This is a genomic window from Streptomyces sulfonofaciens (assembly GCF_014656295.1).
In the GTDB taxonomy this organism is placed as follows: Bacteria; Actinomycetota; Actinomycetes; order Streptomycetales; family Streptomycetaceae; genus Streptomyces; species Streptomyces sulfonofaciens.
The window spans coordinates 1-230,686 of the sequence record NZ_BNCD01000005.1 but is presented as its reverse complement, the minus strand read 5'-3'; the positions used below and the strand labels follow the sequence as shown (position 1 = coordinate 230,686).

Genomic DNA, 230,686 nt, shown 5'->3' with positions numbered 1-230,686 from the left:
GTGCCGCACCGTACCGGCGTCCTGCCACCTCGCGCGGAGGTCCCGCCGTACCGCGCGCGGGCCCTCACGTCCCCCTTCGGGCTCGGGCGAGGCCGCACCGGCCCCGCGAGGGGCGAGGCCGTCCTCGCGGCGTGCCGCACCGGGTCCGGACGGCACCACGACGCCGGCACGCCGCGCCGCGCCCGGGTCGTACCACTCCGTGCCGGATGCGGGCGCCGCCGCACCGCGTGCGCGCCGGGTGCCGGATCCGTGCCGCCCCGCACCGGGTTCGCGCCGCACCCTGCCGGGGGCACGCTGCGCGGTGCCCAGGGCGCACCGCGCGTCATCGCGTTCGGCCGGTGCCGTGTCGGGGGCACGGCGGCCGGTGGCCGCGGGCGGCTCGGTGACGGGGCGCGCGGAAAGCTGGGGCGCGGGCGGTCGGGGTGGGTTGTGCGTGCCGGCACGCGGGTGGGCAGAGGGCATCGGGAGGCCACCTCCAGGGTCCTGACGTGCGCGGGCCGCGCACCCTGACCACCCTGCGCGCCCCGGGTGTCAGTGCCGTCGGCACCGCCCGTCCGCCGCCGCTCGGTTGTTCGTCGGTTCCGTATCAGCCCGGGGTCCTGACGGCCGGGGCGCACGGCGCGGGTGGGGCGAGTGGGGGCGGGGGCGGGGCCGTGGCACGGGCCGCGCCCCCGCGCCGCCTCGATCCGGGCCGATCCGGACCCATCCGGGCCGGTCCCGGCCGATCCGCGCCGATCCGCGCCGATCCGGTTCACGAAGCCGGAGGACGGGAGGACGGGGACGGGAGGACGGGGACGGGAGGACGGGGACGGGAGGACGGGGACGGGAGGGCGGGGACGGGAGGGCGGCACGGCCACCGCGTCAGTGCCGGCCGCCACCGCCGCCGGTGCGAGCGCCGCGGCCGGTGCGAGCGCCGCCGCCCGTGCGAGCGCCGCGGCCGGTGCGGCCGTCGCCGGGGGCGCCGTGATCCTGGCCCGGGCCCGGCTGCGCCCGCCCCGGCCCGTCCGCCGCACGCCCGGCCCCCGCGGGCGGCAGGTGCAGGACCGCGCGTGCGCCGCCGTCCGGGGCGTTGGCGAAGGTGAGTGTGGCGCCGATGACTTGGGCCTGGCCCAGTGCGATGGTCAGGCCGAGGCCATGGCCGCCGCCGCGTTCGCTCGCACCGGTGAAGAAGCGCTGCGGTCCGCGGGCGAGGAGCTGTGCCGGGAAGCCGGGGCCGTGGTCGCGGACCTCGATCCGCGTGGCGCCGACGGTGACGTCGACCGGGGCACCGCCGTGCCGGTGGGCGTTGCCGACCAGGTTGGCCACGATCCGGTCGAGGCGGCGCGGGTCGGTCTCGGCGACCGGGGCGCCGGTGACCGAGAGCCGGGCGGTGAGCCCGGCCCTGTCCAGCGACTCCGCCACCGCTTCGGCGAGCGCCACGGGCCGCGGCTCGGAGTGTTCCGCGCCGGCGTCGAGGCGGGAGATCTCCAGCAGGTCCTCCACCAGCGCCCGCAGCACCCGGACCCGGTCCCTGACCAGTTCGGTGGGCTCGCTCTCCGGCAGCAGTTCCGCCGCGGTGACCAGGCCCATCAGCGGGGTGCGCAGTTCGTGGGCGACGTCGGCGGTGAAGCGCTGCTCGCTGCGGAGCCGGTCCCGCAGGCTGTCCGCCATCGAGTCGACGGTGGCGGCGATCTCGGTGATCTCGTCGCCGCCCGGCCCGCCGGCCCGGGTCCTGGCCTCCAGATCGCCGGCGGCGATCCGCCGTGCGGTGCCCGCGACCCGCCGCAGCCGCCGGTTGGGCAGCTCGGCGGCGAGCGCCGCCAGCGGGACGACGACGGCGAGCGCGGCCAGGGACGCCAGCCGCATGTGCCGGTCCAGGGCCTGCCGGCTGCGCAGGTCGGTGCCCGCGTCGACGCGCACCGCGAGCACCTGGCCGTCGACGCGGGTGGCCGCCCACTCCCACGGAACGGTCGGATCGCTGTCGTCGTAGAGGGTGCCCCGGCCCGTGGCGGTGACCTGCCGGGCGAGCGCGTCGGGCAGTTCGGCGAGGGGCGTGACGGACGCCTGCGTGCCGGTGCGCCGGTGGTCGGCGACGGCGGCGGTGAGCGCGGTGAGGGCGCGTTCCCGGTCCTCGTGCAGGGAGCGTTCCAGGGTGCTGTGGTGCACCAGCAGACCGATGGCGAGCGCCACCGCGCAGGACGCCACCGCCACCAGCGCGGCGATCTTCCAGCGCAGCGACCGCCAGTTCAGCAGCGGGCGCAGGGCGTGCGGGACGGTGCGGAGGTGGTGGGCGGCGCGGACGTGGGGAGTGCGGACGTGGGGGGTGCGGGGCATCTCAGCGCCTCAGCTTGTAGCCGAACCCGCGCACCGTCTCGATGCGTTCCGCGCCGATCTTGCGGCGCAGCCGCTGCACGCACAGGTCGACGACGCGGCTGTCGCCGTCCCAGCCGTAGTCCCAGACGTTGCGCAGCAGCGTCTGGCGGTCGAGCACCACACCGGGGTGGGCCGCGAACTCCAGCAGCAGCCGCAGTTCGGTGGGTGTCAGCGCGACCCGGGTGCCGGCCCTGAAGACGTCCAGGCCCGCGGTGTCCACGGTCAGGTCGCCGAAGACGAGCCGGTCGGAGTCCGGGGGCGGTGCGTACGGGCCCAACGTGCCCTGCCCCGCGCCGTTCCCGGCGGCGCGCCCGGTGTCCGCCCGGCCGCGCTCCGCCTGCGGTGCGAAGGTGGCGCGCCGCAGCAGCGAGCGGATCCTGGCCACCAGGACGGAGGTGTCGACCGGCTTGACGACGTAGTCGTCGGCACCGGCCTCCAGGCCCGACACCACGTCCAGCGCGTCGCCGCGCGCGGACATCATCAGGATCGGCTCCAGAGCGGACTCGCGGATCCTGCGGCAGAGCCCGATGCCGTCGAGGTGGGGCAGCATCACGTCGAGCAGCAGCAGGTCGGGCTTCAGCTCACGGAAGAGTTCGAGCCCGGTGAGCCCGTCAGCCGCCACGCTGACGCGGTACCCGTAGCGCTCCAGGGCCATGGCGACCGTTCTGCGGATCACCTCGTCGTCCTCGACGAGCAGCAGGCTGACGGGGGCGGGCGGGTTCTCGCCGGGCATCGGCGGCGCCTCGCCGGGGGGCGGCACGGGCATTGCTTCCCATCTGTGTCGGAGGCCGGGGGCCGGGTCGGAGGCCGGGGCGGGGGGATCGGCCTCCAGCCTGCGACGGGGAGGTCTCGATGCCGCCCCGGCCAGGCATCCATCAGGGCTCGTCTGTGTATCGGCCGGGTATCGGCCACCGCGGGTGCCCGGGCAGCGGCGGACCGGCCGCGGCACCGGCGGGCTGCGCCCGGCCGACGGGGGCCGAGCCGCACACGCCCGCCAGTCCCGTGGACGCGCCTGGCAAACACTCGGCCGGCGAGGACGCCGACGGCCGGAGGCGCCCCTTGCCCGACATCACGGCACCGTCCGCACCCGGACGGCACTCCGGCACAGCGAGCCGTGCGCGGCGCCGTCAGGAGAGCCGGCCGAGCAGTTCACGGCGGTGCGCGGCGGCCCATGGGCCGAGGTGGACGGGCTCCCGGCCGAGCAGGTCCCGGACCGTGCCGGTGGTGACCGCCAAGTGGTCGAAGCGGCCCTCGTAGACCTCTCGCGCCCAGATCAGTGTGCTGGCCGCGTACGCGGCGTCCATGTCGGCGGGCACGGTGTCCAGCCCGGCGTCGATCATGCGTTGCAGATCGTCCGGGGTCAGGACCAGCGCGGGGATCTCCCGTCCGAGGGCGGTGGTGAGGGCCTCGGCAACCTCGGCGCCGTTGAGGAGATCGGTGGACAGGTAGTAGTCCTTGCCCGCATGCGTCCCGGGGCCTTCGGCCAGGACCTTGGCCACGACCGCTGCGATGTCGTCGGCGGCGACCCAGCCGACCCGCTTGTCGCCCATCGGCCACACCATCCGGCCGTCGCGCAGCCGGTTGATGCCCAGCAGGTTCTCCATGAACACGTGCGGGTGCACATGCGCCCAGGCCAGCCTGGAGCCGGCGATGTAGCGCTCCACCAGTTCGTGCCAGGCGAAGTGCGGGTCGGTGGAGCGTCCGTCGCTGAACACCCCCAGGTGCACCAGGAAGCTGACTCCGGCGTCCTCGGCGGCGTCCACCAGGGTCTTGGCCTGGTGGTTCATCGCCGAGGTGTAGCCGGTCACCAGGAATACCCGGTCGATGCCCTTGAGTGCGCCGGGGAAGGTGCCGGGGTCGTCGAGATCGATACGGACGGCGTCCTTCCCCTCCTTGATCCACTGCTCGACGGTCGTCCCGCGGCGCGAGGCCCGCACCGGGACCGCTCGACCGGGTGTCGCCTCCAGCGCCTTCACGACCGCTGATCCGGTGCGGCCGGTGGCCCCGAGGACCAGTACTCGCGAGGTGTCCGTGTCCGGCATGTGTCGCTCCTTGCCCATGACGAAAGCAATCACTTTCGTATGACGCGATAGTCAGCGCTGTCGTATGCTCTGTCAAGTCGACGTGGGACCGGAGGAAGAACCGTGCGGACGTGGGCCGACAACGACCCCAAGGCGCGCCTGATGGCGCGCAAGCGCGAGGCGATCGTCAATGCCGCCCTCGCGGCCTTCCTCGAAGAGGGGTACGGCGGGAGCTCGGTCAACCGCATCGCCGCGAGCGCGGGCGTGTCCATCACCACCCTGTACCGGCACTTCGACGGCAAGGACGACCTCTTCGTCGCCGTCATCCAGGCGGCCTGCGACACCTCCGCGCAGACCGCGGACCCGCAATGGCTGGACCTGCCGCCCCTGGAGGGCCTGACGGAGGCGGGCTGCGAGCTCCTCCGGCACATCCTGTCCGAGCAGCAGTTGGCACTGTTCAGGGTGGTGGCCCGGGACGCGCAGCGCTTCCCCGAGCTCGGCCGCCGCTACCAGCAGGAGATCCTCGGAGACCGCACGGCCCTGTTCACGCGGCACCTGTCCCGGTGGCCGGCGAAGCTGCGCGCCAAGGTCAGCGATCCCGTCCGGGCCGCCCACGTCTTCTCCGCCCTCCTTCAGGCGGAGATCGTGGACACCGCTCTGCTCGGCGGACCGGTCCCCGGCCCGGCCGCCATCCGCATCCGCTCCCACGAGGCCGCGAACGACCTGCTGGCCCTCGCCGGGGCCGGACGGCTCTGAGAGGTCATGCCGGGACGGGCTGCTCGCAGGCCGCTCTCGTCCGCGGCGCCCGTACCCGTGCGGTCCGGGCCGCCGATCACCAGGCGGCTCGGCTGAGACCGACCACCTCACACCGGTCCGAGGCCCCGCCGTGCGAACCGTCCGCTCCCGCGGGTGGCGCGAACGGGACGACGCGCCGCCCCCGGGCTACCGGTTCCGGGCCGGAACTCTCGATTTTTCGAATGCCGCCTCGAAGGCGGCGCGGTCCTCCGGAATGACGAGGAAGATTGTCAGGCCAGGCACACCGTCGACCGAGATGGATGCGTTGCGGAACCGCAGGGGGCCGGCCACCGGGTGCAGCAGGTCTTTCTCACTGATGCTCCAGGTGGACACCTGGTACGCTCGCCAGATTCGGCGGAACAGCGAACTCTTCTCTTCGAGCTCCGTCATGATCTCGTCCGCCCGGCGCGTTTTCCGGTATCGCCCGGAATCGATCCGCAGCATGCCCACCATCTCTCTGGCGGATTCCTCCCACTGATCGCCGTAGAGGTCCCGGGCGGCGGGTGCGAGCAGCATCCAACGCAGCGCGTTTCGCTCAACGGACGGCAGCGCGTCGAAGTCGGTGAAGAGAAATCCGGCTGCCTCGTTCGCGGCGAGTACGTCGAGATACGGGCCGCACACGATCGCCGGTGTGCTCCCCAGGGCGTCCAGGACGTGTCGGACCCTGTCGTCGACGGTGTCCTCCCCCGGGCCGGTCCCCGGGTGGCCCTGGGCGGCCCGTGCCACGCCCGCCAGCGTGTACAGATGGGTCCGTTCGCCGTCGGACAGCCGAAGGGCCCGGGCGACGGCGTCGAGCACCGACGGCGATGCGGTGACCTGGCGGCCCTGTTCGAGACGCGCGTAGTAGTCGAGGCTCACACCCGCGATGTCGGCGACTTCTTCTCTCCGAAGGCCCGGCACACGCCGTTGTCCTCCGGGCCGGGGTCCGTTGTCGCCGGGCTTCAGACGGGCACGACACGTCTTGAGAAAGGTCCCCAGTTCCGCATTGCGCCTTGTGCTCATGGTCATGGTTCCGTGCGAGACGTGATCATCCGATGAGCCTAGCAGTCAGGTTCCTAGGAACCGCTTGCCGATCCCTGAAGCGCGGGATGAGCAGGCCGTGTGTGCTCAACTGAAGGCAGCAGTTGGGGAAGAACGGAGCGGTTCGGCGCGAGGCGCGGCCACCTTTCCCGGCAGCACGTGGGCGGCGTTTCACAGAGGGCGCACGCCATTGTTCGACCAATGCGAATGCGGAGAGATCCAAGATTATGGAAATGCGTTCAGTAGGGAGCCAGGGGCTGGTGTCCTCCGCGGAGGGCCTGGGGTGCATGGGGCTTACCGGTTCCTATGGAGCGGCGGACGAAGATGAATCCGTCAGGACCGTCCAGCGGGCGATAGAACTCGGCGTGACGATGTTCGACACGGCTGATCATTACGGCGCTTTCTCCGGCGAGAGGCTCCTCGGCCGTGCGTTGTCCGGGCGGCGCGACGCGGTCGTCGTCGCCACCAAATTCGGCGGAGCCGAGATGGACGACGAGGGAAGGACGATCGGCGGGGCCAACGGCCGTCCCGAGTATGTGCGGGCGAGTGTCGAGCGCTCCCTGCGCAACCTGGACACCGATCGCATCGACCTCTACTACCAGCACCGGGTCGACCCCCGCGTGCCCGTGGAGGAGACCTTCGGCGCGCTCGGAGAGCTGGTGGCCGCGGGGAAGGTGCGCTACCTCGGGATCAGCGAGGTGAGGCCCGACACCATCGTGCGGGCGCACGCCACGGCGCCGCTGTCAGCCGTGGAGAGCGAGTACTCGCTGTTCGCCCGCGACATGGAGTCGAACGGAGTGCTGGAGACCGTCCGGCGGCTGGGGATCGGGTTCGTCGCCTACGCGCCGCTCGGCCGGGGGTTCCTCACCGGCGGCGTGCGTTCCGCCGACTCGCTCGCGGAGCAGGACCTGCGCCGCATCTACCCCCGCTTCCAGAAGGAGAACCTCGACTCCAACCTCGCGTTGGTCGAACGTATCGGGCAGATCGCAGCCGGCCTCGGGGTCAGCAGCGCCCAGCTCGCACTGGCCTGGGTGCTGGCGCAGGGCGATGACATCTTCGCCATCCCCGGGACCCGTACACGTCGCCACCTGGAGGAGAACGTCGCAGCAGCCTCCGTGGCGCTGGACGTGCCGACGCTCCGGGCTCTGGGCAGCCTCGTCGAGGACGTCCAACTCTTTGGCGACCGGGTCTCCGCGATGGACACCGGAATCCAGGGGTAGCACGGGTTCGGCCCTGCGCTCGTGGCGGCGGCGCAGGCGGCAGCCGGCCGGCCAGGACGTCGTTCGTCCGCTCGGCCGGCCGTGCCTGCCCGGACGAGTCGAGCGGAGGACGCCTCTGTCAGTACATATCGGCTGGAAAAGTTATGTACCGCATGTGACACATATGGCCGCAGGAATGAGAGGATCCTTCACGCCCGTAATCGCACAGATCCCTTGGCCGGGACCAGCGGATGCGCGCCGGCTGATGTGGATCTGCCGACCGTGAAGGGTTCCACCTCGTGGCCAACGTGTTGCGCAAGCTCCTCGTACCCGCCCTTCTCGCACTGACGTCGTTCGCGCTGACGTCCTTCGCACTGCCCTCGACCGCCGAGGCGTCCGGCACCATGTGCCTGTCCACGGACTTCGGGACCACCCGGATCGTCTCCGTGCAGGAGTGCGACTCCAGACCCGGCCAGCACTGGACCGTCAACGGCGAGTCGATCTACCAGTCGCTGAACCCCGGCATGTGCCTGAGCACCGACTTCGGGACCACCCGGATCGTCTCCGTGCAGGAGTGCGACTCCAGACCCGGCCAGCACTGGACCGTCAACGGCGAGTCGATCTACCAGTCGCTGAACCCCGGCATGTGCCTGGCCACCGACTACGGCAGGACCCGGATGGTCTTCGTGGAGGGGTGCAACTCCTCCGGGCCCCGCCAGCACTGGACCGTGCAGGGTGAGCAGATCAGTCTGACCTTCTGATCCACCGAACGCGGACGTGCCTTCCGAACCGGGACGGCGGGGCCTTGTCGAAGGCTTCCGCCGTGCCGGCAGGAAGGCACTTTCCGCGCGGTTCCCACTCGCCCTGCGCCGACCACGGACCCGCTGTTACGGGTTGGTCATCCTGCGGGCCAGTGACCATCGCCTGACTGCACCAGCCTGGGCGGCCATGAGCACCCCCGAGCCCGAGCCGTACCGCCCGCGGCGCACCCGGGACCGCCGGCCCCGAACCGGACCGGACCGGAGCGGGACCGAACCGGACCGGACCGGAGCGGACCGGACGCCCGTCCCGGCGCACCGGGACGGCCCGCGGCACACCGCCCGCCCGCGGCACACCGCCCGCCGGCGGCGCTTCCCCGCACGCGGCGCGCCCCCGCCCATGAGGCAGCCCGCCCGCGGCGCGTCCGTGCCCATGACGCATCCTTGGCCATGACGCGCTCGTCCTGTGCCGCGTCCCCGGTCCGCTCGTGGCCCGGCCCGGCCCGAGCAGAGCCGGACGCCCCACGCCCTCGGTCACCCGTGCCGCCGGCACGGCACTGCCGCAGCGGCACGGGCCCGTACCGCCATCCGCTGAGCGATGTTCGAACCGGCGAGGACCTCTGCTCGTTGTCAAAGTCGATAAGGGAGTTTTTCCGTGATGCAGCAGCACAGGTTCGGATCAGGTGGCCGGGGCGGTGGTACCCGGCGCGCGGGCCGCCACAGATCGCGCAGGTCGCGCACGCTCCTGCTGGGCCTCCTCTCGCTGGCGGTGCTGGTCGCGGGCAGCGTGAGCGTCCACCACTGGTTCGGCACGGGCCTCGGCACGTCGTACGCGGCGGCCCCCGCCCCGCGCTCCGGCCACGCCGCGGCACCGGCTCCGGCCGCGTCCCGGCATCCCGCGGCGAGGCGCGCTCCGCATCCGTCGGCCTCCCCCACCCCGCCCACCCCCGCCACGACCAGGATTCCGGAGACCGGGCCCGGCACCTTCGTCACCGCCCAAGCCGACGGCGCGACGGTCGGTCACGGCCGGACCCTGCTCCGGTACATGGTGGAGATCGAGAAGGGCATCGGCATAGCGCCGGAACAGGCGGCGAACGAGATCGCGGGCATACTCGCGGCGCCGCGGGGCTGGACCCGCAACGGCGTCTCCTCGTTCCGGTTGGTGAGTTCGGGACCCCACGACCTCAAGGTGATGATCGCCACACCGGGGACCGCGGACGCCCTGTGCTGGCAGGGCATCCACCAGGACACCGGCGGCGAGTACGACTGCGAGGTGCCCGGCGGGGTCGTGGTGAACCTCAAGCGCTGGATCGAGGGCTCGCCCACGTTCGACGGTCCGATCCACGACTACCGCGCGCTGATCATCAACCATGAGATGGGGCACTTCCTGGGCCACCAGCACGAGGGCTGCCCGGGCCCCGGAAGGCCGGCCCCCGTGATGATGCAGCAGATCAAGGGCCTGCACGGATGTGTCGCCAACGCCTGGCCCTACGACGACGAGGGGCACTACCTCTCCGGGCCGCCCCAGCCGTGAGCGCGCGGCGAGCACCCCACCGCCGCCCACCGCACACCGAGCCCCGACCGCGCCGCGCCCCCTCTGCCCAGTGCACTCGTCCGACCGCGGCGGACCCGTCGGCGCGGCGAACGTCACACGCTCCCGGGCCGGCACCGGGAAGCGGCTGCCGACGGCACGGCCCGCACCGCGGGACGGGGCGCCGGTCCGGGCCCCACGGCCCCACCGCGCCCCGCGCGGGGTTCCGCCACCGCCGGTCAGCCCTTCACGTCCAGCTCCGCGACGACCGTCTTGCCCGGCGACCGTTCGCGGACGGTCCACCGTGAGGCCAGCGCCTCCACCAGGAACAGTCCGCGCCCGCCGCCGGACAGCGGCCCGGGTGCGGCGACCCCGTGCGGTCCCGGCGGACGGCACTCGCCGCGGGTGTCGGAGACCTCGATCGTCAGCGCCGCACCGGCCCCGGCGTCCGCACCGCCGGCGAGCGTGAGCCGCACCTCGAAGTCCCGGCCGCCCACCCGGCCGTGCGTGACCGCGTTGGCGGCGAGTTCGGCGACGAGCTGCGCGGCCGTGTCGGAGGTGTCCGTGCCGTGGGCGATGCCCCAGGTGTGGAGCTGGTGCACGGCCAGGTGCCGGGCGAGCCGCGCCCCGAGGGGCGTGGAGCTGAACCGCTGTGTGAACACACGTGGCTTCATGGCCTCAATGTGGCCCCGGCCGTGGCCGCGTGCCAGGTCCGCCCCGCGTACGCGGGACCGACGTACGACGTCACGCTCTGGACCGTACGCGACACGGTACGTAACCATGCTCTCGCGGTGGCTGTTTCCTGCACCGGAACGTCGTACGCGGACGAGGGAGGGGCCGACGATGGCCGAGGACGGTGGCGTTGCGGGCGGCACGGAGCCCGAACCTTCGGACAGTCTGCGCACTTTCGGCGCGGTGGTCCAGGGTCTGCGGGAACACGCCGGCCTGAGCCGCGAGGAGTTCGGCTCGCTGGTCCGCTTCTCCAAGCACACGGTCGCCTCGGTCGAGCAGGGCCGGCGCATGCCCGACGTGGACTTCGTGGAGGCGGCGGAGGAGGCGCTGGGGAACACGGGGGCGTTGCGCAGGGCCGCGCCCTTTCTGTCGCGATAGCGGGGGCTTGCCAGTTGGTTTCGCCTCTGGGCCCGGTTGGAGGCCGAGGCCGTCTGCCTCTACACGTACGAGTGCCGGCTGGTCCCCGGGCTGCTCCAGACGAAGGCATACGCCAGGGCGTCGTTCCTGAACCAGGTCCCGGCGTTGGAGGACGAGCAGATCGAGGCTCAACTGGCCGCACGACTGGAACGACAGCGGCTCCTTCGGGAGCGCCCGAACACGTCGTACAGCTTTATCCTGGAAGAGCACGTGTTGTTGCGACGCATCGGCGGGGACACCGTCGCCTCGGAACTCGTCGGCCACCTCCTGGACGTCTCCCGGCTCAGGAACGTCGAGATCCAGATCATGCCGGTGGTCCGGGAGGATCACGCAGGGCTGCACGGCCCCCTGCAACTGCTGGAGACCCAGGAGCACAGGTGGTTCGCCTACGTCGAAGGGCAGGAGAGCGGCCAGTTCATCACGGACCCCAACGTCGTCAGCACTCTCCAGAGGCGGTACGCCAGGATGCGGTCGCAGGCCCTCAGCCTCCAGGACTCCCTGGATCTGTTGCAGCGAATGCGAGGATGAGAATGACCACGGCAGAACCGGCCTGGTTCAAGAGCAGCTACAGCAGCAGCCCTTCCGGTGACTGCGTCGAAGTCGCCCTGTCCTGTCACAGGTCGGGCCACGGCAGCGGCGCCCCGGGCGGCAGCCCGGGAACAGCCACCCCCACCACCGTCCACGTCCGGGACTCGAAGGACAAGGACGGCCCCCGCCTCACCTTCTCCCCCACGGCGTGGCTCACCTTCCTTCCGTACGCGTAACAGCAGGGGTCCCACAACCCCTGTCTCACCCCTCGGTCAAACCTGACACTTCAACAAACTTCTTTAACCTTCCAATACTTCGCACACCACGTCCCTCATGTCATGATCTCGACAGCCCCGCCGTCGGCGGGGCTGTCGAGACGTGTTCCAGGAAGGACGAACCCCCACATGCGTGCTCCCTTGATATCCAAGCTCGCCATCGCAGTGACCGTCGTGACGGCGGCATCCGCCTCGATCGTCGGGACTGCGGTAGCGAGCCCGGCCCCCAGCTCCCTCAGCACCAAGGCACAGCCCTCGCAGGCGGCGGTCGTCGACGCCGCCCGCTCCGCCGCGTTCGCCCACGCCGCGCAGACCGGCCTCGGCAGACAGAGCGGCCTGGTCGCCACCGACGTCATGGTGGACCAGGACGGCAAGCAGCACGTCCGCTTCTCCCAGACGTACCGCAAGCTCCCCGTCGTCGGTGCCGACATCGTTGTCCACCTGGCCGCGGACTCGCGGTACCTCGGGGTGACGCGCGCCGCCGACAAGCCCGTCTCGGTGCCCACGGTCGCCGCGAAGGTGACGGCGGGACAGGCCCGCGACAAGGCGGTCGCGGCCGTGGCGAAGGGCACCGCGAGCACCCCCCGGCTGATCGTGCACACCCAGCAGGGCAAGAGCGTCCTCGCCTACCAGGTGCGGGTCAGCGCCGGCAGTGACGCCGTTGGGGCCCGCTCCCTGCTGCTCGACGCCGGCACGGGCAGCGTGCTCAGCAACGTCAGCACCCTGGACGACTTCATCTCCCCCAAGCTGGAGAAGAAGCTCAAGGACCTGGGTGAGACGGCCACGCCGACCGTGGCCGGGCAGAGCGCCGCACCGAAGTCCAAGAAGGTCGCTGCGGCCTTCCCCGCGCCCGCGGTGGGCAGCGGCGCCTCCATGTACGACGGCACCGTGACGCTCAACACCACCCAGACCGCGAGCACCACGTTCACCCTGGTCGACACCACGCGCGGCAAGGCCGAGGTCAGGAACGCCAAGAACCAGGCGCTCCCGGAGTCCACGCTCTTCAGCCGCGCGAGCGTCATGAGCGACTCGGACAACAAGTGGGGCAACGGCACCACGTCCGACACCAACACGGCCGGTGTGGACGCCCAGTACGGCCTCACCTCGACCTTCGACTTCTACAAGAACACGTTCAACCGCAACGGCATCCTCAACGACGGTGTCGGCCCGCACGGTGTCGTGCACTACGCGCGTAACTACGGCAACGCCGGCTGGGACGACGGCTGCTGGTGCATGGTCTACGGTGACGGCGACGGGCAGACCTTCACCAAGCCGCTGACCCAGCTCGACGTCACGGGACACGAGCTGACCCACGGCGTGGTGTCGGCGACGGCCGCCCTGGAGACCGACTTCGACGTGTTCGGCAACCAGATCGGCGAGCCCGGCTCCCTCAACGAGTCGCTGGCCGACATCTTCGGCACCGACGTGGAGTTCACCACCAACAACCCCACGCACGCCCCCAACTACCTGATGGGCGAGCAGCTCGGCCTGTCGCAGGGCTTCCTGCGGCGGCTCGACCACCCGTCGCTGGACAAGCTTGAGGGCGCCGTCGACTACTGGAGCACCAACGCTCCGCAGACCGAGGTCCACGCGGGCTCCGGCGTCTCCTCGCACGCCTTCTACCTGCTGGCGGAGGGCAGCGGGAGCAAGACCATCAACGGCGTCGCCTACAACTCCGCCACCTTCGACGGCTCCACGGTCACGGGCATCGGCCGGGACAAGGCGGCGAAGATCTTCTACCAGGCCCTGACCCGGTACATGGTCTCCAGCACGGACTTCCACGACGCCCGCACGGCGACCCTCCAGGCCGCCGCGGACCTCTACGGATCCGGCAGCACCGAGTACAACACCGTCAACAAGGCGTGGGCCGCGGTCAACGTCACCGCCTCCAACGGCTGACCGGCCGTCCGCCGGGGGCCCGCCGTCACGACGGCGGGCCCTCGGCCCTTCTCGCTCCACGGCGCCCCTGCCGCCCGGTACCCGCCCCGGGCAGCAGGGGCGCCGGTCCGCCGGCGGCGACCCGGCGTCAGACGGCGATCCGCCCGCCGTCCACCGGCAGCACCGCGCCGTGCACATAGCTCGACCGGTCCGAGGCGAGGAACACGATCGCGTCGGCGATCTCCTCGGCGGAACCGGTGCGGCCGGCGGGCGTGGTGGCCCCGAGCTGGGTGAGGTTGTCGCCCAGCGCCGCGGTGCCCTCGGTGCGGGTCGGGCCGGGGCTGACCGCGTTCACACGCACGCCCCGCGGGCCGTACTCGGCCGCCCAGGACTTGGTCAGCAGTACCAGGGCCGCCTTGCTCGCCCCGTACAGGCCCATTCCGGCGGCGCCGTACTCGGCGACCATCGTGCTGATGTTGACGATCGCGCCGCGGCCGCGCCGCGCCATGTCCGGTGCCAGCTCGGCCACCAGGAAGTACGGCACCTTCACATTGAGGGAGAACACCGCGTCGAAGTCCTGCTCGGTGGTCTCCTCGGTCGGGCCGAAGGGATAGATGCCGGCGTTGTTGACCAGCACGTCGACCGCGCCGACCAGGTCCCTGGCCCGCCTGGCCAGGGACCGGGCGGAGTCCTCGTCCCGCAGGTCGGCGACGAGGAAGTCGCCCTGCCCGCCGGCCGACCTGATCTCCTCGACCACGTTCTTGCCGCGCTGCTCGTCACGGCCCGACACCACCACCCGCGCACCGCGCGCGGCCAGCGCGAGCGCGGCCGCGCGGCCGATGCCGCTGGTGGCACCGGTCACCAGGGCCGAGGTTCCGGAAAGTTCGGTTGTCATGGTCCACTCACATCCTGATCAGTGAATCGGTCGGCGCGACCGGGCCAGCGCACGGTCGCATGGGTGTCAGCCATCTGCCGGCCCCAAGGTTTCCCGCGGGGATGGACAGGCGCCTTATGGCGGCCATAAGGCGGGGCCGTCTCCCCTTCCGGCGGTCCGCGGGGAGGCCCGCCGGGGGGTGATCCGCAGGAGTACCCGCCCGGAGGCGCGGGGGACGCTGCGCCCGGGGCGCGGGAGGCGGTGCGCCCGGGGTGCGCGGCCGCCCCCTCCCGACCCTCCGGCGGCGTCTGCCGTCAGCCCCCGCCATCCTCGCGCGCACTCCTCCTGGGCCCCTGCTCGTCCAGGGCGAGGACGAAGCGTGCCAGGTCGCGGCGGTGCGAGCCGGCGGGCCACACGGCCCAGGTGCGGCGCACCAGCGGGTGGCCGGCCAGCGGTGACCAGACGACGGTGTCGGGGAGGTTCTGGGACCAGTCGGCCGGTGCCAGCGCGAAGCCGCCACCGCCCGTCACGGCCGCGAACTTCACCTCGGCGATCAGCTCCTGGCCCTCCGGCGCCGTGGGGCCGAGGTCCAGCCCGTGGCTGCGCAGGATCGCGGTCAGCTCGTCGTACCAGGCGGGGCTTCCCGAGCGCGGGAAGCCGACCCAGTTGTATCCGGCGAGCGCGTCCAGCGCGATCCCGTCCGGACCGGTGATCCGCGCGGCCTGGTCGGCGGCCAGCAGCACCCCGAGGTGCTCCTCGACGACGAGGACGGCGTCCAGGTCGTGGCCCACCGGCCGTTCCCGCACGAGGCCGACTTCGATGCCCCCGCCGCGCAGCGCCTCGAACTGCGCCGCCGTCGACAGATGGCTGACCTGGACCCGGGTGGCCGGGTAGGCCCCGGCCAGCTCCGCGAGCGGGGCGGACAGCAGGTCGCCGGGCAGCTCCAGCGGTATCCCGAGCCGCAGCACACCGCCGCCCGCCGCGGTGTGCCGGGCCACGGCGGACAGCGCACGGTCGTACCGGGCGAGCACCGCCCGGGCCTCGGACAGCAGCGTCATGCCCGCCTCGGTGGCCCGCACCCCGGTGCTGCTGCGCACCAGGAGCCGCACGCCCAGCTCCCGTTCCAGCGCGTTCATGGTCTGGGACAGGGCGGGCTGGCTGATGTGCAGCCGCCGCGCGGCCGCGGAGAGTCCGCCCTCCTCGACGACCGTGACGAACGCCCGCATCTCACGTAGCTCCACCCGCCCATCACACCACGCGGCCGGACCGGGCCCGCGCCGCACGGGATCCGGGCCCGACCGGGCCCGCGCCGCACGCGACCGGGCGGCACCCGGCGCGGGCGGCCGCAGTCCGACCGCCGCCTGCCCGCCTGCCGCCCGCCGCCGTCAGCTCCCGAAGAAGACGGTGAACTCCTCGTAGAGTTCCGCGGGCACCTGCTTGGCGGTCCGGAGCGCGTCGGCGAGCGGGACGCGGATGATGTCCGTGCCGCGCAGGGCGGTCATCGTGCCGAAGTCGCGGTCCTTCAGCGCCGCCACGGCAGCCAGCCCGAAGCGCGTGGCCAGCCACCGGTCGTACGCGGTCGGGGTGCCGCCGCGCTGGAGGTACCCGAGCACCGTGGTGCGGGCCTGCCTGCCGGTGCGCCGCTCTATCTCGCCGGCCAGCCAGTCGCCGATGCCGGACAGCCGCACATGGCCGAACTCGTCCCTGGCCTCGTTCCTGACCACGAGCTGCCCGGCCTGCGGCACCGCGCCCTCCGCGACCACCACGACCGGTGCGTAGCGCAGCCGGAACCGGCGCTCCACCCAGGCGCAGACCTCCTCGACGTCGAACGCCCGCTCGGGGACGAGGATGCCGCTGGCGCCGCCCGCGACCCCGGCGTGCAGGGCGATCCATCCGGCGTGCCGTCCCATGACCTCCACGACCAGCGCCCTGCGGTGCGACTCGGCCGTGGTGTGCAGGCGGTCGATGGCCTCGGCGGCGATGCTGACGGCGGTGTCGAAACCGAAGGTGTAGTCCGTGCCGCCCACGTCGTTGTCGATGGTCTTGGGCACCCCCACCAGATCGATCCCCTGCTCGGCGAGCGTCTGCGCCACGCCGAGGGTGTCCTCGCCGCCGATCACGACCAGTGCGTCGATGCCGTGGTTGCCGAGGGTGCGCCTGACGCGCTCCACCCCGTCCTCGGCGCGCAGCGGATTGGTGCGGGAGGCGCCGAGGATGGTTCCGCCGTGCGTGAGGATGCCGCGCACCCTCGGTACGTCCAGCACGGTGGTCACGTCCTCCACCGCGCCCCGCCAGCCGTCCACGATGCCCACGAACTGCCAGTCGTGGTCCTGTACGCCCTTGCGCACGACACTGCGGATCACCGCGTTGAGCCCGGGGCAGTCACCGCCCCCGGTCAGCACTCCGACTCGCATGGTGCGCCTCCCCGCGACGTGCCTGGTGCGCCTGGCCGGGCCGTCCCCCGGGCGGTGCGCCGAGGACGGGCCCACTGTCCAGACTGGCCCCATACGCCCTCGCCCGCACGGCGGCGGGACGGGGCGGCGGATGCCGCTCCCGGCGCGGCCCGTGCTCCGACGGGTAAAATGCGCCATCTTAATGTCTCATTCACGATGGTGGGGGGACGGACACAATGGACATCGTGGTGGACGACCTGTCCGGGCAGGACGTCGCGGAGTTCCTGGCGGCACACGTCGGACAGATGCGCGCCACCAGCCCGCCGGAGAGCAAGCACGCCCTGGACCTGGACGGCCTGCGGAAGCCGGAGGTCACGTTCTGGACGGTCAGGGACGGCGGCATCCTGGTGGGCTGCGGCGCCGTCAAGGAGCTCGATCCCGAGCACGCCGAGGTCAAGTCGATGCGTACCGCTCCGGACCGCAGGCGCGGCGGCGTCGCGTCCCGCCTGCTGGCCCACATCGTCGCGGAGGCCGGCCGGATGGGCTACCGCAGGCTCAGCCTGGAGACCGGGTCGGCGGAGTTCTTCGCACCGGCCCGCGCCCTGTACGGGAAGTTCGGCTTCACGTACTGCGCGCCCTTCGCGGACTACACGGAGGATCCGTACAGCGTGTTCATGACCCGGACGCTCTGAGCGGCGCGTCCGGCGCTCCCGCGCAAGCCGCTCCCGCCGGGACGCCCCGCCGCGGCCCGCACGTCCCCATGCCGCCCGCACCCCGCCGCCCGCGGCCGGTGGCCTGTGACCGGTTGCCGGTTGCCGGTTGCCGGTGGTCCGGTGACCGGTGGTCCGGTTGCCTGTGGCCACCGGCCGCCCCGTCAGATCCGTTCGACCAGGTCGGCGATGGAGTCGACGACCTTCGACGGACGGAACGGGTAGTCGTCGACCTCTTCCGGGAGGGTGAGGCCGGTGAGCACCAGGAAGGTCTGCATGCCGGCCTCCAGACCGGCCAGCACGTCGGTGTCCATCCGGTCCCCGATCATCGCGCTGGTCTCGGAGTGGGCGCCGATGGCGTTGAGTCCCGTCCGCATCATGAGCGGGTTGGGCTTGCCCGCGAAGTAGGGCTCCTTGCCGGTGGCCTTGGTGATCAGCGCGGCCACCGAGCCCGCGGCGGGCAGCGGGCCCTCGGCGGAGGGGCCGGTCTCGTCGGGGTTGGTGCAGATGAAGCGGGCCCCGCCCTTGATCAGGCGGACCGCCTTCGTCATGGCCTCGAACGAGTAGGTGCGCGTCTCGCCCAGCACCACGTAGTCCGGATCGTGGTCGGTGAGCACGTACCCGATGTCGTGCAGCGCGGTCGTCAGGCCCGCCTCGCCGATGACGTAGGCCGTACCGGAGGGCCGCTGGTCGCCCAGGAACTTGGCGGTGGCGAGGGCGGAGGTCCAGATGTTCTGCACGGGTACGTCCAGGCCCATCCGGGAGAGGCGGGCGTGCAGGTCGCGGGCGGTGTAGATGGAGTTGTTGGTGAGCACGAGGAACGGCCGGCCCGACTCGCGCAGCTTCTTGATGAAGGCGTCGGCCCCGGGGATCGGCACACCTTCGTGGATCAGCACCCCGTCCATGTCCGTGAGCCACGATTCGATGGGCATGCGCTCTGCCATGTGACGGTCTCCTGCCGTACGCAAGGTGGGGATACCACGGGTGCGGGGCGCCGGCACGGCGGTGTCGGCGCCCACAGCCTAATCAGGCCACCCCACGGGTGCCGAGGGCACCGCCACCGCGGAGGCGCGGCCGAAGAGCGGGGCGAGCAGGAGTTGCGCGGCCCCCTCGGCGACGGCGCGCGGCCCGCCCGGGGCGGCGGCGACCGGCACCGCCCTGCCCCACCCCGCACGCCGGGCGCGCCCGGTGAGCACGGCGTCCACCCCGCGGACGAAGCGGGCCTCGGTGTCCGGGTCGCGCAGGAGCGTCCTGCCGCCCAGCAGCACACGGTCGACGTCGAGCAGGGCGATCAGGTTCGCGGCTCCCTCGCCCAGCACCCGCGCCGCCCCGTCGATGTCACCGTGCGCCACGGCGTCCAGGCACAGGGCCTCGATGCAGCCGCGGTTGCCGCAGGAGCAGCGGGGCCCGTCCAGCCGGATCACCTGGTGCCCGAACTCCCCGGCCCCCGTCCTGGCGCCCCGGTGCACGGTCCCGCCGAACACGAGCCCGGCACCGAGTCCGGTGCCCAGGTGCAGATAGGCGAAGGAGCCGTAGGGGAACGCGGTGGCGGCGGGAGCGGTGCCGCCACCGGGGGCCGGCGCACCGGCGGACGACGGAACCGCGGCAGGCGCAGGAGCACCGGCGGACGACGGAACCGCGGCGGGCAGCGCGGCACCGGTGGGCGCGAGGCCGGCTCTGAGGGCCAGGCCGAGGGCGGCCGCGTTGGTGTCCTTGTCGACGGCGACGGGCAGGCCGAGCCGGCCGGTGAGCGCCTCGCGGAGCGGGAAGCCGTCCCACTCGGGAAACCCGGTGACCCGGTGCAGCACCCCGAGCCGGTGGTCCAACGGCCCCGGCACCGCCACCCCGGCCCCGAGCACTCCCGCGGACCGCGGACCGTCCGGCCCCGGGACCGCCCGACCGGCCGGGGGCCACGCGTCCGCGGTGGCGGGTCCGCCCGCGCCGACGGCCCCCGTCAGCGCCCGGACCTCGCGGACGACCAGATCCAGGACCTCGTCGGCGCCCGCTCCCAGGTCGAGCGGGCCCCGGCGTTCCGCGACGACCGCCCCCGCCAGGTCGACCAGGACCGCCGTGCACGCGTCGCGGTCGAGGTGCAGGCCGACGGCGTGCCGGGCGCCCGGCACCAGCCGCAGGGCCGTGGGCGGCTTGCCGCCCGTGGAGGCGCGCCGGCCCGCGGGCGCGGCCAGGCCCGCGGTCCGCAACCGCGCGGTGATCTTGCTGACGGCCTGCGGGGTGAGCCCGGTGCGCTCCGCCAGCTCGCGGCGGCTGATGCCGTCCCCGCCCGCGACCCGCAGGAGGTCGAGCACCAGGGCGGTGTTGTGCCCGCGCAGCGCCGGGAGGTTCGCTCCGGACGGCCATCCGGGCCCGCTGCCCCGCGCCGCACCGTCCGACGGCCCGCCCACCGTGTCCCGGCGCTGCCGCGACCGGCCCGGAGCCTGGCCGGGTCCGGCGACCGGGCCCGCTGCGGCGGCCGGGCCCGCTCCGGGATGCGGCCCGGCGCCCGGGGCCCGGCCCGATCCCGCACCCGCACCCGCACCCGCACCCGCACCGACAGGCGCAGCCCCAGGCGCAGCCGCATGGTCGTCCGTGCCGTCCGCACCCGTCACCGCCGGTCCCCGCCGCCCCTCACGTCCTGCGTCCACGCGTCCGACCGTCCATGCGTCCATGCGTCCATGCGTCCATGCGTCCACCCGTTCCCGCGTCCCGTTCCCGCTTCCGCCTGTCCCTGCGTCCACCCGTCCTCGCCCGGGGGCCCTCGGCAGGGTTGCACGGCCCGCGTCGCACGGCGCCGAGGCCGCTCGCCCCTGGCCGTGCGACCGGCCGCCGAGGGCATTGTCCCCAGCAGGGTTGCACTTCGGCAACAGCGTTGCCAAAGTGGTGCGCATGACTGCCACCAGCTCCCCCCTGCGCGTCGCCCTCGTCGGCTACGGCCTGGCGGGCTCCGTCTTCCACGCCCCGCTGATCGCCGCCACGGACGGCCTCGTCCTCGACACGCTCGTCACCGGCAGCCAGGAGCGGCGGGAGCAGGCACGCGCGGAGTTCCCCGAGGTCCGGTTCGCCGCCACCGCCGACGAGGTGTGGTCCCGCGCCGACGCCTTCGACCTGGCCGTGATCGCGTCCCCGAACAAGACGCACGTCCCGTACGCGACCGCCGCGCTCAAGGCCGGTCTGCACGTCGTCGTGGACAAGCCGCTCGCGGCCACCGCCGCTCAGGCCCGTGAACTGGCCGCCCTCGCGGAGCAGCGCGGCCGGGTGCTCTCCGTCTTCCAGAACCGCCGCTGGGACAACGACTTCCTGACGCTCCGTCATCTCCTCGCGGAGGGCGGGCTCGGCGACGTATGGCGCTTCGAGTCCCGCTACGAGCGGTGGCGGCCGCGGCCGAAGGGCGGCTGGCGCGAGTCGGGCGATCCCGCAGAGATCGGAGGTCTGCTGTACGACCTGGGCAGCCATGTCGTCGACCAGGCCCTGGTCCTCTTCGGCCCGGTGGTGCGGGTGTACGCGGAGTCGCAGACGCGCCGTCCGGGCGCGGGGGCCGACGACGACACGTTCCTCGCCCTCACCCACGCCGGCGGTGTCCGCTCCCATCTGTACGTCTCGTCCACCGCCGCCCAGCTCGGCCCGCGGTTCCGGGTGCTCGGCTCGCGCGCGGGCTACGTCAAGTACGGACTCGACCCGCAGGAGGCGGTGCTGCGCGCCGGCGGCCGGCCCACCGGGGACCCGGAGTGGGGCGCGGAGCCGGCGTCCGAGTGGGGCCGGATCGCCACCGGCCACTCCGCCGCGACCGGCGACGGCGAACCGTACCCGACCCTCCCGGGCGCCTACCCCGCGTACTACGCGCTCCTCGTGGACGCCCTGCGCACCGGCGGTGCGAACCCGGTCCCGGCCACGGAGGCGGCGGCGGCCCTGGAGGTCCTGGAGGCCGCCCGCCGCTCGGCCGCGACGGGTACGACCGTGACCCTGTGACCTGTGCCGCTGTACCTCCGGGACGCTGCGGCCCTGTGCCCCTGGGACGCTTCGGCCCTGGGACGCTGCGGCCCATGTGACCTGTGGCGCCATCGGTCGCGGCCCGCCGCCATGCCGCCGCCGCACGGCGCCCGGACGGAGGAAGCGGCCCGCGACCGCCGGGCCGCTTCCGCCGCCGGGGCTCCTTCCGTCCGGACCCGGCGCGTGCGCGGGGCGGCTACGCCGCGCCGAACTCCTGCCGCTGCCTGCCCAGGCCGGTGATCTCCAGCTCCACCACGTCGCCGGGCCGCAGGTACGGCTTGGGATCCGGCCGGCCCATGGCCACGCCCGCGGGCGTCCCCGTGTTGATGACGTCGCCGGGGCGCAGCGTCATGAACTGGCTGACGTAGCGCACCACCTCGGCCACCGGGAAGATCTGGTCGGCGGTGCTGCCGTCCTGCTTGAGCTCGCCGTTCACCCAGGTCCTGAGCGAGAGCGCCTGCGGGTCGGGCACCTCGTCCGCGGTCACCAGCCAGGGGCCGAGCGGGTTGAACGTCTCGCAGTTCTTGCCCTTGTCCCAGGTGCCGCCGCGCTCAAGCTGGAACTCCCGCTCGGACACGTCGTTCGCCAGCGCGTAGCCGGCGACGTGCGCCAGCGCCTCCTCGTGCGAGGACAGGTAGCGGGCCGTACGGCCGATGACGACCGCGAGCTCCACCTCCCAGTCCGTCTTGGTGGAGTTGCGCGGCACCAGCACGGTGTCGTTCGGGCCGACCACCGTGTCCGCCGCCTTGAAGAAGACGACCGGCTCCGCGGGCGGCTGCGCGCCCGTCTCCGCGGCGTGGTCGTGGTAGTTGAGACCGATGCAGACGACCTTGCCTATCCCGGTCAGGGGCGGCCCGATCCGGGAGCCCGCGTCGAGCACCGGAAGCCCGCCCGCCGCGCCCGCGGCCCGGACCCGCGCCAGTGCCCCGGCGTCGGCGAGCAGGGCCCCGTCGATGTCCGCGACGAGCCCGGACAGGTCGCGCAGGCTCCCGTCGGCGGCGAGCAGCGCGGGACGCTCCTCACCCGCCGCACCGACACGCAGCAGCTTCATGGTCGATCTCCCTAGGTCTTGCGGGGTTGTTGCCCGGCCTTGCCCGGCCATCGGATGTTTGGCCGATCCTCCAAGGTGAGCGGCGGCTCCGCAATACCCCGCCCACGGGCTGGACCCGGTGCGCCGGTCACACGGGCGAGGTCTCGGAGCTCTTCCGCGCCCTCGCCGGACGCGCCGCGCCCTTGGCTGCCGCCTGCGCCGTCCCGGCCGCGTGGGGCACCGCGTGGGGCATGTCCCGGTACAGCACGGCGCGCTCCACGGCGCTCCACGCGGTGCTGGTCACCACGTACAGTGCCGCGGCGAGCGGTGCGACGGCTACGGTGACCAGGGTCAGGAAGGACATCAGCGGCGCGGCCTTCGTCACCGCCGCCAGGCCGGGCAGGCTCTCACCGGAACCGGAACCGGAACCGGACCGTTTGCCGGCCGCGGTGGCGCCCGCCGCCGCCTTCTGCTGAGCGGCGCCCGCGGCCGCCGTCTGCCGGCTCTTGCGGTAGTTGAACGTGGCGATCACCGCGACGACGGCGAACAGCACCAGGTACACCAGGCCCCGGGCCCCGAAGGCACCGCCGTGGCCGAGGGCGCCGAGCCAGCGTCCGCCGAGCGGTGCGCCGAAGAGCGTGTGACCCATCAGGGCGCTCGCGTGGCCGCCCATGCGGGTCGCGGAGAAGGTCCGGTACAGCAGGAAGAACGCCGGGAGCTGGAGCAGGCTCGGCAGGCAGCCCGCGAGCGGCGAGACCTTCTCCTCCTTGTACAGCTCCATCGTCGCCTTCTGGAGCTTGTCGGGGTTCTTGCGGTGGGTGTGGCGCAGCTCGGCGATCCGCGGAGCGAGCCGCGCCTGGGCGCGCTGGCCGCGCGCGGCGGCCCGGGACAGGGGGTGGACGAGAAGCCGTACGAGCGCCGTGAACAGCACGATCGCGACGGCGGTCGCGGAGGTGTGGAACAGCGGTTGCAGAAGCTGGGCCAAGTGTTCGACCAGGCCGGCGAAGAGCGCGAAGACGGACATGGGAAAGCCCCTCCTGGGGTGTCGTCGTGCCTGAAGAGCGTGCTGGACGCGTCGGCGTGACGGCCCGCGGAGGGGCGGGGAGCCGGGGTGCCGCAGGGGGCGCCGGGCTCGGGCTCGGGGATGCGGGAGCGGTGTGCGGGCCGGGTCGCGGCCGGACCGTACGGCCCGGCGCGCCCGTGGCCCACGGGACGGCGGTGCGCCGCCCGCGTACCCCTACGCGGCCGTCGGGGAGGGGCGGCCCGGCGCTCGGGGCCTGCTGCGGCCCGGTGCGTCGGGGTCGCGTTGCGGAAGGAAGGCGGTGCGCTGGGCTCGCTCGCGCAGGGCCGTACGGACCCGGGTGGGCGGGACGGCGGGGGCGCTGCGTGCGATGAGCACCGAGCAGAGGACGAGGGAGGCACCCACCGCTGCGGTGGCGGCGAACGCGACGGCAACCGGGACGCCGCCGGCACCGGCCAGTGCGACCAGGACGGCCTCGGCGAGCAGGAAGACCAGCAGGAGGGCCGGGCGAAGCGCCCGCCGGACCGCTGTCGGGACACTCGGGACCACGGTCACACCACCCTCCTCTCGCCGTCCTGGGCACGCGCTGTGCCGCGCACGTGCTGTGCCGCACACCCTCGGCGCCGACGATCGCACCGTATGAGCGTGCTCCACCGCCCGACCGTACGCGGGCGACTCGACCGCCGCTTCACCTCTGCGGTGTGGCGTCCGTCACCCGGCGGGGGCGGGCAGCGCACCGGTTCCGGCGTCCACCGGCTCAAGGAGCCTGTGCGGCCCCAGCAGCGCCCTGCTGACCGGATCCGCCGGGTCCTGGTCGAGTCCCGGTCCCGGCCGCATCTCCACGTCCTCCACCGGAACGAACGCCCCGCAGCCCGGGCACTCTCCGTGGGCGCCGAGTTCCGCGCCGCAGGCGGCGTGGTGGAAGGTGCGCAGCGGCAGGGTGTCGTCGAAGGTGTCGTTGCCCCAGGCGCCCAGGGCCCGCACCACGGGCCACAGCGAGCGGCCCCGGGCCGTGACGAGGTACTCGTCGCGCGGCGGCGAGTCCTGGTAGCGGCGCTTCTCCAGGACGCCTGCGGAGATCAGCGTCTGGAGCCGGGCGGCGAGCACGGCACGCGGGATGCCGAGGCGGACGAGGAAGTCGTTGTAGCGGCGCACCCCGTAGAGCGCGTCACGGACCACCAGCAGGGTCCAGCGCTCACCGACGACCTCCAGCGCGCGGGCGATGGAGCACTCCTGCGCCGCGTAGTCCTTGCCCAGTGCCATGGCACCACTGTAGCGATCATCCCGCCGTAAGTTCAATGGACGAACCAACGATGGTAGGGTGCGCGAGGACGGTCAGTTCGTTGGCCGAACCCACTGCCTCCGAACCCACTGCCTCCGCGCCCAACTGCCTCCGCGCCCACTTCCCGTCACGCAGCACACAGCACGCGGCTCGCACCGCACAGCACGCACGGCCGCAACCCCCGCTCCCCGCGTCCCGCATCGCGGTCAGGACCCGCACCCCCGTCCCACGTCCCGCATCCGCGGCCCGCAACCCGCGCCCGCAGCCCGCACCGAACCGCCGCCCCGAGCGTGGAGGATCCCGACCATGGCCCGTCCCGTCCGCACCACCCGCCGCCCGGCCCCCGGCCCCGTGCAAAAGGCCACCGGGGACACCGCGTCCGCGGTGCCGCCCCCGGTCCCGCGGCCCGGCGCCACCCTCGCGCTCACCAGCGCCGCGACGGCCGTGGCGCTGATGACGTACACGGCCCCGATGGTGACGCTCTCGGACACGGCGGCCTCGCTGGGCAGCCCCCTGTCCGCGCAGGCCTGGCTGCTGAACGGCGCACCGCTCGGCCTGTCGGCGCTGCTCCTCGTCGCCGGCAGCCTCGCCGACGACTACGGCCGCCGGCGGATCTTCCTCTTCGGCACCCTCGCGCTGGGCGTCACCACGGCGCTCGGGGCGCTGGCGTCAGACACCTGGCTGTTCGTGCTGGCCCGGGTCGCACAGGGCGCGGCGAGCGCCGCGGTGCTGGCCAGCAGCCTCGGCCTGCTGGTGCACGCCTTCCCCGGTGCGCACAGCAGGATCAGGGCGACGGGCGTGTGGGGCGCCTTCGTCAGCGGCGGCATCGCCACGGGACCGCTGCTCGCCGGCGGCCTGGCCACCGTGGACTGGCGTTGGGCCTACGTCGTGCTGGGCCTTGCCGCACTGCTGGTCGCGGTGCTCGGGCGGGGCGCGCTCACGGAGTCGCGGGCGCCGCGCCCGAGCCGTCCCGACCTGGCGGGCTCGATCGCCCTCGGCCTGGCCCTGGTGGCGCTGCTGGCCGCGCTCACCCTCGGCAGGGACGGCTGGGCGCGGCCCTCCGTGGTGCTGCTGCTGCTCGCGTCCGTCCTGCTCGCCGCGGCCTTCGCGGTGGTGGAGCGGCGCAGCAGTGCGCCGATGCTCGACCTCGGGCTGCTGCGCCGGCCGCTGTTCCTGGCCGCCTCCTCGGGCGCGCTGTTCACCGGCCTCGCGGTGATCGGCCCGTACAGCTTCCTGCCCACGCTGCTCCAGGGCACGCTGGGCCTGACGCCGCTGGACACCGCATGGCTGTTCCTGATCTGGGCGGGCACCTCCTTCGTCGTCGCCCTCCAGTCGCGGCGGCTGCTCCAGTCCCCGCGCCTGGCCGGCCGGATCTCGGCACGCCACCAGCTCGCCCTCGGCTTCGTCCTGCACGCCGCCGGGATGCTGGCGATGCTCGGCGCGGCCGGGGCGGGCTCCTGGACGAGGCTGCTGCCGGGCCTGTTCGTCACCGGTGCGGGCAGCGGCCTGCTCAACGCCGGCCTGCCGCTGCTCGCCGTCGAGTCGGTCCCGGCCGACCGCGCCGCGATGGGCTCGGGCGCCAACAACACCGCCCGCTACATCGGCTCCTCCGCCGGAGTCGCGCTGACGATCGCGGTCGCCACCGCCATGGGCACCGGCTCCCGCGGCGGCACGGCGGCGCTGGCCCACGGCACGGACGTCGCCCTGGTGGTGTCCGCCGGGCTCTCCGCACTGGCCGCGGCGGGCATGCTGCTGCTGCGGGAGCGGGGCCGAGCCGCCGGACCCGTGGGCTGAGCCGCCGCCTGGACTGAGCCCGCCGGGCACGCAGGCTGAGCCCGCCGGGCGCGCAGGCTGAGCCCGCCGGGCGCGCGGGCCGAAGCGCCGGGCGCGCGGACCGAGCCACCGGGCGGCGGGCGGCGGGCCGGGAGCCCTCGTCCCGCGCCGGCTCGCAGCACGCGCCCGCGCGCCCCGCACCCGCCCCCGGTCCTCCACCCGTGCACGCCCGCGGCAGTACGGTTTCCCCATGCGTCCCGACACGCCCGCCGCCGACAACTCCCCCTACGCCCCGGCCGCAGCCGGCGCCCCGCGCGCCGAACGCACCGCCGAGCCCGACCGCACCGCGGACACCGACCACATCGCAGAAGCCGAACGCCTGGAGCGCATCGCCGGCCTCTACCCCGAGGACGCCGAGCACCTCCTGCTCCAGGCCGGGGCCCACCTGGAGTTGGCCGGCGCCCGCGAACGCGCCACCGCGCTCTACGACCGGCTGCTCGCCGACTCGGCCCCCGCCGCGCTGGAGAACCCCCAGTTGGTCAAGGCGCTCAAGGCCGCCAACCTCTGGGAGTACGGCCACGAGGCGGAGGCCCGCGCCATCATCGAGGGCATCCGCACCTCCGCGCCCGCCGACCCCTCCCCCTGGGTGATCGTCGCCGAGGCGCTGGAGGCGCACGACGAACTCGACGCCGCCCACGAGACGTTCTCGCAGGCGCTGGCGGTGCTGCTGCCCGAGGGCGCCGCGGAGGCCGGTGCCGCGCAGGCCCAGGGCGCCGCGGAGGCAGGCGCCGCGCCCGCGGCCGACGTCCACCCCCTGCTCTTCGGCCGCCACCGGGTACGCCGCATGCTCGGCGCCGGGCACGACGACTTCGACCGCCTCGCCGACGGCCTGCACACCGCTCCCGTCCCCCTCGACGAGCTGCACGACCCCAAACGCGTCTGGTCCCTCGGCTCGGACAACCCCGCCGAGCTGCGCGCGGAGATCTCCCGGCTGCGCGCCGAACTCGGCGCCCACCGCGCGGCCCTCTCCCGGCCCTTCCCCGTCGCCGTCCTGCACTGGCCGGCCGCCGAACTCGACGAGCTGACCGCCGCGTACCCGTCGCTGAGCACCGAGTACCCCTCCCACCAGGAGCACTTGGCCACGATAGAGGGAGCCCTGCGGGAACTCGCCGCGTCCGGCACGGACAACCTCGGCGTCGTCTCCGCCACCGTCCCCTCCTACGAGGCGTTCGCCGCCTCCGAGGCCTCGTCGCCCGACGACACCGCCCTGCTCCCCCAGTACGCCACCACCCTCGCCGCCCGCGGCCGCGCGCTGCCCTGGCCACCGCCCCCGGCGGAGCCCTGCTGGTGCACGTCGCAGCGTCCGTACGCCACCTGCCACGGAGGTGGGGGCCCCGCATGACGCACGGCCGGGCCCGTCACCCGGGGCGCCGCCCGCGAGCCGGGTGGCCGGCGCGGGGCGCGGCCCCACCCCCCGGCGGCCGCGGCCGCCGCGCCGGATAGCCTCGGGAGCCGTACGGACCGTCGCGCCCGGGGGCGCAGCCGCATCGGAGGTCATCATGGCTCGCAGCACCGGCCCCGCCCGTTTCCCCAGCGCGCCGGTCGCCGCCGCCGGGCTGGTCGGCGGGTACGCCGTGGCGCGGTGGACGGGGCGGCGCCAACTGGGCGGGGCCGTGCTCGCGGTGGCGGGCGGTGCGGCCGGATGGCAGTGGTGGCGGCAGGCCGGGGCGCGGACGGCGGGCGCGCTGGGCGTCGCCTACGCGGGCGCCTTCGCCGGCTCGCACCCGCTGGCGAAGAAGGTCGGCGCCTGGCCCGCCGTCTTCTCGGCGGCCGGCGCGGTCGCCCTCGCTTCCTGGGCGCTCGCCGACCGGCGATCCGCCTGAGGGCCCCCGTGCTGGTGTGGATCAACGGGCCGTTCGGCGGCGGCAAGACGCAGACCGCCCACGAGCTGCAACGCCGTCTGCCCGGCAGTGTCATCTGCGACCCCGAGCACGTCGGCTTCGGGCTGCACCGGATGATGCCCCCGCAGCTCCGCGGGGACTTCCAGGACCTCGGGGCCTGGCGCAGCGGTGTCCGCGAGGTCCTCGACACCGTGCTCACCGGGCACGACGGCCCGGTGCTGGTCCCGATGACCGTGGTGGAGCCGGCCTACTTCGAGGAGATCGTCGCAGGGCTGCGCGAGCGCGGCCACGACGTACGGCACTTCGCGCTGCTCGCCGACCGCGCGACCGTGCTGCGGCGGCTGCGGGAACGCGGGCTCGGGCACCTGCTCCGGTGGTCCGTGGGCAACGGCGGGCCACCGCGCCGGGAGAGCTTCGCGGTGAGCAGGCTCGACCTCTGCCTCAAGCGGCTGCGGGCACCCGAGTTCGCGGAACAGGTGTGGACCGACCGGCTGACCGTGCCGCAGGTCGCCGACCACCTCGCCGCAGCCTGCGGGCTGACCCTCGCCCCGAACACCGACGGCCCCCTGCGCGGCCGGCTGCGCCGGGCCGTGATCGGCGCCCGGCACATCCGCTTCGACTGAGTACCGCCCCTCGGGCAACGGGCGTAAACTCCCGGTATGGGCGATTACAGGCGTAGGTGAAGCGGACGTCCGCGGTGTGCCCCGGCAGGCCCGGGCAGGCACCAGCGGGCCCCGATCACCGGCACGGCCGGTCGGCGCCCGACGGCGGGCGCGCCGTTCGACGGCGGCGGCCCACCCGGCCGCGCGACGCCCGGCACGGCATCGCGCCCGGCGCCCGGCACCGCGGCGCGGTCGGCGTGGAGCGTCCGGTCGGCTCCGCCGCGCGAGCGGTGCGGCGGGCCCGGGCCCTGCGGGCGGCCGGTTCCCGCGCTGGGCGGACGCGGCCGGTGCGCCGCCGCACAGCCGGGAAGCCGCACAGCCGGGAGGCCCGCAGAACCGGGAGGCCGCAGAACCGGAGAGAGGTGAAGCGTGCAGGGTCCGGTCGCCACCACAGGATCCGGCCTCGAGCAGCTCGAACTGGTGCTGAGCGAGGTGGTGCGGGAGACCGACGCCTCCGTGGGGCTGCTGTACCTGCTGCCGCCGGGCGAGGAGGTGCTCCGGCTGGCGCTGCTGACGGGGGTCCCGCAGCAGATCATGGCCCCCTGGGCGCGCGTGCGACTCGGGTCCGCGGTGCCGGTCGCCGACGCCGTGCGCGAGGGCCGCCTGGTGTGGGTGGGCAGCCAGGAGGAGCTGGCCCGCCGCTACCCGGGCACCTCCCTCGTGCTGCCGCATCCCTTCGCCCTGGCCGCGGCGCCGATCTCGGACGGCCCCACCGACTGGGGCTGCCTGGCGCTCGGCTGGCCCGGCTCGCGCCTGCCGCAGCCCACCCCGCACGAACGCGACGCCATGCAGGACTGCTGCCGGCGCCTCGGCCTGCTGCTGCACAGCGCCGCCGGCATGGGCCGCCCGGTACTGCCCGGCGCCCAGCCCCGGATGCTGCCCCCGCCCCGCTCGCGCGCCCCCGAGCCGGCCGTGGCGGCGGCGGCGGCCGACTTCGCCGAGCGGCTGCCCGGCGGCTGCTGCGCGCTGGACGAACAGGGCCGGTTCAACTTCGTCTCCGCCGCCGGGGCCGAACTGATGGGCACCGGCGTGCGCACCCTGCTCGGCGCCCTGCCCCGGCAGGTGCTGCCGTGGCTGGACGACCCCGTCTTCGAGGACCGCTACCGCGCCGCGGTGATCAGCCGCGAGTCCACCTCGTGCAGCGTGCTCAAACCGCCGGACCGGTGGCTCTCGTTCCATATGTACCCCGACGCCCACGGCGTCAGCATCCGGATCATCCCGGCCGACACGGACGAGGCCCCGGACAGCTCCGCGCTGCTGCGCCCCACCCAGCCCGCTTCCCCGGGACGGGCCACGGCGCTCTACTACCTGGTGCACCTGGCCGCCACGCTCACCGAGGCGCTGGGCGTGCGGGACGTGGTCGAGCAGGTCACCGACCAGATCATGCCGGCCTTCCGGGCCCAGGCCCTGGCCCTGATGGTCACGGAGGAGGGCAGACTGAAGATCATCGGCCACCGCGGCTACACCCCCGAGCTGATGGCCCTCTTCGACGCGGCCCCGCTGACCTCCAACGCTCCGGCCGCGCACGTCCTGACCACCGGCATCCCCCGGTTCTTCGCCGGCTTCGCGGAGCTGAAGCGCGCCTACCCGAACGCCGTCGTGCGGGACGGCAAGTCGTCCTGGGCGTTCCTGCCGCTGATCGCGTCCGGCCGCGGCGTCGGCTCGCTGGTGCTCGCCTACGACCGGCCGCACACCTTCGCGGAGGACGAGCGCTCCATCCTGACCGCACTCGCCGGTCTGATCGCGCAGGCCCTGGACCGCGCCCGGCTCTACGACTCCACCCAGGACCTCGCGCACAGCCTCCAGGCCAGTCTGCTGCCGCAGGCGCTGCCGCACGTCCCGGGGCTCAAGGTGGTCGCCCGCTACCTCCCGGCCACCCGGGGCATGGACATCGGCGGCGACTTCTACGACGTCATGCGCACCGGCCCGGCGACGACCGCCGTGACCATCGGCGACGTCCAGGGCCACAGCGTCAACGCCGCCGCGCTGATGGGACAGGTCCGCACCGCCGTGCACGCCACCACGGGCGCGCCGCCCGGCGAGGTGCTGTCCCGCACCAACCGGCTGCTCACCGATCTCGACCCGGGCCTGTTCACCAGTTGCCTGCACGTGTGCCTCGACCTCGCCCGCCACAAGGCCTGCCTCGCCACCGCAGGCCACCCGCCTCCGCTGCTGCGGCACGCGGACGGTCGCACCGAGGTCATCGACCTGCCGGCCGGGCTGCTGCTGGGCATCGACCCGGGCGCCGAGTACGTGACCAAGGAGACCCCGCTGCCGCCCGGCTCCGTCCTGGTGCTGTACACGGACGGCCTGGTGGAGGCCCCGGGCACGGACCCGGACGAGGCCATCACCGGGCTCGTCGACGAGCTGGTGCGCAGCGGGCACCAGCCCATCGACGCGCTCGCCGACACGCTGGTCCACCACGCCACCCTGTCCACGCCGCGCAGCGACGACCTCGCCCTGCTGCTCGTCCAGACCTCGCACGGCGGCCAGCCGTCGGTGCGGCGGTGAGCGCCGGGGCCCCGCCGGCCCGGGGCGCCGTCACGCCCACCGGCCCGGCGGGTGCGGCGGCGGGGTCAGGTCCGCCACGACGCCGTAGTGGTCGCTGATCCGGACGCCCCCCACCGGATCCACCCCGACCCGCTCGCACGCCGCCACGCGCAGGGTGGACCCGTGCATGTCGCAGCGCACCATCACGTAGTCGATGCGCCGGCCCGCCTCCTCCGGCATGTCGCCGCGGCGGACCAGCGGGTTGCGCCGGCTGAAGGTGTGGCCGGCGGACGCGGTGGCGTCGGGCCGGTGCCTGAGCCAGGCATCCTGGTAGCAGACGCTCAGGCCGTCCAGCGACTGGAGCCCCCGCCAGAAGCGGATGCTGGCCGCGTCCGGCGGTGCGTCGAGGTCGCCCGCCAGCACCACGTGCCGTGCCCCCCGCGCCACCACGGCGTCCTCGACGAGACGCGCCGCGGCCACCGCCTGCGCCTCGCGCTCCCGCTCGAAGCCGTAGGGCCAGCTCGGCTTGTGGTGCACCACGAGGACGTCGCCGAGGGGCTCCGGCAGCGGCAGTCGCGCGACGACCACGCCGCACCACGGGGTCGCCTCGGTGCGCCCGGTCACCCTCAGCGGGTCCCGGCCGACGACGTCGAACGGCTCCCGCGCCACCAGGGCCGCCCCCACCCCCTCGGGCCCCTCGGCCGAGAAGTGCGGATGCGGGGCCACGTGCCAGCCGCCCGTGCCGAGCGCCGCCGCCTCCTGCCGGGTGATCTCCTGCAGCGCCAGCACGTCCGGGTCGAGTTCCGCGAGGAGCGCCTCCAGCGCGGCCCGCCGCCGGTCGCCGTCGGCGTACCGCGGCTCCAGCACGTTCATGGTCAGCACCCGCAGCCGTCCGGCGCCGGCCGCGGGCGGCCCGGGCCCGCCGCCCGTCCCGGGCAGCTCGCCCATCCGGGGCGGGATGCCCCCGGGAGTCGTGGTCACAGGGACCGCCTCCTCCGTTTCGCCGGTGCCGGGCACGGCCCCGGCCCGGTCAGCGCCGGTCGGGTGCCGAGGCGTCCGGGTGCCCCGGAACGTCGTCCGGTACGCACCCGGGGACGCGCCCAGCAGCGGCCGGCCGGCGTCAGGCGCCGGGGTGGGCAGCCCGCCGCCGGCCCCGCACCGTCACCGCACCGTCACCGCGCGGTCGCCGACTTCGCCGGTGGCGCCGCGGCCGTCAGCGGAGTGGCGATGGACTCCAGCGAGCGGCGCTCCGCACGGACCGCGCAGACCGCCGCCACCAGCCCCGCCGCGCACATCAGGGACGCGCCGATCTGGAAGGCCAGCACCGTGTCGCCCACCACGCCGCTCGCGGTCAGGTCCGCGAAGACGAGGGGCCCCGTGATGCCGCCCGCGGCGGTGCCGATGGCGTAGAAGAAGGCGATGGCCAGGGCGCGGGTCTCCATCGGGAAGATCTCGGAGACCGTGAGGTAGGCGCTGCTGGCACCGGCCGACGCGAAGAACAGCACCACGCACCAGCACGCCGTCAGCGTGACCGCGTTCAGCGAGCCGTTGTCGAACAGCGCCGCCGTGCCGAAGAGCAGCACCCCGGAGAGCAGATAGGTGGAGGAGATCATGATGCGCCGGCCGACGGTGTCGAAGAGGTGGCCGAGCAGCAGCGGGCCGAGGAGGTTGCCCGCGGCGATCACCGCGAAGTAGTAGCCGGTGTTGCCGCTGGGGACGTCGAAGAACGTGGTCAGGATCGCGCCGAAGCCGAAGGTGATGGCGTTGTAGAGGAAGGCCTGGCCGACGAAGAGGGCGAAACCGAGCAGGCTGCGCCTGCGGTAGGACGAGAAGAGCGTCCGGGCGATCTCCAGGAAGCCGATGGCGGTGCGCTGGTGGATGGTGATCTCCCCCTCCGGCGCCGGCAGCTCGCCGCCCTTCTCGGCCCTCACCCGCTCCTCCACGGCGTCCACCAGCCGTTCGGCCTCCTGCTCACGGCCGTGGATGATCAGCCAGCGGGGGCTTTCCGGGACGTTTCGCCGCACCAGGAGCACCACGAGGCCGAGCACCACGCCCAGCGCGAAGGTGAGCCGCCAGCCGACGTCCTTCGCGAAGAAGTCCGTGTCCAGCATGACGATGGACAGCAGCGAGCCGCCGATGGCGCCCAGCCAGAAGCTGCCGTTGATGATCAGGTCGACCCGGCCGCGGAACTCGGAGGGGATCAGCTCGTCGATGGCCGAGTTGATGGCCGCGTACTCGCCGCCGATACCCAGGCCGGTGACGAAGCGGAACAGGAAGAACCACCAGGACTGGAAGGACAGCCCGGTGAGCGCGGTGGCCGACAGGTAGACGACCAGCGTCACCATGAAGAGCCGTTTGCGCCCGAAGCGGTCGGTGAGGTGCCCGAAGAACAGCGCGCCGACGCATGCGCCCGCCACGTACAGGGCGGCGGCGATACCGGTGATCTGGCCGGAGGTGATGTGCAGGCCGCTGCCGGGCTCGGCGAGGCGGCCGGCGATGTTGCCCACGACGGTGACTTCCAGACCGTCGAGGATCCACACGGTGCCCAGACCGATGACGATCATCCAGTGCCAGCGGGACCAGGGCAGGCGGTCCAGGCGGCTGGGGACCGCGGTGGTCACCACGCCGGTCTCTCTAGAAGCTGTCTCGGACACGGACCCCTCCTTCGAACGGTGCCCCGTGGAACCGGGGGCGGGATTGCGTGTGCCCGCTCGCCGGAATTTCTCACCTGTCCGCTGGAGTGCGCCGGCGTCCCGCAAGGGCGCGCGCGCCGCGCGGGCCACGGCGGCCGCACCGCACGCCCGCGCCTATCCGCCCACCGCCCGAGACACCGTGTAGATGGCAAGGCCCGCCAGGGAGCCCACCACCGTGCCGTTGATCCTGATGAACTGCAGGTCGCGCCCGATGTGCGCCTCGATCTTCCGGGTGGTCTGCTCGGCGTCCCAGCCGGCCACCGTGTCCGTGATGAGAGCGGTGATCTCGTCCTGGTAGGTGGTCACCACGTACACCGCCGCACCCTCCACCCAGCCGTCCACCTTGGCCCGCAGCCGGGCGTCCGCGGTCATCCTGGCGCCCAGGGACAGCAGCGAGGCGCGCACCCGCAGCCTGAGCTCGCTCTGCTCGTCCTCCGCGGCCGCGACGATCATGGCGCGCACCGCGCCCCAGGCGGAGGCGATCAGGTCCTGCACCTCGGGCCGGCCGAGCACCTCGCCCTTGAGGCGCTCCACCCGGGCCCGGGTGTCCGTGTCGGACTGGAGCTCGCGGGCGAAGTCGCGCAGGAAGCGGTCCAGGGCGCCGCGGGCCGGGTGCTCGGGCATGTCACGCATCTCGGTGACGAACCGCAGCAGCTCGCGGTGGACCCGGTCGCCGACGCGCCGGTCGACGAACCGCGGGGTCCAGCCGGGCGCGCCGCCCTGCACGGCGTCCACCACCGAGTCGCCGTGCAGCACCAGCCAGTCGTGGGCGCGGGAGACGACCAGGTCGACGACGCGGGTGTGGCCGCGGTCCTCGACGATCCTGGCCAGCAGCTTGCCGATGCCGGGAGCGATCTCCTGGGCCTCGGCCCGCCGGGTGACCGCCTCGCCCACCACCGCCTGCACGTCGGAGTCCCGCAGCACGGTGAGGGCGCCGCGCAGCGCGGTGGCCAGCTCGGCGGTGACCCGGTCGGCGTGGCCCGGCTCGGCCAGCCAGGCACCGAGCCTGGCACCGATGCCGACCGCGTGCAGCCGGGCCCGCACCACCTCGGAGGAGAGGAAGTTCTCTCCCACGAACTCGCCCAGCGAGACGCCGAGCTGGTCCTTCTTGGTGGGGATGATGGCGGTGTGCGGGATGGGCAGGCCGAGCGGGCGGCGGAAGAGGGCGGTGACCGCGAACCAGTCGGCGAGCGCGCCGACCATGCCGGCCTCGCAGGCCGCAGAGACGTACCCGGCCCAGGCTCCCGCGCCGGTGTCCTGCGCCCACTTCGCCAGCACGTAGCCGACGGCGACCAGGAGCAGGAGGCCGCCGGCCGTCGCCTTCATCCGCCGCACACCGCGGCGCCGTTCGCGGTCCGCCTCGCCGTACGCGGACACCGCCGCCGTCGCCGCCGCCGGGGCGTGCACCGCCGGCTGCCGCTCCGTCCCCCGCCCTGCCCCTTGCCGATTCATACGTGTCCCGTCCGGTGAGCGGTGCGTTCGCCGCAGGTTCCCAGAGGCCTTCGTCACATTGTCGCTTTTCGGCCCACTCCTTCACGGACTCCTGGAACGCGCCGCAAGTTCCCGTCGTCTTCCACGGCGGGGGTCCGTCCGGTGCCCCTCCTCCCCATGGACCATCATGGGGGCGCATGACATCGGAGCCTCGGGCTCCCCTTGTCCGAGGAGACACAGACCGCATGACCAAGCGTCACGACGGCGGCCAGGGGCTGTTGTCCCCCGCCCGGCACGGCGCGCTGCTCGCCGCGTTCGTCGCCGTGATCGTGGCCGTCTCGACGGCCATCTACGTCGGCGTGTCCGGTACCGACGGAGACGGTCGGGACACCCTGGCGAGCCCGCGCACCACGGGCAACGCCGCGGCCCCCGCCTCCGCAGGCACCTGGATCAGCACCTGGTCGACGGCGCCCAGCGGCGCCGAGCCCGGCACGGAGATGACCGGCCTCGCGGGCCGCTCGGTGCGCAACGTCGTGCACTCCAGCGTCGGCGGCACCAGCGCCCGCATCACCCTGTCGAACCTGTACGGGCAGGAGCCGCTGACCATCACGCACGCCTCGCTCGCGGTGGCCGCCGCGCCCAACACCCCCGAGGCCGCGTTCGGCACGCTGCGCAGGCTGACCTTCGGCGGCGCCGCCTCCGTGGTCATCCCGGCGGGCGCGCAGACGCTCAGCGACGCGGTGCGGCTGCGCGTGCCGGCCGGCGCCGACCTGCTGGTCAGCACCTACTCCCCGACACCGTCGGGCCCGGTGACGTACCACGCCCACGCCCGCCAGATCTCGTACGTGGCCAGCGGCGACCGCACCGAGGACGCCAGTGGGGCCGCGTACACCCAGCAGAGCCCGTACTGGCGCTACCTGACCGCCCTCGACGTGCTCAGCAACGACGCGGACGGCACCGTGGTCGTGATCGGCGACTCGCTGACGGACGGCATCACCTCCACCACCGGCGCCAACCACCGCTGGACCGACGTCCTGGCCGACCGGCTCCGCACCGAGACGGGCGCGCCGCGCTACGGCGTCGCGAACGAGGGCATCAGCGGCAACCGCATACTCGCCGACGGCACCGGGCGGCCGCCCGGCAACGCGAGCGGCATCGCGCGCTTCCAGCGCGACGCGCTCAGCAGGACCGGCGTCAAGGCCGTCGTGATCGCGCTCGGCGTCAACGACATCCTGCACGACCAGCGGTACGCGAACGCCGGGGACATCCTCGAAGGGCTGCGCGAGCTGACCCGCCAGGCGCACGCCCGCGGCTTGCGCGTGGTCGGCGCCACCCTGATGCCGTTCGGCGGGCACCTCGGGTACCAGCCGCGGCTGGAGACCGTGCGGCAGTCGGTCAACCGGCAGATCCGCTCCGGCCGGGTCTTCGACGCGGTGGTCGACTTCGACCGCGCCCTGCGCGACCCGTACGACCCGCGCAGGCTGCGGCCCGACTACGACTCCGGCGACCATCTGCACCCCAGTGACGCCGGGTACCGGAAGATGGCGTACGCGTTCAACATCAGCGATCTGAAGGGGGCCGCGGCGGCGGCGCTGTGATGCCCCGGGAGCGGAGGGCCCATGACGGACCAGGAAGACGTGCGCGCCAGGATCGAGGCCAGGTTCACCAAGGGCTTCGCCGCGGTGCTCGCGGTGCCGGACCGCTGGCTGCCGCACCTCGGGGAACTCGACCGTGCGCTGGCACAGATCCACCCCGGCTACCAGGTGACCCAGGTCAAGGAGAAGTACGGCGAGCTGCGGTTCTACCTCCCGGCCCAACTGCACGAGGCGCCGTGCTGCGAGGAGTGGGAGGCGCGGCACCCCTACCCGCCCTCCCCCGGCCCGGCGCGCGATGACTTCCACGAGGCGCTGACCGCCCATCAGGACACGTCGGACCACCGGCGCCAGGTGACGCAGTCGCGGGAGCGCCGCAGGAAGATGCAGCACCTGATCTCCCTGGCCGAGGAGCAGTCCGCCCACTGGTGAGCGCGGTCCGCCCACCGGTGAGCCGGGCATCCCCGGCAGCACCACCACTCACCGACGGCGGCCGGGCCCCGCGCGCCTCGGCAGGGGCCCCGGGCGCCGGGCCCGCCCACCGGTGGCCGCACGGTCCCCGGGCACGCGGCGGCCTGCGCCCGGCGTCGGTCAGCGGTCGTACCGCCCGCGCCGCTCCCCGCGGCGCCCGGAACGGGCCTCGCGCACGTCGCGACGGTGCTCGCGGTGCCGCTCGCGCCTGCCCTCCAGTTCGTGGCGGTGCTGCCGCCGGAGCTCCCCGGCCTCGTCACGACGGCCCTCGCGGTGCTCCTGCCGCTCGCGGTGGCGCTCCTCCTGAAGGCGCCGCCGTTCCTCCTTGAGCCGCTGCTTCTCGGCTCGGGTCGCCTTGCGCTCGACCCCGACGCCGCCCATCAGCGCGAATCCGGTGACCTTCACCCGGGGGGCGGCGGGGTCGCCGTCCGCCTCGGCGCCGTGGTCTCCGAAGCCGCCCATGACGCCGACGCCGGAGACCTGCACATTGAGGTCGGGCGGCACCGTCACCTGCATCCCGCCCATGATCGTGAAGCACCGGATGACCGTCTCGCGGTCCTCGAAGGATGCCTCGCGCAGGTCGATCTCGCCGCCGCCCCACATCGCGAACGCCGTGAAGGTACGGGCGATGGTCCACCGGCCCCGGCGCGCGAAGCCTCCCCAGAAGGCGAACGCCCCGGACGAGGTGGGCGCGCCGCCGACACGGGCGGGCCAGTGGGAACCCGCGGGCGCCGCACCGCCCTTGCCCATGGACACGGCCGCGGGCCCCGTCGCGGACCCGGGCGCGGCAAGGGCCCCGCCGCCGCCCGCGGCGGGCAGGTCGCGGGTGATCGGGGCCAGTTCGCCGTAGGTCCTCGCGCGGTAGGTGGCCTCCAGGCGCTCCTGGAACTCCTCCATGTCGAGCCGGCCCTCGGCCACGGCGTCCCTGAGATGCTCGGCGACCCGCTCGCGGTCGGCGTCCGAGGCCCGCAGCTCCAGGTGGCCCGGCCCGCCCGCGGCCGGGGGCGTCTCGTCCCCGGGCGCTCCCCCGGGCGGCACGGCATCCGTCATACGAGAAGCCTACGAGGCGGGGCGCGCGGTCGGCCGCCCCGCGTACATCTCCGCGATGACGGCCTCGATGTCCGGCTCCCGCACGGAGAGGTCGACCAGCGGGTAGTCCGCGGCGATCCGGGCCACCAGCGGGGCGGCCGAGCGGCCGGCGGGGAACGCCAGCCACTGGCGGGGCCCCTCGGTGCGCACCACCCGCGCGGCGCCGCCGGTGTCGATGGGCGGCATCTCGCGCTCCAGGTCCACGACGAGGGTGCGTTCGCTCGCGCCGCTCTCGTGCAGCCCGGCGAGCGGCCCGTCGTACATCAGGCGCCCGTGGTCGATGACCATCACGCGGTGGCACAACTGCTCGATGTCGGTGAGGTCGTGGGTGGTGAGCAGCACGGTGGTGCCGCGCCGGGTGTTGAGGTCGCGCAGGAACCGGCGCACCCGGGCCTTGGAGACCACGTCGAGGCCGATGGTGGGCTCGTCGAGGTAGAGCACATCGGGGTCGTGCAGCAGTGCGGCCGCGATGTCGCCGCGCATCCGCTGGCCCAGCGAGAGCTGCCGCACGGGCACGTCGAGCAGGTCGGCGAGCTCCAGCAGCTCGACGCAGCGGTCGAGGTTGGCGCGGTACGTGTCGTCGGGGATGCGGTACATACGGCGTATCAGGCGGTAGGAGTCGACGAGCGGGAGGTCCCACCACAGGGTGGTGCGCTGGCCGAAGACCACGCCGATCCGGCGGGCCAGCCGGGCACGCTCGCGCGCCGGGTCGATACCGGCGACCCTGAGCCGGCCGCCGCTGGGCGTGAGGATGCCGGTCAGCATCTTGATGGTGGTGGACTTGCCGGCGCCGTTGGGGCCGATGTATCCGACGACCTCGCCGCGGCGCACCGTGAAGGAGAGCGTGTCGACGGCGCGCACCTGGTGCTTCTCACGGCGCAGCAGACCGGTCCTGCGGCGCACGTCGAAGACCTTCTCCACCCCTTCCAGGCAGATGAAGGCGTCGTCGGCGGCGGACGCACCGGAAACGGCGGGCGCACCGGAAACGGCGGGGGCCCGGGGCGCGGGGGCGCCCGGGGCCGGTGCCCTGTCACCGGCGTGGTCGGCAGGGCGTGCGGGATCGGTGGGGCGTGTGTGGTCTGAGAGGTAGGCGTGATCTGAGGGGCGGGTGTGGTCTGCCACGGTTCAGCTCCCGGTGCTGCGGTACGAGCGGAGGCCCACCCGCCATGCCGCGCCGGCCAGCGCGCAGCAGGCCAGGGCGACCAGCGGCGGCGCGCAGGCCAGCCACGTCGGCAGGTGGAGCGGGTAGGGGCGGCCCAGGATGTAGAGCGCGGGCAGCCAGTTGACGAAGGCCAGCGGCACGATGAAGGTGACGCCGCGCACCAGGTCCCTGGCGAACACGGTCGGCGGGTACTGGAGCAGCGTGGCACCGCCGTAGGTGAAGGAGTTCTGCACCTCGGCGGCGTCCTGCGCGACGAACTGGAAGGCGGCGCCGGCCACCAGCACCGCCGAGAACACGGCCGCGCCGCTGATCAGCATCAACGGGACCAGCAGCACCTTCAGCGGGCTCCAGGCGATCGGGGCGGCGGCAAGACCGTAGCCGAGGACCAGGGCGCCCTGCGTGATGCGGCCGAGGCGGCGCAGCGCGAAGCGGTCGGCGGCGACCTGGGCGAGCACCGGTACGGGGCGCACCAGGAGGGTGTCGAGCGTGCCGTCCCGCACCCGCCTGCCCAGCCGGTCCATGGAGCCCATCGCCAGGTCGGCGAGCCCGAAGGCGGTGCCCGCGCTGCCGTAGAGCAGGGCGACCTCGGGCAGTGTGTAGCCGCCGAGCGCGTCGACCTGCGAGAACATCAGCAGGATCGCGGCGAAGTCGAGTGCGGTGGCGGCGAAGTTGCCGAGCGCCGTCATGGCGAAGGAGGCGCGGTAGGCGAGCGTGGAGCGGATCCACATGGCGGCGATCAGCCCGTAGGCACGCAGGCCGTGCGCGAGGCGGTCGCCCAACCGGTCCCGGCCGGTGAGCGGGTGGCCGGTGAGCGGCGCGGACGCGGCGCGGCCGGTCGGGTCAGCCACCCTGCACCACCACCCGGCGGGTCGCCACCGACTGCACCAGGCGGCCGGCGGCGAGCAGGGCCGCCGCCCAGGCGGCCTGGAAGGCGTAGGTGGCCAGCAGGTCGCGGCCGGTGTGCCTGCCGAGCAGGACGTCGGCGGGCACCTGGAGCAGTGCCGACCAGGGCAGTGCCCGCGCCACCTCGCCCAGCGCGCCGGGGAAGACGTTCAGCGGCAGCAGCATCCCGGAGAAGAAGAGGCCGGTGAACCAGGCCACCTGTGCCACGCCGGCGCCGTCCAGCAGCCAGAAGGCGGAGAGCGCGACCAGGTAGCGGATGGCGAAGCTGACGGCGACGCCGAGCGCCACGGCAGTCAGGAAGGCGAGCCAGCGCAGCGGGTCGGCGGGCAGCGCGAGGTCGAACAGCAGCGCGCCCACGGCCATCGGCACCACCGCGCGGCCCAGCAGGTGGAAGGCGGCACGGCCCGCGTCGGCCGCCAGCCACCAGCCCTGGAGGTCGGCGGGGCGGTAGAGGTCGATGGCGATGTCGCCGGTGCGGATCCGCTCGATCAGCTCGTCCTCGAAGCCGCCGCCCATCGCCGCCACGACCATGTGCATGCCCTGGCCGAGCCAGACGAAGGTGAGCGCCTGCGCCTGGTCGTAGCCGCCGAGGTGCGGTCTCTCGTGCCAGAGGGCGAGGTAGGTGTAGGTGAGGATGACGCCGAAGACGGAGTTGGTGAAGACCCCCGCGGCGGTGGCGATGCGGTAGGTCGCATGGCGTCTGAATCCGTTCACCGCGACCAGCGCGTACAGCCGTCCGGTGTGCACGTGCGCGTCCTCTCCCCCTGCTCCGAATTTCCGGCTGCCCGGCTGCCCCTGCTGTCCCGGCTGTCCCGGCTGCGCCGCATGGTCCGCGTGGGCCGCGTGGGCCGGCTGCCCCGCGTGGTCCGGGTGCGCCCGCCGCCCCGGCCGTCTCGGTTCGCTCCCGTGCGTCCGCCGGGCCCCACGGGCGCCGGCACAGCCAAACGCAGGAGCTTAGGGGTCCTGCCGTGGCGCTGCCACAGATTTTCGGGACCCGAGGCGTGCCACGCCGCGGGGCATCGATCCCCAAGTGCGAAAGTGTGCAAGTAGGTACATAGGACGCGTAAGGCGCATTGAGCCCATAGCGGAGGCCGGGCGCGAATCGGGAGTCCACGAGACATGATCGACGAGCCGCAGCAGCACGACGAGTCGGGCCGGGCCGCCGTGCCCCGTCCCCCCTGGCCGCTCCGCCCCGCCTGGGCCCCGCACCAGCCGTTCCCGCCGGGCGCACCGGGCGACGGCGCAGGAGGCGGGCGCAGGGGCCGCGGCGGCCGGGTCGTCGGCACCGGCCACGGCCGCGGCGGCGGCGCCTCGTGGCGCGGCGGCCGCCGCGGTTCGACGGGACCACGCGGGCGCGGCCGACGCCCCCACCGCCCCGGCGGCCCGCACCACCCCGGCGACCCCGCCCGCACCGGCGCCGCCCCGTCCCGCGCGGGCCGCGCCCGACAGCGCGGGAAGCGGCCCGGACGCAAGGGGCTGCGCCGCCTGGTGCCCACCTGGCGGATGCTGCTGGGCGCCACGGGGGGCCTGGTCCTGTTGCTGGCCGGCGGCTTCACCGCCGGCTACCTGCTCGTCGCCATCCCCGCCGCGAACGCCGCCGCGACCGCGCAGAGCAATGTCTTCCTCTACGCGGACGGCACCCAGTTCGCCCGGGACGGCGACGTCAACCGCGAGAACGTCTCCCTCGACCGGGTCCCCAAGCACGTCAGACGTGCCGTGCTGGCCGCCGAGGACCGCGACTTCTACTACGAGTCCGCCGTCGACCCGCAGGCCATGATCCGCGCCGCCTGGAACACGGTCACCGGCAAGGGCAGGCAGTCCGGCTCGACCATCACGCAGCAGTACGTGAAGAACTACTACCTGGACCAGGACCAGACGGTCACCCGCAAGGTGAAGGAGTTCTTCATCGCGATCAAGCTGGACCGCGAGCAGAGCAAGCGGCACATCCTCCAGGGCTATCTGAACACCAGCTACTTCGGCCGCAACGCCTACGGCATCCAGGCCGCCGCGCAGGCGTACTACGGCGTCGACGCGTCCGACCTGGACGTCGCGCAGGGCGCGTACCTCGCCACGCTGCTGAACGCCCCGAGCGCCTACGACGTCGTGGCGCACCCGGAGAACCGGCCGAAGGTCCTCTCCCGCTGGCGGTACGTACTCGACGGGATGGCCAAGGAGCACTGGCTGAGCCCCGGGCAGCGGGCCCGTGCGGCCTTCCCCGCGCCCCGCTCGCCGCACGCGGGGTCCTGGTCCGGTCTGGGCGGGCAGCGCGGCTATCTGGTGCAGGCCGTGAAGGACTACCTCGTCGGCCACCACGTCATCGGCCGGAACGCGCACGGCTACCGCATCACCACCACGCTCCACCGCCACCAGCAGGACGCCTTCGCCGCGGCCGTCGACGACCAGTTGCTGTCCCGGCTCGACAAGCGGGCACGCCGGGTGGACCGCACCGTCCGCGCGGGCGGCGTCGCCGTCGACCCGGGCACCGGCAAGGTCATCGCGATGTACGGCGGCATCGACTACACGAAGCAGTACGTCAACAACGCCACCCGCCGGGACTACCAGGTCGGCTCGGCCTTCAAGCCGTTCGTGCTGGCCGCGGCCGTCCAGCACGGCGCCGTCGACCAGCACGGCCACGAGATCAACCCGAGCACCACCTACGACGGCACCGACCAGCGCCCCGTGCGGGGCTGGCGGGGCCGCCCGTACGCGCCGCAGAACGAGGACCACGTCGACTACGGGCCCATCAGCGTCCGCGAGGCCACGGACAAGTCCGTGAACGCGGTCTACGCGCAGATGGCCGTCGACGTGGGCCCCGACAAGGTCAGGTCCACCGCGATCGGCCTGGGCCTGCCCGCGGACACCCGCGACATGCCCAAGGGGCCCGCCATCGCCCTGGGCACCGCCACCGCGAGCGCGCTCGACCTGGCGCAGGCCTACGCCACCCTCGCCAACCACGGCAGGCACGCGCCGTACACGCTGGTGGAGCGGGTCACCAAGGACGGCAGGAACGTGGCGCTGCCGCCGCGGCCCGTCACCCAGGCGGTGAACAGGGAGGCCGCGGACACCACCACCGCGGTGCTGCGGGGCGTGGTGGACGGCGGCACGGGCACCGCCGCGCGGGCCGTGGGACGCCCCGCGGCGGGCAAGACAGGCACCGCGGAGGACGACAAGGCCGCGTGGTTCGCCGGCTACACGCCCGATCTGGCCACGGTGGTCACCGTCATGGGCCAGGACCCCGACACCGGCGCGCACACCTCGCTGTACGGGGCGCTGGGCGAGCCGCGGATCAACGGCGGCGACCTCCCGGCCCGGATCTGGGCGCGGTTCACCGACGCGGCGCTGGACGGGAAACTGGTGCACGACTTCGACCTGTGGCTCCAGCCGGGAGCCGAGGAGTCCGCGTCGCCGTCCCCCGGCGAGGAGCAGCCCCCCGGGGAGCAGGGCGGGGACGTCGGCGGCCAGGACGCCGGCGGCACCGGCGACGATCCCGGCCGGGACACCGGCGGCACCGACCCCCAGGGGCCGCCGCACGAGCCGCTGCCGGACCAGGACCGGACGCAGCCGGGGCAGGGCGGTCCTGGGCAGGGACTCGGCGGGGTACCGCCGGGTGCGGGCGACGGGCGGCTGTCGCAAGCGGCGGACGCCGGCGCACCGGGCCCGCCGGGCAGGCCGCTCGCCGCCGGCGTCCCGGGCGGCGCCCGGGACGACCGCCCGGGGCGGCCGGGCGGGCCGCCGCCTACAGGTACAGGCCCGTAGAGTCCTGCGAGCCCTCGAAACGGTCGGCGGCCACCGCGTGCAGGTCGCGCTCGCGCATCAGGACGTAGGCGACCCCGCGCACCTCGACCTCGGCACGGTCCTCGGGGTCGTACAGGACGCGGTCGCCGGCCTCCACGGTGCGTACGTTCTGGCCCACGGCGACGACCTGGGCCCAGGCCAGCCGCCGGCCTACCGCTGCGGTCGCGGGGATCAGGATCCCGCCGCCGGAACGCCGCTCGCCCTCGCTGGTGTCCTGCCGCACCAGGACCCGGTCGTGCAGCATCCGGATGGGCAGCTTGTCGTCGTGGGTACGGTCCATCGTGCCGTCCGCGTGCCTCTCGCTGTTCGCGCTCACACCACGAACCTACCGGGCCCCGGGCCGCTCGTGCGCCGGTGGGTGGGCGCTTGCGCCCGCGGCGGGTGCGGCGGGCTCAGCGCCCGCGCCGCCGGGAGCCGGCCGCCAGCAGTCCCACCACGCCGACCACCACGAGCGCCACGGGCACGATCCGCTCCAGCCGGGGCCTGCCGTCGTGGGAGACGAACTGGGCGCGCACGCCGGACAGCAGACGGTCGGTGCCGTCGTACATCCGGCCGAGGGAGCGGTCCACGCCCGCGACGACCTTGGCCTTGGCGTCCCCGGCGATCGTCCTCGGGTGCACCCGCACCCCGATCTCGTCGAGCGCCTCGGCCAGCCTCTCCCGGCGGCGCCTGATGTCCGCCTCGATCTGCGCAGGGGTCCTGGTATCCGCCGTTTCCGACACCGCGCTGCCTCCGTGGTCCTCCGGCGCCCGGCGCCGGCCTGTGCTGGGTCAGGGCGACAGTCTGTCAGCTCACCGCGCCCGGCACCCCACGGCACCCCCCTGGGGCCTCGTTACGCTCGTGTCCGTCAGCCGTTGTCCGCATCCCGCGTACCACGCACCACAGGCCACCGCACTCCGGCGGCCGGGCGGCGCCCGTCCGCCGAAGGACCCAGGAGGAAGACCATGAGCGAGCGACTCCAGCCGGGCGACACCGCCCCCGCCTTCACCCTCCCCGACGCCGACGGCACCAAGGTGTCCCTCGCCGACCACCTCGGCCGCAAGGTCATCGTGTACTTCTACCCGGCCGCCCTCACGCCCGGCTGCACCAAGCAGGCCTGCGACTTCACCGACAACCTCGACCTGCTGGCGGGCGCGGGCTACGACGTGATCGGCATCTCCCCCGACCAGCCCGCGAAGCTGGCCAGGTTCCGCGAGAAGGAGCAGCTCAGGGTGACCCTGCTGGCCGACCCGGACAAGTCCGTCCTGACGCGGTACGGCGCCTTCGGCGAGAAGAAGCTCTACGGCAAGACGGTCACCGGGGTGATCCGCTCCACCGTCTTCGTCGACGCGGACGGCACGGTGGAGCGTGCCCTGTACAACGTCAGGGCCACCGGGCACGTCGCCAAGATCATCAAGGAGCTGGGACTGTGACACATCACTCCATGGTGTGATGAGAATCCCCCGCAATGGGGGATTTCGTTTGCGGCCGCCATATCGGAGCAACCGATCCCATGGACGTGCGCCCCGAGTGAAGGAGGAACCGCTCCATGGCGGTCAGCGGGCATGACCACGAGGCCGATCCCGAGGCGGTGAAGCGCCACCCGGCCCTCTTCCGCGCCGTCAGACGCCGCAGGAACCCACCGCTGCGCCGCACCGACATCACCGTCACGGACGAGGCGGCGGTGCGCAGGGCGGTGAAGGCGGCCGCGCTCGGCAACGCCATGGAGTGGTTCGACTTCGGCATCTACAGCTACCTGGCCGTGACCATCGGCCATGTCTTCTTCCCCGCCGGGAACGACACGGTGCAGTTGCTGTCGTCCTTCGCCACCTTCGCGGTCTCCTTCCTGGTGCGCCCGATCGGCGGCATGGTCTTCGGCCCGATGGGCGACAGGATCGGCCGCAAGAAGGTGCTCGCCCTCACCATGATCATGATGGCGATCGGCACGTTCTCGATCGGCCTGATCCCCTCCTACGCCACGATCGGCTTCTGGTCGCCGGCCCTGCTGATCCTCTTCAGGCTGGTGCAGGGCTTCTCCACGGGCGGCGAGTACGGCGGGGCGTCCACCTTCATCGCCGAGTACGCGCCGGACAAGCGGCGCGGCTGGTTCGGCAGCTTCCTGGAGTTCGGCACGCTGGCCGGATACGTCGGCGCGTCCGGACTCGTGGTGGCGCTGACCCTGCTGCTCTCCGCGGACCAGATGGACGCCTGGGCGTGGCGGCTGCCGTTCCTGGTCGCGGGCCCGCTCGGCCTCGTCGGCCTGTACCTGCGGCTGCGTCTTGACGAGACGCCCGCGTTCCAGCACCTGGAGGACCGGTCCGCGCACGCCGCCTCCGAGGCGGCCAGCAGCGTCGAGACCACCGCGAAGGGCGACCTGACGGCCATCTTCCGCAACCACTGGCGGACGCTGATCCTGTGCATCTGCCTGGTGGGCGCGTACAACATCACCGACTACATGCTGCTGTCGTACATGCCGACGTACCTGACCGACCAGCTCGGCTACGACGACACGCACGGGCTGCTGATCCTGCTGTGCACCATGGTGCTGCTGATGCTGATCATCAACCAGGTCGGGAGGCTCTCGGACCGGTTCGGCCGCAAACCGCTGCTGATGGCCGGCATGCTGGGCTTCCTGGTGCTCTCCGTACCGTCGTTCCTGCTGGTCAGGCTGGGCGGCCTGGTGGCGGTCCCGGCGGGCATGCTGATGCTCGGACTCTCCCTGGTCTGCCTGCTGGGCACCATGTCGGCGGCCCTGCCCGCCCTCTTCCCGACCCAGGTGCGCTACGGCTCGCTGTCGGTCGGCTACAACCTCTCGGCGTCCCTCTTCGGCGGCACCACACCACTGGTGATCACGGCGCTGATCAGCGCGGCGGGCACGGACATGATGCCGGCGTACTACGCGATGGCGGCGGCGCTGGTCGGGGTGGTCGCGGTGGCCTGCATGAAGGAGACGGCGCAACGGCCGCTGGAGGGGTCGCCGCCGTCGGTGGAGACGCCGGAGGAAGCGGCCCGGCTGGTGGAGTCGCAGTCTCCCGACCCCAGGTTCTGACGCCCCGCTGCCAGGGGGTGGGGCGACCACGGCCCGCGGGCCACTACGATGTCGACGGTACGCGGCCGTGGTGGAACTGGCAGACACGCTGGGTTTAGGTCCCAGTGGGCTAACACCCCGTGAGGGTTCAAGTCCCTCCGGCCGCACGAAGGCCCTGGTTCCCCGGGAACCAGGGCCCCGCGCCCACCGGTCGGGGCAGGCCAGGTCAGGCCAGGAGTTCGCGGACGGCCGGAACGAGCGCGCGGAAGGCCTTGCCGCGGTGGCTGATCGCGTTCTTCTCCGGCGGACTCAGCTCCGCACAGGTCCGTCCCACCCCGTCCGGCTCCAGGATCGGGTCGTACCCGAAGCCCCCGTCCCCCGCGGCCTCGAACCGCAGTACCCCCGTCAGCCGCCCCTCCACCACGCGCTCCCGCCCGTCCGGCAGGGCGAGCGCCGCCGCGCACGCGAAGTGCGCACCGCGGTGCGCACCGTCGATGTCGGCGAGCTGCGCCAGCAGCAGCTCCAGGTTGGCCCGGTCGTCGCCGTGCCGCCCCGCCCAGCGCGCGGAGAAGATCCCGGGCGCCCCGCCGAGCACGTCCACGCAGAGCCCCGAGTCGTCGGCCACCGCGGGCAAGCCGGTCGCACGCGCCGTCGCATGGGCCTTCAGCAGCGCGTTCTCGGCGAAGGTGACACCGGTCTCCTTGACGTCCGAGAGCTCGGGGAAGGCGTCGACACCGAGGAGTTCGTGGCTGAGCCCCGCATCGGCGAGGATCGCCCGGAGCTCGGTGACCTTCGCGGCGTTACGGGTGGCGAGAATCAGGCGGGTCATACGCCCAGTATCGCGAGTACCGCCCGGCCCCCCGGCGGCAGGGCGCCCCGGGCGGACGGCTCCCGGCGGACGCGACCCACAGACGCCTCGCTCCGGGCGGATGCGACCTGAGACGGCCCCGCTCCGGGCGGACGCGATCTGAGACGGCCTCGCTCCGGGCCTAGGTGCTCCGGACGGCCGTGCTCCGAGCGGGCATGCTCCGGACGGCCGCGCTCCCGACGGGCATGGGCGTGCTCCGGACTACCGCGCTCCGAGGCGCCGCGCACCGAGGCGCCGCGTCAGCCCCCGTGGCCGGGACGGCCAAGCCGTCGGGCGACCGGGGCCGTCGGGCACCCCGACACCCGGGCACCCCAGCACCCGGCACCCGGCACCCGGGCGCCGGTCAGGTGTCAGGGCGTGCAGACCTTGGTCAGCTCGCCCGCCGCGTCCGTGACGGGGCTCAGGTCGGGCGCCCCGTCGCCGTCGCGGATCGCGGTGCGCACGTTCCCCACGGCCTTGCGCAGGTCGTCGACGGCCTTGTCGACGTCGCCGTCGCCGGTCCTGTCGCCGATCTTGGCGAGGTTCTTCTCTATGGCGTCCAGCGCGTCATCGGCCTGGGTGGGGTCGTCGGAGGCGTTCTCCACGGCCTGCTGGAGGTCGGTGACGCTGTCCGCGATGGAGTCGGCGGTGTGGAGGCAGTCCATGGCCTTGCCGACGGCATCACACCCCACCAGGGCGGGCACGGTGAAGGCCATGCCCGCGACGGCGGCGACAACAGCGGTGGTGATACGGCGACGGCGCGCAGCCATGTCGGCGGTCCTCCCAGGAGACGGCTGGGCGCCGGCCGGTCAGTCCGCGCGCCCGTACCCGTTAGAACGCAAGCGGGACGGTCCTTGGTTGCCTCTTTACCCTCCCGGCCGCACCGACCGGCCACCGCACCCGGCCACCGCCACCCCCTGGGCCCGCCACCGGCCCGGGCCCGCGTGCCCTACGCCAGCGCGGCCCGCTGGGCGTCCGCGAGCGCGGTGCACCCGGCGACTGCCAGGTCCAGCAGCGCGTTCAGCTCGGCCCGCGCGAACGGCTCGGCCTCCGCGGTGCCCTGGACCTCGACGAAGCGCCCGTCGCCGGTGCAGACCACGTTCATGTCGGTCTCGGCGCGGACGTCCTCCTCGTAGCAGAGGTCCAGGAGCGGCACGCCGCCGACGATCCCGACGGAGACGGCCGCGACGGAGCCGGTGAGCGGGGTGCGGCCGGGCTTGACCAGCTTCTTGCGCTGCGCCCAGGCGATCGCGTCGGCGAGCGCCACATAGGCGCCGGTGATGGCGGCGGTGCGGGTGCCGCCGTCGGCCTGGAGGACGTCGCAGTCCAGGACGACGGTGTTCTCGCCGAGGGCCTTGTAGTCGACGACGGCACGCAGGGAGCGGCCGATGAGCCGGGAGATCTCGTGGGTGCGGCCCCCGATCCGGCCCCGCACGGACTCCCGGTCGCCCCTGGTGTTGGTGGCGCGGGGCAGCATCGCGTACTCGGCGGTGACCCAGCCCTCGCCGGAGCCCTTGCGCCAGCGCGGCACGCCCTCCGTGACGGAGGCCGTGCACAGGACCTTGGTGTCGCCGAAGGCGACGAGTACGGAGCCTTCGGCGTGTTTGCTCCAGCCCCTGTCGATGGTGACGTTGCGGAGGGCGTCGGGGGTGCGGCCGTCGATGCGTGACATGGGGGCGAGCCTATCCGTGCCCGTGCCCGGGCGGCCGCGCGCCCGGGCGCGGGCAGCCAGGCGCCCGAGGGGCCCCTCCCGCCGGACCCGGGGCCGGACCCGGCGGCGGGCCCGGCCTCACATCAGGTCCTCGATCTCCGCCGCGATCGGGTCGGCGTCCGTGCCCACGACCACCTGGATCGCGCTGCCCATGGTGACGACGCCGTGCGCGCCGGCCGCCTTGAGCGCGGCCTCGTCGACCTTGCCGGGATCGACGACCTCGGTCCGCAGGCGGGTGATGCAGCCCTCGATCTCCTCGATGTTCTCGATGCCGCCGAGCGCGGCGACGATCTTCTCGGCCTTGGTGGGCATGTCCGGTCTCCCTCATTCATCACACGTGTCGTCACGGCGCAACTGGTCCACACCAGTATCCGCAGATCCCCGGGCGCCTCCCCAACGCCCTTGCGGGCACAGGCCGACGGCCCGGTGGGCTATGGCCGAGGACACAGGAGGCGCGGGTTCCGGAGCGCCGCGACCCCATGCTAGAACAGGTCTACACCAGTGTGGTGTAGACCACTATCAGCGCCGCCCCGCACGCACCGTGCCGCGGGCGGCGCACGTACATGGAGGACGTTGATGAGCACCGCCACCGCCGCGGCGGCGCCCGCGAAGAAGCGGGGATCAGGGCTGTTCCAGGGTTTGCAGAAGATCGGCCGCAGCCTTCAGTTGCCGATCGCCGTGCTCCCGGCGGCGGGGATCATGGTCCGCCTCGGGCAGGACGACATCTTCGGCAAGGACGGCCTCGGCTGGGACAAGGTCGCCGCCGTCTTCGGCAACGCGGGCAGCGCCCTCACCGGCGCCCTTCCCATCCTGTTCTGCATCGGCGTGGCCATCGGCTTCGCCAAGAAGTCGGACGGCTCGACCGCCCTGGCCGCGGTCGTCGGCTTCCTCGTCTACAAGCAGGTGCTCCAGGCGTTCCCGGTGACGGAGGCCGTGGTCAAGAACGGCACCGACGTGCCCGCCACCTACAACGACCCGGGTGTGCTCGGCGGCATCATCATGGGGCTGCTCGCCGCGGTGCTGTGGCAGCGCTACCACCGCACCAGGCTGGTGGACTGGCTGGGCTTCTTCAACGGCCGCCGGCTGGTACCGATCATCATGGCGTTCGTCGGCATCGTGATGGGCGTCTTCTTCGGCCTCGTCTGGGAGCCCATCGGAGACGCCATATCCAGCTTCGGCGAGTGGGTGACCGGCCTGGGTGCCGGGGGCGCCGCGCTGTTCGGCGGGGTGAACCGCGCGCTGATCCCGATCGGCATGCACCAGTTCGTCAACACGGTCGCCTGGTTCCAGCTCGGTGACTTCACCAACTCCGCGGGCCAGGTGGTGCACGGTGACATCACCCGCTTCCTGGCCGGCGACCCCTCCGCCGGAATGTTCCAGTCGGGCTTCTTCCCGATCATGATGTTCGGGCTCCCGGCCGCGGCCCTCGCCATCGCCCACTGCGCCCGCCCCGAGCGCCGCAAGGCCGTCACCGGCATGATGGTCTCGCTGGCACTGACCTCGTTCGTGACCGGTGTCACCGAGCCGATCGAGTTCTCCTTCATGTTCATCGCGCCGCTGCTCTACGTCCTGCACGCCCTGCTGACCGCCTTCTCGATGGCGCTGACCTGGGGCCTGGGCGTGCATGCGGGCTTCAACTTCTCGGCCGGCTTCATCGACTACGTGCTGAACTGGCACCTGGCCACCAAGCCCTGGCTGATCATCCCGATCGGCCTGGTCATGGGGGTGGTGTACTACGCGGTCTTCCGGTTCGCGATCACCAGGTTCAACCTGCCCACCCCGGGCCGTGAGCCCGAGGAGGAGGTCGAGGACCTGACGAAGGCGTAGCCGCATCCCGCCGCGGTGGTGTCAGATCCGGTACCGCGCCCCGGGCACCGCCAGTTCGGTGGGGCCGCCGTAGGCCGCGCGGGCGTCGGTGAGGTTGGCCTCGGGGTCCGTCCACGGCGGGATGTGGGTGAGGACGAGCCGCCGGGCGCGGGCGCGCCTGGCGGCCTCGCCCGCCTGGCGGCCGTTGAGGTGCAGGTCGGGGATGTCCTCCTTGCCGGCCGTGAAGGCCGCCTCGCAGAGGAACAGATCGGTGTCCGCCGCGAGTTCGGCGAGCTCCTGGGCGGGCCCGGTGTCCCCCGAGTAGGTCAGTGACCGCCCGCCGTGCTCCAGCCGGATGCCGTACGCCTCCACCGGATGGCGCACCTTCTCGGTGCGGACGGTGAAGGGGCCGATGTCGAAGGCGCCGGGCTTGACCGTGTGGAAGTCGAAGACCTCGCTCATCGAGGACGCGGACGGCGTGTCCGCGTAGGCCGTGGTCAGCCGCTGCTCGGTGCCCTCGGGGCCGTACACCGGGATCGGATCGCAGCGGCCGCCGTCGTGCCGGTAGTAGCGGGCGACGAAGTAGGCGCACATGTCGATGCAGTGGTCCGCGTGCAGATGGCTGAGGAACACCGCGTTCAGGTCGTAGAGACCGCAGTAGCGCTGCAACTCGCCGAGGGCGCCGTTGCCCATGTCGAGGAGCAGCCGGAAGCCGTCGGCTTCGACGAGGTAGCTCGAACATGCCGATTCCGCGGACGGGAACGACCCCGAGCAGCCGACGACGGTGAGCTTCATTGCTGCTGGAACCTCCGCGCGGGCTTACGTTGACGGGGACGGCCGGGGACGGCCGGGGACGGCCGGGGACGGCCGGGGACGGCCGGGGCGGCGACGGGACGGACGGCGGTCGTGCGGTCCGTCGAGCGTAAGGCGCAAAAGCGCCGGTCGCTCCTCCGTCGTGGGCCGTTGTGGGGGAACTCACCTGCGGTGTCACCGGTTCGGCCGCCTCGACGGCCCCGTGCGGCGCAGGTACCGTCACGCCATGAACGCGTCCTGGTGGCTCGCCCTGGCCGGCGTCGTGGTGCTCGCCCTCGTCGCCGCGGTGGTGGACGGCTGGGGCCGCGGCGGGCGGCGCCCGCCCCGTGGGACGGACGCCGAGCGGCACGGCACACCGGACCGGCAGGACCGGGACGACCCGCCGCCCTGACCCGCGCCCCGGGCGGGGCGGGGCCCTATGCCCAGAGCTGGCCGTGCAGCGTTTCGATGGCCTCTTCCGTGGTGGCCGCGGTGTAGACGCCGGTGGACAGGTATTTCCAGCCACCATCGGCGACGATGAAGACGATGTCGGCGGACTCCCCCGCCTTGACCGCCTTGCGCCCGACGCCTATCGCCGCGTGCAGCGCCGCGCCGGTGGACACCCCCGCGAAGATTCCTTCCTGCTGGAGGAGTTCACGGGTGCGGGTCACCGCGTCGGCGCTGCCCACCGAGAACCGGGTGGTGAGCACCGAAGCGTCGTACAGCTCCGGCACGAAGCCCTCGTCCAGGTTGCGCAGACCGTAGACCAGGTCGTCGTAGCGCGGCTCGGCGGCGACGATCCGGATGTCGGGCTTGTGCTCGCGCAGGTACCGGCCGGCGCCCATCAGGGTGCCGGTGGTGCCGAGGCCGGCCACGAAGTGCGTGACCGAGGGCAGGTCGGCCAGGATCTCGGGGCCGGTGGTGGCGTAGTGCGCGCCGGCGTTGTCCGGGTTGCCGTACTGGTAGAGCATGATCCAGTCCGGATGCTCGGCGGCCAGCTCCTTGGCGACGCGCACCGCGGTGTTGGAGCCGCCCGCCGCCGGGCTGGAGATGATCTCCGCACCCCACATGGCGAGCAGGTCGCGGCGCTCCTGGGAGGTGTTCTCCGGCATCACGCACACGATCCGGTAGCCCTTGAGCCGGGCCGCCATGGCGAGCGAGATGCCGGTGTTGCCCGAGGTCGGCTCAAGGATGGTGCAGCCCGGGGTGAGGCGGCCGTCCTTCTCGGCCTGCTCGACCATGTGGAGCGCCGGGCGGTCCTTGACGGAGCCGGTCGGGTTGCGGTCCTCCAGCTTCGCCCAGATCCGCACGTCCTCGGAGGGCGACAGCCGCGGCAGGCGGACCAGCGGGGTGTTGCCGACCGCGTCGAGGGGCGAGTCGTAGCGCATCGGCTATCAGGCCCGGCCGCCGGCCACCGCCGGCAGGATCGTGACGCTGTCGCCGTCGGCCACCTTGGTGTCGATGCCGTTCAGGAAGCGGACGTCCTCGTCGTTCAGGTACACGTTCACGAAGCGGCGGAGCTGGTCGCCGTTGGCCTCGTCCACGAGGCGGGCCTGGATGCCGGTGTGCCGGGACTCCAGGTCGGCGAAGAGCTCGGCGAGGGTCGTCCCACTGCCCTCTACGGCCTTCGCGCCGTCGGTGTACTGCCGGAGGATGGTCGGGATGCGGACCTCGATGGCCATGGCTTCAGGGCTCCTGTCGGGTGTGTGTCGGTTCGGTGGGCGCGCGGCACCACGGTACGGCCGCGGAATTACGGGCGGTGCGGGGTGGTACGGGGTGCGCTCCGGGGCGCCGCGGCTCTGGCCGCACGGCGGCAGGACTCAGCACGGACAGATCGCGCTGGCCAGCCTGCACAGGTCGACGTGCAGCCGCGCCACCAGCATCCCCCCGTGCCCCGTGGGCCTGAGAGGTGCCTCCACCGGCGTCTTGTCGCTCACGTCATGAGGAACCATGCCGTCATCGTATCGATTCCCGGGCGGGCTCCAGATATGTGATCTCACATCATGGATGGATTTACTTCAGTATGCGAGATAACCGTTCTGATCTGATCTACCCGATTTTCTTCCCCTATCACTCCCCTTACTGGCATTCATCGGATTCATCAAGTTTTACGCCTGACAGGCAGGTGACTCGCCCGATGAGAAGCGACGAGACGAGGGAGCAGACCGTGATCACACGAGAGCAGATTCCGAGCGTGCTGGACCACGCCGTGTACGACACGCAGGGGAACAAGATCGGCGACGCCAAGCACATCTTCCTCGACGACGTCAGCGGCCGCCCCGAATGGGCCAGTGTGAAGACCGGCATGTTCGGCGCCCGTGAGTCCTTCGTCCCGATCCGGGACGCCGCACTGGTCGAGGACCACCTGGAGGTCCCGTACGACAAGGCGAAGGTCAAGGACGCCCCCACCGTCGCCGTCGACTCCGGCGGTCACCTCTCCGCCGAGGAGGAGCACCGGCTGTACGAGTACTACGGGGTGCAGTGGGACACCGCCTGGCAGAGCAGCGACCAGCCGGCCGAGGGCCGCACGGCGCCCGGCGGACCGGGCATGACGGGCGGCGGCGAGCCGGAGCGCTTCGCCCCCACCGGCGAGGCCCCCGGCGGGCGGGCCGAGACGTCCGAGGCACCGGGCGGGACCTCCGCGATGCCCGGCACCTCGCGCGAGCGCGGCGCGGCGGGAGCCGCGATGCCGGCCGCCCAGCCGGCGGCCGAGCGCACCGCGGGCGGTTTCGAGAACGCCATGACCCGCTCCGAGGAGCATCTGCACATCTCCAAGGAGCGCCGCGAGATCGGCCGGGCCAGGCTGCGCAAGTACGTGGTCACCGAGCAGGAGGAGCAGCGGATTCCGCTCTCCCACGAGGAGGTCCGGGTGGAGCGCGAGCCCATCACCGAGCAGAACCGGGACGCCGCCCTGGCAGGACCGGAGATCTCCGAGGCGCAGCACGAGGTGACGCTGCACGCCGAGCGTGCGGTGATCGAGACCGAGACCGTGCCGGTGGAGCGGGTGCGGCTCGACGTCGAGGAGAAGACGGAGCAGGAGACCGTGCGCGGCGAGGTCCGCAAGGAGCGGATCGACGTCGAGCTGCCCGAGGAGGGCACAGGTCCCGGGATGGCCGGCGACACCGGCCGGTGACGGCCGGGCCCCGCCGGCCGGCAGCGGCCGGCGGGGCCGTGCAGGCCGGCGGCGTGCGACCGAGCGCGGTCGGCGGGGCCGTGCAGGCGAGCGTGCGTGCGACCGGCCGTGGTGTGCGGGCCCCGCCGCTCCCGCCGTGCCCGCCGCGCCCGGCAGGCCGTGCGGGCCGGAAAACCGGCCGGAACCGCCGTGCGGGCCGCGACCACCGTGCGGGCCGGAACCGCCGTGCGGGCCGCGACCGGCGGCCTATTCGGTGGCGGCCGCGTCCTGGTCGTAGGAGGGCACCACGCGCACCTCCTCCTCCGTCACCTCGCCGGCCACGATGCGGTACGAGCGGAACTGGAACTCGCCGAGGCCGTCGGTGTCGGCGGTGGAGACCAGGACGTAGTGGGCGCCCGGCTCGTTCGCGTAGGTGATGTCGGTGCGGGAGGGGTAGGCCTCGGTGGCGGTGTGGGAGTGGTAGAAGACCACCGGCTCCTCGTCGCGCTCCGCCATCCCCTTGTACAGCTTGAGCAGGTCGCCCGAGTCGAACTCGTAGAAGGTGGGCGAGCGGGCGGCGTTCAGCATCGGGATGAAGCGCTCGGGGCGGTCCGAGCCCTCCGGTCCCGCGATCGCGCCGCAGGCCTCGTCCGGGTGGTCCTTGCGCGCGTGCGCGACGATCTGGTCGTGGAGGGCCTGGGTGATGGTCAGCATGTCCGTCAGGATAAGCATGGGCCAGGGCCGTACCGAGTGCGATACGGCCCCGACCGTGGCCCGGGACGCCGCGCGCCGGCGGCCACCGGGCGCCGCCGCGGCTAGGCGCCGCCCGACGGGCCCTTGCCGGGTCCGGCCCCGCGGGACGGGGCGCGCAGCGAGGCGCGCTCGGCGGCGCCCGGCGCACGCGCGAAGGCCGCCGGATTGCGCGCCCTGAGCCCGAGGAAGCCGACCGCCATGATCGCCGCCCACAGCGGTGCGCAGTACAGCGAGATGCGGGTGTCCCGGTCGATGCCCATCATCACGATCACCACGCCGATGAAGGCGAGCGCGAACCAGCTTGTGTACGGGGCACCGGGGGCCCGGAAGGTGGAACCGGGCAGCTCGCCGCGGTCCGCCCTGGCCCGGTAGCGGATCTGGCAGACGAGGATCATGATCCACGCCCACATGCCGGAGATGGTGGCGAAGGACACCACGTAGGTGAACGCGTCGCCCGGCCACTGGTAGTTGATCCAGACGCCGACGAGCATCAGGGCGGCCGAGAAGGTGGTGCCGACCAGCGGGGTGCCGCTCCTGGTGAGCCGGGTGAAGAGGGCCGGGCCCTGCCCGTTGCGTGCGAGGTCGCGCAGCATCCGGCCGGTGGAGTACATGCCGGAGTTGCAGGACGACAGCGCGGCCGTGAGCACCACGAAGTTGACGATCCCGGCACCGGCCGCGAGGCCGATCCTCTCGAAGGCCGCGACGAACGGGGAGACACCGGGCCGGAAGCTGGTCCACGGCACCACGGACAGGATCATGATCAGCGCGCCGACGTAGAAGACGGCGATCCGCCAGGGCACGGTGTTGATCGCCTTCGGCAGGGTCTTCTTCGGGTCCCTGGACTCGCCCGCGGTGACGCCGACCAGCTCCACGGCGAGGAAGGCGAACATCACGATCTGGAGCGTCATCAGGGTGCCGCCGATGCCCTTGGGGAAGAAGCCGCCGTCGTGCCAGAGGTGGGTCACCGAGGCGCTGCCCCCGGCGTCGGAGAAACCGAGGGTGAGGACGCCGAGGCAGATCAGGATCATGCCGACGATCGCGGTGACCTTGACCATCGAGAACCAGAACTCCAGCTCGCCGAAGACCTTCACCGATATCAGGTTGACGCCGTAGAGGACGACCGTGAAGACCAGGGCGGAGGCCCACTGCGGGATGTCCCACCAGTAGGTCATGTAGGTGGCCGCCGCGGTGACCTCGGTGATCCCGGTGACCACCCAGAAGAGCCAGTACGTCCAGCCGGTGACGAACCCCGAGAACGGGCCGATGAACTCGCGGGCGTACTCCGAGAACGAGCCCGAGACCGGGCGGTACATCAGCAGCTCACCCAGCGCCCGCATGATGAAGAAGATCACCAGGCCGGCGACCGCGTAGGCCAGGATGAGGCTGGGACCGGCCTTGGATATGGCCTTGCCCGCACCGAGGAACAGTCCGGTGCCGATGGCTCCGCCGATGGCGATCATCTGGATCTGGCGGGCGCCGAGCGCGCGCTGGTATCCCTCACCGCTGCGGCCGCCGACGGCCGTGGAGCCGCCCGGCCCCAAGCTGCCTTCGCCGTCGTGGTGATCCACCTGGGCCGAGGTCATGGTGGTGTGCCTTTCTCCGTGCCGATCCGCCTGAATGGCCGCGGATCGGGCCGCGATCCCCCGGATGTGCTGGAGTTGTGCCTACCGGCGCTCGGCCGGGGCGCCCCCGGAGGGCCTGGGCGGGCCCTCCGGAGGTCGTGAACATCTATCACGGCCTATGAGGTGATCAACTGTCCATATGTGATCTACATCACTGGAAAAACCGCACGAATGCCACTCGGGTCGGCCATGTGGGTGACGCGTGGTGGCGTGATCGTTACGCGGACGTCAAACGCCGCCGCACGAACAAACGCCCGCACGTTCACGGGCGCGGGTCCGGGCGACCTCCGAGGGAGCGGCCGTCGCCCGGGAGGGCGGCCGTCGCCCGGGAGGAGCGGGGCACGACCCGCGGGGCGCCGCACGGCCGCGATGCCCCGCACGGCCGCCGGGCGCCACACGGCCGCGGAGTGCCGCACGGCCGCGGGCCGCCCCGTGGAGCCGGGCGGCAGGGGCCGGGGCGGCAGGGGGGCGGGCGCCGCGGCAGCAGGGGACAGGCGCCGGGGCGTCACACTGTCAGGCGCCGGGGCGCCGGGCGTCAGGCGGTCAGGCGCCAGGGCGCGGCGGTCAGGGCGCCGGGGCGTCAGGCGGTCAGGGTGCCGACCAGGGTCTCCTGGAGGCTGCCCAGCCACAGGTACGCCATGACCATCGGCTTGCGCGGATCCGAGTCCGGCAGCCGGTACAACTCGTCGGCCTCGTCCTCGTCCCGCACCTCCAGGCGCGCCCCGATGGCGAGCCGGAGGTCGTTGAGGGCGCCGAGCCACCGCCGGGACTCCTCCTCCCCCAGCCGCAGCACCGCACCGCGGTCGCCGGCGGGCGTGAGCGCGTCCAGGGAGCGGACCACGGCGAGTGCGTCCTCACGCTTGCGGGCCCGCAGGTCGTTCTCGGTGAAGCGGCGGAACTCCGACGAGGCGGAACGCTGCTCCTCGGCCTCCTGGGCAGTGCTCGGCGGCCCCTCCGGGTCCCCGTACGCGTCGGGGAACAGCCGCCTGAGCACCGGGTCGGCGGGCGGCTCCGTGGGGCCCTCGGCGAAGAGCTCGGCCAGCGGGTCCCGGGAGTCCTCGTCGGCCGGCCCCGGGCCGACCAGCTCCAGGAGCTGGACGGCCAGCGAGCGGATGATGGAGATCTCGACCTCGTCGAGCGCGACGGCCGCGCCGCCCCCCGGGATCGGTTCGAATTGTCCTGACATAGCAGAGTGCCGCTACTTCCGATCCTGCTGGAGGGTGGCCCACAGACCGTATCCGTGCATCGCCTGCACGTCGCGCTCCATCTCCTCGCGGGTGCCGCTGGAGACCACCGCCCGGCCCTTGTTGTGCACGTCCATCATCAGCTTGGTGGCCTTGTCCTTCGGGTAGCCGAAGTACGTCTGGAAGACATAGGTGACATAACTCATCAGATTGACCGGGTCGTTGTGCACGATGGTGACCCAGGGCAGGTCGGGCTCGGGTACGGCGGATGCCTCCTCGGCCGACTCGGTCTTTTCGATCTCTAGCGGAGCGGGAGCCGTCACAGGGCCCATGCTGCCACCACAGGCCGCGCAGCGCACAAACCGACTCCGCCCGGCCGGGACGGGACCCTGAAATCGTCAGAGTGACGAGATGAGGGGTACGATTCCGGCATGAACACTGCGGACTTGGGGCTGCCCGACCCGGAAGAGCGCGAAGCGCCGTCCAGGAAGGGCGGCGGCGAGCCGGGGGCGCCCCCCGGCGGCAACTGGGGGCGGGTGGACGTCCCGTCGACGGCGCTGTTCACCGACCACTACGAGCTGACCATGCTCCAGGCGGCCCTGGCCGCGGGCACCGCCCGGCGCCGCTCGGTCTTCGAGGTCTTCACCCGCAGGCTGCCGGAGGGCCGGCGCTACGGCGTGCTGGCGGGCACCGGCCGGGTCCTGGACGCCGTGGAGAACTTCCGCTTCGACGAGCCCATGCTGCGCTTCCTGCGCGACCGCCGCATCGTCGACGCCACCACGCTCGACTGGCTGGCCGGCTACCGCTTCGGCGGCGACATCTGGGGCTACCCCGAGGGCCAGGTGTACTTCCCCGGCTCCCCGCTGCTGCGCGTGGAGGGCAGCTTCGCGGAGTGCGTCCTGCTGGAGACGGTGATCCTCTCCATACTCAACCACGACTCGGCGATAGCCGCGGCGGCCTCCCGGATGTCCTCGGCCGCGGGCGACCGGCCCCTGATCGAGATGGGCGCCCGCCGCACCCACGAGCTGGGTGCCGTCGCCGCCTCCCGCGCCGCCTACGTCGGCGGTTTCACCAGCACCTCCGACCTCGCGGCCGGCTTCCGCTACGACATCCCCACCGTCGGCACCGCCGCCCATGCCTTCACGCTGCTGCACGACACCGAGACAGACGCGTTCCGTGCGCAGGTGGACTCGCTCGGCCGCGGCACCACCCTGCTCATCGACACCTACGACGTCGCGGAGGCGGTCCGCCACGCGGTGCAGGTGGCCGGCGACGGGCTGGGCGCCGTCCGCATCGACTCCGGCGACCTGCTGCTCGTCGCCCACCGGGTGCGCCAGCAGTTGGACGACCTGGGCGCCACCGACACCAGGATCGTGGTCACCTCCGACCTCGACGAGTACGCGATCGCCTCGCTGGCCGCGGCGCCGGTGGACGCGTACGGGGTGGGCACGCAGTTGGTGACCGGGTCCGGGCACCCGACGTGCTCCATGGTGTACAAACTCGTCGCGCGCGCCGAGTCCGCCGACCCGGCCGCCCCGCTGGTGCCGGTCGCGAAGAAGGCGCTCGGCGGCAAGACGTCCCTCGGCGGCCGCAAGTGGGCGGCACGCCGCCTGGACGCGGACGGCGTGGCCGAGGCCGAGGTGGTCGGCACCGGGGCGGTGCCGCCGGGGCTCGCCGACCGGCAACTGCTCGTCGAGCTGGTCAAGGGCGGCCGGGTCGTCGCCAGGGAGCCGCTGGACGCGGTCCGCGACCGCCATGCCGCCGCCCGCGCCAATCTGCCCCTGTCGGCGACCCAGCTCTCCCGCGGAGAGCCGGTCATCCCGACGGAGTACGTCTGAGCCGCACCGGGCGCCCCGGCACGGGCGTGTCCGCTGCGACGGGCGGGAAGGAACACAGCGAGAGGGGCACGGCGGCGGCCGCGCCCGGCGCCCTCGCGCAAAGCCCCGGCAGTCTCTAGGCTCGTAGGACTACGGCCGGGCCCGTCCCCACACCCCGAATCGCACGGCAGCGGACCGGTCGCGGACCCCCGCGGTCCGCGCCTGCGCACCCCACACCCAGCCAAAGGACACCGACCATGCGCCGCGCCCTGATCGTCGTGGACGTGCAGAACGACTTCTGCGAAGGAGGCAGCCTCGCCGTCGCGGGTGGTGCGGACGTGGCCGCCGCGATCACCGAACTGATCGGCCAGGCGCCCGCCGGGTACCGCCACGTGGTGGCCACCCGTGACTGCCACATCGCACCCGGTGGCCACTTCTCGGACCGCCCGGACTTCCAGCGCACCTGGCCCGCGCACTGCGTGGCGGGCACCGAGGGCATCGGCTTCCACCCGAACTTCGCCCCCGCGGTGGCCTCCGGCGCCATCGACGCGGTCTTCGACAAGGGCGCCTACGCGGGCGCGTACAGCGGGTTCGAAGGGGTCGACGAGAACGGCCTCCCCCTCGGCGACTGGCTGCACAGCCACGGGATCACCGAGGTGGACGTCGTCGGCATCGCCACGGACCACTGTGTACGCGCCACGGCCCTGGACGCGGTCCGCGAGGGCTTCCGCACCCATGTGCTGCTCGACCTGACGGCCGGGGTCTCGGCGGCGACCACCGAGCGGGCACAGGAGGAACTGCGCGGGGCGGGCGTCGAGCTCACCGGCAAGCCCGTCGTCTGACCCGCACCACGAGCCCGTCGTCCGACCCGCACCACGAGCCCGTCGTCCGACCTCCGCCAAGCGCCTGCACCCCGCACCCGCGCTGCGCACCCGCGCTGCGCGCCCGCACCGGCGCCGCGCGCCCGCATCCGCGCCCCGCAACCCGCGCTCCGCGCTCCCACGGGCCCGGTGGCGGCGGCCCCGGCCCCTGCGCTCCGTGCGTGGCCGTCGGCCGCGCTCCCCGCGGCGACTACGGAGCCCCGGCCGTCCATGCCTCGGGGACCGTCAGCGGGGACTCGGGGGCATAGCCCGGCAGAGCGGCCAGGACGGAGCCGGGGGCGGGGCCGCGTGCCGGGGCGGACGCGAGGTTGCCGCCGGCGGGGACGTCCGGCCCTGGGCGGGCGAAGAGCGCCTTGATCGGATGCCACAGCTCGTTCGGCCGCAGCGGGGCCGTGCGCCATATCAGCCCGTCGGGATGGTGCAGCACCGCGGTGACCTCGTCGGGAGTGGGCGGGTGGGAGTTCCCGCGGAGGTAGACGGAGCGCAGGCCGAGATTGCGCAGCCTGGTCAGGGCGCGGGAGCGGTTGGCCGCGTGCACCAGCACACGGACGGTGCCGCGCTCACCACCGGGCGTGCTCCCGCCCGGGGGTGTCGCGCCTGTCGCGGCGCTCCCGGGCGCCCCGTCGTGGTACGCCGCGGCGCCCGGCGCCTTCGCTGCCTCCGCCGTGGGTCTCGGCAGGGTCAGGGCGACCACGACCGAGCCGCTCGGCAGCTTGCAGAAGCCTCCATGGGCCATTCCGGTCACACCCCCGTGAGACGTCGTGTCAATAAGAAACCCACAGGACGCACCTAAACACGACCGGCCGTCGCCCCGCTAGTGGGCAACGGCCGATCATGCTTTGACCTGCGTAAATGATGTTCTACTGAGGAGCTGCCGCCACCTTGACGGTCATCGTGGCACCGTTCTTCGGCTCCTTGGTGATCTTGATCTGGGTGCCGGTGTCAGGAACCTTCACGCTTCCGGTCGGGTTCTGGTCGGACCAGTAGACGCGGTTGTGGTCGTCGAAGACGGACACGCCGGGGCGGGACGGGATCTTCAGCGCGGCATCGGCGTTGTGCAGCGTGATCGCGTCCGTGCGGCGGGTGCTGAAGGACGCGTCGAACGGCTGGATCTTGTTGCGCAGCACCGTGCCGTTCGTCCACCTCAGCGGGGCGGCGTGGGCGTCGACCGGAAGGATCAGGCCCTCGCCCGGGTGGACGCTCGTGTTGTTGTCGCCCTGCGAGGTGTCCCAGAGCCAGACCATCAGGCCGTTCTGGTAGGGGTAGTGCTCGACCCAGTCCGGCCGCGCGGCGGAGCCGAAGTTGTACGGGCCCACCGCCAGGGTGGCGTCGTACGAGACGTACTGACGGTTCTCCGCGATGTAGTACTCGTCGTAGTCCTTGGTGAAGGACGCGCCGATGCGGGAGAAGCCGTCCGCCGTCCAGCCGCCCGCGTCACCCTCGGCGTCGTCCGTGAAGACCGGCCGGCCGTCCGCGGTGAGGCTGAGGTCGTCGGCCGCGAAGCCCTTCTGGGCCACGCCGCCGTCGGTCGCGTAGCGGAAGCGCAGGTCGACCTTCTTGCCCGCGTAGGCGTCCAGCGGGAAGTCGAGCTTCTCGTAGGCGCCCGAGGTACCGGTCAGCGCCGGGCGGTCGGCGCCGTCGCGCGGGATCGCCCTGCCGTCCGCGGTGCCCTCCAGCGGCGTCCAGTTGGCGCCGCCGTCCGTGGATACCTCGGCGTAGAGGTAGTCGTAGTTCTCCTCGATGTCCCACCAGCCGTCCAGGGACAGGTCGGCGGAGGAGGCACCGGTGAGGTCGACGGACCGGGTGAGGGTGTTCTTCAGGTCGTCGCCCATCCCGCTCCACCACTGCTTGCCGCCCTGTGCGGGCGTCACGACGGTGGTGGTGACGGCCTTCTTCGGCAGGTCGACCACGAGGGCCTGCGGATTGGCGGTGTTGTACTCCGAGACGCCCAGTTTGTGGGTGGAGGCGGTGGCCGCCTCGGCCTCGTCGTAGTCGAGCCAGCCGAGCTGGAGCTTGTCCCAGGCGGTCATGTCGCCCGGCAGGTTGCCGATCTCGTCCTCGCCGGTGCCCAGCCAGGAGCCCGCCGACATCAGCGACCAGAAGCCCACCGAGTTGTCGCCGGCACCGGTGGTGTCGTAGAGGTCGGGCAGGCCGAGGTCGTGCGCGTACTCGTGGGCGAAGACGCCGAGGCCGCCGTTCTCGGGCTGCATGGTGTAGTCGCCGACCCAGATGCCGGTGTCACCGATCTCGGTGCCGCCCGCCTTGTTCTCCGCGGGACCCGACAGGCCCGCCTTGTCGCCGTACGCGTACCAGCGGTGCGCCCACAGGGCGTCCTCACCCTGGACGCCGCCGCCCGCGGACTCGTCCTCGCCGGCGTGCACGATCTGGAAGTGGTCGATGTAGCCGTCGGGCTCGTTGAAGTTCCCGTCGCCGTCGTAGTCGTAGCGGTCCCAGGTGTCGTACTGCGCCAGGTCCGCCTTGATCTCGTCGTCGGTCCTGCCCTGCGCCTGCTGGTCGGCCGCCCAGGCGTTGACGCCGTCGCGGACCAGGTCCCAGACGTTGGCGCAGTTGGTGTCACCGCAGTAGTCGGAGCCGTACCGCGCCTCGTTGTAGGGGACCTTCACCCAGTCGGAGACCTCGCCGTCCACCGAGTAGCGGCCCGAGGAGGTCTTCTCGTAGTAGGTCTTCAGGGACTGCTTCGCGGCGCCGCTCGCGTCCTTGCCGGTGCCGAAGTAGATGTCCTTGAAGTGCTGCTGGTCGTAGTCCTGCTGCCAGGCCGTGCTGTTGTCCCGGGCCCGGTCGGGCTCGGCTATCTCGTTGTGGCCCGGGCCGGGTTCGCCGCCGTACTTCACGACCGGCGACTCGGGTCCGTCCGGCCCGTCCGGGTCGTACGTCGAGGTGTCGTCGACCTTGTCGCCGAACTCGGCCAGGATGGTGAAGATCTTGTCGGTCTTCTCGCGGCCGAGCTCGACGTACTTCTTGTCGTCGAGCTTGACGACCTCGGAACCGCCCTGCTTCCTGACCTGCTTCCGGCCCGCCAGCACCTGCTTGAGCGCCGACTCGCGCAGCCGCTCCTGCTGCTTGCTGAAGGGACCTTCGAGGTTGTCGCCGTGGTCCTTCACCGCGGTCGGGTCGTGGCGGTCGGCCGCCGCGGCGGGCGGCCGCGTCGTGCCCTGCGCCGTGCCGGCGCCCGCCGAGAACGCCGCGGTGGCCGCGGCAAAGGCCACGACCACCGCGCTCGCTCTGAACGTCCGTCGTCTGCTGTGCATGTCGGGATACTCCTCCCCCGTGCCCGCGTGCGCGGCCAGGGATTCTCGGTCCGGAGGTCGCGTGTACGCGCGTAGACGCATACAAGTGGACGACATTCGACCGGAGTTACGGAAAAAAAGACAGACCTTGACGTGAACAAGGCGACTGCATTAGGGCCGGCCGGACGGTGCCGTCGCTGTCCGGGATACCCGCAGGCCGGTCGGACTTCACCCGACGGGCGCTCCGGAACGTCCACTTGCCGGCCTCGATGACTCCGTGCGCCCCCTGTGCACCGGCACCGTGGGTGAGTCGGTGCTTACCTGCCGTGCCGCTCGGGCATCAGCGCAGTAGGAGTCGGTGGCCGGTACACCGGTGCGTGCCCTCTGGCGCTCGCACCGTGCCTTCCGCGTGCCGGAGCGGGCTCGACATCTGCATATCCGCGTGCCCGGGCACCCGAACCGCCCCTGGCCGAGCCGCCCGGCCCGCCGTTACGCATCACCCGACCCGCGCTCCCCGAGGACGGATCCACACCATGCCTCGTCCGACCGCCCCCCAGTTCGCCTACGGACTCAGCACCGTCGTCCTGTCCACCCTCGCCATGCTGCTGCTCTCGCAGACGACCTCCGGCGTGGGGGTGGCGGTCATCGCCGTGGCCGCACTCGGGCTCGGCCTGCTGGTGGCGGTGACGGTCCCGCTGCCGCGCGGCACCCGGCAGCCGTCCGGGAGCGCGCCGGACACCGGGTCCGCGGCGGCGCCGCGGGACGCGGGAGCGGATACGGGCGCGGGCGCGGACAGGGAAGCAGGCGCGGCGGGCGCCCCGAGGCCGCCGCGGATACGCCGGGGCCGCTCGGTGGCCGTCAGACGATACTGACGACCACCGTCCTGGCGGCCTTGTCGTGCAGGCCCTGTTTGTAGGGCCGGTCGAAGAACGACCATCCTCCGCTGACCGCCGTCCAGACGAAGGCGCAGCAGAAGGCGAACGGCACCCACAGCACGGCGGCCCGCGCCAGGGAGACCTGGAACGTGGGCGTCGAGCCGTCGCTCAGGTTCGCCACCCGCAGCTTCAGCAGCCGCTTGCCGAGGGTCTGCCCGGTCCGGGAGATCAGGATCGCGTCGTAGGCGATGTAGAACACGGCGGTGATCAACGACTCGCCGAAGGACCTGCCGAACTGCATCCGGTCGTTGATCTCGTATGCGGCGACGCCCAGCGCCAGCGACACCAGCCACACCACGACACCCACGACGACGATGTCGATGACCCGTGCGAGGACCCGCCTGCCGCTGGGGGCGAGGGGCGGCATGCCGGCGAGTGGGTCGGGCGAGCCGTAGACCCCACCGCCCCCGAAGGGGCCGCCGAACTGCTCGCCGCCGGGCGGTGGCGGCCCGTCACCCGGCCGTCCGGAGAACGGGCCGCCGCCCATCCAGCCGCCGCTGCCCGGACCGCCGTGCCGCCCGCCGCCCGCGGCACCGGCGCCCGCGTCACCCGTGTCGCCCGTGTCGCCCCGATCCCCGGCACCGCCGTCCCACGGCCCACCGCCGCCGGACGGAGAACGCCCCGTGCCACCGTCGCCGGAGGGGGGCTGCCCGGGGCCCGCGCGCGCCGCGGAGGCCGGACCCGGGCTGCCGTTCACCGTGGAGAGGGGCCCCGGACCGCCCCTGGACCGGGCGGGCCCCCCGGGTGCGGCTCCTGCCTGCCCGGCGCCCGCGTCCCACGGCGGCACCCCACCGCCCGGCGGCGAGGTGCCTCCCTGCGGCGGGCGCCGACGCGTGACGGGGTCCTCTTCGGGTGGCTCGTCGGGGCCCGGCGGCGGTTCGTTGCTCATGGCCCGAGTCGACCGCGAACGCCACGGCTCCGCACTCGGCGGGCCGCCGTCCGGATGACCGTGCACCGCGCCGGCGCACTGCGGCCGGGCCGGGAGCGCCCCGGGCCGGGACCGTGGGGGCCGGGACCGTGCGGGGCCGGGACCGTGCGGGGCCGGCACTCGGGATCCACGAGACGGGCGCGCCCGCAGGTGCCTGGGCACCCTGAGCCGCCGCGGCCCCGCGCCCTGGGGGTGCCGCGGGGCCGGGTCAGGCCGACACGAACGTACGGGCCGCCTTGTCGTGCCAGCACTGCCGCCAGGGCCGGTCGAACACGCACCACAGCACACCGACGACGCCGACCACCAGCAGCCCGGACACGCTGTAGAGCAGCCAGCGGCGCAGGGCCGCACCGAACGACGGCGGCTCGTGCCCCTCGATGTGCCGCACCGTGAGGCCGCAGAGCTTCTTGCCGAGGGTGCGGCCCCAGCGGGCGGTCGGCACGGCTTCGTAGAGCGCGCCGAAGACCAGCAGGACGGCGAGCACGATGCCCAGGGAGGTGGCCGTGGTGCCGTCGAGCAGCCAGACGGTGACGGTCTCGCCGGACAGCTTGGCCGCGTCGATCTTGTCGTGGATGTGATCGGCCGCCCGGGACCCGAGCGGCACGGCGGCCACGGCGGTGACGGCGCCGAGCACGACCGTGTCGATCAGGCGTGCGGCGAAGCGTTTCCCGAGCGCGGCGGGCCGGATCGCGGCCTGGGCCTGCGCGGCGGCCAGGAACGGATCGCTGGTCGGCGGCTTCCACGGCACCACGGGTTGGTCGCCGCCCGCCGGGGCCGGTCCGGCCTGCTGCGGGGCCGGGTGCCCGGCCCCCGGGGCCTGGGGCCACGGCTCGGCGGGGCCCGCACCCGGCTGCTGCGGCAGATAGGGCACGGTCCCGGGGGCGGCCGGCACCCCGGCGACCGTGGGGCCGCTGGTGCCGGCGGTCTGCGGGCCCTGCGGGGCGCCGAACCGCCCCGGTGCCCGGCCGCCGGGGCCGGGCGGCGTCTGCTGCCCCGGGGCGCCGGCCGGGTCGGCCGTGTCGGGGCCGGCACCCGGGCGCACGGCGCGGATGGCGACCGTACCGGTCTCCACGGGACCGCCCTGCGGCGTGCCCTGCTCCGGTGCCGAGGGGCCGCGGCCGGCGTCGGGGCGGCGGAAGACAACGGTGCCTTCGGGGTTGCCGCCGCCCTGGGCCTGCTCGCCGCCCGCCGGGCCCACGGCGGCGGCGTCCTGCCGCGCGGCCCGGATCTGCATGGTGCCGTCCCGCCGCCCGCCGCCCTGCTCGCCCTGCGCGGGCCCCGGGGTGTGCGGCGCCCGGGGGTCGACGCGGGGGTCGGCGCCCGCGGGGGCGCCCCAGGACACCCGGCGGTCCTTGTCGCCGCCGAAGCCGGACTGCCGGGAGGCGTCCGCCTGCCATGCGGACGCCGGCTCCGGCCTGCTGCCGTGCTCCACCTGCCGGCCGGACGTGCCCTGCTCGCCCGGGCCGTCGGCCGGCTCGCCGCTCCCTGCGGCCGGGCCCGCACCGGGCGCCGCGCCGCGGGCCGCGGCGCCCTCCTCCCGGTCCTGCACGTCCGGGCCGGTCTGCTCGGGGATGCCGGGGTGCTGCGCGGCGGCGGTCCCGCCCTGGTCCACGGCGCCCGGCTGCTGCGCCAGGCCGGCCCCGGCGGCGGACTCCGGGTGGTCCGCGGCACCCTGCTGCTCCGGGATGGCCGGGTGTTCGGGAGCGCCCTGGGTCTGCTGCGGGATGCCGGAGGGCGGCTCCTCGTCGAAGAAGACGGGACCCGTCTCCTCCACGGACGCCGACGCCGGTGCGGCCCCCGGCGGGAGCGGCAGGGTCTCGCCGGCGGCGGGGGCCGGGCGGCTCGTGCCCGGCACCCAGGCGGCACCGTTCCAGTACCGGACGTACCCGGGAATGGACGGGTCCGGGTAGTAGCCCTCGCGGGGCCTGTCGTCGCCGGGGGCCGGGGTTGGGGCGCTCATGTCCGTCGTCCCGTATCTGCTCGGGGATTCTGTGGGGGTCCACATCTATCAGACCTGCGCACGCGGCCGGGCCCGTGTGGCCGCACGGACCACTTTCCGGGTACCCGCGGCCCCTCGTACCGCCCTGACGGGCCCTCACGGGCGGCGGCGCGGGGCCGTGCAGGGGGTGCGGAGCGCCTGCGGTGCGCCGGGTGGCGCGCACTTGTGCCTGCACTGAGCAGAATTCTTCTCCGAACCCGCGTAATGCTCGCGCCCTTACGCGCTCTGTGAGTGTGCGGACCCGTTCCCGGGTGCCCCCGCACCAGGCGTGGCCGGTCGCCGCCGGCCCGGACCCACAGGAGAGGAAGGCCACGACATGCACACCGTGGTGGAGCGCGAACTGAAGCTGAGTCTGGTCCTGTCGCCCGAACGCAGCATTCCGGTACCGGCGCTGTTCACCTACCGCACCGACGACCCGTACGCCGTCCACGTCACCTTCCACACCGACACGGAACACCCGGTGCGCTGGACGTTCGCGCGCGAACTGCTGGTCGAAGGGGTGTTCAGGCCGTGCGGGTACGGGGACGTGCGGGTCTGGCCGACGAAGGTGAACGGGCGGCGGGTCGTCCTGCTCGCGCTCAGCTCGCCGAACGGCGACGCCCTGCTGGAGGCCCCCGCGGACGTGGTGTCCGTCTGGCTGGAGGGCACCCTGCGGGAGGTCGCGCCGGGCGCCGAGGGCGAGCGGCTCGGCATCGACAGCGGCCTCGCCGAACTGCTCGCACCCGCCGCGGCCGACGACGTGCGGGTGGCCGAGCCCTGGCCCTCGGACGACACCGGGGACGGTGAGTGAGCGACCGGGCGGGGGACACCGCGCGCCCGGTGCGCCACGTACGCCGGGGGGCCGCGGGATCGGGTCAGAACAGCTTGCCGGGGTTGAGGATGCCGTACGGGTCGAAGGTCTTCTTGATCGCGCGCTGCATTTCGAGGCCGACCGGACCGATCTCGCGGGCCAGCCACTCCTTCTTCAGCACGCCGACGCCGTGTTCGCCGGTGATGGTGCCGCCGAGTTCCAGGCCGAGGCCCATGATCTCGTCGAAGGACGCGCGGGCCCGGCGGGACTCGTCGGGGTCCGAGGCGTCGAAGCAGACGGTGGGGTGGGTGTTGCCGTCTCCGGCGTGCGCGATGACACCGATGGTGAGCCGGTGCCTGTCGGCGATGCGTTCGATGCCCTCGATCAGCGCGCCGAGCCGTGAGCGGGGCACGCACACGTCGTCGATCATCGTGGTGCCCTTGACCGCCTCCAGTGCCGTGAGCGAGAGGCGCCGCGCCTGGAGGAGGAGTTCGGACTCCGCGAGGTCGTCGGCCGGTACGACCTGGCCGGCGCCCGCGGCCTCGCAGAGCGCGCCGAGCGCCGCGAGGTCGGCGGTGGGCTCGGGGGTGTCGAAGGCGGCCAGCAGCAGGGCCTCCGTGCTCTCCGGAAGGCCCATGCCCGCCATGGCGTTGACGGCCCGCAGGGTCGTGCGGTCCATCAGTTCGAGCAGCGAGGGGACGTGGCCCCGGGCCATGATCCGGCAGACCGCGTCGCACGCCTCGGCCGCCGAGCCGAACTCCGCGGCCAGCACGAGCTGGGCGGGCGGCTGCGGCTTGAGGGCGAGCACGGCACGCACCACGACACCGAGGCTGCCCTCGGAGCCGACGATCAGACGGGTCAGGTCGTAGCCGGCGACGCCCTTGGCGGTGCGGCGTCCCGTGCTCATCAACCGCCCGTCGGCGAGCACCACGTCGAGCCCGAGCACGTACTCGGCCGTGACCCCGTACTTGACGCAGCACAGCCCGCCGGACGCGGTGCCGATGTTTCCGCCGATGGTGCACATCTCCCAGCTCGAGGGGTCCGGCGGGTAGTACAGGCCCTGTTCGCCGACGGCCTTCGACAGGGTGGCGTTGACGACACCGGGCTCGACGACGGCGATCCGGTCGACGGGGTCGATCTCCAGGATGCGGTCCATCTTGACGAGGGACAGCACGATGCAGCCGTCGCTGGCGTTGGCCGCGCCGGACAGACCGGTGCGCGCGCCCTGCGGCACCACGGGCACGCGCAGCTCGTGCGCGGTGCGCAGGGTGTGCTGGACGTGTTCCACGGTACGCGGCAGGACCACGGCGGCCGGCCGGCCCGCCTCGCAGAAACTGGCCATGTCATGGGAGTAGGAGGCCGTCACGTCGGGGTCGGTGAGGACGGCTTCCTCGGGGAGACCTGAGCGGAGTCGTTCGACGAGAGTGGGGCTCATGATCCGAGCGTCGCACCCGGGGCCATCGGTGTGAACCCCGTCTGCGCCGCCGTACGCGTGCCGGGCGGGATCGGCACGGGGCCGCACAGTGTCGGCCATGGAGAACGAACCGGAGCGGTCCCGCCCCGCGGAACCGGGGCACGCGGTGCGCCCGCCCGGCGGGAGGCAGGCGCCGGCGGGGCGTGCGGGTGCCCGGTGGGCGGCGCCGGTGGTGCGGGTGCTGCGGGCGCGGTGGCGGCGGACCGGCGGACCGTGGGCGGCGGACGCGCTGGGCTGGGCGCTGCACCGGGCGGGACGGGACGCCCAGGCCGAGGACCTGACCCGCGCGGCTACCGGCGGCGGGCCGCGCAGCGCCCTGTTCCTCTACCACCGCGCGGAGATCGAACGGGCCCTGGGCGAGGCGGCGCCGGCCCGCCGCCGGGTGCGTGCGGCGCTGCGCGTCAACCCGTACTTCTCGCCCCTGGGCGCGCCTCGCGCCCGGCGGTTGCTGGCCGCGCTCGGCGAGCCCCCGGACCAGGGACCGCCGCGCTGAGCCCCGGACCGGGCCGCCGGCCCGCGGGCGCCCCACCGTCCGACGGGTGGTGGCCGCCGGGCTCGGAGTTCGCCGGGCGCGAAGTGGTGGCTACAGGTTGCCGCGCAGGTCCTGCTCCCGCTCGATCGCCTCGAAGAGGGCCTTGAAGTTGCCCTTGCCGAAGCCCATCGAGCCGTGCCGTTCGATGATCTCGAAGAACACCGTCGGCCGGTCCTGGACGGGCTTGGTGAAGATCTGGAGCAGGTACCCGTCCTCGTCGCGGTCGGCGAGGATCTTCAGCTCGCGCAGCGTCTCGATCGGCACCCGGGTGTCGCCGACCCACTCCCCGAGGGTGTCGTAGTAGGAGTCGGGGGTGTCCAGGAAGCCGACGCCCGCGGCGCGCATCGTCCGGACCGTCTGGACGATGTCGTTGGTGGCGAGCGCGATGTGCTGGACGCCTGCCCCGCCGTAGAACTCCAGGTACTCGTCGATCTGCGACTTCTTCCTGGCGACCGCGGGTTCGTTGATGGGGAACTTCACCTTGAGGGTGCCGTCCGCGACCACCTTCGACATCAGCGCGCTGTACTCGGTCGCGATGTCGTCGCCGACGAACTCCTTCATGTTGGTGAAGCCCATGACGTCGTTGTAGAACGCGACCCACTCGTTCATGCGGCCCAGTTCCACATTGCCGACGCAGTGGTCGATGGCCTGGAAGGTGCGGCGCGCCGGCGGCTCGGTGAGCGGGGCGGCCGCGGTGTAGCCGGGCAGGTAGGGGCCCTCGTAGCGGGTGCGCTCGACCAGGGTGTGGCGGGTGCTGCCGTAGGTGGCGATCGCGGCGAGCACCACGGTGCCGTGCTCGTCCGTCACCTCGTACGGCTCGGCGAGGCCGCGGGCGCCGTGCGCGGTGGCGTAGGCGTAGGCGGCGCGGGCGTCGGGCACCTCGATGGCGAGGTCGACGACCCCGTCGCCGTGCTCGGCCACGTGGGAGGCGAGGAACCGGCCCCACTCGGTGGCGGGCTTGATGACGGAGAGGAGGACGAACCGCGCGGAGCCGTTCTCCAGGACGTAGCCGGCCGTCTCGCGGCTGCCGGTCTCGGGTCCTGCGTAGGCGACGAGGCGCATACCGAAGGCGGACGAGTAGTAGTGCGCGGCCTGCTTGGCGTTGCCCACGGCGAAGACGACGGCGTCCATGCCCTTCACCGGGAAGGGGTCGGCCTGCCGGGCGGTGTCGGGGGTGCGGGTGTGCGCTGGGGTGTGCGCTGATGTCGCTGCCATGGGGTCAGGTTCTCGCCGTTCCACAAGGTGCGCAACAGATCGCGAATTGACTGTGCAATATGCAGAGTGATACGCCAAGATGGCCGGACGATCTGTACAGGATGACCACACCGATCACCGTCCCGGAGGACACCTTGGCCATCGATCGTCTGGACGGCAGGCTGCTGGTGCTGCTGGCACGCGAGCCCCGGATCGGCGTGCTGGAGGCGTCCCGGCGGCTCGGCGTCGCGCGCGGCACGGTACAGGCCCGCCTCGACCGCCTCCGGGAGCACGGCGTGATCCGCGGCTTCGGCCCCGAGGTGGACCCGGCCGCGCTGGGCTACCCGGTCACGGCCTTCGCGACGCTGCAGATCCGGCAGGGCCAGGGCGCGGACGTCCGCGCGCACCTGGCCACCGTTCCCGAGGTGCTCGAACTGCACACCACCACCGGCAGCGGCGACATGCTCTGCCGCCTGGTGGCCCGGTCCAACGCCGATCTGCAACGGGTGATCGACCGGGTGGTGGGCTTCGACGGGATCGTGCGGGCGTCCACCGCCATCGTCATGGAGAACCCGGTACCGCTGCGGATCATCCCGCTGGTGGAGCAGGCGGCCCAGGAACCCTGAGGACACCCGCGCGGGGCGTGCGGGACGCGGAGGACGTGCGGGACGCGGAGGACGTGCAGGGCGAGCCGGGGTGTCCGGTGCCGCGGCCCGCGCCGGACCGGTCCCCGTGGGCCGGTGCCTGTGGGCCCCTGCGTGCCGGTCCCTGTGGGCCCCTGCGTGCCGGCCCCGGGGTGGCCCGGGCGGCCCGGACGCGCGGTCCTCAGCAACTCGGCACGGAGCCCCCGGACTTCAGCGCCCGCAGCGCCTGGACCGCGCCCTTCAAGGTGGACACCGGCACCAGTCGCAGGCCCTTGGGCAGTTCGGCGCGCGCGTCCGAGCACTCCGCCTCCGGCACCAGGAAGACGGTGGCGCCGTCCCGCCGGGCCGCCTGCGTCTTCAGCGCCACCCCGCCGACGGCCCCGACCGAGCCGCGCGAGGTGATCGTCCCGGTGCCGGCGACGACCCGGCCGCCGGTCAGGTCGCCCCCCTTGCCGTCGCCGGCCAGCTTGTCCACGATGCCCAGCGAGAACAGCAGCCCGGCGCTGGGTCCTCCCACGTTGGCGAGCCGCAGCCGCACATGCACCTCGGAGGGGCTCCTGCCGAGGTAGGCGAGCGCCGCGGCGGTCGCGGTGTTCTGCGACTTCCGCATCTCCTCGGTGTTGCGCCGCTCGATCTCCCTGGTGTTCCCGCCGCCCGGGTAGACCGAGTCGCGCGGCATCACAGCCTGGTCGGTGCGGAACCAGCCGTCGACCACATCACCGAGGTACACGTCCTGGGCGGGGCCCGTCGCCGCGATCGTGGTCATCCGCAGTTGCCCGCTGGTGCGGCGCGTGGGCACCCCGGTGACCGTCACGACCTGGGCGCCCTTGTAGGTGCCCAGCACGTTCGCGGTGAGCCCGGGCACCGCCACGGAGAACGGCAGCGGCGCGAGGACGGCGGCGGCGATCAGCCCGACCAGCGGTACACCACAGACAACGAGGGCCTTGCCCCGACGCAGACGAAACACGCCACCCAATCTAGCCTCTCGCCGGGGAGCGGTATCACCGCGTGGTGCGCGGGAGCGGCCGGCGGGCGGTACGGGCGCGGGCGGCGCAGGCGCGGGCGCGGGGTCCGGCGGGGCGCGCACCGCCGACCGGGCCCCGGCGGCACGGGTCGAACGGTCAGCGCAGCGCCTCCGCCACCTCGCGGGCCGCGTGCACCACGCGGGCGCCGATCTCCTCCGGTACGCATTCCGAGAGCATCACCACTCCCACGCTGCCCTCCACGCCGCTCACCCCGAGCAGCGGCGCCGCGGCGCCGCTGGCACCGGTCTCCAACTCGCCGTACGTCAGCGTGTACCCGGGGTCCGCGGCCATCCCCTGCCGCGCGGCCAGGATCGCCCGGCCCGCGGCCCCGCGGTCCAGCGGGTGCCTGAAACCGGTCCGGTACGCCACGTGGTAGTCGGTCCAGGTCGGCTCCACGACGGCCACCGCCAGCGCCTCGGTGCCGTCGACCAGGGTCAGGTGCGCGGTGGCGCCTATGTCCTCGGCGAGGGACCGCAGGGCGGGCAGCGCGGCCTCGCGCACCAGCGGGTGCACCTGGCGTCCGAGCCGCAGCACCCCGAGTCCCACCCGGGCCCGGCCGCCCAGGTCGCGGCGGACGAGGGCGTGCTGTTCGAGGGTGGCGAGCAGCCGGTAGACGACGGTGCGGTTCACGCCGAGCCTGGTGGACAGCTCGGTGACGGTCAGGCCGTGGTCGGTGTCGGCGAGCAGCTTGAGGACCCTGAGGCCCCGGTCGAGCGTCTGGGAGGTCTCCGCGGTCACGACGCCCACTCCTTCGGTGGTGAGGGTCGACGGCCCCGTGCGTGGAGGGTGCGCCGCCGGTCCCGTCGGCGACGCGCTACAGAGGCCGCCGGTCGGTCAGCGACCCGGGGGCTGTGCCGAGCTCCCGTACCGAGTCGCGCAGGCACCGGCTGCGCTCCGCGGCGGCGCTGCCACGGGGCGTGTGCGTAGCCGGACAGTAGCGACCCGGTTCGCTCAGCGGAAGACTCCGTCCAGAATCCGGGCAATGACCTGAACGGAGCGCCCGTAATTGCCCTGATACGTTCGGCGACCAGCTTCCGGCGGGCGCGCTCGGGCCCCTTCCGACGGCCGGTGGCCCTTCCGTCGACTCCCCGGGACAGGTGCGGGGAAGCGGACGGCGAACCACCACGAAACCACCGGGACGCCACCGGCCCGAGGGGCGGGTGCGGTCCGGCCCGAGGGGGCGGGCGCGGTCCGGCCCGAGGGCGGGCGCGCTCGCGCCGCGACCGAACGGACGGACTCGCCCCACGGCCCGGAGGGGCGGGTGCGCTCGCGCCGCCGGCCGAGCAGGGGCACGGGCGGTCGGATCCGGCGCCACCGGACGCCGCCCCCGCTGCCCCGCGGCCCGGGGCGCCGAGACCCCGGGGCACCACGGCCCCGCGGCCCGGTGCACCGGGAGACCCGGGACGCCGGGGCACCGGGGGGCCTCCGGACGCCGGGGCACCGGGAGACCCCGGTACCGCTCACCGCATCCGCGTGGCCCACTCCTGGATCTTGGCTATCCGCTGCCGGATCTGCCCCGCGGTGGCCTCCGCGCTCGGCGGCCCCCCGCACACCCGGCGCAACTCGGTGTGGACCACGCCGTGCGGCTTCCCGCTCTGGTGGACGTAGGCGCCGACCAGCGTGTTGAGCTGCTTGCGCAGCTCCATCAGCTCCTTGTGGCTGACCACGGGCCGCCGCTCGGCGGGGAGTTCGAGGAGGTCGGCCTCGTCGTCGGGACGCTTCCTGCTGTGCGCGATCTGCCGTGCCTGCCGCTTCTGGAGCAGCATCTGCACCTGGTCGGGCTCCAGCAGGCCGGGGATGCCGAGGTAGTCCTGCTCCTCCTCGCTGCCGGGGTGCGCCTGCATGCCGAACTCGGCGCCGTCGTAGAGCACCCGGTCGAAGACCGCGTCGGACTCCAGGGCCTCGAAGGGCAGCGCCTCCTGCTCACCGGTGTCCTCGTCCTGTTCGCGGTTGGCCTCGGCCATCTCCTTCTCGGACTCCGCGTACGGGTCCTCGTCCCCGCCGTCCTTCTTCGGCTTGTCGAGGACGTGGTCGCGTTCGACCTCCATCTCGTTGGCGAAGCCGAGCAGGTCCGGAATGGTGGGCAGGAACACGGAGGCCGTCTCGCCGCGCCGCCTGGAGCGCACGAAACGGCCCACCGCCTGCGCGAAGAAGAGCGGCGTGGAGATGGTGGTGGCGTAGACGCCGACCGCGAGCCGCGGTACGTCGACGCCCTCCGACACCATCCGCACGGCCACCATCCAGCGGTCGTCGCCGGCGCTGAAGTCGTCGATGCGGCCCGAGGCCCCGGTGTCGTCGGAGAGCACGAGCGTGGCCCTCTCGCCGGTGACCTCGCGGAGCAGCTTCGCGTACGCCCGCGCCGAGTCCTGGTCGGAGGCGATGACGAGGCCGCCGGCGTCCGGGATGGCCTTGCGCACCTCGGTGAGCCGCCGGTCCGCGGCGCTGAGCACGTTCGGCATCCAGTCGCCGCGCGGGTCGAGCGCGGTGCGCCAGGCCTGGGAGACGGCGTCCTTGGTCATCGGCTCGCCGAGCCGCGCCGCGATCTCGTCGCCCGCCTTGGTGCGCCAGCGCATGTTGCCGCTGTAGCTGAGGAAGATCACCGGGCGCACCACGCCGTCGCTGAGGGCGCTGCCGTATCCGTACGTGTAGTCGGCCGCGGACCGCCGTATCCCGTCGTTGCCCTCCTCGTACACGACGAAGGGGATCGGGTTGGTGTCGGAGCGGAACGGGGTGCCGGTGAGGGCGAGCCGGCGGGTGGCGGGCTCGAAGGCCTCCAGGCACGCCTCGCCCCAGGACTTGGAGTCGCCGGCGTGGTGGATCTCGTCCAGGATGACCAGGGTCTTGCGCTGTTCCACGCGGTTGCGGTGCAGCATGGGCCGCACGCCCACGCCCGCGTAGGTGACCGCGACGCCGTGGTAGTCGCGGCTGAGCGGGCCCGCGCTGTACTCGGGGTCGAGCCTGATCCCGATCCGGGCGGCGGCCTCGGCCCACTGCTTCTTCAGGTGCTCGGTCGGCGCGACCACCGTCACCTGCTGCACGACGTGGTGGTGCAGCAGCCAGGAGGCGAGCGTCAGCGCGAACGTCGTCTTGCCGGCCCCCGGTGTCGCCACCGCCAGGAAGTCCCGCGGCTGCTCGTTGATGTACCGCTCCATCGCCCCCTGCTGCCAGGCACGCAGCCGCCCGGCCGTACCCCAGGGTGCGCGGCCGGGAAAGGCGGGGGACAGATGGTGGGAGGAAGAGGAGGAGGTGCTGGTAGTCACGGTCTCCGGTTCGGATCACTCGATCGGCCAGGTACGACAACCGGGCCACCTTATCGGGCGGCCCCCGCCGGGCCCGGCCCGAGGAGGCGGGCGGGGGCGGGGTGGGACGGAGGTCACAGTACGGCCGGCGGGCGTGCACGGGGCCGGTGGAGCGGGCGTCAGGACGGCCGCGGGCCGCGCTCCAGCAGGCGGGTGGTGACCCACATCCCGACCAGCGCGACGGCCGCCATCGGCAGGAACACCGCCGTGAAGGCGGCGGGATGGGAGGTGGTCGCGGTGGCGGCCGGGCCCGCGGCGGAGGAGGCCGTGGAGGCGACCGAGCCGCCACCGAGCGCGGCGAACGCGGCACCGCCCGCGGCGAGCAGCAGGGCGTTCGACAGCCCGTCGGAGATCTGCAGCGCCGCGGAGTTCGCGCCCGCCTCGTGCGGTGCGGACAGCTTGAGCAGCAGCACGCTGGTGGAGGAGATCACGAGTCCCATGCCGAGGCCGCCGACGCCCCAGGCGAGCGCGACGATCCAGACCGGCACGGCCTGGACGAGCACGCTGGGCACCATCACGATGGCGACGGCCTCCAGCAGCATCCCGCCCGTCATCAGCCGCTCCCGGTGCGGCTGGGCACGGGGCCTCGACTGGATCCAGCTACCCAGCGACCAGGTGGCTCCGCCCAGCGCCAGCGAGAGGCCGGCGAGGGTCGGCGACAGGCCGCGCTGGGTGACCAGCATCAGCGGGACGAAGGACTCCGCGGCGATGAAGGACCCGGCCGCAAGACCGCGCAGCAGTACGACGGAGGGCAGGCCCCGGGTCGCGCGGTAGGTGCCGCGCGGCAGCAGCCCGAGCACCGAAGGCACCAGCAGCGCGGCGCCCGCAACCAGCGGCAGCAGGGAGTGCCAGGCCGGGTCCTGGGCGGCGTACTGCACGAGCCCGGCCCCGAGCGAGACGCCCAGCGCGAGGCGGATCCGGCGGCGGTCCGGCGCAAAGCCCCCCTTGGCGGACCGGGCTGCGGGTGCGGCGGGGGCTGCGGGGCGTGCCGGGTCGGGGGACTCCGCCGCGCCCGGGGGCGGCACGAGGTCGGTGGACTCCGCCGCGCCGGTGGGCGGCGCGAGGTCGACGGACGCCGCTGCGCTGGTGGACGGCGCGAGGTCGACGGACGGCGCGGGGGCGGCGGGCGTGCGCGGGGAGCGGGTCGCGTCCGGTGGTCCGCCGGCGCGGCGCCGTATCTGCGGCAGGGCCAGCGCGAGCGGGAAGACCACCAGGAGCGGGATGCCGAGGAACACCCAGCGCCAGCCGAGCTGTTCGGTGACCGCGCCCGAGACGAGGGGCCCCACCAGCGCGGGCACCACCCAGCAGGCCGCGAAGGCCGCCATGATCGACGGTCGCAACCGCTCCGGGTAGGCCCGCCCCACGACCACGTACAGCGCCACGATCACCAGGCCGCCGCCCAGCCCCTGCACCGCCCTGCCCAGGATGAACAGCCACATCGAGCTCGCCGTGCCGGCCACCACGAGCCCGGCGGCGAAGGCCCCGATCCCGGTGCCGAGCGGCGCGAGCGGCCCCTGCCTGTCGGCCCACTGGCCGGCCAGGACCATCCCGAACAGGCTGGTCGTGAAGAACGCGGAGAAGGCGAAGGCGTAGAGCGTGACACCGTGCAGCTCGCGCGCCGCCACCGGCATCGCGGTACCGACGGCGGTCGCCTCGAAGGCGATCACCAGGACGACGGAGACGACGCCGAGGCTGAGCGCGAGGTACGGGCCGCTCAGCACACCGGGCGCCGGGTCCGCCCCGGCACGGGCACGGGGCGCGGCCCCGTGCCCGGCCGCTTCCCCGGCCCCGGCTCGGGCGCGGCCCCGGGTGCGAGCCTCGGACTGGGCCTCGGCTCCGGTGCCGCGGCCGGTCTCCGCGACGCCGGCCCCGGCATCGCGCGGTTCAAGGGCGCTCATGCGGTCAGCGTAAGGGGCGCCACGGACAACGGCCCCTGTCAGGAGCAGGAGTCCGCCTGGTCCTTTGGTCGTACGACAAGGGCACCGCGGCGGGGCGTACGACAGGACGCCGGGACCGGGACCGGGGCGGCACCGACGGCGGCACGGACGGCGCACAGCGGGTCGCCCCCAGCTCGCGCGCAGGCGACCCGCGCGCCGTCAGAGGCCGAACGCGCCGCCTGCGCAGCAGGGTTCGCGGCGCAGCACCCCGCTGACCCGGAGCCAGTCGACGCGGTCGCCGGCACGGCGCTCCGCGGCGGGGGCGAACGCCGCCAGCAGTTCCTCCTGGCGGTGCACCACACCGTCGCGCATCACCCAGGGCGTGCGCACCAGGTCGTCGAAGCGCCGGAACGGGTCGCCGTCGACCACCGTCAGATCGGCGAGCTTGCCCGGCTCCAGGGTGCCGAGGTCGTCGCCTGCGCCGAAGAGCCGCGCGGGTACCGCCGTCGCCAGGCGGAGCACCTGCGCGACGGACAGCCCGCCGTAGCGGTGCAGCACGCGCAGCGCCAGGTGCAGATGGAGGCCGAAGGGCGTCAGCGGGGCGTCGGTGCCCAGGGCGAGCGTGCCTCCGCCGTCGAGGATGCGCCGGTAGAGGGCGACCTCCGACTCCATCGACCGCACCACGGCGGCGGACGGCGGTTGCGCCGCGTTCTCCTCGACGAGGGCGACGTCCCAGGGCGGCATGAGCCTGGTGACCCGGGGATCGCGTGCGAGGGCCGGGTCGTGACCGAGCAGCGCCAGCGCGCTGAACGGTGTGATGACCATCTTGAAGTCGCCGCCCCCGTACGTCTCGCGGACGTCCTGGTAGGCGTGGCCCGTCGGGGTGTGGCCGCGGCCGTACTCCGAGCGCTGGCTGGCCCGCCAGTGGGTGGTCAGGTCCTGGCCCAGGCCGACGCCCGGTGACAGCAGATGGCTCCCGGTCGGGACACCGAGCAGGTCGTGGGCGGCCCTGGTCGCCTCGGCCATGATCCAGGCGGGGGCGCGCACATAGGTCTTGACGAAGTCGTAGTCGAGGGCGACCGCACGTTGCAGGGTGCGCCGGACACCGTCGCGGGTGCGGTGGGCCCGGCCCATGCTGTACGAGACCCTGCTGCCGTCGATCAGCTCGCCCGTGCTGAACAGCCGGGGCCCGGCGAGCCGGCCCGCGGCCACGGACTCCCGGATCCGGACGCCCTCGTGCGCGAAGCCGCCGAGCGAGACGTTGCTGGTGACGCCGTAGGCCAGCATCAGCGTCGTCTGCCTGCCGCCGTAGGTGTACTGCCAGGGGTGGGTGTGGGCGTCCCACAGGCCCGGGACGACCGTGGCCGCGGACGCGTCGACCAGCTTCTCGCCCGTTCGGCCGGCCCCGGCCCTGTGGGGCTCCACGGCGACGATGCGGCGGCCCGCGACGACCACGTCGACGTCCGTGCGGACCTCCTCCCCGGTGCCGTCCCACAGCCGTCCCGCGTGCACCCGCGTGATGTCCCGGCGCGGGGACGCGGCACGGGCGTACCGGATCGGCACGTCGACGGTGCGCGCCCCGGAACCGTCCCGGGCCACCAGCCGCAGCCGGCCGGACGACTCGTAGAGCAGGTGCCGCGAGTCCCCGGACCAGGAGGGGTGGTCCGCCGCCTCGTCCGTGATCCGCACCGGCGCCCCGGCGGGTGCGCCCCGCGGCGACACGGGCATCACCCACAGGGCGGACTCCATCACGAACGCCATGGCCGACCCGTCCGGGGACCAGACCGGGCCCGAGTTGCCCCGGTCGGACAGCGAAGCGTGCGGCATCGGCTGGTGGACCGACGCCTCCCCGGTGGCGGTGTCCACCACCCGGATGACGTTGTACCCCTCCCGGAACCGCTGGTTGAGGCGGTTGCGGTCACTGAACGCGATACGCCGCCCGTCGGGCGACCAGCTCGGCCGCCCGGGCAGGCCGTTTCCGCCCAGCGGCGCCAGCAGCGTCCGCTCCTCGCCGGTGGCCAGGTCCCTGATGACGAGGTCGCCCGTGGTGTCGTGGCAGGCCAGTCGGGTGCCGTCCGGCGAGAGGACCGGGTTGTAGCGGCCGCCGCCCGCCAGCACCTCGTCCGTGCCGTCGTGCAGCCAGTGGCGGCGGACGCTCGTCAGACCGTCCCCGCCCGGGCCGCCGTCGTACGCGTACAGCAGGCTGCGGCCGTCCGGGGCCCAGGACGGCGTCTGGACCTACGTGGTGGCGGTCGCCCGCACCAGCGCACGGGGGCGGCCGCCGATCGGCAGCACCCACAGGGCGTCGAGGGCGGCGAACGCGACGGAGCGGCCGTCGGGCGAGAGCACGGGCAGGTGCACGCCGCGCACCGGGCGCGGTGCCGTGGAGTCGAAGTCGTACCGCTTTGCGCGGTAGTGCGGCCGGGGCACCTCCAGCGACGCGGTGAACGGGATCGTCTCGGGCTTCGACGCGCCGGCCGCCCCGCCGGGGCGGCGCGCCCGCAGCCGGCCGTCGGCGACGTAGAGGAGCGTGCCGTCGGCCGTCCAGCACGGCGGCAGGGGCGAGACGTCCTCGCCGTCGGTGACCGGCACGCCGTCGACCACCAGCGTGGCGGTGGCCGGGTTCACCGGGTAGACGCCGTCGTCGACGTGGACGTAGGCGATCCGGCCGTCCGCGTGCACGGCGGGACCCGAGAGGGTGCCGCTGTCCACGGTCCTCTCCACCGTCACCGGGCCCCCGCCGGCCGGCACCGACGCAAGCTCCCGGCCGCCCCGGGCACCGGCCCGGACGAACAGCACCTTGCCGCCGCCGGGGTGCCAGGCGGGGTCGTAGTCCTCCACGCCGTCGTCGTCGGTGAGCCGCACCAGCTCCCCGCTGCGCACGTCCACCGTCCAGATGCGGTACCGCGAGCCGGTCGCGGGGTCTCCGCCGCGCTCCGAGGCGAACGCGAGGCGCCGTCCGTCCGGGGACCACGAGACACCGCGGTCGTCCCACGGGCCGGAGGTCAGCCGGCGCAGCCCGGAGCCGTCCGGTGCCATCGTCCAGAGGTGGAAGCCGCCGTCCCGGTAGGCGCAGACGGCGACCAGGGAGCCGTCGGGCGACCAGGCGAGCCGGGCCGGGTCGAGGTCCGGGCCGGTCAGCGCGGTGGCCGTGCCGCCGGTGCGCGGCAGCGACCACAGCACGCCCTGCACCTCGGCGATCAGGCGGTCGCCGGTCGGCGAGACGGCCAGGGAGGCGTTGGTGCCCTGCCGGAAGGTGAGGGTGCGGGTGGCGCCGGCCGTCCGGGGCGGTGGGGCCGGTGCGGCCGGCGCGCTCGGCGCCCCGCCGGACCCGCTGCCCGCTCCATCCGCCGGCCGCCGGTCCACGGGCAGCGGCAGAGCGGCCGCACCCGCACCGGCCAGTCCCGCCTTGAGCAGTCCTCTGCGCGGTAAGCCACGTAAGCCACTTGGGTCACTTGGGTCGCTTGGATCGCTTGGGTCACTTGGATCGCTTAAGCCTTTGATGAACGGGTTCATGGCGGAACGATACGGAGGTACCGGTCTCCTGGGGCGTGGACAAACCCGTACCTGACCGACTGAGTGAGGACGGTGGCGGCGGTGGCGGTGATGGTGCGCGCCGCGCGCACGGAGAGGCGGGCGCACCTTCGCCCTCCCCGCCCTTTCCGTCCCCGCCCCCACGGTCCCACTCCCCCGTGCCCCGCTCGTCCCGCCCCCGCTCGCGTGTGAACGCCGTATGGCAGTCGCATTGCAGGCCGCGCCGGGGACTTGAGGGGCCGACGGGGCGGCCGTAGCGTCTGACACGCCGAAGGACACGGCCGTGTGCCCGAGTGGCTCAGGGACTCGTCTGCAAAGCGAGTTACGCGGGTTCGATTCCCGCCACGGCCTCTGGCGCCCGGCACGGGCCGTCACGGGGACGGCACCGCATGGACGGCGCCGTTGCGCCTGTCGGCCGGTAGGCGCACAAGAACCGGCCGGGCGGGCGCGCGAGGCGCACACCCGCCACCGGGTCGGCGACCGGGTACCGGGCATCAGGACGGACCCCGTGGGCCGCCGGCTTCCGGACGGCGAGGACACCGTTCTTCCGCCGCCGCAGCGATGGCGGCCCCGGGGTCGCGGGGCCCGGCCGCTTCAAGGGCCCGCTTCGAGAGCCCGCTTCGAGGATGTGACGCCCTTGCGGGCGGTGCGGTGCCGACAGACGGCTGCGGCGTCGCCGAGGAGCCGGCGCGACCGGGCGCAGCCGTCGGCGCCGGCGTCCTCGGCCGCGGCCGGCTCACTGCGTGGTGGGTGGTGCGGCGGCCTCAGGAGGGCAGGGTCCACCTCTGGTTGTCCGCCCCGGTGCACGACCACAGTTGCAGCCGGGTGCCGTTGGCGGAACTGGGCCCGGTGGCGTCGAGGCACTTGCCCGACTGCGGGTTGACCAGGGAGCCGTTCGCGCCCGGCTGCCAGACCTGCGAGCCGGTCCCGTTGCAGTCGTAGAGCTGCACCAGTGTGCCGTTGGCGGTGCCCGCCGCGCTCACGTCCATGCACTTGCCGAGCGCGCTGAGCGTACCGGCGCCGCCCACGGTCCAGTTCTGCGCATTGCTGCCGTTGCAGTCGTAGAGCTGCACCGCCGTGCCGTTGGCGGCGTTGGCGCCGGCGACGTCCACGCACTTGCCGCCGTATCCGTGGATGGGACCGGTGGCCGTCCCGGACGGGGGCACCGAGCCGGGCTGCCCGGCCGCCCACTTCATCTCCTGGAGGAGGAGCTGGTTCTGCTGGGCGCTCGCGAACGTCGACGACAGCGTGGTGTTGGTCGCGTAGTCCATGGCATTGTGGCCGAAGTTGTTGTAGACCATCTTGTAGTTGCGGTTGGACCATATGATCGGGTAGTAGCCGCTGTACCACGTCTGGTTGGGATCGGTGCCGATCGGGAAGGTGGACGGGTCCATCGACGCCAGGATGTCGATGTCCGGGTTCTGCCGCAGGTCGTTCTGCCAGCTATACCACTCGCTGACCGAGGACCCGAAGGTGGCCGGCAGGCCCGCGGTCGCCGGGTGGCCGGTGTCCTCGACCCTCAGCGTCTCCGAGGTCGGCCCCCAGGTGTTGCTGCGGAACGTGCCGGTGCCCAGGAACGTGTTGTGGTACCAGGGCCAGTCACTCGTGTCGTCGTTGTACGCCGAGACGTGGAAGCCGACGAAGCCGCCGCCGTTCGCCATGTACGTCTGGAAGGCGGACTGCTGCGACGCGGTGTGCGGGTAGTTGTCCAGGAACATCACCACCTGGTAGTTGGCCAGGTTCGCGGTGTTGAGCTTGCTCCAGTCCGTGGTCGAGGTGTACGTGAACCCGTTCTGCGCGCCGGCCTGCGGGAACCACGCGTTGGCCTCGTGGTCGAAGCTGATGTGCGCGGCGTCGTAGGTGCCGTCGTAGAAGGCGAGCACCTTGAAGGAGGTGGCGGCCTGGGCGCTGTGCGCGGGTCCGGCCTGGACGCCGAGCACCACGGCGACCAGTGCCAGGAGTCTCAGCAGTGTCCAGCGCAAGGGGACTTCGGTGCGCGATCTGATCATGCGGGGGGCCTTCCGTGTGCGCGACCGTTGGGGGACGTACGCCTGCACGCGGCATTCAAAGGTCTAGATGATGTACATGTCAATGTGTTGGTCTAAACCAAGTAGGCCCTCCAGCGGGGCAGATGACGCCGACCGTTCCGCCCGGCGGCGACCGCTTCCCCAGCCGGCCGGACCCGCGGAGTCCGCCGCGCTCCCCGCCGATCAGTCGTGGCCGCTGTTCCGGCGCGGGCGGCACGGGCCCCGCGGCCGCGTCGTTTCCGGGCGTTGGACCGGGCTCAGGCGCCGGCGCGCGGGTACACGCCGTACGTCCGGCCGATCCCGATGTAGACGGCAGTGCGCCGCTCGGTGGCCATGACCGCGTCGAACTCGTCCCAGTCGGGGTGCTCGCCCCCGCCGGCGGCGCGGTAGATCTCGCGGAGCAGGCCGGGAACGTCCTCGGCGGGCACACCGGGGTGGGGGTCGTCGGGACCGACGAGCGACGCGTCGCCCTCGACGGACAGCCACCGGGGCCCGTCGCGGAAGACCACGACGGCGCGCGGATCCCGCCGAAGGTGCCGCACCTTGACCGCACCGCCAACGGCCACCAGCCCGATCGCGGGCTCCCCGGTGACGGGGTGCACGGTCGGCCCGGCGTTCACCACGGTGGAATGGGGCACGCCCGAGGCCCGGATCGTGCTCACGACGGCAAGTCCCCCGCAGGCCGCCACCAGCCTCCGGACCACCGCCGCCACACCGTCGTCCACTCGCCGCTCCATCCGAGCCCTCCTCACACGTGTCCCACCGGCCATCGTGCCGCGTCCGGGGGACGATGTCGCCGCCCCACGCGGGAACACCTCGGATCCGCGGGCACCAGGGGCCGGCCCGGGCGTGTCCGGCCCGACCGAGCGGCACGCGACGGACGGACGGGACGGGACACCGTTCAGCCCCTTTGAGACAACGTGGAGCACACGAGGTCCCGCCGCCTGCCCGCCATGGCCCGGCGGGGACGGGCGGAGGCCGTCAGCCGTGGCCGGCGCCACGAGTGACAATCGGCCTCGCCGCCCACCGGGTGAGTGGCGTGCGGCGGAACCGGTGGGAAAGAATCGCCGCGGACGAGCCAAGAGGACTCCCCGGCAGTGGAGTCGGGAGCCGAACGCCGCGGCGCGCTGACCGGTTGGCACCGTGCACGCTTCCCTCCCGGGGACGGTCCTCGTCGGGCGCCCGGGGAACACGGGGAGGGGTGCGCAGCATGGCGTGGGAAGAATGGGAACAGCTCAGGTCGCAGGCCGCCGAGCGCCGGTCGACGCACACGCAGCTCGACCACGTGGACACCGGCGGCGGCCACTCCGCGGGCCCCGGCCGGTACGGCGACCTCAAGGTGGGCCAGGACGATCTCGCCAAGATCGGCGAGCACGCCTTCACGCTGTACGACGACCTGTGGAAGAAGGGCCGCACAGCGGTCCCCAGCAGTGAGAAGGCCGCGGGGAACCTCGCCGGGGAGGGCTTCGCCCTGGGCAGCGGACTCAAGCACGTGGCGACCCGCTGGGACGAGCAGCTCGGCTCCCTCAGGGACGCGTGCGGGCACATCTCCCAGCACATGACCGTCACCAAGAAGATCCACGCGACCGACGACCACCTCGTCGGACGGCGGATGAGCAGCATCGACGCGCTGGACGCGGGCTTCGACGAGCGTGCCGGCGCACACGGCGGGCGAAACCCCGTGTACGGAGAACCGGGCAGGAAGGACGGCAGGGACGGCTGATGGACCTCGATGCGCTCCGCTTCGCCGACTTCACCCTCCTCGACGCTGCCGTCGAGGACTGGACGACGATGGTCCACGACCTCGACGGCCTGAGGAAGTCCGCGGACAGGGGCCTCAAAGGCGCGGCGGAAAAGGCCGACTGGGGCGGGTACAACGCCACCGTCTCGAAGGAGTTCATCCTCAAGACGGCCGGCGAGTTCTCGGACGCGCACACGCAGGCGACGTCGATCCGCAACGTGCTGCGGGACACCTGCGCGGAGTTGCGGGCCCACCAGAAGCAACTGACGGAGGCGATCGAGCGGGGCCGCAGGAAGAACCTGGCGGTCGTCCCCGCGGGCGACGGCGGATTCACCGTCACCATGAACGTGCACCCCGACCGGGCCCCGGCCGGGACGACGGTTCCCGATCACGACGAGGCCGACGTCACCTCCCTGCGTGACGAGGTCCAGAGGATCCTCGGTGCCGCGACGCACAGCGACGAGTCGGCCAAGGAGGTGCTTCAGGCCCTGGTCGACCAGAGCCACCTCGGCTTCTCGGACACCGCCTACCGCGACCGCGACGCGGGGGCAAGGGCACTCAAGGAGGCCGACGAGCTGGCCCGGCTCGCGAGGAGGGATCCCGGTGATCTCACGGTCGAGGAGTTCGACCGGCTGAGCGCCGGGCTCGGCAGGTACGGGCACGACGGAGTGTTCGCCGAGCGGTTCGCCACGGACCTCGGACCGCGCGGGACCCTCGCATTCTGGACGGGCATCACCGATCCGGGCCGGTGCCACCACCTGTCGCGAGAACGCCTCGACCGGTTCGACGAACTCCAGCGCAATCTGAGCCTCACTCTCGCCAGCGCCTCACAGAGCGATTCGGCGGCGATGGCCGGATGGAAACACGACATGATCGGCCTCGGCGAGACCCGCATCGGCAACCACGGCAGCGGGCCCACGGGTTTCCAGGTGATGAGCAACCTCATGCGTGTCGGCGATTACGACGACCGGTTCATGAAGGACTACGGCACACGGCTCATGGCCACCGAGCGCAAGCTCACGGACAACGGTGCACACCCCAACCTCACCTGGCAGTTCGGCGCCGCCGGCGGCCCCCATCAGTTCCTCAACCACATCGGCGGGGACAGCGGGGCTGATCCGTTGACGGGTTATCTGAAGGGTCTTTCCAACAGCCCGGATGCGGCCACGGACTTCTTCAACCAGCAGTACGTCTCGAAGGACGACCAGGCCAATCCCTTCGAGCGTGACACGGATGGCAACGGCAGGAAGGGGAAGGTATCACTCTCCAACTTCCAGTACCTCTTCGAGGAACGTGACTGGCCCCAGGAGGTGAACTCCCACGGCGAGGCCCTGCACACCGGGCAGAACAACATGGCATTGGCCCTGGAAGCCGCTACCACCGGGCACCCGGCAGGTGAGCTGCCCACGATGGACACCCCGGCCCACGACGAGGGTCGGACCAAGCTCTTCGAGAGCATCGTGTCCTCCGTCTCCGACGACGGCGAGCGCCTGACGAAGAACGGCTTCATGTCGGACAGCATGGGGCAGATCGCCTCCGAGTACCTTCCCGACATCAATCGCGCCCTTGCGGACGTGGACGAGCCCTCGGCCCACAGCAGCGTGGACGAGCAGGAGGCGTGGGACCGAACCCGGAAGCAGTACCCCATCGCGGGTTCCTTCGCTCAGATGAACCACCGCGACGTTGCGCGTTTCCTCTTCGCCATCGGCCAGAACCCAGAGGGGTACGCGGCCGTCGAGGTGGGCCAGCAGAGCTACATGAGCAAGTTGATGTACCACCACTTGGACCCCGGCCTGCCGGAGAACCAGCGCCCCAACCACGATCTGGAACTCACCGTCCGGTCGATCGCTCGGCACTCGGGCGAGGTCTCCGGAACCCTGGCCATGGGACGCAACCAAGCCATCGCGGGCCCTGCCGCGGAAAAGGACGACCACTACGACCACGCGGTGTCCCAATGGAAGAACGCTCTCTCGGGAGGCATTGGCACCGGTATCGGTGTGGGTACGTCGTTCATTGCCACCCCGGCAGTCGGGGCGGGCGTCGGCGGTGCCGCGGGAACGGTTACCAGCATGGTCCTTGAGGAGCTGTTCCAGGATGCAGAAGGCAGCGCCAAGGACGACGCCGGCGCCACCATGGGTGCGAACTGGGAGGCGGGCCAAGAAGCCAACATGAAGTACACGCGAAGGGCCGCATCGGAAGCAGCCAGAGCTCACCGGCTCCCGCACTCGGGAGACATCGCCACCTGGGCAGAGGATGAGTCCTACAGCTCATACCTGGATGCCGGAGATTACATGGAGCGAGTAGGGCCGGAGCTCTTGACGGATATCTGACGGTGACAGGACGGAGTCCGGAGCCACCCACCGGCATTGCAAAGACCAGTTGCCCGGACCAGAAGAGAGGCGCTTCTCCTTGATCTCCCGCCGATTCGCGACAGTCTGCGTGCTCGCGACGTTGGGCACACTCCTGGGATGCTCAGGACCTGCGGAGCGGAAAGAATACAAAGTACCGAAGGCCCTGTGCGGCGTCCCGGTGGATCCGGCGCTGGTCTCGGCGTTCCTTCCGCCGGGGAAGAAGATCGAGACTTACGAGGCGACTCCCGTCCCGAGCATTGTGCACTGCCATGTCGCGGTCGACGGAAAGCTTGCGCTGGTGACAAGTCAGGAGTGGAGGGAGGAACGGGACGACGTCGTGTCAGTGGCCCGAGCCTTTCCGCAGGTGAAAAAGGCCGAACTGAAAGACGGCAGCAACCTCCTCTACACAGGAACCGGCGCCGTGCAGCAGACTGGTTCCTGCGTCAACACCGCTCGTCCTCGACACGAGTTGTACGCCGCAGTGCAGGTGTACGCATCCGTCCAGGAGGACGCCCCCGCCATGAAGAAGCTGATCTCCGCCTACACCAGGGCGGTCGAGCGCTCCGCCGAGTGCCGGGCGGGCAGCGACTAGGTGTACTGATCACGAGCGTGCGCTTACCTGCGGGGACGTGGCGTCCGCTAGACCATCCCGGACAAGTCCGACCAGGCGCGCAACCGCAAGAAACTCGGCTCTCGCTGCGGACGACCGCCGAAGTTCGACGCGGAGGACCAGAAGGCTCGGCATTCAGTTGAGTGCGGAATCAATCGCCTCAAGAGGAACTGCGCCGCACCCACGAGATACGACAAGCTCGCCGTCCGATACGAGGCGACCGTCCTCGTCGCGTCGGTCAATGAGTGGCTGCGACTCGTGAGCCTGCGGTCACTCGGCGGTGAGCTTCGCAACGTCGGGGGCGAAGACGGTCATCCAGTGCGGGTGCAGCCGGTAGAAGACCACGTCGACGGTCCCGGGAGCCCCCGCCCGCAGGACCGGCCCCAAGAGCGGCCTCACCCCGTGACCACCGCCGCCTGGGGCCGGATCGGCAGGCGGTTGACGGGGCGGCCCGTCGCCGCGCGTACCGCCGAGGCGACCGCCGCCGGGGACGTCACCACCGGTACCGCACTGGCCGCCTTCGCCCCGAACGGTGCCACCACATCGCGTTCCTCGACGAGTTTGACGATCCGGATCGCCGGCGCGTCGAGCGCGGTGGGCAGGGCGTAGCCGGTCAGGTCGGGGTGGCGGACCAGGCCGCGCGGGGTGCGGAGGTTCTCGGTGAGGGCCGCGCCCACCCCCTGGGTGACGCCCGCCTCGATACGGGCCGCGAGTCGCCCGGGGTTGAGGACGCGGCCGACGTCCTGGGCGACGGCCAGCTCCACGACCCGTACGGAGCCGATCTCCACGTCCACGTCGACGACCGCGCGGATCGCGCAGAACGCGAGGCCCACGAAGGCGTCGCCCTGGCCGGCCTCGTCCAGCGGCTCGGTCGGGTGCGGACGGCACTGTGCGGTGGCCCACAGCTCCTTGCCGTCCATGGCCTCCTCGACGGTCGTCGAGAGCACACCGTCGTAGGACGTGATCTTGCCGTCGGCGATCTGCAACAGCTCGGTGGACATCCCGAACTTGTGCGCCAGCGGCTGGAGGAGCTGGGTGCGGACCATCTTCGCCGCGCGTTCCACCGCACCGCCCGACACCCAGGTGTGCCGGCCGCGGCAGCCGGGCCCCGCCGGCGGCTGGTCGGTGTCGACGGGGGCGACGTGCACCTCTTCGAGCCCCAGGGTCTCCTGCACGATCTGCCGGGCGAGGGTGGCGAAGCCCTGGCCCGTCTCGACGGCGGCGCAGATGACCGTCGCGACGCCGTCCTGCACCTTCACGGTGGCCGTCGAGACCTCGTCGGCACCCTCCGCGCCCAGCATGTGCACCATGCCGAGGCCGTAGCCCACCCCGCGGCGCACCGCACCGGGCTCACCCGCGCCCTCCGGGCCGCCGGGCAGCAGCCACTCGTCCTCGGGCGAGTCCTTGGGCAGCGGCGGCAGCGGGGCCTCGCGCACGGCGGTGAGCAGCTCCGCGACCGGCGCGGGGCAGGTCACCGTCTGGCCGGTGGGCAACAGGTCGCCGGTGGCCATCACATTGCGCATGCGCAGCTCGGCCGGGTCGACCCCCAGCTTCCTGGCCAGCTTGTCCATCTGCGCCTCGTACGCGGCGCACACCTGCATGGCGCCCTCGCCGCGTACGTGTCCAGAGGGCGGGTTGTTGGTGCGGACGGCCCAGCCCTCGATGAACGCGTTGGGCACGACGTAGGGGCCGCAGGCGAAGGAGACGGCGGCGGCGAGCGCGTCCGAGGAGGTGTCCGCGTAGGCGCCGGCATCCAGCAGGATCTGCGCCTCCACCTTCACGAGACGGCCCTCCGCGTCGGCGTGGTGGCGGTAGCGCAGCAGCGTCGGGTGGCGGTGGGCGTGGCCCAGGAAGGACTCCTCGCGGGTCGCGGTGAGCTTCACCGGGCAGCCGGTCTTCAGTGCGAGCAGGCCGAGCGGCAGTTGGAACCCGGGGTCCTCGCGGTCCGCGGTGGCGCCGGGCACACCGGTGACGACGACCTTGACGTGTTCGGCCCCCAGGGCGTAGCAGGCGGCGGCGCGGTCCCGGTCGGCGTGCGGGTCGGTGGAGGCCACGTACAGTTCCACGCCGCCGTCGGGGCGCGGCACGGCGAGGCCGGCCTCGGCGCCGATCGGGGCGGGATCCTGGCGGCCGATGCGGTACAGGCCCTCCACCACGGTCTCGCCGACGGCGTCCGCGTCGCCGTGGCGCAGCGGGATGTGCCGGATCAGGTTGCCGTCGGGGTGCAGCGGTTCGGCCTCGAACGCCTGCTCGGGGTCGGTGATCGGGTCGAGCACCTCGTAGTCGACGATGACGGCGGCGGCGGCCATGCGCGCGGTGTCCGGGTGGTCGGCGGCGACGGCGGCGATCGGCTCGCCGTGGTGGCGCACCACCTCGGCGGCGAACACGGGGCGGTCCGCGGTGCCCCTGCCGTAGGTGGTGGTGCCGGGCACGTCCTCGTGGGTGATGACGGCCCGCACCCCGGGCATCGCGCGCGCCTGGGCGGTGTCGATGGACACGATCCGGGCGTGCGGGTGCGGCGAGCGCAGCACGGCCGCCCAGAGCAGTCCCTCGGCCCACAGGTCCGCCGCGTACGGGAAGGTGCCCTCGGTCTTGGCGCGGGCGTCCTCGGACCGCAGCGAGGCGCCGAGGCCGTGCGGCCCGGACAGGCGCCCTGCGGAGTCCGGCGGGGACTCGGACCGTCCGGGCGGCGGGGTGGTCGTCGCGGTGGTCGCGGTGGCGGCGCCTTCGTTGCTCACGCCGGGCCTCCGTCGTCTTCGTGTCCGTCGTCTTCGTAGGGGCCGTGCTCGTAGCCGCGGGCGTCGTCGTACGGGGCCTCGTGGCCGGGGGTGCGACCGGTGTGCGGGGCGGGGTGGACGCCGCCCGCCCCGGGGCCGGCCTGGTGCGGGATGAGGGGTCCCGGCGCGTTCTCGTCCGGGGGGCCTTCGGGCTGCTCGTCCTCGGGGGTGGCCCTGCGCTCGCCGACGACCTGGCGGACGGCGTCCAGGACACCGCGGTAACCGGAGCAGCGGCACAGGTTGCCGCTGAGTGCCTGGCGGGCCTCCAGTTCGCTCGGGTCGGGGTTGCCCTCCAGCAGGTCGTGCACGGTCATCGCCATGCCGGGCACGCAGAAGCCGCACTGCACGGCGCCGCACTCGGCGAGCGCCCGCTGCACGTCGGAGGGGCGCCCGCCTTCGGCGAGGCCCTCGACGGTGCGCACCTCGCTGCTCGCGGTGGTGACCGCGGGCACCAGGCAGGAGGCCACGAGACGGCCGTCCACCTGGACGTTGCAGGCACCGCACTCGCCCTGCGAGCAGCCGTCCTTGGCGCCCGCGAGACCGAGCCGCTCGCGCAGTACGTACAGCAGCGACTCGCCGATCCAGGCGCCGGTGACCGGCCGGTCGGTGCCGTTGACCCGCAGTACGTAGGAGCTGAGCGGGTGCTCGTCGTGCACGGGCCCGAGGTCCTGGCCGGGGTCCTGAACGAGGTCCTGGCCGGGCTCCTGGCCAAGGGCCTGGGCGGGCCGTCCGGGGTCCGCGAGGGACTCCGGGGCGGGGGCCTCGCCGGGTGCCCCGGAGGCGGACGGGCCACCGGCGGACGGGGTGTCGTCCGGGGCGGGGGCGTCCGCGGTGCCGGTGCCGGACCCGTCGTCCTGGGGGGCCGCCGCGGGCTGCGCCTCTTCTCCGGCGGGTTCGGAACCGTCCTCGCGGGAGGCGGCTTCCGGGACGGCGGAGCCGGGTGCGGCGGCTTCCGAGGGGCCGGCGGGCTCCTGCTCCTGGGGGGGCAGTTCCTGAGCGGGTTCCTGGGAGGGCTGTTCCCGGGCGGGTTCCTGGGAGGGCTGTTCCTGAGCGGGTTCCTGGGGGGGCGCTTGCCGCGCGTGCTCCCCCGCGGCCCCTTCCGGCAGGGGCTCCTGGAAGCGGCTGTCCCCGAGCGGCCTCCTGGGGCGGGGGGCACGGGACGGCTGCGGCGGTCGGGGACCGCTCTCGAAGCCGCCGGGGACGGGTTCCCCGGGATGGACGGGTGCGGTCTCGGGATGTGCGGATCCCTCGGGGTGCGCGGGTGCGCCGGGGAGCGCGGGCGCGTCGGGATGCGCGGGCGCGTCGGGGAGCGGGGGCGCCTGCGGCTCGGGTCCGACGAAGATGGCGTCCTCGTCGGCGTCCTGGACGTCCTGGACGTCCTGGACGTCCTGGACGTCCTGGACGTGCCCGGCGGCCTCCTGCTGCCCGGGCACCGCCCGGCCTCCCGGATAGGGGTCCTGGGGCGTGCCCGGTACCGAGCCCGCTCCCGTGCCCTCCGGTGCCGCCGTGTCAGCCGCCGCGCCTGGCCCGCCCGGTGCGTGCGGGACCCCGGCCGCCGGGTCGAGGAGGCCGTCCGCGGCGCCCGTGGTGTCCATCGGTCCGCCGGGCCGGACACCTGCGCCGCCCTCGGCCGCGGGGCGGGCGTAGTCCTCGGCAGGGCGGGCCAAGTCCTCGGCGGGGCGGGCGTAGTCCTCGGGGCTCCCGCCGGGGCCCGACGGGCCGTCTGACGGGCCCTTGGGGAGCGGCGTGAAACCGGTGCCGTGCGGATGCGACGCGGGCCCGTCCTGGAGCGCGCGGTCCATGCCCTGCGGCTGGCCGACGGGGCCCATCGGGTCCATCGGCGCCATGGGTGCCGCCAGGCCCTGGGGCGCCATGGGTGCCGTCAGGTCCTGGTCCTGGGCGGCCGTGGGACCGGCGGGCGCGGCCGGGTCCGGGGCGTCCACCAGGCCCGCGGCCGCGTCGGCGGCCGGCGGCCGCTCCGGCTCGCCGCTCCCGTAGCCCAGTTGCCCGCCGGGGTCGTAGCCCGGCTGCCCGCCGGTTCCGAAGCCCGGCTGCCCGCCCTGCTCGTAGGCGGGCTGCGTGCCGTACGGGGCGTGCGGCTGCGCGGTGAACGGGTCGTGTGCCGGGGCCGTGCCCTGCGGCCGCTCCTCGGGCCGCGGCTCCTTGAGGGGCCGCCGGTTCTGGTGCTGCTGCTCGTGGATGTGCTGTTCGTCGAGGTGCTGCTCGTGGAGCTGCTGCTGGTGCTGCTGCTCGTGGAGGTGCTGTTCGTCGAGGTGCTGCTGCTGGAGCTGCCACAGGCCCTGGGGGTGCTGCGGCCCGTGCTCCTCCTGCGGTGCCGGGGCGCCGGGCCCGGGCGGGACGGAGCCGAAGGGGGCGTCCGGTTCGAGCGGCGGCCCCGGCGGGCTGTACGCCCCCGGCTCGGGCACCTGCTGCCCGTGCGCCTGCTCCTGGCGGGCCTCCTGCTCGTGGGCCAGCCGCCGGCGGGCCTGCTCCTGCAACTCCGGCTGGTACTCCTGGGCGTCGGGTTCCGCCTGCGGGGACCGGGCGGCGGCCTGCTGGGCGCGGACGCCCTGGCGCATCCGCTCGGCCGCCGACGGAGCAGGCCACGGCCGGCCGGCCTCCGCGTCGGTAGCCCACGGCGCGGTCGCGCCGCCGGGCAGGGTCGCAGGGGGCATGCCGCCCCACTGCGCCGCCAGGGACGAGGTGGTGAACTCCCCGGACTCGTCCGGCAGATCGCCCTGCGCAAGGGGGATGGACCACTGCCCCGTCACGTCCGAGGGGTTCTCCCCTGTGCCGCCTTGCGGGGCGCCCTCGGCGGCCGGCTCGCCGGTGCCCTCCGGTGCGCCGGTGAAGTGCCAGGGCCCGCCGGTGCCGACCGGTGCCGGCCCGTCCGCGCCGTGCCCCGGTGCCCCCGCGTCGTAGCCGTAGGGGTCCTGGAACACCTGCTCCTGGCCGTGTTCCTCGGGGTACCTGGGGGTGTGGTAGGCGGCCAGCGCGTTGGGATCCGGCCAGTGCACCGGCGCCTGCTGCCCCGCCGCGCCCGGCACGCCGCCCTGCCCGGCCTCGGGGGGCACCGCGCCCTGCGCACCTGCGACGCCCCACACGCCGGTGCCCGCCGGGTCGGCCTCGGCGGCGCCGGGGGCGACCGTTATCTGCGGCGGCACGTAGCCGTGGCCCGGCGCGGCGAGCGGGGTGCCCGAGGCGGCGTCGTAGTCCGCCATGCCGTCCGGGAGCTGGACGAAGGCCGTGGCGTCGGAGTCGTACTCGCCCTGCGGGATCGGCTGCCAGCCGTGCGTGCCCGAAGTATCGCCGTTGTGCTGTTCGTCGGTCACGACAGCGCCCTCCCCAGTGCTCGTCGGGCCAGCGCGGCGACGGTGCGCCGCAGGTGCAGGACGCCGGGCGGCAGTTGCTGGGGCGAGCCGTCCTCGGCGGGGGCCGGATCCGGGATGCAGGCCGCGGCGACGTACTCGCCGAACGCGGCCAGCGCCTCGGGCACGACGGTGCGGCCGCCGTCCCAGTCGATGAGCGAGGCGATCCACTGCTCGGCCTCCAGCGGCCGCAGCGGCATCGGTGCGACGGCGCCCACCGCGCAGCGCACACCGCGGCGTGCCGGGTCCAGCACCAGCGCCACGGAGACGAGGGCCCGTCCCGGCCCGGTGCGCCCGGTCGCCTTGAGGAAGACCTGCGGGGCGTGCAGCAGCGGGACCCGCACGTAGCCGATGAGTTCGCCGCCGCGCAGCATGTCCATGCCGGCGAGCAGATGCGAGACGGGCATCTCGCGGCGGGCGCCGTCGGGTCCCGCGATGATCAGGGTGGCTTCGAGCGCGGCGAGCACCGGCAGGGTGTCACCGGTCGGGGCGGAGGTGGCGATGTTGCCGCCGAGGGTGCCCGCGTTGCGGATCTGGGGCGGCCCCGCGGCCCGCGCGGCGGCGGCCAGCGCGGGGATGAGGGCCGCGAAGTCGGGGCGGCCGATGCGGGCGTGGGTGAGGCCGGCGCCGAGCAGCGCGTGCCCGTCCAGGTACTGCCAGCCGCGGATCTCGCTGATGCGGCCGAGGCCGACGAGCGCGGCCGGCCGCAGCAGCCCGGCGTTCACGGCGGCCATCAGGTCCGTGCCGCCCGCCACGGGCACGGCGGCGGGCATGGCGGCTAGCGCTGCCACGGCCTCGTCCAGTGTGACAGGCAGACTCACCGTCGGTGCTGTCTGCGCCACCTGCGGTGCGTGCGTGGTCAAACCGGCTGCCCCTTCCCGCTGTCCCGCCTGATCCACCTGTGCGCCGTACGGTACGTGCTGACAGGCCGGACGTGGCAACTCTGGCACATCTTCCCGGGCCCCCGACGCATGGGTCCGCTAGGAGGTGTTCCTCCCGTAAGCAGGGAGATGGACCGTTTGCTCACATCCTCGATCATCAGGGCGCATTGCCGCTCTTGGGCAGCCGTGGTGTGACTCCTCCCCCGGGTTCCACCCGGGTTCCACTCGGTTCCACTCGGGTTCCACCGGGCCACGGTCCCAGGGCGGCGCGGTGGCGGCCGGTGTCCCGGGCGGCACTCACACGTTTGGGGGCGACCCCTCGATCGGGCGTCCGAGGCCGCCCGTCATCCCTTCGGGGGCGGGTCGGCGCTGCCAGGGCAGGGGTCCCGCGGGCGGGCGGTAGTCGACGCCGAGCGCGTCAAGGCGCCGGTAGTGCGCCCCCATGCGCCGTTCGAAGTCGGCCATGTCGCGTTCCTCGGGGGCCGGCAGCCGGCTCCAGGCCACCTCGGCGAAGGCGGCGAGCCGCGGGAAGGTCTGGTAGTCGACCCGGGCCTGGTTCTCCATGACCTCGGTCCAGACGTTCGCCTGGGCGCCCAGGACGTGCCGCGCCTCCTCCTCGGTGAGCTGCGGCGGCACCGGTTCGAAGCGGTAGACGTCCTGGAGCGTGCGGACGTACCCGATGGGCATGGGCTCGTCGGGGCCGCCGTCCTGCCGGTGGTCCAGGTAGACCTGCTGCTCCGGGCACATGACGACGTCGTGGCCGGCCCGCGCGGCCGTGATGCCGCCGGCGTAGCCGCGCCAGGAGGAGACCGCCGCGCCCGGCGCCAGGCCCCCTTCGAGGATCTCGTCCCAGCCGATGAGGCGGCGTCCGCGGTCGGCCAGCCAGCGGTCGAAGTGCCGGATGAACCAGGACTGGAGCTCGTCCTCGTCGGCGAGTCCCAGCTCCCGCAGCCGGGCCCGGGCGGCAGGCGAGCGCCGCCACTGGTCCTTGACGCACTCGTCGCCGCCGATGTGCACGAACCCGGAGAACGGCGTGCGGGATGCGCGGGGCGCGTTGGACGGCGCGCCGGGCGCCCCGTTCGCGGCCTGCGCCGGGTCGGCCGGGAAGAGGTCGAGCACCTCCTCGAAGACGCCCTCGTAGAAGCGCAGCACGTCCTCGGTGGGGGCCAGCACGTTCGGGTTGACGCCCCAGGTGTCCCAGACGGTGAGCGCGGCGGTGTCGACGACGTCGGTGTTGCCGAGGAAGGGGTAGGCGGCGATGGCGGCCTGCGAGTGGCCCGGGATGTCTATCTCGGGGACGACGCTGATGTGCAGCCGGGCGGCGTAGGCGACGATCTCGCGGATGTCGTCCTGGGTGTAGTGGCCGCCGTGCGGGCGCTCGTCCCACAACGGCGAGGCGCGGTGGCCGAATTTCGTCCGGGCACGCCAGGAGCCGGTTTCGGTCAGTTTCGGATAGCGCTTGATCTCGATGCGCCAGCCCTGGTCGTCGGTGAGGTGGAGGTGCAGCACGTTGAGCTTGTGCGCGGCAAGCAGGTCCAGGTAGCGCAGGACGCCGTCCTTGGGCATGAAGTGCCGTGCCACGTCCAGCATCAGGCCGCGCCAGGCGAACCGCGGCGCGTCCTCGATGGCGACCATGGGCACCGACCAGGCCCGTCCGGGCTCGACGGGCGCGCGCCGGAAGGCGGCGGGGCCGAGCAGTTGGCGGAAGGTCTGCGCGCCCCAGAAGACCCCGGCGGGGCCGCCGCCGTCGATGCGGACCCCGTGGCGCTCGACGGTGACCCGGTACGCCTCGGGATCCAGGTGCGTGTCGAGGCGCAGCACGATGCCGTCCTCGCCGGTGCCCTCGGGCAGCGGCAGCCCGGTGGCGGCGCCGACCGTGCCGCGCAGCCAGTGCGCGGTGGACTCGGTGCCGGGCAGCGCCCGCAGGGCGGTCCGGTCGTCGAGCGGGAAGCCGCCCCGGTCCGGGGGGACCCGCCGGACCTGCCGGGGAGCCGGGATCAGATCGTCGTCGAACGCCATGGCGTGCTCCTGGTGGTCGGGGCGGACGGGGGCCGCGGCGGGGGCGGGGCCGGTGGCGTGTTTCAGTCCTTCACCGCGCCGCCGAGCCCGGAGACCAACCGCCGCTGGACGAGGACGAAGAAGACCAGGACCGGGAGGGTCATCACGGTCGACGCGGCCATGATGCCGCCCCAGTCGTTCTCGTCGGGCTTGAAGAACACCAGCAGCGCCATGGGGAGGGTGGACTGCGAGGTGTCGCTGATGATGAAGGACTTGGCGAACAGGAAGTCGTTCCAGGCGGAGATGAAGGAGAACACGCTGGTGGCCACGAGGCCGGGCAGCACCAGCGGGAAGAGGATCCGCCACAGAAAGCGGGCCCGGCTCGCCCCGTCGATGTACGCGGCTTCCTCCAGCGCGTCGGGGACCGCCTTCACGAAACCCCGCAGCATCCAGATGGCGAAGGGCAGCGAGAAGGCGAGGTGCGGCAGGATCAGCGAACCCAGGGTGTTGAGCTGGCCGAAGTCCCGCATCAGGAAGAAGAGCGGAATCGTCAGGGCCTCCACCGGCACCATCTGGGCGATGAGGAACATCACCAGCAACGTGGTGCGGAAGCGGAACCGGAAGCGGGTCACCGCGGTCGCCGCCAGAAAGGCGATCAGCGCGGAGAGCACGACCACGCTGCCCGCGACGACACAGCTATTGAGGAAGTACCGGCCGAAGTCGTGCTGCTCGAAGACACGCCGGAAGGAGTCGAGCGACGGTGCCGACGTCCAGGGCCGCGGTCGTGTGGACTCGATCTCACCGGCGGGTTTGAGGGCGGAGAGCACCATCCAGTAGAGCGGGAAGGCCACCACCGCGGCGGCGAGCAGGGCCGTGGCATCGGCGGCCAGTCGCCACGGCTGCCGGAGGATCCTCCGTACGCCGTGCATCGCGTTCACAGCGCTCACCTTTCCTCCCCCCGCCTGATGTCCTGTCGGCTCTTCTGCCTGATGCCCTGCCGGGTTTCCTGCCGGATTTCCTGCCGGCTCCCCTGCCGGGTTTCCTGCCGGGTTTCCTCCCGGCCTTCCTGCCGGCGCAGCAGCCGCAGGTAGATCAGCGTGACCGCGAGCAGGATCAGCAGCATCACGACGCCGATGGCGGAACCCAGCCCGTACTGGGACGAGGCGAAGGCCTTCTGGTAGGCGTAGACGTTGAGTACCAGGTTCTGTCCGGCTATTCCGCCGCCGCCGGTCATCACGTAGATCTGGGTGAACACCTTGAAGTCCCAGATGACCGACTGGATGGTGACGACCACCAGAATGGGCCGCAGCACGGGTGCCAGCACCGAGCGCCACGTCCGCCACTGCGACGCGCCGTCCAGCGCGGCGGCCTCCAGGATCTCGCCGGGCACCGCCCTGATGCCCGCGTAGACGGTCACCATCACGAACGGGAAGGAGCACCAGACGACTTCGAGCAGGACGAGGGTGAAAGCGCTGTAGCGGCCGTAGGTCCAGGAGTGGTCGCCGAGTCCGAGCACCTTGTCGACCGGGCCGAAGTCGGGGTCGAAGAGGAACATCCAGACCGTGGAGCCCGTGACGGCGGGCGTGGCCCAGGCCCCGAGCGCGGCCAGCATCAGCGCCAGCCGCGGCACCGCCCGCACCCGGGTGAGCAGCACCGCGAAGGCACAGCCCACCAGCAGGGTGCAGACCACACAGGCGGCGGCGAACAGCACGGTGGCGACCAGCACCTGCCAGAACTGGCCGTCGCCGAACAGGTCGGCGTAGTTGCCAAGGCCCCGGAAGGACGTCGGCCGGCCGCCGCTGACCTGGGCCTGCGTATAGTCCAGGAACGAGATCAGGCCGAGTTCGTAGACGGGGTAGACCAGCAGCCCGGCGAGCACGACCAGTGCCGGGGCGAGGTAGAGCCAGGGCGTCCACGCACCGGGCCGGGTGCCGGGGCCCCGACGGGCGGAAGGACCGCGCCCGGCGGCCGGGGCCCGGCGCCCGGGCCGCCGGGCGCCGTCCGGGCGCCCTGGCGCCGCACCGGGCGCGACCGCGGGCGGTGGGGTGAGGGCGTCGGCTGGCTGCGTCATGGCGTCACCGTGCCGTTCCGCGCGGCCGGTCAGCCGGCCGACGCGAAGGCGTCGTCCATCTTCCGCGCGGCCTCGCCCGCCGCGGCCGCCACGTCCTTGCGGCCGCTGACGATCTGCTGGAACATCGTCGGCAGCACCAGCGAGGCGTCGATCTGGCCCCAGGCGGCCGAGGCGGGCACGAACCTGGCCCCGGCGCCGAGGGTGGTGATGAACGGCGCCACGAACGGCTCCTTCTTCGCGGCCCGGGCCCGCACGTCGGTGAACGTCGGCAGGAAGCCCATACCGTCGAAGAGCGCGGCCTGGGTCTTCTTCGAGGCCAGCGCCTCCATCAGGCCGACGGCCAGGGTGCGGTGCGACGTGCTCTTGAGCACCCCGAGATTGTTCCCGCCCGCGAACGCCGGAGCGATGTCACCCTTCTTGATGCCGGGCAGCGGTACGACCGCGTACTTGCCCTTGACCTTGCCTTCCTCGATGGCCTGGTGGTTGAAGTCACCACCGATGACCATCGCCGCCTTCCCGGAGGCGAACGCTGTCACCGTGTCGTTGCCACCCCACCCCGCACACTTGTCGGCCGGGCAGTTGGTGTCGCCGAAGAGCGAGGTGTAGGCGCGGATGCCCTTCTGCGCGGCGGCGCTGTCGATGGCGGAGGTGTACGAGCCCCCCTTCTTCTCGGCGAGTTCGCCGCCCGCGGCCCAGATGAACGGCATCGCCCCGTAGGTGTACGCGCCGCCGACGGCGAGCCCGTACAGGTCGGGGCGGCTCCTGTGCACGGCTCTGGCGTCGTCGACCAGCTCCCGCTGGGTCGCCGGGGGCCGCAGGCCCAGCTCCCGGAAGACGTCGGTGCGGTAGTACAGCGCACGCACGCCGACGAAGAGCGGCGCCCCGTAGACCCTGCCGCCGACCGTGACGGACTCCCTGGCGGTCGGGTCGGTGTCCTTGGCCTCGTCCCAGGCCGCGAACTCCTCGGTGACGTCGGCGAGTCCACCGTCGTGGACGTATCCGGCGGTGTCCGTGTTGCCGTACTCGATGACGTCCGGGGCGCTCGCGGGGTCGTTGAAGGCCGCCTTGATCTTCTCGGCGCGGGTCTCCACGGGGATGTACTCGACGTGCACATCCGTGCCCTTGTGCGCCTTCTCGAAGGCCGCCACGGCGTGCTGGACGACCCGCTCCTTCGGCGCGCCCGCAACCTCCTGGAAGAGCCAGACGCGCAGGGTGCCGCTCTTGTCGTCGGCGCCGGCGCCGCCGCCCGAGGTGCCGGGCGCGCAGGCGGTGGCGGTGAGCGACGCGAGGACGAGAGCCGCGACGACGGCTGGCATGCGGGCGGGGAGCTTCATCGAGCGGACCTCCGGGTCGACGGTGCTTCGCTTCGCGTTGCAAGGTGCGCAACGACTGTTTCGTGCTGCACAACACCTGGAGGCTAGAAGGACATGCACATGTCGACAAGGTCCGCTCAGAGGTCTCTACCACTCTGTGACCGGTCCCGGGACAGCACAAAGGCCCCGGGGCACGCCGAAGCGCACCGGGGCCTTTCACCGGGCAGCAGCAGACCGCGCCGCAGGCGGACTACTTCTTGCCCTTGTCCTTGTCCTTGTCGCCGCCCGCACCCATGGACTCGTAGATCTCCTTGCACATGGGGCAGACCGGGTACTTCTTGGGATCACGGCCCGGCACCCACACCTTGCCGCAGAGCGCGACGACGGGGGTGCCGTCGAGTGCGCTCGCCATGATCTTGTCCTTCTGGACGTAGTGGGCGAAGCGCTCGTGGTCGCCGTCACCGTGCGACGTCTGAGGCGTCGGCTCTACGAGGGTCCCCGTACCTGCCCCACGCTCGGGCTCAAGAGTGCTCATAGGGCCAAGGGTACTGAAGGGTTCGCACATCAGTTGAGAGACGGGTCGTCCGGATAGGTCGCCACCATGGCGAGCTCACTGCGCTGGCGGCGCAGCACCTCCCGCCAGAGCCGCTCCGGCGCCGGTGAGGACACGTCGCCGGGCTCCGACTCGACCACGTACCACGCCCCCTCCGCCAGCTCGTCCTCCAGTTGGCCGGGCCCCCATCCGGCGTAACCCGCGAAGATCCGCAGCGAGCCGAGCGCCGAGGCGAGCAGTTCGGGCGGGGCCTCCAGGTCGACGAGGCCGATGGCGCCGTGCACGCGCCGCCAGCCGAGTGGCACGGCCTCACCGGCGGCGCCACCGGGGATCACCGCGACGCCGAGGGCGGAGTCGAGCGAGACGGGACCCCCCTGGAAGACGACGCCGGGTTCGCCCGCGAGGTCGCCCCAGCCCTCCAGGATGTCGCCGACGTCCACCGGGGTGGGACGGTTGAGGACCACGCCGAGTGAGCCCTCCTCGTCGTGGTCGAGGAGCAGCACCACCGCGCGGTCGAAGTTCGGGTCCGCCAGGGCGGGGGTGGCCACGAGCAGCCGCCCTGTGAGCGAGGACACCTCGGTCATGCCAGCCATGATCCCGCATCTTTCCCCGTTCCGGGCACCCCACGCAGGTACGCGTCCGAATGCGGCTCACGCCCCGGCCGGCCGGGGCCCCGCGCCGGGCGGGCCGGCGGTGACCTGCCGTGGCCGGCCGGGCGCGGTTCGTGGCCGGGGCCCGCCCCCGTGGCGACGGGGCTCGCCTGCGGGCTTACGGAACCGGGGTGCCCGGCGTCTAGTCTGTGCCTTCGGCCCTTTCCTCTCTTCGGAACGCGAGATTCATGACCGTCACCGATGATGTCCTGCTCGTCCACGGCGGCACCCCGCTGGAGGGCGAGATCCGTGTCCGCGGCGCGAAGAACCTCGTGCCCAAGGCCATGGTCGCCGCGCTGCTCGGCAGCGCCCCGAGCCGGCTGCGCAACGTCCCCGACATCCGTGACGTACGGGTGGTGCGCGGTCTGCTCCAGCTCCACGGGGTGACGGTGCGCCCGGGTGACGAACCGGGCGAGCTGCTGCTCGACCCGACACACGTGGAGAGCGCCAACGTCGCGGACATCGACGCGCACGCCGGCTCGTCCCGCATCCCGATCCTTTTCTGCGGCCCGCTGCTGCACCGCCTCGGCCACGCCTTCATCCCGGGCCTCGGCGGCTGCGACATCGGCGGCCGGCCGATCGACTTCCACTTCGACGTGCTGCGGCAGTTCGGCGCGCGGATCGACAAGCGCGCGGACGGGCAGTACCTGGAGGCACCGCAGCGGCTGCGCGGCACCAAGATCCGGCTGCCGTACCCGTCGGTCGGCGCGACCGAGCAGGTGCTGCTGACCGGGGTGCTCGCCGAGGGTGTGACGGAACTCTCCAACGCGGCGGTCGAGCCGGAGATCGAGGACCTGATCTGCGTCCTGCAGAAAATGGGCGCGATCATTGCGATGGACACCGACCGCACCATCCGGATCACCGGCGTGGACAAGCTCGACGGCTACGCCCACCGCGCCCTGCCGGACCGCCTTGAGGCCGCATCCTGGGCCTCCGCGGCACTGGCGACCGAGGGTGACATCTATGTGCACGGCGCGCAGCAGCGGTCGATGATGACGTTCCTGAACACCTACCGGAAGGTGGGCGGCGCCTTCGAGATCGACGACAGCGGGATCCGGTTCTGGCACCCGGGCGGCACCCTGAAGTCGATCGCGCTGGAGACCGATGTGCACCCCGGCTTCCAGACCGACTGGCAGCAGCCGCTGGTCGTCGCGCTGACGCAGGCCACCGGCCTGTCGATCATCCACGAGACGGTCTACGAGTCCCGGCTGGGCTTCACGTCCGCGCTCAACCAGATGGGCGCGCACATCCAGCTCTACCGCGAGTGCCTGGGCGGCTCGGACTGCCGGTTCGGCCAGCGCAACTTCCTGCACTCCGCGGTGGTTTCCGGTCCCACCAGGCTGCAGGGTGCCGACCTCGTCATCCCCGATCTGCGCGGCGGCTTCTCCTATCTGATCGCCGCGCTGGCCGCCCAGGGCACCTCGCGCGTCCACGGCATCGACCTCATCAACCGCGGCTACGAGAACTTCATGGGCAAGCTGCGTGAACTGGGTGCGAAGGCGGAGCTGCCGGCGCAGGGGAAGCCCGCCGGCGTCTGAGGCCGTCCCTGGAAGGCCCCGGGCTCTTCCACGGCAAACGGGGCCTGCCCCGCCCGGCGGGCGCGACCGGCCCGGCGCGCCCCCGGGAACCAGAACGGGGCGGTCACCTCCCCCGGAGAGTGACCGCCCCATCGGCGTAACGAGGGGCTTACTTGCCCTTGGCCGCTTCCTTGAGCTTGGACCCGGCCGAAACCTTGACGCTGAAGCCGGCCGGGATCTCGATCGGCTCACCCGTCTGCGGGTTGCGGGCGGTGCGAGCGGCACGGTGGGTGCGCTCGAAGGTCAGAAAGCCGGGGATGGTGACCTTCTCGTCCCCCTTGGAGACGATCTCGCCGACGGTCTCGGCGAACGCGGCCAGCACGGCGTCGGCGTCCTTGCGGGTCACCTCGGCGCGGTCGGCCAGCGCGGCCACCAGCTCACTGCGGTTCATGTTTGTACTCCCGTGTTCAGCTTGCGTTGAGGCGTGAGATCGAAGCCGATGCTGCCAGGGTCCTCGGTCGGTCCCCGGACCCGGGTCCGTAGCCAGACCCTCGCGCCCAGAAAGGCATCCTGCCCCCACCTGCGGCGGGAACGCCAATCCGGCACCCCTGGAAGTCACACGAAAAGCGCCACTGCCTTGAAATGGTGACGCTCTGTCCACTTCCCCTGGGTGCCTCCAGGCCCTTCCCGAGCGCCTTGAGGGGCCTGGGAGGTACCCCCAGGGCCGGGAGGGGGACCTCAGGCGTGGGCGATTGCTGCCCCGCCACCCTAAGGGGCTGCTCCGGTCAGGTGTTCCACGACGCGCCGTGGGTGAAATCAGTCACTGTGCCGGGCCGGCGGCCGGCGAGGAGGCCGGCGACGGTGCCGTGGCGGTCATACCGGCCGCCTTGGCCGCGCTGCTCACGGCCCCCGCGACGGCGCCCGCGACCTTGTCGTTGAACACGCTGGGGATGATGTAGTTCGGGTTCAGCTCGTCCTCGCGGACCACGTCGGCGAGCGCGGTGGCCGCAGCGAGCATCATCTCCGTGTTGACGGTCCGCGACTGGGCGTCGAGCAGGCCCCGGAACACACCGGGGAAGACCAGGACGTTGTTGATCTGGTTGGGGAAGTCGGAGCGGCCGGTGGCCACAACTGCCGCGGTCTGCCGCGCGATTGCCGGGTCGACCTCCGGGTCGGGGTTGGCGAGCGCGAAGACGATCGCGCCGTCCGCCATCGCCGCGACGTCCTCCCCGCTGAGCACGTTCGGTGCCGAGACGCCGATGAACACGTCCGCGCCGTGCACCGCCTCCTTGAGGGTGCCCGTGACGCCCTCCGGGTTGGTGTTGTCGGCGATCCAGCGAAGCTGGGAGGCCTGCTCGTAGTCGGCGGCGCCGCCGTTGAGGTCGTCGCGGCCCGCGTGCACCACACCGTGGATGTCGGCGACCACGGCGTGCTTGACGCCCGCCGCCATCAGCAGCTTCAGGATCGCGGTGCCCGCGGCGCCGGCGCCGGACATCACCACCCGGACGTCGCCCATGGCCTTGCCGACCACGCGCAGGGCGTTGGTGAGCGCGGCGAGCACCACGATGGCCGTGCCGTGCTGGTCGTCGTGGAAGACCGGGATGTCGACGGCCTCGCGCAGCCGTGCCTCGATCTCGAAGCAGCGGGGCGCCGAGATGTCCTCCAGGTTGATGCCGGCGAAGCCCGGGGCGATGGCCCTGACGATGGACACGATCTCGTCGGTGTCCTGGGTGTCCAGGCAGATCGGCCAGGCGTCGATGCCCGCGAAGCGCTTGAAGAGGGCCGCCTTGCCCTCCATCACCGGCAGCGCGGCCTTGGGGCCGATGTTGCCGAGGCCGAGCACCGCGGAGCCGTCCGTGACGACGGCGACCGAGTTGCGCTTGATGGTGAGCCTGCGGGCGTCCTCGGGGTTCTCGGCGATGGCCATGCAGACCCGTGCCACACCGGGGGTGTACACCATGGACAGGTCGTCGCGGTTGCGGATGGGGTGCTTGGACGCCATCTCGATCTTGCCGCCGAGGTGCATCAGGAACGTACGGTCGGACACCTTGCCCAGGACGACGCCCTCGATGGTGCGCAGCTTGCCGACGATCTCGTCGGCGTGTGCGGTGGAGCTGGCGGCGATGGTGACGTCGATGCGCAGCTTCTCGTGCCCCGAGGCCGTCACGTCGAGGCCGGTGACCGAGCCGCCGGAGGACTCCACCGCCGTGGTGAGCTGGGAGACCGCGGTTCCACTCGCGGGCACCTCCAGCCTGACCGTCATCGAGTAGGAGACGCTGGGCGCCGTTGCCATGGCCGACTTCCTCTGCTTTCCCTTGTGTCGCGTGCGCGCGGCCCGTGATGTGGGTGTCCCGTGATGTGCGGACGTCACGAGGAGCGCCATCCGATAGTCGCACCTACCGCCGGGTATGTGGTACCCGGCCCTGGATGGCACACATGGTGTTCCCGTACTGTTTGCCGGACTTCGGAACACGGATTCCACCATACGAGAACGAAGACTCCGTGGCGAAATCCAGTGTGCAGCGCAAGGTATCCGGTGTGCCGCGCAGGGGGAACAGGAAGGCCCGCCAGGAGGCGAACGGAACACGAAGAGGCCCGCGCCACCGGGTGGCGCGGGCCTCTCCTTGTGCAGTGTGGTGGCACCGACCCGCCATGCTCGCCTCGCGGCAAGTGGTCGCTCGAAGCGACGAAGGTTGGGCCCGGGGGCTTGGATCGAGCCGGTGCCATATCCAAGGTAACAAACGATCCCCGTACGGCAATTCCGCCTCGGCGAATCGGCGTACGAAAGTGTGTCACCGGCCGGGTGCCGCCCCCGGGGCGCCCGCCGGGACGCAGCCGGGACGCACCCGGAACGCCACCGCCGGGCACCTCCCCGCACCGTCTGCCGTCAGTCCCTGAGCAGGTCGGGAACACCGTCCTCGTCCGGCTCGTCACGCTCGGTGGCCACCACGGTGAGCTGCTGGGTGGCACGGGTCAGTGCCACGTACAGCACCCGCAGCCCCGCGGGGCCCTCGTCGGCGATCTCGGCGGGTGAGACGACCACCGTGGCGTCGTACTCCAGCCCCTTGGCCTCCAGGCTGCCCAGGGCCACCACACGGTCGCCGAGGCCCGCCAGCCAGCGCGCCACATCCTGCCTGCGGTGCATCGCGGCCACCACGCCGACGGTGCCGTCCACCTCGCCCAGCAGCCGGGCGGCCTCCTCGCGCACGGTGGCGGCGAGGCCCCGCCCGCCGGCGGCGGCCACCGCGAAGCGGGGCCGCACACCGGTGGCACGCACCGCGGACGGCGCCGGGGTGCCCGGCATGGCGAGCGCGAGCACCTTCGCCGCCAGCTCGGCGATCTCCGCGGGGTTGCGGTAGTTGACGGTGAGCGTGAAGCGGCGCCGCGGGCGGCTGCCGAGGGCCTCGTCGCGGGCCTCGGCGGCCTCGTCCGGGTCGGACCAGGACGACTGCGCCGGATCGCCCACGATCGTCCACGTGGCGTGCCGGCCGCGCCGGCCGATCATGCGCCACTGCATCGGCGTGACGTCCTGCGCCTCGTCGACGATGACGTGGGCGTACTCGGTGCGCTCCCGGGCGAGGCGCTCGGCGCGCTCGCGCCTGCTCTCACCGTTCGACCAGCCGGTCGGCATCAGCTCCTCAAGACCGCTGAGCTGGTCGAGCGGGTCGAGGTCGCGGGAGCGCGCGGGGCGTGCCGGGGTGCCGAGGATGGCCTGGAGCTCGTCGAGCAGGGCCACGTCGTGGACGGAGTGGCCGTCGCGGGCCAGGGAGCGGGCCGTCCTGCGCACCTCCCCCTGGTTCAGGACCCGGCGCGAGAAGCGGCTCAGGCGCTTCTCGTCGGCCATCGCGGCCAGCACGCCGCGCGGGGTGAGCTCGGGCCACCACGCGTCCAGGAAGGCGAGGAAGGAGTCCTCCGCGCTGACGTCCTCGTCGAAGGAGGACCGCAGTTCGGCGGCGAGTTCGGGGTCGTCGTGCCGGCCGGCGGAGCCGGACTTCGCCCACAGGGCGTCCAGGAGCAGGCGGCGGGCGCGCGGACGCAGGAGGTTCACGGGCGCCGTGCCGCCGAGGGCGGTGCGGCGGATCCCGGCGAGCTCGGCGGCCTCCAGCTCCAGACGGCGCCCGAAGGCGACCACCCGCAACCGGGTGGGGGTGCCGTCCGGATGCAGGTCCAGCGCGCCCCGCGCCGCCTTGCGCAGCACCTTCAGCATGCGGCTGGAGCCCTTGACGCGGGCCACCGCGGGGGTGTCGTAGAGGGTCGCCTCGACACCGGCGCCGTCGTGCAGCGAGCCGACCGCCCGGATCGCCACCTGCCCCTCCTCGCCGAGCGAGGGGAGCACGCCCTCCGTGTAGGCGACGAGCAGCGGCGTCGGCGAGACGACGAGGATGCCGCCCGCGTAGCGGCGCCGGTCCTGGTAGAGCAGGTAGGCGGCCCGGTGCAGCGCCACCGCCGTCTTCCCCGTGCCGGGGCCGCCCTCCACCTGCGTGACCGAGGCGGCGGGGGCGCGGATCACCTGGTCCTGCTCCGCCTGGATGGAGGCCACGATGTCGTGCATGGTGTGGCCCCTGGCCCGGCCCAGTGCGGCCATCAGGGCGCCGTCGCCGACCACCGGCAGCTCGCGCCCCGTCGGGTCGTAGGCGGTCAGCTCGGGCCGCATCAGGTCGTCCTCCACACCGAGCACCCGGCGGCCCTTGGAGCGGATCACCCGGCGGCGCACCACCCGGCCGGGGTCGACCGGCGTGGCGCGGTAGAAGGGGGCGGCCGCCGGGGCGCGCCAGTCGATGACGAGCGGCGTGTAGTCGGCGTCGAGCACGCCCATCCGGCCGATGTGCAGGGTCTCGGCGATGTCCGCGTACGAGCGGGCGCCCGAGGGCCCCTCCTCGGTGCGCACCGCGCCGTCCGCGGGCTCCAGGGCCGTGTAGGCGCCGTCCGGGCCCTTCTTGCCGTCCTTGCCGGGCAGCAGGTCGACCCTGCCGAACAGGAAGTCCTCGAACTCGCTGTTCAGCCGGTTCAGGTGGACGCCGGCGCGGAACACCTGCGCGTCCCGCTCGGCCAGTGCGCCCGGAGTCCCCACCTGGCCGCGCGCGGCGGCGTCCCGCATCAGGAACTCCGCCTCGTCGATCTTCTCGCCGAGGCGTCGGTAGACGCGGTCCAGGTGCCGCTGCTCGACGGCGATCTCGGCCTCGCGCACCGAGTCGGGCGCGCCGGCCCGCGGCTCGGCGGCACCGGGCGGGCCGCCATGGGAGCGGGCGGGCGCGGCGTCCGGCTCCGCGGGTGATGCGACGGATGGATCGACGGCTTCCTGCGCGGCCACCGAAACCCCCTTCTGACGTGCTGGGCAGCCGTCCACCGTACGCGAAAGGGAGCCGGAGTGCGCACCCGCCCGCCCGGGACCGGCCGCGGCCCCGCCCGGGCGGGGCCGCGGCCGTCAGGTGGCGTCCGGCGCGTCCACGGTCACCAGGTGCCTGCCGTCCAGGGTCGCCACCTCGAAGTGGTCGATGTCGTCGAGGTCGAGGGCGGCACTGCCCCGCACGTACAGCGGGTGCTTGGCGGCCGGGTAGCTGCTGCCCGGCAGGCCGTAGCCGAAGGACGGCACGGACCAGGACGTCACTGTCTGCCGGGTGCCGTCGGTTCCGACCGCGGTCAGCGAGCAGGTCAGCGGGCCCTTGAGGTTGCGCAGCTCCAGCACGGTGTCGGTGCCCCACGGCGTGTCCGCGAGGCCGAGGGTGGCACTGACGTTCGTGGCGGCGTCGGTGGCGTGCACCCGCTCGGGCATCTGCCGCAGGTCGGCGTCTGACGCGCCGGCCGCGCCGGCGGAGGGCGGCTGCTGCGCGCTGCCGCCGCCACCGCCCAGGCCGGCCACGGCAACCGGACCGGCGACGATCAGCGCCGCCGCCGCGGCCACCAGGAACCCGGCGCGCCTGCGCCGCCGCGCACGGTGCGCCGCCACGTCCGCGAACAGCCGGTCGGCGAGCTGCGGGCCCGGGGTGACGGGGAGCAGGGGGACGGCGCCGGAGGCGGGCACCGGGGGTGCGCCGGGAGGTGCCTGCCGGGTGGTGGGGCGGGCCGGGGCGGCGGGGGCCGGAGCAGGGGCACCGGACTCGTCGGCGGGGCCGGGCAGTCCGGCGAGGGCCGCGAGCACCGGGCCCATGCCGATCAGTTCGTCGAGCTGCTCGGCGCACCGCTCGCAGCCCGCCAGGTGCTCCTCGAACGCGGTGGCCTCCGCGGGCTCGAGCAGCCCGAGGGCGTAGGCCCCGACCGTCTCGTGCACGTCGTCGTCCATGAACGGGGAGACGCGCGGGTCACCAGGTCCGTGTGCGGTCATGACGTCACCCCCCGCTCCTCCAGCGCAAGCTTCAGCGAACGCAGCGCGTAGAACACCCGCGAGCGGACGGTACCGCCGGGGATGCCGAGCGCCTCGGCCGCCTCGTTGACGGTACGCCCCTTGAAATACGTCTCGACGAGAACCTCCCGGTGCGCGGCGGTGAGGTCGCCGAGCGCGTCCGAGAGTGTCATCAGCCACAGGGCCCTGTCGATCTCGTCGGCCGCCGGCATCGCGTCGAGCGGCGACGGGTCGACCTCCTGGGGGCGCGCCTGGCGGCTGCGGTGCCCGTCGATGACGATGCGCCGGGCGACGGTCACCAGCCAGGGACGCACCGAGCCGGTGGCCCGGTGCAGGTGGCCGGCGTGCTTCCAGGCCCTGATCAGGGTCTCCTGGACGACGTCCTCGGCGCGCTGGCGGTCACCCGCGACCAGTCTGAGCACGTACCCGAGCAGCGGGCCCGCGTGCTCCTCGTACAGGGCGCGCATCAGCTCCTCGTCCGGGCCCTCGGCCGGCCGCGGGACACCGCCCGGCCACCCGCCCGGGTCCGGCGGGCGGGCGGGGCCGGGCACACGGGCCGCGTCCCGGCCTGCGGCGGGACCGGGCGGCCCCGGCGGGCCCGCCGGCCCGGGCAGGCCGGAGGGACCGGCCGCGGGTGGCGGGGTCGGTGGGGTCGGTGGGGTCTGCGGGCGTTCATCGGCCACGACCAGATTTTTGCGCACGCCAACCTCCGGTGTCCTCCCGCCCTGGGATCTCACCGCTCCATACGCATCGGAGCAGGCACCTGTTCACCACCATTCGGCACCGGTCGGCCACGATCGGCCTCATTCGGTGATACATGGTGGTTCGTACGGGTTGATGAGGGATTCACGGCCGGAATTGCCCTCGTGTCAGGAGCTTCAGGGCCGAAGTCCATGGTGGAGGTCCACGGCGGAGTCCCATGGTGGAGATCCATGGTGGAGGTCCACGGTGGTGGCCCATGGTGGAGGTCCACGGTGGAGGCCCACGGTGGTGGCCCACGATGGAGGTCCACGGCGGAGGCCCGCGGCGAAGGTCCACGATGGAGGCCCACCGGATTCGCCGCCGCCCGCACGTCCTGCGGGTCGCGTCCGGTCCCGGGGTCCGTCCTCGCGGCTGCCCCCGGCCGCGGCCCCCGGGCGCAGCTCCGCCCCGGGGCCTAGGCGCGGGGCACGGCGGCACGGCGGCGGTGCCGGGCGACGCGTTCGCGGTTGCCGCACACCTCGCTGGAGCACCAGCGGCGTCGGCGGCCGCGGGAGGTGTCGAGGTAGATCAGCGGGCAGTTGTCGCCCTCGCACCGGCGCAGGCGGTCCCGGGCTGCGGGATCGGTCAGCAGGTCCACGGTGTCCCGTGCGAGCAGGGCGAGCAGTGCCGCGCAACCCGGGTCCGCGTGCAGCGCCCGGACCAGCCGGCCGTCCCCGCCGCGTACCGCGCGGGGCGCGGGCGGCGCCTCGCGGGCCAGCATGTTGACGTATTCCAGGGCGCCGGGCGCGGGCCGTCCGTCCAGCTCGCCACGGACCAGGTCGCCGATGTGGGTGCGCAGTTCCCGGAAGGCGGCCAGCCAGAGCGGGTCGGCGGCGGGCAGCACGGTGGCGCAGGGCTCCGCGGCGGGCCTGGCCGGCGCCCGCGCGCCGGGGGACGGCGCCCGCGGGTCGGGAGCCGCCGTCTGCGGGTCGGGGGCCGGTGCCCGCGGGTCCGGAGCGGGGGCACACGGCAGCCGGGCGGCCGGCACCGGGGCCGGGACGCCGGTGCCGGGGGCCGTGGCAGCAGGATCCGCTGGTACCAGGCCCTCGACGGCGCACCAGATCCGCAGCCGGGCCACGGAGTCGAGGCGTTCGTCGGGATGTGCGGTCGCCAGCAGATCGAGGCTGATCCGCCCGGAGTCGAACCGGAGCCCGGAGGTCGCCGAGGCCGTGCCGAGGGCGCCCGCTGCCATGAGCCTGTCACCGCCTTGGGGGGTCCGGGTGTGTGGCCTCCTCCTACAGTGCCCGCCCGAACGCCCGGCCGGAACCCCGGCGGCCCGCGGGTACCGCCGTGTCGACACCCGCGGGCGTCCCCCGGGCCGCCTCGGCACGGCCCGCCCCCGCCCCGGGCCGCACGCCGCCGGGCACGCGGAGAGCAGCGCCGACGGCCACACGGCACGCCTGCGCGAGGCCCCGGCCCCACGGCCGCGTCGCGCCGGCCTTGACCCGACCCGACGGCCAAGACGCACCTGCGGCAAACCCCGACCCCGCGGCCGCGTCGCGCCCCGACCGCACCCACCCGGCGTCACGGCGCGCCCGTGACATGCCCCGACCCCGCAGCCACGTTCCGCCCGACCGCACCCACCCGGCGGCCACGACACGCCTGCGGCAGACCCCGGCCCCGCGGTCGCGTTCCGCCCCCGGCGGCACCCGCCGACGGCGGCACCCGCCGACGGTGGCACCCGCCGACGGTGGCACCCGCCACCGCGGGCCCGTCCCGCACCGGCACGGGGAACCGGGCGAGCGGCCACTGCCCACCCGCGGCTGGCCGCAGCGCCCGCGGAGCCCTCCCGGCGGATCGTGACCGGCCGCCGGGAGCCGGTGGAGCGCCGACCGGCGGCGGGCGGCCGGCCGAACAGCGGTGGGAGGGCCCGCGGAATCAGCGGCGGTGGGCCCGCGGAACCAGCGGGCGCGGGTGGCTCAGCCGTCCGCGTACTTCGCGTCGGTGGCCGGGTCGAGCGCCAGCCGGTAGCCGCGCTTGACCACCGTCTGGATGAGTCTCGGTGTGCCGAGGGCGGTGCGCAGTCGGGCCATGGCGGTCTCCACCGCGTGTTCGTCGCGGCCCGTGCCGGGCAGCGCACGCAGCAGGTCGGCGCGGGAGACCACCCAGCCGGGACGGCGGGCGAGCGCGCGCAGCAGGGACATCCCGGCGGGCGGCACGGGCCGCAGGACACCGTCGACGACGACCGCGTGGCCCCGGAGCTGCACGCGGTGCCCGGCCACCGGCAGGCTCCTCGCGCGGCCGGGAAGCTCCTGGCAGAGCAACTGGACGAGCGGGCCGAGCCGGAAGCGGTCCGGCTGCACGGTGTCCACACCGTGGGCCTGGAGCGGTGTCGCGGTGACCGGTCCGACGCAGGCGACCAGCACGTCGTGGCCCAGCGCGGCCAGCAGGGCCGGCAGCATGCCGCGCTCCTCCGCCCTGCGCAGCAGCGACGCGGCGGCGGGCGCGCTGGTGAAGGTCAGCGCGTCGACACCGCGGGCCACCGCCGCGTCCAGCAGCCGGTCGACGGGTCCGAGGTCGGCGGGCGGCATCCACCGGTACACCGGCACGCCGATGACCTCCGCTCCCCCGGCCCGCAGCGACTCGACGAAGCCGGGCAGCGGCTCACCGTGCAGTTGGACGGCGATCCGCCGGCCCTCGACGCCCTGGTCGAGGAGCCGGTCGAGCACCTCGGCCATCGACTCGGACGACGGCGACCACTCCTCGGTCAGGCCCGCGGCCCGGACCGCACCCTTGACCTTGGGCCCGCGGGCCAGCAGTTCCATCCCACGCAGCCGGGCGAGCAGCGCCTCGCCGAGGCCCCAGCCGTCCGCCGCCTCCACCCAGCCGCGGAAGCCGATCGCGGTGGTGGCGACGACCACGTCCGCGCCGCGGTCGATGAGCTCCTCGGTGGCGGCGAGCAGTTCGCTGTCGTCGGCGAGCGGCACGATCCGCAGGGCGGGGGCGTGCAGCACGGCGGCGCCGCGGCGGTGCAGCAGCGCCCCCAGCTCCTCCGCCCGGCGGGCCGCGGTCACCCCGACGGTGAACCCGGCGAGCGGCGCACCGGCCCCCGCGGGCCCGTCGGCCGGCGCGCCGCCGGCCCCGTCCCGCGGGCCTGGCCCGGTGGACCCGTCGGCCGCGTTCGCCCGGCCGGGCCCGGCAGCCTCCCCGGCCGGGGCCCCGGCCCGGTCCGCCGTCCGTCCGCTCGGCTCCGCACCCTGTTCTCGCTCTTCCATGGCTCTCGTCCCGCGTCCCGTGGTCTCGTCGGCTGCGGCCCGTCCCGTGGCCACCGTGCCGCTGTGCCGAACGAGCCTGCCAAGGGGCCGTGACAGCCCCGGATCACCATGATGTCCTGCGTGTTACGCCGCCTCGCGGCGCCCGCCACCCGCGGCGCCCGCTCACACCTCGGCGCGGTCCAGCCGCCGGTCCCGCCCGGCCCCGGCCCCGGGCGCGGCGGCGGGGGCGGCCGGCCGGCGCACGTATACGGCCCGGGTGATGGCGTAACACACCGCGTAGCAGCCGAGGAAGGCCAGGAACGCGGGTGTGCCCGTGCCGCCGGCCTTGAACGACTGCCGCAGGGCGAGGTTGATGCCGAGCCCGCCGAGCGCCCCGGCCGCGCCGATCAGCCCCATGGCCGCCCCGGACAGCCGCCGCCCGTACGCCGCCGCGGCCTCACCCGTCAGCCCGGCGGCCGCCGCCTCGGCCCGGAAGACGGCGGGGATCATCTTGTAGGTGGAGCCGTTGCCGAGCCCGGACAGCGCGAAGAGCGCGATGAACGCGGCGGTGAACAGCGGGAGCGACGCCCGTACCGAGGCGAGCGCGACCAGTGCGGTGGCGGCGGCCATGGCGACGAAGTTCCACAGCGTGATCCGGGCACCGCCGTACCGGTCGGCCAGCCGCCCGCCCACGGGCCGCACCAGCGAGCCGAGCAGCGGCCCCACGAAGGTGAGGGACGCGGCCTGCAGCGGGGTGCGCCCGAACTGCGTCTGCAGAACGAGGCCGAAGGCGAAGCTGTAGCCGATGAACGACCCGAAGGTGCCCACGTACAGCAGCGCCATGATCCAGGTGTGCCGGTCGCGGGCGGCCTCGCGCGCCGCCCCCGTGTCGTCCCGCACCGTCGCGAGGTTGTCCATGAACCGCACGGCGCAGCACACGGCGAGGAGGATGCAGGGCAGGTAGATCCCGATCAGTACCCGCGGCCCGCCCGCGGCGCCGAGCACGGCGAGGCCCACGAGCTGCACCGCGGGGACGCCCAGGTTGCCGCCGCCCGCGTTCACGCCGAGCGCCCAGCCCTTCCTGTGCAGTGGGAAGTAGGCGTTGATGTTGGTCATGGAGGAGGCGAAGTTCCCGCCGCCCACCCCGCTGAGCACCGCGCACAGCAGGAACGTCCCGTAGGAGGTGCCGGGGTGCATCACCGCGAAGGCGGCGGCGGTGGGCACCAGCAGCAGGGACGCGGAGACGATCGTCCAGTTGCGGCCGCCGAACCGCGCCACGGCGAAGGTGTACGGCACCCGGACGACGGCACCGACCAGGGTGGCCATCGACGCCAGGAAGAACTTCCCGGCCGGGTCGATGCCGTACTCGGGCCCCATGAACAGCACCAGCACGGACCAGAGCGTCCACACGGAGAAGCCGATGTGCTCGCAGAGCACGGAGAACCACAGGTTCCGCCGCGCGATCCGCTCTCCCCCCTCCCTCCAGAACCGCTCGTCCTCCGGATCCCACTCCTCGATCCAGCGGCCTCCGGTACGGCTACGAGCCGGTGTCTTCCGCATGCCCCGCCTCCACGGTCTCGGCGCCCTCGGATGGACAGGGCCGACGGTAGGGACGGCGGATTTCGGGGCTGTGCCAGGGCGTGACCACCGCGGAACGTTGCTCTCACGGTGGGCGGCCGCGCCGGGTGAGGGGCACGCCCGGTGAGGGCACGCCCGGTGCGGGGAGGGGCGCACCCGGCCGCCCCCGCGCCCGCGCGCCCCGGCACGGGCCGGGCGGACGGTCGGGGCCGGGGCGCGCGGGCCGTGCGGCCGCACCCCTGCCGCATCTCACGCGCCCGCATCTCACGCGCCCGCGGTCATCACCCGCCGGTCCTCGTCCGGGAGCCAGGCCCCGGGCGGCGGCCGGAGCCAGCCTTCCTCGGCGGCCAGCGCGGCGGCGGCGGCGCGCAGTGCGTCGATGCCGGGGTGCCGCGCGCCCCTGCGCCAGACGAGGGAGAGGGGCGAGAGGGGCACGGGGTCGACGAGCGGGCGCAGGACGGTGCCAGGCATGGCCGGGAAGTCCAGTACGGCCAGGACGGGCGTGCGGCTCTTCGCCATCACCCGCCGGAACTCGTCGACGCCCACGGCGAGCGGTGCGGGCGGTGCGAGGACGATGCCGCGCCCCTCGAAGAGCCGCTGCGCCAGCTCGGTCCACTCACGGGTGCCCGGGTTGCCGGCCCCCGCGTACACCCGCTCCCCCGCGAGGGCGCCGAGCGGCACCTCGGGCAGGTGCGCCAGCGGATGGTCGCCGGGCAGCACCACCGCCATCCGCTCGTAACGCACCGGCTGCTGGGCGAGCCGTGCGCGGACCGCCGCCGGCAGGCCCGCGAACCGCCCGAAGGAGGCGTCGAGGCTCCCTGCGAGCAGCCCGGCCGCGGCGCCGGTGAGGCCGCTCTCGTAACGGGCCATCAGCTCGCACTCCGGAGCGAGCTCGCGGGCCCTGGCGAGGATCCGGGCGCCCAGCAGCCCGGGGCTGTTGAGGTCGACGAGCGCCGGGCGACCCGCGCCCGGCACGCAGGCGGCCAGCAGCTCGTCCTGGGCGTCGAGCACCCGCCGGGCGTACGGCACCAGGCGCTCGCCGTCCGCCGTCAGGCTGACCTGCCGGGTGGTCCGCGCGAACAGCTCGACGCCCAACTCGCGCTCCAGCCGCCGGATGTCGCGGCTGAGCGCCTGCTGGGCGACGTACAGCCGGGCCGCGGCCCTGGTGAAGTGCAGGTCCTCGGCCACGGTGACGAAGGCGCGCAGGAGACGGGTGTCGGGGTGGCGCCGGGCCGCGAACCGGCCCTCGCCCACGGCCGGGCCGCGCTGCGCGACCCGTCGCGGCGGGAGGGCGGGCACGCCCCCACGATACGCGGGCGGGCGGCGGGGCGAGGAGGTGTTTCAGGTCGCTCGCCGCGGGCGGGGCTTCGCCCTTCGGCCCACGGACCCACGGGCTCACGAACCGTGCCCCCGCACCCCCGCACCTCCGCACCCCAGCGGGCCCGTGCCTCCGCGCCCCCGCGGGCCCGGTGGCCGGCGGCCACCGGGCCGGTGCCCGGGCGCTATCTGCGGCGCCACTCCTGCGCGAGGAGCGCGTAGGAGCGGACCCGGTCGGGGTGGTCGTGGGTGATGGTGGTGATGAGGAGTTCGTCGGCGGCGGTGGCCTCCTGGAGCTGGGCGAGCTGGTCGGCGACGCGGGCCGGGGAGCCGACGAACTGGGTCTGGACACGGTCGGCGACCAGCGCGCGGTCCTGGTCGGTCCAGGTGTGGGCGCGGACCTCCTGCGGGGTGGGGAAGGCGATGGCGCCCTCGCCGCTGCGGATGCTGCGCACCCAGGGGGCGTACCCGGCGGCCAGTTCCCGTGCGGTGGCGTCGTCCTCGGCGACGACGACGTCCGCGGAGACGCTGACGTACGGCTCGTCGAGCACCGCCGAGGGCTTGAACGCGGCCCGGTAGCCCTCCACCGCCTCCAGCACGGTGGCCGGGCTGACGTGGTAGTTCGCGGCGAACCGCAGCCCGTTGCGGCCCGCGGCGTTGGCGCTCTGGCCGGCGCTGCTGCCCAGGATCCACACCTGGAGGTCCGCGCCCTCGCCGGGCACGACGTGTGCCTCGGTGCCGTCGGGCGCGCGGTAGGTGCCGGCCAGCAGTGCGAGGACGTCGTCGATCAGCTCGTCGTAGTCCTGCGCCTCGGCCTTCGGCTGCTGGAGCAGGGTGCGCTGGAGGGCGAACCGGGGCGAGCCGAGCAACTGCCGGGTGTCGAACCGGTCCGGGATGCGCAGGCCGCCCGGGGCGCGGCCGCCGGCGGCCGGGGTGGCGGTGGGCGGCGGATCGGCGCGGTCCGCCGGCGGGCGGCCGCCGGAGCGGCCGAGGCCCAGGTCGAGCCGTCCGGGGTGCAGCGCGTCGATCAGGCCGAACTCCTCGACGGTGGAGAGCGCGGTGCGGTGCCCCATCAGGACGGCGCCCGAGCCGAGCCGGATCGTCGAGGTCGCGGCCGCGGTCAGGGCGAGCACGACGGCGGGCGAGGTGCCGGCCACGCCCGGGTTGAGGTGGTGCTCGGCGAACCAGTAGCGGGCGTACCCGAGCCGTTCGGCCTGCCGGGCGAGGTCGATGGAGTTGCGCAGGGCCTGGGCGGCGGTGGAACCGGACGTGATCGGTACGAGGTCGAGGACCCCGAGGGGGGTGTCGGGCATCGGCGGCGCTCCTCAGAGGTCGGCGGTCGCGGGGGCGGGTGCGGTGGTCGCGGGGGCGGGTGCGGCGGTTGCGGGGGCGGCGGTGCCGGGCGGGAGGGGCTCCGGCGGGGCCGGGCGCCTCACGAGGCCGCCCGGCGGCTGCCGGCGCCCGGGGCGGGCGGCTCGGACAGGCCCAGGTGGTCGCGCAGCGTGGTGCCCTCGTAGTCGGTACGGAACACCCCGCGTTCCTGGAGCAGCGGCACAACGGTGTCCGCGAAGGCGTCAAGACCGCCCGGCGTCAGGTGCGGGACGAGGATGAAGCCGTCCGAGGCGTCCGCCTGGACGAAGTCGTCGATGGTCGCGGCCACGGTGGCCGGGGAGCCCACGAACGCCTGGCGGTTGCCGGTCTCGATGACGAGGTCGCGGATGGACCACTTGTTCGCGGCCGCCAGCTCGCGCCACTCCCGGGCGATCGCCAGCGGGTCCCGGTACATCCGCACCTGGGCCCGGCCGCGGGCGATGGTGTGCTCGCCGGGGTCCGGGTCGATGTCCGGCAGCGGCCCGTCCGGGTCGTACGCGGACAGGTCGCGGTTCCACACGAACTCCAGGTGTTTGATCGCGGTGGCGCCGCTGACCTGCCGGCGGCGCACCTCGCGGGCGAGCTCCCCGGCCTCCTCGTCGGTGTCGCCGAGGACGAAGGTCGCCGCGGGCAGGATCAGCAGTTGGTCGTGGCTGCGGCCGTACCTGGCCAGCCTGCCCTTGACGTCCCGGTAGAACGCCTGGCCCTCCTTGAGGGTGCTGTACCTGCTGAAGATCGCGTCGGCGCTCGACGCGGCGAACTCGCGCCCCTCGTCGGAGTCGCCGGCCTGGAAGACGACGGGGCGGCCCTGCGGGCTGCGCGGCACGTTGAACCGCCCCTCGATGTCGAAGTGCTGCCCGCTGTGCACGAACGCGCCGGCCCCGGCGTCCCGCAGGAAGGTGCCGCCCGCCTGGTCGGCGACGATCTCGTCGCCGCGCCAGGAGTCGAAGAGCTCGGTGGCGGTCGCGAGGAACTCCTTGGCACGCGAGTAGCGCTCCTGCTGCGGCAGGAAGCCGCCGCGGCGGAAGTTCTCACCGGTGAACGCGTCCCAGGAGGTGACGACGTTCCAGGCGGCACGGCCGCCGGAGAGGTGGTCGAGGCTGGCGAACTGGCGGGCCACCTCGTAGGGCTCGTTGAAGGTGGAGTTGATGGTGCCGGTCAGACCGAGCCGGTCGGTGACGGCGGCGAGGGCGGTCAGGACGGTGAAGGTGTCGGGCCGGCCGACGACGTCCAGGTCGTAGATCCTGCCGCCCTGCTCGCGCAGCCTGAGGCCCTCGGCGAGGAACAGGAAGTCGAACTTGGCGCGTTCCGCGGTGCGCGCGAAGTGTGCGAAGGAGCTGAACTCGATGTGGCTGCCGGCCGCCGGGTCGCTCCAGACGGTGGTGTTGTTGACGCCGGGGAAGTGCGCCGCGAGGTGGAGCTGCTTGACCGGCTTGCCCGTGCGCTCGCTGTGCTCGGTGTGCTGGCTCATGGTCGGTGGGTCCCTCCGGCTCAGACGGCGGCGGCGTCGGTGGAGTAGCGGTTGGCGGGGCGGTCGAGGCCGAGCAGGCCGCGCAGGGTGCCGGCCCCGTAGGCCGTCCGGAAGGCGCCCCTGCGCTGGAGCTCGGGGACCAGGCCCCTGGTGATGGCCGGCAGGTCGTGACCGACGACGGCAGGCCGCAGCCGGAAGCCGCTGAGGCCGGCCCCGGCAAGCTCCTGGAGGAGGTCGGCGAGCCCCGCGGGGGTGCCGGTGAACACCCGGGCGTCGCTCGTGCACGGGGCACCGGCGAGCTCGTCGAGCCTTGCCCGGCGGGCCTCGGCGGCGGCCGGGGCGTCGTCCAGGAACACCACCAGGTCGCCGAAGAGGTGCAGCGGCTCACCGGCCCGGCCCGCCGCGGCCTGCTCGTGGCGCACCTCCTCGACGATGGCGCGGGCGTGGCCGGCGTCGCGTGGGGTGAGAAACCCGAGGTCCGTCGAGCGCCCGAGCAGCCGGTACGGCACGCTCCCGTGCGCGAGTGCGGTGACGAGCGGCTGGCCCTGCGGCGGCCGCGGGGTGATGGAGGGGCCCTTGACGCTGAAGAAGCGGCCTTCGAAGTCGATGTAGTGCAACTTGTCGCGGTCGACGAAGCGGCCGGTGGCGACGTCCCTGATCTCCGCGTCGTCCTCCCAACTGTCCCAGAGCCTGCGGACCACCTCGATGTGGTCGGCGGCCCCGTCGAACAGCTCGGCGGTCAGCTCCCTGCCCGCCGGGGTGTCGCGGTCCTCCCGGCGGGCGTGCGCGAAGGTGCGGCGCCCGAAGTGGGCGGCCTCGTGGGGCGCGCGCGTCACCTGTACGCGCAGACCCGCGCGGCCGGCGCTGACGTAGTCGAGGGTGGCGATCGCCTTGGATATGTGGAACGGCTCCGTGTGGGTGGCCACCACGCTCGGCACGAGTCCAATGTGCGAGGTCAGCGGTGCCACGCGGGCGGCGACGAGGACCGCGTCCAGACGGCCGCGCACCTGGTCGGTGCGGTCGTCCGGTTCGTCCTGGCGGGAGGACTGGAGGCCGAGGCCGTCCTCGAAGGTCACGAAGTCGAGCAGGCCGCGCTCGGCCTCGGCGACGAGTTCGACCCAGTACCCGGCGGTGAACAGGTCCCGGGGCCGGGACACCGGTTCGCGCCAGGCGGCCGGATGCCAGCCCGCGCCGTCGAGCGCGACGGCCAGGTGCAGGGCACCTGAGGGGGCGGCGGAGGACTCGGCGGCCGAAGCGGCGGACGCGGCGGCCGAAGCGGCGGACGGGGCGGAGGAAGCGGCGGAGGAGGAAGCGGAGGACGGGGCGGCGGACGGGGACGGCGGAACGGATGAGGACGCGGACACGAGAGGGTGCCTTCCTGATCGACCGTACGAGAACACCGGGCCGCGCGGTGCGGGCCCGGGGGCGGGGAACAGGTCAGGAGCAACAGAGCGCGCCGGCCACGCGCTGGAGATCGATGTGCGGCCGGGTGTACAGGTGCACGGGGTGGCGGGAGGAGAGCACGGGGACGGGCAGGCGGAACGCCGACCGCATGTCCAACACCTCCGCCCCTTCCGCCAGGATGTGCACGTCGTGCACGGGGACCGCGCCGGCCTCGTCCAGCCGCGCGGGGCCGCGGGCCCACATCGTCGCGACGCATAACTGCCGGGCCGCGCATCCTATTCCGGATGGCCGCGGCGCGCACGGCCGGGGCGGCCGCCCGGGTGCGCCCGGAGGGCGCCGGCACCCGAACGACGCAGGAGCGCGGCACTGGCCCGCACTCCGTGGGTATTTTATGGAGGTATCCCATGACATGAGGTAGCCATGCGCCTACTGCTCGTTCATCCCAGCGCCCTGATGTACTCGGAGATCTTCCTGCGGCTGGAGCCCCTCGGCCTCGAACGGGTGGCCGGCGCCGCCCGCGCCGCCGGGCACGAGGTGCGCGTGCTCGACCTCCAGGTGCACGACCACCGCGACCTGGACCGGGAGATCACCTCCTTCCGCCCGGAAGCGCTCGGCATCTCGCTGAACTACCTGGCCAACATCCCCGAGGCCATCGACATCGCCCGGCGGGCCGGGCGGATGCTGCCGGGCTGCTTCGTGTTCTTCGGCGGGCACAGCGTCTCCTTCGTCGCCGCGGACGTGCTCGGACAGGCGGAGGGCGCGGTGGACGCGGTGGTGCGCGGCGAGGGCGAGACGGCCGTCGGCCCGCTGCTGGCCGCGGTGCGGGACGGCGGGGTGCAGGAGGTGCCCGGGGTGGTCACCCCGTCCGGCCCCGGACCCGCGCCCAGGATGCTGCACAGCATTGACGACCCGCGCCCGGCCCGCGATCTGATGCGCCGGCGCAACCGCTACTTCATCGGTGAGCTCGATCCCTGCGCGTCCATCGAGTTCACCCGGGGCTGCCCCTGGGACTGCTCGTTCTGCTCGGCCTGGACGTTCTACGGCCGCAGCTACCGCAAGGCGTCGGCGCAGGCCGCGGGCGCGGAGCTGGCGAGCATCCGCGAACCCAACGTCTTCATCGTGGACGACGTGGCCTTCATCCGGCCCGAGCACGGCAACGCCATCGCGGCCGAGATCGAGCGCCGCGGGATCCGCAAGCGGTACTACCTGGAGACCCGCAGCGACGTGCTGCTGCGCAACGTCGAGGTCTTCCAGCGCTGGACCCGCCTCGGCCTGCGCTACATGTTCCTGGGCATGGAGGCGATCGACGCCGAGGGGCTCGACCTGTACCGCAAGCGGGTCAGCCCCGACCAGAACTTCCAGGCCCTGGAGACGGCCCGCCGGCTGGGCATCAACGTCGCCATCAACCTCATCGTGGATCCGGCCTGGGACGAGGAGCGCTTCCGCGTCGTGCGCGAGTTCGCCCTGTCGGTGCCCGAGATCGTCCATCTGACGGTGATGACGCCCTATCCCGGCACCGAGATCTGGCACACCGAGTCCAGGCGCCTGACCACCCGGGACTACCGGCTCTTCGACATCCAGCACGCGGTGGTCCCCACCACCTTGCCGTTGGACGTGTTCTACCGCGAACTGGTGCGCACCCAGGCCGTCATCAACCGCAAGCACCTGGGCCTGTCCACGGCGTTCGGGGCGATGCGGGTGCTGGCCGGCAACCTGGCCCGGGGCCAGACCAACTTCGCCCGGATGCTGTGGCGCTTCAACCGGGTCTACAACCCGAAGGCGCAGCTCTCGGACCACAGCCGTCCGGTCCGCTACGAGCTGCCGCTGCCGGACCGGCTGGACGTCGGCGACCGTCGCCTTCTCTACGTGCACAGCCGGGCGCCCTCGCACGCCGGTGCGGGCGAGGGCGCCGCGCCGTCCCGGGACGGCGGGGACGGCGGGGACGGCGGGCACGGCGGGGGCGGCACCGCGGCGGTGACCCGGGACGGCGGGGGCGAGGGCACCCCGGCGCCGTCCGCCGACGCGACCTGACGGGTTCGGCGTCCGTGTCCGTGTGGGCGTCGGCGCCCCTGACGGGGTTCGGCGTCGGTGCCGGGGGGCGGCGCGGGGTCGGCGCCCGTACCGGGGCCGCCCCGCACCGGTGCCGGTCCGTGCGGTGACGGGGCCCCGCCTCGATACGGCCGACCGACAGCGCCGACCGACATCACCGACCGACATCACCGACGTTGTGAATGGCGCCCGGAAAGGTGTTGGACCCCCCGTGCGGGCCCGTAAGACCGTTGGGGCATGCCGAACCAGCCGCACGCCGTCCCGAGCGGTGGCCACGCCCAGCCCCCCGACGCTCCCGCGCCACGTACCGGCCGGCGCCCGCACCCCGACACGCCCGCACCGCCCCACGCCAGGCCCGCGCCGCCGCCCGCTCCGCCCGCCGCCGGGGAGCGGTCCGCCGGGAGCCCGCCCCCCTCGCGGCCGCCCGGGCACCCGGCCGCCGCCCCGCCACCGCACCGGGCGCCACACCGTGCGCCGCAGGGAAAGTCCCGCACCGCACGGGCACGGCCCCCCGGGCCCCGCACCGCCCGGGCGCCGCGCCCCGCCGCCTTCGCCGCCTACCGCCGCATCTTCGCCGTCCCCGGCACCCGGGCCTTCACCCTCGGGAACCTGATCGCCCGGCTGCCCGCGGGCATGTTCAGCGTCAGCGCCATCACCATGATCGCCGGGGCGCGCGGCTCGTACGCCCTGGCCGGTGCCGTCACCGCCACCGGCCTCGCCGCCACCGCGGTCGTCGGGCCCTTCACGGCGCGGCTGGTCGACCGGTACGGGCAGGCGCGGATCGCGGTGCCCGCCACCGTGTGCGCCGCGCTCGGCTCGCTCGCGCTGCTGCTGTGCGTGCACACCGGCGCCCCCGACTGGACGCTGTTCGCCTGCTACGCCGCCACCGCCACCACGCCCAACACGGGCGGCATGTCCCGGGCCCGCTGGGCGCACCTGCTCAAGGACGACGCGGACGCGCTGCACACGGCGAACTCCTTCGAGCAGGCCGCGGACGAGCTGTGCTTCATGCTGGGCCCGCCGCTCGCGACGTTCCTGTGCTCGGCCGCCTTCCCGGAGGCGGGCACGCTCACCGGCGCGCTCCTCCTGCTGACCGGTGTGCTGGTCTTCGCCGCCCAGCGCCTGACCGAGCCACCGGCCGGCGCCCGCAGCACCGCCTCGGCACCGCTGCGTGCCGAGGGCGTCCCCGCCCTGCTCGCCGCCTTCCTCGCCACCGGCGCGGTCTTCGGCTCGCTCGAAGTGGTGACGATCGCCTTCGCCGACGCCCGCGGGCAGGGGCCCGTGGCGGGCCCGGTGCTCGCCCTTCAGGCCGCGGGGTCGTGCGCGGCGGGGCTGGTGTACGGCACGCGCCGGCTCCCGGGGCCGCCCGAGCGGAGGCTGCCGCTGTGCGTGGCCGCGATGACGGCGCTGATGACGCTGCCGCTGCTGGCCGCCGCGCTCACCGGCTCGCTGCCGGTGCTCGCGGGGACACTGCTGGTCGCCGGGATGGCCACCGCGCCCACCATGGTCACGGGCATGACGCTGATGCAGCGCCGTATCCCGGACGACCGGCTCAACGAGGGCATGACGCTCGCCGTGACCGCGCTGCTCGGCGGTATCGCGGCCGGTTCCGCGACCGGCGGCTGGCTGGTGGAGCGGGCGGGTGCGCCGACCGCCTACACCGTCCCGCTCGCAGCGGCCGCGACGGCCCTCCTGCTGACCCTCGCGGCCACGCCCCGGCCCCGCGGCACCCGCCCGGGCCCACTCCCCCGCCCCTGACACCGGGGCCGGGGCCGGGACTCCTCCCCGGTGGGGCCGCGGAGGGGTGCCGCGGCTCCCGGCGGGCTCCGGATGCACCCCCACCCCACTCGTGCCACGCTTTTGTCAGCGCCCGGCCCGCACCCGCCAGCCGAAGCGGAGAGATTTCCGGACGGAGGGTAGTCATGGGCGAGATCCTGGTGAACACCACGACCGCCGGTCTGCAGTACCAGCCGGCCGTGGACTCCACGAGCAGCACCGACTACATGGCCGTGTGGACGGACCGCAGCACCGCCGACATCAAGGGGCGGGTCCTGACGGCCGACGGCGGCAGCGGCGGCGAGGAGTTCACGGTCAACACACCGACGCCGGGCGAGGGCAACACCAACCGGCAGTGGCCGACGGTGGCGGACACCGGGTTCAGCGTGGTCACCGCGTGGATAGAGGAGCCGTTCGGTGTGCCGCCGCCGCGCCCGCAGGTCAAGATGCAGCGGTTCAGGCACAGCACGAGGACCGGTCCCGAGATCCAGGTCAACACCACGGACATCGACCCGAGCAACCGCCCCACGGTGACCCGCATGGTCGACGGCGGCACGGTGGTCGTCTGGACGGACTCCCGCCCCGACCGGCGCATCCGGGCCCAGCGCTTCGACGCCGAGGGCAACAAGGCGGAGGCGGAGTTCACGGTCAACGCCACCGAGGGCTTCCACAGCAGCCCGGCCGTCTCGATCCTGGCGGACGGAAGCTATCTCGTCGCCTGGACCACCGATCCCTCGGCGATCGGCGGCGGCCGCCTCACCTTCCGCTTCTTCGCCTTCGACGGCACCCCCCGCAGCGGCGAGATCCAGCCCAACGTCTCCGGGTTCCAGGGCGCGAACTCGGTGACGCTGCTCGACAACGGGCGCTTCGTCGTCGCCCACGTCGACCGCATCGCGGACAGCGACCTCGGGGTCCCGCAGAGCACCGTGGAGGCGAGCATCTTCGAGGCGGACGGCACGGAGGCGACCAGTCTGACGGCGGGCTCGCCGCAGGGCTTCAACCGCTCCTGGCCGGCCCTCGCGCCGCTGCCGGGCGGGCGGTTCCTGTTCGCGTGGGTGGAGAAGAGCGCGACCACCTTCGCCACCGTGCCCACCCTGATGGCCAAGGTGTGCTCCGACACCCAGGGCTCGCTCGCCGACAAGGTCCAGGTCAACACGGCGTCCACCGGCGACCGCTTCCAGGTGTCGGCGGCGACGGCCTTCGGCGACGGCATCGAGACCGCCTTCATCTGCTGGGCGGACGACAACCGCGCCGCCGGCGACCCGTCCGAGTTCGCCGTCCGCGGCCGCGCCTTCAGGATCGTCCCGCCCGGCAACCTCGTCTAGCACTCCGGTCCCCTCCGGCCCCCGGTGGGACCGCTGCCGCTGCCGAAGGCGGGCGACCGGGCGCGCGCCGGGGCAGTGGCCGCCCGGCGGCGGGGCCGGAGCGGTGATGGGAGGCGCTCCAGGCATCGTCTCCACGCTCCGGCACCGCGGCTGCACGTTCGTCACCGTCGCCCAGCTCCTCGCACCGGGCACCCCGCAGCCGGGCAAGGTCCACAAGTGACCCGGCGGGCACTCCCGCCGGCACCGCGGACCGGACCGCGCCCCGCCGTTCGGCCCGCCGCACATCGCCCCCGATTGCCGCGCCCCCCATTGACGCCCCCTGCTCCCGCCCCTACCTTCCCGCGTCGAAGCGTTTCGACTCAGAGCGTCGAAACGATTCGACGGCACGGTGACGGCGACGGCGACCCACCCGGCGGAGGCACTGGATGTTGACGGCACGAAGGCGTGCGGCTGCGGCGGTCGCGGCGGCTGTTGCGGGAAGCCTGCTCCTGGCCTCCTGCGGCGGCTCGGGCGGCGGCTCCTCGGACCCGGACACCCTGCGGCTCTGGCACTACGAGAGCCCGGAGAGCGCGATGGGCGTGGCCTGGAACGAGGCCATCGAGGAGTTCGAGAAGAGCCACCCGGGCGTCACGGTGAAGTTCGAGGAGAAGGGCTTCGAGCAGATCCGCAAGACCGCCCCGATGGTGCTCAACTCCGACGACGCACCGGACCTGATGGAGTACAACAAGGGCAACGCGACGGCCGGACTCCTCTCCAGGCAGGGCCTGCTCACCGACCTGACCGACCAGGCGCACCGAAGGGGCTGGGACAGGAAGGTCACCGGCGGCGTGCGCACCACGAGTCGCTACGACGCGAGCGGCGTCATGGGCTCGGGGAAGTGGTACGGCATACCGGACTACGCCGAGTTCTCGATGGTCTACTACAACCAGGACCTCTTCGCGAAGTACCACGTCGAGGTCCCGAAGACCCTGGACGAGCTGACCGCGGCGATGGACGCCTTCGTCGCCGCGGGCGTCACCCCGCTGGCGAACGCGGGCGCCGAGTACATGGCCCAGCAGTACCTGTACCAGCTCGCGCTCTCCAGGGCGGACCGCTCCTGGGTGAACGCCTACCAGCTCTACCAGGGCAGGACGGACTTCCACGACGCGGCCTGGACGTACGCCGCCACCACCTTCGCGGACTGGGTGAAGAAGGGGTACGTCGCCAGGAGTTCGAGCGGTGCGAAGGCGGAGGACGCGGGCACCGCGTTCATCTCCGGGAAGTACCCGATCCTGTCCTCGGGAAGCTGGTGGTTCGGCCGCTTCACGGCGCAGATCCCGTTCCACTGGGGCACGTTCAGGTGGCCGGGCTCCGACCTCGTGCCCGGTTCGGGCGGAAACCTCTGGGTGGTGCCGCGGGGCTCGCAGAACAAGGAACTCGCCTACGACTTCATCGACATCACCCTGAGGAAGGGCGTCCAGAACCTGCTCGGCGAGCACGGCGGCGTGCCGATCGCGGCCGATCCCTCGGCGATCAGGGATCCGCGCTCCAAGCGGCTCATCGAGGACTTCGACGCCATCTCCTCGCACGACGGACTCGCGTACTACCCGGACTGGCCCGTGCCCGGCTTCTACGACGTCCTGGTCTCCGAGGTCCAGAAGCTGATCACCGGCAGCGGGGGCCCGTCCGACGCGCTGAGCGCACTCCAGAAGGCCTACGACGACGGCGCCCCGACGTCATGAGCCGGACCGCCGCCGTGTCCCGCACGGCCCCGGGCGCGGGCGGGGCACGGCGCCCGGGCCGCTCCCCGGCGCCCCGGGGGCCGCATCCCACCCGGGTGGCACGGGGCCCCTACGTCCTGTTCCTGTTGCCGGGCCTCCTCGCGTTCCTGGCCGTCATCGTCGTTCCGTTCCTGATGAACACCGGTGTCAGCCTCACCGACTGGCAGGGCGTGGGCTCGCCGAAGTGGGCCGGGCTCGCCAACTACCGCCGGCTCGCCTCCGACGCCGCGTTCTGGGAGTCGTTCAGGCACTCGCTCGCCATGGTGGTGGCGATGGCGGCGGTCCCGACCGCCATCGGCCTCGTCCTCGCAGCCGGGCTCTTCGACTTCGTCGCGAAGCACTTCGGCACCCGGGTCGCGGCCGTGCTGCGGGCCTGCTTCTACCTGCCGCAGGTGCTGCCGATCGCGGTCGCCGGCATCGTCTGGAGCTGGATCCTCGCCCCGCAGGACGGCTCGCTCAACGCGCTGCTGGGGGCCGTCGGACTCGGCGCGCTCCAACAGGACTGGCTGGGCGACCCCGACCTGGCCCTGTACAGCGTCATGGCCGTGATGGTCTGGGTGCAGATCGGCTTCCCGCTGGTGGTCTTCATGGCCGGTCTGCAACGCGCCGACCCGCGGCTGCACGAGGCGGCGGAACTGGACGGCGCCGGCTGGTGGCGCAGGTTCTGGCACGTGACGCTGCCGCAGCTACGGCCCGAGATCGCGGTGGTGCTGCTGTGGTGCACCATCGCCGCACTGAAGGTCTTCGGCGCGGTCTACGTGCTCACCAAGGGCGGTCCCGGCGGCGCCACCGACGTCCCGTCGTACTTCTCGTTCCAGAACTTCTTCGAGAAGACGCAGGTCGGTTACGGCTCCGCGGTCTCCACCGTGCTGACCGTGATCATCATGGTGCCGGCCCTGGGGGCCCTGCGCCTGCAGACCCGTGCGGAGGACGACGCGCAGGAGGGGTCCAGGTGAGCGCGCTGCGCCGTTCCCCGGTACTCGCCGCCCTGGTCATCGCGGCCGTCCTCATGGTGCTGCCGTTCGTGATCGTGGCCCTGAACGCGGTCAAGTCGCCGGCCGAGTACAACGCGCACGGCCCCCTGAGCCTGCCCGACGGGCTCTACCTGGACGGTCTCAAGGGCTTCTGGCAGCGCGTCGACTTCGGCCGGAAGCTGGCCAACTCGGTGCTGATCAGCGGCTCCGTGGCGGTGGGCGCCGCCGTGCTGAGCATCCTCAACGCCTACGCGATCGGCATCGGCCGGATCAGGGGCCGCACCTGGGTGCTGGCGTTCTTCGTCCTGGCGAACATGCTGCCTCAGGAGGCCCTGGTCTACCCCGTCTACTACCTCTCCAAGCAGCTCGGGCTCTACGACACCCGGCTGAGCGTGGTCATCGTCTTCACGGTGGTCCAAGCCGCCTTCGGCACCTATCTGCTCTCCTCCGTGCTGGGTTCCTTCCCGCGCGAGGTGATCGAGGCGGCCCGGATCGACGGGGCCGGCCCCTGGCAGGTGCTGTGGCGGATCGTCGTCCCGGTCTCCCGCCCGACCATCGCGGTGCTGCTGGTCTTCTTCTTCGTCTGGACGTGGAACGAGTTCCTGCTGCCGCTGGTGATGCTGATCTCCAACGACAACCAGACGGTGTCCGTGGCGCTCGGCGTGCTCCAGGGCCAGCGGCTGATGGACGCCACCATGACCAACGCCGCGGCACTGCTGGGTGTGCTGCCCGCCGTCGTCTTCTTCCTCGTGTTCCAGCGCACTCTCACCCGGGGCATCGCCGCGGGTGCCGTCAAGTGACCGTGGCTGTCACCAGCTCAGGAGGGCCCGAATGAAGTTCACCGACGGCTACTGGATGCTGCGCGAGGGCGTCAGCGCCGCCTACCCGGTGCAGGTCCTGGACGTCGCACCGGGACCCGGCGGCCTGGAGATCCACGCACCGACCCAGCCCGTCCGCCACCGGGGCGACCTGCTGAGGGGGCCGGTCGTGACCGTCCGCGCCCATGCGCCGATGCCCGACGTCATCGGGATCACGCTCACCCACTTCGACGGCGAGCGGGAGCACGGCCCGCACTTCACCGTCCAGGAGCAGCCCGAGTTCGCCCCGCAGGTGTCGTACGACGACGACCACGCGCTGCTCACCTCCGGCGCGCTCTCGGTCCGGGTGGCCCGCGGCGGCCCCTGGCGGCTCGACTTCCTGGCCGGCGGACGGCCGCTGACCGGCAGCGGCACCAAGGGCATGGGCATCATGCGGGACGCCCGCGGCACCCACTACCTGCGCGAGCAGCTCGGCCTCGGTGTCGGCACCACCGTCTACGGACTCGGCGAACGCTTCGGGCCGCTGGCCAGGAACGGCCAGGTGGTGGACATGTGGAACGCGGACGGCGGCACCTGCACCGAGCAGGCGTACAAGAACGTGCCGTTCTACCTGACCGACGCGGGCTACGGCGTCTTCGTCGACCACCCGGGGCGGGTCTCCTTCGAGGTCGGCTCCGAGGCGGTCTCGCGGGTGCAGTTCAGCGTGGCGGACCAACGGCTGACGTACTACGTCATCCACGGTCCGACGCCGAAGGAGATCCTGCGCAAGTACACGGCGCTCACCGGCCGGCCCGCGCTGCCGCCCGCGTGGTCGTTCGGCCTGTGGCTCTCCACGTCCTTCACCACCTCCTACGACGAGCGGACCGTGTCGTCGTTCGTCGACGGGATGCGCGAGCGCGATCTGCCGCTGTCCGTGTTCCACTTCGACTGCTTCTGGATGCGCGAGCTCAACTGGTGCGACTTCGAGTGGGACCCGCGGGTCTTCCCCGATCCGGAGGGCATGCTGACCCGTCTCAAGGAGCGCGGCCTGCGCATCTGCGTCTGGATCAACCCGTACATCGCACAGCGCTCCCCGCTGTTCGCCGAGGGCCGGGCGCTCGGGCACCTGCTGCAAAAGCCGGACGGCGGCGTGTGGCAGTGGGACCTGTGGCAGCCGGGCATGGCGCTGGTCGACTTCACCAGCCCCGCCGCCCGCGCGTGGTACGCGGCCAAGCTGGAGGCGCTGCTGGACATGGGCGTCGACTGCTTCAAGACCGACTTCGGCGAGCGCGTCCCCCTGGACGTCGCCTACGCGGACGGCGCCGACCCGGAGCGGATGCACAACTACTACACGCACCTGTACAACCGCACCGTCTTCGAGGTGCTGGACAAGCACCGCGGCGAGGGCGAGGCGGTGCTCTTCGCGCGCTCGGCGACCGCGGGCGGCCAGCAGTTCCCGGTGCACTGGGGCGGCGACTGCGAGTCCACCTACGAGGCGATGGCGGAGTCGCTGCGCGGCGGGCTGAGCCTCGGCCTGTCCGGCTTCGGCTACTGGAGCCACGACATCGGCGGCTTCGAGGGCACCCCCGACCCGGCGCTGTTCAAACGCTGGATCGCCTTCGGCCTGCTGTCCTCGCACAGCAGGCTGCACGGCTCCTCCTCGTACCGGGTGCCGTGGCTCTTCGACGAGGAGGCGGTGGACGTGCTGCGGCTGTTCACCAGGCTGAAGCTGAGCCTGATGCCGTACCTGTCCGCCGCGGCCCGCACCGCGCACACCGAGGGCGTGCCGATGATGCGCGCGATGGTGCTGGAGTTCCCGGACGACCCGGCCTGCGCGCACCTTGAACGGCAGTACATGCTCGGCCCGGACCTGCTGGTGGCGCCGGTCTTCTCCGACGAGGGCGAGGTCTCGTACTACGTGCCGGAGGGCACCTGGACGCACTTCCTCACCGGCGAGCGGGTCACGGGGCCGCGCTGGGTGCGCGAGCGGCACGGATTCACGAGCGTTCCGCTGCTGGTGCGGCCCGGCGGGGTGATCCCGGTGGGCGCGGTGGACGACAGGCCCGACTACGCCTACGCGGACGGCGTCACCCTGCGGGTGCACGAGCCGGCGCCCGGGATGCAGGTCACGGTGCCGGTCGGCGAGGTGGCGTTCACCGTCGTCCGCGAGGGACCGACGCTGCGCGCCACGGCGAGCGACCCGGGCGCGCCGTGGGCCCTGGAGTGCGCGGGGCGCACGGTGCGCGCCGAGGCGGGCACCGGAGTCCTCTCGCTGGAACTGGACTAGGGCCCCGCGGGACCGGGCGGAGGCGGACCCTTGGTGAAGATCACAGACGTGGCGCGGCACGCCGGGGTGTCCCCGAGCACCGTCAGCTACGCACTCAGCGGCAAGCGGTCCATCTCGGCGGACACCCGGCGCCGCATCGAGGCCAGCATCCGCGAGCTGGGCTACCGGCCGCACGCCGGGGCGCGGGCCCTGGCCAGCAGCCGCTCCAACGTGCTGGCCCTGGTGGTGCCGCTGCGCACCGGCATGCACGTGCCGGTGGTCATGCAGTTCGCGGTGTCGGTGGTCACCACCGCCCGGCGCCACGACCACGACGTGCTGCTGCTCACCCAGGAGGAGGGCGAGGAGGGCCTGCGGCGGGTCGCGGACACCGCGCTGGTGGACGCGCTGATCGTGATGGACGTCCAGATGCACGACGAGCGCCTGCCGCTGCTGCGGGCGCTGGACCGGCCCTCGGTGCTCATCGGCTTCCCCGCCGAGCCCGCCGGTCTGACCTGCATCGACCTGGACTTCCGGGCGGCGGGCGCGGCGTGCGTGCAGCAGTTGGCGCTGCTCGGCCACCGCTGCGTGGCGCTGATCGGCTCGCCACCGGAGGTCTACCTGCGGCAGACGGGCTTCGCCCAGCGGGTCGCGGAGGGCTTCACGGCCACCGCGACCCGGCACGGCCTGACGTCGTCGGTGCACCCCTGCGAGGCGTCCCCGGCGGCGGCCCGTGCGGTCGCCGAGCGGCTGCTGCGCGAGCACCCGGCGCTCACCGGCGTCGTCGTCCACAACGAACCGGTGCTCGAACCGCTGGTCGACGCCTTCGAGCAGTTCGGGCTGAGGGTGCCGGGCGATCTGTCGATCACCGCGATCTGCCCGGACGAGCCGGCCGCGCGGACCCGGGTGCCGGTGACGTCGGTGGCGATCCCCACGGCGGAGGTGGGGGCCCGGGCGGTGGAACTGCTGATGCGCAAGCTCGACGGGGCGCCGGTGCCCGAGGCGACCCTGCTGGCGCCGCGGCTCACCCTCCGGGGCAGTGCGGCGCCACGGGCCTGACCGACGGGCCACGGGCGGAGCACGGCGCGCACCGGGTGCGTACGGGACCGGCACGACGCACCGCCACCGAATCGCTTCGACCCAATCCCGACCGAACGAGGGGCACCGCATATGACGACGAGAAGAGGCTTACGGCACCGGGGCGGCGGGCGCCGCCGGTCGTGGTGGGCGCAACGGGCCGCACAGGGGCTGGCGCTGGCGCTGGTGGCCGCGCTCGGTACCGCGGTGGACACGTCCGCGGCCGCCGCGTATCCGTTCCGCGACCCCGCCCTGCCGCTCGCGGAGCGCGTGGACGACCTGCTGGGCCGGCTCACGCTCGACGAGCGCATCTCCCTGCTGCACCAGTACGAGCCGGCCGTTCCGCGCCTCGGCGTCGGCGCCTTCCGCACCGGGACCGAAGCACTGCACGGCGTGGCCTGGCTCGGTGAGGCCACCGTCTTCCCCCAGGCCCTGGGACTCGCCTCGACCTGGGACCCGGACCTGGTCCGGCGGGTCGGCTCCGCGGTCGGCGACGAGGACCGCGGCTTCCAGCAGGAGCGGCCCCCGGGCTGGGGCCTCAACGTGTGGGCGCCGGTCGTCAACCTGCTGCGCGATCCGCGCTGGGGCCGCAACGAGGAGGGCTACTCCGAGGACCCGTACCTCACCGGCGCCATGGCCACCGCCTACGGCACCGGGCTGACCGGCGGCGACCCCGACCACCTCAAGACCGCGCCCACCCTCAAGCACTTCCTCGGCAACAACAACGAGGTGCACCGCGACACCACCTCGTCCGACCTGCGCCCGCGGGTCCTCAAGGAGTACGAGGAGCGGGCCTTCGAGCCGCCCCTCTCGGCGGGCGCGGCGACCGGTGTGATGTCCTCCTACAACCTGGTCAACGGCCGCCCCGCGACCGTCAGCCCGCTGCTGGACGAGGCCCGCGACTGGAGCGGGCGGGACCTGCTGAACCTCACCGACGCGGGCGCTCCCGACAACCTGCTCACCACCGGCAGCCAGAAGTACTACGGCACCCTCGCCGAGGGCGACGCGGCGGCGCTGAGGGCGGGTGTGGACAGCTTCACCTCGGACGACGCCGACCCGGGGCCGACCACGACCGCCATCAGGACGGCGCTGGACGAGGGGCTGCTGACCGGGGCGGACATCGACGACGCCGCCCGGCACATCCTCGGCGTGCGCTTCCGGCTCGGCGAGTTCGACCCGGGCGGCGGCCGCTACGGGTCGATCGACGCATCCGTCATCAACAGCCCCGGGCACCGGGCGCTGGCCCGCAGGGCGGCGGCCGAGTCGATGGTCCTGCTCAAGAACACCTCGCGGGCGCTTCCGCTGACCGCCGCCACCAGGAGCGTGGCCGTCGTCGGACCGCTGTCCGACACGCTCTACTCCGACTGGTACTCCGGCACCCCGCCGTACCGGGTCACCCCGCGGGAGGGCATCGCGGCCCGGCTGGGCGCCGCCGGATCCGTGACCGGCGGCGAGGCCGTGGACCGGATCGCGCTGAAGGACACCGCGACCGGCAAGTACGTGACCGCGGGCACCGGTGCGGGCGGCGCACCGCTCAGGGAGAGCGGCACCACCGCCTCGGACGAGGCACGGTTCGACGTCTTCGACTGGGGCGCGGGCGTGCTCACCCTGCGCGCGGCGGCCAACGGCAGATACGTCGGATACGACGGCGTCGGCTTCCCGAACGACCAGGACCAGCCGAACGGCTGGTACGTGCGGCAGCAGTTCGCCCTCGACCGCCAGGACGACGGCGACTACCTGCTGCGGTACGCCGGCTACGACACCGCCGAGTCCTGGTGGACACAGGGCACCTACCTCGGCCCGGCCGCGGACGGCACGCTGGGTCTCACCACGAAGGACCGTGCCGCGCACTTCACGAAGGACGTGCTCAGCAGCGGCACCGACCAGGCCGTGGCGGCGGTCGAGGGCAAGGACGCCGCAGTCGTGGTGGTCGGCTCGATGCCCGCGATCAACGGCCGGGAGGCCCACGACCGGCCCGACATGGCCCTGGCACCCGCACAGCAGGCCCTGGTGGAGTCGGTGCGCGCGGCCAACCCGCACACGGTCGTGGTCGTCGAGAACAGCTACCCGACCACCCTCGGCGACCTGGCGAAGGACGTCCCGGCCCTGCTGTGGACCACCCACGCGGGCCAGGAGACCGGCAACGCGCTGGCCGACGTGCTCTTCGGCGCCACCGACCCGGCGGGACGCCTCACCCAGACCTGGTACCGCTCGGAGTCCGACCTGCCCGACCTGCTGGACTACGACATCATCAAGGGCGACCGCACCTACCAGTACTTCCGCGGCGAACCCCTCTACCCGTTCGGCCACGGCCTGTCGTACACGTCCTTCCGGTACGGCCCGCTCACCGCCGTCCCCGGCGGCTACCGGGTCCGGGTCACCAACACCGGCGACCGGGCGGGCGACGAGGTGGTGCAGCTCTACACCCACCAGCGCGCCTCGCGCGACAAACAGCCGCTGAAGCGGCTGAGGGCCTTCGCGCGGGTGTCGCTGGAGCCCGGCAGCACGAAGGCGGTGACGCTGCGGCTGTCCCGTTCCGACCTCGCCCACTGGGACGTCACCCGCTCGAAGTGGGTGGTGGAGGGCGGCACGTACGACGTCATGGCGGGCGCCTCCTCCGCGGACATCCGCAGCCGGACACGGCTGACCGTGCACGGCGAGACCATCCCGCCCCGGGACCTCGCACGGCCGACCCGCGCGGAGGACTTCGACGACTACGACGGGGTGCGGCTGGTCGACGAGTCCAGGGCGGCGGGCACCGCGGTGCAGGCGGCCGCGGCGGGGGCCTGGACGCGGTACGCGGACGCGGACCTGGGCGCGGGCGCCGGGCGGTTCAGCGCCAAGGTCGCCTGCACCGCGGGGTGCGAAGGGACGCTTGAGGTCAGGCTCGGCTCGCCGTCCGGGCCGCTGCTGGGCACGGCCCGGACGGCGGGCACCGGATCCCCGTACTCCTACACGAGCGTGAGCGCGGACCTGAGGCCCCCGCCGGGCCGGGCGGCGCACGGCGAGCGGGCACGGGACGTCTGCCTCGTCCTCGGCAAGGGCCTGCGTCTGGCGGAGTTCACCGTCCGCCCGGCCGGCTGAGGCGCGGTCCCGGAACCCCGGCGCCCCGGAACCCCGGCGCCCCGGCGCCCCGGAACTCCGGCGCCCCGGAACTCCGGCCTGGGTGCCGGGGCGCCGGGCGGCAGGCCCGGCTCCGGGCGGCCGGGCTCAGCACATGAGCGGCTTCCGCCAGGCGCATTCGAGGCCGGAGCCGTCCGGACGGGCGGTGCCTGGCCGGCCGGCGCGCAGCGAGCGCGGGTCCGCCGGCACCGCCTCGTCCGCTCGCGACGAGGCGAGCGTGACGACGATCGCGTCCGCGATGTCGTCGACGTCGTCGGCGAGGTGGTTGTTCAGCAGGATGCTGAACACCAGCTCGCGCCCGCCGGCGTCCGTGACGTACCCGGACAGGGTGTCGACGCCGGTCAGCGAACCGTTCTTGGCGCGGGCGTTGAGGGCGGCGGGGGTGCCGCACATCCGGGAGCGGAGCGTGCCGCCGACGAACCGCTGCGGGTCGCAGGCCACCGGCAGCGCCCGGTACCAGTCGGCGAACCAGGGCTCCTCGCGCACGAGCCTCAGCAGTTCGACGAAGACGGTCGCCGGGACGATGTTCATCCGGGACAGCCCGGAGCCGTCGAGCTGCCGGAACGTGCCCGTGTCGATGCCGAGGCCCTTGAGGTAGCCGTCGATCGCGGTGAGCCCGGCGGCCCAGGTGCCGCGACCGGTGACCTCGGCGCCCATGGCCTTGGTGAGGATCTCGGCGTGCATGTTGTTGGACAGCTTCAGCAACGGGATGAGCAGGTCCGCGAGCGGCATGGAGCGGTGCGCGGCGAGCTGCCGCGCACCGTGCGGTGCCGCCCTGCCGAGGCGGGTGGGGCCGGCGACGCGGATGCCGTGCCGGGCCAGCGCGTCCCGGAAGACGGCGGCCGCGTAGCCCGTCGGGTCCCAGACGCTCACCCACTGCCTGGCGGGGTCGGCGCCCACGGGGATGCTGCCGTCGACGGTGATGTCGTTGGTGCCGTGCGCACGGTCGACCGCGATGCCGTCGCCGGCCGCGGCGGTGGTGGTGGTGGCCCGGACGTCGACGTGGACGTACCGGTTCGGCGGCGTCACCGTGGCCTTCGGCCGGTCGCCCGCGGCGGCGCCGGGCGTGACGTTCACGATCACGGTTCCGGTGTCGTAGTCGGTGTCCGGGGCGAGGCTGAGCGCGGAGATCTGCGCGGTGTAGTAGGACGCCTCGTCGTCGGCGCCCCAGGCGCGGCCGAGCCGCTGGTCGTCGAAGCGGGTGTCGTCGGCCACCAGCCTCCCGGCGACCCGCCGGATCCCGGCCTGCGCGAGCCGTGCGGCGAGCGCGTCGTAGTCCTCGGCGAGGAGGGTGGGGTCCCCGCTGCCGCGCAGGTACAGGTCGCCGTCGAGCACGGCACCGTGCCGCGCTCCGCCGGCCAGGACGTCGGTCGTGAACCGGTATCCGGGGCCGAGCAGGGCCATCGCCGCGGTCGAGGTGAGCACCTTGGTGTCGGAACCGGGCATCAGCCGGTCGCCCGCGGCGTGCTGGTAGAGCACCTCGCCGCTCCTCGCGTCCGCCACCACCACGCCCTGCGCGCCGGACGCCATCCGCGCATCGGCCAGGATGGCGTCCAGCGCCTTCGCCAGAGCGCTGCCGTCCCCGTCGGCACCCGCCACGGGCACCGCCCAGGCCAGCGCCCCCAGCGCGAGCGCGGCGGCGAGGCCCCGGATCCAGGGGCCCCGACGACCCGAACGCCCACGGCGTGTCAATGATCTGCTCATGCCACACGAGGATCCCGGAACGGCAGGCTCCCGCACAGACCGCGTGGGCCGGTCACCGCCGGTGCGTTCGGCGGAGACGACGACACGGCCCGGCGCCGCCGTGCGGCTGGCTGCCGGTGCGGGCCGACCCGGAACACCGAACGGCGGAGCGCCGCCCCGGGCCGGTCCGGTCGACGACACGGGGGCGGGAACGACGAAACGGCGCCTTCCTCGGGGGAAGACGCCGTGCGTCTGGGGTTGACCTGTGCAGCCCTGCGGCCGGCGGCCCTCACGGATGAGGGTCCTGCCCGGACTGCGTGGGTGGAGATGGCGGGAATCGAACCCGCGTCCAACGGTGCGGAACCAGGGCTTCTCCGAGCGCAGTCCGCTTCGCTTTTCTCGGCCCCGGAGATCACGCGGACAAGTCTCCGACGGGCTCAGTCACTGTTTGGTTTCCCTGTGGGCCCCGTGACCGGGTCTACAGGTTTAGTTCCCTAGCTGATGCCAGGATCCGGGTCGGGAACAGCCCCGGGCTGACACTTCGCAAGTCGCTACTCAGGCAGCGAGGGCGAAGGAATCGCGCTTGGTATTGGCGATTATTTTTTTCGGCCTGTGGTTTACGAGATCATGGCCGCTTCCTCGGCTCGCTTCCCCTGCCTCGACAACCGCTGTCGAAACCGATCATCCCCATGTTGATTTTTCAATCACGTGCCCCCGCTGGAGGGGCTCGTCCCATCGTACGGGATCAACGACGCCGGGTGCCAGCCTATTCCCGCGGGTGCGGCGCCCGGGCCCTGCCGCCCGGACGCGGCGCCCGGGGCCCGGCCGGAAGGAGCGGGCGAGTGGACCCCGAGGGGGCTTTCGGCCCTGCCGGGCCGGTCTCCCGGCGTGTCCGGGCGGCCACGCCGAGGGGCCACCCGGGGCGCTCACCGTGCGGGCGTGCGACCGCGCCGCCGGGCCGCCGACATCGCGCGGTCCGCCTCGCGGCGGTCCTGCTTCTCCCGGAGGGTCTGCCGCTTGTCGTACTCCTTCTTGCCCCTGGCGAGCGCGATCTCGACCTTCGCGCGGCCGTCCTTGAAGTACAGCGCCAGCGGGACGACCGTGTGCCCGGTCTCCTGGGACTTGGCGTCCAGCTTCTCGATCTCGACGCGGTGCAGCAGCAGCTTGCGCTTGCGGCGTGCGCTGTGGTTGGTCCAGGTGCCCTGGCTGTACTCGGGAACGTGCACGTTGTGCAGCCAGGCCTCGCCGCCGTCGAGCTGGACGAACCCGTCGACGAGGGAGGCACGGCCCTGGCGCAGCGACTTCACCTCGGTACCGGTGAGGACGAGACCGGCCTCGTAGGTGTCGAGGATGTGGTAGTCGTGCCGCGCCTTCTTGTTCTGCGCGATCAGCTTGCGCCCTTTTTCCTTAGCCATAGTGTGGCCATTTTCGCACTAGGAGGGGCTTCCGAGGCCACTCAATACCGTCTCGGCCCGCTTCTGGACGGCATCCTCCGCCTCCAGGTCCGGGGTGATGCCGCGGCCGTCCAGGCTGTGCCCGGCCGGTGTGCGGTAATGGCCCACGGTCAGCTCGGCCACGGAGCCGTCCGGCAGCTTGCTGGGCATCTGCACGGAGCCCTTGCCGAAGGTGCGCGTCCCCACCACGACGGCGCGGCCGCGGTCCTGGAGCGCGCCGGTCAGCAGCTCGGCCGCGCTCATCGTGCCGCCGTCGACCATCGTCACCAGGGGGCGGTGGACGTCGCCGCCGCGGGCGGCGTGCAGGGCGTGCTGCTCGCCCTCGACGTCGTAGGTGGCGACCAGGCCGCCGTCCAGGAAGGCGGAGGCGGTGGCGGTGGCCTCGGCGACCAGGCCGCCGGAGTTGCCCCGCAGGTCGAGCAGGATGCCGGCGCCCTGTGGAGCCTGCCGCACCGCTTCGCGCACCTGTGCGCCGGTGCCCTTGGTGAAGGCGGCCACCCTGACGAGGACGCCGTCACCCGCCCGGTCGCCGAGCGGCTGCACCGTCACGGAGTCCGTGGTCAGCCTGGCCCTGCGCAGGGTCTCGTGCCAGGCCCGCGCACCGCGCTCCAGTCCGAGGACGACGGAGGTGCCGGCGGCCGGGGCGTCCCCGCCGGGCGCGTCGCCGCGCAGCAGGGCGACCACGTCGGTGACCGGGAGCCCGTCGACCGGGCGGCCGTCGATGCTGGTGAGCCGGTCCCCCTTGCGGATGCCCGCGCGCTCGGCGGGGCCGCGGTGCTGGACCCGGGCCACCTCGACCCGGCCGTCGACGTCGCGTCTCGCCCAGAGGCCGACGCCGGTGTACTCGCCGTCGAGGGACTGCTCGAACTCCGCGTACTCGCCCTCGGAGTACACCGCGCCCCAGCGGTCGCCGCTGCGGCTGACGGCGCGCCGCGCCGCCTCGGTGGCGGACTTGCCGTCCGCCAGGGCCCGGGCGGCGGCCTCGGTGACCGCCCGCCGGTCGGCCACGGGTGCCGAACCCGCCGGGGCGGCGGTGGGGTTGCCCTCCTGGCCGCGTCCGTCGCTCAAGGCTCCCGTCGCCGCGCCGGTCGCCAGTACGCCCGCGAAGACCAGTGTCAGGACCGCCGGGCGACGACTGCGGCGGGCTCTGTCGAATAGGTCGGGGTCGGACATGACGGTGAGTCTAGGACAAGCCGAGCCGCCGCACGGGAGGTTGGCGAGGACGGGGACGGGGTGTTCGTCACACCTTCAGGTACTTGCGCAGGGCGAAGAACGCCGCCAGAGCGGGCATCAGCAGTCCGATCGCCAGCACGAGCGGCAGCTTGGCGAGCACGGCGTCCCAGCCGATGAAGTTGATGAGGTTCAGCTTCTCGGAGAGGGCGAGGCCGTGGTCGATGATGAAGTAGCGGCCGACGAGCAGCATCGCACAGGCGACGAAACCGCCGATCAGTCCGGCGACCGCGGCCTCCATGATGAACGGCATCTGGATGTAGAAGCTGGACGCGCCGACCAGCCGCATGATGCCGGTCTCCCGGCGCCTGCTGAACGCGGAGACCCGTACCGTGTTCACGATCAGCATCAGCGCGACCACCAGCATCAGGGCCATCACGGCGAGCGCCGCCCAGTTCATGCCGTTCAGCAGCCCGAACAGGTTCTCCAGGATGCCCTTCTGGTCCTGGACGGACTGCACCCCGTCGCGGCCGTTGAACGCGGTGGCGACGACCTGGTACTTCTGCGGGTCCCTGAGCTTGATGCGGTAGCTCTCCTGCATCTGGTCCGGGGTGAGCGAACGCGCCAGCGGGGAGTCCCCGAACTGCTCCTTGTAGTGCTTGTACGCCTGGTCGCTCGACTCGTAGATGACCTTGTCGACCACCTGCATCTTGCCGAGGTCGGCCTTGATCTGGTCCTTCTCCTCGGTGGTGACGGCACCCTTGGCGCAGTTGGGGTCCGACTCGGCGTCGCTCTTGTTGCAGAGGAAGATCGAGACGTTGACCTTGTCGTACCAGTAGCCCTTCATCGTGCTCACCTGGTCGCGCATCAGCAGCGACCCGCCGAAGAGGGCGAGGGAGAGGGCCACGGAGACGACGACCGCGAAGGTCATCGTGAGATTGCGGCGGAGACCGACGCCGATCTCCGACATGACGAACTGGGCGCGCATGGCGTCTACTCAGGCCTTTCCGTGGATCAGTGCCGAGGCCGTCACCCTGGAGGCGCTCGGGCGGGCTCGGTTCAGCTCAGACATGCCGGGTCCTCAGTGCTGGTAGCCGTAGACGCCGCGTGCCTGGTCGCGGACGAGGCGGCCCTTCTCCAGCTCGATGACGCGCTTGCGCATCTGGTCCACGATGTTCTGGTCGTGGGTCGCCATCACGACGGTGGTACCGGTCCGGTTGATCCGGTCCAGCAGCTTCATGATGCCGACGGAGGTCTGCGGGTCGAGGTTGCCGGTCGGCTCGTCGGCGATCAGCAGCTTGGGGCGGTTGACGAAGGCGCGCGCGATCGCCACCCGCTGCTGCTCACCGCCGGAGAGCTCACCCGGCATCCGGTCCTCCTTGCCGCCGAGGCCGACGAGGTCGAGCACCTGGGGAACGGACTTGCGGATCTCGCCGCGCGACTTGCCGATGACCTCCTGCGCGAACGCGACGTTCTCGCCGACGGTCTTGTTCGGCAGCAGCCGGAAGTCCTGGAAGACGGTGCCCAACTGGCGGCGCATCTGCGGCACCTTCCAGTTGGAAAGCCGCGCGAGGTCCTTGCCCAGGACGTGCACCTGGCCGTGGCTGGTCCGCTCCTCGCGCAGGACCAGCCGCAGGAAGGTGGACTTTCCGGAGCCGGAGGACCCCACGAGGAACACGAACTCGCCGCGCTCGACCTCCAGGGAGACATCCCTGAGAGCGGGGCGGGTCTGCTTGGGGTAGACCTTGGACACGTTGTCGAATCGGATCACGGATGCACCACGGGTCGCCGGGGGTAGGTGAGCGTGACCATACGCGAAGCGGGTAGCCGCGCGCAGTCGGCGGCATGCGTTGCGCACGTATTGCGGAATTTGTCACCAAGTGGACGGCCCGGATGCGGCGCATCAGGCGCCATCGGGGCACGAACTCGCAGGAACAGCCCGTGACCCGGCGGCGGCGGTGCGCAGCGGACGGGATGCACGGGGGTCCGGTTCGTGAGGCGGCCTGGATCGGGGGGCAGAATACCGGGGACCGCGCCGTTTTCCCGGGAAGCTGGCACAGTGGAGGGGAACGGTTGCGTGACTGTGAGCGTTGTCGGTAGTGACGCTGTTGCGGCAGCCCCCGCCGCGCGGGAGGAGGAGAGCGCATGACCTACGACCGACTGGTGTGCGCGAACTGTGCTGCCCCGGTCAGCGAGGGCCGTTGCCCCGTGTGCAGGGCGAGCCGCGAGCGCTTGCAGCACGAGAGCCCCTGGGCGGGCCTGAGCCCCTCCACGCTGATCGCCCTCCTGGCCGTACTGATCGCGGCGGTCGCCCTGGTCGCACGGCAGGCTTAGGGCCCTTCGCCCGGGGCGGCACGGAGGGGCGACACGGTGCGCCTCGCTCCGCTCACGGGGTGTGACGTCCCGGATCCTCGACCTCGTCTGCGGTGGTCTGCGCAGGGGATGCGCGCGCCATGCGGGGCGGTTGCCCGTACGGCGCCGTCCGGACGGATGACCTGTCGGAGCCACCCTTTGCGCACCCTGTGCCGACAGGCACGGGAGAGGGCCCGGAGCCTGTGCTCCGGGCCCTCTCCCGTGCCTGTCGGCCGGATCTCCGCGTGCCCGCCGGGCCGGCTCGTCCGCGTCCCCGCGTCCCCGGTGGCCCGCCGACCCGCGTCCCCGCGGGCCGGGCGTGCCGTCCGACTCGGCCGGGCGCCGCCCTCGGCCCGCCGGCCGCGGCAGTCGCGTTACGCGACGGTGCGGCCGCCCACGAAGCGGGGCAGCAGGCGGAAGCCGATGCCGCCGGCGATCATGGTGGCGGCGCCGATGATCAGGAACGACGTCTCCGCGGCGCCCGTCTCGGCCAACTGGTCCTTGTCCTTGCCCTGTGCGACGGGCTGCGAGCCGGTGTCGGTCAGCCCGTCCTTGCCGTGGCCCTGCTCGACCGGCTGCGAGCCGTTGGTGTCGGGACCGGTGTTGTCGTTGCCGCCGGTGCCGTTGTCACCACCCGTGCCGTTTCCGCCACCGGTGCCGTTGTCACCACCAGTGCCGTTGTCACCACCCGTGCCGTTGTCACCGCCGGTGCCGTTGTCACCGCCGGTGCCGTTGTCACCGCCGGTCGTGTCGCCACCCGTGGTGTCGCCGCCGGTCGTGTCACCGCCGGTCGTGTCACCACCGGTCGTCGTGTCGCCACCGGTCGTGTCACCACCCGTGGTGGTGTCGCCGCCGGTCGTCGTGTCACCGCCCGTGGTGTCGCCCCCGGTGGTGGTGTCGCCGCCGGTCGTGTCACCGCCCGTGGTGTCGCCACCGGTCGAGCCGCCGCCGGTGGTCTCGCCACCGATCGCGACGCCACCCGTGGTGTCGCCGCCGGTCGTGTCACCACCGGTCGAGTCGCCACCCCCGGTGACATTGACATCGGCACCGATGCCGAGCACGTTGACATTGACGTCCAGGGCCGAAGCGGCACCCGCGGCGGTCAGCGAAGCGCCGACGGCGATCACCGCACCGGCTGCCACCCGCGCAACGCGGACCCGCGTCTTCTTCGTCATCTGCCTGCTACCCCCAGTAGCTTCATCGTCAGTGGAGCAGCGCCCAGGGCTGGGTCGCCGGGAGTAGCTGGTACGCCCCCGTCCACGCGCGCCCCTGAGATACGCATGCCGCCGTGCAGCCTTCCCAGTTTTCAGGGACTCGTCAAGGTCGTTGCGCGAACGATGTCCCGAATGACGGGACTTGACGGCTGCAAGGTCATGTGAATGTGACGTAAAAGGGAACGGCACATTCAACGCCGCACAACAGCGGTAACCATCCCCGACGGGGCGGCGGTTACCTTGTCGACAAAGGCGCTCTTTCCGCGGGCCGGGCTGCTGACGGTTTTCCACGGCTTGTGCGGCGGGGTTCCCCGGAGGCTTTGCGCGGCTTCCGCGGTCGTGTCAGCGGGCGGGGTGCCACGGGCGGACGCATGAATTCCGGCGCTGCTGCCACGGTTTTCGAGGGTTTCGCGGGGTGCGCGGCGTGCATGGGTTCCGCGGGCGGATTTCCTGCGCCCGCGCAGTGGCTTCCCTCGGCACGGGTGCCGCCGTCAGCGCTCCTGCTGCTTGCGCCACCGAATTCCGGCTTCCAGGAAACCGTCGATCTCACCGTCGAGAACCGCCTGCGGATTGCCGACCTCGAACTCCGTCCGCAGGTCCTTGACCATCTGGTAGGGGTGCAGGACGTAGGAGCGCATCTGGTTGCCCCACGAATTGCCGCCGTCGCCCTTGAGGGCGTCCATCTTGGCCTGCTCCTCCTGGCGGCGGCGCTCCAGCAGCTTCGCCTGGAGGACGTTCATCGCGGTCGCCTTGTTCTGGATCTGCGAGCGCTCGTTCTGGCAGGAGACGACGATGCCGGTCGGCAGGTGGGTGATGCGGACCGCGGAGTCGGTGGTGTTCACGCCCTGCCCGCCGGGACCCGAGGAGCGGTACACGTCGATGCGCAGCTCCGTCTCGTCGATGTCGACGTGGTCGGACTGCTCGACGACCGGGAGCACCTCGACGCCCGCGAACGAGGTCTGGCGACGGCCCTGGTTGTCGAAGGGCGAGATGCGCACGAGACGGTGCGTGCCCTGCTCGACGGAGAGCGTGCCGTAGGCGTACGGGGTCCGGACGGTGAAGGTGGTCGACTTGATGCCGGCCTCCTCCGCGTAGGACGTCTCGTAGATCTCGGTCTTGTAGCCGTGCCGCTCGGCCCAGCGGAGGTACATGCGCTGGAGCTGCTCGGCGAAGTCGGCTGCGTCCACGCCGCCGGCCTCCGCGCGGATGTTCACGAGGGCCTCGCGGGCGTCGTACTCGCCGGACAGGAGGGTGCGGACCTCCATCTCGTCGAGCGCCCTGCGGACGTCGGTCAGCTCGGCCTCGGCCTCGGCGCGGGTGTCCGAGTCGTCCTCGGCCTCGGCCAGCTCGAAGAGCACACCGAGGTCGTCGATCCGGCCGCGGAGGGCTTCCGCCTTGCGGACCTCGGCCTGGAGATGGCTCAGCTTGCTGGTGATCTTCTGCGCTTCGTCCGGGTCGTCCCAGAGGGACGGCGCGGCTGCCTGCTCCTCGAGCACGGCGATGTCAGCCCTCAGCCTGTCGAGGTCGAGAACGGCCTCGATGGACTCCATGGTGGAGGAGAGGGACTTCAGCTCTTCGGATACGTCGACGACTGCCACGACTCCAGACTAACGGCTGGTGCAACCGACGAGATCCCGTGTGCGGGCGGATACGGGGGGCCACGGCGGCCGCGGGTGGTGCCGGTGCCCTCCCGGCGGACGGCCGCGCGCGCTTCGGGTACGGCCGGCGGGGCGCGCCGAACGTGGCGCGGGTCACGCGGGTCACCGGCGCACGGCCGCGTGGTGCCCGGCCGCGTGGCACCGGTCGTGTGCGGGGTGGCGCGGCGGCGGGTACCGCGTGGCACCGGGTCGTGGGGCCGGGTCGTGGGGCCGGGTCAGGGAGTCGCCGAGGAGTGCGTGCCGTGGGAGGGCGGAGCCTCGGGCTCCCCGGACGTGGTGAGCCACGTGCCCACCCCCACCGCGGCGGCGAGAACCGCGATCCCGGCCCCCAGGAGCACCTTCCTGCGCCCGGATCCTGTGCGGTGCCGCGCCGACCCGGGCCGCGGCGCACCGGCGGCCCGGGGCACCCGGGCGGTCCCCCGCGCGCCCCCGGCCAGCTCGTCCGCCCCGGGCACCCGCATGCTCGTGTGCGTGTCGCGGTTGGAGTCCGGCGCCGCCCCCGGCACCAGCGACACGGCCCCGCGCCGCACCGCCGGCCGCCGCGCCTCCTGCGCACCCGCCTCCTGCGGCTCGGACGCGGGCTCGGCCTCCGGCTCGTCGACGTCCAGCGGCGGGATACCGGCCAGTGCGGGCAGCAGCTCGCGCAGCCGTGCGGCCAGCTCGGAGGCGCGCAGCCGCGAGGCCGGCCCCTTGGCCAGGCACTGCACGACCAGTTGCCACAGCTCCTCGGGGATGCCGGGCAGCGGCACCACCGTCTCGGTGACGTGCCGGCGCAGCACGGCACCGGGATGCCCTCCGCCGAACGGCGTGAAGCCGGCGAGCATCTCGTACAGGACCGTGGCCAGTGCGTAGATGTCGACGGCGGCACGCGGCGGCAGGCCCTCCACTATCTCGGGAGCGAGGTAGTCGGGCGTTCCGATGATCTTCGTGGCGCGGGGCCTGCGCGGCGCGTCGATGAGCTTGGCCACACCGAAGTCGGTGAGCAGCGCGGGGTGTGCGCCGCCGGGGCCGAGCGGGCCCTGCATGTCGAGCAGGACGTTCTCGGGCTTGACGTCGCGGTGCACGATGCCCGCGGCGTGCGCGGCGGCCAGGCCCTCGGCCACGTCCGCGGCGATGGCGACCGCGGCCTCGGGGGCGAGGCGGCGCTCCCGCTCCAGGCGGGTGCGCAGGTCGGTGCCCCGGACGAGGTCCATCACGAGCGCGAGGTCGTTGCCGTCCACCACCAGGTCGCGCACCCCGACGACGTTGCGGTGTTCGAGGCCGAGCAGGGCGGTGCGCTCCTGGACGAAGCGGTTGACGAGCTCCTGGTCGCAGGCCAGGTCCTCACGCAGCAGTTTGATGGCGACGGGACCCTCCGGCCCCTCGCCCAGCCACACCGTGCCGGCGCTGCCCCGTCCCAGGATCTGGTTCGCGGTGTACCGGCTGCCGATCTTCCGTGCCAAGGCTGCTCCTACGGACGCGTGTTGGCGACAAAGCTACGCGGCCGAAGAGGCAACCTTCATATCCCCGGCGGAAATTACCCCATGGGTGTCGACAAATCACCAGAGTGGGGACGCGTGCGGGGCCATGGCGGCGGACGGACACGTTCCGCCCTGCCCCATGAACCTGCCTCCGGACCTGCCTCCGCGGCCCGGCCCGGGGAGCCCGGCTCCGGGCTCCGGGCTGCGACCGGGAGCGGGCTAGTTGCCCGAGTCCCCGCTGAGCCGGCCGATCCAGCCCGTCACCGTGTGGAACCAGCCGCTGAGTTCCTGCCAGTAGCCCTTGGTGGTGCCGATCCAGTCCTGGAGCGGGCTCAGTTCCCACACCAGCCAGCCCGCCACGAACAGGATGACGAGCGTGAACAGGCAGCCCTTGAGGCAGCCGAGGCCCGGGATCCTCATCCTGTTCGGGTTGCGCCTGCGCGGCTCCCTCGGCTCGCGCGGCGCCGGCTGCTGCGGCGGGGCGCTGTAGCGCTGCGGCTGGGGCTGGGGCACCGGTGCGGGGGCGTACCGCTGGGGCTGCTGCTGCGGGGGCGCGTACTGCTGCTGCGGGGGCTGCTGCGGGCGCGCGGCCTGCCGTTGCGGCCTGCGGCGCAGCGGGTCCTGGTTGGGGTCCAGGTACTGGATCTGGGTCTGTTCGTTGCGGTCGCGGGCCGCGCGGAGCTGGCTCTGCCAGGGGTGCGGCTCGTCGGGGCCCGTCCCGCCGGGCCGGCCCGGCGGGACGGGGGGCAGGACGGACGTCGGGCCGGCGGCCCCGGTGTTCGGCAGGACGGAGGTGGGGTCCGCGTCGCCGGGGACGGCGGGCCCCAGGGGGCCGGTGTGCGGCAGCACGCTGGTCGCGGCGCCCGGGTCGTAGCCGGTGCCGTGCTGGAGCACCTGGGTGGGGTCGGCGGCGCCCGGCACCTCCGGTACGGCGGTCGGGTCCGGGTCGGGCCCGAGGAGCGCGGCGACACCCTCGGCTGCGGCGATCTGGGCCGCGGTGGCGTGCACGCCGATGCCGTCGGCGACGGTGCGCAGGGCGTGCGCCAGGTTCTCGGCGCTGGGCCGCCGCCCCGGGTCCTTGCTCAGGCAGCGCTCGATGACCGTCCACAGCGGGTCGGGGACGGTGGAGGGGCGGCGCGGCTCCGCGCTCAGGTGCTGGTGCAGCACCTCCAGGGCGGTCTCGCCGGCGAACGGCGGACGGCCCGTGAGCAGCTCGTACATCAGGATGCCCGCGCCGTAGATGTCGACGGCGGACGTCTGCGGACGGCCCTCAGCGGACTCGGGTGCGACATACGCGGGTGTGCCGACGAACTCCTGGGTGCGGGTCAGGCCCGGCGAGTCCGCGAGCCTCGCGATGCCGAAGTCCGTGAGCATGGGGTGCATGGCGCCGTCGTCCTGCTTGAGGAGGACGTTCGCGGGCTTGAGGTCGCGGTGCACGACGCCGTCCGCGTGGCTGGCGGCCAGCGCGTCGGCGATCTGGGCGGTCAGCAGGGCGGCGGCGGCCGGCGAGAAGGGCCCGCGCTCCCGCAGGTAGCGGTGCAGGTCGGGGCCGTCCACCAGGTCCATGACCAGCGCGAGGAGGTCGCCCTCCACGACCAGGTCGCGGGTGCGCACGATGTTCGGGTGGGTGAGGCGGAGCAGGACGGAGCGCTCTCTCAGGAACCGCATCACGATGTCGGCGTCGCTGGCGAGCTCCTCCTTGAGGACCTTGATCGCTACGGTCTCGCCGGGCGCGCCCTGCACGGCCGCCTCGGCCCCCGCGGTCTCCCTCTGACGGCCCCGCCAGACCGTTCCCGTGGCACCGCGTCCGAGCGGCTCCTCCAGGAGGTACTTGCTGCCTACCGGCCGCACGTCATGCGCTCCCTGCTTGCTCGGCGATGGGTGGTCGGCCCCGCTCGGGTGGTCCGGGGTGAGCTGGGCGGTGTGTTCCGGGGGGCCGGACCCTGTGCGGTCCGGTCGTGATCCCCGGTGGGGACGGCTCTGTGCTCGGTCGGGACCGGGGTCCGGGCTGCCGCCCGGCGGAGGGTCCGACCCACCACTGTAGTGCCGGTCCGGTGCGTACCGGCCTGTCGCGTTCCCGCGTCCGGACGAAGCACATGGTCGGTTTTCGGTAAGTGACGGTGTGGTTTTCGGTCGGTCCGGGTGCGGTTCCGGGGATTTCCCGGAGGCGGTGTGACGCCGCCCGCAGGGCCAGGAAGCCGTCCGACGGGAAGACGCGCGCCCGGCGCCGTTGGTTGCCGCCGGTGGTGACGTGCGCGATCCCCGGCCGGGCCGGGCCGGGGCCACCCGCCGCCGCTCGGGCACTTTTGCGGGCAGAGTCGGCCATTCAAGATCGTTCATGGCCGTCAGCCGGGCGTGTTGTCGGTGGCAGGTGCGAGGATGCCCCCTGTTGTACTGGCCACGTGCCCGTGTGTGGTGGGGGGAAAGTCACAAGCGCAGTCCCCCCGCCGGGCGCCCGCGCAGAAGGGACCGCTGACGCGATGCAGATCCGGCTGACCGTCCTCGGACCGCGCCGCGACTCCGCGGGCCGCCCGGCGGCGAGCGACGTGCTGGTCACCGCGCCGGCCGGGACCGCGCTCGGCGCGGTGGCCGCCGGCCTGGCCGCGGCGGTCGGCGGCGACCGCGCCGACGGACCCGTGGTGCTGTACGCGGGCGAGGAGCGGCTGGACCAGTCCCGTTGCACCCTGGGCGAGCCCCCGCTGCTGGACGGCACGGTGCTGTCCGTGGGCGCGCCTGCGGAACCCGGCCCCGAAGCGGCCGAGGCCACCGCCCAGCTCAGGGTGGTCGCCGGACCGGACGCCGGCGGCGTCCACCTGCTGCACGGCGGCCGGGTCCGGGTCGGCCGCTCCGCGGAGGCCGACGTCCCGCTGGACGATCCTGACGTCTCCCGCCTGCACTGCACGGTGACGGTCACCCCCGGTGGCGAGGTCACCGTCACCGACCTGGGCTCCACGAACGGCACGACGATCGACGGCATCCCGGTCCCCGCCCACCCCGTGCGCCTGCCGCCCGGCGCGCTGCTGCGCCTGGGCGAGTCCGCCCTGCGCCTGGTCCCCGCGCCCGCCGGGCTCCCGGCCACCCTGCCGACGGCTCCGGACGGCGAGGGACACGTCCGGGTGCGGGTCGGCGCACGGGCCGGCACCGCGGGCGGCGGCGCTCCGGAGGGCCCTGCCGGGCCCGGCGCACCGCCGGGTGCGGCACCCGCGGGCGGCGGCGCCGTGACCGGGCGGTATCCCCTCGACGCGGACGCCGACCCCGGTCGCGGGTGGCAGGAGCCGGCCGAACCGGCGGGCGCCGGGCCGCGCCGGGCGGGCACGCCGGGCGCCGGGTCATGGCCGTACGGGCCCGATGACGGGCAGACGACGCACGGGCGCGGAACCCGTGCAGCACCGGGGCCCGCGGAGGCCGCCGCGGCCGGGCCCGGCGGGTGGCCGGCGCCGGGATCCGGCGGCCGGGGGCGCGCCACGGGGCATACCGCGCCCGGGGCGGACGCCCGGCACACGGGGCAGCAGAGGCTCCAGGGGCAGCAGGGACAACAGGGACAGCAAGGACGGCAAGGACAGCAAGGGTGGACCGGCACCGGCGAGCCCGGCCGCGGCACCGCCGCCGGAGCGTACGGCCCGCCCGGTGCGGGGACGCACCACGGGTACGGCTCGGCCGGCTGGGGCGCCGCGGGCGGCCCGGCGGCAGCGGGCGGCAGGGAGCCCGCCGGGGCGCACGGCCATGAGCGCGATCCGGCGGGCGGCGCCGGCGCGGGATGGGACACGGCAGCCGCATGGCCGCCGGGGCAGGAAGACGTGGGAACGGGCCCTGCGGGCTCGGCGGACCGGCGCACGAGCCCGGCCCCGCGCCCCCGGGACGACGGCTGGGGCCCCGACTCCTGGGCGGACACCCGCGAGCGGGACGCCCCGCGTGCCGACCGGTGGCCCGGCGGGGTACCCGGCGAGCCACGGGAGGAGACCCACGGAGCGCCGGGGCGGGGCGACGGCCCGGCAGAGGGCGAGGGCGCGCCGCGGGGGGCGGCAGGCGCCCGCAGGCGCGGTGGCCTCTCCGCCTGGGCGCGGCGGCGGCTGGCGGGCGGCCGCACCCCGGACGCCTACGGCGAGCAGGACGTCCGGGGCACGGATCCCGGCGCGTCCGGGGTGCGCCACGCGTACGGCACCTACGGCGGGCTCCCGGTGGGCCCACCGCCGCGGCCCGGCGAGGGTGCCGCGCAGGGCCCCGGAGAGCGGGCTGCGGCACAGGACACCTGGCCGGACCCCGCGGCGCTGCTGCTCACCGCCCTCGGACCCGGTGCCCGCCTCTGGGAGCGCGGGCCCGACCACCCGGAGGCGCTCACCGTCCGGCTCGGCACCGCCGACAGGGCCGCCCCCGGCGGCGGCCTGCTGCCCGCGGTGCCCGTGACCGTCGCACTGCGCGAGGCGGGCGCACTGGGCCTTGCGGGACCGAGGCGGCGGCTGGCGGGGCTGGCCAGGTCCGTACTGGCCCAGCTCGCGGCGCTGCACTCGCCGGACGCCCTGGAGATCGTCCTCATCAGCACGGACCACAGCCGCCCTGCGGAGGAGCGGGCCGCCGAGTGGGCGTGGCTGGGCTGGCTGCCGCACCTGCGGCCCCTGCGCGGCCAGTCCTGCCGCCTGCTGCTCGCCTACGACCGCGACCAGGCCGCGGCGCGCGCCGGTGAGCTGCTCCGCAGGCTGGAGGGGCACGAGAGCCGGCTCCCGCACCGGCCGGCGGCCACCGGCGGCCACCCGGCCGACGAGGCCCCCGGTGCCCCCGCCTTCGGCGCGTACGGCACGGGCACCCCGCCCGCGGCCGCCGACGGCGGCACCGGCCACTGTCCGGCCGGCCACGGCGGCGCGGCGGGCGTAACGGCCTACGCCGCGGGGTCCGAGGGCGGCGGCCGCGCGGACGGCTACGGAAGAGGCACCCACGACCTGTACGGCCCCGGTGAGGCGCCCGGCCGAGGCGGCGCGCACGACGGCTCCCACCACCCGGGCTCCCCCGCGGACGTCCATGGCGGCGGAGGCGGCCCGGCCGCCCCGGGCGGCCACGGGTACGACGCGCCGGGCCGCGGGGGGTACGGCTCGGCGGACCATCCCGGTGGACCGCTCCACGAGGGCGTGCCGGGTGACCGCCGCGGCGGCGTGACCGGCGGCCATGACGCGGGTGGGTCCGCCGGGCGCGGTGCCGCGGGAGGCACCGGCGGAAGCGGGGGCAAGGGCCACCGGACGGCCCGTCCGGATGCCGCCGCCGTCCGCCCGGCTCCGGCCGCCCACCGGCACACCGGCCAGGGGACCGGTACCGCGGCGGTGCCGCCGGGTGCGGCCGGCCCGTACACCGTGGTCGTCGTGGACGGCGACCCCGGGACACCGGAGGTGCGCGAGGCCGTGGCACGACTGGCCGAGGCGGGGCCGGGCGCCGGCGTGCACGTGCTGTGCCTGGCCGAGACCCCGGCCGTGTCGGCCGCCGCACCGGTGGCGACGATCTACGAGACGGCCTGCGCGGCGGCCCCGGCGTTCCGGTTCTGCGGGGCCGTGGCGCTGCTCAGCGGCGATGTGGCCACGGAGCTGCGGCTGTTGCGGGCGGTGCGGGGCAGGCTCGCCGGGCGCGGGACCGTCGCCGCGGTGGACGCGGTGTCGGGCCCGTGGGCCGAGCGGTTCGCCCGGGCACTGGCACCGCTGCGCCCCGAGGGCGAGCCGGGCGGGGCGGACGCGCACGCGTCGGCGGCCCTGCCGCAGGCGGCCAGGCTGCTGGACGAGCTGGGTCTGGCCCGGGCCACGCCGGCGTCCCTGCTCGCACGGTGGGCGGCGGCGGCCGAGGACCGGCAGGCGGTCGGCGGCCGGGCCACGGCCGTGCTCGGTGCGGGGCCGCGCGGCCCGGTGGCCGTCGACCTCGTGGCCGACGGCCCCCATCTCCTGGTGGAGGGGCCCGCGGGCAGCGGGCGCACGGAGCTGCTGCGCGCCGTCGCCGCCTCGCTGGCCGCCGCGGAGCGGCCCGAGCGGCTGGGTCTCGTCCTGATCGACGGCCGCGACGACCGGTGCGCCGCCGGAGGTGCCGGGGCCGCCCCAGCGGGCCCGGGCGGCTCGGGCGGGCCGCGCGTCGAGCGCGCCGAAACCGGCGAGGGCCTGCGGATATGCCTGGATCTTCCCCATGCCACCTCACATCTCGCGGTTCACGACCCCGTGCGGATGCGGGAGTTCGCGCAGTCGCTGACGGCTGAGCTGAAGCGGCGTGCGGAGGTGCTGGGCCGGCTGGACTTCACCGCATGGCACTCCCGGGGCATGGCCCCGGGACGGACGGCCGTACGGGACGCATCGTCCGCGGACCGGGCCCGCGAGGGCTTGGCCGCGGACCGGGAACGGCAGGGGGCGTCGCCGGCCCGGGTGGTCCGGGAGGGCGTGGCCTCGGCCCGGACACCCAAGGACGGTCCGACCGCGGCGCGGCTCCCCCGGGACGGCGCGGCGGCGGCCGGGGGCCGGCCGGGACCGGAGGCCGCGCCCGAGGCGCGGGCCGTGGAGGTGGAGGCGCCGAGCGCGACCCTGCGGCTGCGCACCGGCACCGGCCGCCGGCGACCTGAGCCGGGCCAGGAAGCGGGACGGGAAGCGGGACGGGGAGCCGGCGCCGCCGAGCGCGTGCCGGTACCGGGGCCCGGAGCCGCGGGGCACCAACCGCTGCCCGCGGCGGGCTCGGGGCTGCCCAGGCTGGTGGTCCTCGTCGACGATCTGGACGCCCTGCTGGCGCCGCCGCTCGGCTCACCGGGCCGGCCCGCCGCGGGTTCCGTCGTCCGGGCGCTGGAGGCCGTGGTCCGTGACGGGGCCCGGCTGGGTGTGCACCTGGTCGCGGCAGGTGCGCCCGGGGGCCGGCTGGCCGCCTCCGAGCTCGGCCGGGGAGCCGCGCTGCGGGTGGTGCTGGAGGCACCGTCCGGCGGGGTGGACGACCCGGCGCCCGGACGCGGCCGGCTGCTCGGGCCCGACGGGCGCGGCACCGGCTTCCAGGGCGGCCGGGTGACCGGCCGGATTCCCCGTACCGGGACGCTGCGGCCGACCGTGGTGCCGTTGGAGTGGGAGCGGATGGGGGACCCGCCGGCCCGGCGCAGCGTGCGGGAGCTGGGCAACGGCCCCACGGATCTGGCCCTGCTGGCAAGCGCGTTGGAGAGAGCGGCCCGCGCGGACGGCCGCGGGACGCCCTGACCCGGGCGGTGCGGCCGCGGCACACCCCGCCCCGCGCCTCCGTCCCGCGGCCGCCCGTCCCGCGGCCGCCCGTCCCCCGGGCGGACGGTCCCGGGTCGGGCGGCCGCGCGGCGCGGCGATCCCTTCTCGCCGGTGTCCGTTGCCGAGGCCGGGAGCACACGCATGCCCCCTTGCCGACGGCCTCGGGCGCACGCAAGCCGGCACGCGCGCCCCATGGCCGACGGCCGCGGGGCGAGGCGTCGTGGCCGGCCGTGCGCACGGCCGCGTCGGGCCGTCGTCACCCGTGCCGTCCGCCGCCTGCCCCCCAAGTGCTGTGCACGGGCCGTCGCCTGACTGGGCGTCGGCGTCCAGCCGCGTCACCGCGCGAAAGTCCGAAGAGCCGCCGGGGCCTGCTCCCGGCCCCCACCGCCCCCACGGGCGCCCCCCGCCACGGGCCGGGGCCCTGCGCACCGCCCCTGCGCACCGCAGCCGTCGCCCCGGTGCCACCGCGGGCCCCCGTACCACCCGACGCACCGGCCCGTCCGCGCCCGGCGCCGCGTCAACCGCCCGCCGCTGGTGCGAAGTTCCTGCTGAAACGCCTCTGACCGCACATCACGACCCCGTCACGATCATCATGTTGGAAGCGCTGCCTCCCTTGCCGCTGTCTGTGGCGCGGCAGTAGACCAGAGCGCACAGAACAGCGCTCGCATCAGCGTGCGACACCATGCAAAGAAGAACGGGGACGTGATGCGCAGGACTCTTCGTCAGTCGGGCAACGCCGGGGAGCGGGTGTCCAGAGCCGGTACCATCCGAGCTGCGGCCGCCTTGGTCACGGGTGCGCTCGTGCTCTCCCTCAGCGCCTGCGGCGGTGACGACGGCAGCGACTCGGGCAAGGGGGCGGCCGGTGGCGCGGCGAAGACCGCGACGACGGTCAAGCTGCCCAAGCTGGACGGTACGAAGCTGGAGGTCTCGGCCGTGTGGTCGGGCGTGGAGGCGGCGAACTTCAAGAAGGTGCTCACGGAGTTCGAGAAGCGCACCGGCGCCGAGGTGACATACGTGCCGGCGCAGGACCCCATCATCAACTTCCTCGGCTCGAAGATAGCGGGCGGTTCACCGCCTGACGTCGCGATGCTGCCGCAGGTCGGCGCCATCAAGCAGGCCGTGGAGAAGAAGTGGGCCAAGCCCGCCGGACCCGAGGCGGTCGCCCAACTGAAGAAGAACTACTCGCCGGGCTGGCAGGACATCGGCAAGGTCGACGGCAAGCAGTACGGGGTCTACTTCAAGGCCGCCAACAAGTCCCTGATCTGGTACAACACCAAGGTCTTCGAGAACGCGGGGGCCAAGGAGCCGAAGACCTGGAAGGAACTGCTGACCACCGCCCAGACGATCTACGACTCGGGCGTCACCCCGATGTCGATCGGCGGCGCGGACGGCTGGGTGCTCACCGACTGGTTCGAGAACATCTACCTCTCGCAGGCCGGACCGGAGAAGTACGACCAGCTCGCGCAGCGCAAGATCAAGTGGACGGACCCGTCGGTCAAGCAGGCGCTGACCACGCTCGCGCAACTGTGGGGCAAGCAGGACTACATCGCGGGCGGCGCCGACGGTGCGCTGCAGACCGAGTTCCCGAAGTCGGTCACCCAGACGTTCACGGGCGGCGACCAGCCGAAGGCGGGCATGGTCTTCGAGGCGGACTTCGCCGGGGCCAACGTCCAGGAGGCCAAGGCGAAGATCGGCACCGACGCGAAGGTCTTCCCGTTCCCCACGGTGGGTCAGCAGGCGCCGGTGGTCAGCGGCGGTGACGCGGCCGTGGTGCTGAAGGACTCCAAGGCGGCCCAGGCGCTGCTGACGTTCCTCGCCTCCCCGGACGCGGCGACGATCTGGGCCCAGGCGGGCGGCTTCCTCTCCCCCGACAAGAACGTCGACCTCGCGGCGTACCCGAACGCGGAGCAGCGGTCGATGGCGAAGGCGCTGGTCGGCGCCGGGGACGACTTCCGGTACGACATGTCCGACCAGGCACCGCAGTCGTTCGGCGGCACGCCTGGCAAGGGCGAGTGGAAGGACCTCCAGGACTTCCTGAAGAACCCGAAGGACGTCGCGGGCGCGCAGTCCAAGCTGGAGGCCGACGCGGCCAAGGCGTACGGGGGCTGACGGGCGATGACGACGGCTGCCGTGGGAGGCGCCGGCAAGGGCACGGCGCCTCCCGCGAACAAGAAACAGAAGAGCGTGACGGGCACCAGCAGGACGGTGGCGGTGCTCTTCCTGCTGCCCGCGCTGGTGCTGCTGGGCGCGCTCGTGGTCTATCCGATCGGCTACTCCCTGGTCCGCAGTTTCCTGAGTGACTCGGGCGGCGGTTTCGCCGGGTTCGACAACTACAAGGCGCTGTTCACCGACGACGGCATCCTCACCGCGATCAAGAACACCGCGATCTGGGTGGTGGTGGCGCCCGCCGTGGCGACCGCCCTCGGCCTGCTCTTCGCGGTGCTCACCGAGCGGGTGCGCTGGGGCACGGCGTTCAAGCTGATCGTCTTCATGCCGATGGCGATCTCGATGCTGGCCGCCGGGATCATCTTCCGGCTGGTGTACGAGCAGGACCCGGAGCTGGGCGCCGCCAACGCGGTGTGGGTCGGGGTGCACGACACCTTCGCCGAGTCGTCGGCGTTCCCGAAGGCCCACCCGGGCCAGCAGTCGCCGCTGCGGCCCGCGGACGGCGGTGCGTTCCTCACCAAGGACCCGGTGCACACCGGGCAGAAGGTGGCGCTGCCGCTGGTGGGCGTGGCACCGGAGGACATGCCGGACGGCGCGGCGCACGCCAAGGCGGCCGTGGCCGAGCCGGGCAGGATCACCGGGACGACCTGGCAGGACTTCACCCGCGGCAAGGGCGTGGGCACGCGCAACGCAGTGGACGCGTCCGAGTTCGGCTACCCCGGGATGACGATCGAGGCGGTCAGGAACGGCAAGGTGGTGGAGTCGGTCAAGGCCGCGGACGACGGGACGTTCACCCTGTCGGCCAAGGCGGACGGTGCGCTGCTGCGGCTGCCCGCGGCCAACTTCCGCGAGCCCTACAACGGCCTCGAATGGCTCGGCCCGACGCTCGCGACGCCCGCCATCATCGGCTCGTACGTCTGGATGTGGGCCGGTTTCGCGATGGTGCTGATCGCGGCGGGGCTCGCCGGGATGCCCAGGGAGCTGCTGGAGGCCGCCCGGGTGGACGGTGCGAACGAGTGGCAGGTCTTCCGCAGGGTGACGGTGCCGCTGCTGGCGCCGGTGCTCGCGGTGGTCCTGGTCACCTTGATGATCAACGTCCTGAAGATCTTCGACCTGGTCTTCATCATCGCGCCCGGCTCCTCGCAGGACGACGCGAACGTCCTCGCCCTCCAGCTCTACCGCTCGGCCTTCGCCGACGACCGGCCGGGCATCGCCAGCGCCATCTCGATCCTGCTGCTGTTGCTGGTGGTCCCGGTGATGCTGTTCAACATACGCAGGCTCAGGCGGGAGGTGCGGCGGTGAGTACGACGAGTGGGGCCGTGCAGGGCGCGGTCGTGGACGCACCGGTGCCCGTACCGCCCGTCGGCGGTGCCGAGCAGGTGGAGAAGTCGCTGGGCGGGCGGATCGCCGAGGCGCTGCGCGGGGGGCTGCTCCAGGTCTTCCTGATCCTCGTCGGCCTGTTCTGGCTGATGCCGACCGTCGGCCTGCTGTTCTCCTCCCTGCGCACGCCCGTGGACCTGTCGCAGAGTGGCTGGTGGACGGTGTTCAGCGCACCGGCGAAGCTCACCTTCGACAACTACCAGCACCTGCTGGAGAACTCCGCGATCACCGACTCGCTGGTGAACTCGCTGCTGATCACCATCCCGGCGACCGTGCTCGTCGTGGTGATCGGCGCCCTGGCCGGCTACGCCTTCGCCTGGATGGAGTTCCCGGGCCGCGACTGGTGGTTCGTCGCGGTGGTCGGTCTGCTGGTGGTCCCGGTGCAGGTGGCGCTGGTGCCGATCGCGGAGCTGTTCGGCAGCCTCGGCATCTTCGGGTCGCTGTTCGGGGTGATCCTCTTCCACGTGGGCTTCGGCCTGCCGTTCGCGATCTTCCTGCTGCGCAACTTCTTCGCCGAGATACCGAAGGAGTTGCTTGAGGCGGCGCGGCTGGACGGCGCGGGCGAGATCCGGCTGTTCTTCCGTGTCGTGATGCCGCTCGGCGGCCCGGCGGTCGCCTCGCTGGGCATCTTCCAGTTCCTGTGGGTCTGGAACGACATGCTGGTCGCGCTGATCTTCTCCGACTCGAACAGCCAGCCGATCACGGTGGCGCTCCAGACGCAGGTGCGGCAGTTCGGCAACAACGTCGACGTCCTGGCGCCCGGCGCGTTCATCTCGATGGTGATCCCGTTGGCGGTGTTCTTCGCCTTCCAGCGGCAGTTCGTGTCCGGAGTGATGGCGGGCGCGGTGAAGTAGGCGGACGGCGCCCCGGCCGGCGGGGCGCCGAGGGGCGGGGCGGACCGGCGGCGGTCCGCCCCGCTCTGCGTTGGGCGTCCGCGGCTCCCGTGGCCCGTGCACCGCACGCCGCGCGCCGCTGCCACGGATGGCCTAACCGCCGGTCAGTCGACCCTATATGGGCACAATATGATGTATGCCCGAATCATCCAGCCCTGCCGTACCGCCCGCCGTGCCGTCCGACGTTCCCCTGCCCGCGCCCAGGTTCAGCGTCATCGTCCCGGGTCACGGGGTTGCGGGACGGCTGGCGCAGACACTGGACTCCGTGCTCGGGCAGCGGCTGGACCCGAGCCGGCCGGCCGGCGCCCCCGGACGGGACGGGGCGGGCCACGGGGCCGGGGACACCGCCGCGCCCGCCGTCGAGGTGATCGCGGTCTGTGCCGCGGCCGACTCGCTGGACGCCTGCGTCGCGGAGCGCCTCGCACGGCGGGACGCCCGGGTGCGGCCCGTCTGGTCACCGCCGGAGGCCGGGCTCAGCGGGGCGCGCAACACCGGGCTCACCGCCGCCAGGGGCGACTACGTCCTCTTCCTGGACGGCGACGACACGCTGGCCCCGGGAGCGCTGCACGCGGTGGAGGCCCGGTTGCGCCGGACGGGTGACGTGGACGTGCTCTACCTGGGACACGAACGCGTCCACTGGTGGAAGGGCCCCCAACCCGGCGACTCGCCCGGCGCGGAACAGCTCGCCCACGCGCCGGAAGGCGCCTTCGCGCCGGAGGAGGCGCCGGCGCTGACGGGCACGGCGCTGCCCGCGTGGAGCGCCGTGCACCGCCGGGCGTTCCTGGCCGCACACTCCCTCGCCTTCCCCGCCGGCTTCTACACGGACATCGGCTGGGGCGGCCTCGAACTGCTGGCGGCCCGCCGGGTGGCGGTGCTGCCGCGGGTGTGCGTACGGCATCTGCTGCGCCGGCAGGGCAGCCGGCTGCGGCAGCCGGGCGAGCACCACTTCGACCTGCTCGACCAGGTGGACCTGGTCCTCACCCGGGCCCGCCGGGGGCCCCGCGGCACCGCGCACGCGCTCACCGCGGCCCGGCTGCACGCCCTGTTCGCCGAACTCACGGCCCAGATGCTGCGCACCGCGGCGGCCGCACCGATCCTGCTGCCCGACGGCGCGGGCCGGCTGTTCTTCGAGCGGGCGGGCGAGCTGTACCGGCGGCACCGGCCGATCGGCTTCCACCCGCCGCTCGGGCGGCTCGGCGTCCAGCACCGACTGCTGGCCACCGGCTCCTACCGGGCGTTCGCAGCGCTGCGCGGGGCGCGTCGCGGCGCTCGGCGCGCCGCCCGGGGTGCGGCCTCCTCGGCGACCCGGGTGCGCGCCCACCGGCGCCGCCACCACGCCCTCTACCAGGCTGCCCTGCGCCGCCCCGTCGACGAGAACCTGGCCGTGTACTGCGCCTACTGGGGCCGTGGCTACGCCTGCAACCCCGCCGCCGTCCACGCCGCCGCCCGGCGTCTGGCACCGCACATCCGCTCGGTCTTCCTGGTCACCGAGGACGCCGTGGACCGGATGCCCGAAGGCGTCGAGCACGCCGTGCTCGGCACTCCGCGTTCCTGGGAGCTGCTGGCCCGCGCCAAGTACCTGATCAACAACGCCAACTTCGCGGGCGCCGTCGTCAAGCGCCCCGGCACCGTCCACCTCCAGACCCAGCACGGCACCCCGCTGAAGAAGATGGGCATCGAGCAGGCGGAGTACCCGGTGGTGGCGGCGCAGAGCGGAAGCTTCGGGGGGCTGCTGTCCCGGGTGGACCGCTGGGACTTCAACCTCTCCTCCAACCGGCACTCCAGCGAGGTCTGGGAGCGGGAGTTCCCGGCCGGCTACGAGATGCTGGAGTACGGCTACCCGCGCAACGACGTCTACCAGAGCGCGAGCGCCGCCGACGTGGCCCGGATCCGCCGTGAGCTGGGCGTGCCCGAGGACCGCACGGCGATCCTGTACGCGCCCACGCACCGCGACTACCGGACGGCCTTCCGCGCGCACCTCGACCTGGAGGCGTTCTGCGCCGCCGCGGGCGAGGAGTTCGTCGTACTGCTGCGGGCGCACTACTTCTACGAGGACGACGGGCCGGGCCCCGGCGGGCCGCCCGGCGGCGGCCGCGTCATCGACGTGACCGGCCACCGCAGCGCCGAGGAGGTCTGCCTGGCGGCGGACGCACTGGTCACCGACTACTCGTCGATCATGTTCGACTACGCCAACCTGGACCGCCCGATCGTGGTGTACGCGGACGACTGGGACGTCTACCGGGAGACCCGGGGCGTCACGTTCGACCTGATGGCCCACCCGCCGGGCCCGGTGGCCGGGACCGAGGAGGAGCTGGCCGGGATCTTCCGGGACGGCTCGTGGGCGGGGCCGCGCTCCACCGAGCTGCGGGGCCGGTTCCGGGAGCGCTTCTGCACGTTCGACGACGGACATGCCGCGGAACGGGTGGTGCGCCGGGTGCTGCTGGGGGAGCCGCCGGGGGCGCTGCCGCCGCTGGTGCCGCTCGCCGAGCGCACCCCGGCCCCCGCCGCCCGCCCCGCCCCGCGCTCCCACCCCGGCCCCGGCCCCGGTGCGGACCGCCCACAGGCCGGCGCGGCACCCGGCGCCGGTGCCCGTCCGCCGGCCGTGCCCGCCCCCACCACGGAGAAGAGCTGACCGTGCCCCGTTTCAGCGTCATCGTCCCCGTCTTCAAGGTGCAGGGGTACCTGCGCGCCTGCCTGGACTCGGTGCTCGGCCAGTCGTTCGCGGACGTCGAGGTGATCGCCGTCGACGACTGCTCCCCGGACGGCTGCGGCGCCATCCTCGACGAGTACGCGGCCCGCGACCCGCGCGTGAAGGTGCTGCACCTGGCGGAGAACGTCGGCCTCGGCCGGGCCCGCAACGCCGGGCTGCCGGACGCCACCGGCGACTACGTCCTCTTCCTGGACAGCGACGACTCGTACACGCCCGGCCTGCTCGCGGCCGCCGACGAACGGCTCGCCGCCACCGGCGACCCCGACATCCTCTGCTTCGACCACGTGCGCACGCACTGGTGGGGCACCAGCGGCCGCAGCGCGTCCGCGGACCTCCTGGAGCAGGCCGGCACGGACACCGTCCGCATCCGGTCGAACCCCGAGTACCTGCGGCTCTTCCTGGTCGCCTGGAACAAGGCGTACCGCAGGGACTTCTACCTGGCGCACGACTTCGCCTACGCGCCCGGCCTCTACGAGGACGCGCCGGTGACCTACCGGGCGATGGTCACCGCGGAGCGCATCGCGTGCCTGGACCGGGTCGGGGTGGAGTACCGGCAGCGGCGGCAGGGCGCGATCACCCGCACGCCGGGCCGCAAGCACTTCGACATCTTCACCCAGTACGAGCGGCTCTTCGCCGAGCTGGACGCACGGCCGGAACTGGCCTGGTCCCGGCCGCTGCTGTTCGAGCGGGCGCTGGACCACATGCTGTTCACCCTGGCCAGGGCGGAACGGGTGATGCCCGAGGACCGCGAGGAGTTCCACTCCCGCATCGCCGCCTTCCACCACCGCAGGCGGCCGCCGGGCTTCACTCCGCCGGGCGGGCTGCGCGGCGCCGAGATGCGGCTGCTCGCCACCGCCCCGTACTCGGCCCACCGGGCACTGCACCGGCTGAACGCCGTCCGGGGCGCGGTGCTGCGGCGCGGGTCGCGCCGGGTGCGGGAGGCGGTGTCGGCACGGGCCGGCGCCCGCTACTACGCGGACCGGCTGCGCCGCCCGCTCGATCCGCGCCTCGCGGTCTACGCCTCGGGCCACCACCAGGGCATGTCGGGCGACCCGGCGGCGATCTACGCCCGCGCCCGCGAGCTCGCGCCGCACCTGCGCGGAGTGTGGGTGGTCCGCCCGGAGGCCGAGGAGCGGCTGCCGCGGGACGTGGAGCGGGTCACGGTCGGCTCGCGCCGCTACTACGACCTGATGGCCCGGGCGACGTACTGGGTGAACAACGTCAACTGGCCGGGCGGCCTGGTCAAGCGGGAGGGCGCCGTGCACGTCCACACCCACCTGGGCACCCCGCTGAAGCACATGGCGCTCGACCTGCTGGATCGGCCGGGCGCGCGGTACGGCTTCGACGTACGGGCCATGCTGCGGCGCAGCGACCGCTGGGACGTCAGCCTGGCCGCCGGCCGCTACGCGGAGGAGGTCTGGCAGCGCGCCTACCCGTGCCGCTTCCGCTCCCTGCGCTCAGGCAGCCCCCGCAACGACGTCCTGGTGCGCGGCGACGCGGCCCGCGCGGCCGCCACCCGCGAACGGCTCGGCGTCCCGGACGGCGCCGAGGTGGTGCTGTACGCGCCGACGCCGCGGGACTACCGCCGGGGACGGTACGTCGAGCGGATCGACCTTGAGCGGCTCGCGGCGGCCCTCGGCCCCGGCAGGACGCTGGTGCTGCGGCTGCACCCGAGCCTGGCCGACCACCCGGCGCGCGCACTGCTCCCCCGCGATCTGCACCGCCGCGGGCTCCTGGTGGACGCCACCGACGAGCCGTCCGTCGAGGACCTGATGCTCGCCTCCCACGCGCTGATCACCGACTACTCGGCGCTGATGTTCGACTATGTGCTGCTGGACCGGCCGGTGGTCGTGCACGCCGACGACTGGGCCGCCTACCGCGCGGTGCGCGGCGCCTACTTCGACATCACCGCCGAGCCGCCGGGCCATGTCACGAGGAGCATCGAGGAGCTGGCGGAGCTGTTCGCCACCGGTGCCTGGCGCGACGCGGAGTCGACGCGCCTGCGGGCCGCGTTCCGGGACCGGTTCTGCGAGTGCGAGGACGGGCACGCGGCGGAACGGGTGGTGCGCCAGGTGATGCTGGGCGAGCCGGAGTTCGCGCGCGGCGCCGGGCCCTTCCTGGTGTCCGGGACGCAGGTGGCCGCGCCGTCCCCCGCGCAGCCGTCCTCCGCGCCCGCCCCGCCGTCGGAGCGGGATCCCGCGCCCGCCCCGCCCTCCGACCCGGGCGCCGGGCCACCGTCCGCCGGACCGGGTCCGCTCGGCAACCCTGTCTCGGGGGCGGGTGAGCGGTGAGCGGAGGTCCCGGCACGCTCACCCCCGCCGGTTCCGGGCCGGCCCGGTGGCCCGCACCGCCGGCCGCGGCGGCCCGCCGTCCCGCCGCGCTCCGCTGGTGGCCGGCCGCACTGGTCGCGGGGCCGGTGGCCGCCCTCTTCGTGCTCGGCTACCGCAGGCGCTGGATCTGCGACGACGGCATGATCTACCTCCGTCCGGTGCGGCAGGTGCTGGCAGGGCACGGGCCGGTGTTCAACGCCGGGGAGCGCGCGGAGAGTTCGACGGGCGCGATCTGGCAGTGGCTGCTGACGCTGGCCACCTGGCTCACCGGCGCCGACCCCGCGTTCCTCGCGGTCGGCGTGGGCCTCGCGCTGAGCACCGCCGGGTACGCCCTCGCACTGGCCGCCACCTGCCGGGCGTACGGGGTGCGGGCGCGCGCCGCCGGAACCGGGGCGGGGGCCGGCCGCACGCGCACGCGTACCGCACGCCCCGTCCTCCTGCCCGGGGGCGTCCTCGTGCTGCTCGCCGTGCCGCCGGTCTGGTCGTACATGACCTCCGGTCTGGAGAGCGGGCTCGGCACCTTCTGGACGGGCCTCGTGTGGTGGCTGCTGGTGCGGACCCGGCGCGGGCAGGGGGTGCGGGCGCAGCTCGCGACGGCGTTCGCCTTCGGACTCGGCTGGCTGGTCAGACCGGATCTCGCGGTGGTGGCGGTCTGCTTCCTGTCCGTGCAGTGGTGGCTGCTGCGCCCCGCGCCGGGGCGGACGGCGCGGCTGCTGGGCGCGGCGGCACTGCTCCCGGCGGGCTACGAGGTGTTCCGCGCGGGCTACTACGGCGTCCTGCTGCCGCTGCCCGCCATCGCCAAGGAGGCCGGCGCCAGCGACTGGGGCAGGGGCGCGCGCTACGTCCAGGAGACGCTGGGCCCCTACTGGCTCTGGCCGGCTCTGGCCGTCCTCGCCGCGGTGGCGGGCCATCTGGTGCGGGACGCCCGGCGCACGCGGACGGCGGACGGGAGCGGGGCCGCCCCCCGCTCCGGCGCCCGGGTGGGCGGGGGCCCACTGCCGACGGGCCGTGCGCCGCTCGCCGTGTTCCTCGCGCCGGCCGCCGCCGGTCTGCTCCTCGCCCTGTACGTGATGCGGGTGGGCGGCGACTACATGCACGCGCGGATGATCCTGCCCGCGCTGTTCCTCCTGCTGCTCCCGGTGCTGGTGGTGCCCGCGACCCGGTGCACCGCCGCGGCCGCGGGCCTGCTGCTGGTGTGGGTGGCGGCGGCGGTCGGCCCGCTGCGGCAGCCGTTCGACCTGAACGCGTCCCCGGGCACGTTCAACGTGCGCAGCTCGGACGTGCGCTACACCCACGACCACAATCCGGTGCGCAGCACGAACTGGGTGCGGCACTGGCCCCGGCTGCCGCGCGCGAACGCCATGCTGGCGGCGGCCGTGCGCGGCGGGCGCCCCGTGCTGCTCTACTTCGACGACCGCCGGCGGCTGCACACCACCACGGTGCGCCCCGGCGCCGCGTACCACGTGGTCATGGTGGGCCGTCACCTCGGCGTCACCGGCGCCGCCGTGCCGCTCGACGGCTACGTGAACGACGCCTGGGGCCTGGCCAGTCCCATCGGTGCGCACCTGGCGCTGGAGCGGTGGGCCTGGCCGGGGCACGAGAAGTTCCTGCGCAACGAGTGGATCTTCGCGGACTGGGCGGTGCGCTCGCCGTCCGCGGCGGATCTGCGGTACGCGGGCACCGGGCGCGCCGAGGTGCTGGCGGCGCGCAGGGCGCTGGGCTGCGGACGGCTCGCGGAGCTGAGGGACTCGGTCCGCGCACCGCTCACCCCGGCCCGGTTCTGGCAGAACCTGGCCGGGTCCTGGGACCGCACCCACTTCCGCTTCGCCCGCGCCCCGCACCGCGCCGTGCGGGAACTGTGCGGCGAACGGCACTGAGCGCGCGGGAGCGCCGACCGGGGCGCCGTGGCGCGGCCCGGCGCGGTGGCCGCGGGCCCGCGCCGGAGCACGGCGGGCGTCCCGCGGCGGGCGTCCCGCGGGGATCGCCCGCGGGGGCAGGGGGCAGTCGGCGCGGGCAGGGGCCAGCCTGCGCGGGCAGGGGGCAGTCGGCGCGGGCAGGGGCCAGCCGGGACGGGCGGCCCGGGCCCGCGCTCGGGCCCGCAGCCGGGCCGACGGTGGTGGAGCACGGTCAGCCGGCGCGGGCGGCGGGCGGTTGCCGGTCGGCGGGGCCCGCGAGGTCGGCCTGCGCCCTGATGTGGGCGGCGTAGGTGGCCCACGTGTCCTGGGACAGGAAGTGGCCGACGCCGGGCAGCGTGAGCAACCGGGCGCCGGGCACGGCGGCGGCGGTGTCGCGCGCGGCCGAGACCCGCAGCAGCGGGTCCTGCCTGCCGTGCAGCACCAGGGTCGGCGCGGTGATGTCCGCGAGCGGCCCGCCGTGCCAGGTGGCGCCGATCTGGCGGCTCTGCGCCCGCTGGTCGCGGAAGCTCGGCACGTGGTGCTCGGCCTCCCTGGCCACGAACTCGCTGACGTCCGCCTCGCCCACGCTCCGGCCCGGCGCGGCCAGGATGCGGGCGACGGCCACGGCGAGGGCCAGGTTGCCCTCGGGGGTGTCGGGCTGCCGCAGCCGGGCGAACCGCAGCAGCGGCCCCGGGCGGACGTAGCGCAGTACCCGCAGGCCCCTGGCGTCGCTCGGCACGGCGGCCGAGGTGGTCAGGCTGCGCACCCGGTCGGGATGGCGGATCGCGGTGCGCTGGGCCACCAGGCCGCCCAGGGAGTGCCCGAAGAGATGGGCGCGCCGCCAGCCGACGGCGTCCAGCACGGCGACCGCGTCGTCGGTCAGCTCCTCGGCGCCGTACGCCGGGGCCGTCCTGCGCAGCAGGGCACGGACGGGCGGCCCGGCGGGCCGCCCCGGCAGGCGCCCCGACTCCCCCGCGTCCCGCTGGTCGTAGGCGACCACGTGGAAGTCGCGGCGCACCAGTTCGCGGACGAGTCCGAGCGGCCACCAGAACCGCGACGTGCCCAGCCCCATGAACAGCAGCAGCGGGTCGCCGCCGCGGCCTCCGAGGTCCTCGTAGGCGATCCGCACATCGCCGTTGTACGCGTAGTGCGCCATGGTGACTCCTCCCCCGGTTCGGCAACGCCCGACAGCGGCTCAGCCCGTATCGGCCGCTTCGCAGGCGTTGTTCGCAAGCACTGTTCGCAAACACCTGTTCGCGAACCGAGTTCGCGAACCCCTTTCGCGAACACTGTACGCGAAGAGGTAGGCTGGCCACAACGACGGAGGTGGCAGTGCCAGGGCAGCAGGAACCGGTGATCTGGATGCGACCCGCACGGGCGCCGCTCGGACGCCCGGCCGAGCGCAGCCGGGCCGAAATCACCGCGGCCGCTGTGGAGCTGGCCGACCGGCAGGGGCTCGACGCCGTCTCCATGCGCAGGGTCGCCGCCGCACTGAACACCGGCGCGGCCTCGCTCTACCGCTACGTCGCCACCCGCGACGACCTGCTCGACCTGATGATCGACAGCACGGCGAGCGAGTACGACCTGCCCGCGCCTACCGGCGACTGGCAGGCCGACCTGCTCACCGTCGCCCGTCAGGCCAGGGACATCATGCGCCGCCACCCCTGGCTGCCGCACCTGGTCATCACCCGCCCCACAGTCGGGCCGCAGGGCGTCGACCTGCTCGAACACGTACTTGACGCACTCGCCGACCACCCGGCCGACGCCGCCGCCAAGCTGGAGGCCTTCGCGCTCCTGTGCGCCCTGACCGCGCTCTTCGTCCAGAACGAACTGGCCGCCGCCGACCCCGGCTCCGCCCGGCAGACCGCGTACCTGCGCCACGCGGCCGCCCTGGGCGACCACCCCCGCATCAGCGCCCTGCTCGCGACGGCCCCGCCCGCCGTCACCCCCGCCGCCGGCGCCGCGGACCGGATGGAGACCGTGCTCGTCCGCGCGCTGACGGGAGTGCTCGCCTGACGCCCGCCGGGCGCCGGCACCCACGCGCCCGCGGGACGGCGCCCCCGCCCGGCACCCACCACCCCGGCGCCCGCCGCACGTCACCCCCGGCCCCGGGCCGCCCCCCTGCCGGATCACAGCGGACCCCCGATCCGGTACGCCGCGCCCTGAGCCGCCCCGAAGATCACCCCTGGGAGTGAACCGAGGCAAAGTCTGCCGTGGTAATGGGCAAAGGGGACAAATGCGTTCCCGTTGCCCGTCGGCACCGTCGGCGGCCTACGAAAGGTCCGTGCCGTGCAACCGCGTCTCAGCGTCGTCGTGTCGATCCGCAACACCGCGGAGTACCTGACGGAGTGCCTGGAGTCGATCGCCGGGCAGACCCTGTCGTGCGTGGAGGCCGTGCTCGTCGACGACGGTTCCACCGACGACAGTCCGCGCATCGCGGAGGACTTCGCCACCCGTGATCCGCGTTTCCGCCTGGTGCGGCAGCAGCACGCCGGACTGAGCGCCGCACGCAACCGGGGCGTGCGCGAGACGCCGCGCACCGTCGAGTTCCTGGCCTTCGCCAACGGCGACGACGTCCTCCCGCACGACGCCTACGCCCGCCTGATCGCCAGCCTGGACACCACGGGCTCCGCCTTCGCGGCCGGCAACGTCTGGCAGCTCGGCCGGTACGGGCGGCGCCAGGAGCCCGCGTACCACTGGCTCACCGAGAGCCGGCCCCGTACGCACATCACCCGCACCCCGCGGCTGCTCGCCGACCGCACGGCCCGGAACAAGGTCTTCCGGCGCGCCTTCTGGAACCGGCACGCCCTGTCCTTCCCCGAGGGCAGGCAGTACGCGTCGACCCGGGTGACGATCCCCGCGCACTTCCTCGCCGGCTCCGTCGACCTGCTCAGGGAGCACGTCTCCTACCAGCGGGCGCGGCAGGGCGCGGGCGCCGCGCTGCACGCCGACGCCAAGGCGGTGCGCGACCGGATCGCGGCCTGCGAGCACATCAGCCGCTTCCTCTCCGTGCAGCAGCCCGCGCACCGGGAGGCGTACGACGCGTCGTGCCTGCGCGGCGACCTGGTGCCGTTCCTGGAGGCGCTGCCCTCGGCCGGGCGCGCGTACCGGGAGGCGTTCCTCGCCGCGGCCCCGGACTTCGTGGCCCACGCCGCGCCCGCCGCGCTGGACGGGCTGCCCGCGGGCCTGCGCGTGAAATGGCACCTGGTGCGCGAGCGCCGGCTGCCGGAACTGCTCGACCTGCTCACGTCGGGGCCCGGCTGCGACACCGCCTTCCGGGTCCGCGGCCGGCTGCTGCGGCACGGCGTCTTCCCGCACCCGGGCGGCGCGGACGGCGGCGAGCCTGCCGCGGCCCGGGACGGGCGTGCCGGCTCGGCCGGAGAGCGGTCGGGCGGCCCGGACCCGCTGCGGGCGCCGCGGGCCGCCGACGTGGTGGAGACGGTGACCCGGCTGTCCCGCGACGAGCTGGACGGTGTCGCACGGGTCCGCGAGACCACCTGGGACGACGCGGGCCGCCTCGTCGTCAGGGGCTATGCGTACATCCGCAACCTGGAGGCCGCGACACCCGGCCAGTCGGCCAGGACCGGCGTCCTGACCTGCGCCCGCGACCAGGGCCTGCCGGGGGTGCGGGGCGTGCCGGGCGTCAGGGGGATCAGAGGGATCAGGGGTGTGCCGCGGGTGCGCCTGGTGGCCACCCGCAGCGTCCTCGATCCGGGCGCCACCGCCGACTCGGGGCAAGTGCTGCACTGCTACGACCACGCCGGCTTCGAGATGACAGTCGACCTGGCGAAACTCAGGGTCAGAGGTCGCTGGACACCCGGCAGGTGGACGCTGGGCGTGCTGGTCGCGGGCCGCGGCACGGTGCGCCACGCCCCCTTGCGCGCACTCGACGCGGCCACCGCGCAGTGGACCGTGCGCGACCTCGACGAGGACCGGGAGGGTGGACGGCTGCGGCTCGAACTCGGCTTCGAGGAGGGCGGGCTGACGCTCGGTGTCGTCGAGTGCCCGGCACGCGTCGAGGGCCACCACCGCGACGGGGCCGACGTGGTCTTCGTCGGACAGGTGTACGCGCAGGGGGTCGAGGCCCTGCGGCTGTCCCGCCCCGACGGTCCGGACGGAACCGGAAGCGGAAGCGGAATGGTGATCGAGGCACCGCTCGCCCCCGAGGACGGCCGCTTCGCGCTCCGGGTGCCGCTCGCCCAGCTCGCCGCCGTACCGCCCCCGGCGCACCGTGCCCCCAAGGAGGTGCCGCCGCCCTGTACCGAACCCTGGCGGGCCGAGCTGGTCATGGCGGACGGGAGCCTGGCGCCGCCGGCCGCCCTGCCGGGGCTGCCGCCCGGCCGGTACGCCCTGGCCGACGGCCGAGAGCTGTGCGCCACCGCCGACGACCGCGGCCGGCTCCGGGTCGAGCTGACCCGCCGTCCGATCGCCGACACGCTGTTCTGGGCCGACGACGGCACACTCACGATCAGCGGGACGGTGGGGGCGGCAGGGGCCCGGGCCCGGACGGCTCTGGCGGGCGGTGCGTCGGGCCCGTTCGCCGCGCTTGGCGCGTTCGGCGCGGCGGAGGCGGAACTGGTGCTGAGGCACGAGGTGCTGGACGAGGAGGTGACGGTACCGCTGGTGAGGACGGCCCCGCAGGCGCCGCCCTCCGGAGCCGCCGCCTCCGGGGCGGACCCGTCCGCGGCCGTACCCGAGGGTGACGCCTCCCCCGCGGACCTTCCCCCTGTGGACCCTCCCTCCGCCGCCGACAACGCTCCGGAAACGGAGGCGGAAACGGAGGCGGAAGGGGAGGCAGAAGGGGAAGGGAAAGCGAAAGCGGGAACGGAGGCGGTGAGGGGGGCTGGAACGGAGGCGGGAGGCGAGGAGGCAGCGGAGGCCGGAACAGACACGGGGGCCGTGCCCGCGAACCCCGCGCCCGCCGCGGCGGACCCCGCGCAGGCACTGCCCGCCCCGTTCCCCTCCGGCCCGGGTGCACGCTTCTCCGCGACGCTGCACCCGGCCGCGGACGTGCTCGGCGAGGGCCGCTGGTACGCCTTCGTACGGGAGCGGGCACCGGAGCCGGGCACGGCGTCCGACGCGGCCCCTGCCGACGCCCCTGCCACCGCGCCCCCTGCCGGCACCACCGCTGCCACCGGGACCACTCCCGCCCCCGGCAGCGACACCGGCTCCGGCACCGGCACCGGCACAGCAGGTGCCGGCGCCCCCGCCGTCGAGTTCCCGCTGCGCGTCCTCGGCCCGCTCGCCGCCGCGCTGCCGGCCCGGTACGAGGGCCGGGACCGGGAGTTCACGGTACAGCGCAGGCACGGGGACCACCTCGTCGTCGAGGCCGGTTCCGCCCTGCCCGCAGCGGAGCGCGGCGCCTACCGGCGGCACCGGCTGCGCACCACGCACTACCCGCGCCGGCGCGAGGAGCCGCTGCGTGACGCGGTGCTCTACGCCGCGGGCCGCGGAGACGACTCGCTGCGTGCCGTGCACGAGGAGCTGGTGCGGCGCGGCAGCGAGGTTGAGCACCTGTGGGTCACCCGCGATCTGCGTACGCACGTGCCGCCCGCGGCGCGCGCGGTGGTGGAGCACAGCGCCGCCTGGTACGAGGCGCTGGCCCGCTCCCGCCGCATCATCGCCTGCGACCACCTGCCGGACTTCTTCGAGCGCAGGGACGGGCAGACGGTCGTGCAGACCTGGCACGGCGTGCCGCTCAAGCGGATCGGTGCCGACCTCGCCGGTTCGCGGTTCGCGGACCACGCGCACGTCGAGGCGCTGCCGCGGCTGGTCGCGCAGTGGAGCGTCCTGGTGGTGCCGAACCGCTTCGCGATCGGGCCGCTGACCCGCGCGCTCGGCTACGACGGGGAACTGCTCCAGGCGGGTGCGCCGCGCAACGACGTCCTCTTCGCCGCGGACCGCGACAAGACCGCCGAGCGGGTGCGTGCGGAACTGGGCATCGAACCCGGACGGCGGGTGGTGCTGTACGCGCCGACGTACCGGGACCACCACGGCCGGCCGGCCGGGGCCGCGGGCCCCGCGCAGGGCACGCAGGGGCCGGACGGCGCCGGCCGGACCGGCTCGGGCGCCGGATTCCGGTACGCGTACGAGCCGGCCTTCGACTTCCGTGCCGCCGAGCGTGCGCTCGGCGATGACCACGTGCTGCTGGTGCGCAGGCACCCCCTTGCGTGGGGCCGCCTCCCCGGGGCGCGCGCCCCGTTCGTGCGCGACGTCACGCACCACCCGCGCACCGGAGAGCTGCTGCTGATCGCCGACGTCCTGGTCACGGACTACTCGTCGCTGATGTTCGACTTCGCCCACACGGGTCGTCCGATGCTGTTCCACACCTATGACCTGGAGCACTACCGGGACACGGTCCGCGGCTTCACGCTCGACTTCGAGGCCCGTGCCCCGGGCCCCCTGCTCACCTCCACCGACGAGGTCCTCGCCGCCCTGCGCGGCCTGGACATGCTGGCCGAGCGGCACACCGACGCGTACGCCGCGTTCCGCGACGCCTACTGCGACCTGGACGACGGCCACGCGGCGGCCCGGGTGGCGGACCGGTTGCTGCGCTGAGCACGCACCGCGGCCGGCGCCCCGCCGCCGTGCCGTGCGGGCACTGCCCGCACCGCGGCCGACGCCCGGCCGCGGTGCGGTGTGAGCGCTCGCGGTCCCGTCACCACCGGACGGCCGTGAAGTCGATGGGCCCCGGCCGCAACTGCCGTGTGCGTTCCGTCAGGCCGCGCAGCCGCAGCGCCATGTCGTCGGCGGGCAGCCGGCGGCGGTCCCCGTGCCCGGGCAGGATCCACTCGAAGCGCAGCTTCGGGGCCGTCCTGGCCAGCGAGGCGGCCAGTTCCTCGATGGAGTACCAGGTCACGCTCTCCACCACCTCGAGATCGCCCGTGGTGCGCGACCAGTAGAGGCTGTCGCCGCTGAAGCAGTACCGGTCGTCGGCGAGGTACAGCACGCTCCCCCTGGTGTGCCCCGGCAGTGGGTGGACGGTCACCCCCTCGCCGACCTCGACGGGTTCGAGGCCCCTGATCACCTGGTCCGCGTCCGGTGCCGCGTCGAGGTCGCCCTCGTGGATCCAGAGCCGGGCACCGAAGTGGTCGGCGTAGCGACGGCCGTGCGCGGCGTGGTCCCGGTGGGTGAGCAGCACATCGGTGACGGGACCGAACGCCGTGTAGCGCTCGGCCAGTTCGGCGCTCCAGCGCGGTGTGTCGATCATCATCGCGGTGCCGGACGGACGCGGCAGCAGGTAGGAGTTGGCCCCTGCGGTGTGCCGCGAGTTGTGCCCGCAGAGCAGCACACCGTCGTCCAGGGCCATCGGGAACGGGTCGGATCCCTGGTCGAGCGGCCCGGACGGGGGCCGGATCGAGCGGGTGGGGCAGGCGAAGGCGGCGGCGTGCAGGGCGCGTGCCTCCGCCTCGTCGCGCGGCGGGCGCAGGATCCGCGACCTGCCGCCGACGTCGCCGATCAGCTCGGGCGCCAACTGCCGGGCGACGTCGCAGTTGATGCAGCGGTCGTCCACGTACCAGCGGTCCACGACTGGACTCCTTCCAGGAGAACGGCCCCGGCCGGGGCCGCCGTCTCCGGGATAACCCGCCCGCAGCCGGAACCGGTAGACGTTGCCGATCTTGTACTTCGGCCCCCGTCCCACTCTCTACCCGTCCGGTAATCGGGCCATACAGGATCATTCAGCACGTTGCCCACCGCGGCCGGTCGCACGAGCGACGCGGCGGGTGGGACGCACATCACCCCCGACTTCCTGTCACACAGGGGGCGGTGCCGGTCAGTAGGGTGTGTCTGCTCACTCGGCGGATGAGATCACCCCGGAATGAGGCCCGGGCAAACGCCGTCGAGCGCTTCGAACCCGGAGCAGTTCGTCACCGCAGGGCCCTCCGCACCGCCGTCAACGCGTACCAACCGCACCAAGGCCGTCGACCGGGAGCCTGCCAGGGGCACCTGTCCGGCAGGCCCGGCCGGGACCGGATCGCCCGGACACGGCCACCGACCACCCCTCCGTTCCGCACCCGACCGACGTCGCGCGCCGGAGCGGCCCGGTGCGCCCGCCGCCCATCAAGGAGAAGACGCATGTCCCAGCCCCTCCCGTTCGTCATCGACCCCACCGGTGCCGACCGGCACGCGGAACACCGGGCCCTGCGGGCCCGCGGTCCGGCCACCCCCGTGGACATCCTCGGCGTGCGCGCCTGGGCGGTCAGCGACCCGGCCCTCCTTAAGACCCTGCTCACCAGCCCCGACGTCTCCAAGGACGGCCGCGCCCACTGGCCGGCCTTCCAGGAGGCGGCCGGCACATGGCCGCTCGCCCTGTGGATCGCGGTGAAGAACATGTTCATCGCGTACGGCGCCGACCACCGGAGATTACGGCGGATGGTCGCCCCCGCTTTCAGTGCGCGCCGCATCGCCGAGCTGAAGCCGACCGTCGAGGCAATGGTCAGCGAGCTGATCGACGACCTTGCCGGGGTGCCCGTAGGCCAGGTGGTGAACCTTCGCGAGCGGCTGGCCTACCCGCTGCCCATCGCCGTGATCGGCCATCTGATGGGTGTGCCGGAGGACCAGCGGGACGATTTCCGGCAGCTCGTCGACAACGTCTTCGACAGTACGCTCACGCCCGAGCAGGCCCAGGCCAACACCGCGCGCCTCTTCGAGAGCGCCGACCAGTTGATCGCCGACAAGCGCCGCGACCCCGGCGACGACATGACCTCCCTCCTCATCGCCGCCCGCGACGAGGAGTCCGACGGCACCGGCTTCACCGACGAGGAACTGCGTGACACGCTGCTCCTGATGATCAACGCCGGGTACGAGACGACCGTCAACGTCATCGACCAGGCCGTCTACGCGATGCTGACGTCCCCCGACCAGCTCCGTCTCGTCCGCACCGGACAGGCCACCTGGGAGGACGTGGTGGAGGAGACCCTTCGCCACGAGCCCGCCATCAAGTACCTGCCGCTGCGCTCGCCGTCACCGATGTCGATCTGCCCGACGGGCAGGTCATCTCCGCGGGGGACGCCGTCCTCGCCGCGTACGCGGCCGCCAACCGCCACCCGGAGTGGCACGGCCCGGACGCCGACACCTTCGACGTCACCCGCAGGGTCAAGGACCACCTGGCCTTCGGCTACGGCGTGCACTTCTGCCTCGGCGCCCCGCTGGCCCGCCTAGAGGTCGCGGAGGCCCTGCGCCAGCTCTTCGAGCGGTTCCCCACCATGTCACTCGCCGCACCGGCGGACGCGTTGCGGCCGGTGCCCACCCTCATCAGCAACGGCCACCAGCGACTCCCCGTGCGCCTGAGCGCCGCCGGGTAGCGCGAGAGGGTCCGCGGGCACCGGCGCGCCGACCGGGTCACAGGGGCCGGGGCGCCGGCCGGGCCGCAGGGGGCAGGGCGCTGACGTCACCGGTGACCGAGTTCGAACCACACGCCCTTGCCGCCGCCCGGCAGCGGTGCGCCCGGGACGGTGCCCCAGTGCCCCTCGGTGAGCATGTCCACGAGCCGGAGCCCGCGGCCGGACTCCGGGTCGTAGCCCTCCAGCAGCCGGGGCTGGTTCCCGGGGTCGCCGTCGTGGACGGTGACGCGCAGCGCGACGGGGCCCGCGACGTCGACGACCATCCGCAGGACGGCGCCCACGCTGTTCCGTGCGTGCAGGCAGGCGTTCGTCATCAACTCCGAGGTGCACACGGCCGCGTCGTCGACGAGCAGCGTCATATGGCGTGACTTCAGTACGGCGGTGACGTAGTCGCGGGCGATCTTGGGGGCGGTGGGGGTGAGCGCGGTGGTGGAGCAGTAGATCTCGTAGTGGCAGGGCGTGAGGGGCGGTGGAGCGGCAGGGGCGGTCGAGGTGGCGGGCTTGAGGGGCTTGAGGGGCTTGGGCGTCCTTGTCGGCCTGGCTTTGGGCATGGTGAGTCAACTCCTCGTGGAGCGGGGGTTCGTGACGACCGGTTGGTGGCATTGCCCGGCAGGGGTGCACTTCCAACTGGCGTCGGGCATGACGGAGTTGCGATAGTTGCCACGACAGTGCGTGCGGCGACCTTCACCGAACGTAACGGACAAACTTGATACGTAGCAACTCTGTCCGCCATGCTTCACCCGCACGTGCCACGCCGTGGCAAAGCGAACCGCACACTCAACGGCCAGATGAGGACAAGCAGATGCCGCCCAGAACGAATCCGACGGCACGACAGATGCGCCTGGGCGCCGAGCTGCGCAAGATGCGGGAGGCGGCAGGCGTCACGGCCCGTGAAGCAGCACAGATCCTCGGCTCGGGCTCCGCTCAGTTGAGCCACTTGGAGGCGGGCCGCTTCGGCGTCAGCGAGCAACGCATCCGACGACTGGCCGCGCACTACGCGTGCGATGACGCCGCTTATGTGGACGCCTTGGTGGCCATGGCCGCCGAGCGCGGTAAGGGGTGGTGGGAGGAGTACCGGGGGATCGTGGCACCTCTCGGCCCCGACCTTGCCGAACTCGAACACCACGCCATCCGGATGCACACCTTCGAGATGGCCCACATCCCAGGGCTCTTCCAGACGGAGGACCACATGAGGGCAGCCTTCCGGTACATGTCTCCGGATTGGCCCTCACGAGAGGTGGACGCCTTCGTCGCCTTCCGCTCTGAACGGCAGAAGGTCATCGCAGGCGGGGAGCCGACACCATTCGACGCCGTAATCCACGAAGCAGCTCTGCGGATCCGGGTCGGCGGACGGCAGACCGCTGTTGACCAGTTGAAGCGCATTCTCGGTCTTTCCGAGTTGCCACACGTGAGCGTTCGCGTGGTTCCCTTCGACAGCGAGGACTTCGCGGGAGCCGGCTATTCGATGCTCTACGCAGAAGGGGCCGTCGCCCAGCTCGACACCGTGCACATCGACACCGGCCACGGGGGTGTGTTCGTCGATGCGGAGCCCCGTCTGAAACAGTACCGGCGACGCTACGAACGGATCGGATCAACATCGCTGGACCCTCACACGTCCAGAGAAATGATCGCTCGAATCCTTCACGAACTCTGAAAAGGCGGAATCCATGCGCACCCGACTTGAGTGGCAGAAATCCTCGTTCTCCGGCGGCGGCTCGGGCGACAACTGCATAGAGCTCGCCACCCCCCACAACGAGCACCGCATACACCTCCGGGAAAGCGAAGCACCCGACGCCGTACTGACCACAGCCCCCGAGACCCTCGGCGCACTGATAACCGCACTCAAAGGCAGCAAGATCCACCTGCCCTAGACTCACCGGCACCGACCGGTCCGCCGCGGGCCCACCGCGGACCGCCGCCGACCGCGATCGCCGACACCAGCGACCACCAACGGGGGAACACCATGGACCACCACCGCCCCGGCCTGCCCGAAGACCTTCCCGCACCCGCCACGCTCTGGGCGCGCTGGGCCCTCCTTGCCGTGCTGACCGCGCGGGAGGAGGACGAGGACCTCGGCATCCACCGCACGGGCAACTGGATAACGGAGGACACCCTGCACCTGGACGACTGCGGCACCACGCGCTGGTGGCTCACCCGCAGCGGCGAGGACCGCTGGGTGCTCTACGGCGAGGACGAGGCCAGCCGCGTCAAATGGCACAAGCCCGCCATCGACATGCTCGCCGGCGCCCCCGACTGGCTGCCTTACGAGGACCTGCGGGATCTGATCGAAGGCTATGAACTGGGTTGCGTCTACTGGTGGGAGAACGGCGCGTGGGCCCGCGCGCCGTACCCCGACACCCTCGACGACGACGGCCTCGACTGCGGGATGAGCCGCTTCTCGGACCAGCGCGGGGTGTTCAACGAGATGATCTCGTGGGAACTGCTGGACGGCACGTTCGACGAAGCCGCCGCCGGCCCCTTGCTGGCCGATGCCGAGCAGTACCGGCTGACACCGGAACGACTGGAGGAGCTGGTCACCGCGACCCCGGAAAGGGACTGGGACCTCCCCGCCATGCTGCGCGCCCTCCGCCGCACCGGGCTGTCCGGACAGGAATCCGTCCGCGCCTGACAGCCCGGCACACGTCGCCCCACCGCACCAACCACTGCGGGGGCGACGCGTCCGGACCCGTCGGCACCCACGCCCGTCGGCACCCCGCCCATCGGCATCCGCCTGCGTGCGCAAGGACTGCGCACGCAGGCGGAACCGCACCGTCAAGGGCTCACTCGGTGACCCTCTGGCTTGCGGCCCCGAAACACTCGACGCCCGGGGCGGGGAAGGTCGGTCGGCGAGGTCGGCGGCTTGCCTTCGCAGCGCGCGTGGCAGCGCCCGCACGGGTGTCCCGAGAGGTGACACGTCGCACCTCCTCCGCGATGCCTTCGACGGGCACGACGCGCAAGCAACTGCACGCCCGTATCCAGCACGCCCTGGGACGCCCTGGGACGCCCCGATGCGGCAGTCGATCTCATGAACGGGGTCGTGGAAAGGCGGGCGAGCAGCCTCGGCGCCGACCACCCCTTCACGGCCGCGAGCAGGAAAGTGCTGGACGGGTTCAGGGCCGACCGGGGGACTGCGCCCGGCACTCCCCGGGCGCCGTCCCCCGACCAGCAGTGATCCCCGTCAGGGGGGAGACCCGGTGACCGGAGGTTCCCCCGTCGGATGACGGCATGGCTCTGCCGCGCCCGGCCGCGGTCGGCGGGTCTGTCCGACGGCCTGCCGTCAGCCTGTCGGACGGTTCGTTCGACGGCATGCACGACGGCATGTCCGACAGCCCGTCGGACGGTTCGTTTGACAGGTGCCGGATCAGCCCCCATCATCATTCCACTAATCAACTAGCTAAATATGGTGGGGAGCGTTCGTGGAGTTCCGCATCGACCGGCGGAGCGGGGTCGCCGCCTACCAGCAGATCGTCCAGCAGACCAAACAGGCCCTGCGTCTGGGCGTTCTGATGCCAGGGGACCGGCTGCCCACCGCCAAGGAAGTCGCCGAGACCTGCGCCGTCAATCCGAACACCACGCTCAAGGCGTACCGGGAGCTGGAACGCGAAGGACTGGTCGAGCCACGGCCCGGCCTGGGCACCTTCATCCGCCGGTCGCTGGCCCGCCCCCAGGCGGGCGCCGACTCCCCGTTGCGCGTGGAGCTGGCCGCCTGGATGGCGCGGGCTCACGAGGCGGGCCTTGAGCGGGAGGACGTGACCGCGCTGGTCGCATCGGTCCTGGCGGAGCGGTACGGCTCGGCAACGGCGGCCGGCAGGACAGCGGAAAGCATGGAATCGGGGTACTAGTGCACAACGCGAGGGATGCGATGGACGTCGCCGGCCCGGCGGAGGAGTCGGCGATCGAGGCCTACGGAGTGGGCAGGAGGTACCGTCGGGGCTGGGCCCTGCGGGACTGCTCGTTCCGGCTGCCGGCCGGCCGGATCTGCGGTCTTGTGGGCCCGAACGGGGCCGGCAAGACCACACTGATGGCGATCGCCGCCAACCTGCTGGAGCCGACGGACGGCACCCTCACGGTGTTCGGCGAAGCACCGGAGTCCGTGCAGGCCGGACGGCGTACGGCGTTCCTCGCCCAGGAGAAGCCGCTGTTCCGCCGCTTCACCGTGGCCGAGACGCTGCGCCTGGGCCGCGAGCTGAACCCCGGCTGGGACCAGCGGGCCGCCGAGAACGTCGTCCGCGCGGGCAACGTGCCCATGGAGGCGAGGATCGGCACCCTCTCCGGCGGGCAGCGCACCCGGGTGGCCTTCGCCCTCGCCTTCGGCAAGCGCCCCGACCTGCTGATGCTCGACGAGCCGATGTCCGACCTCGACCCGCTGGTACGGCACGAGCTCATGGGCGTCCTGCTCGCCGGGGCCGCCGAACACGGCACCACCGTGCTGATGTCCTCCCACATACTCAGCGAGTTGGAGGACGTCTGCGACTTCCTCCTCGTCATCTCCGCCGGCGGTCTGCGCATGGCCGGTGACGTGGACGAACTCCGCAGCGCCCACCTGCGGTTGCAGGGCGCCCGTAGCGGTGCGGACGCAGGTCCGGCGCAGGGCGGCGCCCAGGGCGTTCCCGCGGAGCTGGCCGGCCACACCATCGTCGAGTACCGCACCAGTGGACGCCAGGTCACCGCCCTCATCCGCCCGGACGGCCCGGTGGCCGGCCAGTGGCAGACGGACACTCCGAACCTGGAGGAACTCCTGCTCTCGTATCTGCGCTGCCCCGACGCGCCGCCCCTCATCAGCCCCGTGGCACAGGTCCCGGGCCGGGCTCACGGCTTCGACGACTCACGGGCGTCGGCATGAGGAACCCGACCAGCAACCCGACCAGGACCCCGACCGCCGGGGCCCACGGAGCCGCTCCGTCCCCCGCCGCCACCCGCGCCCCGAGGCTCAGCGGCCTGACCTGGCTCGTCTGGCGCCAGCACCGGGCGGGCTTCTGGACCCTCCTCGCCGCCACCGCCCTGTCCCTGGCGTGGATCGCCTACCAGCGCGCCGGCCTGGTGCACCACCTCACCGCAGAGGGCTGGCCCGGCTCCTCGCCCGACCGGTGGCTCGAAGGCATGGCACCGTACTCCGCCGCGCTCCAGAAGGTGGCCTACGGCCTCGGCTTCATCCCCGTCCTGCTGGGTGTCTTCCTCGGCGCCCCGCTGCTCGCCGGCGACCTGGAGAACGGCACCGCCAAACTCGTCGCCTCGCAGTCCGTCAGCCCCGGCCGCTGGCTGGCCACCAAGCTCGGGATCAGCGCCCTGGTGGTGATCGTGTGCACGTCGGCGCTCTCCGCGGCGTTCGGCTGGTGGTGGGGGCCGGTCAGGAACGAGAGCACGGTTCTGGGGTGGAGCGAGGGCTCCGCCTTCGACAACACCGGGCCCGTGCCCGTCGCGCTCGCGCTCTTCACCCTCATGGGCGGCGTGGCGATCGGCATGCTCCTGCGCCGCACCCTGGCCTCCATGGTCGTCACCTTCCTCTTCGCCGTGGCCGTCCAGGTGGTCTGGCAGTACGAGCGGCTGAACCTCGGCCAGGTCGTCACGGTCAACACCACCAAGGGGGTCAGCACCGACGCGTTCCCCCGCCTGCCCCATGCCGCCCTCCAGATCGACCAGTCGTACGTGTCGGGATCCGGGGAGACCTTCGGTTGGAGCACCTGCGTGCACGCCTCGTCCCAGCAGGCATGCCTGAAGAAGCTCGACATCGTCGGCTGGTCGGTGGACTACCTGCCGATCTCCCAGATGAGCGGCATGCAGTGGTTCGGCGCCTCAGTGCTCCTCGCCCTCACGGCCGCCGTCACGGCGTTCGTCTTCATCCGGTGCCGCAAGCGCCTCGTCTGACACCGCGCCCGCCCGCCGGCGCGCCCGTCCGTCCCGCCCGTCCGTCCCGCCGTCTGCCACCCGGCCCGGGCGGGGCCGCCCTACGGGCGGGCGGCACCGGGCGCGGCCCGGTGGACTCCGCCACCTTCCGGGACGGCGTCGGTTACGGCGTCCCGGACGGTGATCGGGACGGCGGTCGGGGATCCGCCCGCGGGACGGAGGTCACGGATCCGCCCGCGGAGCGGAGGTCACGGATCCGCCCGCAGGACGGCGCTCAGCCCTGGGCCGTGGGCCGGACGGTGATGTCCCCGATCTCGACGTCATCGGGCTGCTCGACGGCGAAGGCCACCGCACGGGCGACGGCCTCGGGCGCGATGGCGAGCTCGCGCATACGGGCGACCTGCTCGCCGGCGCCGCCGGTGGAGTCCAGGAGTTCGGTGCGGACGACGCCCGGCGAGATCGAGGTCGTCCGCAGCACGCCGTCGGTCGACTCCTGCCGCAGGCCCTCCAGGAGCGTGCGGACCGCGTTCTTCGTCCCTGCGTAGACCGCCTGCGTCGGGACGATCTTCAGCCCGGACGTCGACACCGTCGTCACGAGGTGGCCCCGGCCCTGCCGCCGGAACACCGGCAGCGCTGCCGCGATGCCGTGCAGTACCCCGCGCACATTGACGTCGATCATCTCCGACCAGCCGTCGACGTCGAGGTCCGCCACGGGCCCGATCCTGCCGACGCCGGCATTGCTCACGAGGACGTCGAGCCGGCCGTACTCCGCAACGGCCCGGGCGACGAGACGTTCGAGGTCCGCCCGGCGGGTGACGTCCGTGGCGCACGCGACGGCGCGTCCACCGCGCTCACGGATGTCCCGGACGACGGCGTCGAGCCGGTCCGTGCGGCGCGCGCCGAGGACGACGGCCGCGCCGCGCTCGGCGAGCAGGCGGGCGATCGCCTCGCCGATGCCGCTGCTCGCTCCGGTAACGGCGACGACCTTGCCGCTGACACCTGACATGGAAGGCCCCCCACTCCTGAAACGGACACCTGTCCGGCTGCCCGGAGATTAGCGGACAGTTGTCCGGTCGTCCAAGTCGTGGTTCCGGATGCCATGAACGCCGGCCGCACCCCGGCGGAGAACTCCGCTTGCCCCGGAGCGCGCTCCAGGCCGTAGCGTCACCGCGGAACGGACACATTCCACGGATCGACTCGGAACGTCGCGGAATTACTCGTGACGACACGGAACAACACGGAACGATACGGAACGACACGGAGGGACACCGTTGCGGTACACGCTGTTCGGCAGGACCGGCCTGCGGGTGAGCGAGCTGAGCCTCGGGGCCATGACCTTCGGGGAGGACTGGGGCTGGGGCGCGCCCAAGGAGACGAGCGCGGCCATTCTGCACACCTACGCCGAGGCCGGCGGAAACTTCATCGACACCGCGAACATCTACACCAACGGCAGCTCGGAGAGGATCCTCGGCGAGCTCCTGGCAGACCGCCGGGACCGGTTCGTGGTGGCCACGAAGTACAACAACACCGTCACCAAGGGCGACGTCAACTCCGCGGGCAGCCACCGCAAGAGCCTGGTGCGCTCGGTGGAGCAGAGCCTGAGGAACCTGCGGACGGACTACGTCGACGTCCTCTGGGTGCACGCCAGGGACAACTTCACCCCGGTCGAGGAGGTCATGCGGGGCCTCGACGACGTCGTGCGCTCCGGAAAGGTGCTCCACATCGGCGTCTCCGACTGGCCCGCGTGGGAGATAGCCCAGGCCAACACGCTGGCCGAACTGCGGGGCTGGAACTCCTTCGCCGGCTCCCAGCTCCGCTACAACCTCCTGGAGCGCACGGTGGAGCGCGAACTGCTGCCGCAGGCACGCGCGTTCGACCTGGCCGTACTCGCCTGGGCGCCGCTCGCGGCCGGCAAGCTCACCGGCAAGTACCGGCGCGGCGAGGCCGGCCGGCTGGACGCCCACGCCTGGGACGGCAAGGACCACAACGAGGACGGGACCGTCACGGCGGTGCTGGACGTCGCGGAGCAGGGCGGCTGGAGCCCGGCGCAGGTCGCCCTGGCCTGGCTCCTGCAGCGCCCCGGCAACATCGTCCCCATCATCGGCGCCACCAAGGAGCACCAGCTCGCCGACAACCTGGCCGCCGTGGACGTCACGCTGGACGCGGACGCGGTGGCCCGTCTGGACGCGGCCAGCGAGGTGCCCCTCACCTTCCCGCACTCCTTCATGCACGAGCCCGCCGCCAAGGACCTGGTCTACGGCGACCTGTGGCCGAGCATCGACGACCGCCGCTCCACGTACCGGCGCACCACGACCGAGGTGCTCTAGCCCCCGCCCTCCCGGAGGACCGGAAGGCCGTACCCGAAGACCGAAAGGCCCTCCCGGAGGACCGGAAGGCCCTGCCGGAAGGCCCTGGGGCCGTGCCGGCAGGCCGGGGCGTGTCCGCGGGCCCAGGGGCCGGTGCCGCCGGCCTGCGGTGGGCGGGCCGGGGCCCGGACCGACCCGCTCGGCGGTGCCGCGGCCCGGCCCCGGCCGCCCCCTGATACGGCGTTGGTACAAGGGCGCGCCGACACCGATACGGCGCCGAGCCGGTACCGCCGCCATCCCACGCCATGCTGAGCGCCGACCGGTTGGCGACGAAGGGAGACACGGGCATGGTGACGGGGTTGGGGTTGGGTTGGGGACGCGCACGCCGCAGGACCACCGCGCTGGCGGCCGTCGCGGTGGCCGTCGCGACGGGGAGCCTCGTGGCGGGGACCACGGTGAGTGCCGCAGCGGCCGGGGCGGGCGCCCGCAGCATCGGTGACCGGCTCTTCCCGCACCTCGGCAACGGCGGCTACGACGTGCAGGCGTACGACGTGAGCTACGACTACCGGCCGGGCACGCCGAAGATGAACGCCTCGGTGCACATCGACGCCCTCGCAGGCCAGGAGCTGTCCGAGTTCAGCCTCGACTCCGCCGGGCAGCGGATCGACACCGTCGAGGTGGGCGGGAAGGCGGCGCGCTTCACCGTCGAGGGCGAGAAGCTGGTCGTCGATCCTGCCGCCGCCCTGCCGAAGGGCAGGCCCTTCCGCGTCGACATCGGCTTCGTCGCCGACCGCTCCGCGGCCCCCGAGCCCCCGGACCGGCCCGGCGCGCCCTCCCCGGACCTCGCCGGCTGGTACGACTTCGGGGACCACGGCTTCGCCCTGTTCGGCCAGGCGGACCGCGCCCACCTCTTCTTCCCGATGAACGACCACCCGAGCGACAAGGCCCGGGTCGCCTTCCGCATCACCACGCCGAAGGACATGTCCGCGGTCGCGAACGGCACCCTGCGCTCACGCAGCACCGAGGGCGGCCGCACCACCTATGTGTACGGCACCCGGGACCCGATCCCCACGGACGTCGTCCAGGCCAGTGTGGGCCGGTTCAAGGAGTTCTCCGGGCAGGGCCCGCACGGGCTGCCCCTGCGCAGTCACGTCGACACGCGCTTCGCCGACCAGGCCGAGCAGGTCGCGAACCTCCCCGGGGACCTCGCCTGGGTGGAGAAGCAGATCGGCAGCCCCTACCCGTTCGAGAGCTACGGCGTCCTCGGCGTCCAGGAGTTCGGGGCCGGTCTTGAGACGGCCACGCTGTCGACGTTCGCGGGCACCGGTCTCAAGGACGACCCCGGGATCATGGTGCACGAGCTGGTCCACCAGTACTTCGGCGACGCCGTCTCCGTGCACACCTGGGACGACATGTGGCTCAGCGAGGGCCACGCCGTCTACTACACGTTCCGCTTCCTCGACGAGAAGGGCCTGGGCTCCCTGGAGGGCAACATGGAGCGCGCCTACGAGTACGACAAGGAGGAGCGCACGAACGTCGGGCCGCCCGGCAGGCTCAAGAGCAGCGCCGACGTCCTCGGCTCGACCAACGCCCCCGGTGCCCTCATGCTGTACGGCCTGCACAAGAAGGTCGGCGACGAGACGTTCCGCACGATCGAGAAGACGTTCTTCGACCGCTACCGCGGCAGGTCCGCCACGACGCGGGACTACGTCGACGTCGTCAACGAGGTCACCGGGCGCGACTTCACGAAGTACGTCGACGACTGGATCTACGCGCCCACGACCCCGCCCATGCCGTAACGCCCCGGCCGCGCACCGCGAGCCGCCCCGCACCGCGAGCCGCCCCGTACCGCAGACGTCCGGCGCCGCCATGCGGCAGCATGTCGGGGAGGGGGACGGCGAGCGATCACGGGGGCGGGCGGGATGGCGGAGCGGGCACCGTCGCGGCAGGAGCTGATCCGGCGGCAGCGCAGCAGCGGGTTCGTGGGGCGGCAGGGCGAACTCGCCGTGTTCAGGGACACGCTGCGGCAGCCGCCGCAGGAAGCGGCGCAGTTCCTCTTCCACATCCACGGACCGGGCGGGGTGGGCAAGACCACACTGGTGCGCAGGCTGGAGAGCGCCGCTCGGGACGCGGAGGCGGCCACCGCGTACGTGGACGAGGCCGCGGCGGACGCGGTCGAGGCGATGGAGGCCGTCAGCGCGCAGTTCGCCCAGCAGGGCGTGCCGCTGAAGGGCCTGGACAAGCAGTTGGCCACCTACCGGCAGCGGCGGCACGAGGCGCAGGCCGAGGCGAGCCTGGCCGGCGCCGTGGGAGCGGGCGCCGCGGCGGGCGGCCAGGTCGGCCAGGAGCCAGGGGCGGGCACCGCGGCACCCGCCCCTTCGCCGTCCAGCATGGTCCTGTCGCAACTGGGCCTCGCGGGCCTCGGCATGATCCCGGGCGTGGGCGCGTTCGCCGGCGCGGTCGACCCGAACCAGGTCGCGGCCGGCGCGGACCGGGTCACGTCGGTGCTCAGGGGCAGGCTGCGCAGCCACGACGACGTCCAGCTCGTGCTGTCGCCGCTCCAGGCGCTCACCCCGGTCTTCCTCCAGGACCTCGAGGAGGCGGCCCGGCGCAGGCCCTGGCTGGTGCTGTTCTTCGACACGTACGAACGCACCGGGCCCCTGCTGGACACCTGGCTGCGGGACATCCTCGTCACCAACCGCTACGGCGAGCTGCCCGCGAACGTCCTGGTCGTGCTGGCCGGACAGGCCAGGCTGGCGGCGCGCTGCTGGGACGACTGGCGGGACCTGGTCGCGGACTGGCCGCTGGAGGTCTTCACGGATGCCGAGGCCCGGCAGCTACTGACGGCGAAGGGGGTGACGGACGAGCGGGTCGTGGAGGTCATCCTGCGGCTCTCCGGCCGTCTGCCGGTGCTCGTCTCCACGCTCGCCGAGGCACGCCCCGTCCGGGTGGAGGACATCGGCGACCCCACCGGCACCGCCGTCGAGCGCTTCCTGAAGTGGGAGCAGGACCCCGCCAGGCGCGCCGCCGCGCTGGCCTGCGCGCTGCCCCAGGAACTGGACGAGGACGTGTACCGGGCCGCCGTGGACGACACGGCGGCCGAGCAGTTCGGGTGGCTGCGCGGTCTGCCGTTCGTCACCGACCACGCCGGGCACTGCCGCTACCACGACGTGGTCAGGAGCGCGATGCTGCGCCTCCAGCGCCGCCAGTCGCCCGAGCGGTGGCGGCAGCAGCACACCCGGCTGGCCGACGCCTTCGGCCGGCGCCGGAGCCGCCTCGAAGAGGGCACGCCGCCGCAGGACGGCTGGTGGCGCGACGAACACTGGCGCGCCGCGCGCCTCCAGGAGACCTACCACCGGCTGTGCGCCGACCCGCGCGCCGCGCTGCCCGGTGCGCTGCGGGACCTGCTCGACGCCTACGACCACGGCACCCGGACGCTGCGCCGCTGGACGCAGACCCTGTCCCGTGCCGGGCACGACACCGACGCCCCGGAGGTGGCCGAGTGGGGCCGGCGGCTCCTTTCCGCCCTGGAGGACGACGCGGGCCCCGGCATCGCCGCACTCACCGCCCTGATCATGCACGCCGCCCTGGACACCGGGGCGCGCTCGCTCGCGTACACCCTGCGCGGGCGCGACCACCGCAACGCCGAGCGGTACGCCGAGGCCCTGGCCGACTACGACCGGGCCCTCGCCCTGGACCCGCGGGGTTTCCGCGCCTGCTACGGCCGGGGCCGCACCCACCACCTCGAAGGCCGGTCCGAGGAGGCCGTGGCGGACTACGGCCGCGCCATCGAGCTCAAGGCGGACGACATCTGGTCCCACGCCTACCGCGGCTCGATCCGGCACTTCCAGAACCGCCATGCCGAGGCCCTCGCCGACTTCGACCGCGCCCTGGAGATCCATCCCGACCACGCCTGGGTGCTCACCAGCCGCGGCCTCACCCACCAGGCCATGGCCCGGCACGAGGCCGCCCTCGCCGACTACGACCGCGCCCTGGCCATCGCGCCCGCCAGCTCCTGGACCCTCACCAGCCGGGGCGAGCTGCACCGCCTCAACGGCAGGTACGAGGCCGCGCTGGCCGACTTCGACCGGGCCGTCGAGATCAAGCCCGACTCCACCTGGACCCTCGTCAACCGCGCCCTCACCCACCAGGCCACCGCCCGGCACGACGACGCCCTCGCCGACTACGACCGCGCCGTCGCTGCCGACCCCGGCTCCGTCTGGGCCCGGATCAACCGCGGTCTCCTGCACGAGCACGCGCAGCGGTACGACCTGGCCCTCGCCGACTTCGACCACGCCCTGGGCATCAACCCCACCAGTGTCTGGGCGCTGGTCAACCGGGGCATCGTGCACCAGTACACGGGCCGGTACGACCTGGCCCTCGCCGACTTCGACCGCGCCGTGGAGCTGGAGCCCGAGCACGCCTGGGCCCTCGCGTGCCGCGGCGAGCTGCACCGCCGCGAAGCCCGCCACGACGACGCCCTCGCCGACCTCAGCCGGGCCCTGGACATCAGCCCCGACAGCTCCTGGGCGCGCACCAACCGCGGTATGGTCCGCCGGCTGGTGCACCAGTACGAGGCGGCCCTCGCCGACTACGACGCCGCCGTCGCGCTCAGCCCGCGCTCGGCGTGGACCCTCGCCACCCGCGGCGAGCTGCACCGGCTCATGGACCATCCCGAACGGGCCATCGAGGACCTGGACCTGGCGATCGAGATCAACCCCGGCTACGTCTGGGCCCTCGTCAACCGCGCGGCGGCCCTGAGGGCGACGGGCCGCACCGAGGCTGCGCTCGGCGACCTCGGCACGGCTCTGGAGAAGGACCCCGAGCACGCCTGGGCCCACTACGAGAAGGCCGTCACCCTGTACGCCGCCGGTCTGGCCGGCGCCGAGGAGTACCTGACCCGCGCGGTGGCACTCCTCACCCCCGACCCTGCGGACTCACCGGCGGACGACCCGGCGGACGGACCGGCGGACGACCCGGCAAGCGGATCGGTGGCCGGACCGGCAAGCGGATCGGCGGACGGACCGGTGGACGGAGGCGCTCCGCCCGTCGTCAAGCGGTCCGCCGCCGAGCGGTCCGTCGCCGACCGGGGCAACCTCTTCCTGGCCCACAGCGCGCTGGACCACCGGGCGGTGGCCGAGCGGTGCCTCGACGAGTTCCTGGCGAGCACCCCGACCAGCGGCCAGATCGACGAGCTCCTCATGGACCTCGACGCCCTGGTGGCCGCGCTCCCGTCGGCGGCACGGCGGACGCTCGGCTTCCGGCGCCGTCTGGAGGAGGCCCTCACCGTGGTGCGCTGACCGGGCGGACCCGTGCCGCCGTACGAGCGGGCGTCTCCGCGGACGTCATGTCCCCTGGTGGCGCGGGGCGTCGAGCGGCAGCATGCAGGGATGCGCTTCTCGATCAACATTCCGAACTTCGGCGACTTCGCCGACCCGAGGACGGTGGCGAAGGTGGCCGCCGCCGCGGAGCAGTCCGGCTGGGACGGGCTGTTCGTCTGGGACCACGTCCTGCACCGGCGGCACGCCCGGCCCTTCGGCGACCCCTGGATGCTGCTGACGGCCGCGGCGCTCGCCACCTCCCGGATCCGGCTCGGCACCCTGGTCACCCCGGTGGCCAGACGGCGCCCGCAGCAGCTCGCCCGGCAGGTGGCCACCCTGGACCGGCTCAGCGGCGGGCGGGTGGTCTTCGGCGCGGGCCTCGGCGGTCCGATCGAGGAGGAGTACGGCAGCTTCGGCGACACCACCGACCCCCGCGTGCTAGCCGAGCGCCTCGACGAGGGCCTGGAACTGCTCCAGCGCTACTGGTCGGGCGAACCCGTGACGCACGAGGGGCGGCACTACCGGGCCAGGGACGTGGCCCTGCGGCCCGGCACCGTGCAGCAGCCCCGCCCGCCGGTCTGGATCGCGGGCTTCTGGCCGAACCGCCCGCCGATGCGGCGCGCCGCACGCTGGGACGGCGCGGTCCCGCTGTTCGCCTCCGCCCGGCACGGGCATGTGCCGCCCGTCGACGAGGTGCGCGACCTTGCCGCGTACCTCCGCCGGCACCGCGGGGACCGGGAGGGCCCCTTCGAGCTCGTCCTCGGCGGAGTGAGCCCTGCGGAACCCTCCGGGGCCCGGGACCTGCTCGGCCCGCTGGTTGACGCCGGGGCCACCTGGTGGGACGAACGGCAGCTCCAGGAGGGCGACGACCTCGACAGGCTCGCGCCGGTCCTGCACCGCATCGAGCAGGGCCCACCGGTCCTCTAGGCCGCCCCGCACGGCCCCGCCGCCCGGCCGTCCTGCCGACCGCGGGCCGCCGGGGCTCACCGGGGTGTCGTGATGAGCACCGAGTTCGACACGACGGGCGCCGGTGAGGGCATCGCCACGTAATTCGTTTGCGGGTCCCTCGTCTGCTTCACGTTCCGGTACGTGCCGCCGTCCATCAACACCACGGACACCTCTCGCTTCGAGCCCGGGTCGGTGGTTCTCAGCACGGCGTCGTAGGTGTATCGCCCGGGGCCCTCGTCCAGGTCCCACCTCAGTGTCCAGTGCACATGCGGATCGGCCGCCGTACCGGTGACCTTGCGCACCACCCAGGAGAGATGGTCGCCCGGCGCGAGGACGCAGGACACGGTGGCGACCACGTGCGCCGCTGACCGGCTGGGTTTCCCGACCGGTTCGAGGACGACGTCCCCGTCCGCATGGCCGCAGACCGCCGTGGAGCGGGCGGGGGCGGACGGAGCGGACGCACTCGGCGGGGGCCCGGGATGGCCGAAGAGATCCTTCCAGAGGCCCAGATACTGGGCCACCACCGCTGCGGCCAGGGCCAGGAAGGTGCAGAGGCCGGTGGCCTTCGCGGCCCAACCGGCGCCCGGTCCGTCCCCGCTCCCCGCGGGCGTTCGCCGGCGGCGGGGAGATGGGCGGTTCGTGCGTAAGTGCGGATGAGAGCGCCGCCTCGTCATACGCTGACTTCCCTTCTTACGAGCGCGAGTTCGAAGAGGGCCGCACACACCGGCCGTCGAGCCGCCCGCCGGTATGCGTACCCCCAGGATCCCGCACGAGCGCGGTTCGTGCGCCGTCGCGGCCCCGGCGCGCCGGGGCCGCGGGGCCGGCGAGCGCCGGGGCCGCACGGACGTGTGCCTGGCCGCCCCCGGGGCCGGGTTCGGACCCGGTCCACCCGGGAGAGCCGCGGCTCCGGCCTCCCACCCTCCGACGTGCCGGAACCCCGCGCGTACAAGGGGCGCGAGCGGGCGTCGTGGCGGGTGCGGAACGTGCCGGTCCTAGTCCCGCGGGCCGCGCCGGGCGACGAGGGCCCAGATGCGGTGCGGGACCATGAGCGGTTCCTCGGGGAAGCGCTCGTCCAGCAGCCTGGCAAGGTCGGAGTCGTACGCGGCGACCCCGGCTTCGGGCAGGCTCGCGCCGACGCCGTTGCAACTGCGCATGCGGCCCCGCCACGCCTCGTGGGTGAAGGGCACCTCGACGTCGAAGCTGAACGTCTCCAGGCCCCCGAAGCCGGCCCGGAGGATGTCGAGGGTCCACTCCGCGTGGATGCCGGTGCCCCCGGCCAGGGGCCACTGCGGGTGGTGCGCGAGCACCAGTTCCTCGCTGGCCTCGCAGACGTTCCCGGGCAGCACCAGGTAGTCGCGGTGGCAGACCACGACCGCGCCCCCGGGGACCAGCAGGCGGCGCGCCTCCGCGGCGGCGCGCGGGCGGTCGAACCAGTGCCAGCACTGGCCCGCGCTGACCACGTCCCAGGCCCCGCCCGCCAGCCCGGTGTCCTCGGCCGGTGCGCACCGGTAGGCCACCTCAAGGCCGGCCGCGGCATCCTGCCCGCGGGCCTCCTCCAGCAGCTTCGGCGCGATGTCGACGCCGGTCACCGCGCAGCCGGCCGCGGCGAAGCCGCGCGCGAGCACCCCGGTGCCGGTGCCCAGGTCGGCGACCCGCTGCCCGGCCCGGCCCACGCCCATGGCGGCCAGCCGGGTGAACAACTCGGGCGGGAACACGGTCCGGTAGCGGGCGTAGTCCTGCGAGGTCCTGCCGAAGTCCACGGTCACCGGACCAGCATGCCGCACGGCACGGCAGCCCTCCAGTGGCGCGGTGACCCCCTCCAGCGGCGCTGCGCCCCCCAACGGCGGCGGCCCCCTAAAGCGCCCGCAGTCCCGCGGCCGTCGCGCCCGCCAGCCTGGCCAGGTAGCCCTTGGGCTGCTTCGCCCGCACGACCACCGCCCGCCAGTACAGCGGGCCCGAGATCAGATCGAGTGCGAGGTCCTCGTCCAGCTCCGCGGCGAGCTCGCCGCGCTGCACCGCCGCACGGACGATGCCGCTCGCCACGGACGCCTGGCCCTGGCGCAGCGCCTTCTGCAGGGCGTCGGCCATGTCGGGGTTGCGCGCCGCCTCCGCCTGGAGGTCGGGGATGATCTGGGAGGCCACCGGGTGCCGCAGCGCGCGGGCGGTCAGCTCGTACAGCAGCCTGAGGTCGCTCTCCAGCGAACCGGTGTCCGGCGTCGGCAGGCCCTGCACCGCCAGCGCCGACACCAGGTCGAGCACCAGGTGCAGCTTGGAGCGCCAGCGCCGGTAGACCGCGGTCTTGCCGACCCCGGCGCGGCGCGCGATGCCCTCGATCGACATCCGGCCGTAGCCCACGGCCGCCAGCTCCTCGAAGACCGCCGTCCGGATCGCCTCCGTCTTCTCCGCCCGCAGCACGGCCGCGCCCGCCGGCACCCTCCGCCGCGGCCGGGGCGCGTCGGCCGTCCTCCCGGTGCCGGACGCTGCCGCCCCGTCCGCCGGGCCCGCCGGGGATCCGGCCGGCTCCGTGGGTTCCGTGGGGTCGGTCGGGGACGTCGTCATGGAGGACAGCATAGATACGACGTTACAACGAAACGGTTGCGTTCCGACGGAAGCACGTTCTACTCTCGACGCTGCGACGATACGGAACCGTCGCGACGTGCCGGTCACGACGTCGCACACGGGGCCGGAACATCGTTCACCCCTCCCCGAGCGAAAGCAAACGGATGTGAGTCAGGTACTCGACACGCCGCCGTCCCCGGCGGAGCCCTCCCCCCAGGGCTCGGGGGCGGCCACCGCCCGGGCCGCCGCCCCCACTCCCGCGGAACTCGCCGCCCGGTACGGCCTCACCGTCAGCGGCTCCCGTCCGAGCCTGCCCGCCTATGTGGTCCAGTTGTGGCAGCGGCGGCACTTCATCACCGCGTTCGCCACCGCCAAGCTGACCGCCCAGTACAGCCAGGCCAAGCTTGGCCAGGTGTGGCAGATCATGACCCCGCTGCTGAACGCCGCGGTCTACTACCTCATCTTCGGCATCCTGCTGGGCACCAAGCGGAACGTGCCGGACTTCGTCCCGTTCCTGGTCACGGGCGTGTTCGTGTGGACGTTCACCCAGCAGTCCGTGCAGACGGGCACCCGTGCCATCTCCGGCAGCCTGGGGCTGGTGCGCGCCCTGCACTTCCCGCGTGCGTCGCTGCCGATCTCGTACTGCATCCAGCAGCTCCAGCAACTGCTGTTCTCGATGTGCGCGCTGGTCGTGATCCTGCTGTGCTTCGGTGTGCCGCCGGCCCCCTCCTGGCTGCTGGCGATACCCGCGCTCACGCTCCAGTTCGTCTTCAACGCCGGGCTGTCCCTGATCATGGCGCGGCTGGGCAGCAAGACACCTGACCTCTCCCAGCTCATGCCGTTCCTGCTGCGTACGTGGATGTACACGTCCGGGGTGATGTGGAGCATCGACAGGATGCTCTCGGGCCGCGACATCCCCCAGATCGTCAAGCTGCTGCTGCAGGCCAACCCGGCCGCCGTCTACATCGACCTGATGCGCTTCTCGCTCATCGACAGCTTCCACGCCGGCCAGTTGCCGCCCCATGTCTGGGCGCTGGCCGCGGGCTGGGCCCTGCTCGCCGGGGTCGGCGGGTTCATCTACTTCTGGCAGGCGGAGGAGACGTACGGCCGTGGCTGACACGATGGCTCACACCGAAACCGGGACGCAGGACGCCGCGCGGAGCGGCGAACGCGTCCCCACCGTGATCGCCGACGACGTCGACATCGTCTACCGCGTCAACGGCACGAAGGGCGGCCGGGGCAGCGCCACCGCCGCGCTCAGCCGCATCCTGCGGCCGGGCGCCGCCGCGAAGGCGTCGGGCGTGCGGACCGTGCACGCGGTCAGGAAGGTCTCGTTCACCGCCTACAAGGGCGAGGCCATCGGCCTGATCGGCACCAACGGCTCCGGGAAGTCCACGCTGCTCAAGGCCGTCGCCGGGCTGCTCCCGGTGGAGAACGGCCGGATCTTCACCAACGGCCAGCCCTCGCTGCTCGGCGTCAACGCCGCGTTGATGAACGACCTCACGGGCGAGCGGAACGTGCACCTCGGCGGCCTCGCCATGGGCATGTCCCGGGCGCAGATCAAGGAGCGGTACCAGCAGATAGTCGACTTCTCCGGGATCAACGAGAAGGGCGACTTCATCACGCTGCCCATGCGCACCTACTCCTCCGGCATGGCCGCCCGCCTGCGGTTCTCCATCGCCGCCGCCAAGGACCACGACGTCCTCCTCATCGACGAGGCCCTGGCGACCGGTGACCGCTCCTTCCAGCGCCGCTCCGAGGCGCGCATCCGCGAACTGCGCGCCGAGGCCGGCACGGTCTTCCTGGTCAGCCACAACAACAAGTCCATCCGCGACACCTGCGAGCGCGTGCTGTGGCTGGAGCGTGGCGAGCTGCGCATGGACGGGCCCACGGAGGAGGTCCTGAAGGAGTACGAGGCGTTCACGAAGAAGTAGGCACGCGGCCGCCTGCTCCTCCCGCCTTTCCCCTCGTTCCCCCTTGTTGCCCCTCGTGCCCACGGCGGGGTCCGGGAGTGCCGTGCACGGCGGCGGCGCACGGCGGGGCGCCGCGCTACGCTCCGATGAGCACCGTTCGACGGAGGGGCACAGCAGATGGGCGCGGCACCCGTACCCGTACCACTCAGGATCGACGACCCGAGGCAGATAGCCGGCTACCCGCTGCACGCCCGCATCGGCCAGGGCGGCATGGGCACCGTCTACCTGTCCAGGACCCGCGGCGGACAGCCCATCGCCGTCAAGCTCATCCGCCGCGAGTACGCCGGCGATCCCGCGTTCCGCGAGCGGTTCAGCCGCGAGGTGGCGGCCGCCCGCCGGGTCTCCGGCTACCACGTCATCCCGGTCGTGGACCACAACGCCGACGGCGAGCAGCCCTGGCTCGCCACCCGCTACGTCCCCGGCGTCCCCCTGGACGCCGCGCTCGATGCGCACGCCCCGCTGCCGCTGCCCACCACGCTCCAGTTGCTGGCCTGCGCGGCCACCGCCCTGCACGCGGTGCACACCGCGGGGATCGTGCACCGGGACGTCAAGCCGGGCAACCTCCTGCTCACCGCGGAGGGCCCCTGGCTGCTGGACTTCGGGATCGCACGGGCCGCGGGCACCACGACCTTCACCACCAAGGGCCGGCTGGTGGGCTCGCCGCGCTACATGTCGCCCGAGCACGCGATGGGCCGTCCGGTCACGCCCGCGTCCGACGTCTTCGCGCTCGGCCTGCTCGCCGCCGAGGCGGCCACCGGGCACCACCCCTACGGCCGGGGCAACGGTCTCGCGATCGCCGCGCGCATCGCGGGCACCGACCGCGAACCCCCCGCCCTGGACGGCGTCCCGGAACCGCTGCGCGCGGTCGTCGCGGGCTGCCTGGCCGCCTGGCCCGCCCGCCGCCCCTCCGCCGCCGGGCTCGCGGAGCTCTGCGCGGGCGCCGCGCGCCAGGACGTCCGCGACTTCACCGGCTGGCTGCCCGGGCCGCTGGCCGCGGAGGTGACGCGCGTCGAGCAGGCCCTGGCCGGCCTCAGCGCCTTCGCGGAAGCCCCCACCGTGCGCTCCCTTCCGGCGACCGCACCGCTGACGGTGACGGACTCCGAGGCCCAGCCGGCCTCCGAGTGGGCCCGCCGGGTGCGCAGGGACGTCCGGCCCGCCCCCTGACCCGCCACCGAACAACGGGCTGCGGGACCGCACGCCGGGCCCGAGCCGGTTGCCCGCCCGCCCACCGCGGCGGGCTCGCACCGACGGCCTGCCACCCACCGCGGCGGGCTCGCGCCGACGGCCCACCGCGGCCCACCTCAGCACATCGCGGTCGCCCGCGCGGCTCCCCGCGCCCCCTCGGGGAGCACGGCCCGCGCCGGTACCGACCGGTCGCGAAGGCCGTACCGCACGGGAACCTCGGCGACCACTGACGTGTCGTAAGCTCTGCATGCTCCGGACGCGGCCCGCGAAAGCGCCCGGTAACAGAGTCGGCATCCATCGGGGGAGGCTCCCATCTCTGGCAGCACGGGCGACATCCTGAGTCCCCTCGGTCCGCAGGACCCGCGCACGGCCTCCGGCTACAGCCTGCTGGCCCGGATCGGCGAGGGCGGCATGGGCACCGTCTACCTCTCGCACACCCGCGGCGGCCAGCCGGTCGCGCTCAAGGTGATCCGGCGCGAGTACGGCCAGGACGCCGACTTCCGGCGGCGCTTCGAGCAGGAGGTGCAGGCGGCGCGACGCGTGCAGGGCTACCACATCGTGCCCGTCGTCGACCACGACACCACCGGCGAACTCCCCTGGCTGGCCTCGACGTTCATCCCGGGCATCCCCCTGCACGACGCGCTCGCCGCGCACGGCCCGCTGCCGCTGTCCGCCGTCTTCCAGTTGGTGGGCTGCGCCGCACGGGCACTGACCGCGATCCACGCCGCGGACGTGGTGCACCGCGACCTCAAGCCCAGCAACATCCTGCTCGGGCCCAACGGCCCGTACGTGATCGACTTCGGTATCGCCCGCGCGGCCGACGCCACCCAACTGACGCAGAGCGGCGGCCTCATCGGCACCCCGCAGTACATGTCCCCCGAGCACGCCCTGGGCGATCCGGTCGGCCCGCCCACCGACGTCTTCTCACTGGGCCTGATCGCCGCGGTCGCGGCCACCGGCCGCCATCCCTACGGCGACGGCGGTGCCATCACCATCGCCGCCCAGATCGCCAACACCGCTCACCGTCCGCCGGACCTCTCCGTGTACCCGCAGGAGCTGCGTGACCTCCTCCAGAGGTGCCTGACCCCGGATCCCGCCGAGCGGATCCGCCCCGACGAGCTGGCCGGACGCTGCCAGGAGGCGGCCGGACGCGCCCTCAACGACATCAGGGGCTGGCTGCCTGAGCCCCTGGCCGCGGAGATCGCCCGGCGCGAGGAGGCCGCACGGACACCGCCGCCGCCGGCCGGCCCCCGTCTGCCGCCCGGCGCCCCGCGGATGCCGTCGGCCGCTCCGGTACCGCCCGCCCCGGGGCCCGCCGCGAGTGCGCCCGCCACCCCGCCGCCCGCGGTACCGCCGGTACCGTCCGCGGCTCCGCGGCCGGGCACGGCCGCCCCGTCGGGCGCGCCCTCGGCGCCCGGCGTTCCGGCCGCGCCGCCCGCCGACGCGGTGCAGGGCCCCGCGGCCCCGCCGCCGACCGGCACCCCGCCCGGGGCGCGTCCTTCGGCCGCCCAGGGCCCCGCCGCCCCCGCCCACGGCCACCCGGCCGCGGCACCGGGCACCGGCGCGGCAGGGGCCGGGCCCGGCTACGGCTACCCCGCCGCGCCCACCCCCGCTGCGGAAGCCGCGGGCCCCGGGTACGGCTATCCGCACGCGCACGGGACGTCCGCCGCGCCCGACGGCACCCGGCAGTTCGGCACCGGCCCGGCCGTGACCGGCCACGGGCCCGGACCCGGGCCCGGCTTCGGGCCCGGCTTCGGGCCCGGCTTCGGGCCCGGACCCGGCTTCGGGCCGGGTGCGGTGCCCGGCGGTCCGGCGCGGCCAGGGGGCACGGCCGCGGGCGCACCGCCGCAGCGGGGGTCCCGCCGCGGACGCCTGGTCCTGCTCGCCGCCGTCCTCGTCGTGGCGGTCGCGGCGGGCTCGGGAACCGCCGTCTGGCTGCTCGGCAGGGACAAGGGCGACACCGGCGCGCACGGCGGCCACGGCGGCAGGCAGAGCACGGGCCCGGCCGCCGACGGCGGTAGCCCGCAGGACGACGGCCAGGACGGCGCCTCCGGCGGGCAGGGCGAAGGCGGCAGCACGCAGAGCCCCGGCACGGCACCCGCGTCCGCTCCTCCGAAGGACGCCGCCTACAAGCTGATCTTCAAGGACAGGTCCCTCACCATCCGCACCCCGGGCACGTACGACACCACGGACGTCGACCTCGACGAGCCGAAGCTGGACACCAAGGGCCAGATGGACGACAAGATCGCGGACTTCAGCGTCTCGTCCTTCGACAACGGCTGGGAGTTCTACACCACCTTCGGCAAGAGCGCCGGCGACACGCCCCAGGAGTGCGCCACCGGCGCCGGTACCGACGCGCTGCCGAGCGAGATCGACGCCGGCCAGATCGGCAGGAAGAACAGCACGCTCAACGAGGGCGACCGGCTGTGCACCATCACCCGGGACGGCAACCTCGCCATGTTCGAGCTCACCACCGTCACACCCGCCCAGTACGACTCCCAGCCGCCCACGGTGGTCGGCAGGGTGACGTTGTGGTCGATCGACTACTGAGGACCTGAGCGGCGTACGCGGCGGTGGCCCGCCCGGCGCGGCACCCTGCCTCCCGCCCTGCCCGGCCGCGTGAGCGGGCCGGACAGGGCAGGAGGCAGGCAGGGCGGAAGGCTCCGCGTACCGCCTCAGGTATGCGTGCGCAGCAGCGTCCGCATCGTCCGCATCGCCACCGAGAGGTTGGCCAGGTCGAAGGAGTCCGAGCTCTGGATCTCCTCCAGGGTGCTCCTGGCGCGGCCCAGGATCGGCGCGTTCTTCTGCTCCCATGCCTTGAAGCGCTGCTCCGGCGTCGCCGTGCCGTCGCCGGCGGCGAGCACGTCCGCGGTGAGCGCCGCGTGCGCCGCGTACAGGTCCTCTCGGATGGAGGCGCGCGCCATGGTCTTCCACCGGTCGGTGCGGGGCAGTTCGACGACGCGGTCCATGAGGCGGGCGATGTTGAGGCGGTCGGCGAGGTCGTAGTAGACCTCGGCGACCTCCAGCGGGTCCTTCTGCATCCGGTCCGCGACCGCGACGATGTCCAGCGTCGGGAACTCCGACGAGAACCCGGCGACCCGCTCCGCCAGCTCGTCCGGCACGCCCGCGCCGCTCATCTCGTCGCGCAGGGACTGGAACCACTCGGCGTCGCCGCCGCGCAGCAGTTTCGGCAGTTCCGCACGGACCCGGGCCACGCCCTCGGCGAAGAAGTCGACCGTCTCGGTGAGTTGCAACGGCTGGGGCCGGTTGTTGAGCAGCCAGCGGGTGCCGCGCTCCACGAGCCGCCGTGAGTGCAGCCTGATCCGGGTCTGCACCTGGGCTTCGACCACGTTGTCGAGATCCTCCACCGCGTCCCAGACGGCGGCCAGGCCGAAGATCTCCCGGGCCGCGAGCTGCGCCCGGACGATCTCCTCCAGCGACGCCCCGGTCTCCTCGCGCAACCGGTGCAGGAAGGTGGTGCCTCCGGTGTTCACGGTGTCGTTGACGAGCAGGGTGGTGATGATCTCGCGGCGCAGTGCGTGGGCTTCGATCTGCTCCGTGAACCGTTCGCGCACCGCCTGCGGGAAGTAGGCGTGCAGCAACTGCCGCAGGTGCGGGTCGTCCGGCAGGCTGGTGCCGATGATCTCCTCGGCGGCGGTGATCTTCGTGTAGGCGAGCAGCACGGCCAGCTCGGGCTGGCTCATGCCGCGGCCGGCGTTGAGCCGCTCCTTGATCTGGCGGTCGGTGGGCAGGAACTCCAGGGCCCGGTCCAGATGGCCCTCCCGCTCCAGGCGGCGCATGAAGCGCTGGTGGGCGTGGAGCAGCGAGGGCGCCTGGACGACGGAGTTGGCCAGCGCGATGTTCTGTGCGTAGTTGTTGCGCAGCACCAGCGAGCCGACCTCGTCCGTCATCTCGGCGAGGACCTTGTTGCGCTGCTTCACGGTCAGGTCGCCGTTGGCGACGACGGCGTTGAGCAGGATCTTGATGTTGACCTCGTGGTCGGAGGTGTCCACCCCGGCGCTGTTGTCGATCGCGTCGGTGTTGGCGCGGCCGCCGCGCTGGGCGAACTCGATCCGGCCGAGCTGGGTGAGGCCGAGGTTGCCGCCCTCGCCGACGACCCGGACGCGCAGATCGGAGCCGTCCACGCGGATGGCGTCGTTCGCCTTGTCGCCGACGTCGGCGTGCGACTCGGTGCTCGCCTTGACGTAGGTGCCGATCCCACCGTTCCAGAGCAGGTCGACGGGGGCCTTGAGGATGGCGCGCATCAGGTCGGCCGGGGTCATCTTGGGGGCGTTGCCCTCGATGCCCAGGGCTCCGCGGATGTGGCTGTTGAGTTGGATGGCCTTGGCGGAGCGCGGGAAGACGCCGCCGCCGGGGGAGAGCAGCGACTTGTCGTAGTCGGCCCAGGAGCTGCGGGGCAGCTCGAAGATGCGGCGCCGCTCCGCGTAGGAGGTGGCCGCGTCCGGTGTGGGGTCGATGAAGATGTGCCGGTGGTCGAAGGCGGCGACCAGCCGGATGTGCTCGCTGAGCAGCATGCCGTTGCCGAAGACGTCTCCGGACATGTCGCCGACGCCGACCACCGTGAAGTCCTCGGTCTGGGTGTCGTGGCCCAGCTCCCTGAAGTGCCGCTTCACGGACTCCCAGGCGCCGCGCGCGGTGATGCCCATGCCCTTGTGGTCGTACCCGGCGGAGCCGCCGGAGGCGAAGGCGTCGCCCAGCCAGAAGTTGTAGTTCTGCGCGACCTCGTTGGCGATGTCGGAGAAGGTCGCGGTGCCCTTGTCCGCCGCGACCACCAGGTAGGTGTCGTCCTCGTCGTGCCGGACCACGTCGTCGGGGGGCACCACCTCGCCGGCCACCAGGTTGTCGGTGATGTCCAGCAGCGCCGAGATGAACGTCCGGTAGCAGTCGATGCCCTCGGCGAGCCACGCCTCGCGGTCCACGGACGGGTCGGGCAGTTGCTTGGCGACGAAGCCGCCCTTGGCGCCGACCGGCACGATGACCGTGTTCTTCACCATCTGCGCCTTGACCAGGCCGAGGATCTCGGTACGGAAGTCCTCGCGCCGGTCCGACCAGCGCAGTCCGCCGCGCGCGACCTTGCCGAACCTCAGGTGGACGCCCTCCACCCGCGGCGAGTACACCCAGATCTCGTACGCGGGCCGGGGCGCCGGGAGGTCCGGAATGGCCTGCGGGTCGAACTTCATGGAGACGTACCCGTGCGGCCGCCCGGCTCCGGCCTCCTGGAAGAAGTTGGTGCGCAGGGTCGCCTTGATGACGGTCAGGAAGGACCGCAGGATCCGGTCCTCGTCCAGGCTGGCCACCTGGTCGAGCGCGCCCTGCACCTCCTCGAGCAGGCCGTCGGTCAGCTCGGTGCCCGCGCGCTGCCGCTCCGGTGCCATCCGGGCCTCGAAGAGGGAGACCAGCAGCCGGGTGGTGTGCACGTTGGTGCGGAGGGTGTCCTCCATGTAGTCCTGGCTGAACGTCGAGCCCGCCTGGCGCAGGTACTTGGCGTAGGCGCGCAGCACCATCGCCTCACGCCACGTCAGGCCGGCGCCGAGCACGAGGGCGTTGAAGCCGTCGTTCTCCGCCTGCCCGGTCCACACGGCGGCGAAGGCCTCCTGGAACCGCTCGCGGGCGTCGTCGCCGAGGTAGTCGCCGACGGTGCCGGTGGGCCCCGGCATCCGGAGCCCGAAGTCGTAGATCCACGCGGTCTCACGGTCGGCGCAGCGCAGCTCGTAGGGGCGCTCGTCGGTGACCTCCACGCCCAGGCGGCTGAGCACCGGCAGGACGGAGGAGAGCGAGACCTGGCCGCCGGTCCGGTAGATCTTGAAGCGACGCTCGTCGGGTCCCGCGCCCACCGGCTCGTAGAGGGAGAGCGCGAAGTCCTGCTTCGCGGGGCCGCGGCCCTTCCCGCCGCCCGCGGTCCGTACGCCGTTCAGCTTCTCCAGGTGGACCAGGTCGGCGACCGCCGCGCGCGGCGAGTGGTCGGCCTTGTAGCCCTCGGGGAAGGCGCCCTGGTAGCGGCGGAGCAGTTCGGCGGCCCGCTCCTCGCCGCACTCGGCGTTCAGCGCCTCGCTGAAGCCGTCGTCCCAGCTTCGCGCGGCGTCCACGAGACGGGCCTCGATGCGGTCCCGGTCGGCGTCGCTGAGCAGCGGCAGCTCGGTGCCGGGCGCGACGCGGACCACGAAGTGCAGCCGGGAGAGGATGGACTCGGTGTTCCAGGCGGTGAAGTCGACACTGGCGCCGTGCAGCTCCTCCTTGAGGATGTCGACGATCCGCAGCCGCACGCCCGTGGTGTACCGGTCGCGGGGCAGGTACACGAGGGCCGAATAGTAGCGTCCGTACTCGTCCTTGCGGAGGTAGAGCCGCAGCCTGCGCCGTTCCTGGAGGTAGAGGACGCTGGTGACGATGGCCTGCAACTCGTCGGCCGGGGTCTGGAACAGCTCGTCCCTGGGGTAGGTCTCGAGGATCTGCAGCAGGTCGCGGCCGTCGTGGCTGCTGGGCGAGAAGCCGGCGCCGCGCAGCACCTCCTGCACCTTGCGCCGGATGACCGGCACCCGCCGTACGGACTCCGTGTACGCGGCGGAGGAGAACAGGCCGAGGAAGCGGCGCTCGCCCGTCACGTTCCCGTCCGCGTCGAACTTCTTGACGCCGACGTAGTCCAGGTACGAGCGCCGGTGCACGGTGGAGCGGCTGTTGGCCTTGGTCAGGACGAGGAGCTTGTGCTCGCGTGCCTTGGCGCGGGCGTCGGCGGGCAGCCGGCTGAAGGACGGGCTGACGGGGTGTTCCTCGTTCGCGTCGTGCTTCGGGTCGGCGCGCAGGATGCCGAGGCCGGTGCCGGGCACCGCGGCGAGCGCGTCCTCACCGCGCAGGTCGTACTCGCGGTAGCCGAGGAACGTGAAGTGGTCGGAGGAGAGCCAGCGCAGCAGCTCGCGGGCCTCCTCGATCTCCTCGTCGGGCAGGTCGGCGGGGGTGGGCTCGGTGGCGAGGCCGTCGGCGATGCGCAGCGCGGCGTCCCGCATCTTCTCCCAGTCCTCGACGGCCTCACGGGAGTCGGAGAGCACCCGCAGCAGATCGGAGGTGATCTGCTTCAGGTCCGCGCGGTCGGTCTCCCTGTCGATCTCGACGTGGATCCAGCTCTCGGTGAGCGCGTCGTGCGGCAGGTCCGGCTTGCCCGTGGGCTGCGGCGCCTCCGCCGGCAGGACGTCCAGCAGCTTGCCCGTGATGTCGCGGCGCACCACCACCTGGGGGTGGATGACGAGGTGGATGCCGCGCGCCTGGCGGGACAGCTCGTTGGTGACGGAGTCCACCAGGAACGGCATGTCGTCCGTGACCACCTCGACCACCGAGTGGCTGGAGGTCCAGCCGTTCTCCTCGACGGTCGGTGTGTGGACCCGGACATTGGCCGTGCCCTGGGGGCGGTTTTCGGCCAACCGATAGTGCGAGAAGGCGGCGCCGAAGACATCGACCGGGTCACGGTCGGCGAGATCCTCTGCCGCCGTGTGCAGGTAGTAGCGCTGGAGAAACGCAAGCACGGCGTCCTGGTCCGGAGCGCCCGGGGCGTCCGGGGCCCGCTCGCCCGTCGTCCCGGTCGGAAGGTGCCCCCCTGCCGGGCTGTTCTCAGCTACCCGAGCGGCCCGTGCGAGCAACTCGGCTTTGGCTTCGTCCAGCTTGGTCTGCATTGTCCTCTAGCTCCTGTCACGCACCGTTGCGTAACGTAAGGTGATGAGATGTAACGCCGCGACGCGGGGTATCCGGTCAAAGTCGACGTTATTCCGCGATGAGAGATGAGCGGGGTCTTTTCGGCGTTTTCCGCCACCGAACCCCCTCCGGGAAGATCAGCAGCAGCCCGGCGACGGTGCTTCCCCGTGCTCTCCGGGCGCAGGCCAGGGGCGGGGCCCCCGCGACATATCGCGCTGATCACAGCACCACGCTACGCCACCCACCGAGACGCTTCATCGGCCAGGAGTACACAAATCCCGGCCCTGAAACTTGGCGATGTACACGAGAACGCTCCGCACTCCCGGTGTGCTCGGTGAGTTCGATCCGGCCCCGACACCCCGCCGAACTGGCCTTAAGGCCGCTCCACGAGATCGGATCCGGCCATCGGAACCCGGACCGTACCGACGCGTCGCGGAGGAGCGGACGTTGCTCCATCCGGGGGATCCCGGTTGGCCGAAAACAACCGCTGCCGATGTGGTTCCGGACACGCCGGCACGGTACGGACGGCGCAGCACGGCACGGACGGCACGGCACGGACGGCGCAGCCGGACCCCGCGTTCTTGGACGTCATGGCCAATACGGGCAGCGGGTGGTGACGGCAAGGGGCCTCCGCCGGTCGATCGGCTCCCGGAACCACGCCGCGGGACGGGGTCGCGGGCCTGCACCACGAGAGGGGGTCGCGGGCCTGCGCGGCAAGGCGGCTCCCGCAACCACGCGACGGGGCGGTCCCGGACCTGCACCACGAGACGGGTCGCGGGCCTGCATCACAGGACGCCGCGCAGGGCTACGCCACAAGACGGGTCGCGGCCTCGACTGCCTCCGCGAGGGTGTCGACGACGGGCGCGCCGTCGGACTCCGCCTCCAGGCTCGCACGGCTGTGGGAGCCGCCGGTGTAGAGCACCGCCCGCGCCCCGACGTGCCTGGCGGCGACCGCGTCGTCGAGCGCGTCACCGATCACCACGGCACGCGAGGGATCCACGCCCGCCCCCGCCAGCTCGGAGAGGTGCCGGACCATCTGCTCGGCCTTCGTCCCGCCCGAGGGCCCGAGGCGCCCGTCGACCCGTATGAAGTGCGCCTCGATCCCGAACCCCCGCACCAGCGGCAGCAGCTCGTCATGCATGTACATGCTCAGGATCGACTGGCTGTGCCCCGCCGACCGCCATCCGGCGAGCAGCGCCTGCACCCCCTCCGCAAGCCCGCAGCGCACCCGGTGCCGCTCGTAGTGCCGGTGGAAGGCGGCGTCCATGATCTGCCACTCGGCGTCACTGGGCAGCCGCCCGATCAGCCGCTCGTAGAACCTCGGCACGGGGACGCAGTACAGCTCACGGTAGGTCTCCAGCGTGATGGGCGGCAGCCCGATCTCCGTGAAGGCGGCGTTCGTGGCACCGATCACCGCATCGGTGTCGTGGAACAGCGTCCCGTTCCAGTCCCAGACGATGTGCGCTGCGTGCGATCCCATCCTCCGAAGCTACCCCGCGCCACTGACATCCCCTCCGGGACGTACGCGGGGTGCGCCAGGAACGCGGCTGTCGCGGGGCGCCTCGGGACGGCTCTACGGGCCCGGGAGGGCTGCCGGGTGCGGGCCGTGGGTCGCCGGGCGGGTCGCCGGGTCCGGGACGGCCACTGGGTGCATGCCGGGGACGGCCGCCGGGTGCGGGCCCCGGATCGCCCGGCCCGGGTCGCCGGGTTCGTGGAGGGTGCCGCCCGGCGGTGTCGGCAGTCCGGCGGTGTCAGCAGCCGGACGCGGACGTCACGTGGCCTCCGCCGCGATCAGATGCGGAATCTCCTGGGTCGCGTACCAGAGCAACTCGTGGTCCTCGGCCCCGTCCACGGTGAACTGCGCGTCGTCGTCCCCCACGTCCGCGGCCCCCAGGGCGTCGGCCGCCGCCGTGACGTCCGCCACGGCCTCGTCCCCGTCCACGTGCACGGCCGCCGCCCGCGCCATCCGCACCGCGGAGGCGATCCGCACCTCCCCCAGCGCCCCGGGATCGAGCCCGCGGTCCGGATCGGCCACCGCGTCCCCGTCCGGCACGTCCGCCGCGACCACGACACGGCGCCGTGCGGTGCCGGGGTGGGTGGCGAGCAGGCGCAGCGAGGCGAGCGCGGCCCGGTTCAGCGCCGCGTACTCCAGTTCCTCGATGTCGTCCGACAGGTACCACTCGCGCAACGCGGGCGTCACCGCGTACGCGGTCAGCGGCCCGGGCCCCAGCTCACCCGTCCTGTGCGCCGCTGCCAGCCCGGAAAGAGTCAAAGGGACATAGACGCGCATGTCTGGCCGCTTTCGTCGTCGTCGGTCATCGGTCGTTGCTCGTGGCTCGTGGCTCGTCGGTTGCCGCCCGCGGGTCGGTGCTCGCCGCCCGCGGGTCGGCGCTGGTCGCTGCTGCCGGCGGGTCGGTGCTCGCCGGTCGGCGCTCACCGGGCCGGCCGTCGACCACGTCCGACGCCGTCGCACGCGGGTCGGCCCCGGCGCCCGCCGCGGTCCGCCGCCTGCGAAACCGCCCGCCCCGGCCCACCGCGGGAGCGGGCCACAGAATACGTGGGTGAGGCGCGTCCAGAAGCGGGGGGCCCGCAACAGCCCCTGCCCGCGCCCACGCCCCACCCCGCTCCTCCCACCCGCACTCTGCGCCCCTGATACCCCCGGATAGGTGAATCTCTCCGCTCCCGAAGCCGACCGCCGCTCCGGTTGCGGCACCCGCCTCCGTCCTCGTACAAGATCCCCAAGACGAGCTACTGCCCGGTAGATGCCGGGCGTCCGAGCGGGGGAACGCTCATGAACCTCATGAACAAGGTGATGACGAGACTGCCGGCACCGCGTCGACGCGCAACCGGCGCCAGGACCACCGCAGCCGTGACCGGCCCGGGCCGGCGGGGCAACTCCCGCCCGCCGGGCCGCCACGACACCCGCCGTCCGGGCGGCAGCCCGGTACGGACCGCCGCTCGCCGGAGTGCTCCCCCGCCCCCGCCCCCGTCCCCGGCCCGCCCACTCGTCCCACCCGGTCCCCAGCGCCCCACGGACCTGTTCGCCGAACGCCTGCTCGCCGTCCTGAGCGGCCGGCGCCCCGTGCACTGGATGCTCCGGCACACCGCAGGGCAGGCCTACGACGACCTGGCGTGGCTGACCGAGCGCTCGCCCCTGCGCACCCCGGGTGCGTGCCCCGTCGTCCACGACATCGGCTACTACGTGCCGCGACAGGGCGCCGTCGAGGCGTTCGCCCGCATCAGCACGGGCGACCGGCTGCGCGCCATGGCCTTCCGGCTGGAGCGCGGCCCCGACCAGCGCTGGCGCTGCACCGCGGTCGAACTGGGCGGCCCGAGCCTGCGGCGCCCGTCCGAACGGTAGGAGGCGCCACACGGACGAGTGAAAGCGGCGAGCCGGTTCGGCTCCGAGGGGAGGCGGAACAAGCCGCTGGGCCGACGCCGGCGGCGCTCCCCGGGCGCATCTCGGGTCCGCCTGTCCAGGTCACGCCCGGCTCTCCGCCGGGGAACGTCGAGCGCCGCTCGCGCGGGGCCGCTCAGGCAGTCCCGGGACCGGCGGGGGCCACACGGCCCGGCAGGGCCCGGCAGGGCCCGGCAGAGGCCGGGGGACACCGGCAGGCAGTTGCGCTGGCAGGCGGTTGCGCCACAGGCGGGGCACCGGCCGCTGTGCGAGCCTCGCCCTGCCCTCCCCCGCACACCCGCACACCCGCACACCCGCACACAGAAAACCGGGCACCCCCACGAAGGGAGGTGCCCGGTCCGGCCCGCGGGGGCCGCCGTTCACTTCTTGCGGCGGCGCCCGCCCTTCTGCTGCTTGCGCCGCTCCGCGCGCGTCAGACCGTCCGCCTCGGACCGCACGGGACCGTCCCCGTTCTCGAAGTCGCCTTCGACGACACCGCCCTCGCCGTCCACCGTCGGGGCGGAGAAGTGCAGGCGGTCGGGGCGCTGCGGGGCGTCGAGACCCTTGGCGCGGATCTCCGGGCGGGCACCCGCACCGGCCGGGACCGTGTCCTGGACGCCGTCCTTCTCCAGGGCCACCGCTTCCTCGGCCTCCTCGACGGGGACCTCCTCGACCTGCTGCTCGACCTGGACCTCCAGGTTGAACAGGTAGCCGACGGACTCCTCCTTGATGCCGTCCATCATGGCGGTGAACATGTCGAAGCCCTCGCGCTGGTACTCGACCAGCGGATCCTTCTGGGCCATCGCACGCAGGCCGATGCCCTCCTGGAGGTAGTCCATCTCGTAGAGGTGCTCACGCCACTTGCGGTCGAGCACCGAGAGGACCACGCGCCGCTCCAGCTCACGCATGATGTCGGCGCCGAGCTGCTCCTCGCGCGCCTTGTACTGCTCGTGGATGTCTTCCTTGATGGCGTCGGAGATGAACTCGGCGGTGATCCCCGCGCGGTCGCCCGCCTCGTCCTCCAGCTCCTCGACGGTGATCTTCACCGGGTAGAGCTGCCGGAAGGCACTCCACAGGCGGTCCAGGTCCCACTCCTCCGCGAAGCCCTCCGCGGTCTCCGCCTGGATGTAGGCGTCGATGGTGTCGTCCATGAAGTGCTGGATCTGCTCCTCGAGGTCCTCGCCCTCCAGGACACGGCGGCGCTCGCCGTAGATGACCTCACGCTGGCGGTTGAGCACCTCGTCGTACTTGAGGACGTTCTTGCGGGTCTCGAAGTTCTGCTGCTCGACCTGGGACTGCGCGGAGGCGATGGCGCGGGTGACCATCTTGTTCTCGATCGGGACGTCGTCCGGGACGTTCGCCATGGACATCACGCGCTCGACCATCTGGGCCTTGAAGAGCCGCATCAGGTCGTCGCCCAGGGAGAGGTAGAACCGGGACTCGCCCGGGTCGCCCTGGCGGCCGGAGCGGCCGCGCAACTGGTTGTCGATACGGCGCGACTCGTGGCGCTCGGTACCCAGTACGTAGAGCCCGCCGAGGTCCTTGACCTCCTCGAACTCCGCCTTGACGGCCTGCTCGGCCCGCTCCAGGGCGGCGGGCAGCGCGGCGGCCCACTCCTCCACGTGCTCGACCGGGTCGAGGCCCTGCTGGCGCAGCTCCGCCTCGGCCAGGTCGTCGGGGTTGCCGCCGAGCTTGATGTCCGTACCGCGACCGGCCATGTTGGTGGCGACCGTGACGGCGCCCTTGCGGCCGGCCTGCGCGACGATCACGGCCTCGCGGTCGTGCTGCTTGGCGTTCAGCACCTCGTGCTGGATGCCGCGCTTGGAGAGCTGCTGGGACAGGTACTCGGACTTCTCGACCGAGGTGGTGCCGACCAGGATCGGCTGCCCCTTCTCGTGCTTCTCGGCGATGTCGTCGACGACCGCGTCGAACTTGGCGACCTCGGTGCGGTAGATCAGGTCCGACTGGTCCAGGCGGACCATGGGCTTGTTCGTCGGGATCGGGACGACGCCCAGCTTGTAGATCTGGTGGAACTCGGCCGCCTCGGTCATCGCCGTACCGGTCATGCCGGAGAGCTTGCCGTAGAGGCGGAAGAAGTTCTGCAGGGTGATCGTGGCGAGAGTCTGGTTCTCGTCCTTGATCTCCACGTTCTCCTTGGCCTCGATGGCCTGGTGCATGCCCTCGTTGTACCTGCGGCCGGCGAGGATGCGGCCGGTGTGCTCGTCGACGATCATGACCTCGCCGTCGATGACGACGTAGTCCTTGTCGCGCTTGAAGAGCTCCTTGGCCTTGATGGCGTTGTTCAGGTAGCCGACCAGCGGGGTGTTCACCGACTCGTACAGGTTGTCGATGCCCAGCCAGTCCTCGACCTTGGTGACCCCGGAGTCGTGGATGCCCACGGTGCGCTTCTTCTCGTCGACCTCGTAGTCGCCGGTCTCCTCGACGCCCTTCATCGGGTTGCCGGCCTCGCCGCGCTTGAGGCGCAGGACCAGCTTGGCGAAGTCGCCGTACCACTTCGTGGCCTGGTCGGCGGGGCCGGAGATGATCAGCGGGGTACGGGCCTCGTCCACCAGGATCGAGTCGACCTCGTCGACGATCGCGTAGTGGTGACCGCGCTGGACCAGCTCCTCCTGGGACCAGGCCATGTTGTCGCGGAGGTAGTCGAAGCCGAACTCGTTGTTCGTGCCGTAGGTGATGTCGCAGGCGTACTGCTCGCGGCGCTGGGCCGGGGTCATGTTCGCCAGGATGCAGCCGACGCTCAGGCCCAGGAACTTGTGGACGCGGCCCATCATCTCGGAGTCGCGCGCGGCCAGGTAGTCGTTGACCGTGATCAGGTGGACACCCTTGCCGGCGAGCGCATTGAGGTAGGCAGGCATGGTGCTGACGAGCGTCTTGCCCTCGCCGGTCTTCATCTCGGCGACATAGCCCCAGTGCAGCGCCGCACCGCCCATGACCTGGACGTCGTAGTGCCGCTGGCCCAGAACGCGGCGGGCGGCCTCGCGGACGGTCGCGAACGCCTCGGGCATCAGGTCCTCAAGGGTCTTCTTCAGGACCTCGTCGTGCTTGGACTCGTCCGGCTCGTCGTCCAGCGCCTCGGCGATCTTTTTCCGGTACTGCTCTGTGAGGCCCTGAAGCTCGGCGTCGGAGAGGCTCTCGAAGTCCTCCTCGATGGAGTTGACATCACGCGCGACACGGTGCAGCTTACGCAGGATCTTGCCTTCGCCTGCACGCATGATCTTCTGGAGGACGGACACGGGGCTGGGTCTCCTTGCCGGTCGGGCCTGACGCGGTCTGTCGAGCAACGGCCATCGTATGCGAGGACCCCGCCGCACCGGGAGGTCTGCCGCAACTGCGGCCACAAGCACAACGCGGCGAGGCGCCGGAAAGTGCCGCGGCGCAACGGCGGAAAATCATGGCACCGGCCACTGTGCCACGCGCAGAATCGCCCAATGGAACCCGAGACTCTGACCACGGCCCGGCTCCTCCTGCGCACGGTGCGTGTCGAGGACGCCCGGGAGGTGCACGCCGCCTGCCAGGACCCCGGCATTCAGCGCTGGACGATGATCCCGTCACCGTACCTGACCGACCACGCGGAGAGCTTCCTCGCGCAGCAGGTCCCTGACGGCTGGCGGAACGGCACGATGTTCACCTTCGGCGCCTTCCTGCGCGAGGACGACGCGCCGGGCGGGCACACCGCGCTGGCCGCGATGGTGGGCGTCACCCAGCGCGTGATGAACACCGCGGAGATCGGCTTCTGGGCGACGCGCGAGCACCGGGGCCGCGGCTACGTCACCGAGGCGGCACTGGCGGTGGCCCGCTGGGCGTTCACCCGCGCGGGCATCGAGCGGCTGGAGTGGCGTGCCGAGGTCGGCAACGCCGCCTCACGGGCGGTGGCCGAGAAGGCGGGCTTCACCCTGGAGGGCGTGTTGCGCTCCGCCACCATCCACCAGGGCACCCGCCGCGACTGCTGGGTGGGCGCCCTGCTCCCCTCCGACCTGGGACTGCCCACCGCGAACGCGTACCTTCCCGCTCCGGACGACCGGTGAGACCGGCACCGGGCGCTCGATGCGGCCGGCACCGGACGGTCGACGAGGCCGGCACCGGACGGTCGCACCGGTGCGGGCCACGGGTGCGAGCGGCCGGGGCGGGCCGCCGCTCCGGACGACCGGTGCGGGCCGCGGGTGCCAGCGGCCGGGGCAGGTCGCCGGTGCCAGCGGCCGGGGCAGGCTGTCAGTGCCAGCGGCCGGGGCGGGTCGCCGCTGCGAGCGGCCGGGGTGGGCTGTCAGTGCCGCCGCTTATGGTTTTCCGCATGACGAGTCAGCCGCCGCCTGTTGCCGAACTCTCCGCCGAGGAGGCCCGCCGGACAGCGCTGCGTGCCCAGGGTCTGCTGGGGGCGCCGGACCGCAGGAGCGGGGTGCGGGGCGTGCTGCGGCACCTCGGCGCCGTCCAGCTCGACACGATCTCCGTGCTGGCCCGCAGCCACGAGCTGGTGCCGTACGCGCGCCTGGGCGCCGTCGGCCGCCGCGCGGTGGAGGAGGCGTACTGGACACCCGACCCCGCCCGCCCTCCGCACGCCTTCGAGTACTGGTCGCACGCCGCCTGCGTGCTGCCCGTCGAGGAGTGGCCGCACTTCGCCTTCCGCCGCCGCGCCTACCGCTCCCGTCCGCACTGGAACCACGCCCTCCCGGACGGCACCTACGACCAGGTGATCAAGCAGTTGCGCGCGGAAGGCCCCCTGACGGCCACCGAGTTGGGCGGCGCGAAGAACGGCGGCCCGTGGTGGGACTGGTCGGCGGCCAAGGTCGCCGTCGAGCGCGCCCTGATGTACGGGGAGGTGGTGTGCACCCGGCGCCGTAGCTGGAAGCGGGTCTACGACCTCGCGGAGCGCGCCGTCCCCGCCGAGCTGCTGCACGACGACCTCGACGACCACGAGTGCCTGCGCCGCCTGGTGCGCCAGGCGGGCCGGGCGCTCGGCGTGGGCACCCGTGCTGACATAGCGGACTACCACCGCCTCAGGGGCGAGCAGTTCGACGCCGTGGTCGCGGACTCCGGCCTCGTGCCCGTCCGGGTCGAGGGCTGGTCGAAGTCCGGCGGCACGGCCGGGCGGGCCAACGCCTGGGCCGATCCCGCCGCCCTGGAGACATCCCCGCGCGGCCGGCACCGTACGACCCTGCTCTCCCCCTTCGACTCGCTCATCTGGGAGCGTGCGCGTACGGAGCGGATCTTCGGCTTCAGTCACCGTCTGGAGGCGTACGTGCCCCGGCAGAAGCGGGTGTACGGCTATTTCGCGATGCCGGTGCTGGCGGGCGGGCGGCTGGTCGGGCGGGTGGACCCGGCGCGCTCGGGCGAGACCCTGGTGGCCAAGCAGGTGAGCATGTCACTGACCGACCGCAAGGCACTGCGCGGAGTGGCCGAGGCGCTGGTGGCGGCCGCCGGGTGGGTGGGCTGCTCGGATGTCCGCCTTGAACGCGTCGACGCACCTGAGCTGCGGGAACCACTGGGCGAGGAGCTGGCCCGGGCACTCGGGTGAGCCGCGGGACCTGCCGGGGGTCGCGGACGGGCCGGGTCAGCCGGAGCGTGCCGAGTGCACCGGACCAACGCGGTCTGCGGTCGGCGGGGCCTTCGAGCGGGGCCTGCGAGCGGGCCGGGCCGGCGCGGTCCGGGCCGCCGACCCGGCTGGTTCCGGGGGCGCAAGGGGCCGGGCCGACCGCTCCTCGACCGGCAGCCGGTGACCGGCAGGCGCGTGACGGGCCGGTTCCTGGTCGGCCGGTTCCTGGTCGGCCGGTCCCCGCAGGCCCAGGGGCTAGCGGATCTCCAGGATCTTCTCCCGCATCGCGTAGACCACGGCCTCCATCCGGGAGTGGAGCTGGAGCTTCTCCAGGATGTTGCGCACATGGTTCTTCACGGTGTTCTCGCTGATGTAGAGCTCTTTGGCGATGTCCCGGTTGTTCATCCCGGTGGCGACCAGCTTGAGGACCTCCAACTCGCGGTCGGTGAGCCGGGGCGCGGGCACCAGACGGCGCTCGTCGGTGCGCTGGATCATCGACTTGAACTCCGTGAGGAGCTTGGATGCCATGGAGGGACTGATCTGCGACTGGCCGTCGGCCACCGCCCGGATGGCGGTGGCCACCTCGTCGGTGGAGATCTCCTTCAGGAGGTAACCGGTGGCGCCCGCCTTGATCGCGTCGTAGAGGTCGGCCTCCTCGTCGCTGATCGTCAGCATGATGATCTTGGCACTGGGCGCCACCTCCTTGATGGAGGTGCAGGCCTCGATGCCGCCGCGCTTCGGCATGCGCACGTCCATGAGGATGATGTCGGGCAGCAGGTCCGCGGCCTTGTCCACGGCCTCCGCACCATCGCCCGCCTCTCCCACGACCTGGATGTCCTCCTCGGCGGCGAGCACGATCTCCAGGCCGCGGCGGAAGAGGGCGTGGTCGTCCACCACCAGGACCCTGATGGGTTCCTTGCGTGATGCGACCGCGTCCGGGCCCATGCCGTCGCCGCCCTCGTCGTCCTCGCCGGTCCCGGCGTTCGCGTCGTGGCACGGGGCGCCGTGCAGTGGTCCGAAGCTTTCCGCCATCGTTCCTCCCCCTGAAGGCCGTGGCCCGTCTGCTCGCTGCCGGATGGTCCAGGGCCAAGCCGGGTCGACAGCACCCCGGTTGGGCAGACGCCCATGATTTCATGCCTGGCAGACAGTGAGACGACGGCAAGCGACCGGATGTGGTCGCACGGAGGTGCCCCCAGGGCGCACACAGGCGCTCCAGGGGCACCCCGGCAGGACGTGGGCGTCACATACGCCGCATCAGCCGCCCAGTGCACCACCCGCCCCCGGCGGGGGCTCGGCGATCATGGGATCGGTGGTGAGGTGGATGACGCCGTAGTCATAGGCGTGGCGGCGGTAGACGACGCTGGGCTCCTTCGTCTCGGAGTCGATGAACAGGTAGAAGTCGTGCCCCACCAGCTCCATCTCGTACAGGGCCTGATCGAGCGTCATCGGGGCCGCCACGTGGTTCTTCTCACGGACCACGAGCGGGCCCTCGCCCGTGACCTCCAGGGAACCCATCTTCTTCGTGGGCACGGCGACGGTGTGCTCCTCCTCCTTCACGAGGGAGCCGTCGCCGTTGAGCAGTGCCGCGTCGGGGACATGGTCGGCGACCTCGGCCGCCGAGGGCCTGCCGCGCCGGCTGCGCCGCTTGTCGTGCTGCCTGCGAAGCCTCGCCTCCAGCTTGTCCGTCGCCAGGTCGAGCGCCGCGTACGGGTCGCTGGCCGCGGCCTCCGCCCTGATGACAGGGCCACGCGACCGCAGCGTGATCTCCACGCGGTCGCAGCGGTTCGCCTGCCTCGGGTTGGGCTCCTTGGACACCTCGACGTCGAGGCTGATCACCTTGCCGTCGAGCTTCTGGATCTTCTCCAGCTTCAGCTTCTCGGCCACGTGCTTGCGGAACCGGTCGGGTACCTCGGTCTTGCGGCCCTTGACGACGATGTCCACGCAGAACTCCGTTCCCGGGTCCGCTCCGCTCGGCAGGCGGAGCATCTCCCTTGTGCACCAGGTTCCGGTCGGTGCCGGAACCTCGGACTGGGTGACGTCCACCTCCTCCTCCCCCGCGGGCAGGTATTCCACCCCACCCTTCCGGGCGATTTCGAGGGCCCGGAACGGGACATTCGACTGTGTCGGGTACGGCCTCCGCCATTCCTCACCATCGAACGTATCTCGCCCGTGCGGATGTCGTCACCCTCTCTAGCTGCATACCTCCCCTCGCGTCCGCTAATCCTCTTCCGACCTGCGGTGATGCAGGTTCTGGGGCAGTTCTCCCGGCCGCCCCTCGGCGGGAGTCCGCAAGCGCGCCCGCGGGCGGGCTCCAACGGGTCCCGGTGCTCCGGTGGAGTCGGGTGCCGCCGCGACCGCGGCCGCATGGGTCCGCTTTTCCACTCCGGCCGCACTTAATGCACGCGCCGCCTCGGCGAGAGTGGCCCCCGTCGTCACCAGGTCGTCGACGAGGACTACGCGGCCGGCGGCGCGCAGCACGGCGCCCGTGCCCGGGGCGGCGCCCAGTGCGCCCGCGACGTTGGCGCCCCGCTGGGCGGGGCTCAGGCTCGACTGGTCGGCGACCGCTCGACGCTGGCGCAGCGCCGCGAGCACCCGGGCCGGAGTGCCGGAGCGGCGCAGCTCGGCCGCGGCGGCCAGCGCGATCCGCCGCACGGGATCATGCCCACGCGCCCGCACGGCCCCTCCCGCCGAGGGCACGGGGACGAGCAGCACGGGCCCGGCGGCAGCACCACGGCCCCCCGCGGCGGCCCGTACCGCGGCCGCGAGCGCGGTACCGAGCGGGCGGGCGAGGGCCAGGGCGCCGCGCTCCTTGTGGGCGAGCAGGAGGGCGCGCACGGCGTCCGCGTACGGGGCGGCGGCGTACACCGCGGGGAGGCCGGAGGGCTCGGGCACGGGGTGCACCCTGCGGGGCGGAGAGCTGTGCAGTGCGCGGGCGCAGACCGCGCACACCACCGCGCGAGGCCGTCCGCAGCCAGCGCACTCGGACGGCACCACGAGGTCCATGACGTCCTGCCACCACGCCCTCATGCCGCCCACTGTGCCAACGCCCCCGGAGCCGGACCACCCCTGTGGAAAACCCCCTGTGGACAACTCCGTGCGGTGCGCAACCCCCGCGGTCGACGGGTGCGGCGCGGACCTGACCCTCGGGCGTACCCGCGGCCTGCCCCGGACGGGCCTGGTGCCGCCCCGGGCGCACACGGGTGCCCACCCGGGCGCACCCGCCGCCTACCCCGGGTAGGCCGGCGACGTCCCGCTCTTGAGCACGGTCTGCCAGGGGGCGCCGGGCGGCATGCGGACGATGCCGTCGTCGGAGTGCGCCAGCAGCGGGAGCAGGTCGTCGTCGGCCGCCGCGACCTCCTTGACACCGTTCAGACCCGGCAGGACGCCGCTCGCGGGCGCCGAGCCGTCACACTGCACGTACCGCACCTGCTGCACGCCGCCGGACTCGCGGCCGACCACCACCAGACGGCTGCCGCCGGCCCAGGACATGGCCGTGACCTCCTCCATCTGCGGTGCTCCGGGGCGCAGGTCGGCGATGGTGACCTGGGGGTCGTCGCCGCCGCTCCGCTCGATCCGGCCGATCTGGAGCGTCTTCCTGCCGTCCTCCTCGACGAGCAGCGCGATCCTGACGCCGTCCGCAGCCGCCCGCACCGCCTCGATGTGGGACGGTTCGAGGCCCGGCGTGGAGACGTCGAGCACGTCACCCGTGCCGTGCTCCAGCAGCAGCAGTCGCGGCCTGCCGGGATCGCGGTCGGCCACCCACAGGTCGCCCTGGCCGTCCCAACTGGGGGCCGTGAGGCGGTCGTCCTCGGACTTGGCCCGGCTGTGCAGCAGCGGGTCGCCGTACGAGGCTCCGGAGAGGAGGTCGGCGACGTACAGGTCGCGGCCGTTCAGCGACACCCCGGCGGCGTGCAGCTCGTCGCGGGACACCGCGATCTTGCTCATGGCCTTGGCTCCCTCGCCGAACGGGCCCGGCGCCCGCTGCGGCGCGGCGTCGCCGCCCGTGCCGGTGCCGGGCAGCCTGACGAGCCGGTGTTCGGCGTCGAGGAAGTACTGGTAGCCGGCGCGGTCCGCGGTGTGAAGGGGCGCGATGGCCTCCGCGTGGTCCTCGTTCAGCTCGCACAACGGCGAGCCGTCCGGGCGCTGGAGCTCCACGTCGGTGATGCCGGTGGAGGTCAGGTCCTGGAGGGTGAAGACGACCTGGGCCGCCATCTGCTGGCACTGGGCGCGACCGACCCGCTCGGCGCGCGCGTTCAGCGGCACCTTGAGCCTGTTCTGGTCGTCGGGTGCCAGGGCCTTGACACCCGCCTTCAGCCGCGTTCCGGCGGGGAAACTCGTCCGGACCACCGGATTGAGCCATTGTGTGGGGCCGTCGAGCAGGGCCCGTACGGTCTGGGTCACCGGGTCGACGCGTTGGCGTACGTAGACCGGGTCGGCCACCATACGCCCGGGGGTGGAGACACCGTCGTCCGCACCGGACCCGGGCTCCGACGCGAAGTAGTACTTGTTGACCGGCCGGTAGATGCGCTGGAAGTCGGAGGCCCCGAGCACGATCCCCTCCGGCGGCCGGTCGATGCGCCACTCCTGGTGCCCGGCCTCCTTCGCCATGCTCAGGTGGACGGTCTCGGTGAAGGCGGCGTCGGCGGGCTGGTAGGCGTGCTGCTCGTCGACGGTGGCGACCTGGTGGCCCTTCAGGATGTACTGGCGGCCCGAGTCGCCGTCGTAGCCGCTGCGGTCGGCGACGTGCTCGGCGTTCGGCCCCTCGGCGAGCACCGTGGTGGACAGCTCCGGGTGCCAGGTCCTCGAAGCGTCCTGCGTCAGGTACTTGCGCGCCATCTCGAACTTGGGGTCGTCGCTGGTCAGCGCCTCCAGGAAACCCTGCACGATCTCGTCGGGCCCGGCGCTCTCACGCGGCGGCATGGCGAAGACCCGCACCTGCGAGTCGGGCCGCTGCGAGGCCTCGACGCCGCGCAGGTCACCGCTGTCCGGCATGGAAGCACAGCCCGCCAGCAGCACCACGGCACCGCCGAGCAGCAGCCCGCAGCGCCGTATCCGTCCGAGCCCGCCCCGGAGCCCCCCTTCAGCCACGAGCGGCCCTTCCTTCCGTGAGCCGGTTGCCGACGGTGTCGGCGGCGGGCACGCCGCCCGGACCGTGCGCGGTCTGCCGCTCTCCCGGGGTGTGCGCATCGTGCTGCGCCCCGGTGTCGTACGCCTTGTGCGCGTGCTGTGCGCTTTCGGCGGAGTGGCCCTGCGGGCCGGGCACCCGGGCGTCGCCGTCGGCGCTGCCGGTGGTGCCGGTGGTGCCGGTGCCGGCGTCGCTGGTGCCACGCGGTACGACGCGTGAGCCGTTGCCCGGCAGGGCGGTCGGGTCGGCGGCGGCCGCGCCCGAACCGGGCGCGGCCCCGTGCGCCGAACCCCGCGCCGCCCCGTGCGCCGTGCCGGACGGGGGCGCCGTACCGGACGGCCCGGACGCCGTGGAGTGGCCGCCACGACCGCTGCCGGACGGCTGCGTGGTGCCCGTACCGGTGCCGGCACCGGTACGGCTGGCGGCCCCGGTCCCGGGCGGAAGTGCGGCACGCGCGCGTGGCAGACGCGCCTCGCGCAGGTGCCGGTTGCGCCGGGAGTCGTCGGGCTCCAGCGGGATCGGGGAGCCTCTGAGCGGTTCGTCGGCGGTGCGCGGCAGCGTCAGCCGGAACTGCGAGCCGCCACCCGGCTCGCCCCATGCCTGTAGCCAGCCGCCGTGCAGCCGGGCGTCCTCCAGGGCGATGGACAGCCCCAGACCGGTGCCGCCGGTGGTGCGGGCACGCGCCGGGTCGGCCCGCCAAAAACGGCTGAAAACACGCGTCGCCTCTCCCGGTTTGAGGCCGACGCCGTAGTCGCGTACCGCAACGGCGACCGCGCCGCCCGCTGCGGCGAGCCGCACCACGACGTCCCGGCCGTCACCGTGCTCCACCGCGTTCACCACGAGGTTGCGCAGCACGCGCTCCACCCTGCGGGCATCGGCCTCCGCGACGACGGGCTGGTGGTCGCCGACGACCCGGATCCGCGAGCCCTTGCGCTCGGCCAGCGGCTCCGCACCGCCGACCACGCGCCGCACGACCTCCCGCAGGTCGATCGGCTCGGCCTCCAGAGCCGCCGCCCCCGCGTCGAAGCGGCTGATCTCCAGCAGGTCGGCGAGCAGCGACTCGAAGCGGTCCAGTTGGTCGGCGAGCAGCTCCGCGGAGCGCGCGGTGACCGGGTCGAAGTCCTCACGGGCCTCATGGATGACGTCGGCCGCCATCCGTACCGTCGTCAGCGGGGTGCGCAGCTCGTGGGAGACGTCCGAGACGAAGCGGCGCTGCATCCGGGAGAGGTCCTCCAACTGCTGGATCTTGAGCTGGAGGTTCTGCGCCATCTTGTTGAATGCCTCGCCCAGACGTGCGATGTCGTCCTCGCCGGTGACCTTCATCCGCTCCTGGAGGCGGCCCGCGGAGAGCCGCTCCGCGATCCCCGCGGCCATCCGTACGGGCGTGACCACCTGCCGTACGACGAGCCAGGCGATGGCCCCGAGCAGCACCACCACGAAGAGCCCCGCCGTCGCCAGCGTCCCCTTGACGAGGCTCAGCGACTTCTCCTCCTGGGAGAGCGGGAAGAAGTAGTACAGCTCGTAGGAGTTGCCGTTCAGGCCGTTGAGCTGCTTGCCGATCACCAGGCCGGGCTGGGAGTCCTGGCCGTCGCTGTAGATGATCCTGGTGTAGCTCTGGGAAGCGCCGGCGGTCCGGGCGATCCTGCCGCGCAGGTCGTCGGGGACGCTCTGGATGGGGTCCACGCCTCCGGACGCGCGGGGTGCGCGGACACTGCTGGCGTCGCCGTCGCCGCCCGGCGTCAGCGTGGCCACGTCGAAGGCGCTCTGGCCGCCGCTGGAGAGCTGGCCCACGAGGTCGTTCATCCAGGCGGAGGCGTTCTGCTCGGGGCGGCCGTCCGGGGTGGTCGCGGCGCCCTGGCCGGTGTCGGTGCTGGCGGCGTCCGCCTTGTCCTTGGCGGCGCGGAAACCGCCGTCCGCCTGGCTCTGGGACGCCTTCACCTTGGCGTCGAGCAGGCCGTTGCGGACCTGGCCGATGACGACGAAGCCGAGCAGCAGGACGACGCCCAGCGACATCAGGAGCGTGGTGGCGACCACCCTGAGCTGGATGTTGCGCCGCCACAGCCGCGCCGCGGGCAGCAGGGGCCGACGCACCCAGCGGGTGAAGAGCCGCAGCACGGGGCTGCCCTGCACACCGCCCTGGAGCAGCAGGCCGCCCTCCACGAGTCGCGCGAGGCGCAGCAGCCGGGCGACCTGCGCACCGGCCGCCCTGGGGCCGACCCGCCGCCCCGGGTGCGATCCCGGCGTGCCGGGGGCCGGTGCGGCGCCGTCGTCCCGGGGCATGTCAGCTCGGTCCGGCCTTGTAGCCGACGCCGCGGACGGTCACCACGATCTCCGGCCGCTCGGGGTCCTTCTCGACCTTGGAACGGAGCCGCTGGACGTGCACGTTGACCAGACGGGTGTCGGCGGCGTGCCGGTAGCCCCAGACCTGTTCAAGCAGCACCTCACGGGTGAAGACCTGCCACGGCTTGCGGGCCAGTGCCACCAGGAGGTCGAACTCCAGCGGGGTGAGCGCGATCGCCTGCCCCTCCCGCTTCACCGAGTGCCCGGCCACGTCGATCACCAGGTCGCCGATGGCGAGCTGCTCCGGCGCGGGCTCCTCGGAGCGGCGCAGCCGGGCCCGGATCCGGGCCACCAGCTCCTTCGGCTTGAACGGCTTGACGATGTAGTCGTCCGCCCCGGACTCCAGGCCGACGACCACGTCCACCGTGTCACTCTTCGCGGTGAGCATGACGATGGGCACACCCGACTCCGCCCTGATCAGGCGGCACACCTCGATCCCGTCCCGGCCGGGCAGCATCAGATCGAGCAGCACCAGGTCAGGCTTGGCCTCCCGGAACGCAGCGAGCGCCTTGTCGCCGTCAGCGACGAACGACGGCTCGAACCCCTCACCACGCAGCACAATCCCGAGCATCTCGGCCAGTGCGGTGTCGTCGTCGACGACAAGGACTCGTCCCTTCATAACGACATCATCCCATTTTCATTTTCGAACCGTGCACATGCGTGACCTAGCTCACTGACCTGCGGCAACGCACACCATCACCGCCGATGCCCCTTACCGCCGCCGATGCCCCCTGTGCCCCTGCCTTTCCGGTGCCGGTGCCCGGTGCCTCCGGTGCTTGCGGCGCCCCCTGTTCGCTCCGGTGTCCTCGATGACCGTCCGTGTCCGTCGCCGTGGATGTCGAACGCCGTCCCCGCCCGCGTCGACCATCCCCACCGGCGCCGGTCCCTCCTCCAGCCCCCATAGACCTCCCCCGATGGTCCGCCGCCCGCTCATCCCTTGCCTGTCCCTGCCGGTGTCCGGTTCCTCGGGGCCGGGCTCCGGCCGGCGGCCGGCAGCGTGCGGTCTGCGTCCTGCCGCCTGCGGCGGCAGCAGAGGCGCGCACGGCCCCGCGCGGCGGACCGTGCGGACCGTGCGCGCCGACACGAAGTGTCAGCACCACGTGCCGGCAGTGCCTGCCGGTGCGGCGGCGCTGCGAGCATAGTGGCGGGCCGACGGCGGAAGGGGGCCCGCGGTCCAGTGGGGCGCACACGGCGGTCGGGACCGCGGCAGGCTGCTCTCCACCCGCCACGGCCCCGACCCCGTCCGCATGCCCGTCCGCACCGGGCCGTCACCCGGCGCGTCACCCGGCGCGTTGACGACCCGTCAGGTCAGCGTCACCGGCTGTGCCTTGGCACACAGCTCGGCGAGCGACTGAACCGTCGGGGGCGACGCGACACCCTCCTCGGTGACGATAGCCGTGACCAACTCGGGCGGCGTCACGTCGAACGCCGGGTTGTACGCCTCCGAGCCCACGGGCGCCAGCGGGACCACCGTGCCCGCCTCCACCCCGGCCAGCGTGCGGGGCACGGCGATCTCCGTCACCTCGCGGGCGGCCCGCTGCTCCACCACGATCGCGGCGCCGTCCGGCGTGTCCAGGTCGACGGTCGTCACCGGTGCCACCACGATGAAGGGGACATGGTGGTACCGGGCCAGTACCGCCAGCGGATAGCTGCCCACCTTGTTGGCCACGGCCCCGTCGGCGGCGATGCGGTCGGCGCCGATCAGCACCGCGTCCACCTCGCCCGCCGCGAGCAGCGCACCGGCCGCGTTGTCCGTGAGGACCTTGTAGGGCATGCCGTGCCGGGCGGCCTCGTAGGCGGTGAGCCGGGCGCCCTGGAGCAGTGGACGGGTCTCGTCCACCCATAGCCTGCGCAGCCGTCCGCCGCGGTGGGCCGCCAGCGCCACCGCGAACGCGGTGCCCTCACCACCCGACACCAGCGCCCCGGTGTTGCAGTGCGTGAGGATGCGGTGGTTGTCGCCGGGCAGCAGTTCGTCCAGCAGCGACAGGCCGTGCAAGGCCATCCTGGCGCTGCTCTGCGCGTCCTGCTCGTGCAGGGCGCGTGCTTCGGCGAGGCATGCCGCGTTCGCCTGGTCTCTGTTGCCGCCCGCGGCCAGCGCCGCACGATAGGCCGCCTGGGCGCGGCGGGCGCCGCGGGCGAGGTTCACGGCGGTGGGCCGGGCGTCGGCGAGCGCGTCGGCCGCCTCGTCGACGTCGAACCCCCGCGCCGCGGCCAGGGCCACTCCGTACGCTCCCGCGATGCCCAGCAACGGGGCACCGCGCACCGCGAGCGTACGGATCGCCTGTACCAGGGCCGGGGCTTCGGCGCACACCAGCTCAGCTTCTTCGGACGGCAGCCGCGTCTGGTCGAGCAGGACCACCACGGGGCCTTCTGGGGACTCGTCCCAGCGGATCACCGGCAGCGCCGGCCTGCCGCCCCGTCCATCGACCGACTCTGTCTCCTGGGAGGGTCGCGCGTACTGATCAGCCATTGCCTCAGTCTGCCCCGTACCCGGCCGACATTTGAAGATGGTCCGGCCTTATGCTGCCCGCTCTGTCGACTCCGCCAGGTCCTTTGGCGGACGCACCGTGGCACGATGGCCCCCAACCTGCCACCGCATCCGCGGACGGGCACCGTGAAGGAGCGACGATGAACGACACTCCGGGCTGGGCCTCGCCCGGATCCGCACCCTCCGACCGACCTGCCCCCTCCGACGGCACCCCGGCGCCCGGCCCCGGCCACGAGCCCGCTGACCAGGCGCAGCAGGCGCCTGCCGGCGGACAGCCACCGCAGCAGCCGGCCGCAGGCCCCACTGCCGGTACGGGAGCCACTGCCGGCGCGGGAGCAGGTTCCGGCGCGGGAGCAGGTTCCGCTGCCGGTGCCGGTGCCGGCGGCTCCGCGGGTTCCGCCGACCGTCCCGCGAGCGAGCAGGGTGCCCAGACACCGCCGGGCTGGTCGAAGGAGCAGCCACCGCCCGGACCCTGGCCGGCGCCCGGCGGACAGATGTCCGGCCCGCCTCCGACGCAGCCGCCCCCGCCACCGCCGGGCCCCGGCTGGGGCGCGCCCGGCCCCGGGGGCCCGGGCGGCCCCGGATGGGGCGGTCAAGCTCCCGGCGGCCCTGGCTGGGGCGGACCCGGTGGCACCGGCGGACCGGGCGGCCCCGGATGGGGCGGACCGGGGCCCGGCGGCTACGGCACCCCGGGCTGGGGTGGCTGGCAGGGGCGGCCGCCCGCGGCCAAGCCGGGCGTCATCCCGCTGCGCCCGCTCGGTGTCGGCGAGATCCTCGACGGCGCCGTGTCCACGATGCGCACCTACTGGCGGACGGTCCTCGGGATCTCGCTGAGCGTGGCCGTAGTCATCCAGATCGCGCTGGTACTGCTGCAGGGCCTGGTGCTCGACGACATCGCCGGCACCGACGCCCTCAACGACCGCAGCGCCTCGATGAGCGAGCTCGGCCACGCCATGCGCAACGTTCTGATCAGCTCGGGCGTGGTCCTGCTCGTCAGCCTGCTCGGTGTGATCATCGCGACGGCCCTGCTCACGACCGTGACCAGCCGGGCGGTGCTCGGCAAGCCGGTGACCATCGCGGAGGCCTGGCGCGACGCCCGGCCGCAGGTGCCCAGGCTGTTCGGCCTCACCTTCCTGCTGCCGCTCATCGTGATCGCGATCGTGGCCGTCGGGACGCTGCCCGGGGTGCTGGTCGCGGCGGGTGTCGGCACGCGGGCCGGAGTGCCTCTGGCCGTGCTCGGCGGGCTGGCCGGCGCGGTCGTGGCGATGTGGCTGGCGATCCGCTTCGCGCTCGCCTCGCCCGCGCTGATGCTGGAGAAGCAGGGCGTGCTGAAGTCCCTCGGCCGCTCCGCCAAGCTGGTCAAGGGCTCCTGGTGGCGCGTCCTCGGTATCCAACTGCTGGCCACGATCATCGCGAACATCGTGTCCTCGATCATCCTGATCCCGTTCTCCCTGGTCGCCGGTGCGGTCGGCGGGGGCGGGGTCGCCGGGTTCCTCGGCAGCGGCGGCGGCAGCCACGGCTGGACCTACCTGGTCATCAGCGGTGTCGGTTCGGTGATCGGCTCGATGCTCACCTTCCCGATCACGGCCGGGGTCGCCGTCCTGCTCTACATCGACCAGCGCATCCGCCGCGAGGCACTCGACCTGGAACTCGGCCGGGCGGCCGGCATCCAGGGCTACGGCTCCGAGGCGCCCGGCCCGGTCCCCGGAGGCTGAAGCCGTGGGCGCCACGGGGAGACCGCACCCGGCGGGCCCGCTGCCGCGTCCCGGCGCGGACGGCCCGCCGCGGACGGGACGACCGGAGTCCTCCCGATCACGGCCCGCAGCCTCCCACCGGTCCGGGGCACCGGCCGTCCACCGCGCGTGGTCCTGGCTCACGGCTCCCGGTCTCCTGCCGGCGGCCGTCCTGCTGCCGCGCGGCACCGACGACCCTCCGGTGACCATCCCGCGCAACCCCGCCAAGGAGGCCGCCAAGCGCGAGCTGTCCAAGCGGATGTACCACCAGGACGACCCGGGCCTCCTCCAGCGGGCCCTGCACCGGGTGCTTGCCTGGATCCAGGACCTCTTCGACGCGGCCTCCGGCGTCACACCGGGCGGCGGGCCCGGGCTCTTCGTCATCCTGCTCGCCGCTGCGGCCCTCGTCGCGGCTCTCTGGTGGCGCCTCGGCACACCGCGCCGGACGCCGCAGGACGCCGCACCGCTCTTCCACGACCGGCCGCGCACCGCGGCGGAACATCGCACCGCGGCCGAGGCACACGCCGTCAAGGGCCACTGGAACCAGGCGGTCCAGGAACGGATGCGCGCCATCGTCCGCGCCCTGGAGGAGCGGGCGCTGCTCGATCCGCGCCCCGGCCGCACCGCCGACGAGGCCGCGGCGGAGGCCGCCGCCGTGCTGCCCTCGCACGAGGCCCGGCTCCGCACGGCGGCACGGGACTTCGACGACGTCGCATACGGAGGCCGCAGCGGCGACGAACCGGCGTACCTGCGCCTGGCCGCGCTCGACGAGGACCTGGCACGCGCCCGCCCCGCGCTCACCGCGGCCGACACCGCCACCAGCACCGCACCCCGCACCGGCGCCCGCACCGGCGGTCCCGGCAGCCCCGCGCGGAGGACGCCCGAATGACCGGCTCCCCTTCCGGGCGGTTCGGCCCCGACCGCCCCACCGAACCCGCCACGGCGCCCGCTTCCGCACCCGCCGGCGCACCGGCCCCGCCCACCCCGGCCGGCCCCACCAAGACGCCCCCGCCCGCCCCGGCAGGCACCGCGCCGCCGGCTCCGGACCCTGTCCGCGCCCCGCAGCACCGCCACCGGCAGCCCGAGCACCCACACGACCCGGTGGACCCAGCGAGCCCGCACGAGACGGGTGACACCGCCGCAGCAGCCGAGGCGACCTCGACCGCCCCGACGGCCCGTCACCTCTGGTCCCGGGCACGGGGCCTGGTCCTGGCCGCCGTGGTGCTGCTGGTGGCGGCGGTCACCATCGCCGTCGTCCGCTCGGGCGCCGAGCACGGCCGACTCGACCCGGGGTCCACCGATCCGCTCGGCTCCCGCGCCGTGGCGGACCTCCTCGCCGAACGGGGCGTGTCCGCCCGGACCGTCACCACGCTCGCCGAGGCACGGTCGGCCGCGGGCCCCGACACGACGCTCCTGGTGGCCGACCCGGAGCGGCTGACGGGACATCAGCGCTCCGCGCTGCGCGCGGCGACCGCGGACTCCGGCGGCCGCACCGTGCTCGTCGCCCCCGGCCCCGCCGCCACGGACGCGCTCGCCCCCGGGACGACCGCGGATCCGGCCCCGAGCATCGACTCGACGCTGGCGCCCGGCTGCGACTTCCCGCCCGCCAGGCGCGCGGGCACGGCCGACACCGGCGGCATGCGCTACTTCGTCTCGTCCCCCACGGTGGACTCCTGTTACTTCAGTGACGGGCTGCCCACGCTCGTCCGCATTCCGATGCCGCAGACGGCGGGCGACACCATCGTCCTCGGCGCGCCCGACATCCTCTACAACGACCGCCTCGACGCCCAGGGCAACGCCTCGCTCGCCCTGCAACTCCTCGGGTCCCGCCCGCATCTCGTCTGGTACCTCCCCTCGTCCTCCGACACGGCGGCCACCGCCACCGGCGCCCGCAGCTTCTACGACCTGATCCCCTCCGGCTGGCTCTGGGGCATGTTGCAAGCCGCCGTCGCGGTCGCCCTCGCCGCCCTGTGGCGGGCCCGCCGCCTCGGCCCCCTCGTCCCCGAACGCCTCCCCGTCGCCATCCGTGCCTCCGAGACCGCGGAGGGCCGCGCCCGGCTCTACCGCAAGGCAGACGCCCGCGACCGCGCCGCCGACGTCCTGCGCACCGCCACCCGCAACCGGCTCGCCCCTCTCATCGGTGTTCCCCCCGGCCAAGCGCACTCCCCCGAAGTCCTGCTCATCGCCCTCTCCGCCCGGCTGGGCACCCGGGAGACGGCCCTTGCGGGCCCGCCCGGGACCCCGGGCGGGGCACAGCACCTGCACGCCCTCCTCTTCGGGCCGCCGCCCCGCGACGACGCAGCGCTCATCGCCCTCGCCGACCACCTCGACGCCCTCGAAGGAGAGGTACGCCATTCATGATGGACCCGACCACTGACAACGCCCCCCGCGTGGCAGATCCGGGCGACGCCCGCGGCTCCCTGGAGGCCCTGCGCACCGAGATCGCCAAGGCCGTGGTCGGCCAGGACCCCGCCGTCACGGGCCTGGTCGTGGCCCTGCTCTGCCGGGGCCACGTCCTCCTCGAAGGCGTCCCCGGCGTCGCGAAGACCCTGCTCGTGCGCACCCTCGCGGCCGCTCTCGCGGTCGACACGAAACGCGTCCAGTTCACGCCCGACCTGATGCCCAGCGACGTCACCGGCTCCCTCGTCTACGACGCGCGCACCGCGGAGTTCTCCTTCCAGCCGGGCCCCGTCTTCACCAACCTCCTGCTCGCCGACGAGATCAACCGCACCCCTCCCAAGACGCAGTCCGCGCTGCTCGAAGCCATGGAGGAGCGCCAGGTCACGGTCGACGGCACCCCGCGCCGGCTCCCCGACCCGTTCCTGGTCGCCGCCACGCAGAACCCGGTCGAGTACGAGGGCACCTATCCGCTCCCCGAGGCCCAGTTGGACCGCTTCCTGCTGAAACTCCATGTTCCGCTGCCGTCCCGCGAGGACGAGGTGGACGTCCTGAAGCGCCACGCGGAAGGCTTCAATCCGCACGACCTGCGCGCCGCCGGTGTGCGCCCCGTCGCCACTCCCGCGCATCTGGAGGCAGCCCGGGCCGCGGTCGGCCGCACCTCCGTCTCGGCCGACATCACCGGCTACGTGGTCGACATCTGCCGTGCCACCCGCGACTCGCCGTCGCTCGCCCTCGGTGTCTCCCCGCGCGGCGCGACGGCCCTGCTGTCCACGGCCCGCGCCTGGGCCTGGCTGACCGGCCGCGACTACGTCATCCCCGACGACGTGAAGGCCCTGGCCCTGCCGACCCTGCGGCACCGCGTCCAGTTGCGCCCCGAGGCGGAGATGGAGGGCATCACCGCCGACTCCGTCATCAACGCGGTCCTGGCCCACGTTCCCGTGCCCCGCTGATCGCGACCCGCACACCTGTCCCGCACGTACCACCCGACCTCCGCCCGAGGAACCATGGCCCTGACCGGACGCACCGCTCTCCTGGCGGCCCTCGCCTCCCTGCTCGTCGGCTTCCTCGCGCCGGGCTGGACGGGCATCCTCGCCGCCGATCTCTGCATCGCACTCGCGTGCGTCTGCGACTTCGCCCTGGCCGCTCCGGTACGACGTCTTGTCCTCACCCGATCGGGGGGTGCGGCGGTTCGCCTCGGTGACGCGGTCGACACGACGCTCACCGTCACCAATCCGTCGGGGCGCCCGTTGCGTGCCGTTCTCCGGGATGCCTGGCCCCCGAGCAGCCGGGCGCGGGGCTCGGACGGGCCAGGACGGCACCGTCTGACGGTGCCGCCGGGCGAGCGGCGCCGCGTGGCCACCCGGCTGCACCCGACGCGGCGTGGGGACCACCGCGCCACGCGCGTCACGATCCGCTCCTACGGGCCGCTGGGACTGCTCTGCCGCCAGGGCGGCCATCTGGTGCCGGGCACCGTACGGGTCCTGCCGCCCTTCCACAGCCGCAAGCACCTTCCGGCCAAGCTGGCCCGGCTTCGGGAGATGGACGGCCGCACCAGTGTGCTGACCCGTGGCGAGGGTACCGAATTCGACAGCCTGCGCGCCTATGTCCCGGGCGACGACACCCGCTCCATCGACTGGCGGGCCACCGCCCGCCAGACCGGCGTCGCCGTCCGCACCTGGCGTCCCGAGCGGGACCGCCGCATCCTCCTCGTCCTGGACACCGGCCGTACGTCCGCCGGCCGGGTCGGCGACGCGCCGCGGCTCGACGCCGCCATGGACGCAGCCCTGCTGCTCGCGGCCCTTGCCTCACGGGCCGGGGACCGTGTGGATCTGCTGGCCTACGACCGCAGGATCCGTGCCCTGGTGCAGGGCAGGGCGGCGCACGAGGTGCTGCCCGCCATGGTCGACGCCATGGCTCCCCTGGAAGCCGAACTCGTGGAGACCGATGCCCGGGGCCTCGCTGCCGCGGCCCTGCGGACCGCGCCCCGGCACGCCCTCGTCGTGCTGTTGACCAGTCTTGAAACAGCTCCGGTCGAGGAGGGTCTGCTTCCGGTGCTCGCCCAGCTCACCCAGCGCCACACGGTGCTCGTGGCGTCGGTCGCCGATCCGCACATTGCCCGTATGGCCGCGGGCCGGGGCACCGCGGACGCGGTGTACGAGGCGGCTGCCGCGGTGCAGGCCCAGAGCGAACGCCGCCGTACCGCCGACGAACTGATACGGCGGGGTGTGTCGGTGGTCGACGCGCTTCCGGGCGACCTGGCCCCCGAGCTGGCCGACGCGTATCTCGCCCTCAAATCAGCGGGGCGGCTGTAGGCCGGCCGAACTCGGGCCCGGGGCCGGGCTTCGCGGGCTCAGCCGAACTCGGTTCCGGGGGCCGACTTCGGGGCACGCGCGAAAACAATCCCGGGCATGCGAAAGACCCCCGTACCGGAACGGTACGGGGGTCTCCCTCACAAAGAGTTCGGCGGCGTCCTACTCTCCCACAGGGTCCCCCCTGCAGTACCATCGGCGCTGAAAGGCTTAGCTTCCGGGTTCGGAATGTAACCGGGCGTTTCCCTCACGCTATAACCACCGAAACACACACCACCAACCACACCCCCCAAAAAACAAAGAGCATGTGATCGTTCGTGGTTTCAGAACCAACACAGTGAACGCGAGCACCTGAGGACAAGCCCTCGGCCTATTAGTACCAGTCACCTCCACGCCTCACGA

Annotated in this window: 167 protein-coding genes, 2 tRNA genes, 1 rRNA gene, 1 other RNA gene and 7 pseudogenes; 78 read left to right on the top strand and 100 right to left on the bottom strand. The window is 73.5% G+C overall.

From position 1 onward, the window contains the following. Positions 1 to 861: 861 nt before the first annotated feature. From IE313_RS11220 to IE313_RS11210, 3 genes are all read right to left on the bottom strand, one after another. Complete coding sequence (locus tag IE313_RS11220) at positions 862 to 2,313, bottom strand: ATP-binding protein (RefSeq protein ID WP_189930846.1); 1,452 nt, start codon at positions 2,311 to 2,313, stop codon at positions 862 to 864. Between the two features lies 1 nt (position 2,314). Then, positions 2,315 to 3,118: a two-component system response regulator CseB gene (gene cseB / locus IE313_RS11215; protein ID WP_308439161.1), complete on the bottom strand. Its 804-nt coding sequence runs from the start codon at positions 3,116 to 3,118 to the stop codon at positions 2,315 to 2,317. Between the two features lie 361 nt (positions 3,119 to 3,479). Beyond that, positions 3,480 to 4,394 carry an NmrA family NAD(P)-binding protein gene (locus tag IE313_RS11210; protein WP_189930845.1) on the bottom strand — a complete coding sequence of 305 codons (915 nt, stop codon included), beginning with the start codon at positions 4,392 to 4,394 and terminating at the stop codon, positions 3,480 to 3,482. 102 nt (positions 4,395 to 4,496) lie between these two features. On the opposite strand from IE313_RS11210, the gene IE313_RS11205 reads away from it, so the two are divergent. Then, positions 4,497 to 5,129: a TetR/AcrR family transcriptional regulator gene (locus IE313_RS11205; RefSeq protein WP_189930844.1), complete on the top strand. Its 633-nt coding sequence runs from the start codon at positions 4,497 to 4,499 to the stop codon at positions 5,127 to 5,129. A 186-nt stretch (positions 5,130 to 5,315) separates the two neighbouring features. Here IE313_RS11205 and IE313_RS11200 read toward each other — a convergent pair whose 3' ends face one another. Further along, entirely contained in the window at positions 5,316 to 6,170 is an 855-nt protein-coding gene (locus IE313_RS11200; protein WP_229924551.1) for a helix-turn-helix transcriptional regulator, read from the bottom strand. Positions 6,171 to 6,421: 251 nt separating this feature from the next. Between IE313_RS11200 and IE313_RS11195 the strand changes: the two genes are divergently transcribed. From IE313_RS11195 to IE313_RS11185, 3 genes are all read left to right on the top strand, one after another. Next, on the top strand, positions 6,422 to 7,408 hold the full coding sequence (locus IE313_RS11195) for an aldo/keto reductase (RefSeq protein ID WP_229924530.1): 987 nt from the start codon (positions 6,422 to 6,424) through the stop codon (positions 7,406 to 7,408). A 278-nt stretch (positions 7,409 to 7,686) separates the two neighbouring features. Further along, positions 7,687 to 8,148: an RICIN domain-containing protein gene (locus tag IE313_RS11190; RefSeq protein ID WP_189930841.1), complete on the top strand. Its 462-nt coding sequence runs from the start codon at positions 7,687 to 7,689 to the stop codon at positions 8,146 to 8,148. A gap of 655 nt (positions 8,149 to 8,803) precedes the next feature. Continuing rightward, positions 8,804 to 9,679 (top strand): DUF3152 domain-containing protein, encoded by an 876-nt coding sequence (locus tag IE313_RS11185; RefSeq protein WP_189930840.1) that lies wholly within the window; start codon positions 8,804 to 8,806, stop codon positions 9,677 to 9,679. A 236-nt stretch (positions 9,680 to 9,915) separates the two neighbouring features. Here IE313_RS11185 and IE313_RS11180 read toward each other — a convergent pair whose 3' ends face one another. Further along, positions 9,916 to 10,350 carry an ATP-binding protein gene (locus IE313_RS11180; RefSeq protein WP_189930839.1) on the bottom strand — a complete coding sequence of 145 codons (435 nt, stop codon included), beginning with the start codon at positions 10,348 to 10,350 and terminating at the stop codon, positions 9,916 to 9,918. A 169-nt stretch (positions 10,351 to 10,519) separates the two neighbouring features. Between IE313_RS11180 and IE313_RS11175 the strand changes: the two are divergent. The 3 genes and pseudogenes from IE313_RS11175 (at position 10,520) to IE313_RS11165 (ending at position 13,527) form a co-directional block, all read left to right on the top strand. Continuing rightward, positions 10,520 to 11,353, top strand: a pseudogene (locus IE313_RS11175) (helix-turn-helix domain-containing protein). Between the two features lie 2 nt (positions 11,354 to 11,355). Continuing rightward, positions 11,356 to 11,589, top strand: coding sequence for a DUF397 domain-containing protein (locus IE313_RS11170; protein WP_189930838.1), 234 nt, complete (start codon positions 11,356 to 11,358; stop codon positions 11,587 to 11,589). 168 nt (positions 11,590 to 11,757) lie between these two features. Beyond that, the gene (locus IE313_RS11165; RefSeq protein ID WP_189930837.1) at positions 11,758 to 13,527 is read left to right on the top strand and encodes a M4 family metallopeptidase; all 1,770 of its coding nucleotides are present in this window, start codon (positions 11,758 to 11,760) and stop codon (positions 13,525 to 13,527) included. 127 nt (positions 13,528 to 13,654) lie between these two features. Here IE313_RS11165 and IE313_RS11160 read toward each other — a convergent pair whose 3' ends face one another. The 3 genes from IE313_RS11160 to IE313_RS11150 all read right to left on the bottom strand — a co-directional run bounded on the left by IE313_RS11160 (position 13,655) and on the right by IE313_RS11150 (position 16,794). Continuing rightward, on the bottom strand, positions 13,655 to 14,401 hold the full coding sequence (locus IE313_RS11160) for an SDR family NAD(P)-dependent oxidoreductase (protein ID WP_189930836.1): 747 nt from the start codon (positions 14,399 to 14,401) through the stop codon (positions 13,655 to 13,657). Positions 14,402 to 14,694: 293 nt separating this feature from the next. Beyond that, a complete protein-coding gene (locus IE313_RS11155; protein WP_229924529.1) occupies positions 14,695 to 15,621 on the bottom strand; it encodes a LysR family transcriptional regulator in 927 nt (308 codons plus the stop codon). Between the two features lie 144 nt (positions 15,622 to 15,765). Then, the gene (locus tag IE313_RS11150) at positions 15,766 to 16,794 is read right to left on the bottom strand and encodes a 6-phosphofructokinase (RefSeq protein ID WP_189930835.1); all 1,029 of its coding nucleotides are present in this window, start codon (positions 16,792 to 16,794) and stop codon (positions 15,766 to 15,768) included. Between the two features lie 215 nt (positions 16,795 to 17,009). On the opposite strand from IE313_RS11150, the gene IE313_RS11145 reads away from it, so the two are divergent. Beyond that, complete coding sequence (locus IE313_RS11145) at positions 17,010 to 17,465, top strand: GNAT family N-acetyltransferase (protein WP_189930834.1); 456 nt, start codon at positions 17,010 to 17,012, stop codon at positions 17,463 to 17,465. Positions 17,466 to 17,647: 182 nt separating this feature from the next. On the opposite strand, the gene IE313_RS11140 is transcribed toward IE313_RS11145, so the two are convergent. Together IE313_RS11140 and IE313_RS11135 are read right to left on the bottom strand one after the other, a co-directional pair. Continuing rightward, entirely contained in the window at positions 17,648 to 18,427 is a 780-nt protein-coding gene (locus IE313_RS11140) for an HAD-IIA family hydrolase (protein ID WP_189930833.1), read from the bottom strand. Positions 18,428 to 18,505: 78 nt separating this feature from the next. After that, entirely contained in the window at positions 18,506 to 19,885 is a 1,380-nt protein-coding gene (locus IE313_RS11135; RefSeq protein ID WP_229924528.1) for an ROK family transcriptional regulator, read from the bottom strand. Positions 19,886 to 20,366: 481 nt separating this feature from the next. On the opposite strand from IE313_RS11135, the gene IE313_RS11130 reads away from it, so the two are divergent. Further along, positions 20,367 to 21,446 carry a Gfo/Idh/MocA family protein gene (locus IE313_RS11130; protein ID WP_189930831.1) on the top strand — a complete coding sequence of 360 codons (1,080 nt, stop codon included), beginning with the start codon at positions 20,367 to 20,369 and terminating at the stop codon, positions 21,444 to 21,446. 217 nt (positions 21,447 to 21,663) lie between these two features. Here the strand turns inward: IE313_RS11130 and IE313_RS11125 are convergent, their stop codons facing one another. The 4 genes from IE313_RS11125 to IE313_RS11110 all read right to left on the bottom strand — a co-directional run bounded on the left by IE313_RS11125 (position 21,664) and on the right by IE313_RS11110 (position 24,781). Then, complete coding sequence (locus IE313_RS11125) at positions 21,664 to 22,518, bottom strand: fumarylacetoacetate hydrolase family protein (protein WP_189930830.1); 855 nt, start codon at positions 22,516 to 22,518, stop codon at positions 21,664 to 21,666. Positions 22,519 to 22,645: 127 nt separating this feature from the next. Further along, positions 22,646 to 23,521 (bottom strand): YidC/Oxa1 family membrane protein insertase, encoded by an 876-nt coding sequence (locus tag IE313_RS11120; RefSeq protein ID WP_189930829.1) that lies wholly within the window; start codon positions 23,519 to 23,521, stop codon positions 22,646 to 22,648. A 213-nt stretch (positions 23,522 to 23,734) separates the two neighbouring features. Then, positions 23,735 to 24,073, bottom strand: coding sequence for a DUF6412 domain-containing protein (locus IE313_RS11115; protein ID WP_229924527.1), 339 nt, complete (start codon positions 24,071 to 24,073; stop codon positions 23,735 to 23,737). Positions 24,074 to 24,229: 156 nt separating this feature from the next. After that, the gene (locus IE313_RS11110) at positions 24,230 to 24,781 is read right to left on the bottom strand and encodes a winged helix-turn-helix transcriptional regulator (RefSeq protein WP_189930828.1); all 552 of its coding nucleotides are present in this window, start codon (positions 24,779 to 24,781) and stop codon (positions 24,230 to 24,232) included. 325 nt (positions 24,782 to 25,106) lie between these two features. Here IE313_RS11110 and IE313_RS11105 point away from each other — a divergent pair, with 325 nt between their 5' ends. The 5 genes from IE313_RS11105 to IE313_RS11085 all read left to right on the top strand — a co-directional run bounded on the left by IE313_RS11105 (position 25,107) and on the right by IE313_RS11085 (position 31,647). Continuing rightward, a complete protein-coding gene (locus IE313_RS11105; protein ID WP_189930827.1) occupies positions 25,107 to 26,594 on the top strand; it encodes an MFS transporter in 1,488 nt (495 codons plus the stop codon). A gap of 229 nt (positions 26,595 to 26,823) precedes the next feature. After that, a complete protein-coding gene (locus tag IE313_RS11100) occupies positions 26,824 to 27,975 on the top strand; it encodes an SEC-C metal-binding domain-containing protein (protein ID WP_189930826.1) in 1,152 nt (383 codons plus the stop codon). A 157-nt stretch (positions 27,976 to 28,132) separates the two neighbouring features. Then, the gene (locus IE313_RS11095; RefSeq protein WP_189930825.1) at positions 28,133 to 28,456 is read left to right on the top strand and encodes a hypothetical protein; all 324 of its coding nucleotides are present in this window, start codon (positions 28,133 to 28,135) and stop codon (positions 28,454 to 28,456) included. A gap of 8 nt (positions 28,457 to 28,464) precedes the next feature. Next, a complete protein-coding gene (locus tag IE313_RS11090) occupies positions 28,465 to 29,097 on the top strand; it encodes an AAA family ATPase (RefSeq protein WP_189930824.1) in 633 nt (210 codons plus the stop codon). A 408-nt stretch (positions 29,098 to 29,505) separates the two neighbouring features. After that, a complete protein-coding gene (locus IE313_RS11085) occupies positions 29,506 to 31,647 on the top strand; it encodes a SpoIIE family protein phosphatase (RefSeq protein ID WP_189930823.1) in 2,142 nt (713 codons plus the stop codon). A 30-nt stretch (positions 31,648 to 31,677) separates the two neighbouring features. On the opposite strand, the gene IE313_RS11080 is transcribed toward IE313_RS11085, so the two are convergent. From IE313_RS11080 to IE313_RS11070, 3 genes are all read right to left on the bottom strand, one after another. Next, positions 31,678 to 32,607 carry an endonuclease/exonuclease/phosphatase family protein gene (locus tag IE313_RS11080; protein WP_189930822.1) on the bottom strand — a complete coding sequence of 310 codons (930 nt, stop codon included), beginning with the start codon at positions 32,605 to 32,607 and terminating at the stop codon, positions 31,678 to 31,680. A gap of 191 nt (positions 32,608 to 32,798) precedes the next feature. Continuing rightward, on the bottom strand, positions 32,799 to 34,280 hold the full coding sequence (locus IE313_RS11075; RefSeq protein WP_189930821.1) for an MFS transporter: 1,482 nt from the start codon (positions 34,278 to 34,280) through the stop codon (positions 32,799 to 32,801). 153 nt (positions 34,281 to 34,433) lie between these two features. Continuing rightward, a complete protein-coding gene (locus IE313_RS11070) occupies positions 34,434 to 35,771 on the bottom strand; it encodes a DUF445 domain-containing protein (protein ID WP_189930820.1) in 1,338 nt (445 codons plus the stop codon). Between the two features lie 224 nt (positions 35,772 to 35,995). Between IE313_RS11070 and IE313_RS11065 the strand changes: the two genes are divergently transcribed. Both IE313_RS11065 and IE313_RS11060 read left to right on the top strand, forming a co-directional pair. Continuing rightward, the gene (locus IE313_RS11065; protein WP_189930819.1) at positions 35,996 to 37,348 is read left to right on the top strand and encodes an SGNH/GDSL hydrolase family protein; all 1,353 of its coding nucleotides are present in this window, start codon (positions 35,996 to 35,998) and stop codon (positions 37,346 to 37,348) included. 21 nt (positions 37,349 to 37,369) lie between these two features. Further along, entirely contained in the window at positions 37,370 to 37,774 is a 405-nt protein-coding gene (locus tag IE313_RS11060; protein ID WP_189930818.1) for a hypothetical protein, read from the top strand. A gap of 159 nt (positions 37,775 to 37,933) precedes the next feature. Here IE313_RS11060 and IE313_RS11055 read toward each other — a convergent pair whose 3' ends face one another. From IE313_RS11055 to IE313_RS11040, 4 genes are all read right to left on the bottom strand, one after another. Further along, on the bottom strand, positions 37,934 to 38,785 hold the full coding sequence (locus IE313_RS11055) for a DUF1707 SHOCT-like domain-containing protein (RefSeq protein WP_229924550.1): 852 nt from the start codon (positions 38,783 to 38,785) through the stop codon (positions 37,934 to 37,936). An 87-nt stretch (positions 38,786 to 38,872) separates the two neighbouring features. After that, the gene (locus tag IE313_RS11050; protein ID WP_189930996.1) at positions 38,873 to 39,838 is read right to left on the bottom strand and encodes an ABC transporter ATP-binding protein; all 966 of its coding nucleotides are present in this window, start codon (positions 39,836 to 39,838) and stop codon (positions 38,873 to 38,875) included. A gap of 189 nt (positions 39,839 to 40,027) precedes the next feature. Next, positions 40,028 to 40,843, bottom strand: coding sequence for an ABC transporter permease (locus IE313_RS11045; RefSeq protein WP_229924549.1), 816 nt, complete (start codon positions 40,841 to 40,843; stop codon positions 40,028 to 40,030). 61 nt (positions 40,844 to 40,904) lie between these two features. After that, positions 40,905 to 41,714: an ABC transporter permease gene (locus IE313_RS11040; RefSeq protein WP_189930816.1), complete on the bottom strand. Its 810-nt coding sequence runs from the start codon at positions 41,712 to 41,714 to the stop codon at positions 40,905 to 40,907. A gap of 372 nt (positions 41,715 to 42,086) precedes the next feature. Between IE313_RS11040 and IE313_RS11035 the strand changes: the two genes are divergently transcribed. Then, positions 42,087 to 44,723, top strand: a complete 2,637-nt coding sequence (locus tag IE313_RS11035; RefSeq protein ID WP_189930815.1) for a transglycosylase domain-containing protein — start codon at positions 42,087 to 42,089, stop codon at positions 44,721 to 44,723. Here IE313_RS11035 and IE313_RS11030 read toward each other — a convergent pair. Both IE313_RS11030 and IE313_RS11025 read right to left on the bottom strand, forming a co-directional pair. After that, positions 44,704 to 45,042, bottom strand: a complete 339-nt coding sequence (locus IE313_RS11030; RefSeq protein WP_189930985.1) for a GroES family chaperonin — start codon at positions 45,040 to 45,042, stop codon at positions 44,704 to 44,706. The two genes, IE313_RS11035 and IE313_RS11030, sit on opposite strands and share 20 nt — an antisense overlap. A 112-nt stretch (positions 45,043 to 45,154) precedes the next feature. Continuing rightward, positions 45,155 to 45,484: a DUF3618 domain-containing protein gene (locus IE313_RS11025; RefSeq protein ID WP_189930814.1), complete on the bottom strand. Its 330-nt coding sequence runs from the start codon at positions 45,482 to 45,484 to the stop codon at positions 45,155 to 45,157. Positions 45,485 to 45,706: 222 nt separating this feature from the next. On the opposite strand from IE313_RS11025, the gene bcp reads away from it, so the two are divergent. The 3 genes from bcp to IE313_RS11010 all read left to right on the top strand — a co-directional run bounded on the left by bcp (position 45,707) and on the right by IE313_RS11010 (position 47,936). After that, positions 45,707 to 46,174, top strand: coding sequence for a thioredoxin-dependent thiol peroxidase (gene bcp / locus IE313_RS11020; RefSeq protein ID WP_189930813.1), 468 nt, complete (start codon positions 45,707 to 45,709; stop codon positions 46,172 to 46,174). A 116-nt stretch (positions 46,175 to 46,290) separates the two neighbouring features. Further along, positions 46,291 to 47,790, top strand: coding sequence for a glycine betaine/L-proline transporter ProP (proP, locus tag IE313_RS11015; RefSeq protein ID WP_189930812.1), 1,500 nt, complete (start codon positions 46,291 to 46,293; stop codon positions 47,788 to 47,790). A gap of 61 nt (positions 47,791 to 47,851) precedes the next feature. After that, positions 47,852 to 47,936: transfer RNA gene (locus IE313_RS11010), tRNA-Leu, on the top strand. Between the two features lie 59 nt (positions 47,937 to 47,995). On the opposite strand, the gene rdgB is transcribed toward IE313_RS11010, so the two are convergent. The 4 genes from rdgB to IE313_RS10990 form a co-directional block, all read right to left on the bottom strand. Continuing rightward, entirely contained in the window at positions 47,996 to 48,598 is a 603-nt protein-coding gene (gene rdgB, locus IE313_RS11005) for an RdgB/HAM1 family non-canonical purine NTP pyrophosphatase (protein ID WP_189930811.1), read from the bottom strand. Positions 48,599 to 48,987: 389 nt separating this feature from the next. Continuing rightward, positions 48,988 to 49,386: a hypothetical protein gene (locus tag IE313_RS11000; protein ID WP_189930810.1), complete on the bottom strand. Its 399-nt coding sequence runs from the start codon at positions 49,384 to 49,386 to the stop codon at positions 48,988 to 48,990. A 179-nt stretch (positions 49,387 to 49,565) separates the two neighbouring features. After that, on the bottom strand, positions 49,566 to 50,288 hold the full coding sequence (gene rph, locus IE313_RS10995; RefSeq protein WP_189930809.1) for a ribonuclease PH: 723 nt from the start codon (positions 50,286 to 50,288) through the stop codon (positions 49,566 to 49,568). 117 nt (positions 50,289 to 50,405) lie between these two features. Next, complete coding sequence (locus tag IE313_RS10990; protein ID WP_189930808.1) at positions 50,406 to 50,639, bottom strand: PTS sugar transporter subunit IIB; 234 nt, start codon at positions 50,637 to 50,639, stop codon at positions 50,406 to 50,408. Positions 50,640 to 50,903: 264 nt separating this feature from the next. On the opposite strand from IE313_RS10990, the gene IE313_RS10985 reads away from it, so the two are divergent. Next, positions 50,904 to 52,154, top strand: a complete 1,251-nt coding sequence (locus IE313_RS10985; protein ID WP_189930807.1) for a PTS transporter subunit EIIC — start codon at positions 50,904 to 50,906, stop codon at positions 52,152 to 52,154. Positions 52,155 to 52,175: 21 nt separating this feature from the next. On the opposite strand, the gene IE313_RS10980 is transcribed toward IE313_RS10985, so the two are convergent. Beyond that, on the bottom strand, positions 52,176 to 52,928 hold the full coding sequence (locus IE313_RS10980) for an MBL fold metallo-hydrolase (RefSeq protein WP_189930806.1): 753 nt from the start codon (positions 52,926 to 52,928) through the stop codon (positions 52,176 to 52,178). 244 nt (positions 52,929 to 53,172) lie between these two features. Here IE313_RS10980 and IE313_RS10975 point away from each other — a divergent pair, with 244 nt between their 5' ends. Further along, on the top strand, positions 53,173 to 53,337 hold the full coding sequence (locus IE313_RS10975; RefSeq protein WP_189930805.1) for a hypothetical protein: 165 nt from the start codon (positions 53,173 to 53,175) through the stop codon (positions 53,335 to 53,337). Between the two features lie 25 nt (positions 53,338 to 53,362). On the opposite strand, the gene IE313_RS10970 is transcribed toward IE313_RS10975, so the two are convergent. From IE313_RS10970 to IE313_RS35970, 3 genes are all read right to left on the bottom strand, one after another. Then, on the bottom strand, positions 53,363 to 54,313 hold the full coding sequence (locus tag IE313_RS10970; protein WP_189930804.1) for a PLP-dependent cysteine synthase family protein: 951 nt from the start codon (positions 54,311 to 54,313) through the stop codon (positions 53,363 to 53,365). A 6-nt stretch (positions 54,314 to 54,319) separates the two neighbouring features. After that, a complete protein-coding gene (locus IE313_RS10965) occupies positions 54,320 to 54,607 on the bottom strand; it encodes a MoaD/ThiS family protein (RefSeq protein ID WP_189930803.1) in 288 nt (95 codons plus the stop codon). Positions 54,608 to 54,745: 138 nt separating this feature from the next. Then, positions 54,746 to 54,877: a putative leader peptide gene (locus IE313_RS35970; RefSeq protein ID WP_268256695.1), complete on the bottom strand. Its 132-nt coding sequence runs from the start codon at positions 54,875 to 54,877 to the stop codon at positions 54,746 to 54,748. A gap of 185 nt (positions 54,878 to 55,062) precedes the next feature. On the opposite strand from IE313_RS35970, the gene IE313_RS10960 reads away from it, so the two are divergent. Beyond that, positions 55,063 to 56,058 carry a PRC and DUF2382 domain-containing protein gene (locus IE313_RS10960; protein WP_373316964.1) on the top strand — a complete coding sequence of 332 codons (996 nt, stop codon included), beginning with the start codon at positions 55,063 to 55,065 and terminating at the stop codon, positions 56,056 to 56,058. Between the two features lie 246 nt (positions 56,059 to 56,304). On the opposite strand, the gene IE313_RS10955 is transcribed toward IE313_RS10960, so the two are convergent. The 4 genes from IE313_RS10955 to clpS all read right to left on the bottom strand — a co-directional run bounded on the left by IE313_RS10955 (position 56,305) and on the right by clpS (position 59,928). Next, a complete protein-coding gene (locus IE313_RS10955) occupies positions 56,305 to 56,751 on the bottom strand; it encodes a M67 family metallopeptidase (RefSeq protein ID WP_189930802.1) in 447 nt (148 codons plus the stop codon). 101 nt (positions 56,752 to 56,852) lie between these two features. Further along, a complete protein-coding gene (locus IE313_RS10950) occupies positions 56,853 to 58,373 on the bottom strand; it encodes an amino acid permease (protein WP_189930801.1) in 1,521 nt (506 codons plus the stop codon). A gap of 619 nt (positions 58,374 to 58,992) precedes the next feature. Beyond that, positions 58,993 to 59,598, bottom strand: coding sequence for a DUF2017 domain-containing protein (locus IE313_RS10945; RefSeq protein WP_189930800.1), 606 nt, complete (start codon positions 59,596 to 59,598; stop codon positions 58,993 to 58,995). 12 nt (positions 59,599 to 59,610) lie between these two features. Further along, a complete protein-coding gene (clpS, locus tag IE313_RS10940) occupies positions 59,611 to 59,928 on the bottom strand; it encodes an ATP-dependent Clp protease adapter ClpS (RefSeq protein WP_189930799.1) in 318 nt (105 codons plus the stop codon). Positions 59,929 to 60,027: 99 nt separating this feature from the next. On the opposite strand from clpS, the gene IE313_RS10935 reads away from it, so the two are divergent. Beyond that, positions 60,028 to 61,434, top strand: a complete 1,407-nt coding sequence (locus IE313_RS10935; protein WP_189930798.1) for a nicotinate phosphoribosyltransferase — start codon at positions 60,028 to 60,030, stop codon at positions 61,432 to 61,434. Between the two features lie 236 nt (positions 61,435 to 61,670). Beyond that, complete coding sequence (locus IE313_RS10930; RefSeq protein WP_189930797.1) at positions 61,671 to 62,255, top strand: isochorismatase family protein; 585 nt, start codon at positions 61,671 to 61,673, stop codon at positions 62,253 to 62,255. A gap of 373 nt (positions 62,256 to 62,628) precedes the next feature. Here IE313_RS10930 and IE313_RS10925 read toward each other — a convergent pair. Both IE313_RS10925 and IE313_RS10920 read right to left on the bottom strand, forming a co-directional pair. Beyond that, positions 62,629 to 63,030, bottom strand: a pseudogene (locus IE313_RS10925) (hypothetical protein); the annotation flags it as partial. A 124-nt stretch (positions 63,031 to 63,154) separates the two neighbouring features. After that, positions 63,155 to 65,563 carry an immune inhibitor A domain-containing protein gene (locus IE313_RS10920; RefSeq protein ID WP_189930796.1) on the bottom strand — a complete coding sequence of 803 codons (2,409 nt, stop codon included), beginning with the start codon at positions 65,561 to 65,563 and terminating at the stop codon, positions 63,155 to 63,157. A 512-nt stretch (positions 65,564 to 66,075) separates the two neighbouring features. Between IE313_RS10920 and IE313_RS10915 the strand changes: the two genes are divergently transcribed. After that, the gene (locus IE313_RS10915; RefSeq protein ID WP_189931031.1) at positions 66,076 to 66,414 is read left to right on the top strand and encodes a hypothetical protein; all 339 of its coding nucleotides are present in this window, start codon (positions 66,076 to 66,078) and stop codon (positions 66,412 to 66,414) included. On the opposite strand, the gene IE313_RS36190 is transcribed toward IE313_RS10915, so the two are convergent. Together IE313_RS36190 and IE313_RS10905 are read right to left on the bottom strand one after the other, a co-directional pair. Further along, positions 66,401 to 66,844, bottom strand: coding sequence for an RDD family protein (locus IE313_RS36190; RefSeq protein ID WP_308439160.1), 444 nt, complete (start codon positions 66,842 to 66,844; stop codon positions 66,401 to 66,403). The two genes, IE313_RS10915 and IE313_RS36190, sit on opposite strands and share 14 nt — an antisense overlap. A 769-nt stretch (positions 66,845 to 67,613) precedes the next feature. Further along, positions 67,614 to 69,365, bottom strand: coding sequence for an RDD family protein (locus IE313_RS10905; RefSeq protein ID WP_189930794.1), 1,752 nt, complete (start codon positions 69,363 to 69,365; stop codon positions 67,614 to 67,616). 355 nt (positions 69,366 to 69,720) lie between these two features. Here IE313_RS10905 and IE313_RS10900 point away from each other — a divergent pair, with 355 nt between their 5' ends. Continuing rightward, entirely contained in the window at positions 69,721 to 70,194 is a 474-nt protein-coding gene (locus IE313_RS10900; protein WP_189930793.1) for an SsgA family sporulation/cell division regulator, read from the top strand. A 64-nt stretch (positions 70,195 to 70,258) separates the two neighbouring features. Here IE313_RS10900 and IE313_RS10895 read toward each other — a convergent pair whose 3' ends face one another. Then, positions 70,259 to 71,629, bottom strand: a complete 1,371-nt coding sequence (locus tag IE313_RS10895; protein WP_189930792.1) for an FAD-binding oxidoreductase — start codon at positions 71,627 to 71,629, stop codon at positions 70,259 to 70,261. A gap of 97 nt (positions 71,630 to 71,726) precedes the next feature. On the opposite strand from IE313_RS10895, the gene IE313_RS36185 reads away from it, so the two are divergent. Then, the gene (locus IE313_RS36185) at positions 71,727 to 72,161 is read left to right on the top strand and encodes a hypothetical protein (RefSeq protein ID WP_189930791.1); all 435 of its coding nucleotides are present in this window, start codon (positions 71,727 to 71,729) and stop codon (positions 72,159 to 72,161) included. 90 nt (positions 72,162 to 72,251) lie between these two features. Here IE313_RS36185 and hppD read toward each other — a convergent pair whose 3' ends face one another. Beyond that, on the bottom strand, positions 72,252 to 73,415 hold the full coding sequence (gene hppD, locus IE313_RS10885; RefSeq protein ID WP_189930790.1) for a 4-hydroxyphenylpyruvate dioxygenase: 1,164 nt from the start codon (positions 73,413 to 73,415) through the stop codon (positions 72,252 to 72,254). 134 nt (positions 73,416 to 73,549) lie between these two features. Between hppD and IE313_RS10880 the strand changes: the two genes are divergently transcribed. Next, entirely contained in the window at positions 73,550 to 74,020 is a 471-nt protein-coding gene (locus tag IE313_RS10880) for an Lrp/AsnC family transcriptional regulator (RefSeq protein ID WP_189930981.1), read from the top strand. Positions 74,021 to 74,219: 199 nt separating this feature from the next. Here IE313_RS10880 and IE313_RS10875 read toward each other — a convergent pair whose 3' ends face one another. The 5 genes and pseudogenes from IE313_RS10875 to IE313_RS10855 form a co-directional block, all read right to left on the bottom strand. Then, positions 74,220 to 75,014 carry a S16 family serine protease gene (locus IE313_RS10875; protein ID WP_189930789.1) on the bottom strand — a complete coding sequence of 265 codons (795 nt, stop codon included), beginning with the start codon at positions 75,012 to 75,014 and terminating at the stop codon, positions 74,220 to 74,222. 145 nt (positions 75,015 to 75,159) lie between these two features. After that, entirely contained in the window at positions 75,160 to 75,801 is a 642-nt protein-coding gene (locus IE313_RS10870) for an IclR family transcriptional regulator (RefSeq protein WP_189930788.1), read from the bottom strand. Between the two features lie 722 nt (positions 75,802 to 76,523). Continuing rightward, positions 76,524 to 78,323: a DEAD/DEAH box helicase gene (locus tag IE313_RS10865; RefSeq protein WP_189930787.1), complete on the bottom strand. Its 1,800-nt coding sequence runs from the start codon at positions 78,321 to 78,323 to the stop codon at positions 76,524 to 76,526. 158 nt (positions 78,324 to 78,481) lie between these two features. Next, positions 78,482 to 80,260 (bottom strand): MFS transporter, encoded by a 1,779-nt coding sequence (locus tag IE313_RS10860; protein ID WP_229924526.1) that lies wholly within the window; start codon positions 80,258 to 80,260, stop codon positions 78,482 to 78,484. Positions 80,261 to 80,458: 198 nt separating this feature from the next. Then, positions 80,459 to 83,755 (bottom strand): annotated as a pseudogene (locus IE313_RS10855) (amidohydrolase family protein). A 297-nt stretch (positions 83,756 to 84,052) separates the two neighbouring features. Between IE313_RS10855 and IE313_RS10850 the strand changes: the two are divergent. Next, positions 84,053 to 84,124 (top strand) — tRNA-Cys (locus IE313_RS10850). Between the two features lie 413 nt (positions 84,125 to 84,537). On the opposite strand, the gene IE313_RS10845 is transcribed toward IE313_RS10850, so the two are convergent. Next, positions 84,538 to 85,782, bottom strand: coding sequence for a ThuA domain-containing protein (locus tag IE313_RS10845; RefSeq protein ID WP_189930786.1), 1,245 nt, complete (start codon positions 85,780 to 85,782; stop codon positions 84,538 to 84,540). Between the two features lie 275 nt (positions 85,783 to 86,057). Next, a complete protein-coding gene (locus tag IE313_RS10840; RefSeq protein ID WP_189930785.1) occupies positions 86,058 to 86,537 on the bottom strand; it encodes a TIGR03618 family F420-dependent PPOX class oxidoreductase in 480 nt (159 codons plus the stop codon). A gap of 473 nt (positions 86,538 to 87,010) precedes the next feature. Between IE313_RS10840 and IE313_RS10835 the strand changes: the two genes are divergently transcribed. From IE313_RS10835 to IE313_RS36605, 4 genes and pseudogenes are all read left to right on the top strand, one after another. After that, the gene (locus IE313_RS10835; protein WP_189930784.1) at positions 87,011 to 87,523 is read left to right on the top strand and encodes a hypothetical protein; all 513 of its coding nucleotides are present in this window, start codon (positions 87,011 to 87,013) and stop codon (positions 87,521 to 87,523) included. After that, positions 87,523 to 89,871 carry a hypothetical protein gene (locus IE313_RS10830; RefSeq protein WP_189930783.1) on the top strand — a complete coding sequence of 783 codons (2,349 nt, stop codon included), beginning with the start codon at positions 87,523 to 87,525 and terminating at the stop codon, positions 89,869 to 89,871. The genes IE313_RS10835 and IE313_RS10830 overlap by 1 nt, the downstream gene beginning before the upstream one ends. A 358-nt stretch (positions 89,872 to 90,229) precedes the next feature. Then, entirely contained in the window at positions 90,230 to 90,484 is a 255-nt protein-coding gene (locus tag IE313_RS10825; RefSeq protein ID WP_189930782.1) for a hypothetical protein, read from the top strand. Positions 90,485 to 90,505: 21 nt separating this feature from the next. Then, a pseudogene (locus IE313_RS36605) lies at positions 90,506 to 90,754 on the top strand (IS5 family transposase); the annotation flags it as partial. Positions 90,755 to 90,772: 18 nt separating this feature from the next. On the opposite strand, the gene IE313_RS35965 reads toward IE313_RS36605, so the two are convergent. The 10 genes and pseudogenes from IE313_RS35965 to IE313_RS10775 all read right to left on the bottom strand — a co-directional run bounded on the left by IE313_RS35965 (position 90,773) and on the right by IE313_RS10775 (position 104,047). Further along, on the bottom strand, positions 90,773 to 90,901 hold the full coding sequence (locus IE313_RS35965) for a hypothetical protein (RefSeq protein ID WP_268256694.1): 129 nt from the start codon (positions 90,899 to 90,901) through the stop codon (positions 90,773 to 90,775). Next, positions 90,898 to 93,240 (bottom strand): xanthine dehydrogenase family protein molybdopterin-binding subunit, encoded by a 2,343-nt coding sequence (locus IE313_RS10815; RefSeq protein ID WP_373316963.1) that lies wholly within the window; start codon positions 93,238 to 93,240, stop codon positions 90,898 to 90,900. The genes IE313_RS35965 and IE313_RS10815 overlap by 4 nt, the downstream gene beginning before the upstream one ends. Beyond that, a pseudogene (locus IE313_RS36600) lies at positions 93,237 to 94,367 on the bottom strand ((2Fe-2S)-binding protein); the annotation flags it as partial. The gene IE313_RS10815 and the pseudogene IE313_RS36600, both read right to left, overlap by 4 nt. 2,240 nt (positions 94,368 to 96,607) lie before the next feature. Continuing rightward, positions 96,608 to 97,510, bottom strand: coding sequence for an FAD binding domain-containing protein (locus IE313_RS10805; protein ID WP_189930781.1), 903 nt, complete (start codon positions 97,508 to 97,510; stop codon positions 96,608 to 96,610). Between the two features lie 315 nt (positions 97,511 to 97,825). After that, entirely contained in the window at positions 97,826 to 99,547 is a 1,722-nt protein-coding gene (locus IE313_RS10800) for a beta-N-acetylhexosaminidase (RefSeq protein WP_189930780.1), read from the bottom strand. Positions 99,548 to 99,609: 62 nt separating this feature from the next. Then, positions 99,610 to 100,455 carry a carbohydrate ABC transporter permease gene (locus tag IE313_RS10795; RefSeq protein ID WP_189930974.1) on the bottom strand — a complete coding sequence of 282 codons (846 nt, stop codon included), beginning with the start codon at positions 100,453 to 100,455 and terminating at the stop codon, positions 99,610 to 99,612. Between the two features lie 137 nt (positions 100,456 to 100,592). Beyond that, positions 100,593 to 101,597, bottom strand: a pseudogene (locus tag IE313_RS10790) (carbohydrate ABC transporter permease); the annotation flags it as partial. A 29-nt stretch (positions 101,598 to 101,626) separates the two neighbouring features. Next, positions 101,627 to 102,931, bottom strand: coding sequence for an extracellular solute-binding protein (locus IE313_RS10785; protein WP_189930778.1), 1,305 nt, complete (start codon positions 102,929 to 102,931; stop codon positions 101,627 to 101,629). A 229-nt stretch (positions 102,932 to 103,160) separates the two neighbouring features. Further along, complete coding sequence (locus IE313_RS10780) at positions 103,161 to 103,445, bottom strand: DUF3039 domain-containing protein (RefSeq protein WP_189930777.1); 285 nt, start codon at positions 103,443 to 103,445, stop codon at positions 103,161 to 103,163. 29 nt (positions 103,446 to 103,474) lie between these two features. Then, entirely contained in the window at positions 103,475 to 104,047 is a 573-nt protein-coding gene (locus IE313_RS10775) for a YqgE/AlgH family protein (RefSeq protein WP_189930972.1), read from the bottom strand. 254 nt (positions 104,048 to 104,301) lie between these two features. Between IE313_RS10775 and murA the strand changes: the two genes are divergently transcribed. Then, the gene (gene murA, locus IE313_RS10770) at positions 104,302 to 105,651 is read left to right on the top strand and encodes a UDP-N-acetylglucosamine 1-carboxyvinyltransferase (RefSeq protein ID WP_189930776.1); all 1,350 of its coding nucleotides are present in this window, start codon (positions 104,302 to 104,304) and stop codon (positions 105,649 to 105,651) included. A 148-nt stretch (positions 105,652 to 105,799) separates the two neighbouring features. On the opposite strand, the gene IE313_RS10765 is transcribed toward murA, so the two are convergent. From IE313_RS10765 to IE313_RS10705, 13 genes are all read right to left on the bottom strand, one after another. Next, positions 105,800 to 106,081 (bottom strand): HU family DNA-binding protein, encoded by a 282-nt coding sequence (locus IE313_RS10765; RefSeq protein ID WP_189930775.1) that lies wholly within the window; start codon positions 106,079 to 106,081, stop codon positions 105,800 to 105,802. Positions 106,082 to 106,450: 369 nt separating this feature from the next. Further along, positions 106,451 to 107,923, bottom strand: a complete 1,473-nt coding sequence (locus IE313_RS10760) for an NAD-dependent malic enzyme (protein WP_189930774.1) — start codon at positions 107,921 to 107,923, stop codon at positions 106,451 to 106,453. Positions 107,924 to 108,517: 594 nt separating this feature from the next. After that, entirely contained in the window at positions 108,518 to 110,818 is a 2,301-nt protein-coding gene (locus IE313_RS10755) for a HelD family protein (RefSeq protein WP_229924547.1), read from the bottom strand. 237 nt (positions 110,819 to 111,055) lie between these two features. Then, entirely contained in the window at positions 111,056 to 111,952 is an 897-nt protein-coding gene (locus tag IE313_RS10750) for a zf-HC2 domain-containing protein (protein ID WP_229924525.1), read from the bottom strand. Continuing rightward, entirely contained in the window at positions 111,949 to 112,437 is a 489-nt protein-coding gene (locus IE313_RS10745; RefSeq protein WP_229924524.1) for a sigma-70 family RNA polymerase sigma factor, read from the bottom strand. The genes IE313_RS10750 and IE313_RS10745 overlap by 4 nt, the downstream gene beginning before the upstream one ends. Positions 112,438 to 113,126: 689 nt before the next feature. After that, the gene (locus IE313_RS10740) at positions 113,127 to 113,903 is read right to left on the bottom strand and encodes a CGNR zinc finger domain-containing protein (RefSeq protein ID WP_189930771.1); all 777 of its coding nucleotides are present in this window, start codon (positions 113,901 to 113,903) and stop codon (positions 113,127 to 113,129) included. Positions 113,904 to 114,630: 727 nt separating this feature from the next. After that, positions 114,631 to 115,926, bottom strand: coding sequence for a uroporphyrinogen-III synthase (locus tag IE313_RS10735; RefSeq protein ID WP_189930770.1), 1,296 nt, complete (start codon positions 115,924 to 115,926; stop codon positions 114,631 to 114,633). A 162-nt stretch (positions 115,927 to 116,088) separates the two neighbouring features. Beyond that, positions 116,089 to 117,465 carry an MFS transporter gene (locus tag IE313_RS10730; protein WP_189930769.1) on the bottom strand — a complete coding sequence of 459 codons (1,377 nt, stop codon included), beginning with the start codon at positions 117,463 to 117,465 and terminating at the stop codon, positions 116,089 to 116,091. Positions 117,466 to 117,747: 282 nt separating this feature from the next. Continuing rightward, a complete protein-coding gene (locus IE313_RS10725) occupies positions 117,748 to 118,737 on the bottom strand; it encodes a LysR family transcriptional regulator (RefSeq protein WP_189930968.1) in 990 nt (329 codons plus the stop codon). Positions 118,738 to 118,985: 248 nt separating this feature from the next. Beyond that, positions 118,986 to 120,113, bottom strand: coding sequence for an LLM class flavin-dependent oxidoreductase (locus tag IE313_RS10720; RefSeq protein WP_189930768.1), 1,128 nt, complete (start codon positions 120,111 to 120,113; stop codon positions 118,986 to 118,988). Between the two features lie 119 nt (positions 120,114 to 120,232). Further along, positions 120,233 to 121,642 (bottom strand): NtaA/DmoA family FMN-dependent monooxygenase, encoded by a 1,410-nt coding sequence (locus tag IE313_RS10715; protein ID WP_189930767.1) that lies wholly within the window; start codon positions 121,640 to 121,642, stop codon positions 120,233 to 120,235. 20 nt (positions 121,643 to 121,662) lie between these two features. Beyond that, positions 121,663 to 122,859, bottom strand: coding sequence for an LLM class flavin-dependent oxidoreductase (locus tag IE313_RS10710; RefSeq protein ID WP_229924546.1), 1,197 nt, complete (start codon positions 122,857 to 122,859; stop codon positions 121,663 to 121,665). Positions 122,860 to 123,079: 220 nt separating this feature from the next. Beyond that, positions 123,080 to 123,289, bottom strand: a complete 210-nt coding sequence (locus IE313_RS10705) for a putative leader peptide (protein WP_189931029.1) — start codon at positions 123,287 to 123,289, stop codon at positions 123,080 to 123,082. 177 nt (positions 123,290 to 123,466) lie between these two features. Here IE313_RS10705 and hpnR point away from each other — a divergent pair, with 177 nt between their 5' ends. The 9 genes from hpnR (at position 123,467) to IE313_RS10660 (ending at position 138,151) form a co-directional block, all read left to right on the top strand. Next, the gene (gene hpnR, locus IE313_RS10700) at positions 123,467 to 125,077 is read left to right on the top strand and encodes a hopanoid C-3 methylase HpnR (protein ID WP_189930765.1); all 1,611 of its coding nucleotides are present in this window, start codon (positions 123,467 to 123,469) and stop codon (positions 125,075 to 125,077) included. A gap of 255 nt (positions 125,078 to 125,332) precedes the next feature. Then, the gene (locus IE313_RS10695) at positions 125,333 to 126,853 is read left to right on the top strand and encodes an MFS transporter (RefSeq protein WP_189930764.1); all 1,521 of its coding nucleotides are present in this window, start codon (positions 125,333 to 125,335) and stop codon (positions 126,851 to 126,853) included. Between the two features lie 164 nt (positions 126,854 to 127,017). Continuing rightward, the gene (locus tag IE313_RS10690) at positions 127,018 to 128,196 is read left to right on the top strand and encodes a hypothetical protein (RefSeq protein WP_189930763.1); all 1,179 of its coding nucleotides are present in this window, start codon (positions 127,018 to 127,020) and stop codon (positions 128,194 to 128,196) included. Between the two features lie 425 nt (positions 128,197 to 128,621). After that, positions 128,622 to 129,917: an ABC transporter substrate-binding protein gene (locus tag IE313_RS10685; RefSeq protein WP_189930762.1), complete on the top strand. Its 1,296-nt coding sequence runs from the start codon at positions 128,622 to 128,624 to the stop codon at positions 129,915 to 129,917. Beyond that, positions 129,914 to 130,912, top strand: coding sequence for a carbohydrate ABC transporter permease (locus IE313_RS10680; RefSeq protein WP_189930761.1), 999 nt, complete (start codon positions 129,914 to 129,916; stop codon positions 130,910 to 130,912). The genes IE313_RS10685 and IE313_RS10680 overlap by 4 nt, the downstream gene beginning before the upstream one ends. 53 nt (positions 130,913 to 130,965) lie before the next feature. Then, on the top strand, positions 130,966 to 131,730 hold the full coding sequence (locus IE313_RS10675) for a carbohydrate ABC transporter permease (protein ID WP_189930966.1): 765 nt from the start codon (positions 130,966 to 130,968) through the stop codon (positions 131,728 to 131,730). 31 nt (positions 131,731 to 131,761) lie between these two features. Continuing rightward, entirely contained in the window at positions 131,762 to 134,014 is a 2,253-nt protein-coding gene (gene yicI / locus IE313_RS10670; protein ID WP_189930760.1) for an alpha-xylosidase, read from the top strand. A gap of 30 nt (positions 134,015 to 134,044) precedes the next feature. Further along, positions 134,045 to 135,049 carry a LacI family DNA-binding transcriptional regulator gene (locus IE313_RS10665; protein ID WP_189930759.1) on the top strand — a complete coding sequence of 335 codons (1,005 nt, stop codon included), beginning with the start codon at positions 134,045 to 134,047 and terminating at the stop codon, positions 135,047 to 135,049. A gap of 111 nt (positions 135,050 to 135,160) precedes the next feature. Beyond that, a complete protein-coding gene (locus IE313_RS10660) occupies positions 135,161 to 138,151 on the top strand; it encodes a glycoside hydrolase family 3 protein (RefSeq protein WP_189930758.1) in 2,991 nt (996 codons plus the stop codon). A gap of 126 nt (positions 138,152 to 138,277) precedes the next feature. On the opposite strand, the gene dacB is transcribed toward IE313_RS10660, so the two are convergent. The 6 genes from dacB to ftsE all read right to left on the bottom strand — a co-directional run bounded on the left by dacB (position 138,278) and on the right by ftsE (position 144,268). After that, entirely contained in the window at positions 138,278 to 139,894 is a 1,617-nt protein-coding gene (gene dacB, locus IE313_RS10655; protein WP_189930757.1) for a D-alanyl-D-alanine carboxypeptidase/D-alanyl-D-alanine endopeptidase, read from the bottom strand. A 298-nt stretch (positions 139,895 to 140,192) separates the two neighbouring features. Then, positions 140,193 to 140,562: a transfer-messenger RNA gene (gene ssrA / locus IE313_RS10650) on the bottom strand. 237 nt (positions 140,563 to 140,799) lie between these two features. Next, the gene (smpB, locus tag IE313_RS10645; RefSeq protein ID WP_189930756.1) at positions 140,800 to 141,288 is read right to left on the bottom strand and encodes an SsrA-binding protein SmpB; all 489 of its coding nucleotides are present in this window, start codon (positions 141,286 to 141,288) and stop codon (positions 140,800 to 140,802) included. Positions 141,289 to 141,306: 18 nt separating this feature from the next. Continuing rightward, the gene (locus IE313_RS10640; RefSeq protein ID WP_189930755.1) at positions 141,307 to 142,500 is read right to left on the bottom strand and encodes a S41 family peptidase; all 1,194 of its coding nucleotides are present in this window, start codon (positions 142,498 to 142,500) and stop codon (positions 141,307 to 141,309) included. A 67-nt stretch (positions 142,501 to 142,567) separates the two neighbouring features. Further along, positions 142,568 to 143,485 (bottom strand): permease-like cell division protein FtsX, encoded by a 918-nt coding sequence (gene ftsX / locus IE313_RS10635; protein WP_189930754.1) that lies wholly within the window; start codon positions 143,483 to 143,485, stop codon positions 142,568 to 142,570. Between the two features lie 93 nt (positions 143,486 to 143,578). After that, positions 143,579 to 144,268 (bottom strand): cell division ATP-binding protein FtsE, encoded by a 690-nt coding sequence (gene ftsE, locus IE313_RS10630; RefSeq protein WP_189930753.1) that lies wholly within the window; start codon positions 144,266 to 144,268, stop codon positions 143,579 to 143,581. A gap of 374 nt (positions 144,269 to 144,642) precedes the next feature. On the opposite strand from ftsE, the gene IE313_RS10625 reads away from it, so the two are divergent. After that, a complete protein-coding gene (locus tag IE313_RS10625; protein ID WP_189930752.1) occupies positions 144,643 to 144,831 on the top strand; it encodes a hypothetical protein in 189 nt (62 codons plus the stop codon). 392 nt (positions 144,832 to 145,223) lie between these two features. On the opposite strand, the gene IE313_RS10620 is transcribed toward IE313_RS10625, so the two are convergent. The 4 genes from IE313_RS10620 to IE313_RS10605 form a co-directional block, all read right to left on the bottom strand. Next, on the bottom strand, positions 145,224 to 146,024 hold the full coding sequence (locus tag IE313_RS10620) for a hypothetical protein (RefSeq protein WP_189930751.1): 801 nt from the start codon (positions 146,022 to 146,024) through the stop codon (positions 145,224 to 145,226). Between the two features lie 530 nt (positions 146,025 to 146,554). Beyond that, complete coding sequence (gene prfB, locus IE313_RS10615; RefSeq protein WP_189930750.1) at positions 146,555 to 147,661, bottom strand: peptide chain release factor 2; 1,107 nt, start codon at positions 147,659 to 147,661, stop codon at positions 146,555 to 146,557. A 275-nt stretch (positions 147,662 to 147,936) separates the two neighbouring features. After that, on the bottom strand, positions 147,937 to 149,163 hold the full coding sequence (locus IE313_RS10610; protein ID WP_189930749.1) for a serine/threonine-protein kinase: 1,227 nt from the start codon (positions 149,161 to 149,163) through the stop codon (positions 147,937 to 147,939). 237 nt (positions 149,164 to 149,400) lie between these two features. After that, positions 149,401 to 151,032, bottom strand: a complete 1,632-nt coding sequence (locus IE313_RS10605) for a serine/threonine-protein kinase (RefSeq protein WP_189930748.1) — start codon at positions 151,030 to 151,032, stop codon at positions 149,401 to 149,403. Between the two features lie 629 nt (positions 151,033 to 151,661). Between IE313_RS10605 and IE313_RS10600 the strand changes: the two genes are divergently transcribed. The 7 genes from IE313_RS10600 (at position 151,662) to IE313_RS10565 (ending at position 167,748) form a co-directional block, all read left to right on the top strand. Beyond that, positions 151,662 to 156,371: an FHA domain-containing protein gene (locus IE313_RS10600; protein ID WP_229924523.1), complete on the top strand. Its 4,710-nt coding sequence runs from the start codon at positions 151,662 to 151,664 to the stop codon at positions 156,369 to 156,371. 726 nt (positions 156,372 to 157,097) lie between these two features. After that, positions 157,098 to 158,501, top strand: a complete 1,404-nt coding sequence (locus tag IE313_RS10590; RefSeq protein ID WP_189930747.1) for an ABC transporter substrate-binding protein — start codon at positions 157,098 to 157,100, stop codon at positions 158,499 to 158,501. 75 nt (positions 158,502 to 158,576) lie between these two features. Further along, complete coding sequence (locus IE313_RS10585; protein WP_229924545.1) at positions 158,577 to 159,860, top strand: carbohydrate ABC transporter permease; 1,284 nt, start codon at positions 158,577 to 158,579, stop codon at positions 159,858 to 159,860. 44 nt (positions 159,861 to 159,904) lie between these two features. Continuing rightward, positions 159,905 to 160,792 (top strand): carbohydrate ABC transporter permease, encoded by an 888-nt coding sequence (locus tag IE313_RS10580; RefSeq protein ID WP_229924544.1) that lies wholly within the window; start codon positions 159,905 to 159,907, stop codon positions 160,790 to 160,792. Positions 160,793 to 160,967: 175 nt separating this feature from the next. Next, a complete protein-coding gene (locus IE313_RS10575; protein WP_189930744.1) occupies positions 160,968 to 163,463 on the top strand; it encodes a bifunctional glycosyltransferase/CDP-glycerol:glycerophosphate glycerophosphotransferase in 2,496 nt (831 codons plus the stop codon). 2 nt (positions 163,464 to 163,465) lie between these two features. After that, the gene (locus tag IE313_RS10570; protein ID WP_189930743.1) at positions 163,466 to 165,832 is read left to right on the top strand and encodes a bifunctional glycosyltransferase/CDP-glycerol:glycerophosphate glycerophosphotransferase; all 2,367 of its coding nucleotides are present in this window, start codon (positions 163,466 to 163,468) and stop codon (positions 165,830 to 165,832) included. Then, entirely contained in the window at positions 165,829 to 167,748 is a 1,920-nt protein-coding gene (locus IE313_RS10565; RefSeq protein ID WP_229924522.1) for an arabinofuranosyltransferase AftB family protein, read from the top strand. Before IE313_RS10570 ends, IE313_RS10565 begins: the two co-directional genes overlap by 4 nt. A 250-nt stretch (positions 167,749 to 167,998) precedes the next feature. On the opposite strand, the gene IE313_RS10560 is transcribed toward IE313_RS10565, so the two are convergent. After that, positions 167,999 to 168,922 carry an alpha/beta fold hydrolase gene (locus tag IE313_RS10560; RefSeq protein WP_189930742.1) on the bottom strand — a complete coding sequence of 308 codons (924 nt, stop codon included), beginning with the start codon at positions 168,920 to 168,922 and terminating at the stop codon, positions 167,999 to 168,001. 176 nt (positions 168,923 to 169,098) lie between these two features. Between IE313_RS10560 and IE313_RS10555 the strand changes: the two genes are divergently transcribed. Continuing rightward, on the top strand, positions 169,099 to 169,782 hold the full coding sequence (locus IE313_RS10555; protein WP_229924521.1) for a TetR/AcrR family transcriptional regulator: 684 nt from the start codon (positions 169,099 to 169,101) through the stop codon (positions 169,780 to 169,782). 273 nt (positions 169,783 to 170,055) lie between these two features. Further along, positions 170,056 to 174,324, top strand: coding sequence for a CDP-glycerol glycerophosphotransferase family protein (locus tag IE313_RS35960; RefSeq protein WP_189930741.1), 4,269 nt, complete (start codon positions 170,056 to 170,058; stop codon positions 174,322 to 174,324). Positions 174,325 to 174,424: 100 nt separating this feature from the next. Here the strand turns inward: IE313_RS35960 and IE313_RS10545 are convergent, their stop codons facing one another. Continuing rightward, positions 174,425 to 175,294 (bottom strand): MBL fold metallo-hydrolase, encoded by an 870-nt coding sequence (locus IE313_RS10545; RefSeq protein WP_189930740.1) that lies wholly within the window; start codon positions 175,292 to 175,294, stop codon positions 174,425 to 174,427. 548 nt (positions 175,295 to 175,842) lie between these two features. Between IE313_RS10545 and IE313_RS10540 the strand changes: the two are divergent. Then, positions 175,843 to 177,071: pseudogene (locus IE313_RS10540) on the top strand (cytochrome P450 family protein). A gap of 86 nt (positions 177,072 to 177,157) precedes the next feature. Here IE313_RS10540 and IE313_RS10535 read toward each other — a convergent pair. Then, the gene (locus IE313_RS10535) at positions 177,158 to 177,661 is read right to left on the bottom strand and encodes an ATP-binding protein (protein ID WP_268256693.1); all 504 of its coding nucleotides are present in this window, start codon (positions 177,659 to 177,661) and stop codon (positions 177,158 to 177,160) included. Positions 177,662 to 177,912: 251 nt separating this feature from the next. Between IE313_RS10535 and IE313_RS10530 the strand changes: the two genes are divergently transcribed. The 7 genes from IE313_RS10530 to IE313_RS10500 all read left to right on the top strand — a co-directional run bounded on the left by IE313_RS10530 (position 177,913) and on the right by IE313_RS10500 (position 182,975). Continuing rightward, on the top strand, positions 177,913 to 178,764 hold the full coding sequence (locus IE313_RS10530) for a helix-turn-helix domain-containing protein (protein ID WP_189930739.1): 852 nt from the start codon (positions 177,913 to 177,915) through the stop codon (positions 178,762 to 178,764). A 13-nt stretch (positions 178,765 to 178,777) separates the two neighbouring features. Continuing rightward, the gene (locus IE313_RS10525; RefSeq protein ID WP_189930738.1) at positions 178,778 to 178,981 is read left to right on the top strand and encodes a DUF397 domain-containing protein; all 204 of its coding nucleotides are present in this window, start codon (positions 178,778 to 178,780) and stop codon (positions 178,979 to 178,981) included. A gap of 92 nt (positions 178,982 to 179,073) precedes the next feature. Next, complete coding sequence (locus tag IE313_RS10520) at positions 179,074 to 179,739, top strand: hypothetical protein (protein WP_189930737.1); 666 nt, start codon at positions 179,074 to 179,076, stop codon at positions 179,737 to 179,739. 396 nt (positions 179,740 to 180,135) lie between these two features. Next, positions 180,136 to 180,282, top strand: coding sequence for a hypothetical protein (locus IE313_RS10515; protein ID WP_189930736.1), 147 nt, complete (start codon positions 180,136 to 180,138; stop codon positions 180,280 to 180,282). 244 nt (positions 180,283 to 180,526) lie between these two features. Further along, a complete protein-coding gene (locus tag IE313_RS10510; protein ID WP_189930735.1) occupies positions 180,527 to 180,952 on the top strand; it encodes a GntR family transcriptional regulator in 426 nt (141 codons plus the stop codon). Between the two features lie 20 nt (positions 180,953 to 180,972). Continuing rightward, a complete protein-coding gene (locus IE313_RS10505) occupies positions 180,973 to 181,953 on the top strand; it encodes an ABC transporter ATP-binding protein (RefSeq protein WP_189930960.1) in 981 nt (326 codons plus the stop codon). Then, positions 181,950 to 182,975, top strand: a complete 1,026-nt coding sequence (locus IE313_RS10500) for an ABC-2 membrane transporter-related protein (protein WP_189930734.1) — start codon at positions 181,950 to 181,952, stop codon at positions 182,973 to 182,975. The genes IE313_RS10505 and IE313_RS10500 overlap by 4 nt, the downstream gene beginning before the upstream one ends. 253 nt (positions 182,976 to 183,228) lie before the next feature. Here IE313_RS10500 and IE313_RS10495 read toward each other — a convergent pair whose 3' ends face one another. Continuing rightward, a complete protein-coding gene (locus tag IE313_RS10495; RefSeq protein ID WP_189930733.1) occupies positions 183,229 to 183,960 on the bottom strand; it encodes an SDR family oxidoreductase in 732 nt (243 codons plus the stop codon). Positions 183,961 to 184,225: 265 nt separating this feature from the next. On the opposite strand from IE313_RS10495, the gene IE313_RS10490 reads away from it, so the two are divergent. The 4 genes from IE313_RS10490 to IE313_RS10475 all read left to right on the top strand — a co-directional run bounded on the left by IE313_RS10490 (position 184,226) and on the right by IE313_RS10475 (position 191,508). Beyond that, entirely contained in the window at positions 184,226 to 185,281 is a 1,056-nt protein-coding gene (locus IE313_RS10490; RefSeq protein WP_189930732.1) for an aldo/keto reductase, read from the top strand. A gap of 326 nt (positions 185,282 to 185,607) precedes the next feature. Beyond that, positions 185,608 to 187,059, top strand: coding sequence for a M1 family metallopeptidase (locus IE313_RS10485; RefSeq protein WP_189930731.1), 1,452 nt, complete (start codon positions 185,608 to 185,610; stop codon positions 187,057 to 187,059). 123 nt (positions 187,060 to 187,182) lie between these two features. Then, positions 187,183 to 190,560, top strand: a complete 3,378-nt coding sequence (locus IE313_RS10480; RefSeq protein WP_189930730.1) for a tetratricopeptide repeat protein — start codon at positions 187,183 to 187,185, stop codon at positions 190,558 to 190,560. 90 nt (positions 190,561 to 190,650) lie between these two features. Continuing rightward, positions 190,651 to 191,508, top strand: a complete 858-nt coding sequence (locus IE313_RS10475) for an LLM class flavin-dependent oxidoreductase (RefSeq protein ID WP_189930729.1) — start codon at positions 190,651 to 190,653, stop codon at positions 191,506 to 191,508. A 56-nt stretch (positions 191,509 to 191,564) separates the two neighbouring features. On the opposite strand, the gene IE313_RS10470 is transcribed toward IE313_RS10475, so the two are convergent. The 3 genes from IE313_RS10470 to IE313_RS10460 form a co-directional block, all read right to left on the bottom strand. After that, the gene (locus IE313_RS10470; protein WP_189930728.1) at positions 191,565 to 192,053 is read right to left on the bottom strand and encodes a hypothetical protein; all 489 of its coding nucleotides are present in this window, start codon (positions 192,051 to 192,053) and stop codon (positions 191,565 to 191,567) included. A 468-nt stretch (positions 192,054 to 192,521) separates the two neighbouring features. Next, on the bottom strand, positions 192,522 to 193,295 hold the full coding sequence (locus IE313_RS10465) for a class I SAM-dependent methyltransferase (protein WP_189930727.1): 774 nt from the start codon (positions 193,293 to 193,295) through the stop codon (positions 192,522 to 192,524). 88 nt (positions 193,296 to 193,383) lie between these two features. Then, a complete protein-coding gene (locus IE313_RS10460; protein ID WP_189930726.1) occupies positions 193,384 to 194,100 on the bottom strand; it encodes a TetR/AcrR family transcriptional regulator in 717 nt (238 codons plus the stop codon). A gap of 154 nt (positions 194,101 to 194,254) precedes the next feature. On the opposite strand from IE313_RS10460, the gene IE313_RS10455 reads away from it, so the two are divergent. The 4 genes from IE313_RS10455 (at position 194,255) to IE313_RS35065 (ending at position 199,796) form a co-directional block, all read left to right on the top strand. Next, positions 194,255 to 195,205, top strand: coding sequence for an ABC transporter permease (locus tag IE313_RS10455; protein ID WP_189930725.1), 951 nt, complete (start codon positions 194,255 to 194,257; stop codon positions 195,203 to 195,205). Positions 195,206 to 195,209: 4 nt separating this feature from the next. Then, entirely contained in the window at positions 195,210 to 196,022 is an 813-nt protein-coding gene (locus IE313_RS10450) for an ABC transporter ATP-binding protein (RefSeq protein WP_189930958.1), read from the top strand. A gap of 156 nt (positions 196,023 to 196,178) precedes the next feature. Continuing rightward, on the top strand, positions 196,179 to 197,225 hold the full coding sequence (locus tag IE313_RS10445; protein ID WP_189930724.1) for a serine/threonine-protein kinase: 1,047 nt from the start codon (positions 196,179 to 196,181) through the stop codon (positions 197,223 to 197,225). Between the two features lie 333 nt (positions 197,226 to 197,558). Continuing rightward, positions 197,559 to 199,796 (top strand): serine/threonine-protein kinase, encoded by a 2,238-nt coding sequence (locus IE313_RS35065; protein WP_373316968.1) that lies wholly within the window; start codon positions 197,559 to 197,561, stop codon positions 199,794 to 199,796. 125 nt (positions 199,797 to 199,921) lie between these two features. Here the strand turns inward: IE313_RS35065 and IE313_RS10435 are convergent, their stop codons facing one another. The 3 genes from IE313_RS10435 to IE313_RS10425 form a co-directional block, all read right to left on the bottom strand. After that, complete coding sequence (locus IE313_RS10435; protein ID WP_189930723.1) at positions 199,922 to 204,925, bottom strand: NAD-glutamate dehydrogenase; 5,004 nt, start codon at positions 204,923 to 204,925, stop codon at positions 199,922 to 199,924. Positions 204,926 to 205,749: 824 nt separating this feature from the next. Beyond that, positions 205,750 to 206,424, bottom strand: coding sequence for an HAD family hydrolase (locus tag IE313_RS10430; RefSeq protein ID WP_189930722.1), 675 nt, complete (start codon positions 206,422 to 206,424; stop codon positions 205,750 to 205,752). Between the two features lie 291 nt (positions 206,425 to 206,715). After that, a complete protein-coding gene (locus tag IE313_RS10425) occupies positions 206,716 to 207,234 on the bottom strand; it encodes a DUF6912 family protein (protein WP_189930721.1) in 519 nt (172 codons plus the stop codon). A 510-nt stretch (positions 207,235 to 207,744) separates the two neighbouring features. Here IE313_RS10425 and IE313_RS10420 point away from each other — a divergent pair. Beyond that, on the top strand, positions 207,745 to 208,305 hold the full coding sequence (locus IE313_RS10420; protein WP_373316967.1) for an Rv3235 family protein: 561 nt from the start codon (positions 207,745 to 207,747) through the stop codon (positions 208,303 to 208,305). Between the two features lie 416 nt (positions 208,306 to 208,721). Here the strand turns inward: IE313_RS10420 and secA are convergent, their stop codons facing one another. After that, complete coding sequence (gene secA / locus IE313_RS10415) at positions 208,722 to 211,595, bottom strand: preprotein translocase subunit SecA (protein ID WP_189930720.1); 2,874 nt, start codon at positions 211,593 to 211,595, stop codon at positions 208,722 to 208,724. A 195-nt stretch (positions 211,596 to 211,790) separates the two neighbouring features. Here secA and IE313_RS10410 point away from each other — a divergent pair, with 195 nt between their 5' ends. Both IE313_RS10410 and IE313_RS10405 read left to right on the top strand, forming a co-directional pair. After that, positions 211,791 to 212,387 (top strand): GNAT family N-acetyltransferase, encoded by a 597-nt coding sequence (locus IE313_RS10410; RefSeq protein WP_189930719.1) that lies wholly within the window; start codon positions 211,791 to 211,793, stop codon positions 212,385 to 212,387. 263 nt (positions 212,388 to 212,650) lie between these two features. Beyond that, positions 212,651 to 213,871 (top strand): winged helix-turn-helix domain-containing protein, encoded by a 1,221-nt coding sequence (locus IE313_RS10405; protein WP_189930718.1) that lies wholly within the window; start codon positions 212,651 to 212,653, stop codon positions 213,869 to 213,871. A 273-nt stretch (positions 213,872 to 214,144) separates the two neighbouring features. Here IE313_RS10405 and IE313_RS10400 read toward each other — a convergent pair whose 3' ends face one another. The 7 genes from IE313_RS10400 to mtnA form a co-directional block, all read right to left on the bottom strand. Beyond that, on the bottom strand, positions 214,145 to 214,921 hold the full coding sequence (locus IE313_RS10400) for a response regulator (RefSeq protein WP_373316960.1): 777 nt from the start codon (positions 214,919 to 214,921) through the stop codon (positions 214,145 to 214,147). A 222-nt stretch (positions 214,922 to 215,143) separates the two neighbouring features. After that, positions 215,144 to 215,830 carry a ribosome hibernation-promoting factor, HPF/YfiA family gene (gene hpf / locus IE313_RS10395; RefSeq protein ID WP_373316966.1) on the bottom strand — a complete coding sequence of 229 codons (687 nt, stop codon included), beginning with the start codon at positions 215,828 to 215,830 and terminating at the stop codon, positions 215,144 to 215,146. A gap of 276 nt (positions 215,831 to 216,106) precedes the next feature. Then, the gene (locus IE313_RS10390) at positions 216,107 to 216,916 is read right to left on the bottom strand and encodes a ComF family protein (RefSeq protein WP_189930717.1); all 810 of its coding nucleotides are present in this window, start codon (positions 216,914 to 216,916) and stop codon (positions 216,107 to 216,109) included. Positions 216,917 to 217,114: 198 nt separating this feature from the next. Continuing rightward, positions 217,115 to 218,881, bottom strand: a complete 1,767-nt coding sequence (locus IE313_RS10385) for an LpqB family beta-propeller domain-containing protein (RefSeq protein WP_189930950.1) — start codon at positions 218,879 to 218,881, stop codon at positions 217,115 to 217,117. An 88-nt stretch (positions 218,882 to 218,969) separates the two neighbouring features. Next, on the bottom strand, positions 218,970 to 221,294 hold the full coding sequence (gene mtrB / locus IE313_RS10380; RefSeq protein WP_189930716.1) for an MtrAB system histidine kinase MtrB: 2,325 nt from the start codon (positions 221,292 to 221,294) through the stop codon (positions 218,970 to 218,972). 1 nt (position 221,295) lies between these two features. After that, a complete protein-coding gene (gene mtrA / locus IE313_RS10375) occupies positions 221,296 to 221,973 on the bottom strand; it encodes a two-component system response regulator MtrA (protein WP_189930715.1) in 678 nt (225 codons plus the stop codon). Between the two features lie 684 nt (positions 221,974 to 222,657). Next, positions 222,658 to 223,824, bottom strand: a complete 1,167-nt coding sequence (mtnA, locus tag IE313_RS10370; protein WP_189930714.1) for an S-methyl-5-thioribose-1-phosphate isomerase — start codon at positions 223,822 to 223,824, stop codon at positions 222,658 to 222,660. A gap of 158 nt (positions 223,825 to 223,982) precedes the next feature. Between mtnA and IE313_RS10365 the strand changes: the two genes are divergently transcribed. The 5 genes from IE313_RS10365 (at position 223,983) to IE313_RS10345 (ending at position 230,287) form a co-directional block, all read left to right on the top strand. Next, the gene (locus tag IE313_RS10365; RefSeq protein WP_189930713.1) at positions 223,983 to 225,557 is read left to right on the top strand and encodes a glycerophosphoryl diester phosphodiesterase membrane domain-containing protein; all 1,575 of its coding nucleotides are present in this window, start codon (positions 223,983 to 223,985) and stop codon (positions 225,555 to 225,557) included. A gap of 175 nt (positions 225,558 to 225,732) precedes the next feature. Next, entirely contained in the window at positions 225,733 to 226,464 is a 732-nt protein-coding gene (locus IE313_RS10360; protein ID WP_229924541.1) for a DUF4129 domain-containing protein, read from the top strand. 212 nt (positions 226,465 to 226,676) lie between these two features. Next, positions 226,677 to 227,936 carry a DUF4350 domain-containing protein gene (locus tag IE313_RS10355; RefSeq protein WP_189930712.1) on the top strand — a complete coding sequence of 420 codons (1,260 nt, stop codon included), beginning with the start codon at positions 226,677 to 226,679 and terminating at the stop codon, positions 227,934 to 227,936. Continuing rightward, entirely contained in the window at positions 227,936 to 228,925 is a 990-nt protein-coding gene (locus tag IE313_RS10350; protein ID WP_189930945.1) for an AAA family ATPase, read from the top strand. Before IE313_RS10355 ends, IE313_RS10350 begins: the two co-directional genes overlap by 1 nt. Positions 228,926 to 228,979: 54 nt before the next feature. Next, positions 228,980 to 230,287, top strand: coding sequence for a DUF58 domain-containing protein (locus IE313_RS10345; RefSeq protein ID WP_189930711.1), 1,308 nt, complete (start codon positions 228,980 to 228,982; stop codon positions 230,285 to 230,287). A gap of 146 nt (positions 230,288 to 230,433) precedes the next feature. Here the strand turns inward: IE313_RS10345 and rrf are convergent. Continuing rightward, positions 230,434 to 230,550, bottom strand: a 5S ribosomal RNA gene (rrf, locus tag IE313_RS10340). Between the last annotated feature and the right edge of the window lie 136 nt (positions 230,551 to 230,686).

Excerpts from the sequence above, each read along its gene's own strand:
- IE313_RS11220 (WP_189930846.1), bottom strand. The coding sequence starts at position 2,313 with ATGCCCCGCACCCCCCACGTCCGCACTCCCCACGTCCGCGCCGCCCAC.
- cseB (WP_308439161.1), bottom strand. The coding sequence starts at position 3,118 with ATGCCCGTGCCGCCCCCCGGCGAGGCGCCGCCGATGCCCGGCGAGAAC.
- IE313_RS11210 (WP_189930845.1), bottom strand. The coding sequence starts at position 4,394 with ATGCCGGACACGGACACCTCGCGAGTACTGGTCCTCGGGGCCACCGGC.
- IE313_RS11200 (WP_229924551.1), bottom strand. The coding sequence starts at position 6,170 with ATGAGCACAAGGCGCAATGCGGAACTGGGGACCTTTCTCAAGACGTGT.
- IE313_RS11195 (WP_229924530.1), top strand. The coding sequence starts at position 6,422 with ATGCGTTCAGTAGGGAGCCAGGGGCTGGTGTCCTCCGCGGAGGGCCTG.
- IE313_RS11185 (WP_189930840.1), top strand. The coding sequence starts at position 8,804 with ATGCAGCAGCACAGGTTCGGATCAGGTGGCCGGGGCGGTGGTACCCGG.
- IE313_RS11180 (WP_189930839.1), bottom strand. The coding sequence starts at position 10,350 with ATGAAGCCACGTGTGTTCACACAGCGGTTCAGCTCCACGCCCCTCGGG.
- IE313_RS11170 (WP_189930838.1), top strand. The coding sequence starts at position 11,356 with ATGACCACGGCAGAACCGGCCTGGTTCAAGAGCAGCTACAGCAGCAGC.
- IE313_RS11165 (WP_189930837.1), top strand. The coding sequence starts at position 11,758 with ATGCGTGCTCCCTTGATATCCAAGCTCGCCATCGCAGTGACCGTCGTG.
- IE313_RS11160 (WP_189930836.1), bottom strand. The coding sequence starts at position 14,401 with ATGACAACCGAACTTTCCGGAACCTCGGCCCTGGTGACCGGTGCCACC.
- IE313_RS11150 (WP_189930835.1), bottom strand. The coding sequence starts at position 16,794 with ATGCGAGTCGGAGTGCTGACCGGGGGCGGTGACTGCCCCGGGCTCAAC.
- IE313_RS11145 (WP_189930834.1), top strand. The coding sequence starts at position 17,010 with ATGGACATCGTGGTGGACGACCTGTCCGGGCAGGACGTCGCGGAGTTC.
- IE313_RS11140 (WP_189930833.1), bottom strand. The coding sequence starts at position 18,427 with ATGGCAGAGCGCATGCCCATCGAATCGTGGCTCACGGACATGGACGGG.
- IE313_RS11130 (WP_189930831.1), top strand. The coding sequence starts at position 20,367 with ATGACTGCCACCAGCTCCCCCCTGCGCGTCGCCCTCGTCGGCTACGGC.
- IE313_RS11125 (WP_189930830.1), bottom strand. The coding sequence starts at position 22,518 with ATGAAGCTGCTGCGTGTCGGTGCGGCGGGTGAGGAGCGTCCCGCGCTG.
- IE313_RS11120 (WP_189930829.1), bottom strand. The coding sequence starts at position 23,521 with ATGTCCGTCTTCGCGCTCTTCGCCGGCCTGGTCGAACACTTGGCCCAG.
- IE313_RS11110 (WP_189930828.1), bottom strand. The coding sequence starts at position 24,781 with ATGGCACTGGGCAAGGACTACGCGGCGCAGGAGTGCTCCATCGCCCGC.
- IE313_RS11105 (WP_189930827.1), top strand. The coding sequence starts at position 25,107 with ATGGCCCGTCCCGTCCGCACCACCCGCCGCCCGGCCCCCGGCCCCGTG.
- IE313_RS11100 (WP_189930826.1), top strand. The coding sequence starts at position 26,824 with ATGCGTCCCGACACGCCCGCCGCCGACAACTCCCCCTACGCCCCGGCC.
- IE313_RS11095 (WP_189930825.1), top strand. The coding sequence starts at position 28,133 with ATGGCTCGCAGCACCGGCCCCGCCCGTTTCCCCAGCGCGCCGGTCGCC.
- IE313_RS11070 (WP_189930820.1), bottom strand. The coding sequence starts at position 35,771 with ATGAATCGGCAAGGGGCAGGGCGGGGGACGGAGCGGCAGCCGGCGGTG.
- IE313_RS11065 (WP_189930819.1), top strand. The coding sequence starts at position 35,996 with ATGACCAAGCGTCACGACGGCGGCCAGGGGCTGTTGTCCCCCGCCCGG.
- IE313_RS11060 (WP_189930818.1), top strand. The coding sequence starts at position 37,370 with ATGACGGACCAGGAAGACGTGCGCGCCAGGATCGAGGCCAGGTTCACC.
- IE313_RS11035 (WP_189930815.1), top strand. The coding sequence starts at position 42,087 with ATGATCGACGAGCCGCAGCAGCACGACGAGTCGGGCCGGGCCGCCGTG.
- IE313_RS11030 (WP_189930985.1), bottom strand. The coding sequence starts at position 45,042 with ATGGACCGTACCCACGACGACAAGCTGCCCATCCGGATGCTGCACGAC.
- bcp (WP_189930813.1), top strand. The coding sequence starts at position 45,707 with ATGAGCGAGCGACTCCAGCCGGGCGACACCGCCCCCGCCTTCACCCTC.
- proP (WP_189930812.1), top strand. The coding sequence starts at position 46,291 with ATGGCGGTCAGCGGGCATGACCACGAGGCCGATCCCGAGGCGGTGAAG.
- rdgB (WP_189930811.1), bottom strand. The coding sequence starts at position 48,598 with ATGACCCGCCTGATTCTCGCCACCCGTAACGCCGCGAAGGTCACCGAG.
- IE313_RS11000 (WP_189930810.1), bottom strand. The coding sequence starts at position 49,386 with ATGGCTGCGCGCCGTCGCCGTATCACCACCGCTGTTGTCGCCGCCGTC.
- rph (WP_189930809.1), bottom strand. The coding sequence starts at position 50,288 with ATGTCACGCATCGACGGCCGCACCCCCGACGCCCTCCGCAACGTCACC.
- IE313_RS10990 (WP_189930808.1), bottom strand. The coding sequence starts at position 50,639 with ATGCCCACCAAGGCCGAGAAGATCGTCGCCGCGCTCGGCGGCATCGAG.
- IE313_RS10985 (WP_189930807.1), top strand. The coding sequence starts at position 50,904 with ATGAGCACCGCCACCGCCGCGGCGGCGCCCGCGAAGAAGCGGGGATCA.
- IE313_RS10980 (WP_189930806.1), bottom strand. The coding sequence starts at position 52,928 with ATGAAGCTCACCGTCGTCGGCTGCTCGGGGTCGTTCCCGTCCGCGGAA.
- IE313_RS10975 (WP_189930805.1), top strand. The coding sequence starts at position 53,173 with ATGAACGCGTCCTGGTGGCTCGCCCTGGCCGGCGTCGTGGTGCTCGCC.
- IE313_RS10970 (WP_189930804.1), bottom strand. The coding sequence starts at position 54,313 with ATGCGCTACGACTCGCCCCTCGACGCGGTCGGCAACACCCCGCTGGTC.
- IE313_RS10965 (WP_189930803.1), bottom strand. The coding sequence starts at position 54,607 with ATGGCCATCGAGGTCCGCATCCCGACCATCCTCCGGCAGTACACCGAC.
- IE313_RS35970 (WP_268256695.1), bottom strand. The coding sequence starts at position 54,877 with ATGGTTCCTCATGACGTGAGCGACAAGACGCCGGTGGAGGCACCTCTC.
- IE313_RS10960 (WP_373316964.1), top strand. The coding sequence starts at position 55,063 with ATGAGAAGCGACGAGACGAGGGAGCAGACCGTGATCACACGAGAGCAG.
- IE313_RS10955 (WP_189930802.1), bottom strand. The coding sequence starts at position 56,751 with ATGCTGACCATCACCCAGGCCCTCCACGACCAGATCGTCGCGCACGCG.
- IE313_RS10950 (WP_189930801.1), bottom strand. The coding sequence starts at position 58,373 with ATGACCTCGGCCCAGGTGGATCACCACGACGGCGAAGGCAGCTTGGGG.
- IE313_RS10945 (WP_189930800.1), bottom strand. The coding sequence starts at position 59,598 with ATGTCAGGACAATTCGAACCGATCCCGGGGGGCGGCGCGGCCGTCGCG.
- clpS (WP_189930799.1), bottom strand. The coding sequence starts at position 59,928 with ATGGGCCCTGTGACGGCTCCCGCTCCGCTAGAGATCGAAAAGACCGAG.
- IE313_RS10935 (WP_189930798.1), top strand. The coding sequence starts at position 60,028 with ATGAACACTGCGGACTTGGGGCTGCCCGACCCGGAAGAGCGCGAAGCG.
- IE313_RS10930 (WP_189930797.1), top strand. The coding sequence starts at position 61,671 with ATGCGCCGCGCCCTGATCGTCGTGGACGTGCAGAACGACTTCTGCGAA.
- IE313_RS10920 (WP_189930796.1), bottom strand. The coding sequence starts at position 65,563 with ATGCACAGCAGACGACGGACGTTCAGAGCGAGCGCGGTGGTCGTGGCC.
- IE313_RS10915 (WP_189931031.1), top strand. The coding sequence starts at position 66,076 with ATGCCTCGTCCGACCGCCCCCCAGTTCGCCTACGGACTCAGCACCGTC.
- IE313_RS36190 (WP_308439160.1), bottom strand. The coding sequence starts at position 66,844 with ATGCCGCCCCTCGCCCCCAGCGGCAGGCGGGTCCTCGCACGGGTCATC.
- IE313_RS10905 (WP_189930794.1), bottom strand. The coding sequence starts at position 69,365 with ATGAGCGCCCCAACCCCGGCCCCCGGCGACGACAGGCCCCGCGAGGGC.
- IE313_RS10900 (WP_189930793.1), top strand. The coding sequence starts at position 69,721 with ATGCACACCGTGGTGGAGCGCGAACTGAAGCTGAGTCTGGTCCTGTCG.
- IE313_RS10895 (WP_189930792.1), bottom strand. The coding sequence starts at position 71,629 with ATGAGCCCCACTCTCGTCGAACGACTCCGCTCAGGTCTCCCCGAGGAA.
- IE313_RS36185 (WP_189930791.1), top strand. The coding sequence starts at position 71,727 with ATGGAGAACGAACCGGAGCGGTCCCGCCCCGCGGAACCGGGGCACGCG.
- hppD (WP_189930790.1), bottom strand. The coding sequence starts at position 73,415 with ATGGCAGCGACATCAGCGCACACCCCAGCGCACACCCGCACCCCCGAC.
- IE313_RS10860 (WP_229924526.1), bottom strand. The coding sequence starts at position 80,260 with ATGAGCGCCCTTGAACCGCGCGATGCCGGGGCCGGCGTCGCGGAGACC.
- IE313_RS10845 (WP_189930786.1), bottom strand. The coding sequence starts at position 85,782 with ATGATCAGATCGCGCACCGAAGTCCCCTTGCGCTGGACACTGCTGAGA.
- IE313_RS10840 (WP_189930785.1), bottom strand. The coding sequence starts at position 86,537 with ATGGAGCGGCGAGTGGACGACGGTGTGGCGGCGGTGGTCCGGAGGCTG.
- IE313_RS10835 (WP_189930784.1), top strand. The coding sequence starts at position 87,011 with ATGGCGTGGGAAGAATGGGAACAGCTCAGGTCGCAGGCCGCCGAGCGC.
- IE313_RS10830 (WP_189930783.1), top strand. The coding sequence starts at position 87,523 with ATGGACCTCGATGCGCTCCGCTTCGCCGACTTCACCCTCCTCGACGCT.
- IE313_RS10800 (WP_189930780.1), bottom strand. The coding sequence starts at position 99,547 with ATGGCGTTCGACGACGATCTGATCCCGGCTCCCCGGCAGGTCCGGCGG.
- IE313_RS10795 (WP_189930974.1), bottom strand. The coding sequence starts at position 100,455 with ATGCACGGCGTACGGAGGATCCTCCGGCAGCCGTGGCGACTGGCCGCC.
- IE313_RS10785 (WP_189930778.1), bottom strand. The coding sequence starts at position 102,931 with ATGAAGCTCCCCGCCCGCATGCCAGCCGTCGTCGCGGCTCTCGTCCTC.
- IE313_RS10780 (WP_189930777.1), bottom strand. The coding sequence starts at position 103,445 with ATGAGCACTCTTGAGCCCGAGCGTGGGGCAGGTACGGGGACCCTCGTA.
- IE313_RS10775 (WP_189930972.1), bottom strand. The coding sequence starts at position 104,047 with ATGACCGAGGTGTCCTCGCTCACAGGGCGGCTGCTCGTGGCCACCCCC.
- murA (WP_189930776.1), top strand. The coding sequence starts at position 104,302 with ATGACCGTCACCGATGATGTCCTGCTCGTCCACGGCGGCACCCCGCTG.
- IE313_RS10765 (WP_189930775.1), bottom strand. The coding sequence starts at position 106,081 with ATGAACCGCAGTGAGCTGGTGGCCGCGCTGGCCGACCGCGCCGAGGTG.
- IE313_RS10760 (WP_189930774.1), bottom strand. The coding sequence starts at position 107,923 with ATGGCAACGGCGCCCAGCGTCTCCTACTCGATGACGGTCAGGCTGGAG.
- IE313_RS10750 (WP_229924525.1), bottom strand. The coding sequence starts at position 111,952 with ATGACCGCACACGGACCTGGTGACCCGCGCGTCTCCCCGTTCATGGAC.
- IE313_RS10745 (WP_229924524.1), bottom strand. The coding sequence starts at position 112,437 with ATGCGCGCCCTGTACGAGGAGCACGCGGGCCCGCTGCTCGGGTACGTG.
- IE313_RS10740 (WP_189930771.1), bottom strand. The coding sequence starts at position 113,903 with ATGGCAGCGGGCGCCCTCGGCACGGCCTCGGCGACCTCCGGGCTCCGG.
- IE313_RS10735 (WP_189930770.1), bottom strand. The coding sequence starts at position 115,926 with ATGGAAGAGCGAGAACAGGGTGCGGAGCCGAGCGGACGGACGGCGGAC.
- IE313_RS10730 (WP_189930769.1), bottom strand. The coding sequence starts at position 117,465 with ATGCGGAAGACACCGGCTCGTAGCCGTACCGGAGGCCGCTGGATCGAG.
- IE313_RS10720 (WP_189930768.1), bottom strand. The coding sequence starts at position 120,113 with ATGCCCGACACCCCCCTCGGGGTCCTCGACCTCGTACCGATCACGTCC.
- IE313_RS10715 (WP_189930767.1), bottom strand. The coding sequence starts at position 121,642 with ATGAGCCAGCACACCGAGCACAGCGAGCGCACGGGCAAGCCGGTCAAG.
- IE313_RS10705 (WP_189931029.1), bottom strand. The coding sequence starts at position 123,289 with ATGTGGGCCCGCGGCCCCGCGCGGCTGGACGAGGCCGGCGCGGTCCCC.
- hpnR (WP_189930765.1), top strand. The coding sequence starts at position 123,467 with ATGCGCCTACTGCTCGTTCATCCCAGCGCCCTGATGTACTCGGAGATC.
- IE313_RS10695 (WP_189930764.1), top strand. The coding sequence starts at position 125,333 with ATGCCGAACCAGCCGCACGCCGTCCCGAGCGGTGGCCACGCCCAGCCC.
- IE313_RS10690 (WP_189930763.1), top strand. The coding sequence starts at position 127,018 with ATGGGCGAGATCCTGGTGAACACCACGACCGCCGGTCTGCAGTACCAG.
- IE313_RS10685 (WP_189930762.1), top strand. The coding sequence starts at position 128,622 with ATGTTGACGGCACGAAGGCGTGCGGCTGCGGCGGTCGCGGCGGCTGTT.
- IE313_RS10680 (WP_189930761.1), top strand. The coding sequence starts at position 129,914 with ATGAGCCGGACCGCCGCCGTGTCCCGCACGGCCCCGGGCGCGGGCGGG.
- IE313_RS10675 (WP_189930966.1), top strand. The coding sequence starts at position 130,966 with ATGGTGCTGCCGTTCGTGATCGTGGCCCTGAACGCGGTCAAGTCGCCG.
- yicI (WP_189930760.1), top strand. The coding sequence starts at position 131,762 with ATGAAGTTCACCGACGGCTACTGGATGCTGCGCGAGGGCGTCAGCGCC.
- IE313_RS10660 (WP_189930758.1), top strand. The coding sequence starts at position 135,161 with ATGACGACGAGAAGAGGCTTACGGCACCGGGGCGGCGGGCGCCGCCGG.
- dacB (WP_189930757.1), bottom strand. The coding sequence starts at position 139,894 with ATGAGCAGATCATTGACACGCCGTGGGCGTTCGGGTCGTCGGGGCCCC.
- smpB (WP_189930756.1), bottom strand. The coding sequence starts at position 141,288 with ATGGCTAAGGAAAAAGGGCGCAAGCTGATCGCGCAGAACAAGAAGGCG.
- IE313_RS10640 (WP_189930755.1), bottom strand. The coding sequence starts at position 142,500 with ATGTCCGACCCCGACCTATTCGACAGAGCCCGCCGCAGTCGTCGCCCG.
- ftsX (WP_189930754.1), bottom strand. The coding sequence starts at position 143,485 with ATGCGCGCCCAGTTCGTCATGTCGGAGATCGGCGTCGGTCTCCGCCGC.
- IE313_RS10625 (WP_189930752.1), top strand. The coding sequence starts at position 144,643 with ATGACCTACGACCGACTGGTGTGCGCGAACTGTGCTGCCCCGGTCAGC.
- IE313_RS10620 (WP_189930751.1), bottom strand. The coding sequence starts at position 146,024 with ATGACGAAGAAGACGCGGGTCCGCGTTGCGCGGGTGGCAGCCGGTGCG.
- IE313_RS10600 (WP_229924523.1), top strand. The coding sequence starts at position 151,662 with ATGCAGATCCGGCTGACCGTCCTCGGACCGCGCCGCGACTCCGCGGGC.
- IE313_RS10590 (WP_189930747.1), top strand. The coding sequence starts at position 157,098 with ATGCGCAGGACTCTTCGTCAGTCGGGCAACGCCGGGGAGCGGGTGTCC.
- IE313_RS10575 (WP_189930744.1), top strand. The coding sequence starts at position 160,968 with ATGCCCGAATCATCCAGCCCTGCCGTACCGCCCGCCGTGCCGTCCGAC.
- IE313_RS10560 (WP_189930742.1), bottom strand. The coding sequence starts at position 168,922 with ATGGCGCACTACGCGTACAACGGCGATGTGCGGATCGCCTACGAGGAC.
- IE313_RS10535 (WP_268256693.1), bottom strand. The coding sequence starts at position 177,661 with ATGCCCAAAGCCAGGCCGACAAGGACGCCCAAGCCCCTCAAGCCCCTC.
- IE313_RS10530 (WP_189930739.1), top strand. The coding sequence starts at position 177,913 with ATGCCGCCCAGAACGAATCCGACGGCACGACAGATGCGCCTGGGCGCC.
- IE313_RS10525 (WP_189930738.1), top strand. The coding sequence starts at position 178,778 with ATGCGCACCCGACTTGAGTGGCAGAAATCCTCGTTCTCCGGCGGCGGC.
- IE313_RS10520 (WP_189930737.1), top strand. The coding sequence starts at position 179,074 with ATGGACCACCACCGCCCCGGCCTGCCCGAAGACCTTCCCGCACCCGCC.
- IE313_RS10515 (WP_189930736.1), top strand. The coding sequence starts at position 180,136 with ATGAACGGGGTCGTGGAAAGGCGGGCGAGCAGCCTCGGCGCCGACCAC.
- IE313_RS10505 (WP_189930960.1), top strand. The coding sequence starts at position 180,973 with ATGGACGTCGCCGGCCCGGCGGAGGAGTCGGCGATCGAGGCCTACGGA.
- IE313_RS10500 (WP_189930734.1), top strand. The coding sequence starts at position 181,950 with ATGAGGAACCCGACCAGCAACCCGACCAGGACCCCGACCGCCGGGGCC.
- IE313_RS10495 (WP_189930733.1), bottom strand. The coding sequence starts at position 183,960 with ATGTCAGGTGTCAGCGGCAAGGTCGTCGCCGTTACCGGAGCGAGCAGC.
- IE313_RS10485 (WP_189930731.1), top strand. The coding sequence starts at position 185,608 with ATGGTGACGGGGTTGGGGTTGGGTTGGGGACGCGCACGCCGCAGGACC.
- IE313_RS10480 (WP_189930730.1), top strand. The coding sequence starts at position 187,183 with ATGGCGGAGCGGGCACCGTCGCGGCAGGAGCTGATCCGGCGGCAGCGC.
- IE313_RS10475 (WP_189930729.1), top strand. The coding sequence starts at position 190,651 with ATGCGCTTCTCGATCAACATTCCGAACTTCGGCGACTTCGCCGACCCG.
- IE313_RS10460 (WP_189930726.1), bottom strand. The coding sequence starts at position 194,100 with ATGCTGTCCTCCATGACGACGTCCCCGACCGACCCCACGGAACCCACG.
- IE313_RS10450 (WP_189930958.1), top strand. The coding sequence starts at position 195,210 with ATGGCTCACACCGAAACCGGGACGCAGGACGCCGCGCGGAGCGGCGAA.
- IE313_RS10445 (WP_189930724.1), top strand. The coding sequence starts at position 196,179 with ATGGGCGCGGCACCCGTACCCGTACCACTCAGGATCGACGACCCGAGG.
- IE313_RS10435 (WP_189930723.1), bottom strand. The coding sequence starts at position 204,925 with ATGCAGACCAAGCTGGACGAAGCCAAAGCCGAGTTGCTCGCACGGGCC.
- IE313_RS10430 (WP_189930722.1), bottom strand. The coding sequence starts at position 206,424 with ATGGGATCGCACGCAGCGCACATCGTCTGGGACTGGAACGGGACGCTG.
- IE313_RS10425 (WP_189930721.1), bottom strand. The coding sequence starts at position 207,234 with ATGCGCGTCTATGTCCCTTTGACTCTTTCCGGGCTGGCAGCGGCGCAC.
- IE313_RS10420 (WP_373316967.1), top strand. The coding sequence starts at position 207,745 with ATGAACAAGGTGATGACGAGACTGCCGGCACCGCGTCGACGCGCAACC.
- IE313_RS10410 (WP_189930719.1), top strand. The coding sequence starts at position 211,791 with ATGGAACCCGAGACTCTGACCACGGCCCGGCTCCTCCTGCGCACGGTG.
- IE313_RS10405 (WP_189930718.1), top strand. The coding sequence starts at position 212,651 with ATGACGAGTCAGCCGCCGCCTGTTGCCGAACTCTCCGCCGAGGAGGCC.
- IE313_RS10400 (WP_373316960.1), bottom strand. The coding sequence starts at position 214,921 with ATGGCGGAAAGCTTCGGACCACTGCACGGCGCCCCGTGCCACGACGCG.
- IE313_RS10390 (WP_189930717.1), bottom strand. The coding sequence starts at position 216,916 with ATGAGGGCGTGGTGGCAGGACGTCATGGACCTCGTGGTGCCGTCCGAG.
- IE313_RS10385 (WP_189930950.1), bottom strand. The coding sequence starts at position 218,881 with ATGCCGGACAGCGGTGACCTGCGCGGCGTCGAGGCCTCGCAGCGGCCC.
- mtrB (WP_189930716.1), bottom strand. The coding sequence starts at position 221,294 with ATGCCCCGGGACGACGGCGCCGCACCGGCCCCCGGCACGCCGGGATCG.
- mtrA (WP_189930715.1), bottom strand. The coding sequence starts at position 221,973 with ATGAAGGGACGAGTCCTTGTCGTCGACGACGACACCGCACTGGCCGAG.
- mtnA (WP_189930714.1), bottom strand. The coding sequence starts at position 223,824 with ATGGCTGATCAGTACGCGCGACCCTCCCAGGAGACAGAGTCGGTCGAT.
- IE313_RS10365 (WP_189930713.1), top strand. The coding sequence starts at position 223,983 with ATGAACGACACTCCGGGCTGGGCCTCGCCCGGATCCGCACCCTCCGAC.
- IE313_RS10350 (WP_189930945.1), top strand. The coding sequence starts at position 227,936 with ATGGACCCGACCACTGACAACGCCCCCCGCGTGGCAGATCCGGGCGAC.
- IE313_RS10345 (WP_189930711.1), top strand. The coding sequence starts at position 228,980 with ATGGCCCTGACCGGACGCACCGCTCTCCTGGCGGCCCTCGCCTCCCTG.